At 48.6% G+C, this 210,900-nt stretch carries 195 protein-coding genes, 5 tRNA genes and 5 pseudogenes (1 of these 205 only partly in view); 81 read left to right on the top strand and 124 right to left on the bottom strand.

Going from position 1 to position 210,900, the window contains the following annotated elements; translation table 11 throughout:
• The coding region (locus ACXAF9_RS03300; protein ID WP_475070322.1) for a hypothetical protein at positions 1–218 on the top strand (218 nt) is incomplete at its 5' end.
• Between the two features lie 122 nt (positions 219–340).
• Here the strand turns inward: ACXAF9_RS03300 and ACXAF9_RS03295 are convergent.
• Positions 341–919: a YiiX/YebB-like N1pC/P60 family cysteine hydrolase gene (locus ACXAF9_RS03295; protein ID WP_475070319.1), complete on the bottom strand. Its 579-nt coding sequence runs from the start codon at positions 917–919 to the stop codon at positions 341–343.
• 27 nt (positions 920–946) lie between these two features.
• Positions 947–4,654, bottom strand: a complete 3,708-nt coding sequence (gene metH / locus ACXAF9_RS03290; RefSeq protein ID WP_475070315.1) for a methionine synthase — start codon at positions 4,652–4,654, stop codon at positions 947–949.
• A 383-nt stretch (positions 4,655–5,037) separates the two neighbouring features.
• On the opposite strand from metH, the pseudogene ACXAF9_RS03285 reads away from it, so the two are divergent.
• From ACXAF9_RS03285 to ahpF, 5 genes and pseudogenes are all read left to right on the top strand, one after another.
• Positions 5,038–6,978, top strand: a pseudogene (locus ACXAF9_RS03285) (propionyl-CoA synthetase); the annotation flags it as partial.
• Positions 6,979–7,112: 134 nt separating this feature from the next.
• Complete coding sequence (locus tag ACXAF9_RS03280; RefSeq protein WP_475070312.1) at positions 7,113–7,697, top strand: hypothetical protein; 585 nt, start codon at positions 7,113–7,115, stop codon at positions 7,695–7,697.
• Between the two features lie 73 nt (positions 7,698–7,770).
• Positions 7,771–10,473 (top strand): M12 family metallo-peptidase, encoded by a 2,703-nt coding sequence (locus ACXAF9_RS03275; protein ID WP_475070308.1) that lies wholly within the window; start codon positions 7,771–7,773, stop codon positions 10,471–10,473.
• Positions 10,474–10,725: 252 nt separating this feature from the next.
• A complete protein-coding gene (ahpC, locus tag ACXAF9_RS03270; RefSeq protein ID WP_475070336.1) occupies positions 10,726–11,283 on the top strand; it encodes an alkyl hydroperoxide reductase subunit C in 558 nt (185 codons plus the stop codon).
• A gap of 81 nt (positions 11,284–11,364) precedes the next feature.
• The gene (gene ahpF / locus ACXAF9_RS03265) at positions 11,365–12,939 is read left to right on the top strand and encodes an alkyl hydroperoxide reductase subunit F (RefSeq protein ID WP_475070305.1); all 1,575 of its coding nucleotides are present in this window, start codon (positions 11,365–11,367) and stop codon (positions 12,937–12,939) included.
• A 74-nt stretch (positions 12,940–13,013) separates the two neighbouring features.
• On the opposite strand, the gene ACXAF9_RS03260 is transcribed toward ahpF, so the two are convergent.
• Together ACXAF9_RS03260 and ACXAF9_RS03255 are read right to left on the bottom strand one after the other, a co-directional pair.
• A complete protein-coding gene (locus ACXAF9_RS03260) occupies positions 13,014–13,766 on the bottom strand; it encodes a DUF4197 domain-containing protein (RefSeq protein WP_475070303.1) in 753 nt (250 codons plus the stop codon).
• Positions 13,767–13,835: 69 nt separating this feature from the next.
• A complete protein-coding gene (locus ACXAF9_RS03255; RefSeq protein WP_475070298.1) occupies positions 13,836–15,062 on the bottom strand; it encodes a tyrosine-type recombinase/integrase in 1,227 nt (408 codons plus the stop codon).
• Positions 15,063–15,889: 827 nt separating this feature from the next.
• Between ACXAF9_RS03255 and ACXAF9_RS03250 the strand changes: the two genes are divergently transcribed.
• Positions 15,890–16,102: a hypothetical protein gene (locus tag ACXAF9_RS03250; RefSeq protein ID WP_475070295.1), complete on the top strand. Its 213-nt coding sequence runs from the start codon at positions 15,890–15,892 to the stop codon at positions 16,100–16,102.
• A gap of 3 nt (positions 16,103–16,105) precedes the next feature.
• Here the strand turns inward: ACXAF9_RS03250 and ACXAF9_RS03245 are convergent, their stop codons facing one another.
• From ACXAF9_RS03245 to ACXAF9_RS03215, 7 genes are read right to left on the bottom strand one after another with little or no spacing between them, the layout of a single operon-like run.
• On the bottom strand, positions 16,106–16,390 hold the full coding sequence (locus ACXAF9_RS03245; RefSeq protein WP_475070292.1) for a hypothetical protein: 285 nt from the start codon (positions 16,388–16,390) through the stop codon (positions 16,106–16,108).
• Entirely contained in the window at positions 16,387–17,049 is a 663-nt protein-coding gene (locus tag ACXAF9_RS03240) for a response regulator (protein ID WP_475070289.1), read from the bottom strand. Before ACXAF9_RS03240 ends, ACXAF9_RS03245 begins: the two co-directional genes overlap by 4 nt.
• A 30-nt stretch (positions 17,050–17,079) precedes the next feature.
• A complete protein-coding gene (locus ACXAF9_RS03235; protein WP_475070286.1) occupies positions 17,080–17,532 on the bottom strand; it encodes a hypothetical protein in 453 nt (150 codons plus the stop codon).
• Between the two features lie 42 nt (positions 17,533–17,574).
• A complete protein-coding gene (locus ACXAF9_RS03230; RefSeq protein ID WP_475070282.1) occupies positions 17,575–18,390 on the bottom strand; it encodes a DNA-binding protein in 816 nt (271 codons plus the stop codon).
• Between the two features lie 56 nt (positions 18,391–18,446).
• On the bottom strand, positions 18,447–21,530 hold the full coding sequence (locus ACXAF9_RS03225; protein WP_475070279.1) for an AAA family ATPase: 3,084 nt from the start codon (positions 21,528–21,530) through the stop codon (positions 18,447–18,449).
• Positions 21,527–22,729, bottom strand: coding sequence for an exonuclease SbcCD subunit D (locus ACXAF9_RS03220; protein WP_475070276.1), 1,203 nt, complete (start codon positions 22,727–22,729; stop codon positions 21,527–21,529). The genes ACXAF9_RS03225 and ACXAF9_RS03220 overlap by 4 nt, the downstream gene beginning before the upstream one ends.
• A 14-nt stretch (positions 22,730–22,743) precedes the next feature.
• On the bottom strand, positions 22,744–23,613 hold the full coding sequence (locus ACXAF9_RS03215) for a hypothetical protein (RefSeq protein ID WP_475070274.1): 870 nt from the start codon (positions 23,611–23,613) through the stop codon (positions 22,744–22,746).
• A gap of 142 nt (positions 23,614–23,755) precedes the next feature.
• On the opposite strand from ACXAF9_RS03215, the gene ACXAF9_RS03210 reads away from it, so the two are divergent.
• Positions 23,756–24,643, top strand: a complete 888-nt coding sequence (locus ACXAF9_RS03210) for an SDR family oxidoreductase (protein WP_475070272.1) — start codon at positions 23,756–23,758, stop codon at positions 24,641–24,643.
• Here ACXAF9_RS03210 and ACXAF9_RS03205 read toward each other — a convergent pair whose 3' ends face one another.
• Positions 24,644–26,293 carry a diguanylate cyclase gene (locus tag ACXAF9_RS03205; RefSeq protein WP_475070270.1) on the bottom strand — a complete coding sequence of 550 codons (1,650 nt, stop codon included), beginning with the start codon at positions 26,291–26,293 and terminating at the stop codon, positions 24,644–24,646.
• A gap of 188 nt (positions 26,294–26,481) precedes the next feature.
• On the opposite strand from ACXAF9_RS03205, the gene ACXAF9_RS03200 reads away from it, so the two are divergent.
• The 4 genes from ACXAF9_RS03200 to ACXAF9_RS03185 all read left to right on the top strand — a co-directional run bounded on the left by ACXAF9_RS03200 (position 26,482) and on the right by ACXAF9_RS03185 (position 31,463).
• Positions 26,482–26,748 carry an HlyU family transcriptional regulator gene (locus ACXAF9_RS03200; RefSeq protein WP_475070267.1) on the top strand — a complete coding sequence of 89 codons (267 nt, stop codon included), beginning with the start codon at positions 26,482–26,484 and terminating at the stop codon, positions 26,746–26,748.
• 51 nt (positions 26,749–26,799) lie between these two features.
• Entirely contained in the window at positions 26,800–28,596 is a 1,797-nt protein-coding gene (locus tag ACXAF9_RS03195) for an SGNH/GDSL hydrolase family protein (protein ID WP_475070265.1), read from the top strand.
• A 633-nt stretch (positions 28,597–29,229) separates the two neighbouring features.
• Complete coding sequence (locus tag ACXAF9_RS03190; protein ID WP_475070261.1) at positions 29,230–30,828, top strand: isocitrate lyase; 1,599 nt, start codon at positions 29,230–29,232, stop codon at positions 30,826–30,828.
• Positions 30,829–31,262: 434 nt separating this feature from the next.
• Positions 31,263–31,463, top strand: a complete 201-nt coding sequence (locus tag ACXAF9_RS03185; protein WP_475070257.1) for an RSP_7527 family protein — start codon at positions 31,263–31,265, stop codon at positions 31,461–31,463.
• Between the two features lie 52 nt (positions 31,464–31,515).
• On the opposite strand, the gene ACXAF9_RS03180 is transcribed toward ACXAF9_RS03185, so the two are convergent.
• Together ACXAF9_RS03180 and ACXAF9_RS03175 are read right to left on the bottom strand one after the other, a co-directional pair.
• Positions 31,516–32,244 carry a LysR substrate-binding domain-containing protein gene (locus ACXAF9_RS03180; protein ID WP_475070332.1) on the bottom strand — a complete coding sequence of 243 codons (729 nt, stop codon included), beginning with the start codon at positions 32,242–32,244 and terminating at the stop codon, positions 31,516–31,518.
• Positions 32,245–32,268: 24 nt separating this feature from the next.
• Positions 32,269–32,373, bottom strand: a pseudogene (locus tag ACXAF9_RS03175) (LysR family transcriptional regulator); the annotation flags it as partial.
• 125 nt (positions 32,374–32,498) lie between these two features.
• Here ACXAF9_RS03175 and ACXAF9_RS03170 point away from each other — a divergent pair.
• Together ACXAF9_RS03170 and ACXAF9_RS03165 are read left to right on the top strand one after the other, a co-directional pair.
• Positions 32,499–32,969, top strand: coding sequence for a glycine betaine ABC transporter substrate-binding protein (locus ACXAF9_RS03170; protein WP_475070254.1), 471 nt, complete (start codon positions 32,499–32,501; stop codon positions 32,967–32,969).
• A gap of 37 nt (positions 32,970–33,006) precedes the next feature.
• Complete coding sequence (locus ACXAF9_RS03165) at positions 33,007–34,773, top strand: SulP family inorganic anion transporter (protein WP_475070250.1); 1,767 nt, start codon at positions 33,007–33,009, stop codon at positions 34,771–34,773.
• 6 nt (positions 34,774–34,779) lie between these two features.
• Here the strand turns inward: ACXAF9_RS03165 and ACXAF9_RS03160 are convergent, their stop codons facing one another.
• A complete protein-coding gene (locus tag ACXAF9_RS03160; protein WP_475070248.1) occupies positions 34,780–35,211 on the bottom strand; it encodes an acyl-CoA thioesterase in 432 nt (143 codons plus the stop codon).
• A gap of 217 nt (positions 35,212–35,428) precedes the next feature.
• Here ACXAF9_RS03160 and ACXAF9_RS03155 point away from each other — a divergent pair, with 217 nt between their 5' ends.
• Positions 35,429–36,646 (top strand): MFS transporter, encoded by a 1,218-nt coding sequence (locus ACXAF9_RS03155; RefSeq protein WP_475070245.1) that lies wholly within the window; start codon positions 35,429–35,431, stop codon positions 36,644–36,646.
• A 6-nt stretch (positions 36,647–36,652) separates the two neighbouring features.
• Here the strand turns inward: ACXAF9_RS03155 and ACXAF9_RS03150 are convergent, their stop codons facing one another.
• The 4 genes from ACXAF9_RS03150 to ACXAF9_RS03135 are packed head-to-tail and all read right to left on the bottom strand — an operon-like array spanning position 36,653 to position 40,488.
• Positions 36,653–37,453: a hypothetical protein gene (locus ACXAF9_RS03150; protein ID WP_475070243.1), complete on the bottom strand. Its 801-nt coding sequence runs from the start codon at positions 37,451–37,453 to the stop codon at positions 36,653–36,655.
• A 5-nt stretch (positions 37,454–37,458) separates the two neighbouring features.
• Positions 37,459–38,928: a two-component system sensor histidine kinase NtrB gene (locus tag ACXAF9_RS03145; protein WP_475070241.1), complete on the bottom strand. Its 1,470-nt coding sequence runs from the start codon at positions 38,926–38,928 to the stop codon at positions 37,459–37,461.
• Between the two features lie 39 nt (positions 38,929–38,967).
• Complete coding sequence (locus ACXAF9_RS03140) at positions 38,968–39,405, bottom strand: nucleoside deaminase (protein WP_475070239.1); 438 nt, start codon at positions 39,403–39,405, stop codon at positions 38,968–38,970.
• Positions 39,406–39,444: 39 nt separating this feature from the next.
• Positions 39,445–40,488, bottom strand: coding sequence for a GGDEF domain-containing protein (locus ACXAF9_RS03135; RefSeq protein ID WP_475070236.1), 1,044 nt, complete (start codon positions 40,486–40,488; stop codon positions 39,445–39,447).
• Positions 40,489–40,691: 203 nt separating this feature from the next.
• Between ACXAF9_RS03135 and ACXAF9_RS03130 the strand changes: the two genes are divergently transcribed.
• The gene (locus ACXAF9_RS03130) at positions 40,692–42,407 is read left to right on the top strand and encodes a proline--tRNA ligase (protein ID WP_475070233.1); all 1,716 of its coding nucleotides are present in this window, start codon (positions 40,692–40,694) and stop codon (positions 42,405–42,407) included.
• Positions 42,408–42,480: 73 nt separating this feature from the next.
• Here the strand turns inward: ACXAF9_RS03130 and ACXAF9_RS03125 are convergent, their stop codons facing one another.
• On the bottom strand, positions 42,481–42,759 hold the full coding sequence (locus tag ACXAF9_RS03125; protein ID WP_475070229.1) for an acylphosphatase: 279 nt from the start codon (positions 42,757–42,759) through the stop codon (positions 42,481–42,483).
• A gap of 11 nt (positions 42,760–42,770) precedes the next feature.
• Complete coding sequence (locus tag ACXAF9_RS03120) at positions 42,771–44,141, bottom strand: YihY family inner membrane protein (protein WP_475070227.1); 1,371 nt, start codon at positions 44,139–44,141, stop codon at positions 42,771–42,773.
• A 133-nt stretch (positions 44,142–44,274) separates the two neighbouring features.
• On the opposite strand from ACXAF9_RS03120, the gene arsC reads away from it, so the two are divergent.
• From arsC to ACXAF9_RS03080, 8 genes are all read left to right on the top strand, one after another.
• Complete coding sequence (arsC, locus tag ACXAF9_RS03115; protein WP_475070225.1) at positions 44,275–44,625, top strand: arsenate reductase (glutaredoxin); 351 nt, start codon at positions 44,275–44,277, stop codon at positions 44,623–44,625.
• Positions 44,625–45,218: an NAD(P)H:quinone oxidoreductase gene (gene wrbA / locus ACXAF9_RS03110; protein ID WP_475070223.1), complete on the top strand. Its 594-nt coding sequence runs from the start codon at positions 44,625–44,627 to the stop codon at positions 45,216–45,218. The genes arsC and wrbA overlap by 1 nt, the downstream gene beginning before the upstream one ends.
• 4 nt (positions 45,219–45,222) lie before the next feature.
• On the top strand, positions 45,223–45,645 hold the full coding sequence (locus tag ACXAF9_RS03105) for a DUF2069 domain-containing protein (RefSeq protein WP_475070221.1): 423 nt from the start codon (positions 45,223–45,225) through the stop codon (positions 45,643–45,645).
• 7 nt (positions 45,646–45,652) lie between these two features.
• The gene (locus ACXAF9_RS03100; RefSeq protein ID WP_475070219.1) at positions 45,653–47,320 is read left to right on the top strand and encodes a SufS family cysteine desulfurase; all 1,668 of its coding nucleotides are present in this window, start codon (positions 45,653–45,655) and stop codon (positions 47,318–47,320) included.
• Between the two features lie 298 nt (positions 47,321–47,618).
• Complete coding sequence (locus ACXAF9_RS03095) at positions 47,619–48,566, top strand: LysR family transcriptional regulator (protein ID WP_475070217.1); 948 nt, start codon at positions 47,619–47,621, stop codon at positions 48,564–48,566.
• A gap of 48 nt (positions 48,567–48,614) precedes the next feature.
• Positions 48,615–49,493, top strand: a complete 879-nt coding sequence (locus ACXAF9_RS03090; protein ID WP_475070214.1) for a LysR family transcriptional regulator — start codon at positions 48,615–48,617, stop codon at positions 49,491–49,493.
• A gap of 84 nt (positions 49,494–49,577) precedes the next feature.
• Entirely contained in the window at positions 49,578–50,504 is a 927-nt protein-coding gene (locus ACXAF9_RS03085; RefSeq protein WP_475070211.1) for a poly(R)-hydroxyalkanoic acid synthase subunit PhaE, read from the top strand.
• Between the two features lie 12 nt (positions 50,505–50,516).
• Positions 50,517–51,590, top strand: a complete 1,074-nt coding sequence (locus ACXAF9_RS03080) for an alpha/beta fold hydrolase (protein WP_475070209.1) — start codon at positions 50,517–50,519, stop codon at positions 51,588–51,590.
• 83 nt (positions 51,591–51,673) lie between these two features.
• On the opposite strand, the gene phaR is transcribed toward ACXAF9_RS03080, so the two are convergent.
• The 9 genes and pseudogenes from phaR to ACXAF9_RS03035 form a co-directional block, all read right to left on the bottom strand.
• Positions 51,674–52,183 carry a polyhydroxyalkanoate synthesis repressor PhaR gene (gene phaR, locus ACXAF9_RS03075; RefSeq protein WP_475070207.1) on the bottom strand — a complete coding sequence of 170 codons (510 nt, stop codon included), beginning with the start codon at positions 52,181–52,183 and terminating at the stop codon, positions 51,674–51,676.
• A 30-nt stretch (positions 52,184–52,213) separates the two neighbouring features.
• Entirely contained in the window at positions 52,214–52,474 is a 261-nt protein-coding gene (locus ACXAF9_RS03070; RefSeq protein ID WP_475070206.1) for a DUF6489 family protein, read from the bottom strand.
• A 78-nt stretch (positions 52,475–52,552) separates the two neighbouring features.
• Entirely contained in the window at positions 52,553–53,722 is a 1,170-nt protein-coding gene (locus ACXAF9_RS03065) for an MFS transporter (RefSeq protein ID WP_475070205.1), read from the bottom strand.
• 60 nt (positions 53,723–53,782) lie between these two features.
• Positions 53,783–55,057, bottom strand: coding sequence for a serine--tRNA ligase (gene serS / locus ACXAF9_RS03060; protein ID WP_475070204.1), 1,275 nt, complete (start codon positions 55,055–55,057; stop codon positions 53,783–53,785).
• Positions 55,058–55,074: 17 nt separating this feature from the next.
• Positions 55,075–55,446, bottom strand: coding sequence for a fluoride efflux transporter CrcB (crcB, locus tag ACXAF9_RS03055; RefSeq protein WP_475070202.1), 372 nt, complete (start codon positions 55,444–55,446; stop codon positions 55,075–55,077).
• A gap of 40 nt (positions 55,447–55,486) precedes the next feature.
• Positions 55,487–56,842, bottom strand: coding sequence for a replication-associated recombination protein A (locus ACXAF9_RS03050; protein WP_475070199.1), 1,356 nt, complete (start codon positions 56,840–56,842; stop codon positions 55,487–55,489).
• Positions 56,842–57,477: an outer membrane lipoprotein periplasmic chaperone LolA gene (gene lolA / locus ACXAF9_RS03045; protein ID WP_475070197.1), complete on the bottom strand. Its 636-nt coding sequence runs from the start codon at positions 57,475–57,477 to the stop codon at positions 56,842–56,844. The genes ACXAF9_RS03050 and lolA overlap by 1 nt, the downstream gene beginning before the upstream one ends.
• 21 nt (positions 57,478–57,498) lie before the next feature.
• Positions 57,499–58,995: pseudogene (locus ACXAF9_RS03040) on the bottom strand (DNA translocase FtsK); the annotation flags it as partial.
• 645 nt (positions 58,996–59,640) lie between these two features.
• Positions 59,641–60,168, bottom strand: a pseudogene (locus ACXAF9_RS03035) (DNA translocase FtsK 4TM domain-containing protein); the annotation flags it as partial.
• A 312-nt stretch (positions 60,169–60,480) separates the two neighbouring features.
• Here ACXAF9_RS03035 and trxB point away from each other — a divergent pair.
• The 4 genes from trxB to infA all read left to right on the top strand — a co-directional run bounded on the left by trxB (position 60,481) and on the right by infA (position 63,238).
• Positions 60,481–61,431, top strand: a complete 951-nt coding sequence (gene trxB, locus ACXAF9_RS03030; RefSeq protein WP_475070195.1) for a thioredoxin-disulfide reductase — start codon at positions 60,481–60,483, stop codon at positions 61,429–61,431.
• 58 nt (positions 61,432–61,489) lie between these two features.
• On the top strand, positions 61,490–62,191 hold the full coding sequence (gene aat, locus ACXAF9_RS03025; RefSeq protein ID WP_475070193.1) for a leucyl/phenylalanyl-tRNA--protein transferase: 702 nt from the start codon (positions 61,490–61,492) through the stop codon (positions 62,189–62,191).
• Positions 62,192–62,203: 12 nt separating this feature from the next.
• Positions 62,204–62,917 carry an arginyltransferase gene (locus ACXAF9_RS03020; RefSeq protein WP_475070191.1) on the top strand — a complete coding sequence of 238 codons (714 nt, stop codon included), beginning with the start codon at positions 62,204–62,206 and terminating at the stop codon, positions 62,915–62,917.
• A 102-nt stretch (positions 62,918–63,019) separates the two neighbouring features.
• A complete protein-coding gene (gene infA / locus ACXAF9_RS03015) occupies positions 63,020–63,238 on the top strand; it encodes a translation initiation factor IF-1 (RefSeq protein WP_475070189.1) in 219 nt (72 codons plus the stop codon).
• 75 nt (positions 63,239–63,313) lie between these two features.
• Here the strand turns inward: infA and clpA are convergent, their stop codons facing one another.
• Positions 63,314–65,566: an ATP-dependent Clp protease ATP-binding subunit ClpA gene (gene clpA / locus ACXAF9_RS03010; RefSeq protein ID WP_475070187.1), complete on the bottom strand. Its 2,253-nt coding sequence runs from the start codon at positions 65,564–65,566 to the stop codon at positions 63,314–63,316.
• Between the two features lie 11 nt (positions 65,567–65,577).
• A complete protein-coding gene (gene clpS, locus ACXAF9_RS03005; RefSeq protein ID WP_475070184.1) occupies positions 65,578–65,937 on the bottom strand; it encodes an ATP-dependent Clp protease adapter ClpS in 360 nt (119 codons plus the stop codon).
• A 221-nt stretch (positions 65,938–66,158) separates the two neighbouring features.
• Here clpS and ACXAF9_RS03000 point away from each other — a divergent pair, with 221 nt between their 5' ends.
• Positions 66,159–66,383 carry a cold shock domain-containing protein gene (locus ACXAF9_RS03000; RefSeq protein WP_475070181.1) on the top strand — a complete coding sequence of 75 codons (225 nt, stop codon included), beginning with the start codon at positions 66,159–66,161 and terminating at the stop codon, positions 66,381–66,383.
• 332 nt (positions 66,384–66,715) lie between these two features.
• A complete protein-coding gene (locus tag ACXAF9_RS02995; RefSeq protein WP_475070177.1) occupies positions 66,716–67,387 on the top strand; it encodes a pseudouridine synthase in 672 nt (223 codons plus the stop codon).
• Positions 67,388–67,423: 36 nt separating this feature from the next.
• Here ACXAF9_RS02995 and ACXAF9_RS02990 read toward each other — a convergent pair whose 3' ends face one another.
• Positions 67,424–67,921 carry a molybdenum cofactor biosynthesis protein MoaE gene (locus ACXAF9_RS02990; RefSeq protein ID WP_475070174.1) on the bottom strand — a complete coding sequence of 166 codons (498 nt, stop codon included), beginning with the start codon at positions 67,919–67,921 and terminating at the stop codon, positions 67,424–67,426.
• A 122-nt stretch (positions 67,922–68,043) separates the two neighbouring features.
• Between ACXAF9_RS02990 and ACXAF9_RS02985 the strand changes: the two genes are divergently transcribed.
• The 8 genes from ACXAF9_RS02985 (at position 68,044) to ACXAF9_RS02950 (ending at position 77,063) form a co-directional block, all read left to right on the top strand.
• Positions 68,044–68,484, top strand: a complete 441-nt coding sequence (locus tag ACXAF9_RS02985; RefSeq protein ID WP_475070170.1) for an NUDIX hydrolase — start codon at positions 68,044–68,046, stop codon at positions 68,482–68,484.
• A 22-nt stretch (positions 68,485–68,506) separates the two neighbouring features.
• A complete protein-coding gene (gene mnmA, locus ACXAF9_RS02980) occupies positions 68,507–69,613 on the top strand; it encodes a tRNA 2-thiouridine(34) synthase MnmA (protein WP_475070167.1) in 1,107 nt (368 codons plus the stop codon).
• 2 nt (positions 69,614–69,615) lie between these two features.
• Positions 69,616–70,293, top strand: a complete 678-nt coding sequence (hflD, locus tag ACXAF9_RS02975) for a high frequency lysogenization protein HflD (protein ID WP_475070165.1) — start codon at positions 69,616–69,618, stop codon at positions 70,291–70,293.
• A gap of 61 nt (positions 70,294–70,354) precedes the next feature.
• Positions 70,355–70,825: a prepilin-type N-terminal cleavage/methylation domain-containing protein gene (locus ACXAF9_RS02970; RefSeq protein ID WP_475070162.1), complete on the top strand. Its 471-nt coding sequence runs from the start codon at positions 70,355–70,357 to the stop codon at positions 70,823–70,825.
• A gap of 53 nt (positions 70,826–70,878) precedes the next feature.
• Positions 70,879–73,617, top strand: a complete 2,739-nt coding sequence (locus tag ACXAF9_RS02965; protein ID WP_475070157.1) for a bifunctional diguanylate cyclase/phosphodiesterase — start codon at positions 70,879–70,881, stop codon at positions 73,615–73,617.
• A gap of 68 nt (positions 73,618–73,685) precedes the next feature.
• Complete coding sequence (gene purB, locus ACXAF9_RS02960; RefSeq protein ID WP_475070153.1) at positions 73,686–75,050, top strand: adenylosuccinate lyase; 1,365 nt, start codon at positions 73,686–73,688, stop codon at positions 75,048–75,050.
• 86 nt (positions 75,051–75,136) lie between these two features.
• Positions 75,137–75,880, top strand: coding sequence for a tRNA (cytosine(32)/uridine(32)-2'-O)-methyltransferase TrmJ (trmJ, locus tag ACXAF9_RS02955; RefSeq protein WP_475070149.1), 744 nt, complete (start codon positions 75,137–75,139; stop codon positions 75,878–75,880).
• A 1-nt stretch (position 75,881) separates the two neighbouring features.
• A complete protein-coding gene (locus ACXAF9_RS02950; protein ID WP_475070146.1) occupies positions 75,882–77,063 on the top strand; it encodes a JmjC domain-containing protein in 1,182 nt (393 codons plus the stop codon).
• A gap of 49 nt (positions 77,064–77,112) precedes the next feature.
• On the opposite strand, the gene ACXAF9_RS02945 is transcribed toward ACXAF9_RS02950, so the two are convergent.
• The gene (locus ACXAF9_RS02945; protein WP_475070144.1) at positions 77,113–78,051 is read right to left on the bottom strand and encodes a LysR family transcriptional regulator; all 939 of its coding nucleotides are present in this window, start codon (positions 78,049–78,051) and stop codon (positions 77,113–77,115) included.
• 172 nt (positions 78,052–78,223) lie between these two features.
• On the opposite strand from ACXAF9_RS02945, the gene ACXAF9_RS02940 reads away from it, so the two are divergent.
• The gene (locus tag ACXAF9_RS02940) at positions 78,224–79,822 is read left to right on the top strand and encodes an isocitrate lyase (protein WP_475070142.1); all 1,599 of its coding nucleotides are present in this window, start codon (positions 78,224–78,226) and stop codon (positions 79,820–79,822) included.
• A gap of 123 nt (positions 79,823–79,945) precedes the next feature.
• Here ACXAF9_RS02940 and ACXAF9_RS02935 read toward each other — a convergent pair whose 3' ends face one another.
• The 3 genes from ACXAF9_RS02935 to ACXAF9_RS02925 form a co-directional block, all read right to left on the bottom strand.
• Positions 79,946–80,518: a hypothetical protein gene (locus ACXAF9_RS02935; protein WP_475070138.1), complete on the bottom strand. Its 573-nt coding sequence runs from the start codon at positions 80,516–80,518 to the stop codon at positions 79,946–79,948.
• A gap of 159 nt (positions 80,519–80,677) precedes the next feature.
• The gene (ppsA, locus tag ACXAF9_RS02930; RefSeq protein WP_475070135.1) at positions 80,678–83,062 is read right to left on the bottom strand and encodes a phosphoenolpyruvate synthase; all 2,385 of its coding nucleotides are present in this window, start codon (positions 83,060–83,062) and stop codon (positions 80,678–80,680) included.
• 110 nt (positions 83,063–83,172) lie between these two features.
• On the bottom strand, positions 83,173–83,652 hold the full coding sequence (locus tag ACXAF9_RS02925) for a tRNA-uridine aminocarboxypropyltransferase (RefSeq protein WP_475070131.1): 480 nt from the start codon (positions 83,650–83,652) through the stop codon (positions 83,173–83,175).
• An 84-nt stretch (positions 83,653–83,736) separates the two neighbouring features.
• On the opposite strand from ACXAF9_RS02925, the gene ppsR reads away from it, so the two are divergent.
• The 4 genes from ppsR to ACXAF9_RS02905 all read left to right on the top strand — a co-directional run bounded on the left by ppsR (position 83,737) and on the right by ACXAF9_RS02905 (position 88,948).
• Positions 83,737–84,555 (top strand): posphoenolpyruvate synthetase regulatory kinase/phosphorylase PpsR, encoded by an 819-nt coding sequence (ppsR, locus tag ACXAF9_RS02920; protein WP_475070127.1) that lies wholly within the window; start codon positions 83,737–83,739, stop codon positions 84,553–84,555.
• 98 nt (positions 84,556–84,653) lie between these two features.
• Positions 84,654–86,960, top strand: a complete 2,307-nt coding sequence (locus ACXAF9_RS02915; protein WP_475070123.1) for an efflux RND transporter permease subunit — start codon at positions 84,654–84,656, stop codon at positions 86,958–86,960.
• Complete coding sequence (locus ACXAF9_RS02910; protein ID WP_475070118.1) at positions 86,957–87,751, top strand: outer membrane lipoprotein-sorting protein; 795 nt, start codon at positions 86,957–86,959, stop codon at positions 87,749–87,751. The genes ACXAF9_RS02915 and ACXAF9_RS02910 overlap by 4 nt, the downstream gene beginning before the upstream one ends.
• A 15-nt stretch (positions 87,752–87,766) precedes the next feature.
• Positions 87,767–88,948 (top strand): hypothetical protein, encoded by a 1,182-nt coding sequence (locus tag ACXAF9_RS02905; RefSeq protein WP_475070115.1) that lies wholly within the window; start codon positions 87,767–87,769, stop codon positions 88,946–88,948.
• 63 nt (positions 88,949–89,011) lie between these two features.
• On the opposite strand, the gene ACXAF9_RS02900 is transcribed toward ACXAF9_RS02905, so the two are convergent.
• Entirely contained in the window at positions 89,012–93,625 is a 4,614-nt protein-coding gene (locus ACXAF9_RS02900) for a cadherin-like domain-containing protein (RefSeq protein ID WP_475070112.1), read from the bottom strand.
• A gap of 299 nt (positions 93,626–93,924) precedes the next feature.
• Positions 93,925–94,833, bottom strand: coding sequence for a transcriptional regulator GcvA (gene gcvA, locus ACXAF9_RS02895; RefSeq protein WP_475070329.1), 909 nt, complete (start codon positions 94,831–94,833; stop codon positions 93,925–93,927).
• Positions 94,834–94,967: 134 nt separating this feature from the next.
• Here gcvA and ACXAF9_RS02890 point away from each other — a divergent pair, with 134 nt between their 5' ends.
• Entirely contained in the window at positions 94,968–95,150 is a 183-nt protein-coding gene (locus tag ACXAF9_RS02890) for an RSP_7527 family protein (RefSeq protein WP_475070110.1), read from the top strand.
• Between the two features lie 173 nt (positions 95,151–95,323).
• Here the strand turns inward: ACXAF9_RS02890 and ACXAF9_RS02885 are convergent, their stop codons facing one another.
• The 5 genes from ACXAF9_RS02885 to nfuA all read right to left on the bottom strand — a co-directional run bounded on the left by ACXAF9_RS02885 (position 95,324) and on the right by nfuA (position 101,055).
• Positions 95,324–97,201 (bottom strand): SurA N-terminal domain-containing protein, encoded by a 1,878-nt coding sequence (locus tag ACXAF9_RS02885; RefSeq protein ID WP_475070107.1) that lies wholly within the window; start codon positions 97,199–97,201, stop codon positions 95,324–95,326.
• A gap of 64 nt (positions 97,202–97,265) precedes the next feature.
• Positions 97,266–97,342, bottom strand: a tRNA-Asp gene (locus ACXAF9_RS02880).
• 37 nt (positions 97,343–97,379) lie between these two features.
• On the bottom strand, positions 97,380–97,658 hold the full coding sequence (locus tag ACXAF9_RS02875; RefSeq protein ID WP_475070327.1) for an HU family DNA-binding protein: 279 nt from the start codon (positions 97,656–97,658) through the stop codon (positions 97,380–97,382).
• Positions 97,659–97,789: 131 nt separating this feature from the next.
• Entirely contained in the window at positions 97,790–100,216 is a 2,427-nt protein-coding gene (gene lon / locus ACXAF9_RS02870) for an endopeptidase La (RefSeq protein WP_475070104.1), read from the bottom strand.
• Between the two features lie 239 nt (positions 100,217–100,455).
• Positions 100,456–101,055: a Fe-S biogenesis protein NfuA gene (gene nfuA, locus ACXAF9_RS02865; protein WP_475070102.1), complete on the bottom strand. Its 600-nt coding sequence runs from the start codon at positions 101,053–101,055 to the stop codon at positions 100,456–100,458.
• Positions 101,056–101,211: 156 nt separating this feature from the next.
• Here nfuA and ACXAF9_RS02860 point away from each other — a divergent pair, with 156 nt between their 5' ends.
• Positions 101,212–102,381, top strand: coding sequence for a cation:proton antiporter domain-containing protein (locus ACXAF9_RS02860; RefSeq protein ID WP_475070100.1), 1,170 nt, complete (start codon positions 101,212–101,214; stop codon positions 102,379–102,381).
• A 9-nt stretch (positions 102,382–102,390) separates the two neighbouring features.
• Here ACXAF9_RS02860 and ACXAF9_RS02855 read toward each other — a convergent pair whose 3' ends face one another.
• Positions 102,391–103,377, bottom strand: a complete 987-nt coding sequence (locus ACXAF9_RS02855) for a glycosyl transferase family protein (RefSeq protein WP_475070099.1) — start codon at positions 103,375–103,377, stop codon at positions 102,391–102,393.
• 130 nt (positions 103,378–103,507) lie between these two features.
• Here ACXAF9_RS02855 and rlmD point away from each other — a divergent pair, with 130 nt between their 5' ends.
• Entirely contained in the window at positions 103,508–104,839 is a 1,332-nt protein-coding gene (gene rlmD / locus ACXAF9_RS02850) for a 23S rRNA (uracil(1939)-C(5))-methyltransferase RlmD (protein ID WP_475070097.1), read from the top strand.
• Positions 104,836–105,483, top strand: a complete 648-nt coding sequence (locus tag ACXAF9_RS02845; protein ID WP_475070094.1) for an RluA family pseudouridine synthase — start codon at positions 104,836–104,838, stop codon at positions 105,481–105,483. Before rlmD ends, ACXAF9_RS02845 begins: the two co-directional genes overlap by 4 nt.
• Positions 105,484–105,509: 26 nt before the next feature.
• Here the strand turns inward: ACXAF9_RS02845 and ACXAF9_RS02840 are convergent, their stop codons facing one another.
• From ACXAF9_RS02840 to dapA, 3 genes are read right to left on the bottom strand one after another with little or no spacing between them, the layout of a single operon-like run.
• Complete coding sequence (locus tag ACXAF9_RS02840; protein ID WP_475070091.1) at positions 105,510–106,451, bottom strand: 2-hydroxyacid dehydrogenase; 942 nt, start codon at positions 106,449–106,451, stop codon at positions 105,510–105,512.
• A 23-nt stretch (positions 106,452–106,474) separates the two neighbouring features.
• Complete coding sequence (bamC, locus tag ACXAF9_RS02835) at positions 106,475–107,836, bottom strand: outer membrane protein assembly factor BamC (RefSeq protein WP_475070086.1); 1,362 nt, start codon at positions 107,834–107,836, stop codon at positions 106,475–106,477.
• 9 nt (positions 107,837–107,845) lie between these two features.
• Positions 107,846–108,724: a 4-hydroxy-tetrahydrodipicolinate synthase gene (gene dapA, locus ACXAF9_RS02830; RefSeq protein WP_475070084.1), complete on the bottom strand. Its 879-nt coding sequence runs from the start codon at positions 108,722–108,724 to the stop codon at positions 107,846–107,848.
• Between the two features lie 143 nt (positions 108,725–108,867).
• On the opposite strand from dapA, the gene ACXAF9_RS02825 reads away from it, so the two are divergent.
• Complete coding sequence (locus ACXAF9_RS02825; protein WP_475070081.1) at positions 108,868–109,335, top strand: peroxiredoxin; 468 nt, start codon at positions 108,868–108,870, stop codon at positions 109,333–109,335.
• 52 nt (positions 109,336–109,387) lie between these two features.
• Here ACXAF9_RS02825 and ACXAF9_RS02820 read toward each other — a convergent pair whose 3' ends face one another.
• The gene (locus tag ACXAF9_RS02820) at positions 109,388–110,467 is read right to left on the bottom strand and encodes an AI-2E family transporter (protein ID WP_475070078.1); all 1,080 of its coding nucleotides are present in this window, start codon (positions 110,465–110,467) and stop codon (positions 109,388–109,390) included.
• Between the two features lie 38 nt (positions 110,468–110,505).
• Positions 110,506–110,751, bottom strand: coding sequence for a sulfurtransferase TusA family protein (locus ACXAF9_RS02815; protein WP_475070074.1), 246 nt, complete (start codon positions 110,749–110,751; stop codon positions 110,506–110,508).
• 67 nt (positions 110,752–110,818) lie between these two features.
• Between ACXAF9_RS02815 and ACXAF9_RS02810 the strand changes: the two genes are divergently transcribed.
• Positions 110,819–112,312, top strand: a complete 1,494-nt coding sequence (locus ACXAF9_RS02810; protein WP_475070070.1) for a M48 family metalloprotease — start codon at positions 110,819–110,821, stop codon at positions 112,310–112,312.
• Here ACXAF9_RS02810 and ACXAF9_RS02805 read toward each other — a convergent pair.
• The 5 genes from ACXAF9_RS02805 to ACXAF9_RS02785 form a co-directional block, all read right to left on the bottom strand.
• Positions 112,306–112,875 (bottom strand): TetR/AcrR family transcriptional regulator, encoded by a 570-nt coding sequence (locus ACXAF9_RS02805; protein ID WP_475070068.1) that lies wholly within the window; start codon positions 112,873–112,875, stop codon positions 112,306–112,308. The two genes, ACXAF9_RS02810 and ACXAF9_RS02805, sit on opposite strands and share 7 nt — an antisense overlap.
• Before the next feature lie 103 nt (positions 112,876–112,978).
• Complete coding sequence (locus ACXAF9_RS02800) at positions 112,979–113,335, bottom strand: hypothetical protein (protein ID WP_475070066.1); 357 nt, start codon at positions 113,333–113,335, stop codon at positions 112,979–112,981.
• 41 nt (positions 113,336–113,376) lie between these two features.
• A complete protein-coding gene (locus tag ACXAF9_RS02795) occupies positions 113,377–113,784 on the bottom strand; it encodes a roadblock/LC7 domain-containing protein (RefSeq protein ID WP_475070064.1) in 408 nt (135 codons plus the stop codon).
• 2 nt (positions 113,785–113,786) lie between these two features.
• Positions 113,787–114,314 (bottom strand): GTP-binding protein, encoded by a 528-nt coding sequence (locus ACXAF9_RS02790; RefSeq protein ID WP_475070062.1) that lies wholly within the window; start codon positions 114,312–114,314, stop codon positions 113,787–113,789.
• Positions 114,315–114,324: 10 nt separating this feature from the next.
• Positions 114,325–115,290 carry a hypothetical protein gene (locus ACXAF9_RS02785; protein WP_475070060.1) on the bottom strand — a complete coding sequence of 322 codons (966 nt, stop codon included), beginning with the start codon at positions 115,288–115,290 and terminating at the stop codon, positions 114,325–114,327.
• Positions 115,291–115,563: 273 nt separating this feature from the next.
• Between ACXAF9_RS02785 and trpB the strand changes: the two genes are divergently transcribed.
• The 3 genes from trpB (at position 115,564) to hisC (ending at position 118,742) form a co-directional block, all read left to right on the top strand.
• Positions 115,564–116,796 (top strand): tryptophan synthase subunit beta, encoded by a 1,233-nt coding sequence (gene trpB, locus ACXAF9_RS02780; RefSeq protein WP_475070058.1) that lies wholly within the window; start codon positions 115,564–115,566, stop codon positions 116,794–116,796.
• Entirely contained in the window at positions 116,793–117,566 is a 774-nt protein-coding gene (trpA, locus tag ACXAF9_RS02775) for a tryptophan synthase subunit alpha (protein WP_475070056.1), read from the top strand. Before trpB ends, trpA begins: the two co-directional genes overlap by 4 nt.
• 114 nt (positions 117,567–117,680) lie before the next feature.
• The gene (gene hisC, locus ACXAF9_RS02770) at positions 117,681–118,742 is read left to right on the top strand and encodes a histidinol-phosphate transaminase (protein ID WP_475070053.1); all 1,062 of its coding nucleotides are present in this window, start codon (positions 117,681–117,683) and stop codon (positions 118,740–118,742) included.
• A gap of 88 nt (positions 118,743–118,830) precedes the next feature.
• Here the strand turns inward: hisC and ACXAF9_RS02765 are convergent, their stop codons facing one another.
• The 9 genes from ACXAF9_RS02765 to ACXAF9_RS02725 form a co-directional block, all read right to left on the bottom strand.
• Positions 118,831–119,727 (bottom strand): GGDEF domain-containing protein, encoded by an 897-nt coding sequence (locus ACXAF9_RS02765; protein WP_475070050.1) that lies wholly within the window; start codon positions 119,725–119,727, stop codon positions 118,831–118,833.
• 145 nt (positions 119,728–119,872) lie between these two features.
• A complete protein-coding gene (locus ACXAF9_RS02760) occupies positions 119,873–120,193 on the bottom strand; it encodes a hypothetical protein (RefSeq protein WP_475070048.1) in 321 nt (106 codons plus the stop codon).
• Entirely contained in the window at positions 120,193–121,191 is a 999-nt protein-coding gene (gene trhO, locus ACXAF9_RS02755; protein WP_475070046.1) for an oxygen-dependent tRNA uridine(34) hydroxylase TrhO, read from the bottom strand. Before trhO ends, ACXAF9_RS02760 begins: the two co-directional genes overlap by 1 nt.
• A 71-nt stretch (positions 121,192–121,262) precedes the next feature.
• Positions 121,263–122,126 carry a hypothetical protein gene (locus ACXAF9_RS02750; RefSeq protein WP_475070043.1) on the bottom strand — a complete coding sequence of 288 codons (864 nt, stop codon included), beginning with the start codon at positions 122,124–122,126 and terminating at the stop codon, positions 121,263–121,265.
• Positions 122,127–122,237: 111 nt separating this feature from the next.
• Positions 122,238–123,032, bottom strand: a complete 795-nt coding sequence (gene tcdA, locus ACXAF9_RS02745) for a tRNA cyclic N6-threonylcarbamoyladenosine(37) synthase TcdA (RefSeq protein ID WP_475070041.1) — start codon at positions 123,030–123,032, stop codon at positions 122,238–122,240.
• Positions 123,033–123,046: 14 nt separating this feature from the next.
• Positions 123,047–123,259 carry a hypothetical protein gene (locus ACXAF9_RS02740; protein ID WP_475070039.1) on the bottom strand — a complete coding sequence of 71 codons (213 nt, stop codon included), beginning with the start codon at positions 123,257–123,259 and terminating at the stop codon, positions 123,047–123,049.
• Positions 123,260–123,264: 5 nt separating this feature from the next.
• Positions 123,265–123,942, bottom strand: a complete 678-nt coding sequence (locus ACXAF9_RS02735) for a TIGR01621 family pseudouridine synthase (RefSeq protein ID WP_475070036.1) — start codon at positions 123,940–123,942, stop codon at positions 123,265–123,267.
• Between the two features lie 9 nt (positions 123,943–123,951).
• Complete coding sequence (gene hda / locus ACXAF9_RS02730; RefSeq protein WP_475070034.1) at positions 123,952–124,662, bottom strand: DnaA regulatory inactivator Hda; 711 nt, start codon at positions 124,660–124,662, stop codon at positions 123,952–123,954.
• Positions 124,663–124,691: 29 nt separating this feature from the next.
• Positions 124,692–125,786, bottom strand: a complete 1,095-nt coding sequence (locus ACXAF9_RS02725) for an AI-2E family transporter (protein WP_475070030.1) — start codon at positions 125,784–125,786, stop codon at positions 124,692–124,694.
• Positions 125,787–125,953: 167 nt separating this feature from the next.
• Between ACXAF9_RS02725 and purM the strand changes: the two genes are divergently transcribed.
• From purM to ACXAF9_RS02705, 4 genes are read left to right on the top strand one after another with little or no spacing between them, the layout of a single operon-like run.
• A complete protein-coding gene (gene purM, locus ACXAF9_RS02720) occupies positions 125,954–127,009 on the top strand; it encodes a phosphoribosylformylglycinamidine cyclo-ligase (RefSeq protein ID WP_475070028.1) in 1,056 nt (351 codons plus the stop codon).
• 1 nt (position 127,010) lies between these two features.
• Positions 127,011–127,661: a phosphoribosylglycinamide formyltransferase gene (gene purN / locus ACXAF9_RS02715; protein WP_475070024.1), complete on the top strand. Its 651-nt coding sequence runs from the start codon at positions 127,011–127,013 to the stop codon at positions 127,659–127,661.
• 17 nt (positions 127,662–127,678) lie between these two features.
• Positions 127,679–128,392: a DUF3108 domain-containing protein gene (locus ACXAF9_RS02710; RefSeq protein WP_475070022.1), complete on the top strand. Its 714-nt coding sequence runs from the start codon at positions 127,679–127,681 to the stop codon at positions 128,390–128,392.
• The gene (locus tag ACXAF9_RS02705) at positions 128,392–128,652 is read left to right on the top strand and encodes a YfcL family protein (protein WP_475070020.1); all 261 of its coding nucleotides are present in this window, start codon (positions 128,392–128,394) and stop codon (positions 128,650–128,652) included. Before ACXAF9_RS02710 ends, ACXAF9_RS02705 begins: the two co-directional genes overlap by 1 nt.
• 6 nt (positions 128,653–128,658) lie before the next feature.
• Here ACXAF9_RS02705 and ACXAF9_RS02700 read toward each other — a convergent pair whose 3' ends face one another.
• Together ACXAF9_RS02700 and ACXAF9_RS02695 are read right to left on the bottom strand one after the other, a co-directional pair.
• Positions 128,659–129,186 carry a hypothetical protein gene (locus ACXAF9_RS02700; protein WP_475070018.1) on the bottom strand — a complete coding sequence of 176 codons (528 nt, stop codon included), beginning with the start codon at positions 129,184–129,186 and terminating at the stop codon, positions 128,659–128,661.
• A gap of 69 nt (positions 129,187–129,255) precedes the next feature.
• Complete coding sequence (locus ACXAF9_RS02695) at positions 129,256–130,368, bottom strand: hypothetical protein (RefSeq protein WP_475070015.1); 1,113 nt, start codon at positions 130,366–130,368, stop codon at positions 129,256–129,258.
• A gap of 257 nt (positions 130,369–130,625) precedes the next feature.
• On the opposite strand from ACXAF9_RS02695, the gene mltA reads away from it, so the two are divergent.
• Positions 130,626–131,828 (top strand): murein transglycosylase A, encoded by a 1,203-nt coding sequence (gene mltA, locus ACXAF9_RS02690; RefSeq protein ID WP_475070013.1) that lies wholly within the window; start codon positions 130,626–130,628, stop codon positions 131,826–131,828.
• A 43-nt stretch (positions 131,829–131,871) separates the two neighbouring features.
• Complete coding sequence (locus ACXAF9_RS02685) at positions 131,872–132,297, top strand: PilZ domain-containing protein (RefSeq protein WP_475070011.1); 426 nt, start codon at positions 131,872–131,874, stop codon at positions 132,295–132,297.
• A 90-nt stretch (positions 132,298–132,387) separates the two neighbouring features.
• On the opposite strand, the pseudogene ACXAF9_RS02680 reads toward ACXAF9_RS02685, so the two are convergent.
• Positions 132,388–134,031 (bottom strand): annotated as a pseudogene (locus tag ACXAF9_RS02680) (two-component system response regulator); the annotation flags it as partial.
• 164 nt (positions 134,032–134,195) lie between these two features.
• Positions 134,196–136,049 carry a protein-disulfide reductase DsbD gene (gene dsbD, locus ACXAF9_RS02675; protein WP_475070009.1) on the bottom strand — a complete coding sequence of 618 codons (1,854 nt, stop codon included), beginning with the start codon at positions 136,047–136,049 and terminating at the stop codon, positions 134,196–134,198.
• A 273-nt stretch (positions 136,050–136,322) separates the two neighbouring features.
• Here dsbD and ACXAF9_RS02670 point away from each other — a divergent pair, with 273 nt between their 5' ends.
• The 3 genes from ACXAF9_RS02670 to ACXAF9_RS02660 all read left to right on the top strand — a co-directional run bounded on the left by ACXAF9_RS02670 (position 136,323) and on the right by ACXAF9_RS02660 (position 139,025).
• Entirely contained in the window at positions 136,323–137,393 is a 1,071-nt protein-coding gene (locus ACXAF9_RS02670) for a 3-deoxy-7-phosphoheptulonate synthase (RefSeq protein WP_475070006.1), read from the top strand.
• Positions 137,394–137,585: 192 nt separating this feature from the next.
• Complete coding sequence (locus ACXAF9_RS02665; RefSeq protein ID WP_475070003.1) at positions 137,586–138,089, top strand: disulfide bond formation protein B; 504 nt, start codon at positions 137,586–137,588, stop codon at positions 138,087–138,089.
• Positions 138,090–138,368: 279 nt separating this feature from the next.
• Positions 138,369–139,025, top strand: a complete 657-nt coding sequence (locus ACXAF9_RS02660; RefSeq protein ID WP_475069999.1) for a CBS domain-containing protein — start codon at positions 138,369–138,371, stop codon at positions 139,023–139,025.
• Positions 139,026–139,064: 39 nt separating this feature from the next.
• Here the strand turns inward: ACXAF9_RS02660 and ypfJ are convergent, their stop codons facing one another.
• Positions 139,065–139,766 (bottom strand): KPN_02809 family neutral zinc metallopeptidase, encoded by a 702-nt coding sequence (ypfJ, locus tag ACXAF9_RS02655; protein WP_475069998.1) that lies wholly within the window; start codon positions 139,764–139,766, stop codon positions 139,065–139,067.
• On the bottom strand, positions 139,693–139,950 hold the full coding sequence (locus tag ACXAF9_RS02650) for a neutral zinc metallopeptidase (RefSeq protein ID WP_475069996.1): 258 nt from the start codon (positions 139,948–139,950) through the stop codon (positions 139,693–139,695). The genes ypfJ and ACXAF9_RS02650 overlap by 74 nt, the downstream gene beginning before the upstream one ends.
• A gap of 138 nt (positions 139,951–140,088) precedes the next feature.
• Here ACXAF9_RS02650 and ACXAF9_RS02645 point away from each other — a divergent pair, with 138 nt between their 5' ends.
• The gene (locus tag ACXAF9_RS02645) at positions 140,089–141,144 is read left to right on the top strand and encodes a nucleoid-associated protein (RefSeq protein WP_475069993.1); all 1,056 of its coding nucleotides are present in this window, start codon (positions 140,089–140,091) and stop codon (positions 141,142–141,144) included.
• Between the two features lie 55 nt (positions 141,145–141,199).
• On the opposite strand, the gene clpX is transcribed toward ACXAF9_RS02645, so the two are convergent.
• From clpX to ACXAF9_RS02610, 7 genes are all read right to left on the bottom strand, one after another.
• Positions 141,200–142,492: an ATP-dependent Clp protease ATP-binding subunit ClpX gene (gene clpX, locus ACXAF9_RS02640; RefSeq protein ID WP_475069991.1), complete on the bottom strand. Its 1,293-nt coding sequence runs from the start codon at positions 142,490–142,492 to the stop codon at positions 141,200–141,202.
• Between the two features lie 95 nt (positions 142,493–142,587).
• A complete protein-coding gene (gene clpP / locus ACXAF9_RS02635; RefSeq protein WP_475069989.1) occupies positions 142,588–143,217 on the bottom strand; it encodes an ATP-dependent Clp endopeptidase proteolytic subunit ClpP in 630 nt (209 codons plus the stop codon).
• A 98-nt stretch (positions 143,218–143,315) separates the two neighbouring features.
• Positions 143,316–144,629, bottom strand: coding sequence for a trigger factor (gene tig / locus ACXAF9_RS02630; protein ID WP_475069985.1), 1,314 nt, complete (start codon positions 144,627–144,629; stop codon positions 143,316–143,318).
• A gap of 252 nt (positions 144,630–144,881) precedes the next feature.
• Positions 144,882–144,957, bottom strand: a tRNA-His gene (locus tag ACXAF9_RS02625).
• A 43-nt stretch (positions 144,958–145,000) separates the two neighbouring features.
• Positions 145,001–145,085: transfer RNA gene (locus tag ACXAF9_RS02620), tRNA-Leu, on the bottom strand.
• Between the two features lie 13 nt (positions 145,086–145,098).
• A tRNA-His gene (locus ACXAF9_RS02615) sits at positions 145,099–145,174 on the bottom strand.
• Between the two features lie 192 nt (positions 145,175–145,366).
• Positions 145,367–145,777: a MerR family transcriptional regulator gene (locus ACXAF9_RS02610; protein WP_475069984.1), complete on the bottom strand. Its 411-nt coding sequence runs from the start codon at positions 145,775–145,777 to the stop codon at positions 145,367–145,369.
• 89 nt (positions 145,778–145,866) lie between these two features.
• Here ACXAF9_RS02610 and ACXAF9_RS02605 point away from each other — a divergent pair, with 89 nt between their 5' ends.
• Positions 145,867–148,068: a heavy metal translocating P-type ATPase gene (locus tag ACXAF9_RS02605; protein ID WP_475069982.1), complete on the top strand. Its 2,202-nt coding sequence runs from the start codon at positions 145,867–145,869 to the stop codon at positions 148,066–148,068.
• Between the two features lie 25 nt (positions 148,069–148,093).
• Here ACXAF9_RS02605 and ACXAF9_RS02600 read toward each other — a convergent pair.
• Positions 148,094–148,170, bottom strand: a tRNA-Arg gene (locus ACXAF9_RS02600).
• 253 nt (positions 148,171–148,423) lie between these two features.
• Here ACXAF9_RS02600 and folD point away from each other — a divergent pair.
• On the top strand, positions 148,424–149,275 hold the full coding sequence (gene folD / locus ACXAF9_RS02595) for a bifunctional methylenetetrahydrofolate dehydrogenase/methenyltetrahydrofolate cyclohydrolase FolD (protein ID WP_475069980.1): 852 nt from the start codon (positions 148,424–148,426) through the stop codon (positions 149,273–149,275).
• A 71-nt stretch (positions 149,276–149,346) separates the two neighbouring features.
• Here folD and cysS read toward each other — a convergent pair whose 3' ends face one another.
• The 3 genes from cysS to ACXAF9_RS02580 all read right to left on the bottom strand — a co-directional run bounded on the left by cysS (position 149,347) and on the right by ACXAF9_RS02580 (position 152,375).
• Positions 149,347–150,735 carry a cysteine--tRNA ligase gene (gene cysS / locus ACXAF9_RS02590; RefSeq protein ID WP_475069978.1) on the bottom strand — a complete coding sequence of 463 codons (1,389 nt, stop codon included), beginning with the start codon at positions 150,733–150,735 and terminating at the stop codon, positions 149,347–149,349.
• 115 nt (positions 150,736–150,850) lie between these two features.
• Entirely contained in the window at positions 150,851–151,765 is a 915-nt protein-coding gene (locus tag ACXAF9_RS02585) for a hypothetical protein (RefSeq protein ID WP_475069976.1), read from the bottom strand.
• 121 nt (positions 151,766–151,886) lie between these two features.
• Positions 151,887–152,375, bottom strand: coding sequence for a hypothetical protein (locus tag ACXAF9_RS02580; protein WP_475069974.1), 489 nt, complete (start codon positions 152,373–152,375; stop codon positions 151,887–151,889).
• A 203-nt stretch (positions 152,376–152,578) separates the two neighbouring features.
• On the opposite strand from ACXAF9_RS02580, the gene radD reads away from it, so the two are divergent.
• A complete protein-coding gene (radD, locus tag ACXAF9_RS02575) occupies positions 152,579–154,315 on the top strand; it encodes a DNA repair helicase RadD (protein ID WP_475069970.1) in 1,737 nt (578 codons plus the stop codon).
• 69 nt (positions 154,316–154,384) lie between these two features.
• Here the strand turns inward: radD and thrH are convergent, their stop codons facing one another.
• From thrH to rluC, 4 genes are all read right to left on the bottom strand, one after another.
• Entirely contained in the window at positions 154,385–155,002 is a 618-nt protein-coding gene (gene thrH / locus ACXAF9_RS02570; protein WP_475069967.1) for a bifunctional phosphoserine phosphatase/homoserine phosphotransferase ThrH, read from the bottom strand.
• An 88-nt stretch (positions 155,003–155,090) separates the two neighbouring features.
• On the bottom strand, positions 155,091–156,065 hold the full coding sequence (gene cysB / locus ACXAF9_RS02565) for an HTH-type transcriptional regulator CysB (protein ID WP_475069964.1): 975 nt from the start codon (positions 156,063–156,065) through the stop codon (positions 155,091–155,093).
• A gap of 111 nt (positions 156,066–156,176) precedes the next feature.
• Positions 156,177–157,265: a DNA-binding protein gene (locus ACXAF9_RS02560; RefSeq protein WP_475069962.1), complete on the bottom strand. Its 1,089-nt coding sequence runs from the start codon at positions 157,263–157,265 to the stop codon at positions 156,177–156,179.
• The gene (gene rluC, locus ACXAF9_RS02555) at positions 157,262–158,245 is read right to left on the bottom strand and encodes a 23S rRNA pseudouridine(955/2504/2580) synthase RluC (RefSeq protein ID WP_475069959.1); all 984 of its coding nucleotides are present in this window, start codon (positions 158,243–158,245) and stop codon (positions 157,262–157,264) included. The genes ACXAF9_RS02560 and rluC overlap by 4 nt, the downstream gene beginning before the upstream one ends.
• Before the next feature lie 569 nt (positions 158,246–158,814).
• Here rluC and rne point away from each other — a divergent pair.
• Positions 158,815–161,694, top strand: a complete 2,880-nt coding sequence (gene rne / locus ACXAF9_RS02550) for a ribonuclease E (RefSeq protein WP_475069956.1) — start codon at positions 158,815–158,817, stop codon at positions 161,692–161,694.
• A 127-nt stretch (positions 161,695–161,821) separates the two neighbouring features.
• Here the strand turns inward: rne and speE are convergent, their stop codons facing one another.
• The 4 genes from speE to ACXAF9_RS02530 form a co-directional block, all read right to left on the bottom strand.
• The gene (speE, locus tag ACXAF9_RS02545; protein WP_475069954.1) at positions 161,822–162,676 is read right to left on the bottom strand and encodes a polyamine aminopropyltransferase; all 855 of its coding nucleotides are present in this window, start codon (positions 162,674–162,676) and stop codon (positions 161,822–161,824) included.
• Positions 162,677–162,783: 107 nt separating this feature from the next.
• On the bottom strand, positions 162,784–163,245 hold the full coding sequence (locus tag ACXAF9_RS02540) for a methyltransferase family protein (RefSeq protein ID WP_475069951.1): 462 nt from the start codon (positions 163,243–163,245) through the stop codon (positions 162,784–162,786).
• A 30-nt stretch (positions 163,246–163,275) separates the two neighbouring features.
• Positions 163,276–163,761: a MarC family protein gene (locus ACXAF9_RS02535; protein WP_475069948.1), complete on the bottom strand. Its 486-nt coding sequence runs from the start codon at positions 163,759–163,761 to the stop codon at positions 163,276–163,278.
• Positions 163,762–163,896: 135 nt separating this feature from the next.
• Positions 163,897–164,085: an FUSC family protein gene (locus ACXAF9_RS02530; RefSeq protein ID WP_475069946.1), complete on the bottom strand. Its 189-nt coding sequence runs from the start codon at positions 164,083–164,085 to the stop codon at positions 163,897–163,899.
• 520 nt (positions 164,086–164,605) lie between these two features.
• Between ACXAF9_RS02530 and ACXAF9_RS02525 the strand changes: the two genes are divergently transcribed.
• From ACXAF9_RS02525 to eat, 3 genes are read left to right on the top strand one after another with little or no spacing between them, the layout of a single operon-like run.
• Positions 164,606–166,021, top strand: coding sequence for an ethanolamine ammonia-lyase subunit EutB (locus tag ACXAF9_RS02525; RefSeq protein WP_475069942.1), 1,416 nt, complete (start codon positions 164,606–164,608; stop codon positions 166,019–166,021).
• On the top strand, positions 166,021–166,881 hold the full coding sequence (eutC, locus tag ACXAF9_RS02520) for an ethanolamine ammonia-lyase subunit EutC (RefSeq protein WP_475069939.1): 861 nt from the start codon (positions 166,021–166,023) through the stop codon (positions 166,879–166,881). The genes ACXAF9_RS02525 and eutC overlap by 1 nt, the downstream gene beginning before the upstream one ends.
• 18 nt (positions 166,882–166,899) lie before the next feature.
• On the top strand, positions 166,900–168,303 hold the full coding sequence (gene eat, locus ACXAF9_RS02515; protein WP_475069938.1) for an ethanolamine permease: 1,404 nt from the start codon (positions 166,900–166,902) through the stop codon (positions 168,301–168,303).
• 79 nt (positions 168,304–168,382) lie between these two features.
• Here the strand turns inward: eat and ACXAF9_RS02510 are convergent, their stop codons facing one another.
• From ACXAF9_RS02510 to speB, 9 genes are all read right to left on the bottom strand, one after another.
• Positions 168,383–168,982, bottom strand: a complete 600-nt coding sequence (locus ACXAF9_RS02510) for a glutathione S-transferase family protein (protein ID WP_475069936.1) — start codon at positions 168,980–168,982, stop codon at positions 168,383–168,385.
• Positions 168,983–169,024: 42 nt separating this feature from the next.
• Entirely contained in the window at positions 169,025–170,032 is a 1,008-nt protein-coding gene (locus ACXAF9_RS02505) for an acyltransferase family protein (RefSeq protein ID WP_475069935.1), read from the bottom strand.
• Positions 170,033–170,141: 109 nt separating this feature from the next.
• Positions 170,142–171,068: a 2-hydroxyacid dehydrogenase gene (locus tag ACXAF9_RS02500; RefSeq protein ID WP_475069932.1), complete on the bottom strand. Its 927-nt coding sequence runs from the start codon at positions 171,066–171,068 to the stop codon at positions 170,142–170,144.
• 2 nt (positions 171,069–171,070) lie between these two features.
• Entirely contained in the window at positions 171,071–171,820 is a 750-nt protein-coding gene (locus ACXAF9_RS02495; RefSeq protein WP_475069930.1) for a class II aldolase/adducin family protein, read from the bottom strand.
• Complete coding sequence (locus ACXAF9_RS02490) at positions 171,817–173,355, bottom strand: amino acid ABC transporter permease/ATP-binding protein (RefSeq protein WP_475069928.1); 1,539 nt, start codon at positions 173,353–173,355, stop codon at positions 171,817–171,819. The genes ACXAF9_RS02495 and ACXAF9_RS02490 overlap by 4 nt, the downstream gene beginning before the upstream one ends.
• Before the next feature lie 29 nt (positions 173,356–173,384).
• A complete protein-coding gene (locus ACXAF9_RS02485) occupies positions 173,385–174,185 on the bottom strand; it encodes an ABC transporter substrate-binding protein (RefSeq protein ID WP_475069925.1) in 801 nt (266 codons plus the stop codon).
• Between the two features lie 39 nt (positions 174,186–174,224).
• The gene (locus ACXAF9_RS02480; protein WP_475069923.1) at positions 174,225–175,274 is read right to left on the bottom strand and encodes an isopenicillin N synthase family dioxygenase; all 1,050 of its coding nucleotides are present in this window, start codon (positions 175,272–175,274) and stop codon (positions 174,225–174,227) included.
• 25 nt (positions 175,275–175,299) lie between these two features.
• Complete coding sequence (locus ACXAF9_RS02475; protein WP_475069921.1) at positions 175,300–176,169, bottom strand: sugar phosphate isomerase/epimerase family protein; 870 nt, start codon at positions 176,167–176,169, stop codon at positions 175,300–175,302.
• A 14-nt stretch (positions 176,170–176,183) separates the two neighbouring features.
• Positions 176,184–177,137 carry an agmatinase gene (speB, locus tag ACXAF9_RS02470; RefSeq protein ID WP_475069918.1) on the bottom strand — a complete coding sequence of 318 codons (954 nt, stop codon included), beginning with the start codon at positions 177,135–177,137 and terminating at the stop codon, positions 176,184–176,186.
• 142 nt (positions 177,138–177,279) lie between these two features.
• Here speB and ACXAF9_RS02465 point away from each other — a divergent pair, with 142 nt between their 5' ends.
• Positions 177,280–178,182: a LysR family transcriptional regulator gene (locus ACXAF9_RS02465; RefSeq protein ID WP_475069916.1), complete on the top strand. Its 903-nt coding sequence runs from the start codon at positions 177,280–177,282 to the stop codon at positions 178,180–178,182.
• On the opposite strand, the gene ACXAF9_RS02460 is transcribed toward ACXAF9_RS02465, so the two are convergent.
• Positions 178,123–179,364 carry a YbfB/YjiJ family MFS transporter gene (locus ACXAF9_RS02460; RefSeq protein ID WP_475069912.1) on the bottom strand — a complete coding sequence of 414 codons (1,242 nt, stop codon included), beginning with the start codon at positions 179,362–179,364 and terminating at the stop codon, positions 178,123–178,125. The genes ACXAF9_RS02465 and ACXAF9_RS02460 overlap by 60 nt on opposite strands.
• A gap of 174 nt (positions 179,365–179,538) precedes the next feature.
• On the opposite strand from ACXAF9_RS02460, the gene ACXAF9_RS02455 reads away from it, so the two are divergent.
• Positions 179,539–180,102, top strand: a complete 564-nt coding sequence (locus tag ACXAF9_RS02455) for an NADPH-dependent FMN reductase (protein WP_475069908.1) — start codon at positions 179,539–179,541, stop codon at positions 180,100–180,102.
• 50 nt (positions 180,103–180,152) lie between these two features.
• On the opposite strand, the gene ACXAF9_RS02450 is transcribed toward ACXAF9_RS02455, so the two are convergent.
• Both ACXAF9_RS02450 and ACXAF9_RS02445 read right to left on the bottom strand, forming a co-directional pair.
• The gene (locus tag ACXAF9_RS02450; RefSeq protein WP_475069906.1) at positions 180,153–180,404 is read right to left on the bottom strand and encodes a DUF2164 domain-containing protein; all 252 of its coding nucleotides are present in this window, start codon (positions 180,402–180,404) and stop codon (positions 180,153–180,155) included.
• A complete protein-coding gene (locus ACXAF9_RS02445; protein ID WP_475069904.1) occupies positions 180,391–180,954 on the bottom strand; it encodes an NADPH-dependent FMN reductase in 564 nt (187 codons plus the stop codon). Before ACXAF9_RS02445 ends, ACXAF9_RS02450 begins: the two co-directional genes overlap by 14 nt.
• A gap of 321 nt (positions 180,955–181,275) precedes the next feature.
• On the opposite strand from ACXAF9_RS02445, the gene ACXAF9_RS02440 reads away from it, so the two are divergent.
• A complete protein-coding gene (locus ACXAF9_RS02440) occupies positions 181,276–183,342 on the top strand; it encodes a TonB-dependent siderophore receptor (protein ID WP_475069902.1) in 2,067 nt (688 codons plus the stop codon).
• A 192-nt stretch (positions 183,343–183,534) separates the two neighbouring features.
• On the opposite strand, the gene ACXAF9_RS02435 is transcribed toward ACXAF9_RS02440, so the two are convergent.
• The 5 genes from ACXAF9_RS02435 to ACXAF9_RS02415 all read right to left on the bottom strand — a co-directional run bounded on the left by ACXAF9_RS02435 (position 183,535) and on the right by ACXAF9_RS02415 (position 185,772).
• Positions 183,535–183,801, bottom strand: a complete 267-nt coding sequence (locus ACXAF9_RS02435; RefSeq protein WP_475069900.1) for a DksA/TraR family C4-type zinc finger protein — start codon at positions 183,799–183,801, stop codon at positions 183,535–183,537.
• Positions 183,802–183,916: 115 nt separating this feature from the next.
• The gene (locus tag ACXAF9_RS02430) at positions 183,917–184,351 is read right to left on the bottom strand and encodes a hypothetical protein (RefSeq protein WP_475069897.1); all 435 of its coding nucleotides are present in this window, start codon (positions 184,349–184,351) and stop codon (positions 183,917–183,919) included.
• A 91-nt stretch (positions 184,352–184,442) separates the two neighbouring features.
• Complete coding sequence (locus ACXAF9_RS02425; protein ID WP_475070325.1) at positions 184,443–184,712, bottom strand: DUF6892 domain-containing protein; 270 nt, start codon at positions 184,710–184,712, stop codon at positions 184,443–184,445.
• 271 nt (positions 184,713–184,983) lie between these two features.
• Positions 184,984–185,358 (bottom strand): hypothetical protein, encoded by a 375-nt coding sequence (locus tag ACXAF9_RS02420; RefSeq protein ID WP_475069895.1) that lies wholly within the window; start codon positions 185,356–185,358, stop codon positions 184,984–184,986.
• 18 nt (positions 185,359–185,376) lie between these two features.
• Positions 185,377–185,772 (bottom strand): GFA family protein, encoded by a 396-nt coding sequence (locus ACXAF9_RS02415; RefSeq protein ID WP_475069893.1) that lies wholly within the window; start codon positions 185,770–185,772, stop codon positions 185,377–185,379.
• A gap of 487 nt (positions 185,773–186,259) precedes the next feature.
• Between ACXAF9_RS02415 and ACXAF9_RS02410 the strand changes: the two genes are divergently transcribed.
• The 4 genes from ACXAF9_RS02410 (at position 186,260) to ACXAF9_RS02395 (ending at position 190,302) form a co-directional block, all read left to right on the top strand.
• Complete coding sequence (locus ACXAF9_RS02410) at positions 186,260–187,579, top strand: MFS transporter (protein WP_475069891.1); 1,320 nt, start codon at positions 186,260–186,262, stop codon at positions 187,577–187,579.
• A gap of 116 nt (positions 187,580–187,695) precedes the next feature.
• Positions 187,696–188,523 (top strand): alpha/beta hydrolase, encoded by an 828-nt coding sequence (locus ACXAF9_RS02405; protein WP_475069889.1) that lies wholly within the window; start codon positions 187,696–187,698, stop codon positions 188,521–188,523.
• A 46-nt stretch (positions 188,524–188,569) separates the two neighbouring features.
• The gene (locus tag ACXAF9_RS02400; RefSeq protein WP_475069887.1) at positions 188,570–189,502 is read left to right on the top strand and encodes a diacylglycerol/lipid kinase family protein; all 933 of its coding nucleotides are present in this window, start codon (positions 188,570–188,572) and stop codon (positions 189,500–189,502) included.
• Positions 189,499–190,302 carry a metallophosphoesterase family protein gene (locus ACXAF9_RS02395; RefSeq protein WP_475069885.1) on the top strand — a complete coding sequence of 268 codons (804 nt, stop codon included), beginning with the start codon at positions 189,499–189,501 and terminating at the stop codon, positions 190,300–190,302. The genes ACXAF9_RS02400 and ACXAF9_RS02395 overlap by 4 nt, the downstream gene beginning before the upstream one ends.
• A 44-nt stretch (positions 190,303–190,346) precedes the next feature.
• Here the strand turns inward: ACXAF9_RS02395 and ACXAF9_RS02390 are convergent, their stop codons facing one another.
• From ACXAF9_RS02390 to ACXAF9_RS02375, 4 genes are all read right to left on the bottom strand, one after another.
• Complete coding sequence (locus ACXAF9_RS02390; RefSeq protein WP_475069883.1) at positions 190,347–190,502, bottom strand: Na+/H+ antiporter NhaA; 156 nt, start codon at positions 190,500–190,502, stop codon at positions 190,347–190,349.
• On the bottom strand, positions 190,468–191,244 hold the full coding sequence (locus tag ACXAF9_RS02385; protein WP_475069881.1) for a Na+/H+ antiporter NhaA: 777 nt from the start codon (positions 191,242–191,244) through the stop codon (positions 190,468–190,470). Before ACXAF9_RS02385 ends, ACXAF9_RS02390 begins: the two co-directional genes overlap by 35 nt.
• Complete coding sequence (locus ACXAF9_RS02380) at positions 191,237–191,437, bottom strand: Na+/H+ antiporter NhaA (RefSeq protein WP_475069879.1); 201 nt, start codon at positions 191,435–191,437, stop codon at positions 191,237–191,239. The genes ACXAF9_RS02385 and ACXAF9_RS02380 overlap by 8 nt, the downstream gene beginning before the upstream one ends.
• Positions 191,438–191,553: 116 nt before the next feature.
• On the bottom strand, positions 191,554–192,462 hold the full coding sequence (locus ACXAF9_RS02375; RefSeq protein WP_475069876.1) for a LysR family transcriptional regulator: 909 nt from the start codon (positions 192,460–192,462) through the stop codon (positions 191,554–191,556).
• 298 nt (positions 192,463–192,760) lie between these two features.
• Here ACXAF9_RS02375 and ACXAF9_RS02370 point away from each other — a divergent pair, with 298 nt between their 5' ends.
• Both ACXAF9_RS02370 and ACXAF9_RS02365 read left to right on the top strand, forming a co-directional pair.
• Complete coding sequence (locus tag ACXAF9_RS02370; protein WP_475069874.1) at positions 192,761–193,750, top strand: glutathione S-transferase family protein; 990 nt, start codon at positions 192,761–192,763, stop codon at positions 193,748–193,750.
• Positions 193,747–194,607: a pirin family protein gene (locus tag ACXAF9_RS02365; protein WP_475069872.1), complete on the top strand. Its 861-nt coding sequence runs from the start codon at positions 193,747–193,749 to the stop codon at positions 194,605–194,607. Before ACXAF9_RS02370 ends, ACXAF9_RS02365 begins: the two co-directional genes overlap by 4 nt.
• Before the next feature lie 59 nt (positions 194,608–194,666).
• On the opposite strand, the gene nadA is transcribed toward ACXAF9_RS02365, so the two are convergent.
• From nadA to ftsY, 14 genes are all read right to left on the bottom strand, one after another.
• On the bottom strand, positions 194,667–195,719 hold the full coding sequence (gene nadA, locus ACXAF9_RS02360) for a quinolinate synthase NadA (RefSeq protein ID WP_475069870.1): 1,053 nt from the start codon (positions 195,717–195,719) through the stop codon (positions 194,667–194,669).
• Between the two features lie 137 nt (positions 195,720–195,856).
• Complete coding sequence (locus ACXAF9_RS02355) at positions 195,857–197,464, bottom strand: OpgD/OpgG family glucan biosynthesis protein (protein ID WP_475069868.1); 1,608 nt, start codon at positions 197,462–197,464, stop codon at positions 195,857–195,859.
• A 163-nt stretch (positions 197,465–197,627) separates the two neighbouring features.
• Positions 197,628–198,308, bottom strand: a complete 681-nt coding sequence (gene queC / locus ACXAF9_RS02350) for a 7-cyano-7-deazaguanine synthase QueC (protein WP_475069866.1) — start codon at positions 198,306–198,308, stop codon at positions 197,628–197,630.
• Between the two features lie 90 nt (positions 198,309–198,398).
• On the bottom strand, positions 198,399–199,253 hold the full coding sequence (gene ybgF, locus ACXAF9_RS02345; protein WP_475069863.1) for a tol-pal system protein YbgF: 855 nt from the start codon (positions 199,251–199,253) through the stop codon (positions 198,399–198,401).
• A 38-nt stretch (positions 199,254–199,291) separates the two neighbouring features.
• Positions 199,292–199,822, bottom strand: coding sequence for a peptidoglycan-associated lipoprotein Pal (gene pal, locus ACXAF9_RS02340; RefSeq protein ID WP_475069861.1), 531 nt, complete (start codon positions 199,820–199,822; stop codon positions 199,292–199,294).
• Positions 199,823–199,888: 66 nt separating this feature from the next.
• The gene (tolB, locus tag ACXAF9_RS02335) at positions 199,889–201,175 is read right to left on the bottom strand and encodes a Tol-Pal system beta propeller repeat protein TolB (protein WP_475069856.1); all 1,287 of its coding nucleotides are present in this window, start codon (positions 201,173–201,175) and stop codon (positions 199,889–199,891) included.
• A gap of 16 nt (positions 201,176–201,191) precedes the next feature.
• Positions 201,192–202,358 (bottom strand): cell envelope integrity protein TolA, encoded by a 1,167-nt coding sequence (tolA, locus tag ACXAF9_RS02330; protein ID WP_475069852.1) that lies wholly within the window; start codon positions 202,356–202,358, stop codon positions 201,192–201,194.
• Between the two features lie 7 nt (positions 202,359–202,365).
• Positions 202,366–202,782 (bottom strand): protein TolR, encoded by a 417-nt coding sequence (tolR, locus tag ACXAF9_RS02325; RefSeq protein ID WP_475069849.1) that lies wholly within the window; start codon positions 202,780–202,782, stop codon positions 202,366–202,368.
• 39 nt (positions 202,783–202,821) lie between these two features.
• On the bottom strand, positions 202,822–203,502 hold the full coding sequence (gene tolQ / locus ACXAF9_RS02320; protein ID WP_475069846.1) for a protein TolQ: 681 nt from the start codon (positions 203,500–203,502) through the stop codon (positions 202,822–202,824).
• A gap of 271 nt (positions 203,503–203,773) precedes the next feature.
• Positions 203,774–204,154 carry a TraR/DksA family transcriptional regulator gene (locus ACXAF9_RS02315; RefSeq protein ID WP_475069844.1) on the bottom strand — a complete coding sequence of 127 codons (381 nt, stop codon included), beginning with the start codon at positions 204,152–204,154 and terminating at the stop codon, positions 203,774–203,776.
• A gap of 106 nt (positions 204,155–204,260) precedes the next feature.
• Entirely contained in the window at positions 204,261–205,277 is a 1,017-nt protein-coding gene (gene ruvB / locus ACXAF9_RS02310; RefSeq protein WP_475069842.1) for a Holliday junction branch migration DNA helicase RuvB, read from the bottom strand.
• Between the two features lie 15 nt (positions 205,278–205,292).
• Positions 205,293–205,934, bottom strand: coding sequence for a Holliday junction branch migration protein RuvA (gene ruvA / locus ACXAF9_RS02305; protein WP_475069839.1), 642 nt, complete (start codon positions 205,932–205,934; stop codon positions 205,293–205,295).
• Positions 205,935–206,027: 93 nt separating this feature from the next.
• The gene (locus ACXAF9_RS02300; RefSeq protein ID WP_475069835.1) at positions 206,028–206,687 is read right to left on the bottom strand and encodes a YoaK family protein; all 660 of its coding nucleotides are present in this window, start codon (positions 206,685–206,687) and stop codon (positions 206,028–206,030) included.
• A gap of 26 nt (positions 206,688–206,713) precedes the next feature.
• Positions 206,714–208,000 (bottom strand): signal recognition particle-docking protein FtsY, encoded by a 1,287-nt coding sequence (ftsY, locus tag ACXAF9_RS02295; protein ID WP_475069831.1) that lies wholly within the window; start codon positions 207,998–208,000, stop codon positions 206,714–206,716.
• Positions 208,001–208,166: 166 nt separating this feature from the next.
• Between ftsY and ACXAF9_RS02290 the strand changes: the two genes are divergently transcribed.
• From ACXAF9_RS02290 to ACXAF9_RS02280, 3 genes are all read left to right on the top strand, one after another.
• Positions 208,167–209,762: a cation:proton antiporter domain-containing protein gene (locus ACXAF9_RS02290; protein WP_475069827.1), complete on the top strand. Its 1,596-nt coding sequence runs from the start codon at positions 208,167–208,169 to the stop codon at positions 209,760–209,762.
• A gap of 327 nt (positions 209,763–210,089) precedes the next feature.
• Positions 210,090–210,443, top strand: coding sequence for a hypothetical protein (locus ACXAF9_RS02285; protein ID WP_475069824.1), 354 nt, complete (start codon positions 210,090–210,092; stop codon positions 210,441–210,443).
• 409 nt (positions 210,444–210,852) lie between these two features.
• Positions 210,853–210,900, top strand: the 5' end (the start) of a protein-coding gene (locus ACXAF9_RS02280; protein ID WP_475069820.1) for a hypothetical protein. It continues 426 nt past the right edge of the window; only the first 48 of its 474 coding nucleotides appear in the window; it begins with the start codon at positions 210,853–210,855; its stop codon lies beyond the right edge, outside the window.

Raw genomic sequence — 210,900 nt, 5'->3', positions numbered from 1 at the left:
GGCCCGAAAAAGTACCGGTTTTTGGCAGTGTATTTGATCGGGTTATTGGAAAGAAGAGAAATGAACGCACAGAGCCTGAGTTTGGTCCGTGGGTAAAGGGTGTTTTTCAGGGACGACTAAATACCCTACTACATATCCTCTGTTTCACCAGCTCTTTTGTTGTAAGGAACATTGTCTCTTTGATCACTTACATGGGGGTACATTACTGGTTTAAGTGACATAGTCCATCGCAGTAGTTCAAGTTCTTTTTAACACTCCATTACAGGAAACGTCTATCGGATCTGGTTAGCCACCTAATCGATTTAAAAATAAAAGGGGCTGAATTCAGCCCCTTATTTAATCAAATTTCCGCAGTTGCAAACACTTTAACCAAGCCAGGATCACGCAGCTGATCGGCTGGGGTGATGGTACGTCGCTGCCAAGGGATAAATCCAAAGTACCAATAGCGCCAGAAATTCACGTTTGCTTGTGGGTTTTCGGCCAACAACTGCTTCAAAGTCTTCACTTGTCCGACCTCGACACCGACCGCTTCTTTAAAGCAGTCATGTACAAACTTGGAACAAAACTGACGTTTTGACTCGTATCTAAAGCCCAAATGGTAAAAAGCGCCCATCCGTTTGTGTGCGGCTTCTCGAAGGCGATGCTTCTCTGGTGGTGTTAGAGGCTTATCCAACCTAAGCACCGCAACCTCGTTGTTACAGGTTCGGGATAGGTAGTCTTTCAATGGGGTGCGTTTAACACGGGGGACTTTGCTCTCGTAAACCATCCACTCATCGTTTTCTTTTAGGACAAAACCAATGTGCGAGGTCCAGCTACCAGTACCACGAGCTACTTGTTTGTAGAGAAACGCATTGATAGAGATAAAAATTAGGTCGCCATCCTGAAGGGTATCAGCGACCTGTTGCGTGAGCTTTTCCATATTAAAACATCCTTGTTTTGTGGTTTATTAGCCTTCTTCTGGCTCATAACCCAGGTTTGGCGCCAACCAGCGTTCGGTTTCAGATTTAGACATACCAATACGCTTAGCATAGCTTTCGACCTGATCTTCACCGATTTTCGCCACACCAAAGTAGCGCGCTTCTGGGTGGCTGAAGTACCAACCACTGACCGACGCAGTCGGCAACATTGCGAAAGATTCAGTTATTTCTATATGGGCTTTATTCTCAACATCAAGGAGCGACCACAACAAACCTTTCTCGGTGTGGTCTGGGCAAGCAGGGTAACCGGCAGCAGGTCGAATACCTTGGTATTTTTCATTAATCAGAGCATCGTTATCCAGCGCTTCATCGGCCGCATAACCCCATGCTTCTTTACGAACAAACTCATGTAGGTATTCGGCAAAGGCTTCGGCCAAACGGTCGGCCAACGCTTTAACCATGATGCTGTTGTAATCGTCATGATCCGCTTCATATTCCGCTACGAGTGCATCTACGCCGATACCGGCGGTTACTGCAAATGCACCAAAGTAGTCGTCAACGCTAGACTCTTTAGGTGCGATAAAGTCGGTCAAACACATATTCGGTTTGCCATCGACTTTCTCGGTTTGCTGGCGCAAATGGTGCAAGGTAGTCAGTACCTCGGCACGGTTTTCATCGGCGTACAGCTCAATGTCATCGTGCTCGACACTGTTCGCTGGGAATAGGCCATAGACGCCACGTGCTTGAATCTTTTTATGAGCGATTAAATCGTCCAGCATCGCTTGCGCATCTTTAAATAAGCGGGTTGCTTCTTCACCGATGATCTCATCCGTCAGGATGCGAGGGTAACGACCTGCCAACTCCCAAGCATGGAAGAAGGGGCTCCAGTCGATGTACTCTTTCAGGACGTTTAGGTCCATATCCTCGATCACGTGGATGCCTAAATCACGTGGTTTAGTCGGTGTATAACCTTCCCACTCGATCGGGTATTTGTTGGCGCGGGCGGCTTCTAAATTCACTCGGCGCTTATCGTTTTGGCGCGCATTGTGACGCTCACGCACCTTGACGTAGTCTTCTTGGATGGATTGCACAAATCCGGCTTTGCGCTCTTTAGAGAGCAGGGAAGAGGCAACACCTACAGCACGGGATGCATTGGTTACGTGCACAATCTGGTCGCGCTTGAACGCAGGCTCAATTTTAACCGCCGTATGAGCTTTGGACGTGGTCGCACCGCCGATCATCAATGGAATATCAAAACCTTGACGCTCCATCTCTTTAGCCACGTGTACCATTTCATCCAACGATGGGGTGATCAAACCTGACAAACCGATGAGGTCCGCGTTTTCTTCGCGCGCCGTGCTCAGGATTTTTTCTGCGGGGACCATCACGCCAAGGTCAATAATTTCAAAGTTGTTACACTGAAGCACAACGCCCACAATGTTTTTACCGATGTCATGAACGTCACCTTTTACGGTTGCCATAATCACTTTACCGGCTGAATTAGAGGCATTGTCGGACTTTTCAGCCTCAATAAATGGCATTAGATACGCCACGGCCTTTTTCATAACACGAGCGGATTTAACCACCTGCGGCAGGAACATCTTACCGGAACCGAACAGATCCCCAACAACGCCCATACCATCCATAAGCGGCCCTTCAATCACTTGAATAGGGCGCTCGTAGTTGTGACGGCACTCTTCAACGTCTTGGTCGATAAATTCAGTGATGCCTTTTACCAAAGCGTGACCTAGGCGCTCGTTGACCGGCCAGCTGCGCCACTCTTGAGCTTCAGGTGCTTCTTCTGCAGAACCATCACCGCGGTATTTTTCCGCCACGGCCAGTAGGCGCTCGGTTGAGTCATCACGACGGTTGAGGACCACATCTTCCACCAGCTCTCGGAGCTCTTCAGGAAGATCGTCATAGATGGCTAACTGGCCAGCATTCACGATGCCCATGTCCATGCCTTGTTTGATGGCGTGATACAGGAACACACAGTGGATCGCCTCACGTACCGGGTTATTCCCGCGGAACGAGAAGGATACATTCGATACGCCACCAGAGATCTTCGCGTAAGGCAGGTTTTGCTTAATCCAACCCGTCGCTTCGATGAAATCCACCGCATAGTTGTTGTGTTCATCAATACCGGTGGCGACCGCAAAGATGTTCGGGTCGAAGATGATGTCTTCCGGCGGGAAGTTAAGCTCATCCACCAAAATACGATAAGAGCGCTCACAGATTTCAATTTTGCGCGCTTGAGTGTCCGCTTGGCCAACCTCGTCAAAAGCCATAACAATGACCGCAGCGCCATAGCGACGGATCAGCTTGGCTTGCTCGACAAATTTCTCTTTGCCTTCTTTAAGGGAGATGGAGTTAACAACGCCTTTGCCCTGAATACACTTAAGGCCCGCTTCAAGCACTTCCCATTTAGAGGAGTCGATCATGATCGGCACGCGAGAAATATCAGGCTCCGATGCGATCAAGTTTAAGAAGCGGACCATGGCCGCTTCGGCATCCAACATGCCTTCATCCATGTTGATGTCGATGATCTGAGCACCGTTTTCAACCTGCTGGCGTGCCACATCCAAAGCTGTTTCGTAATCGGACTCTTTGATCAGGCGCTTAAACATAGCCGAACCTGTGACGTTGGTACGCTCACCCACGTTAACAAAGAGAGTGTCAGCACCAATGTTCATCGGCTCAAGACCGGCCAAACGCGCTTCTTTAGGAAGGTCAGGGGTTTGACGCGCAGGATGAACTTCAACGGCTTCGCGGATAATGCGAATGTGGTCCGGGGTGGTACCGCAGCAACCACCGACGATGTTCAAAAAGCCCGATTTTGCCCATTCACTGATCTCGGCTGCCATCTCGGCAGGGGATTCATCGTACTCACCAAACGCATTTGGTAGGCCTGCGTTAGGGTGGGCAGACACTGCACAGTCGGCAACTCGGGACAGCTCTTGAATGTATTGGCGTAACTCTTTAGGGCCAAGTGCACAGTTAAGGCCAATGGCGATAGGGCGTGCATGGCGAACCGAGTTCCAAAACGCTTCGGTGGTTTGACCCGAAAGGGTACGTCCCGATGCATCGGTAATGGTGCCAGAAATGATGATAGGCAACTTGATGCCATTGTCATCAAAGTACTTATCAACTGCGAAAATGGCGGCTTTTGCGTTTAACGTGTCAAAAACCGTTTCGATCAGGATAAGATCAGAACCGCCCTTAACAAGACCATCTGTCGATTCATAGTAAGCATCAACCAGTTGATCAAACGTTACATTCCGAAAGGCTGGGTCATTCACATCCGGTGAGATGGAGCAGGTACGGTTTGTGGGGCCTAAAACACCCGCAACATAACGCGGTTTAGACGGGTCTTTCGCGGTGACTTCATCACACGCTTGGCGAGCCAGTTGTGCAGCCACTAAGTTGATTTCGTGGCTGATCGATTCCATCTCGTAATCCGCCATCGCAATTTGAGTCGCGTTGAAGGTATTGGTCTCGATAAAGTCGGCACCCGCTTCCAAGTACTGAATGTGTATGGCTTTGATGATCTCGGGCTGGGTCAGCACCAACATATCGTTGTTGCCTTTGACATCACACGGCCAGTCGGCGAAGCGCTCCCCACGAAAGTCAGATTCTTCCAGATTATGTCCCTGAATCATGGTGCCCATACCACCATCAAGGATCATGATCCGTTTTGAAAGGGTCTCTCGTAGCTGTTGCTCAAGCGCGTGTGTCATTCAAAGTACCTAACGTATCTAATGCCATTTAAGGCGGTGTGAATACAGTCCGTGCCAAACGCCTGAAACACAAGGCGAATCGGTTCATTCAAAACCGGTAATGATAATGCATTTTGCTATGAGATTTCCTGACTTCATTTCAAGAAAGCGTGAATAACACTCATAAAAAGGGGATTTCGATCAAAAAAGAGGTAGTCATAGATCTATTCAAATACAAGATTGTCGACAAATCATCACCCCTATATTCATTAGAAAGCTCTAAATCACTCTAATAATGATCAAAAAGCCGGATATACGCCTAATGTATTAGTTAAATATCCGCATTTTTTGTATAGATTTCTCTCATCAGCCTAGCCGACTGTCGACAATAATTAAAAAATCGGCCAGACGTAGTCCTCCTTACCTCTAAAAAACATAAAACAAGGGCCCGAACTATGTCCTATCGAGCAGAGTATCGAGAATCGATCGATCACCCCGAATCGTTTTGGGGTAAAAAGGCAAAGGAGATCGCTTGGTTTCAAGAACCCACCCAAATCCTAAGCCATGACGAGAACGGCAGTGACCGCTGGTTTGCCGATGGTGAACTCAACACAGCGTACCTAACGCTGGATTACCACGTAGAACAAGGGCGTGGCGACCAGGACGCTTTGATTTATGACTCGCCTGTCAGTGATCAGAAACGCCGTTACACCTACCGCGAGCTGCGTGATGAAGTCGCTTTATTTGCTGGCGTCTTAAAAGATAAAGGCGTAACAAAGGGGGATCGGGTCGTCATTTACATGCCGATGATCTCGGAAGCGGTGATCGCAATGCTGGCGGTCGCTCGCTTAGGGGCCGTGCACTCGGTAGTTTTTGGTGGCTTTGCCCCTCACGAACTGGCGGTGCGTATCGACGATGCTGAGCCAAAAGTGGTCGTCACGGCCTCCTGCGGGATAGAGATTGCAAAAGTCATCCCGTACAAACCCATGCTCGATGAGGCAATTGAAAAATCAGCCTACAAACCTGAATGCTGCATCGTTTACCAACGCCCCGAGGTTAAAGCCGAATTAACCGACCGAGATATCGATTGGTCAACTGCGATGCAGTCAGCAACCCCAGCCGAGTGCGTACCGGTTAACGCGACCGACCCTCTATACATTCTTTATACCTCCGGAACGACGGGTAAACCAAAGGGCGTGGTACGGGATAACGGCGGACATGCGGTGGCACTCAAGTACAGCATGAGCGCAATCTATAACATGCAAGCGGGTGAGGTGTTCTGGGCGGCATCCGATGTTGGATGGGTCGTTGGGCACTCCTACATCGTGTATGGCCCATTACTGGCCGGTTGCACCACCATTGTATTTGAAGGCAAACCGATCAAAACCCCAGACGCCGGTGCCTTTTGGCGTGTGTGTGAAGAATACAAGGTTAAGACTTTATTTGCCGCGCCAACGGCGTTTCGCGCTATCCGTAAAGAAGACCCAGACTCTACGCTGCTTACCCCTTATGACATCAGCGCATTAAAAGCGGTGTTTATGGCAGGTGAGCGACTGGACCCGCCTACCTATGACTGGACAACCCAAACGCTCGATAAACCCGTAATTGATCATTGGTGGCAAACGGAAACGGGCTGGGCAATATGCGGTAATTTAACGGGCATTGAGATGCTATCCCCAAAAGCCGGTTCCTCCACGGTGCCAACGCCTGGTTTCAACGTTCAAATTCTGGATATGTCCGGTAATGAGCTACCGGCAGGCGAGCAGGGGGCCATTGCGATTAAGCGACCATTACCGCCCAGTTGCTTACCGACCATTTGGGGCGATCACGAGCGCTTTAAGACTGGATACCTTAATGAGTTTCCTGGCTATTACTCGACCGGCGATGGCGGCTATAAAGATGAAGAGGGTTACGTGTTCATCATGGGCCGTACCGATGATGTGATTAACGTCGCTGGGCACAGACTATCGACCGGCGAAATGGAAGAGATCGTCGCCAGTCATCCGGCCGTTGCAGAGTGTTGCGTTATCGGCGTGCATGATCCTCTTAAGGGTCAACAACCTATAGGTTTTGTGCTGATCAAAAATGGGGTTGATGTCGAGGAAGCCGCACTTGAAGCGGAGCTTGTCGCCAGCGTCCGAAAAGAGATTGGTGCGGTTGCATGCTTTAAGCGCGCGATCATCGTTCAGCGTTTACCCAAAACTCGCTCGGGTAAGATCTTACGGAAGTTACTGCGCCAGATCGCCGATGGCCAAGATTACACCATCCCCTCAACCATTGATGACCCAGTAAGCTTGACCGAAATTGAGTCGATTATGGATGATCATGGCTTAATTCATCGCTGATTCGCGTTCAAAGGGCAGCATCTGCTGCCTTTTTCTTAAAAGGTAGTCAAACGGCGTCGGGCTTTGTATAGTTTCGATGCCGTTTAATGAGTCTATTCCCTTACGACTCACTGGTTAATCAGGATGATGTAAAGATGCCAGCTTTTAAGAAATCACACCTTTACGCTGCAGGCGGTGCGGCTTTTGCCATCGCTCTTGGCGCAATAGCACTGAGTACCCAACCCAACACAGACGATATAACTCCCTCCTTGCCTGTAACGGATAGCCAAAGCTTAGAGAAGCAGGCATCCGCCCCAAATGAAGCTCAAGCGTTATCCCAAAGCGCCGATGAACCTCAGAAGGATCAGACCAAACAACCGACTGAAACCAACCATGAGCCGGACGCTAAAGAGTACGAGCGACGTGAAACCCGCGAGCTTAACTTCCCGATCAGCGAAGATCATGAGTTTGCCATCTCTTTATTTGATGATGTGAATTTTCATATCACGTTTGATCAAGTCCATCGCTTCCAAGAGGGGCAAACACTGGCCCAAGGCCATTTGGCCGATCATGAGCTTGCGACTGTCACGGTAACCCAGTTAAAAGATCGTTACCTGATGAGCATTCAAGACATGGAGCACGATCTGATCTACCGAATCTCGGGTGATTTCTCATCCGGTAAAGCCGACGTCATTGAGGTCGACTTAAAGAAAATGCCCGCGCAAGTGCACGAGCATTAACCAAGGCTCTATTACCATTTAAAACGAATAATCATATGTGATCTAGGTTGTACACAAGGAAAGGTAAATACTTATGTATCAGTATCTTAGTAAGTTTACTTTACGCTCTCAATTAACTAAAACGCCCTTTAAACCTCTGGCTTTTTGTATCTCTTCGGCGATGTTCTCATCCCAAGTATTGGCCGAAAACATCGATGTATTGCTGGTATACGATACAAGCGCTCAAACCTGGGTCGCCAATAACGGTGGTATCGAACTCTTTAGTCTGGATATCCAAAATCGCCTCAACCAAGTCGCCAGTAACAGTAATTTGGATCTCACCTTTACCGTCGTTCACAGTTTAGCGTCTGATTACACGTCACAAACCGTGACCAGTTCGACCAGCTTATCGAGTGATTTAACAGCCCTAAGAACCGGTGCTGATGAACTTGCTGAAGCGCATACGGCCCGGGATACGTACGGCGCCGATGTCGTTGCCATGATGATTGACCATGGCTCGGCATACGGATACGTCGGGCTGGGCTATAACCTTATTTATTGGCAGGGCGATGCTTCCTCCGCGTTTACGGTCAGCGCGATTCGCTCCGTGGATTTGACCAACACATTGGTTCACGAAATCGGCCACAACTTAGGTGCACAGCACCCTAAAGCCTTAGCGGGGTCACCGGGGCCCAACCCCTATCTTGATAACGAATACTCTGCCGGTTGGTTTTTTGAAGGCACTAATGGCACCAAGTACCACACGGTAATGGGCTACAACTACAATAACGGTAACTATTATTCACCCGCTCCTTTGTTTTCAAGCCCACTGCTGACGTACCAAGGTACAGCCGCCGGCAGTGCAGCCGATGCCGATAACGTGCGATTAATTGATCAAACAAAAGCGGTCATTGCCAATTACCGAGACGCGGTAGCGTCATGCGAAGGCGAGGCAACCAGCGCTTGGAACAGCACTACAGGTGAAGTCGCTGATTTCGATAGCAGCTGCGATGTGCCAGAGGGCTGGGTTATGGGTGAATCCCCGGATACTGATGGCGATGGAATGGACGATGCTTACGAGCTTCGCAACGGCTTTGACCCAGAAGTCGCGAATGGCAGTGATGATGCGGATGGCGACACGCTCACCAATGCAGAGGAATATGCACTCGGCACCGACCCAACGGATGCGGATTCGGACGGCGATAACACGCCCGATAACATTGATTCCAACCCGTTGGATGCAAGCTTCAGAGGCAGCGATCTGTTAACCGCCGAGGTTACATCTGATTGGTCTAATTTCAGTCTACCTTCCAGTTACAATCAGCCCGTCGTTATCGCGGGGCCGCCGAGTTTTAATGGCTCAGCCCCAGGTGTTGTTCGTATTCGAAACGTATCCCCGACAGGCTTTGATGCAAAGTTCGAACTGACCTTTCAAGAGTGGGAGTATCTAGACGGTGAACACACCGCCGAAACCATTCCGAACATGGTGCTGGAAGCAGGCCGTTACACCATGGATGATGGCTCCGTATGGGAGGTCGGCACATTTGATGTATCGGGTGAACGATCTTTCGTAAATCATTCATTTAATGAGAGTTTTACAAGCACGCCTAAGTTGTTCTTAACGGTTCAATCCGCTAATGAAGAACAAGCAATCACGGTCAGAGCACGCTCGGTTTCCGCCACAGGGTTCAGTGCAGCCTTGTATGAAGAAGAGGGGCTTAGAAATGGTCATGCCGCTGAAACCGTAGGCTATTTAGCCATTTATTCGGCGGATGGATCTGGTAAGGCTGTGCTGGGTGCAAATGAAGTGCCTTATGCCTTATCAAGCACGCAGGTAGACCATCGCTGGGTGCCAATCTTCGGCACCAAGATCAAGCTTGAGGAAGAGGTGTCCAAGGACACCGAAACCGGCCACTTATTGGAGACAGTCGATGTAGCCAGTATTGGCGGTCAGGTCTACGCGCAAGATGTGACGAGCAAAGGCGGTGATACCGCGTCTATTCGCCAGCAACCCATGGCGGATGAAAGTGTTATTGAATGGGGCTATTTACCGGCCGTCCACGACACCTGGATAACGGTACCTTTAAGCCGCAGCTACACAACGCCTGCGGTGACGGCTTCCATTCAGGATTTAAGCAACGAGTTAGGTCTTATCCAGATCAGAAACGTGCAAAGCGATTCATTCGAGATTCGAGTCGCAGGTTGGGATTATCAGGATGGTGTTCATGAAACCAACGAGCGCATCTTCTACATGGTGGCCGAGTCAGGTGTTCATACCATCGGTGATCTAACTGTACAGGCCGGCGTAAACCCGGTTTCAACTTCGGTCAGTCAAAGTACAAGTATTGATTTTACGGATACGTTTGCTGCCACACCGGCTCTGTTTACGAATTTAAACACTGTGACGGACGATGCCGCTGTAACGCGTATTCTGAGCCTCAATACAGGCGGCTTCCAAGTCGGTCTTCAAGAGCAAGAAACGCTCAATGATGGCCACGACACGGAAACGGTCGGCTGGATTGCGATCGAAAAGGGCAGCACTACCTATAATGATCGCGATGTGCAGGTCACTTCCCGTTACGGAGCAAATAACGTCTTTACGTTCGATAGCAAAACCGCCGCGCGTTACCCTGCGGTTCTATCTTCGCTCAGTTCGTTCAGAGGAACAGATACAGCATTTGCTGGGACGCGCGCCCTGAACCAGACACAGGTTTACAGCAAGGTTTATGAGGAGCAATCCCGTGAGGACGAAACGGGTCATACCCAGGAAACCATGAGTCTGATCAAGATCGACTGATGACACCTGCCTCCAGCAAGTAACTTTTACCAAAGCAGCCTTCGGGCTGCTTTTTCTTTGCCTTCAACGCGTTACACCTTCCAGACCTGCAAAATACGCGGCTTGATAAGCAGATCCTATCAATAGCTATTTATAGACTCATACCGATAGGGAAAATTTATAAAACTCTTAAATACAATTAATTTCTAGAAGAAGGACAGGTTCTCTAACATAGCCCTTGTCGAATCACACATCATCAACAGGAGCAAAATGATGATCAATACAGAAATCAAACCATTCCAAGCCTCTGCTTTCAAACAAGGCGATTTTATCGAAGTATCTGACGCTGACCTGAAAGGTAAGTGGTCTGTGGTTTTCTTCTACCCAGCTGACTTCACATTTGTCTGCCCAACGGAGCTGGGTGACTTGGCTGACCACTACGAAGAGCTGCAAAAAATGGGCGTTGAAGTGTACTCCGTATCAACCGATACACACTTCACACACAAAGCGTGGCACGACTCTTCTGAAACCATCGGTAAGATTCAGTACACCATGATTGGCGACCCAACTGGCACCATCACTCGCAACTTCGGTGTGATGCGTGAAGGTCAAGGCCTTGCAGATCGCGGTACATTCATCATCGATCCAGAAGGCATCATCCAAGCGATGGAAGTAACTGCAGAAGGCATCGGCCGTGACGCATCGGATCTGGTTCGTAAGATCAAAGCGGCTCAGTACGTTGCTTCTCACCCAGGTGAAGTTTGCCCAGCAAAATGGAAAGAAGGCGAAGCGACTCTGGCTCCATCTCTGGACCTGGTCGGCAAGATCTAATCGATCTATCGCTCCTGCTGCAGCACCTTCGGGTGTTGCAGCGATCCACCTCTCTTTTTAGACACAGCGCAGGTTACGATTATGTTAGATGCAACTTTGAAACAACAACTGGACACCTATTTACAGAATATCGTTACGCCGATTGAACTGACTGTGTCCACTAATAATACGCCAAAATCAAACGAATTACTGGATCTTAGCAAAGAGATTGCTGAGTTATCCGAGAAGATCAATCTGATTGTTGACGAGTCGCCAACGGGGCGTGCTCCACAACTGGCGATTGCGCCACAAGGTGAAAAGCCACGCGTAGCCTTTGCGGGCATCCCGATGGGACATGAGTTTACATCACTGGTATTGGCACTGCTTCAAGCGGGCGGCCACCCATCAAAAGCGGACCCTGCCTTAATTGAACAAGCCGAATCTTTAACAAACGAGTTGAATTTCGAGGTCTATATTTCGCTCTCGTGCCAAAACTGCCCAGAAGTGGTTCAAGCACTCAACTTGATGGCGATTAAAAACCCGAACATTAAAGCCACCATGATTGACGGTGCGCTATTCCAAGATGAAGTCAACGACAAAAACATCATGGCGGTGCCTTCGGTCTTCCTTAATGGCGAACCGTTTGGCCAGGGCCGCATGTCGATGGCCGAGATCTTAAACAAAGTCGATACGGGGGCTGCAGACCGCCAAGCAGAAGAGCTGTCTAAGAAAGACGCATACGATGTATTGGTTGTAGGTGGTGGCCCAGCAGGTGCAGCCGCCGCCATCTATGCTGCTCGAAAAGGGATTCGTACCGGTGTCGTGGCTGAACGCTTTGGCGGTCAGGTGATGGACACCATGGCGATCGAAAACTTTATCTCCGTCAAAGAAACCGAAGGCCCTAAACTGGTTGCCAACCTTGAGCAGCACGTTTTGGATTACGACGTCGACTTGGTAAATACGCAAAAAGCCAAGAAACTGATTAAAAAAGAGCTGGTTGAGATTGAACTTGAAAACGGTGCAGTGCTTAAGAGCAAGTCCGTCATCCTTGCGACCGGTGCGCGCTGGAGAGAGATGAACGTACCTGGCGAGAAAGAGTTCCGCGGCAAAGGCGTAGCTTACTGCCCGCACTGTGACGGCCCACTGTTTAAAGGTAAAAAAGTGTCTGTGATTGGCGGAGGCAATTCGGGTATCGAAGCCGCCATTGACCTTGCAGGCATTGTTGAACATGTAACGGTTCTTGAATTTGGTGCAACCTTGCGAGCGGACGAAGTCTTGGTTCGTAAAGCAAACTCCATGAAAAACATCACCATTATTAAAGAAGCAATGACCACAGAAGTCCTGGGTGACGGTCAACGCGTGATCGGTCTTAACTACACGGACCGCAAGACTGGCGAGCAACATCTTTTGGACGTAGCGGGCATCTTCGTACAAATCGGTCTTGTACCGAACACAGAGTGGTTGAAAGACTCTATTGAACTGAGTGAGCGTGGCGAGATTGTCATCGATACACGAGGTCAAACCTCAATACCGGGTGTATTTGCAGCAGGGGACGTAACAACCGTTCCTTATAAGCAGATCATCATCGCGATGGGGGCAGGTGCCACTGCAGCATTAGGTGCTTTTGATCACCTAATCCGTACGTCGGTAACTGAAGAGTCAACAGCTGCAGCTTAATAACAACGGGAGATCCACAATCCCTGTGATGAATGCCCGGAACAAGTGATTGGTCCGGGCATTTTTATGCGTGCTTATTTACCCCAAAGGGTTTGTAACAGCTCAGTGGTTTGTGCCACAGGATTTTGACGGATAGCCGCTTCCTGTTCGGCCAGCTTAACAAACAAACCATCTACCGCTTTTTGTGTAACGTAGTTGGTTAAGTCCAGATCAACATTGCCGCGCACGAGCGGAATGCTGGAGGCTTCCGAAGCGAATACCTTGTAGTGCTTCGTGGCATCGACCTGAACCAAGGCATCATCAATCGCGGGTGTAAAGGCATCCTTAATTTTGGATTCACTGACTTTTTTAAGGTAGTCCGTGGCAGCATGTTCGCCACCTGAATAAATCGCCTTCGCATCAGCAAACGTCATACTGGTAATGGCTTCGGTCAAGATAGTTGCCGCCTTTGGTGCGGCTACCTCTGCTGCCGTATTCATCGATTTCTCGAATTTACGCACCTTACTGCCAAGCGACACCTGATTCATAACATCCGCCAGTTTTTGCAAATCACCTGGGATAGGAATATGAATCTTCGAGTCATTTAAGTAACCGCCTGACTGCGAGACGGTCTCAATAGCGCGCTGAGCGCCCACAGCCAGTGATTCTTTAAGGCCATTCACCAAGGTATTTTGATCCAAATCTTTAGAACTTGAGCTGCCTTGAGTGATGGCTGTCTTTAAGGTTTCAACATTAACCGCACTTTTAAGATCCAGTGCATGAGCAGAAAGCGGGAGAAGAGCGCTGATACCACAGATACTGAGCGCAATAGCAATAGGCTTTAACATGAGGATATCCATCGTCTGAAAAACGACCTAATGATAGCACCTGAAGCTTAATGCTTGCATCAAACCATATTAAACTGATTGCTTTCTAGCACTCGATGCTCTTTCCATATTGTCGGAATCCACATAAAGCTCATCGGTTGTTCTTATACTGCCATGACCTAAGTCTGCTTGTACGTGGGAAAGGTCTCGACCTGCCGCTACCTCCATAGAGGCGCCCGTGTGTCTTAACCAGTGAGTGGTAGCTGCGCGCAGCTCCGACGCTTCAACCTCGAAACCATCTTGAAGTAACGCATCACAACTCTGTTTGAATGCTTCATCGACAATATTGCGCAGCTGACGCGTACCAAGGCCTCGATGACTCATTCTTGATTCAATAATGGGCTCTGAAGAGTCCTTAGAGGGCAGGGGAGATAACCCCCGATACACGCGGTAGCGTTTAAGAAACCCAAGATATTCGTTGGAGATGGATACATCGCGCTCTTTAGAGCCTTTCCCAAAGGTTCGATACCACCAATTCCCTTCGTGGTCACGGTGAAAATGGGACATAACCGGCAACCAATTTGGACGCTCTGCAAGTTCAGAGATACGCAGTTTAAGCGACTTCAACGAGGCAATTACAAACAGCGTACGCTCATGATGCGGATCTTGATCGGCCATGCTCATCGCAGTATTTAATAGGTAATCCCATTGAAGCTCGGATAAACGCTTCGCGGTGTTGATCCCCGTTTCTTTTCGAAGATAGGGGCAGTTCTTTTTTACGATGGGGATGTGATTACCCGCGACGTAATCTTCAGTCATTAGATAGTTAAAATAAACGCTAAGGTTTGAGAACAAACCTTGCCAAGATTTTGTATTTAAACGGCCTTTACCAGCACCGGCAGCTCGAAATGGACGCCATCGATCATTCGGAATACGTAAGCCATTCGATGAGAGAAATCGCCGCTCCGTATGCTTGCCTTGCCAACTGAGAATCGGTGATGCGACAAAGTCCGTGTATTCCTCAAGATCACGTCGGCGAAGTTCGGGCAGTGATTTTCCCTTTATAAGCCAACACCAAAGCAATAATCGCTCGGCATCACCACGAAACTTATCGTAAGTATCTTGGCTTTTCTTGCTGTAACTGGTTAAAAACTCTTTCGTGTATCGGTAATCCTCGACAGCACCCTCGACATTGACCCCAAGCACGAAACCTTTAACGTCTGGCGAAAGCTCATAAAAGGTCTCGTTTCTTGGTACAAGGTTGAAGTACTTAGAAGAGTCAAAGAGTGGAACGCCAGAAAAGCGGGGATTGGTCACAACATCATCCTGCAGGAATCATCAACTTAGCTTTGGGAGTATAGATTTCAGTACACTTCATTACCAGTAGTGCCTACTACTGGTAATTGCATTTATACCTATAAAAGCAAGATCTACCTTCCATCATGCAACAAAAAAGCACCTTGAGGCCAACTGCTCATCTTCGCAAAAAACCACTTCAAAGTTGCACAACCTCATGAAGATAAGACAGAAATATAAAACAAGCGCGTGCCCATGATTTCACATTATGTGAGAGCTCTTTCACAAGACGTTAGGACTTTATTTAGCAACAACCATACGACAGTGAGCAAGATCGAATACCACAGGATAGGTGTGTAAGATCAATTAATCCATCACTTATAAGAAGAAGCCTCAACCGTAAACTCAAAAACGGCAGGTTAGGGGTAAGAAGAAAGCATCAAGACGATTCATCATCCCAGGGGTCACCAGAAAGCCTTATAACTACTTTAAAGCCAAACTTGGCCGGTGACTTAATCAAAGTGGGATGAAGCTAAATATGCAGTTCAGCTCCAACGATGGCCCTTACACAAACATTGACGATTAAAGCTCCAATTCTAGGAGAGGAGATGTCATTTCCGTCCCTTCACACCAAAGGATATTACTATATTTAACATAATATATATTATACGAACTTATATAATTTCCAATTACCTCTGTTAAAAAGGATCTCTAACAACAGCTAGTACTTAACAACTAGAAACGAGAATCAGACTCTATAGCCCAAATGATTTCCACATTCCATCGCTCACTACTACACTTGATCGATGCTGAAACGGAAAACGATACCGACTAAGGATAATCAAGCAATGAGCTTTAACGATCGCGACTGGTACAGAGATGAGCTTAAAAAGAAAACGAACAAGCAAAGGACGGCATTAAGGAATAACCCCAAAGCAAACATAGCCAATAGACCATCGGAACCAAGCAAAAATAGCTTACTTAAAACCCTGCTAACGGGATCTTTATTGATGAATGTATTTCTACTGTATGGACTTGGCCAGCTGGCCGGATATTGGTGAGAATTAGTTTAGAGAGCGATGGTCACCCATAAGGCGGTAATCACCAATAACATAAGGATGGACGTTAATAAGCTCTTCTGTGTAGTCGGATTGAACAACAAAACAGATATCACTTACGTCTTTTTGAACTTTCGATAGGACTTCATATTCACGACCACGACGCAAAACCAATTCGTGATCTTTAAAAAAATCGGTCTCAAGCACGATAAAATCACCCTCGTTGATGCTGTACCAAAAGAACTCAGCATCAACTAAAGGGTTGGATTCCGGCTGCTTATCAGACCTCAAGGCTGAACAACCCCATGACGGATTGCCAGGTGGACAAGCTCCGAGTTAGTCGACAACTCAAGCTTTCTTAAGATATTGGAGCGGTGCGCATGAACCGTTTTGGTGCTCAGAAACATCGCTTCCGCAATTTCAGCGGCTTTTTGGCCTTTAGCTAAGCACGTAAAGATCTCTAATTCGCGCTTAGTCAGCTGCAATAACGGGTTATCTTCTTCGCTTTCACCGTCCAAAATGGCTTTGATCGAGTCAGAGAAGTACTCACCGCCCTTGCAAACCGTTAAAACCGCTTGAACCAATTCATCAGGGGCGCAACGTTTTGTTAGGTAACCTTTAACGCCCGCTTTGACCAAGTTTGCTGGGTAAGGGTTTGATTCCCACACGGTCAATACAATCACTTTAGCGTCGCTGTCGTGTCGTAAGATCTTGGTAATGGCCTCTACCCCTCCCTGTGCTGTGGTCGCTTCGGACGACTCAGCATCACTGGGCATTGATAGATCCATAATGACCACATCGGGTTGTACGGATTTGTAAATTTCAAAGGCTTTTTGACTGTTATTAGCCTGTGCAGTGATCTCGATTTGAGGGTGCATATCCAACAACTGCTGGAAGCCAGCACGCACGATGTCATGATCATCTACGAGTAATACTTTTGCGATTTGCATAATAAATGCGTCATCTCACGTTTGAATTGCTTAATTATCCAGCGCGCTCCAAGAGGCATCTGAGTCAGCGCCGATGTAGGCACCGTGTGCATCGACGTCGAGTGCGTATACCGACGCCTGGGCCAAGTCCTGGCACCTTGCAGGATAGGCAACCAACTCATCGGAATAACCAACGAGCTTAATACCTTCCTGTTTACAGTGTTTTAGAACCTTTTCCAGCGCTTTAAGGACGGCCAATTGCCGATCGCTGAACTCTCCATCTCCGACATCGCTACGATGCTTACCCGTGACCTGACGTACAACATAACCGTCTTTGTCCAAGAGCTGAATAGTAACGCCTGTGATCTTTTCTTTCACTAATAAGAGCTTAGCCTTGGAGAAATCCTCATCCGTATGGCAACCAATAACATCGCCATCAGAGAGCTTTGAAAGCTCAGTTCGAATGGAATCCAAGTCTGAATTTTTCGGTAAAACAGTGTCCATGTTTTATCCTGACAGAATTGCTAACTACATGAAATGTAACACTTAACGCCGTTGTTGTGCGAGTTGATTCTTACAATCTTCCAACGCTTTTGCTGTGTCTTGGTATCGAGCATCCTGCTGAGCAATCACCAACTCTAAACGGTGCTGTTGTTTCATCGCCTCTTTTTCGAGATTATACATGGCTTCACGCAAAGATTGATTGCTTTGTGTTAGCTGCCGAAGCTCTTTATAAAGGCGTTTATTTTCTGCATCTAACTCATTGTTAAGATTATCTTTTTCTGAAATGACTGCTTTGAGATCTTCGGTTTGTAGAGATGCTTTGGCCTGGTCACGATACTCAAGCTCACGCGTTAACTGCTTAACCTCCCGCGTAAGTGCCTCCTTAGCACGTGTCGTTTCAAACAACTGATCCTCTAAGGATTTGATCTCTTGTTCTTTGCCAGCCTCTTGAGCCGGTTTTTCTAAAAGTCGCTGGGAGAGCGCGCGGCTTTCATCAAGCAGGTAATCATTACGCGCCTGAAGCTCACGTATTTGTGATTCTTTCTCAGAAAGCTTTGACTCACTGTCCTCTGAGAGCTGAGTAGCGAACGTTTGATACTTTTGCTCAGAGTAAGCGAGCGCCTGATTCCAAACTTGCTCCGCAACACGAAGCACAGGCTCCGGAAGATTGGCATCAGCAGAAGGCTGCATTCGCTGCGCTAAAGTCGACCACCAATCGTTGAGAGCAGAATTGATCGTGCTAATGCTGCCCACACCGATTCGGTCACGGACATTTTGCTGAGTCGGTTTCCCCCCTTCCTGCAAAATGGCGTCGGCCGCTTCAAACACCTTGTCTCGCGTATCACTTTTACGAGCCATGTATCACCTGATATCAAATACGTATTAAATAATACGTATAATATAGATGATACGCCTTAATGATGCACGGCTTGTTTGATGTGACTGCCCATTTGATCCGTTACCAAATTCACTTTAAGCGAGATTTGCTCTTTAAGCTCGGCGACGTGCGAAATAACGCCAATCATCCGCCCCTTAGAGCGAAGGTCCAGCAAGGTGGTAATCGCCAGATCCAGCGCCTCAGCATCCAAGCTGCCAAACCCTTCATCGATAAAGAGAACATCCAACCTTACACCGCCAGAATAGGCCTGGACCACATCCGACAGCCCCAAGGCCAAAGATAATGCAGCCATAAAGCCCTCACCACCGGACAAGGTTTCAACCGCCCTCACCCGTCCTGTAAACGCATCCTCTACCTCAAGCTCAAGACCTGAAGCTTTATTGCCTTTGGCGCGGTCCTCTTTACGCAGCAAGCGATAACGCGTGTTCGTCATTTGATAAAGCCGGTGACTGGCTTCCATCAAAACATCATCTAAAAGTGCACTTAAAACAAAGCGTTGTAAGCTTATCTTATGCGCATTCTGACCATTGGCGATATCGCTTAATGTACCTACAACCTTGTATTCATCTTCTAGCTGCTTAAGCGTATTCGTTTTATCCGTTAATCTATTTTGCAAGCGAGAGACATACGCTTGATGATCCCGCGCAGCCAACCAATCCGTTTCTGCTGATTGCAGTCTTTGGCTAACGGCCTCTAGAGAAACTTCAAGTGGAGCTGTATCCGGCAGTTCCTGACCACCAATTAACTCTTCAAGAGAGGAAAGACTCGCGGCCAGTTGTTGTTGCTCTTGATGGTATTGATCGATCAATAACTGTGCCTGTTTCGCCGCGTCCTTTTGAGAAAGCTGTTGACGATAGCTCTCTATATCATTGATCTTGATGGATTTAATACCTACAAGGAAAGCTTGATGCAGTTGATCATAATGATCGGCTTTCTCACGCAATTGCTGGGTATAGAGCTCATTCCGCGCCAAAACGTCGTTTAAAGCAATTTGGGAGCTTTGATCTTCTTTGTTTAGGTTTTGTAACTCTGTATGAATCTTTTCTTTTTGATCTTTAGATGATGACAGCAGGTGTGAAAGACTTTGCTCAGTTGCACCCGCTGCTTCAAGCTGCTCTATCGACGTTGCTATATTCTGCTCGACAGAGATCAGCTGCTCTTGAAGCTTGCTTTCGGCAAGTTGCGCATCACTGATACTCGATACCAATTTGGCTTTATCTTCTGGGCGCTGCTGTAAAGCCAGTGCTAACTGCTCTAGCGCTGTTTTGCTCTGATCATATTCAGATGACTGTTTTTTTAAATCAGTCACTTGCTGAGAAATCTGAGATAAAGACTCAGTATTCACCGAACCTTCAAAATCCAGTTTCGTTAACGCTTCGATTAAGCCGGAATACTCTCCTGACTCTTCATCCAACCTCGCCTTACTGGATGCATATGCAGAGCGCATCTCGACCAGTTGATTACCTAGGGTGTTAACCAACAATTGCTGTTGTTTCAGCTCTTCCTTGGTTGGGATTTGATCTGCCGAATGCGCTGGTAAAGGGTGATCACAGCTGCCGCATACAGGGCAAGGCGTGTCCTTTTCTAACGTTTTCGCAAGCTCTGCAGCCTGACCAAGATGCCAAGCTATCTCTTTCTCTTTAAGTGCAACTTCGGCCTTTTCATAATCGGCCTTTATGGCCACGCCTTCTTGCTTTTTAGCGGCAAGAAAAGGCTTTATCTCATTGATTTTATTTGATTTAACGAAGGCTCTATTTAACAGATCAGCTATTTTCTCAAGGACAGGTAAGTGAGCGATCTGTTTCTCAAGTGCTTGTAAGGCTAACGCTTTTTCGTCGTAGGTTTTCTTGAGTGAAGAGGTCTCATCATCAAATCGTGATAACGCTTTGTTGAGTTCGGTCTGATGCGTGGTCTGTTGTTGCACTTCAACTTTAAGCTTACGCGCCTGCTCACGATATTGCTCAAGCTGATGCTTTAAAGGCAGCAGGGCTTCGAGTTGATACACTCTTTGCTCAACATCCTTTAACGAGTTCTCGAGTAAAGCCCGCCCGGCAAGCTTCTCTTCAATTAACTGCCTGGCTGACCGCGCGCGCTTTAAGGCTAGATCAGATGTGAGCTTTGCTTCGTTAAGCTGATTTTTTTGCTGACCGACCTCTTCCAGTAGAAGATATTCACTCTCAAATTCAATAACTTGAGATAAGCTTCTAACAAACTCTACATTTTTTTCTATGTTCTCAGATTGCTGATGTAAGGCCTCTTGCTTAGACAGCATGACAGATCGCTTCTGATACAAATCTCTCAATTTGTAGGCTTCATCAATGGTCTTTCTAAGCTCATCGCTTGTTTTCCGAAGCGCTTTAAAGCGAAGGTCCTTTTGAAAGAGATCGACTTCCGCGACATCGAGAGCAAAGACAAGCTCATCCGTGCTTGTTAACTCGAGCTGACCTAGTACCTCATTAACGCTTGAGCGCGCTGCGCTCACACGGGCACGAATATCCGCTGACTTTTCCTTAAGGCTCTGCTCGATACGCTGAAAAATATGAGTCTGAAATAATTGACTGAAAATCCGTTCGCGGCTTGCAGAATCTGCGGTTAAAAGCTCACGGAATTTCCCTTGTGGAAGAACCATAACTTGACGGAATTGGTCCACACTGAGTCCTAAGAGTGACTCAACCTGTATATTTGCCTCTGACACTTTAGAGGATACTAAAACCTGCTCAACCTCCTGGGTAACAGGGTTTAGACACAAAAGCTCAGCCTCAGGCGCTTTTGTTGTAAATCCATCCCCTCTCGCCTTAGGCTTTTGTTGTTCTGGGGAGCGGCGGATTTGATAGCGCTTTCCCGCCAAATCAAACATAAAGGTAATTTCGGTCAGTCTAGCAGCAGTACTCAGATGGCAACGCATCTGACTGGCGTCCCGTTCATTGCCTGTGGTTTTTCCGTAAAGCGCAAAGCAAATGCTGTCTAAAATAGACGTTTTCCCCGAGCCTGTCGGCCCGTTAATCAGAAATAATGGCGATTCACCCAACGACTCGAAATCGACAACTTCGGTTCCTTGAAAAGGACCAAATGCTGTTAGCGTTAGCTTAATAGGCTTCATGGCGATTCGTCCTTTTGAAGATCGTTTAACAAGCCATGAAGAACCTGGGTCTGTTCATCGCTAATCGGCACGCCTGTCATCTGTTGATAAAAGTCTTCAAAAAGTCGTGATTCACTTTTGTTTTTAAACGATTTTTTATCGATCCGCACTTGCTCTTTATTCGCCATTAAGCCAGAACGTTCTACGCTCAGGACATTCGGGTAAAACTGACGAAGTTGAGTCATCACATCCAACAGTGCATGGGTATCCAGCAGATCAATATAGAGATAATCGTCAGACGGGTTCACCTTCCCATCCGCTAAAATCTGGTCAAAATAACCAGACACCTTACGCATATTTCTAAGCGGTGTTAACGGAACCTGCTCAAAACTCAGCGCTTTTTGATCAATTGTAATGAGCGTAAAAGATTTAATGTGGTCCACTTCCGAGAAGGAGTATTTTAGCGGCGTTCCGCTGTACCGGATTGTCTCTCGATGTTTAAACTGCCGACCGTGTAAGTGTCCGAGCGCGACATAGTCAAAGCCGTCAAAATGCTTAGGGTCCACGGTTTCAAGCGTACCAATGGACAAAGGCCGTTCAGATTCGCTACTGGCCGCCCCATCCACAAAACAATGTGCAATCAAGACGCGATAGATGGATTCCTGTTTATGAAGATCTAGATCTTGCATCAATGCTTTGTAAGCATCTTCATGAGTCACAATTGTTAGCGGATCAGTATTTGGATCACGCGCAAACAGATCTTGTGTTTGATGGGCTGTACTTCCCTTCTTGTTCTCCAAAAAGCGTCTGACATAGATAGGGTCGACATAAGCTAAGGGATGAAAGATAACGGTATAATTATCTTTTGTAATGCTAATGGGTTGATAAAGCTCTGAAAGCTCCGTGATGATGTGTATACCGCGTTTCGAGAGCACACTCGAACCAAAACCTAAACGCTCCGCACCGTCATGATTCCCGGAGATCGCAATCACCGTGATGTTCGCATCGTGTAATCGGTTGAGAACATCATTAAAGTAAGCGACGGCATTTGCAGGCGGCACTGTCCTATCAAACACATCCCCCGCGATGACAAACACCTCGATGGATTGCTCGATGGCGTAACTGATCATTTGATCAATAACGAATATCTGGTCCTCTAAAAGCGGCACATTGTGAAATTGCCGACCTAAATGCCAATCCGAGGTGTGTAGTACTTTCATATCAACCTTTTTGCTCAGTAAGCGCCGCAGTTACTCAGCAATAGTTGTTTGAACATCTCCATATCGCCTGGCTCAACATCCGCTGGCGGCTTGATGAAGTCATCAACAAGCTCATCAAAACATTGTTGATAGGGATTATCCGCTTTGGGCCTAAAGCCCGTCGAGAAGGCCACCGACTTAACTTCTTCGCGGCTATCCAGTAGGTTATACGTTTTTGTGATGGTCGCGATGCAATGTGTTGGATCATCATCCAAAGTGGCGCTTTTCTTAAGACTGAGTGTTGCGACTTCGTCGCCCTTGGACCCCAAGCTATCAAACTCCGGTGCGAAGGTTTTCATCAAATAGGCGGCATTACTGTTTAGATCGACCTCTAGGATTGCTTCGGAGATCAACCTAGCCGTTTGGATTCCACCATTACAACGCGTACCAGGCTCATCGATGCTGGTAATAAACTCGCGCGAACCTTCCGTTAAGTGAGGTAACCGCGCCATCACCACTACCTGAGATTTCATCGATTTTTCAGGCTTTTTGTCATGATAAACGATGAGTTCGAGCGCACCATCTAACGTGCCGATTGGTTTGTACACCACGTAACCTTCGGTTTTATCGGCATCAATGACCGGACGTTTGGCGTACAAACTGCCATCGGGTGTTCGCTTTACTTCTATGTCTTTGAACGCTTCATAGCACTCATCCATATCAAACGCACCTTTGTCGATCATGGCTTCTTTCTGCCCTATGAGCGGTTCGATGCACAGCGGATGAACTGGCTTAACTGAATCAGGCCCGTCAAAGGATGCGGCGATGACATCCAATGATGAAAGAGTCGCCATTAAAAGACTGAGTGTTTTAACAGTGTTGCACGTGTATTTTTTAGCAGACATAAACTTTTACTCTGTAACGATTTGATAATCATACCAAATCCAAAATGATTCCATAGGTTTATTCGTTTTGAATTTCCTAATGGAGAATCCTGTGATAGCGTGTGCATCTTGTTTAATTTTTTGACACTTTACAGATTACAGAATGCGACTAACGGAACTACCCGCTTCTCAACAAACCATCTTAATCACTGGTTGCTCAACAGGTATAGGCTATTACACCGCTAAACGACTTCATGATGAAGGCTACCGTGTTTTTGCAACCGCCAGAAAGCCCACAGATGTTGCACGCTTACAAAGTGAAGGCTTGAATGCCCATCAATTGGACGTGAGGGACCCAAGCTCAATCGACACTGCGCTGGAATGGGTTTTGGATCAAACCGACGGTCAGTTATTTGCGTTGTTTAATAATGGCGCTTACGGCCAACCCGGTGCTGTTGAGGATTTATCCCGAGAGGTATTAAAAGAACAGTTCGAAACGAACGTGTTTGGCTGGCATGACTTGACCTGCAAAGTGCTTAAAGTCATGCGCAAACAAGGGTACGGTCGTATTGTACAGAACAGTTCAGTCCTTGGTCTGATCTCGATGAAGTATCGCGGCGCTTATAATGCCAGCAAATACGCCATTGAAGGCTTAACAGACACCATGAGACAGGAGTTCGATGGCTCTGACATCCACATCGCGTTAGTTGAACCAGGCCCCATCCGAAGCGAGTTTCGTAACAACGCGTATCAAAAATTCAAAGATAACATTGATACACAGAACAGCGCTCATCGGGCAGTGTATCAGGCAGTAGAAAAACGCTTATCCGCAAAAACGGCAGGCGCGAAATCCCCGGATGAGGATGCTCCTTTTACGTTGGGCCCAGATGCGGTTTATATGGCTGTGTTTCAGGCGTTTAACAGTAAAAGTCCGAAGGCGCATTACTATGTCACCTTCCCGACCTATCTATTTGGCTACTTAAAACGTGTCTTACCAACCAAGTGGCTCGATCGATTACTGATTAAGATTTCCGAATCAGAGAATAAATAGTTATTGCAGTGTAAAAGAGCGCCCCATGTACCGCCGGATGCAGTTTCGTCCGGCGTGTTTGGCTTCGTATAGGAGCTCGTCGCCGCGCTTAAAGAGATCATTGATGTCCTCGTCATCTTCCCACAACTCAGTAACCCCCATACTGATGGTGTAACGTATAGTATCGCCTTCAAACGTAACGGTATTTTGCTGGTTTACCTTCAAAATGCGTTCGGCCAAGGCGATCGCTTCTGATTCTATGGTATTGGGCAACATGATAACGAACTCTTCACCACCGTATCGTGCAAACAGATCACTGGCCCTAAGCAGCTTACTGGTGACTCTTGAGAGGGATTTTATGACCTCATCCCCTGCTAGGTGCCCAAATTTGTCATTAATCGCCTTAAAAAAGTCGATATCAATGATCAGGACAGAGAAAGGCTGCTTATAGCGCTTCGCCCTTGAAAACTCACGTGCAAACTCACGTTGAAAGGCGTGTCGATTGTAGATCCCGGTCAGTGCATCCTTCTCGGCTTGAGTGATCAAAGACTCTTCCGCATTGCGACGCCGATTAACCTCTTTCTTTAACCGTCTTGTCACCGTGATTAGATAGATGATGACCAATAGAGAAATGACCAAAGGGACCGCTAACAGCTTGATCCACTTAGCATAGGCAGACCAGACGGTATCGGGTATCGGTTGATATAGAAAGGACTTCATATCATAGACTCGAATAAGGCCGAGCGCTTGGTAGATCTCTGCTATCTTTTCCCAACGCTGCGGATTGATATACCCCACTTCGACCACATCCGAATTAATGAGCTCTTTTACTTGGTTAGCCTCATAAAGCAAAAAATCCAGATCATAAGAGGCATTACGCGTTTTATATTTTCTAAAAATCAGCTCAGCCATTTCGATGGGGTTATCGAGCGCGTACCGCCACCCTTTAATTGTGGCTTCACGAAAGGCTTTAACAACCTCCGGTTGCTCGCGGACCATTTTTTCACTGGTAAATAAAAGATCACCATAAAAATCCACACCATACATGGACGGCGAAATAATGACCGGGGTGTGACCTTTTTTTTCTAAAAAATAAGGGGCATCGGTAGAATAAGCGGGCATTAACTCTGTTTTGCCTGAAATTAAATCATCGACATTCCAAGTAGGGAACGAGTTATTTAAGCGGCTGATATCCACCCCAGCCACTTTGAGTGAAGCGACGGCCTCGGCGTCTATTCGTCCATCCGATACGGCTGGTAAATTGATGGATATAGGGCGGTCATAGCCAATTTGCTCCAGCCTCGTAAGCTCATGCTGCTTCATCGACATAAACACGTAAGGCGAGTGCTGCATGATGTTTGCCACCACAACCACAGGTAAGCCCGCACTGTGGCCTAGCAGGATATCCGACCGGGTCGTTCCAAATTGGGCACGGTCAAACACTACCTCCTCTTCTGGGGATACGGCATTGCCATCATCGTCATAACCGCCATCCTTGATGGTCACTTTGAGCCCCACATCGTCATAATAGCCACGCTCTAGCGCCGCATAGTAGCCAGCAAACTGAAACTGGTGATACCACTGTAATTGGAGAGTGACTTTCTGAAAGCTTTGCTCTCGGCTTTGAGACGCGAAAGCAAAATCCGAAGGGCAAACGATTCCCGTGAGCAAAACAAACGTTGCTCCTAAGATACGCTTTTTAAAACCTGCCCCTGATACTGACATCCTTGACGTACTCAAAAGATGAATTGAATATGAATAATCATAGTTGATATGGCGGCACCTACCAGAAAAACTTCAACTCAATAATAAAAAAAGCTATATTTCGGATACTTCGAACGTTCTGGTTAAAGGTTAGTATGCTTTCATTCCTAAAAAATCTATTTAATAACAATGACTCTCATTCAGCTGACGCTTTTTGCGAGTCTTATAAGGGATTTGAAATCACCGCTCTGCCTAAGCCTGAAGGTGCACAGTTCAGAATAAACGGCTTCATAAAGCTAGGAGAGCAAGAAGTCCCTTTTATTCGTGCCGACTTATTACCTGATGAGCAGTCGTGCATTCAAGAGACCGTTCGCAAAGCCAAAGTCATGATCGACCAGCAAGGCGACTCCCTGTTCCAATAAAGACCGCCTTTTCTGCTGTCGAGCAAATACGAATCGGTTAAAGGAATAACAATGACGACCACTCGAACTCTATCGGGGTTGGCGCTTGCGGCCTTTTTAAGCCCTGCGGCTTACGCCTCTTATGATCAGTTTTATGTATTGGGCGATAGCCTATCCGACTCCGGAAACTACCTTCCATACATTCTAAGCCTTGACCCAACCTATCAAGGGCAAGCTACTTTCACCGAAAACGGTGGGCAGCTCTGGACTCAAAGTCTTGCGACTCAACTTAACTTAAGCGCGCAGTCAAGCAATACAGGGGGAACCAATTACGCGTATGGCGGCGCAAGAATCGATGGTGAAGGCTATCAGTTTTCCCAAGCAGCCTCTTTACTCACTCAAATCCAATCCTTATTGAACGACACCAATAATCAATTGAACAGCGATGCTCTGTATTCTGTCTGGATTGGTGGTAATGACATTTTCTGGATTCTACAGGAAGGGTATAACTCGACCGAAACCGCTGTGTATATGCAAGGGATGACAGCCAACACGCTATCTGCGCTTACTCAGTTACAAACCGCGGGTGCTCGGTACATTTTGTTTCCGACCATAGCCGATGTGTCCGTCTCTCCTTTTGGTTACTCTTTGAGCACGGCTCAACAATCCCAGCTATCTTCGTTGATAACAACCTACAACACCCAACTGATGAGCGCTGTGGCTCAGTCCGGCGTTGAGGTGATCCCTGTTCCTACCAATCTATTGTTTAGCCAGATTATTGACAACGCCGATCAGTATGGTTTTAGTAACGTAACGGATAGCCTGTGTGGTGCTACCAATATTTTCTATTGTTTTGAAGGGGTTCATTACACAGATGAGCAGGCCGCTTCCTATTTGTTTGCTGATTCCGCGCACCCTACCTCGGCGGTTCATAGCCTAATCAGTGATTATGTCTACAACCTCCTTAATAGCAGTGCGTTTTATCAGCAACGCCCCCAGCAAATCGCGCTGAACCTAAATCAGCAGCGAGATCGCCTTACGGATTGGGTAACAGCCACATCAGGCAGCGCTGTACAGCTTGTTGATGTGCAGGCCTCTTCAGGTCAAAGCAAAAAGGGGTTTGATAACCCGAGCAGCATCAGTATTACACTGTCTCAACCCAGCAGTGACACGATGCGTTATGGCGCTTCTTTATACGCTCAGCGCAGTGATGCCAACAATGCATTAGGTTCTATGCGCTTAGACAGCCTTGGTTTGCAACTTTGGAGCGCCTTTGAGCAAGATCAAAGCACGCTCGTCGGTTTAGCGTCCATTGATTCAACAACGATCAAAGCAAAAAGAGACGCGAGTCTTGGCAACGTCGCTTTGAATCATACATCCGACAGTGATGCGTTAACCTTTTCAGCCGCTCTTTCAGCGAGCCATCGCTTTCAAAACGGCTCATTTACACACGGCCCTCTGTTTGGTTTATCAGCAAACTACATGATGCTTGATGGCGTCACTGAAGCATACACCAGTGATAATTACGCCAGCGCACTTAAAATCAGCGATTTGGATGGCAGCTTAGTAGAAGCGCAAGCCGGTTGGGAGGTTAGCTACCAGAACTCGGTCGCGCCTTATGCGCAAATCACTTGGCATCACTACCTGCATTCAGATTTTGACAGCCCTCGTTTAGCTTTACAGGCACTGCCGAGTAACCGCTTTACGCTGCCTGACATGGCTCAATACAACACATTCGGCCAATGGCAAGCGGGTGTGCGCTGGAGCGTTAACGAGTCGATTCAACTCAATGCCAAAATTCAGTCGTATTTTGCACTGCAGCAATCACCAGGAGCGCATGGTTCACTGGGTCTGACTTACGCATTCTAGTAGCATTATAGATTGTCCTTTCAAGCACCGATTATTCGGTGCTTTTTTATGCCTAACGATCACTTCAGTAATTTAATCTTGGTAAATTATATTTGGTGTAAGATCAAAAAACGGGTCTTGGGTAGGTAGTCCTAAGTAGTATTTTTTACAATAATAAATACGACTTTTGTTTCTAGTCGACTGATTTAATTGAAAAAAGCACCATACACCACCTTCAAGACGTATAGATTTTTTTTGAATAAAAACCATTTTTTTAATTACTTTATCTCTTTGTAATTACCTTAATACAGCGTTTAAACTTAAGTTTATTACACCAAAGGTTTAGTAACTCAAAACCCCATTATGACTGGGATTCACTTTAATTTTGGCAAATCCTCTTTTGTAGTTTTATTACAAAGGGTAAAGCGATTGTTTTTCTACGATTATTATCGCTTGCTGCTATGCACAAAATTCTTTTGACCAAAGAACCTCTCTCAACCAACATATATTTAATTCCAAAAACGAAGGCTTGCTAAATCATCCTTTGTTGAAGGTCTTAAAACACTCCCCTTTCAATGAGCTAATGGATTAATCGAATGGCTAAACATGCCACCGAAATCCTAGGCCAAGAAGAAATAAAGTGAAGGACTGACCATGTCACAATACACAAATGATATCGAAGCAATCTCATCACTGCGCCAACAGCAAGGTGCTGCTTGGGAAGCTATCAATCCAGAATACGCGGCTCGTATGCGCGCTCAGAACAAATTCAAAACCGGTCTGGATATCGCTAAGTACACCGCTAAAATCATGCGTGAAGACATGGCTCGTTACGATGCCGACTCTTCTCAGTACACTCAGTCTCTGGGCTGCTGGCACGGTTTCATCGGTCAGCAAAAAATGATCTCCATCAAGAAGCATTTCAACAGCACTGACCGTCGTTACCTGTACCTGTCTGGTTGGATGGTTGCGGCTCTGCGTTCTGAGTTCGGCCCTCTGCCTGACCAATCGATGCACGAAAAAACCGCTGTTTCTTCTTTGATCGGCGAGCTGTACACCTTCTTGCGTCAAGCGGATGCGCGTGAACTGGGCGGCCTATTCCGCCAATTGGACGGCGCTCGTGAAGCGGGTAACGCCTCTGAAGAGAAAGCAATCCAAGATAAGATCGATAACTTCCAAACCCACATCGTGCCAATCATTGCCGACATCGATGCAGGCTTTGGTAACGAAGAAGCGACTTACCTTCTGGCTAAGCAGATGATCGAAGCGGGCGCATGCTGCATCCAGATCGAGAACCAAGTATCGGATGAGAAGCAGTGTGGCCACCAAGACGGTAAAGTGACGGTTCCTCACGAAGACTTCTTGGCGAAGATCCGTGCGGTTCGCTACGCCTTCCTAGAGCTGGGTGTAGACGACGGTGTGATCGTTGCGCGTACTGACTCTTTGGGTGCAGGCCTGACTAAGCAGATCGCAGTAACCAACGAGCCAGGCGATTTGGGTGACCAATACAACAGCTTCTTGGACGGTGATTACATCGACAGCGCTGACGACATCCAAAACGGCGATGTTGTGATCAAGGCGAACGGCAAGCTGCTGAAGCCTAAGCGTCTGCCTTCTAACCTGTTCCAGTTCCGAAAAGGCACAGGCGAAGACCGTGTAGTTCTGGACTGCATCACCTCTTTGCAAAACGGTGCGGACCTTCTGTGGATCGAGACTGAAAAACCACACGTTGGCCAGATCGCCTCTATGGTTAACCGCATTCGTGAAGTCGTTCCAAATGCGAAACTGGTGTACAACAACTCACCTTCTTTCAACTGGACGCTGAACTTCCGTCAGCAAGTGTTCGATGCGATGCAAGAAGCCGGTCAAGACGTATCTGCTTACGATCGCGCTAACCTGATGTCAGCAGAGTACGATGAGACTGATCTGGCGAAACAAGCCGATGAGAAGATCCGTACCTTCCAGGCGGACGCAGCTCGCGAAGCGGGTATCTTCCACCACTTGATCACACTGCCTACGTACCACACCGCTGCCCTATCTACGGACAACCTAGCGAAAGAGTACTTCGGCGACCAAGGTATGCTGGGCTACGTTGCTGGCGTTCAGCGTAAAGAGATTCGCCAAGGTATCGCGTGTGTTAAACACCAAAACATGGCCGGTTCCGATATGGGTGACGATCACAAAGAGTATTTCTCTGGTGATGCGGCACTGAAAGCTTCTGGTAAAGACAACACGATGAACCAGTTTGGCTAATGTCTACTCATTAGACCCATTTAAGAACAAGGGCACTTTTTAGTGCCCTTTTTTGTGCTCACACAACCCAACCTGGCTGTTTTTCGAACAATCAATCATATCGTTCAACTAAAATCCGATGGATTCAACATCGAGATGAGAATCAGTTACATCGAGCTACTCGCTGAAACCTAGACCAAAGTCTACAAGCACAAGAACTCTATAAAACTTTTATTTATCAGCAATTTATGATCATTGTCACTCATAAAACTGTAATACCATTGGTTCACAAGGGGGCATTACTAAATGCCGAATAGACAACAAATCGATACTTAGCAAACCCAAATAGATTAGATTTTCTAATCATTAAGATCGAAATAAGTCGTTTGTCCTTAGAGTCAGCTCTCACTATCATTACGACTAAAGTTGAAACACACACTTAAAAGGAAATCTCAATGAGCAAATCAATCACCGAACTGTTAGAACAAGTTGATACTAGCTACATGACCGCTTCTGAAAAACTGATTCTTGAAGCACAAGCTCAGCGTTCAGAATACATCGCAGAAATGGTTGCTTCCGCTGTAAGCGCTGTTAAAGGTCTGTTCAAATCTAAATCAAAAGCGACTGTAGCTGCACAAGGTCTCCGTCACGCATGACAGGGACCTTCCCCCCTCTCTTCTCTACCCGCATCGACCTATTCTGATACCCTCACTTTTCGTCACTTAACCAATTCATCAATTGATCTAACGATTCCGCCAGCTTTCTGTCTTGATGGCTTAAGCCATTTTGTACCTGTTTACTCATCATAAAGTAACCGCCTTGCGTGCTGACCTTGAATTGTCTAAGCGCCACCAGCACACCTCGATCGACTAAATCATCGATGAGCGTACTCCAACCCAAACCAACGCCTTGGCCTGCGATCGCCGCTTGTACAAGTAAAGTGTAATTATCGCACTCAAACACAGGATCATTCAGCGACGATTTTGCCCCCAGTTGGGTGTATAGCCTTGGCCAGCTCATCCAATGCAATGAAGACTCATCACGCAGATCCACCCGCGGTAACGAGTTTAATTGATCGACACTTTTAACTGCGGCCACCGAGTGAAAACCATGTTGATTCAGCAGGTGCAGAGAGCAGATAGGAAACACCGATTCTCTGAAAAGACGGATAGACTCGATGGAAGGTCGGGTATTATCGGGTTTTTCGCAATAACGAATCACAATATCCACATCATCGAGTAGATGTTCGGTGACATCTTGGCTGGTAATCACACGAACATCGACCTCGGGATGGCGTTTTCTAAACTCAGATAACCGAGACAATAGCCAATATGCGGCACAAGCAAAGTCGGTTGCGACATGAATTCTGGGATTACTTTGGCTACTTTGTAGCTGTTTGATGGTGCTGCCAATATGATCAAAGCTCTCTGAACACACTCGATAAAGCGCTTTCCCCTCATCCGTAAGACTCACGCCGCGGTGCTGTCGGTAAAATAGATTAAGTTTAAGATAAGACTCTAACTGTTTGATTTGTAGGCTTATTGCTGATTGCATCGAGTGCAGCTCTGTAGCCGCCTTCTAGAAGCTACCTGCATCAGCCGCCTGAACAAACACTTTTAACGCATTTAGAGAGGGAAGGTTTTCCAACGAGCACCTCATCAGGTATTAGATCAACTTATAGGTAAGATCAGATGGCAGCGCCGATGTTATCCATGTACGGCGGAGTGGCTAAAACGCCCCATCTTCAGAAACTGGCCGACCAAGGCGTGATGAGCCAAGTAAAACGCGCTGCTAAGCGCGAGAAGTTCATCGTATTCCTGGGTTGGGAACCCCACCCGATGAATACCCAGATTAAGATGAACTACCTCACCGGCGGCGATGAGTACTTTGGTCCGGACTTTGGCGGCGCAACGGTTCAAACGGTGACTCGAAATAGGTTCTCAAAGGACTGCCCAAACCTGGGTTCTTTGTTAGAGAATGTCAGTTTTACACTGGATATGGAAAACCAAGTGATGAATGGCATTCTTGAAGAAGGCTTAGCCCCAGAAGACGCCGCGCTCACGTGGTTAAAAGCCAACCCAACCGTCTTGGAAGCGTGGCTGGATGGCATCACTACCTTAGACGGCCAACCTGGGTTGGCAGCCGTGCAGAAATCCCTCTAAACTTAAGGTTAGATCTCTCCACCAAGGTGGTCATTACGTGCAGCAGACCGGCAAACGATTGAGTTTTCTTCAATGGCGAGACCAAATTACACGCGTCTCGCTTAAGGAAGACGCCAAAGCCGGTTTGACTGGCGCACTGATCACCATCCCTCAGGTCATTGCTTACGCATTAATTGCTGGCATGCCGGCCGAATATGGACTGTATACAGCCATTACGGTCACCGTGTTTGCCGCCTTATTGGGCTCTTCCTGGCATTTAGTAACAGGGCCTGCCGCGGCCATATCGATGGTCGTACTGAGCCTTGCCCGCAACATTACGCCGACTGGCACCGAAAGCTACCTTACAACTGTCTTTACCTTGACCCTGATGATGGGTTTTATTCAATGTGGTTTTGGGCTGTTACGCTTGGGGGCTTTGCTTAACTTTATATCTCATACAGTGGTCGTTGGTTTTACCTCAGGCGCAGCCGTTTTGATCGCCCTAAGCCAAGTACCCAAAGTTCTAGGAATCGATAAAAGCAGCGATCAAACCTATGGGCAATATCTTGTCTTTGTGTTTGAACATGTACAGAGCATAGATGGCGTCAGCGTAGCCATTGCCGGCGTTACTATCTTGGTCAGCATCATATTTAAACGCTGGGGTAAGCCTATACCGCATCTTATCGCAGGTCTTGCGATAGGCAGTGGATTGGCCTATCTGCTCACGATCTTTACCGACCAACCCGTTGAATTTCTGGGTGATCTACCCAGTGGTTTTTTACAGCTTACGATAGATCAGATTAATCCAGACCTTATGGGGCAACTCTTACCGGGTGCGTTCGCATTAGCACTTCTGGGGTTAATTGAGGCGGTATCGATTGCCCGAAGCCTATCGGTGAAATCGCATCAACTGATTGATGGGAATCAAGAGTTCATCGCCCAAGGCTTGGCCAACGCCGGTGGCAGCCTGCTGAGCGGCTTTGCCTCCTCCGGCTCTTTTACACGCTCCGCTGCTAACTATGACGCAGGCGCCAAGACACCGATGGCACAAGTGTTTATGGCCTTGTTCCTTGTGCTCACATTTCTTCTCTTCCCGTCTGTTACGCGCTATCTCTCCAACGCATCAGTCGCCGGAAGCCTAATTTTTATCGCCTACAACTTATTTAACATCAATAAGTTAAAGAGAACGTTTAACACTAACTTTCATGAGCGAGTCATTCTAATCGCAACATCACTCTCGGCCATATTTCTAGAGTTGACCTTTGCGATCTACATAGGGGTATTTCTGTCGTTGGCATTCTACTTACAGCGTACGTCTCGGCCCAGCATCATGACGGTCGCGCCGATATCACACCTACCTAAACGCCCCATACGAAATGCCGTTCGCTACCAAGTGCCAGAATGCCCACAAATTAAGATGATCCGTATCGATGGCTCTTTGTTTTTTGGCAGCTTAGATCACATTCAACAACACCTAAGAGCCCTGTACAGCGCACTGCCTGCACAACCTAAGGTGATCATCATCGGAAAAGGGATTAATTTTATCGATGCATCCGGTGCTCAGATGCTTGAAGAGGAGATACAGCGATATCAGCGTAAAGGTGGACGACTTATCGTCACATCACTAAAAGGTACAGTCCTGGATGAGCTCGCCGAGTTAAAAAGCTTTCGTGCGCCGCTTTCTGATTGGTTTTGCGAAACCCCAGAGGCGGCCATAGAGGCGCTGGTACCCGAAACAGCCCCGCTCTTATGCGCTACCTGCGATAAACGCATTTTTAATGAGTGCCAGACAAGGCCTAAGCCCTCCAACACTCATCTGAGCTGATGACCGTTACAGCATATCCCCTAAGGTGCCATTACTCTTGGCGTAATCTGGAAGGTCATCGTATTCTGGGATGGGTGTGGGTCGGCCAGAATCATCAATGGCCACAAATTTAAAATTCCCTTCGGTGACCTTTTCGCGAAGCCCAATCCGTTCTCGACGGACCCAGGCCTCTACATGCACGATCATGGAAGTACGACCAACCTCTACCACATCGGTATAGACACCTAAGATATCCCCCACTTTAACGGGACGGATAAAGCTCATCCCATCGAGCGCAACGGTGACCACACGGGTCTGTGCCCGCTGACCGGCGCAAATACCGGCCGCAATATCCATTTGAGAAAGCACCCAGCCACCAAAGATATCACCTGCAGGGTTGGTATCGGCGGGCATTGCGAGTGTACGTGTTGTTAATCGACCTTGAGCTTGTTGAGTCATACCACTTTAACTCTTTAGGAAACAAAACCTGACTGTGACAAATGTGGCCAGACATTACCAGCCTAACGTATTGAAGTTTCGATAAAAGAGGTTTTCCGTCTCGCGAGCACTCGCATACTAATTTTGGAATTGAATGTTACTTAATTGTGATTAGAGAAACCGCTAGCGCTTTTTTACACTAGAGCACTCCTCACTTATTTATTCCGGCGCTTTGTTCATGTCCGACGCTCAGTTGTTTAAAAATCGATCTTTTTTCCGTTTATGGTCTGGTCAACTCCTATCCACCTTTGCCTTTCAAATGCTATCGGTCGGTATCGGTTGGCAGATGTACGATCTGACCGACAGTGCACTTAGCCTCGGCTTAGTTGGCCTTGCCCAGTTTTTGCCCCAACTGATATTAACCCTGTGGGTTGGGCATGTGGCCGATCAATACAATCGACTCAAGATCATCCTCTGCTGTCGAACACTGATGGCGGTCACGGTTGGCTCCATCGCCTACGCTAATGCGGTGGATCTACTGACACCGCATCTCATTTACGCCTGCGCGGTCGCTTTAGGGGTATCTCGTGCCTTTGAAATGCCCGCTTTACAGGCACTGACACCCAACTTGGTGAAAAGCCATCAACTCTCCTCGGCCATGGCCATGATGGCTTCGGCTCGCGAGGCGATGGTCATTGCTGGCCCCGCTATCGGGGGGCTTGTTTACCTCTTAGGCGCGCCGTTTCTCTATGGTTTCAGTACCGCCTGCTTTCTACTGTCCATCGCGTTTTTAGCGGGGATCAATTATCAGCATAACGTCAAAGCAAAAACCCCTTTAACACTGGATTACCTATTAGGCGGCCTTAGGTATATCCGAAAAAACTCCATCATTATGGGGTCGATCTCATTGGATATGTTCGCCGTGCTACTGGGTGGAGCCACCGCCCTGCTACCCATCGTTGCAAAAGACCTATTGCAAACCGATGCTTGGGGGCTCGGACTCTTAAGGAGTGCACCCGCCATAGGTGCGGTGCTCATGTCTGTGTACCTTGCAAGACGCCCGCTTAAACGCAGAGTCGGTTCTATCATGCTGTGGGCCGTGGGCGTGTTTGGTGTCTCCACCATTGTGTTTGGTCTATCAACGAATCTGTATCTATCACTGGGTGCACTCGCCATCCTGGGTGCGTCCGACATGGTCAGTGTCGTTATTCGCTCCACACTGGTTCAACTTGAAACACCCGATGAGATGCGTGGCCGTGTCAGTGCCGCTAACTCTGTCTTTATCGGCTCATCTAACCAGTTAGGGGAGTTTGAATCAGGGGCAACGGCGGCACTCTTTGGGACGGTACCAGCCATTGTCCTCGGCGGCGCAGGGACACTGCTGGTGGTCGGCTTATGGGCATGGAAATTCCCTACATTACGCCAGCGCGATACGATGGAATCAAACGACAGGTAGTGCGGCTTAATACAGCGGCAAACGGGCTGGGCAAGCCAAATCTTGATCTGGATGCTCAGTCCAGGTCATTAAGGCCTCAAAATAGGATTGCGCCTGCGGATGCCCGTAGTAAGTCACCTGGGTTTCGGTTGGAGACAGCGCCTCAAGCTCTAACTGAAAGCCATACACAGGTTTACCAATGGGTTTGTAGTTAACCCCCGTGATCATCCCCTTCGGGCTTACAAAGCTCACCAAAGTATCGACCATGTAGTAAGGGCCGAAATCACGTCGAGAGTCAAAACAGGTCAGCATTAAATCCGAATATACTTCAAACAACTCAGGGAGCGGCGTTGATTGAGTAAACACTTTCGGGGCTTGATGACGCAATACCGAGCGCGCTTGGTTTAACTCGTCTGAGGTCCGGCATTCCAAATAGTCATTGCCAAACCATAAAGGTACCGCTTTTGCGGAAGGCGCAAACGGGTCGATGTAGCGCACAGATACATCGGTGGTGGTTAAGTCGTAAGGTTCAAGCTCAACATCCAAAGGGTAGGTGTCGGTCGACTTATACGACACAAACTTCTTATACCCTTGGTGATCCGTTTCTAGCTCACTGTTGGGCAGCCCACGCCGTTTAATCGGGAACACATGGCAGGCCCAAATGTTTTGGGTCACTTTATCCATAACGGGGTCGATGTTGTGCTCTACCTTAAAATGAATCGAATGCGCCGGGGACTCACGCAGCTGCGCGAGGTCCGACTGAGAAGCACAACCAACCGTTATAAGTGAGACAGATGCACAAAGACCAAACCGAAACAGACTCGCCATACGAATCAGTCCTGCAAAGGCAATTGAATATGGAAAGTGGTGCCGTTTTTCTCATCCGAGGTAACAGCCATCTGGCCTGAGTGCTGTTCAGTAATGATGTAGTGCGCGAACGAGAGTCGGTCACCGGCATCACAATCTTCCTCAGCGTGCTCACCTTGGAAGTAAGGTTCAAACACCTGAACTTGATCATCCAAAGTCAGAGTGGATCCGTTATGGTGAATACGCATCAAGATCTGCCCATACTCCTCCGCCAGCAGCAACTTAATTTCCGGGTGATACCCCTCTTGTCCGGAACGGAACGACTCATAGACAGCGTAGGCACAATGACGCAACACACTCAAGATCACTTGCTGAAGCTCAGTGATGTAGCACGGCAACATCGGTAGATGTTCACTAAAATGCCGCTCTACCTTGATGCGGTTAAAGGGAAGATCATCCGCAATCGAGATCACATCCGACGCTAACGTCAAAGTATTCTCCATCACATCCACCACATTGATCCACTGCTTTTCCTGCTTTCGACCACGGGAAAACGCCAGCAAGTTGTTGATGATGCTGTTAACCTGATCACCCTTCTCTTGCATCTGCTCAATGACTTGATTCAAGCGATCCGACACCTTAACCGCATCTTGCAGATCGCCATCTTCATTTTTTGCAGACTCCAACGCACGCTGAAAACTGCGGACATCCAACAAGATCCCTTGCAGAGGCACATTAATGTCATGCGCCATGGAGGAAGCCACTTCCCCCATGAAGGACATCTTATCGTTGTGTAACAACATGTTCTCGGCACGCGTCTCTTTACTGACATCATCAATCAAGATCACCACACCGCCTTCTGGGCTTTCTTGCAATGGATAGATGGTGATATCGAAATGCGACATCGTATTAAGCGTCTGCTTAAGGTGAATGGTGCGCTTGTAACGAATGGATTCACGAATCTGATCCGGCGAAATAGTGGCGGTCGGGTACGCCTCCCAAAGTGTTTTACCCAATGCCTGATCCGCCGCTATACCGGATAGCTCGGCGGTTCTCTGGTTCCAATGAGTAATAACACCGTCCTGATCAAGCCCCACCAGCATCAAAGGCATCGACGTAAGGATATCCTGAATATAGGCCTCTTGGGCTTTAAGGCGCTCTGTAGTGATGATGTGCTCCGACACTTCATGCTCAAGCGCCTGATTACTTTCCAAGAGTTTTTGGTTGGATTCATTCAGGTTACGGGTACGCTCTTTTACGCGCTCTTCAAGGTTGGCCTTAATCGCGCGCAGTTCACGGTTCGCTTTGAATAAACGACGGCGAGCCAAAAACAGCCCTAAAATCACAATGGATAAGGTGATGATTAAAACACCGCTTGAGAAATTCGCGATATATTGCCAGTTAGTTGTACCGTCGGAGTACTTAAAATAATTGATCAAAGAAGCATGACTGGCGGTCGATGCCAGTAAAAGTGCAATGGCAACAAAAGAACGCAAAGAGGTAATCCTTATAAATCAGACAATTATAACTGTAACTTAAACACCAATATCTTCATTCCAAAGCGTTGGGTGTTCATCAATGAACTGCTCCATCAACTGAATGCATTCGGCATCATTAAGAACCGTTACATCCACACCACGCTCTTTAAGGTAAGATTCTGGGCCTTGAAAGGTTTTATTTTCACCGACGATAACGGTCTTAATGCCGTAAAGCAAAGCGGTACCGCTGCACATATCACAGGGCGATAAAGTCGAGTACAAAACGGCTTTTTGATAATCCTTGGCAGTCAAACGCCCCGCATTTTCGAAGCAATCCATTTCTGCATGAAGAATGGCACTGCCTTTTTGAACACGTTGATTGTGTCCGCGCGCCACAATTTTTCCATCAATCACCAAAACGGAACCGATGGGGATACCTCCCTCCTTAAGACCTGTTTTCGCTTCTTCTAGAGCAGCGGCCATAAATTGATCCATACAAGACTCTCCTTTTACGACAGGTTTTGGGAAGTAAAACTAGAACAGATCCACTTCCCCTTCATCCGCAGTCGCTTGGCTAAGTACACCGAGCTCAACCAACTGCTCAAAATTAGCGATCTGATTTCGACCGTTGCTTTTTGCGTGGTACAACGCCTTATCGGCATTATCCAACGCAGTAAGCGGATAGTCCGCTTCACAGATGGCAATGTAACCAGCACTGATGGTTAAGTGCCCAACCAGCGGAAAACTGTATTCACTGACCGCTTGGCGAAACGCATTGAGTTTACTCTCGACCATCTCTTTAGGAATCGGCTCAAGCACCAGTACAAACTCTTCCCCACCAAAACGAAACAGAAGATCAGAGCTTCGAAAAAAGCCCTTCATGATCTGTGACAGGTGAAGCAGCACCTCATCACCGTAGACGTGGCCGTACATATCATTAACCGCTTTAAAGTGGTCAACATCAACGATAACCAACCATGCGGTAGCGTCTTGTGATAATTGACGCCTAGCATGTTCATGCTCGGTTTCATTCACACCTGCTTCACGCTGCATCTGCAGTAAACGAGCCAGTTTTTTATCAAAGGTTCGGCGGTTCAATAACCCTGTGAGCTTATCACGCTCACTTTCGTTCAGAATGAACAGGTAATTTTCATAAATCTTTACAAAGCCTTCGACCAACAAAAGAGACTCAGAGCTGATCGAGTTACCGCACAGACGAAGGACACCGATTACCTCTTTCCCACCAATGATGGGAAACTGATAGCAGGACTGCCCAGTTGAATCGGCAGCCGATACCTTTGAAGCGTTCTCTATGCACTGGATCAGATGTTGATCCGGCTTGATAAAATCGCCCTGCGTGCTCCACTGATAATCGCGATTACCGTCGGCATCGCGGATGATGTCCAAGCGGATCGATTCTTCGACGTGACGTTTGTAGTCTTGATCAAAAATACGAATGATCGAGATATCAGACAGATCACACAGCTCCGCCAAAGTCGCTATCAAGCTGGACTCTAGGGAATCTAGATCTTTCTGTTCTGTAATCTCTATAACAGATTTAAAAATTCGATCATCCATACCTGTACTGCAAATACAAAAGTGAAACTGACGAAAACCTTACTTAACTATAATGCTAAATCCTTAAAATTGATAACCTTTCTCTAATATTTGCCCCCTAATTTTTAGTGAAAACTCGACATCACTTTGGTATGGCTTGTCCCCTACCCATGGAAACCCTAGAATAGGCGCACGTAATTTTTGATAAAGGTTCAGTTAATCTTATGCGCGCCAGCCAGTTTTTGATCGCGACCCTAAAAGAGACCCCGTCCGATGCGGAGGTGATCAGCCACCAGCTTATGCTTCGAGCAGGCCTCATTCGTAAAGAAGCCTCAGGTCTTTACTCTTGGTTACCCATGGGTCTTCGTACGCTGCGTAAAGTGGAACGTATTGTCCGCGAAGAGATGGACAACGCAGGCGCTCAAGAAGTACTGATGCCCACCGTTCAGCCTTCTGAACTGTGGCAAGAATCCGGTCGTTGGGAGCAATACGGCCCGGAACTGCTTCGCATGAATGACCGTCATGGTCGCGACTTCTGCTTAGGCCCAACACACGAAGAAGTGATCACAGATCTTGTTCGTCGTGAGTTGAAAAGCTACAAACAGCTGCCGGCAAACTTTTACCAAATCCAAACCAAATTCCGGGACGAGATTCGCCCACGCTTTGGTGTGATGCGCTCCCGCGAGTTCATCATGAAAGATGCGTACTCTTTCCACGCAAGTCGTGAGTCCTTGCAAGCGACTTACGAGACCATGCACCAAGCTTACACCAATGTGTTTACTCGTTTAGGTTTGGACTTCCGCCCAGTGTTGGCCGATACCGGCTCTATCGGCGGCAGCAGCTCGCATGAGTTCCATGTTTTGGCACAATCGGGTGAAGATGACATCGCGTTCTCGGACAGCAGTGATTACGCGGCTAACGTAGAGCTTGCCGAAGCTCTGGCACCAAAAGAACCTCGCGGTGAAGCGACCCAAGAGATGACCTTGGTCGACACCCCTAATGCTAAAACCATCGCCGAGCTGGTCGAGCAACATAACCTGCCCATCGAGAAAACGGTTAAAACATTGATCGTTGTTGCCTCTGAAGAGTGCGACGCTGATTTCGTGGCATTGCTGGTACGCGGCGATCATGAACTCAACGAAATCAAAGCCGATAAATTGCCAGAAGTGGCCGCCCCCCTGCAAATGGCAAGCGAAGAGCAAATCCGCAGCTTCCTGGATGCAGGCTTTGGTTCCATCGGCCCCATTAACCTGCCGATCCCGTGTGTGATTGACCGTACCGTGGCGGTCATGTCTGACTTTGGCGCGGGCGCTAACATTGATGGCAAGCACTATTTCGGTATTAACTGGGATCGTGATGTTGCAACACCACAAATTGCCGATCTTCGCTCTGTTGTGGAAGGTGATCCAAGCCCATGCGGTCAGGGTACACTCAACATCAAACGTGGCATCGAAGTGGGTCATATCTTCCAGCTGGGGGATAAATACTCCAAAGCGATGAACGCTACCGTGCTGGATGAGAACGGCAAAGCTGTCACAATGGAGATGGGCTGCTACGGCATCGGCGTTACCCGCGTGGTGGCCGCTGCCATTGAGCAAAACCACGATGACAATGGCATTATCTGGCCAACCGCACTGGCACCTTTCCAAATCGCCATTGTGCCGCTTAACTACGACAAATCTGAAGAAGTTCAAGCCGTTGCGGATGAGATCTACAACGCACTAAAAGCAGAGGGTATCGAAGTACTGCTGGATGACCGTAAAGAGCGCCCAGGCGTTAAGTTTGCGGACATGGAATTGACCGGCATTCCTCACCGACTGGTCATTTCGGATCGTGGCATTAAAGCAGGCTCTTATGAGTACAAAGGTCGCACCGACGCTGATAAACAAGATGTCACTGCCGAAGGCATCATCGAGTTTTTAAAAGGCAAGCTCGCATAATTGTGATCTAAGCCACTTAAACACAAAAGCCCTGAATCTCAGGGCTTTTTGCTATCTAGGTCACACCAATAAGCTAGCCTGTAATAATAAAACCCGTATGCTCTTCTTCGTAATCGATGGCGTTGGATTCAAGATGGATTACATTAGCGAGCCTTGGCCCTTTTGACAGCCATGTTTCGAGCGCTTGAGTCGACTCTATAGGCCCAAACGCTTTTACTTCAACACGACCATCTGGCAGGTTTCTAACCCAGCCAACTAAGCCATGAATTTCCGCTTGCTCCTGAGTGTTTTTACGAAACCACACACCCTGAACTCGACCGGAAACAAACGCATGCAATCCTGCTTTTTCCATACATCACTCCGTTACTTAGATTTTTCAGGCATTTCACCGGCCTCAAGTGACGTTGTATCACCTAGAAGCGCATCCATATGACTGCCTTCAACACGGTTTTCTACTGTGCTTTTACTCTCTGCGTTACGATCTTCAAGGGCCTCTTCGAGCGTTTGACCTTCACTTCGTGAACGGCGGAACATCTCATCGAGTGACTCCCCAAGCGCCTGCTCATGTGAAACGCGAACCGTTTGTAGTCGTTGGTCTAAGGCAACAAGCCAACCGCTGTTATTGATCGGGTTCTCCATGGGTTCAGGGATAGGCCAAGGAAGGCGATCGCACAAATCCAACAAGGACAGCGACTGAAGGTCACGTGATAACAGGTACTCACCTTCGTCTGCACGTTTGATCAGGTGCTTTTCGTCCAATATTTGAACATACTGATCCCAACCACTTTGATCAAGCCCAGGTACAGTTTGAAGTAACACATCATCCGACAAGGTTTTACCCTCTTGCTGCGCTTTCCAAAGCGCGAACAAAACCCCCACCACCGTGTGCAGATGAGAAAACTGACGGGTTCGATCCAAGGTTTTATACACGGTCAACGCTCGTGTTAACTCAGCCCCCGAGAGAATGATGACCCAGCTGATAAAGATCCAAAAGAGAAACAGAGGCACCGCGGCAAAGGCGCCGTAGATCAGCTCGTACGACGGGAATTGAGTTGCATAAAAAGTAAACCCTCTTTTTGCCGACTCAAACAGGATGGCAACCACTAAGCCGCCGATAAACGCATTCTTGAGGGGGACTTTGCAGTTTGGCACAGCCACATACAGCAAGGTGAACGCGATAATCGACAAAACCAAAGGCAGTAAAAGCAATAATCGTCCTTTGCCAACCAAATCGGCTGCGCTGTTCACAAAAGGTAAAGTCGCCACATAAGAGGTGACCACCAAACCCAAACCGATCAGAATGGGTCCCAAACTTAAAACCGCCCAATATAGGAGAAAGCTGGAAACGCCCTTTCGCTGATCTGACACGCGCCAGATCCGGTTAAACGCGACCTCGATATTACGCATCATCATGATCGACGTCACAACCAGCGCACCGATGCCTACGCCGGTCAACTTCTTCGCTTGGCCTGTGAACTCACTTAAATAGCTGCGGATGGTCTCGCCTGTGGTGGGTACAAAGTTTTCAAAGATCCAATTTTGGATCGTATCTCCATACTCATTAATGGATGGAATCGCGGACAACATCGCATACGTCACCGTCATTAAAGGCACAACAGCGAACAAGGTGGTATAAGTCAGAGCGGATGCATTGATGATTCCGCCGTTATTCAAGAATTGACGGATTAGGTACTGCATAAAGCGCACGAACGTCGAGTTCACAATGGCTTTCATAATTCTCCCTAATTGATGATCTAGCCCAAGACGCTACGCCATCAAGTTACTTTTTATCTTCCCATGAGGCAGATACAATAAGCAGCTTTACAACTTATCATCTGTTTTACAACCGTTTTTGACAGGACGCACCATGAGCCAAGTAACCATTTATCACAACCCACGTTGCTCTAAATCACGAGAAACGCTCAAGCTCTTAGAAGATAACGGTGTGCAACCCGACGTCGTTGAATATCTCAAAAACACGCCTACAAAAGCGGAACTCACCTCGGTTTTATCAGCATTGGGCTATACCCCTCGTGAATTAATGCGCAAGAAAGAAGCCGAATACAAAGAGCAAGGTCTAGACGATGCTTCGCTTACAGACGATCAACTGATCGATGCCATGATCAACACCCCAAAACTCATCGAGCGTCCCATTGTGATCAAAGACGCTAAAGCGCGCATTGGCCGCCCACCAGAGAGTGTTTTGGAGATTATCTAATGACTACGCCGTACGTTTTGGTGCTTTATTATTCACGCCACGGTTCCACGCGCGAAATGGCCCGCCAGATTGCCCGTGGAATTGAGCAATCGGGACTTGAAGCACGGATTCGAACTGTGCCCGAAGTGTCCAGCGTGTGTGAATCCACGGCACCGAGCATTCCGGACGACGGCGACTTGTACTGCACATTGGACGATCTAAAAGGCTGCGCTGGGCTTGCGCTCGGTAGCCCAACACGGTTTGGTAATATGGCCGCACCGTTAAAGTTCTTTTTGGACTCCACCAGCTCGATTTGGATGTCTGGGGATTTGATCGGCAAGCCGGCCAGCGTGTTTACCTCCACCTCGAGTTTACACGGTGGTCAAGAGTCCACTCTTCAAACCATGATGCTGCCTTTGCTTCACCATGGCATGGTCATCAGCGGCATCCCTTATTCGGAAAGTGCATTGTTGAACACCCAGCACGGTGGAACCCCTTACGGAGCGAGCCACGTGGCAGGCGACACCCGGTCTGGCCAGCTCGATGAGCATGAGCTTACACTTTGCATCGCCGTGGGTAGCCGCCTCGCCCAACTTTCGAAGAAGCTCAGCTAAGTTTATGAAACTAGCCCAACTACACGAGTCTGATCGACACCTGCTTGAACGCAAGGTAAGGGTAACCCAATGGGCTAGCCGAGCTTCCTTTATTGGGCTATTGGTCTTTTTCAGCGCTTGGTACCTAGCCTACATGGCGATCAACGCTCATAGCCTTTGGTCCGTTTGGCTTTTGCACACTCTGCCGCTGATCAGCTTTACGCCGTTTTTAATCAACGGCTCGCCTCGTGGTCATGTGTGGCTGTGTTTTATCCTACTGATCTACTTTAACGGTGCAGTATTAATGAGTGCCGCAGGCGGCGTACAATTGATCGCAGGTCTCTTGTATACGGTTTTAGTTGTCACCTTATTTGTTAGCGCCATGATGTATTCTCGTTGGGCTAGTCAGCTCGTACGTCTCAACCGCGAAGCTACACAGACTCATTGAGTGCAAAATGTTTGATGTCAATAAGATCCGTCGGGAATTCCCGATTCTCTCCACCAAGGTGCACTCGAAACCTCTCGTTTACCTAGATAACGCGGCTACAACGCAAAAACCAAGACGCGTCATGGACAGGCAGCAGCGCTTTTACAAATTGCACAACAGTAACGTCCATCGTGGCTCCCATACGTTATCAAATGAAGCGACACAACAATTTGAGCACGCACGCTCCGTTGTTGCTGAGTTTTTACACGTTGAACTTACCCATGAGATCATCTGGACGAAAGGCGCAACAGAAGCGGCCAACCTTCTGGCCTACTCACTGTCTGAGTATTGTTTAAGCGCGGGTGATACCATTTTGGTATCGACCATGGAACACCACGCCAATATCGTTCCATGGCAACTGGCCGCTGAGCGACATGGGGCTCGCATCGTTCCCATTCCTTTAAATGATGACCAGTCGCTTAATCTGGATGCACTGAATCAGCTATTGAAAGCGCACTCCCCTAAGATAGTGGCCATCACCCATGTCTCGAATGCGCTGGGAGTCATCAACCCAATTACATCAATTGCCCAGCAGGTGCACGATCACAGCGCCCTACTCGTCGTGGATGGATCCCAAGCGGTGGCCCATCTTGAGGTGGATCTTCAGCAATTAGGAGCAGATGCGTACTTTTTCTCGGGTCATAAATGCTACGGCCCAAATGGCATTGGCGTGCTCTGGACCAGAACAGCCCTCCTTGAGAAGATGCCACCTTGGCAAAGCGGTGGCGAGATGATCAAACAGGTCAGCTTTAATAAAACCACCTTTAATACACTTCCGTTTAAATTTGAGGCTGGCACCCCGCCTACCGCCGATGCGATCGGGCTTGCCGAAGCGCTTAGCTTTTTATCGCAACAAGACCGAAACGCGATACAAGAGCATGAAGCGACGCTTCGGCAGCACCTTGTAACGCGATTATCCCAACACAAAAACATCCATGTGTTAGCTGCTAAACCCGACAATGTCGGTGTCGTATCCCTCACGATTGATGATTGGCACCATCAAGACCTAGCACTGCTTTTAGATGAACACGGTATCGCCGTACGCACGGGGCATCACTGCGCCATGCCCTTGATGGAATCACTCGGTTTGGATGGCACTTTACGCATATCGCTTGCGCTTTACAGCACATTGCAAGAAGTCGATTTGGCCTGTGATTTACTGATCCAATTAGCCAATGAAGATCCGTCAAATACCGAAGAATCGCCCCTTCTTAGCGATGATACACATCGCAACGATGAAGTCGATTTTAACCGGCTACTGGGGCTTACAAAGCCCGGCCTGCAACAGCCGATATCACTCTCAGGCTTGTTAAGTTTGGGTAGCCTAATACTGCCTTGGCCAACACCGTTACGGGAAGCCGCCACACCTGTAGATGGGTGTGAGTCCAAAGTCTGGATTCACCAATACCGCAACACAGACGGGACCTTTACGCCCCTTATCGACTCCGAAGCGCGCATCATGCGGGGCATCGGCGGATTAATCGCACAAACGTTTACCGGGTTAGATAAAAACGAATGGTCCCGCGTTAACCCTAGTCAATGGCTCAGTGATGTAGGGCTATCACGTTTTCTCAGCCCTTCTCGCACAAATGGGGTTTTGGCTATTTTACAGGCACTCAAAAGCGCAACAGTTTAATGAGTGCTTGAATTCCCTTACTTTTTGCAAAAGTCATATCTACTTTTGGATATGATGCTTGCACTATTTTGGTATGAGCCTTGATCTTTGCCTATGAAAGGAGGAATATCATACTGTTTCAGTGCGATTTAAAGCTCACAAAAAACAAGGATTTAGTTACCGCATTCAAATAGAGCCCTTTTTACAAGCGCTCTGTGAGTTTGAGACTGCGCCTATTTGTCAGTCTTTATCATTGTAAAGCTGTGCCACGGCCAGACGTCGCGTACCATTCCATCCTGACAAGAAAAGTGATAGATGCATGAACCTTAATGATGTCAGCTTATTCATTAGGATTGTTGAGACAGGCAGCTTCACATCTGCTGCTGAAAGCCTTGGCATTCAGAAATCCACCATTAGCCGACGCATTGCTCAGTTGGAAGATGACTTGGGTGTGCGTTTATTACAACGAACGACCCGAAAACTAAAGTTGACCGATGACGGTGAAGAGTTATTCACCCGCTGCCAGCCTTTGATCAACGACCTTGAAAACGCGAAAGACCAACTGTCGGCCTCTCAAGAGGACCCGCGCGGCCGTTTGCGCTTAACCATGCCTGCGGAGCTCGGTGTTTTCATGATGAATGATGTGGTGGCGACCTTTATGGAACGCTACCCTAAGATTCAACTTGAAGTTGAGCTGAGCACGCGCTTGGTTGATCTGATCGAAGAAGGCATCGACCTTGCGATCCGTGTCGGCGAACTGGCCGATTCGAGCTTGATTGCACGCCGCATCGCGCATGTATCTCGTGGCATCTACGCATCCCAAGAATATTTAAAGCGCATGGGCAGCCCGCAGAACCCGGACGAGCTCAGTAAACACGCTTGTTTTGGTCAGCTAAAAGCGCATGATTACTGGGAATTCGATAACTGGCCGCATGCCATCGAAGTCACCGGCAACCTGAAAGCCAACAGCATCGCATTTAACCGCGAGATGGTGTTACAAGGCTTAGGTATTGCTCGACTCCCACGTGTTTACTGCCATGGCTGCGTACAAGCGGGTGAGCTGGTGGAAGTGCTGCCTGAATACACCTGCCCCTCCATCGAGGTCAATGCAATCTACCCAAGCCGTCGCCACTTAAACCCAAAAGTGCGCCTGTTCATTGATCACATGATGAGCATGATTGTTGATCACCCTTGGGTAACTGACATGATGGTAACGCCCGCTAATCACAATCCCGATCACGAGCTTAGCGCCCAAGATCATCACTGATTGTGTGACTTCAGGGGCTACGGCCCCCTGAATACTTGGTGGATCAATATGGATACCCATACCCTCACGGCGTTTCTTGCCGTTGCACAAGCCAAATCTTTCTCTCAAGCCGCACAAAAACTCTTTATTACCCAGTCGGCCGTGAGTAAGCGCATTGCATTATTGGAAGATCAACTTAACCAAAAGCTGTTTGACCGAATTGGCCGAAAAGTCTCATTAACCGAAGCAGGCCTTGCTCTATTACCCCGTGCCGAAACCATATTGGCAGCCATCCAAGATGCCAATCGCGCCATGGGGAATTTAAAAGGTGAGGTCAGCGGCGTTTTATCGTTAGCCGCAAGCCACCATATCAGTCTACACCGCTTACCCTGCGTGTTGCGAAGGTTCACTGAACACTACCCCGACGTGGAGTTACAACTGCACTTTGATGAGTCAGAAGCGGCCTACGAAGCCATTGTGCACGGCCAACTGGAGCTGGCACTCATCACCCTATCTCCAACGCCAGACCCTGTGATTTGTTCGCATCCTATTTGGGAGGACACACTGCAGTACGTTGTCGGTAAAGACCACCCACTAGCCCAACAAAAGCAAGTAACCTTAGAAGAGCTTACCCGAACCCCTTCGATTCTGCCCTCGACCACAACCTTTACGTATCAAGTCTTGGCCGAGCAGTTTCACAAACAGGGGCTCGAATTGAACGTCTCGATGTCTACTGGCTACTTGGACACCATTAGGATGATGGTCAGCATTGGACTGGGCTGGAGCCTTTTGCCAGAAACGTTAATCGATGACTCACTGACGGTGCTCGATACCGGTAAAGAGCCGATCGTTCGACAACTAGGGTATATTTTTCATAAAGACCGCACCTTATCAAATGCCGCTCGCTGCTTGGTCGAGATGCTCTCAGAGGAACCGCCTTCAAATTAAACTCAATGTGGGTTTATTCCCAAGCGTTTGATCTCTAATATAAGCTAGGCTGAACCAACAGCCCTCTCTTTAAGGAGTGATCGTGTGATCGGTGATTTAAAAAACCAACTGGATGCCTTCTATCAGCAGCAGAACCAACTGCTCAGCGATTGGTTGCACTCGGTTGGGCAAACCGAACCGTTCGACTCCCCTATGGACGCCTTAAATCTGGCTACCAAAATGGTGACCCAATCAGAAGCGTTTGCGCGCATTGGGGCAACACTGATCGAGCGCCTTCAAAACAAAGACGGCTGGGATGCCGAAGGCCTTGATACGATCATTGCTGACTTCGAGCAACTGATTCATCACACCGCACTCGATCAACTCAAATCCGCCACTCAGCTTGATAGCAAGTGGCAAACCGCTTTCATCAAGCTGATCCAGCAGAGCGAGCAACTGACGCAACAGCAACCTTGGTTTCAATCGGCTAAAAACGCGTGGGAAGCCCTGCTGCCCAACCTTAGCCACATCAATTGGCAGTCGCGAACCACACGCATTGTTCAGCTGACCGAAGCATATCGCGCGGCTATCAGCTTGTACGCCATTGAATATGAGCGCATTACGGAATCCGCGATAGTGCGATTTAAAGCAGGTATCAGTCAAAGTGAATCACCGATTGAATCACTTAAAAGCCTGCATGATCACTGGGTAACGGCGTATGATGGCGCACATGCCGAAGCGATCTTATCGGACACGTATCAAGCCACCTACGCGGCCGTTACACACGCTTACTTAGACCTTACTGAGTATTCGCAACGCTTGATGAATGAAACCTTTGAGCAATTTGGACTGTGCACACAATCCGGTATGACTAAGGTCTTTGAGCGTCAGCATGCCACACGCAAAGAGTTATCAAGCGTGCAAAAAGCATTAAAAGAACAGCAAGTCTTAAACGATACTTTGGCTAAACAATTAGCCGACCTTGAACAGAAAGTAATGACACTTGCGACCCATTCAATCGATGATCAATAAGCGCTGTATCGAATGAAAAATGTGTCTTTAACGCCGCTTAACCTACATACCGAGATACTCGATCACCTCACGCGTCTTAGTACCGCTCACACAACGCTCCAGCAGCTGGATGAGATTGACACCGCCAACACCGCTTGCGTGATCCTTTATGAACACGATGGTCTCGCCCTTCGTTATTACGACGCTTCACCCTTTACGAACGCCCCCAAAAAAGCCCCCATCTTCATTTGTTATGCATTGGTCAATCGTTGGTACATGCTGGATTTAGACCCAGATCGATCCTTCATACAGCATCTTCTTGCAGAAGGTCATGACCTGTATGTGCTGGACTGGGGTTACCCCGACATAACGGATCAATTCTTGGATTTAAGCGATTATATTGACGATCGATTAGCCATCGGTATTGAACAGGCGTGCAACCACGCTGATATCAGCAAGATTAACTTACTGGGTGTCTGCCAAGGGGGCGTATTGGCCTTGTGCTTCTCAGCACTGTATCCGGAGCGTATTAATCGCCTCATTCTTTGCGTAACGCCGGTGGACTTCCATACGCCAGACAACGCACTAAGAGCACTCACTCACCAGATTGATGCAGTAAAACTAAGCCACACCTTTGGCAACATACCCGGCCGTTTTTTGAGCCAAACCTTTGCGCATTTAACGCCACTCAAACAATCCATTGATAAACAATTACACCTGATCAGCGCCTGTCAAAATACAACATCGGCTAAGCGTTTTTTACGGATGGAAAAATGGATCAATGATTGCCCTGACCAAGCGGCAGCCGCGTTTCTTGAGTTTCAAAACCAGTGCTTTAAAGATAATGCACTGGTGAACAACTGCATGAAGATAGGCACTCAAGCTATTGATCTAAAAGCACTAAAATCACCAGTACTAAACCTATTTGGTGAGCATGATCATCTTGTGCCGCCCGCTTCCTCCAAAGCCCTTAAAGGGTTATTACCGGCAAACATCGATTACAGCGAATACGAAGTCGAGGCGGGGCACATCGGCGTATTTGTGAGTGCTAAATCACTTAAAACTGTACCTGCGTGCATTTCCAAGTGGCTTTGCTCTGACGAATAACCAGAACAGAGAGATAAAAGGTCTAGGAGTGCTCTTAAAAAGAGGAAGGTAGCAGCAAGCCTTAGACCTGCTGCGCATGAAGCTTACTTTTTAGATGAGTCGCCTTCAGATTCAGGAGCCGGCTCGTCGCCCTCTTCTGGCTTTTTCGTGCCACTTGGCTGAAACATATTCCATACAGCCATGTTTTGATCGGCGATTTTGTTCATCATCGTCAGCGGGTTGGCCACTCCCATCATGGTTTGCATCTGCTCACGAATACGTTCTTGATGCTCTAGGAAGGCCGCAATGCTTTGTTCCAAGTACTGACTCATCATACCTTGCATGCTGTCCCCGTAGAAACGGATCAACTGCTGTAGAACCTGATTGGTCAACAACGTTCCGTGACCGTCCGCTTCTTGCTCACTGATGATTTGCAGCAAGATATTGCGGGTAAGGTCATTTCCCGTTTTCGAATCCAGCACTTGGAACGGCTCGCCACTGAGCACCAGTTTTTTGACATCTTCAAGGGTGACGTAACAACTTCTGGAAGTGTCGTATAAGCGTCGATTCGTGTATTTTCGAAGAATACGCAATTCTGGATCTCTCTCTGTCACTCTAAACCCTTACTGTGTCGTAACGCGGCTTTACTTGTCATTACGGCTTTTGTCGAAAGAGCCATATTGACTCATGATGCCCATCATCATTTTTTGGAACGCTTCCATGGAACCCAAGCCACTGTTCATGTAGGGCTTCATTAAGCTTAAGGGGTCATACCCTTCTGCCCCGGCTTCCATTTGCTCACGTATTTTCTGGATCATTTCATCCTGAAGGCCAGATATATCTGGAAGACCAAGAAGCTTACGCATCTCTTCAGGGGTGATGTCCACATCGATTTTGAAGTTCATCGGAACCTCCGTTTTTTATACTTGTAGCACGGACGTCCACAACTATATAACCTAACGTTTCGCAGTGCAAAAGATCAGCTAATTAACCACTAAGCGCGGCTTTTGGTGCATCCATACATAGGTAATTATAGCAGCCAAAATACACGCCAAACTCGCGAGTAAAAAGGTCATCACAGGGCCGAAAGGCTCCCAGATAAAACCAGAGATTAAAGCCCCTAAACTTCCCCCCAGACCAAACCCTAAACTGGAAAATAACGCCTGCCCTTTACCTTGGTGCTGCTCTGCAAAAAAGTGGTGTACCAGCGTAATACCGGTTGCGTGCATCGCCCCAAAGGAAGCAGCATGAAGTAACTGGCTCATCAAAAGCACCGGCATCACCGTTGGGAACAAAGCCACCAAACTCCAACGCAGCGCCGCTAACATAAGACTTATGATCATCAAGTTGCGACAACCCAATACCTCAATAAAACGGTGCATGACGATAAAGGCCCCGACCTCAGCCATTACGCCAATCGCCCATATCCACCCAATTTCACCACGAGAAAACTCAGAGGACTCCATCATGATGCTGAAAAAGGTGTAATAAGGACCATGTGATAACTGGACAAGAAACGTCGCCGCAAAAAATGCCAGAACAGCCGGCGTACAGAAAGTCTTTTTAAATGACTGATCTGCCTCAACATCCGATGAAGAAGCCCGCTTAAGATTAGGCGATGGAACACAGCAGGCAAAAATCCAGATCATCACCATGATCAACCACATCGCATGGACCAAATAGCCGATCTCGATTTTATCAAAGAGATAACCAAAACCGACCACATTGACGATAAAGCCGATGGAACCCCACACGCGTATTAAGGAATACCGAGCACGCTGATCACCCAAATGGGTCATGGTGACGACTTCAAACTGAGGCAGCACCGCGTTCCAGAAAAAACTGAACAACAGCATGATCAAGCCGACACGCCATGCGGCATCTTGATCGAACATTAATAGGAAGATTAACCAGGTAGCTAGCGCGCCTAAGCGAATGATACTAAGCCGCTTACCCGTCCTATCCGCCAAGTAACCCCAAAGCGAGGGAGCAAAGACACGCGTCAAATGTGAGATCGACATCAGCACACCGATGGTGATCGCATCAAAAGCGAGAGACTCCAGGTAGAGTGACCAATACGGGATGATTGCACCCAACAAGGCGAAGTAAAAGAAGTAGAAACCTGATAGCCGCTTGTAAGGGATCGCATCCATGTGAGACCAGTCCTAAATGAAAAAACCCGGCAGGAGCCGGGCTTGGTAATAGGGTTTAGCTTACAGTGTGGTTGCTCCACCCATGTAAGGCTGAAGTACTTCTGGCACCAAAACGGTACCGTCGGCTTGCTGATAGTTTTCAAGCACAGCCACTAACGTACGACCAATCGCAAGACCCGAGCCGTTCAAGGTATGAACCAGCTCCGGCTTGCCTGTTTCAGGGTTACGCCAGCGCGCCATCATTCGGCGCGCTTGGAAGTCCGTCATGTTAGAGATAGACGAGATCTCACGGTATTTATCTTGACCTGGCAACCAAACTTCAATGTCGTAGGTTTTCGCTGAGCTAAAGCCCAAATCACCGCCACACAATGCAACAACACGGTACGGCAGGTTCAGTTTTTGCAAAATCGCTTCTGCGTTCTGAGTCATAGACTCAAGTGCTTCCCAAGATTTGGTTGGTTCGACCACCTGTACCATCTCGACTTTTTCGAACTGGTGTTGGCGAATCATGCCACGCGTATCTTTGCCAGATGCACCCGCTTCGGAACGAAAACACGGCGTATGCGCGGTATATTTCAAAGGCAGCTGTTCGGCATCAACGATGGTATCACGTACGATATTCGTGACCGGTACTTCCGCCGTTGGGATCAAGTAGTAATGACGCTCGCCAAAAGGCACTTTGAACAGGTCTTCCTCAAACTTAGGCAGCTGACCGGTACCCTTAAGGCTGTCGGCATTCACCATGTAAGGAACGTACGTTTCTGTGTAACCGTGCTCGTTGGTTTGAACATCCAACATAAACTGAATCAATGCACGGTGCAGACGCGCCATCTTGCCGGTCATGACAGCAAAACGAGATCCGGTTAATTTTGCGGCGGTTTCAAAGTCCAAGCCACCTTGCTGCTCACCCAGAGCAACGTGGTCTTGCGGCTCGAAATCAAATTCACGCGGCGTACCCCAACGTCGAACTTCAACGTTGTCGTCTTCATCCACCCCTTCTGGTACAGAAGAATCCGGAATGTTAGGAACACCCAGCAACAGGTTATCGAGCTCTTCAGAAATACGAACTAATTCCGCTTTAGCCGCATCCAGCTGGTCACCCAAGGTTTGTACTTCGGCCAGCAGCGGCTGAATGTCTTCGCCCGCCGCTTTAGCTTTACCTATGCTTTTGGATCGGGTATTGCGCTCGTTTTGAAGGTTTTCAGTTTGAACCTGCACTTCACGACGCTGACTTTCCAGCTCGTTGTAGCGCTCAGTTGGGAATTCAAACTTCTTTTTAACCAGTTGCTCAGCAACGGCTTCCGGATTTGTACGAACCAGTTTGGTATCTAACATGACTCAAAAAACCTTAATCAAAACAATCGCGTGACCCAAATACCTAGGCCCGCTGCAAGGATGCATAAAATGACGCTTAATAATACATAGATTGCAGCCGACATGATATGGCCTTGCTGCATAAGTGAGACGGTTTCCAAAGAGAAGGAAGAGAAAGTCGTAAAAGCCCCTAAAAAGCCCACCATCAATAGCGGTCGAAGCTCTGGCGAAAGCTTGGCTTTCTCCATAACCAGCACAAACAAAACACCCATAATTAACGAACCTAGCACGTTACAAAACAAGGTCCCGATGGGGAGTTTTTCAGCCTGCGAATTGAGCACACCCGCTAGGTAAAACCGAAACATCGCTCCAACAGCACCACCAATGGCAACGGATACCCAGGTCAACATTGTGCTTACTCCTATTAGATGACGGATTTAGGTTAATAGCCTAGCGATATCGTTTAACCGGACTCTGCTCATCCCACTGAGCCAGCTGTTCCATTTTCGCTTTAATTTTCTGTTCTAAACCGCGCTCGGTAGGCTCGTAATAATGACGATCCTGTATGGCCTCAGGAAGGTATACCTCTCCGGCCGCAAAAGCATGCGGCTCGTTGTGGGCGTAGCGATACTCCTCGCCATACCCTAAATCTTTCATTAACGAAGTCGGCGCATTGCGAAGATGCACCGGCACCTCAAGCTCTGGGTCACTGCGTATATCCGCACGGCAGGCTTTGTATGCTGCATAAAGCGCGTTACTTTTGGGCGCCACGGCACAGTACACAGCTGCCTGAGCAATCGCCCGCTCACCTTCGGCAGGCCCTACACGTTCAAACGCATCCCACGCACTCAATGCCACCTGCATGGAGCGCGGGTCTGCATTGCCAATATCCTCCGATGCAATAGCCACCAAACGACGCGCGATATAAAGTGGATCGCATCCGGCTTCTAGCATTCGACAGCACCAGTACAAAGCGCCATCAGGAGAAGATCCGCGTACCGATTTATGAAACGCAGAGATCATGTCGAAAAACAGATCCCCCTGCTTATCGTATCGACGTACATTTGCGTTTAAGACCTCACTTAGGTGCTCCAACGCGATGGTATAAACCTCTTCGCCCTGCGCGTTTTGTCCCTTGATCGCAAAGTCGGTCGCTATTTCTAAAAGGTTTAGCGCGCGACGTGCATCGCCATCGGCTGCCAGTGCTAGACGCTCCAGAGCCCCTTCTGCAAGGACATAAGGGTGCTGGCCGAGGCCTTTTTCAGGGTCATTCAGCGCTTGGGTAATCACCTGCTGAGTTTCAGCTTCGGTTAAATGCTTTAACAAATAGACTCGCGCACGTGAAAGCAACGCATTGTTAAGCTCAAAGGAGGGGTTTTCAGTGGTGGCCCCGATAAAGATAAACGTGCCATCTTCGATGTAAGGCAAGAAAGCATCTTGTTGGGATTTATTGAAGCGGTGCACCTCATCAACAAATAAAATGACCTTGCGCCCTTGATTGGCACGGACAATTTTTGCCTCTTCTACCGCCGTGCGGATCTCTTTAACACCCGAAAGCACCGCCGAGATCACCATAAAGTGAGCATCGGCATAATGAGCAATCAGTTTGGCCAGCGTGGTCTTACCAACACCTGGCGGCCCCCAGAAAATCATCGAGTGGATCTGGCCTTGCTCGATCGCATGGCGAAGGGGCTTATCTTCCCCTAACAGGTGGCTTTGACCGATGTAATCATCAAGTCGAGCCGGTCGCATTCGGGATGCAAGCGGCTCGTACAGGTTCTCTTGGCTGCCAAAAAGATCGTCCATTAACCCTCTTCGCTGATCAGTACATCCACACCCTCGGGTGGATCAAAGTGAAACAGGCTTTCTTCCATATCCGAATTAATCACCGGTTTTTGCATCATGATGGTCGTTTGCTGACCAAGCACGTCTTCCAAAAGCAGCTCCGACATCACACCCTCATTAAAGTAGATGAGGATTTTTTGAAAGCTGCTTTGATCACTTCTGGGCGTTAGCTCAAACATTTGAGTTGATGCCGATGTATCGCTTTGATGAATTTCATACTCTTCGTTTAAGCCATCTACATCGCCATTAAGAATCATGGCCGCACCGTTCGCATCCGCACTTTGTACCGGTTTACGCGTGGCTTGTTCAAGGTCGGGGTCGTAAATCCATACAAACTCACCGTCACTGACAATGGTCTGCGGGAATGGCGTATAGGTTTCCCAACGGAATTTACCTGGCTTTTCAACGTAAAACTGGCCTTGGCTGACTTCGCTTGTTACGGATTGCTCTGTGCGCGTCATCTGCTCAAACTCGGCCGAGAATCGATCATAGCCTTTAAGAACATCCTGCAATGCTTCTGCAGGCGTATCAGCAAACGCCCAACCTGAAAAAAGTGCGCTTCCTAGCAAGGTTGTCATTAACAATGTTTTTTTCATACTTACTTCCTGAAAAAGAGGTCAATCACGAACCGGGGGCGGTGCAATCACTTCACGTTGCCCATTAGAGCCTGGTTCAGAGACCACACCCGCCGCTTCCATCGTTTCGATCATGCGTGCAGCGCGGTTATAGCCGATCTTTAATTTACGCTGCACACTCGAGATCGAGGCTTTACGCGTTTCGGTCACAAAAGCCACCGCTTCGTCGTAAAGTGCATCCTGTTCGTCATCAAATAGACCACCGCCCGATCCAGGAGTTGCACCGTCAGAGCCACCATCATCCAAAATGGAGTCGATATAAACAGGTGAACCGATCGCTTTCCAAGCCTCCACGATGCGGTGAACCTCATCATCACTGACAAACGCACCGTGCACACGGTTTGGCACACTCGTACCTGCTGGGAGGTACAACATATCACCGTTACCCAATAGGTTTTCGGCACCCGCCTGATCCAAAATCGTACGCGAGTCGATCTTAGATGATACTTGGAAGGCGATGCGTGTCGGCACGTTAGCTTTGATCAAACCGGTAATCACATCCACAGAAGGACGCTGCGTCGCAAGGATTAAATGGATACCAGCCGCACGGGCTTTTTGAGCGATACGCGCGATCAGCTCCTCTACTTTTTTACCCACAATCATCATCATGTCGGCAAATTCGTCGATGACCACAACGATGTAAGGTAAAGGCTCAAGGTAAGGTGCTGGAGTCCCTTCTGGCTCGCCGTGTTCTTCGGCTTTCCAAAGCGGATCCCGTAATGGCTCACCGTTTTGCTCGGCCGCTTTAAGCTTATCGTTAAAGCCAGCCAAATTACGAACCCCCATTTTCGCCATCAGGCGGTAGCGGCGCTCCATTTCACCCACGCACCAACGTAAGCCGCCTGCGGCTTCTTTCATGTCGGTTATGACAGGGGTTAACAGATGTGGAATCCCTTCATAAATGGACAACTCCAACATTTTCGGGTCGACCATCATCAAACGGACTTCATCGGGCGTGGCTTTAAACAGCAAGCTCAGCAACATGGCATTCACACCCACAGACTTACCAGAACCTGTGGTACCGGCCACCAGCAAGTGCGGCATTTTCGCTAAGTTCGCGACCACAGGGTTACCGGCAATGTCATTACCTAAGCCCAATGTCAGGCGCGAGGACGCTTCTTTATACGGTTTTGAGTTTAAGACTTCACTTAAGCGCACAGTCTGGCGATTTTGGTTAGGTATCTCGATCCCCATCACCGATTTACCCGGAATCACTTCAACCACACGCACGCTCATCACCGCTAGAGAGCGCGCCAAGTCTTTAGCAAGGTTGGTAATTTTACTGGCTTTAACACCCGGAGCTGGCTGGATTTCAAAGCGGGTAATTACAGGGCCCGGATTAACTTCCACGACCTCAGCAACGACACCAAAATCTTTAAGTTTTGCCTCAAGCAATCGAGACATATCTTCCAGTTGCTCTTCGGTGTAACCGGTGTCCGTTTGCAGCTCTGGCGGGTCCAAAAGGTCCAATGACGGGATCTTTTGCAACGATCTTACTGGGCGTCGATCTTTGGCAGGTGTGTTTAGGTCAACATCATCTTCGACCGATAGCGGCTGATGCGTTTGGGCAAGCGGTACGATTTTAAGGCCTTTTTTCGCCAAATGATCGTCCGCATGCAGTGGATAGTTATCCGCTGCAGTATTAGGCTGCGGTGCAACCGAAGGCTTTTGAGTTACCGGCTCTGAAACTGTGGCTGTGCTTGGCATCTGTGGTGACACCGGTGGTTTAGCTTCACTGGTACGTGCATCTGGCATGTCTACAATATCGGTAACCACGGGGATATCGTCGTCTGAGATAATCTCACCCGTAGACTGATTGATGTTGTAGTCACGCTCCGCGGTCAGCTCAAGCGCTCGATCTAATGGCGATAGCTCAGCTTGTAAAGAAGGCTCAGGCTTGGCCGTTTTAACCGGTGCAACAGGTTCTTTTTGGGTCGCGTCACCCGTTTGTTTTGTCATGACAGGCTCAAAGCGCTCTTTGATGCGGGCTCGCATCGCTTCCTGAACATCCGCAAGCGAGCGTCCACTGCCCTCTTCCACCTTTGGCTCACGCTTAGGCAGGGAGATACCTTGAAACACACCGCCAACCTTGGTGATCGACAACAAAGCCGCGCCGATCATATCAAACAGCTGCCCCCATGAGCGCTCTAGGTAAAAGGTGAAGCCCATTAATAAAGAGGCTAACAAAATAACGGTGCTGCCGATCAAGCTAAACCAAGACACCATCAGATCGGATAAAGCTTGCCCTAAGATACCGCCACTGGTGTAACTGAATTGATGCGTCTCGTTACTGATGTGGATCGACGCTAAAGACGCCAACGAGAACACCACCATCACCACACCCAAAGAGCGCAGCATTACAAACGGCAAACCATCAAACAGGGTTACCTTACCCCGCACTAAAAAACGCAATGTTGGTAATAAGACAATAAAGGGCACTAACCAAGCGGTGAGCCCCAGAAAAGAGAACGAAACGTCCGCCCAGTAAGCGCCCGCGCGGCCCATAAAATTGGCAATATCCGGGTGATAGCCAAGATGAGACCACCCCTCATCTTTGGGGTCATACCCCAACAGACTCATAAACAGGTAAACACACCCTAAAATGACGGTGATAAGAACCAGATGCTTAGCAATTCTGGCTAACAGATCCATAAACGCTACGGGAGACTCCGAACGCATGCTTTCCACTCGATATCCTTAAAAACAAACCACTTAATGCAAGCGCGTAAACATAGCACATTTGCCGTTTTAGCGCTTCGCAAAGACCACAATTAGTTTACTGAGTTCAGCTTAACGAAAAAAACACAACGTAACGTTAATATCATTCCGTTCTAGGTTATGAAGTTTCATTTCTGTTCGCCCCCCCTTGTTTATGTGTATGATAGGCCGCATATTTGATTGATGCTTAACCGACATTCTGTGCGGTTTTTAGCCCATTATTTAAGACAGTAAGGCATAGATTACATGAGCGACGTACAACACCATCAGTTGATTATTTTGGGTTCTGGCCCTGCGGGTTACACAGCGGCTGTTTATGCAGCGCGCGCAAACCTAAAACCGGTTGTAATCACAGGCATGCAAGCCGGTGGCCAGCTGACCACAACAACCGAAGTGGATAACTGGCCTGGTGATGTTGAAGGCGTACAAGGCCCAGAGCTAATGCAGCGCATGCAAGCGCACGCTGAGCGCTTTGACACTCAAGTCTTGTTTGATCACATCAACGAAGTGGATCTTAAAAACCGTCCATTCACCCTAAAGGGCGACATGGGGACTTATACCTGTGACGCGTTGATCATCTCTACGGGTGCTTCGGCTCAGTACCTTGGCCTTGATTCGGAAGAAGCATTCAAAGGCAAAGGCGTAAGCGCATGTGCAACCTGCGATGGCTTCTTCTATCGCGGCCAAAAAGTTGCGGTTGTAGGTGGTGGTAACACCGCGGTTGAAGAGGCTCTGTACCTCTCTAACATTGCTGCAGAAGTCACCCTGATCCACCGTCGTGATTCCCTGCGTGCCGAGAAGATCCTTCAAGACAAACTGTTTGACCGTGCCGAAAACGGCAACATCAACATCATTTGGAACCATCAGCTGGATGAAGTTCTGGGTGATGACTCAGGTGTTACCGGCGTTCGTCTAAAAAGCATGGACGGCGAATCCACTCAGGAGCTTGAACTGGCAGGCGTCTTCATTGCAATCGGTCACAAGCCGAACACCGATATTTTTGAAGGTCAGCTAGAGATGAAAGACGGCTACCTGAAAATCCAATCAGGCCTTGAAGGCAATGCAACACAGACCAGCATCGAAGGCGTGTTTGCGGCAGGTGATGTGTGCGACCATATCTACCGCCAAGCCATCACTTCAGCGGGCTTTGGCTGCATGGCCGCTCTTGATGCAGAGCGCTTCCTAGACGACAAATAATCTTCGTATTAGGATTTGAAAAAGGGCTCTTTGTAGCCCTTTTTTAATGGAGACTTGTATGCTGCCTTGGCTTCACCCGTCTATTTTAGCCTTCCCACACCCTGACACCGCACTGGATGACCCTAACGGTTTATTGGCGGCAGGCGGCGATCTATCCAAAGAGCGATTAGTACTGGCGTACCGGAACGGGATTTTCCCCTGGTTCAGTGAAGATGAGCCTATTTTATGGTGGAGTCCAAACCCAAGATGCGTTATACACCCGGAACACACGCACATCTCAAAATCGTTAAAAAAGCACCTCAAACGCCATCCCAACTGGCGCGTTCGTTTTGATACGGCGTTTGAAGAGGTGATCAACCACTGTGCTGATACGCGACATGACACTGGCACATGGATCTCGGATCAGATCATAAACGCTTACACACAAATGCATGAAGAAGGCATTGCCCACTCCATCGAGGTCTACAACGAAGAGGATCGCTTAATTGGCGGCCTTTACGGCCTTAGCATGGGTAAACTGTTTTTTGGCGAGTCTATGTTCAGCCTTGAGACCAACGCATCCAAAGTCGCATTTACTGCTTTAAACCGGCAACTTGCTCGGTGGGGCTTCCCGCTGGTTGATTGCCAAGTCGAGAACAATCATTTGTTAAGTCTTGGCGCCACAAGCATTTCGCGTAAGGCATTTTTAAACTATATTGATTTGTACATCGATGCACCCAACGAACACCAGTGGCGGTTTGACCCCGACATTTTACAGTGACGAGAGCCAAACATGACGGACCTTAAAGAGCTGCATTTTTTTGCCACCCCGGAACATAGCTGCAGCTATATTTCGGGTAATAAGGCAAAAACCCTCTTTGTTGATCCTCAGTCTACTGTCTCCCCGGCTGCGTTCAGCCAACTCAGTGACCTTGGGTTTCGCAGAAGCGGCAAACATATTTACCGCCCGCATTGCGACACTTGTCAGTCGTGCATTTCGGTTCGTATACCATCCAGCCTTTTCAAGCCCAGCAAAACACAACGTCGCATATTAAATCGCAACAACGATTTAACGATTAAGCGCGTTAAGCCGCATTTTTGTGAAGATTACTTCCAGCTGTATTCCAAATACATCAATCAACGCCACGCCGATGGCGATATGTACCCGCCCACACGAGATCAGTTTGTCAGCTTTCTTGTAGAGGGCAACCAACCGTGTGAGTTTGTTGAATTTTATTTGGATGATCGATTAATCGCTGTCTCGGTGACCGACCAGCTGCAAAAAGGGCTTTCAGCCACCTACACCTTCTACGACCCAGATGAGGCGTTAGCTAAACGCAGCCTTGGCACCTTTGCGATTCTATGGCAGCTAGAAGAGTGCAAACGCCGGAACCTTGAATACCTGTATTTGGGTTACTGGGTTCAGTCTTGCCGTAAAATGAAATACAAAATCGCCTATCGCCCAATGGAATTTCTTATTGATGGCCACTGGATTTTGATCCGCTAATTCACACGAACTATTTGTGATTGTCTTTGAAATCAGGCAAAATACGCCGCCTGAGAATAGAACAACGTTCGAAATCAGTCCTTTTCAACAGGTAGGTAATGAATGTCTAAAGAAGATAGCATTGAAATGGAAGGTACCGTCATCGATACACTTCCGAACACTATGTTCCGTGTCGAACTCGAAAACGGTCACGTTGTAACAGCTCACATCTCAGGAAAAATGCGTAAGAATTACATCCGCATCCTGACAGGTGACAAAGTTAAAGTAGAATTAACGCCTTACGACCTAAGCAAAGGCCGTATCGTTTACCGCGCTCGTTAATTCTCGAAAGGCTCTGGACCTCTGCATATGCCCAGCATATCCAGAGGCCCCGAACCTATCAGGCACGAGCAACGGTTATACCGTTGCTACTGTCGCCTCAAGCTTCAAGTCGTCCTTATCATCCACCGTGATGGACACCTCTCCACCCTCTTCCGCTAAATCACCAAACAGAATCATCTCAGCCAACGGCTTTTTCAGTTTCTCTTGGATCAATCGCTTCATCGGACGAGCGCCCATTTTTTCATCGTAACCGTGACTGGCCAACCAAGCCCTTGCTTCATCATCGACATTCAAGACCACTTTCTTCTCATCCAACTGAGCTTGTAACTCAGTTAAGAACTTATCAACCACACCAATGATGATGTCGGTAGACAGTGCTTTGAATTGAATGACGGCATCCAAGCGGTTTCGGAACTCAGGTGTAAATAGACGCTTAATAGCCTCCATACCATCAGTTGAGTGATCTTGGTGGGAGAAACCAATGGATGGACGGCTCATAGCCTCAGCACCCGCGTTGGTCGTCATCACCAGAATCACATTTCTAAAGTCCGCCTTACGCCCGTTATTGTCCGTCAAAGAGCCGTTGTCCATCACTTGCAACAAGATGTTGAACACCTCTGGATGGGCTTTTTCGATCTCATCCAACAGCAATACACAGTGGGGCGATTTAGTAATGGCTTCGGTTAACAGACCGCCTTGGTCGTAGCCCACATAGCCAGGGGGCGCACCGATCAGGCGCGATACGGTATGACGCTCCATGTACTCAGACATATCAAAGCGCACCAGCTCAATCCCAAGGATTCGCGCAAGCTGCGATGTTACCTCGGTTTTACCCACCCCGGTTGGGCCAGCAAACAGGAAGTTACCCACCGGCTTTCTTGGGTCATTAAGCCCTGCGCGGGACAAACGAATGGCCGAGGTTAAGCTGTTAATGGCTTCATCTTGACCAAGCACAACCATTTTCAGATTGCTGTCCAGCTTCTTGAGCTGCTCTTTGTCCGACACCGATACCGTTTTTGGCGGAATGCGCGCAATCTTGGCCACGACGGATTCAATTTCGTGCACACCAATCACAGAGCTGCGATTTTCGGGCTTCAATAAGCGCTGGTATGCCCCTGCCTCATCCACCACATCGATCGCCTTATCTGGCATATGCTTATCATTGATGTAACGATCAGCAAGCTCAGAAGCGGCCTGTAACGCTTCGTCGGTGTATTCAATCTCGTGATGCTGCTCAAACTTCTTACGCAGCCCTTTTAAGATTTCAAACGTATCGATCACGCTTGGCTCAAGCACATCTACCTTTTGGAAGCGACGCGCCAATGCACGATCTTTCTCAAAGATGCCTCGAAACTCCTGGAACGTTGTCGAGCCAATGCAACGAAGCTCACCAGAACTCAGTAAAGGCTTAAGTAAGTTCGACGCATCCATCGACCCACCAGAGGCGGCACCTGCACCAATAATGGTGTGGATCTCATCAATGAACAAAATCGACTTATCGATTTTTTTAATTTCACCCAGCAAAGCCTTAAGACGCTTCTCGAAGTCACCTCGGTATTTAGTGCCCGCCAAAAGCGCCCCCAAATCCAAAGAGTACACAACACTGCCGGAGATAATATCGGGCACTTGCTCATCAACAATCAGTTTTGCTAAGCCTTCAGCGATGGCTGTTTTACCAACACCAGCCTCACCCACCAACAAAGGATTGTTTTTACGGCGTCGAGACAAGATCTGAACAACACGCTCTACCTCTTGGGCACGACCAATCAACGGGTCAATACGCCCCTCAAGAGCTTGCTGGTTAAGGTTAACCGCGTATTTACTGAGAGCAGAAGCCCCTTGCGATGAGGACGACTCTTCGCCTTCTAGGCTGGCCTCTTCCTCTTCCTCGCCGGATTTCGTAACACCGTGGGACAGATAATTTACAACATCAAGACGCTCGATACCTTGTTGCTGCAACAAGAAGACCGCGTGGCTCTCTTGCTCACTGAATATGGCAACAATGACGTTGGCGCCACTGACTTCGCTTTTGCCAGAAGACTGAACATGAAACACAGCCCTCTGAAGCACACGCTGAAATCCAAGCGTTGGCTGAGTTTCCATATTGGGGATATTGTCGGGTAACAGAGGGGTCGTTTCATCAATAAACTCTGCAACTGATTTGCGTAACGCGTCTAGATCAGCGCCACAGGATTCCAACACCTTGGCCGCATCCCGATTATCCAGCAGGGATTTCAGTAGGTGCTCTACCGTCATAAACTCATGACGCTTGTCTCTGGCCTCTTTAAAGGCTGCACTCAGACTGTCTTCTAACTCTCGATTCAGCATAGACGCCTCCGCTATACAGCTTCTACCTCGGACAACAAAGGATGTTTGTTGTCTCTAGCATATTGATTCACTTGTGCCGCTTTAGTTTCAGCCACATCTTTAGTGTACACGCCACACACCCCCTTGCCTTGCTCGTGTACGGCCAACATGACTTGCGTTGCTTTATCCTGATCCATACCAAAGAAAATCATTAGCACCTCCACTACAAACTCCATGGGGGTGTAATCGTCATTCATCAAGACCACACGATACATGTTTGGTCTTTTCAGTTTAGGCGCTGCTTCCTGAGTCGCCAATCCACCATCACCATGATTTGTGTCGCCATATTCAGACGATAGTAGAATTTGATTCAATTTTTTTGCAAAAAACATGAAATTGCTCTGTAAATTTTCATTAAAAGAAAACACAATCATTAGCGTAAGCTGAACAGAATGCTATACTGGCGTTTAACAGGAGAGGGAATTCCAGTAGTCCCTGTTAAAAACCTTACGGAAGAATCATACCGTTTTCACCCCCAAAAGGTGAATCAGTATGACAACTATAGATTTGCTATCTGCAGGTAAATCTTAATCAGTAGACTTAGGAGTACAATATGCAGACAGGGAAAGTAAAGTGGTTTAATAACGCTAAAGGCTTTGGCTTTATCATTCCTGATGAAGGCTACACCGAAGATCTGTTTGCCCACTATTCAGCGATTAAGCTGGAAGGGTATAAAAGCTTGAAGGCGGGTCAAGCTGTTGAGTTTGATACGACTAAAGGGCCAAAGGGTCTTCATGCGGTCAACATCACACCAATGGAAAAGTCAAAAGCAAGTTAAGTACAGCCCTCTTAAGCTTAGCCCCCACTAGGCAAAAGAGTAAAACACTTAACGCTTACTTCCTAAGGGCTAGCATGCTTAGCGCTATACGCTCGCCCTGCACTTCATCGGTATATTGATCTAAGTCAATATACCGATCTCATCAAAAAAAACAATATATTGTCTTCTTTTTTATACAAGCCCTATTCTAATTGATCAGGTTTCTTTACTAAATTAGGTAAATCACCTACTAAATCAGCCAATTAGCGGTATGTTTAATGGCTTGAAACCCCGTTAAAATACGCCAATCGCCCCTCTAAAACCAAAGAAGCTTTTATTACAATCCAACGCTTATGCCCTATTCCATCGTGTTGTTTAATAAACCCTTTCAAGTCATGAGTCAGTTTTCGCCATCTGGCGACAAAAAAACACTTGCTGACTTTATTGATGTACCGGACTTCTATCCCGCTGGGCGACTGGACTATGACTCAGAAGGGCTGATGGTGCTAACCAACAGCGGGCCACTGCAAAATGCCCTTTCACATCCGGATCACAAGCTGCCTAAAACCTACTGGGTGCAAGTCGAGGGCAGCATCACGGATGAGGCTCTTGACAGATTAGCTCAGGGCGTAGAACTTAAAGATGGGATGACGCTACCCGCAAAAGCGGGTCGCATTGAACCTAAAAACCTTTGGGAGCGAGTCCCACCGATTCGAGACCGAAAAGAGATCCCGACCTCTTGGATTGCTTTGACCATTACCGAAGGGCGTAATCGCCAAGTAAGAAGAATGACTGCAGCGGTAGGCTTTCCGACTTTACGTTTAATCCGTTATGCCATTGGCGAGTGGACCATCGAACAGGTCGCTCACGGGACGTTTAAAACACTCCAAATCGAATACACGTTACCCGCCAAGACACACAAACCAAAACGTCGAGTACATAGATCTAGCAAAAGCGTGACAGAAAATCGCGCTGCAAAGCCCAGCAAAAGACCCATTAGAAAGCCATTAAAATCAAAAAGATAAATTACTATCTTAATAAGAACATTATATTAAAAATGGTTAGCCATTCGTTAACCAACGTTCTTTAGAGGTACGATCGCTCTCTTTTTGCTCTACCCAACGCTCGGTTTGACCCAACTCTTTTTTCCAAAACGGAGCATCGTTTTTCAAGAAGTCCATCAAGAAGCTCGCAGCATCGAACGCTTCTTGACGGTGAGGAGAGGTAACCCCCACAAAAACAATGGGCTCCATCAATCCCATTTCACCAACACGGTGGGTAATACTGACCTGAACCAAACTCGGCCAGCGCACCCGCGCTTTGGCAACAATGTTTTCAAGCGCCTTTTCTGTCATACCCGGGTAATGCTCTAAGAAAAGCCCCTCTAGGCCGCAGCTGGGGTCATCGCGGACAAGGCCAGTAAAGGTTACGACAGCACCAATCGAGGCGCTGCTTGACTCCATCAATTCATCGACCAAGGAATCGTGGCTAAATGTCTGTTTTTGGATTCGAATTTTCGTATGATGGGCAGTGAAGGTCATATCGGGAGCGGCTTGCATGATAAAAAGCACCCTTTTTATTATTTGGTCGTACTACTACTGTAGCACCTTTTCATCCGAACGTCGGAAAAACCCGTAAAAATACGCAGACACTTTAACCGATTAAAACAGGGTATGACCAGATGAGTTGGACACCTCACGCGACCGTTGCATGCATCATTGAAGAAAACAGCCGTTTTTTGATGGTTATCGAGAACGACGACGGCCAAATTGTCATCAACCAGCCAGCCGGCCACGTTGAAGAAGGCGAGAGCTTCGAGCAAGCCGCCGTACGCGAAACATTGGAAGAAACCGGTTTTTCGGTCGAACTTACCTCCCTAGTAGGCCTTTACACCATAGAAGGCGCCAATGGCACGACTTATCACCGCCTTTGTTACACCGCAAATCGACTTAACGAAACAGCACAAACGGACCTTGATGCGGACATCATTGAAACCGCTTGGCTCTCTTATCAAGAGTTGCTTGATCGCAAAGCAGAATTAAGAAGCCCGATGGTACTGGCATGCATCGATGATTATCTGGATAATCGCAGGTTTCCGTTAAATTTTGTACGTGCACTCTAAACCAAGAGAAAGAATCCTAAGAATGTCCCAAGATAGATCTTCACAAAAAGTGATCGTCGGCATGTCCGGCGGTGTCGACTCCTCCGTTTCCGCCCTCCTACTTATGCAACAAGGCTATCAAGTTGAAGGCCTTTTCATGAAAAACTGGGAAGAAGACGACGGAACCGAGTACTGCACCGCCAAAGAGGACTTAGCGGATGCACAGGCCGTTTGTGACAAACTGGGCATTCATCTGCATAAAGCCAACTTTGCTGCAGAATACTGGGATAACGTGTTCGAGTATTTCTTGGAAGAATACAAAGCCGGCCGTACACCCAACCCCGACATTCTTTGTAATCGTGAGATTAAGTTTAAAGCCTTCTTGGAATACGCCCTAGAATTAGGGGCCGACTATATCGCCACAGGACATTATGTTCGCAAAGGCGAAGTCCAAGGCAAGGCCGCCCTTTTAAAAGGTTTGGATAACAACAAGGACCAAAGCTACTTCCTACACCAAGTGGGCAGTGAAGAGCTTTCTCGCACCTTGTTCCCAGTCGGTGAACTTGAAAAGCCCGAGGTGCGCAAACTGGCCGAAGAACACGACCTGATCACGCACAACAAGAAAGACAGCACGGGCATCTGCTTTATTGGTGAGCGCCGTTTTAAGGATTTCCTACAACAGTATCTACCGGCCCAGCCTGGCAAGATAAAAACCCCTAACGGCGACATCATTGGTGATCACTCAGGTTTAATGTATTACACCATAGGCCAGCGCCAAGGTTTGCACATTGGTGGTTTAAAAGACTACCCAGAAGAGCCTTGGTTTGTCGCCGGTAAAGATCTTGAAAACAACACACTGATCGCAGTTCAAGGCCAACAAAACCCATTACTCTTTACAGACTGGTTAACGGCTGATGAGATCTTTTGGATCAGCGGCGAAACACCCGATATGCCGTTTCGCTGTAAAGCCAAAGTGCGGTATCGCCAAGTTGATCAAAGCTGCGAGATCACCCAAGAAGAGAACGGCAAATACTTAATCACCTTCGATGAATCCCAGCGTGCTATCACACCGGGTCAGTCGGTGGTGATCTATCAAGATGATGTCTGCTTAGGTGGCGGCGTTATCGACACCACTGAGAAAAAGGTCTGATTATGTCCAGAGCACACGACGAACAGGCCATTGCCCTAGCCGGTATGTTTCAGGTGGCGACGCTGGTGGATCAAGTCGCCACCAAAGGCATGATGCCGCAAAACAGCTTCGAGAGCAGCCTTTACAGCCTATTTGTAATGAACCCAGCTACGACTGAAGATGTGTTTGGGGGGCGCCGCGACCTGCCTCACAACTTGAGTACGGGTCTTAACACCATGATCAGCCTACTCGAGAAGAAAGAACCCAACGATTCTCGAAACATCGCCAACTATGTTTTAAGCATGATGGTGCTGCAAGGTAAGTTAATGAAGCGACCAGAGATGGTGGATCAAATCACTAAGCGATTAGATGCCATTGTCGATAAAGTTAAATATTTCCACCCGGATGTCGAGAACCCTTTAGAGCATCCAGAGTGTTTCACCCACCCAAGCATTGTGGCGAATATTGCAAGCCTCTACCAAGAGACCATCAGCACGTTTTCGTATCGGATTCAGGTGGGGGGGGATCAGCGACACCTTCAGAACAGTGAGAATGCGGCTAAAATTAGAGCATTACTGCTAGCCGGTATTCGTGCAGCCATTTTATGGAGACAAGTCGGCGGTAAACGCTGGCACCTGTTCTTCTTTAAGTCGAGGTTACGACCTTCCTTGAAAGCCATAAAAGGGAAAAATAGTTCGTAATCAACGTGAAAAAGTGAGCGCTCTCTTCTAAATTAAATATGTTGTATAGATGGATTATAGAATGCGCAAATTACACGTTAAGTCAAAAGGAATGAGCTTGATGGAGCTGATGATCGCGGTTACGATCGTCGGTGTGCTCGCATCCATCGCCTACCCCAGCTACCAAAACTATGTCTATCGTGTCGAAGTGGCCGAAGCATCCACCGAGCTTCGTGCGATTATCGATATCATCGAGCGCTTTCAAGTCTCTCAGGGGCGCTACCCTACTCAGCTATCTGAACTCAATCTATCGCCAGAACTGCTTGAAGACCCTTGGGGCAACACGTACCAATACCTAAACTTATCAACGGTTAAGGGCAACGGGAAGGTTCGCAAAAACAAAAGTCTAAAACCGATCAATGGCTATTATGACCTTTACAGCGTTGGGCGTGACGGCAAATCCTCCAGCCCGTTAACAGCAAAGGCCAGCCAAGATGATGTGGTTGTAGCCAATGATGGCGCCTTTATCGGCTTGGGGTCAGATTATTCCTAATGAGAATCACAAGGAACGCCCTTAATAGCAGGATTGCTCAACGACTGTTCTTATTGCTTTTAATCGTAGTACTGGTGCCCATCTTACTGACAGGCGCAGTGTCCTATGACCAAATCCACAAACTGATCTACCGCGAACAAGCCAAATCCTTGCGTATTTCCAGTAAAGAGTTTGGCCTTGGCGTCTTCAGCCGCTTAACCAACACAAAAGAATACTTATCGATTTCGCTCTCTTCTTATCTAGAGCACGGCGAGCCCACAAAAGCACAATGGCAAAGCCTATCCCATCACTTTTCTGGGGTATGGCTTTTAAAAGATCACCAGTTACAAACAACCCTCTTGGGCGAGCGCTCAGGTGTTGAGTTCTTATTGAACGATCAACCGATTCAGGGCTCACGCGTCATTGTAAACAACCCAGCCTCATCCAACGCCAGCATCTATCAATCAGTTACGGTCGATTACCTTAAAGGCTGGGTCATTGTTGGTCGTCTCGACCCAGAATATTTATGGCCAGACTCCGAGCTAAACGCCTACGAACAGCTGTGCGTGTTATCCGCCGAATATGGCCCTTTGCACTGCAGCTCTGATATGGATTCCAGCCTGCTACCCAACATCAATAACGTCCCAAGAGATCAACTGCTTGAATGGACATCGTCCGAAGATGAAGCCATGGTCTCTGCGTATTGGCGACTGTTTCTTGGGTATGAGTTTAACGCCGAAGATTGGTTTATCGTCATCAGCAAACCTGAAGAGGTCGTACTGCTTGAGCTCAGCTTGTTTAAAAAAGTATACATGCCAAGCTTATTACTCGCCCTGCTCCTGTCTATTTTCGTGAGCTTCAAGCTGGTAAAGCGACACCTTGCGCCCGTTGAGTCTCTCATAAAAGGTACCAATGCACTCGCCAAAGGCGACCTTACCCACCGTGTTTCCATCGACACTGGTGACGAGTATGAAGAGCTCGCCTCCTCGTTCAATAAAATGACCGATGCACTTAAAGAGGAATCCTCTTTAAGCTTAGCGTTTTCTGACATTGATCAGCAGATCGTCCTTAAAACAGGGTTATCCGCATTTTTAGAGTCCATCCTTAAACCGCTTCATCCGCTGGTGGACGCGACGCTCTCGGCGGCGGTGCTGTTTCCTCCGCTCTCGCAGGATCAAAACCACCTCTACTTCTATGACTATCCCACAAAAACACTGCAAAAAACGACGATCAATCTAGACCTACTCAAGCAGTCCTTTGCAGGGATCGCACGTGATGAGCTGGTGCACATGACGCACAAAGAAGTAGCGATACGCATCCAGCATCGTTTAGTTGATCACGCCAATGACTTCTCGATTTACATCATGACTCACCAAGATGAAGCCATCGCCGCGTTTGTTGTTGGCTTTGAACAGCGCCCGGCACAAACCAAATTGGCCGACTTCTTCGGTCACGTTTCTGTCGCCTTAAGTGCTTTGTATCGAGAAATGGCGCTCGAACGCCAAGCCAATGTGGATCTTTTAACCAACCTACCTAACCGAAATGCGTTTCAAAAGAACGTTACAGAGTTGATCGAAGAAGCCCACTACAAGAACCAATTTGCAGCGCTGTTGTTCATCGATCTAGATCGGTTTAAGAATGTAAACGACACCTTGGGTCACCCTGCCGGGGATCAACTCCTTCGCGAAGCGGCCGAGCGCTTAAGAGACAGCTTACCCAAAAGCGCATTCTGTGCCCGCTTTGGTGGCGATGAATTCACCGTATTCATTCCCAACAGCGCGCATGTGGATTTGATTGCCATCTGCTCCACCATTATCCGCAAACTGTCCGAGAACTACTATCTAAAAGGCTACAATGCCAACATCAGCGCCAGTATTGGCATCAGCCAATTCCCTAAGGATGGCGACAGTGTCGAAACCTTACTTTTGGCCGCAGACCTGGCTATGTACAAGGCCAAAGACTTAGGCCGAGAGTGCTTCGAGTTTTACTCTCAGCAATTGAGCGAAGCAGTTGAAGAGCGCATTAAAATTGAGAACTTCTTAAAACACGTACTCCAAAACCAACAGCTTGAAGTCTATTACCAGCCCAAGGTCGATATTCGGCAACAGGTGCTCTCTGGGTTTGAGGCACTCTCACGCTTTAAGCAAAAAGACGGTGCGTTTTTATCACCACAAAAACTGTTCGAAGTCGCCGAAGAAACAGGCCACGTCCTTGAGATCGGCTACTACGTGTTGGATCAATCCATTCAGCAAGTCAAAACCTGGATGCAAATGGGCATATGGCAGGGCCGCATGGCTGTGAATGTCTCCCCTATTCAGCTGTTTGATGTTGAATTTTTAACCCACGTTAAAAACGCTCTAGACCGCCATCAAGTACCTGCAAGCACCCTAGAGCTTGAGATTACCGAAGGGGTCTTCATCGACAATCCTGAGCTTGCCGCCAGCATCTTTAAAGAGATTCGTGATCTTGGCATTACCGTTGCAATTGATGATTTTGGCACTGGGTATTCCTCTTTGGCCTACATCACGCATCTACCGATCGACCACTTAAAGCTGGATCGCAGCTTCATCTTGCAAATTGATAAAGGTGATCAGTTCAAAGGCGTACTGACCAACATCATTGATATTGCCAAGCATTTAAACCTGATCGTCACCGCCGAAGGCATCGAAACCCGCGAGCACATGAACCTTCTTAAAGCATTTGGTTGCGATCAAATTCAGGGCTATTTGTACAGCAAACCGTTAAATGCCAAAGCCGCTACCGCAAAACTCACCTCGCCTGATATAGAGTCGCTTTTCAAAGGCAGTCAGTAGCAGATTTATGGATCAGGATTCGCTATAATCCCGCCTTTCTGTTAACTCCGACAATAGCGAGACGATTCATGGAGCTTTCTGCACTTACTGCCGTTTCTCCGGTAGATGGCCGTTATGGCAGCAAAACCGCCGACCTACGCCCTGTATTCAGCGAATACGGTTTGATCCGAAACCGAGTTTTGGTTGAGATCCGTTGGTTACAAAAACTGGCCAGCCACCCAGAAATCAAAGAAGTGCCTGAGTTCTCTAACGAAGCGAACGCGCTTTTGAACAGCATCCTTGATGACTTCTCGATCCAAGACGCGGAGCGCGTTAAAGAGATCGAACGTACCACTAACCACGACGTTAAAGCCGTTGAGTACTTGATCAAAGAGAAGATCAAAAACAACGCTGAGCTTCAAGCGATTAACGAATTCGTCCACTTTGCCTGCACCTCAGAGGACATCAACAACCTGTCCCACGCTCTGATGCTGAAAGATGGCGTAGCGGTTGCTCTTCCTCAGATGCAAGAGATCGCTGACAAGATCGCGCAAATGGGCCGCGACTTTGCAAGCGTGCCTATGTTGTCCCGTACTCATGGTCAAACGGCATCGCCAACTACCGTTGGTAAAGAGATGGCGAACGTGGCTTACCGCTTGCAGCGTCAGATCAAACAGATCCAAGCGGTTGAGCTCTTAGGTAAAATCAACGGTGCAGTTGGTAACTACAACGCTCACCTGTCGGCCTACCCGAACGTAGATTGGGCTCAAAACGCAAAAGACTTCATCGAAGGCTTGGGCTTGTCATTCAACCCATACACCACTCAGATCGAGCCACACGATTACATCGCTGAGCTGTTTGATGCCGTTTGCCGCTTTAACACCATCATCATCGACTTTGACCGTGATGTTTGGGGTTATATTTCACTCGGTTACTTCAAGCAGAAGACCATCGCAGGCGAAGTAGGCTCCTCTACCATGCCGCACAAAGTTAACCCAATCGACTTTGAAAACTCGGAAGGTAACTTAGGCATTGCAAACGCTGTGATGCAGCACTTGGCTATGAAGCTTCCAGTATCTCGCTGGCAGCGAGACCTGACTGACTCAACAGTTCTGCGTAACATGGGTGTCGGTTTTGGTTATAGTTTGATCGCTTACCAATCGACCCTAAAAGGCATCAGCAAGCTAGAGCTGAACACCGCTCGCCTAAACGATGACCTTGAAAACGCATGGGAAGTATTGGCCGAGCCAATCCAAACCGTGATGCGTCGTTACGCAATCGAAGAGCCATACGAGAAGCTGAAAGCGCTAACGCGTGGCCAAGCGATGACCAAAGACACTATTTTGGCCTTCGTGGACACTCTGGACCTACCAGAAGAAGCCAAGCAAGAACTCAAAGCACTGACACCGCAAAACTACATCGGTAACGCAGTTGCTCAAGCCACTGATATCTAATTTCAGATAGGCTAATAAACGGCTGGCCTTTTGGCTGGCCGTTTTTATATTGTCTTCATACCTGTTTTTGTTAAAAGAGCCATTACATGCTGTCGAACATCCGCATTGTGCTGATCAACACCTTCCACCCCGGTAACATTGGTGCGGCCGCAAGGGCCATGAAAAACATGGGCCTGTCCCAGCTGTGGTTGGTTGACCCTCAAGAATACCCAAGTGCAGAGGCGGACTCTCGTGCTGCAGGGGCGAAAGACTTACTCGACAGTGCTCATGTGGTGGGCACCCTTGAAGAGGCGATCAGTGATTGCCAGTTGGTGATCGGCACCAGTGCTCGCTCGCGTACCTTTGACCTTCCGATGCTGGATGCCCGTAGCTGTGCCGAGAAAGCAGTGGCCGAATCCGCCAAAGGCGAGATTGCGATTGTCTTTGGTCGTGAAACCATGGGGATGCTCAATGAAGAGATTCAGCTGTGCAACTTCCATGTTTACATCCCAGCCAATCCCGAATACCCCGTGCTGAACGTGGCACAAGCGATTCAACTGCTCTGCTACGAGGTATGGATGGCGCACGAATCCGGCAAGGTACAAGCCTCTGAGTCAGAATACCCGCGCCAGAAAGAAATGGAGCTCTTCTACGAGCACCTAGAAACCACGCTTCGCGCGACACGCTTTTTGATTCCGCAACACGAAGGCCGTGCCATGACTAAGCTCAAGCGCTATTTTAACCGCACCCGCCCCGAAAAAACGGAACTGGGTATGCTGCGCGGCATCTTAACGTCGATTGAAGAAACCATGAAGCGCCTTACCGATCACTCTAAGGACAGCGAGAAATAACATGTTGGACAGTTACCCACTGGGTGGGATTACACCAGAGCAGTTTCTTAATGAGTATTGGCAAAAAAAACCGTTATTGATTCGTAACGCCATTGCGGATTTTGCGCCACCAGTCAGCGCCGATGAACTTGCAGGCCTTGCATGCGAGCCGGAGGTCGAATCCCGACTGATCATTCAAAATCCGGATAAAGATGAGTGGACTCTTGAACACGGCCCTTTCGATGAAGATCGTTTCTCATCTTTACCAGCCACGCATTGGACATTGCTTGTACAAGCGGTGGATCACTATTCGCCCGATGCCAAAGCTTTATTGGACGCGTTTCGCTTTATACCAAATTGGCGCATCGATGACTTGATGATCAGCTATGCCCCAAAAGGCGGTGGCGTTGGCCCACATTACGACAATTACGATGTGTTTTTACTGCAAGCCGAAGGCACGCGTCGTTGGGAAGTAGGCGGCAAGTTTGATGAGCACTCCCCTCGCAAACCCGACATGCCAGTCATGATTCTGCCTGAATGGGAAGCAGAGCACACCTACACGCTAAACCCTGGGGATATGCTCTATATTCCTCCGCAAGTTGGTCATAACGGCATCGCACAAAGCAATGATTGCATGACCTACTCGATCGGTTTTAGAGCGCCGTCTCACGCTGACATTTTGCGCGAATTTACCGATTTTGTGGCAGAACAAACCACGCGCGAGATGCGCTATGCCGACCCTGATCTCACACTGCAGGCACACAGCGCCGAAATTACCGACGCCGCGTTCGATAAAGTGCGTGCCCTCTTTACGGCCTACATTAATGAACCTGGCCTTTTAGAGGATTGGTTTGGTCAGTTCATGACCGAGCCTAAATACGCCGAACCCGATAATGACGAGCCGAATGATATTGATCGCGAGGAGCTTTCCGACTATCTGGCCGAGGGCGGTTACCTTTTCCGCAGTGAAAACGCACGCTTTGCCTTTCGTCAAAAGAAAGTAGGCAATTTTGTCATCTTCGTAAACGGCGTCTCTTGTGAAATGATCGCCAACGACAGTGCGTTCGTCTACGCCCTGTGTGAAGGCGATGCGATCGGTCATGATCAGATTCAAAACGATGATCATCTCGAGGTGGTTCTTGAGTTACTCAATATGGGTGCACTTCGAACCGAGATTGACGATCAGGATGAAGAGGACGTTTAATCGTCCTCCTTCTGGCCTCTCACGATAGACTTCTCACGACAGATTACCATCACTCCAAGCTGCTGGCAGAATCAACCACGAGGCGCCTTAACCACTGATGCGCCTTGTTATGTTGCAACAAAGGGCTCCAGGCCATTTTAAACTCGAATGCAGGCACCTCAAACGGCGGCGTGCGTATCACAAGTTCAGGATTTTGACGCTGCAGCTCAGCTGCGCGCGTAGGTAAAGTCACCACCAGCCCTTTTTGTGACGCCATTAAGGTCGCCGACTGGTAGTGTCTTGTAAACACGGAGATATGTCGTGCCTCCCCGATGTTTTTTAGACACTCATCCACCCACCCTAGGCGGTTAATGTCTTTCGGCGATATTCCCATACCAGCCCCCATCCCCGTTTTATTGATCCAGACATGGTTCGAGGCCAAATACTGCTCTAACGAGTAATTCTGTGCCAGCGCATGATCTTTGTGAAACATACAGGAGAAGGTGTCCTGCCACAAAGTGATTTGATGAAACGCCTGCGGCATGGTGTCAAAGCGGTTAATCACCAAGTCAACATGCCCTTGCTCAACCTCCGGAAAGCTCATATCACTTGGAGTTAAGATATCCAACACCACACCTGGTGCGGTTTTACGAATCCGATCCAGCAACGGCGGTATCACCGTAGCCTCACCATAATCGCTGGTTAAGATTCGAAAGACACGTTCAGATGAATGCGCCTCAAAGTCACTCGCAGGCTCAATGGCTTGTTCTATGTTGGCCAAAATTTGATGAATGATCGGTTGTAAGATCAAAGCGCGCTCTGTTGGCTGCATCCCCTCGCTGGTTCTCACCAGTAATGGATCATTAAAGGTTTCCCGTAAACGCTTAAGACTATTACTCATGGCTGGCTGTGTAATGCCCAAAGCGTCCGCAGCACGGGTTACATTGCGCTCACGAAGGAGCACATCGATATACACCAAAAGGTTAAGATCGATATGTTCAAGATTCATACAAACCCTTTTAAAACAAAGTTTTAAAAACACCATCATTTATATGAATGGTGATCATTATTGGCATTTATTTCTATTATACATATCACTTCCATAGAATGCGCTTAACAACACAGACAACAACACGTCAGTGACAACTAAAAACCGTAACTACTTTCAGGATGGAATGATCATGTCTCAGATTTCTAAAGATATTGATGCACTTGCGACGCTGCGCCAACAACAATGTGCTGCTTGGGAAGCTATCAATCCAGAATACGCAGCTCGTATGCGCGCTCAGAACAAATTCAAAACCGGTCTGGATATCGCTAAGTACACCGCTAAAATCATGCGTGAAGACATGGCTCGTTACGATGCCGACTCTTCTCAGTACACTCAGTCTCTGGGCTGCTGGCACGGTTTCATCGGTCAGCAAAAAATGATCTCCATCAAGAAGCATTTCAACAGCACTGACCGTCGTTACCTGTACCTGTCTGGTTGGATGGTTGCGGCTCTGCGTTCTGAGTTCGGCCCTCTGCCTGACCAATCGATGCACGAAAAAACCGCTGTTTCTTCTTTGATCGGCGAGCTGTACACCTTCTTGCGTCAAGCGGATGCGCGTGAACTGGGCGGCCTATTCCGCCAATTGGACGGCGCTCGTGAAGCGGGTAACGCCTCTGAAGAGAAAGCGATCCAAGATAAGATCGATAACTTCCAAACCCACATCGTGCCAATCATTGCCGACATCGACGCAGGTTTTGGTAACGAAGAAGCGACTTACCTGCTGGCTAAACAGATGATCGAAGCCGGTGCATGCTGCATCCAGATCGAGAACCAAGTATCGGATGAGAAGCAGTGCGGCCACCAAGACGGTAAAGTGACGGTTCCTCACGAAGACTTCTTGGCGAAGATCCGTGCGGTTCGCTACGCCTTCCTAGAGCTGGGTGTGGACGACGGTGTCATCGTTGCGCGTACTGACTCTTTGGGCGCAGGCCTGACTAAGCAGATCGCAGTAACCAACGAGCCAGGCGATTTGGGCGACCAGTACAACAGCTTCTTGGACGGTGATTACATCGACAGCGCTGACGACATCCAAAACGGCGATGTTGTGATCAAGGCGAACGGCAAGCTGCTGAAGCCTAAGCGTCTGCCTTCTAACCTGTTCCAGTTCCGAAAAGGCACAGGCGAAGACCGTGTAGTTCTGGACTGCATCACTTCTTTGCAAAACGGTGCGGACCTTCTGTGGATCGAGACTGAAAAACCACACGTTGGCCAGATCGCTTCTATGGTTAACCGCATTCGTGAAGTCGTTCCAAATGCGAAGCTGGTGTACAACAACTCACCTTCTTTCAACTGGACGCTGAACTTCCGTCAGCAAGTGTTCGATGCGATGCAAGAAGCCGGTCAAGACGTGTCTGCTTACGACCGTGCTAACCTGATGTCAGCTGAGTACGATGAGACTGAATTGGCGAAACAAGCCGACGAGAAGATCCGTACCTTCCAGGCGGACGCAGCTCGCGAAGCGGGCATCTTCCACCACTTGATCACACTGCCTACGTACCACACCGCTGCCCTGTCTACAGACAACCTGGCGAAAGAGTACTTCGGTGACCAGGGTATGCTGGGCTACGTTGCTGGCGTTCAGCGTAAAGAGATCCGCCAAGGTATTGCATGTGTTAAACACCAAAACATGGCTGGTTCTGATATGGGTGACGATCACAAAGAGTACTTCTCTGGTGATGCGGCACTGAAAGCTTCTGGTAAAGACAACACTATGAACCAGTTTGGCTAAACCTCAGACCTCCTGAGATTTAGGGCGCCCCCAAAAGGCGCCCTTTTTTTCGTCGGAAATAAGCAATAAGCGCCAAACGAACATCAGCTCGTTTAACCAAAAAGAAACTAAAAAAGGGAGGAATTAAAAAGTAACGACCGGCCCAAGCGTGATCGGGGTTGGCTCGCACTGAGAGCTAGGCGCATCCAGATCAGCCAAAGCACTTGCAGGCTCGGCGGGGATCATAGCCTCTTGGCTTGCCATATTTGGCTGACCTTTTGGCCAACGCAGATACACAGGCTGACCAATTAAACGCAGATAAACTTGGTCGTTGTGCACCACACCAACATACGGCTGGTTTTCAAGCTCGAACGCGTTTTGGGTGGCATTTGGCTCAGACAGAGCCGGTGATGAGATCTGGCCGTGAAAACAATCTGCATCGGGCACCAAGGCCTGCGCGGATAGGGTTTCATTAACAGCACCATTAAATTCGGTGCGCGGCTGTTCTAACTGAGTTTGACCAGCTGCCGTAGGTGATTGAAACCCCGTTGGGTCATCGCCAGTTAAGATGCGTTGCTGAATGGTAGCGGCTTCTTGTTCGGCCGCCTGACGATCATCCAAAAAAGCGATATTAAAGTCATGAGAACCCGCAAGCATCCAACCGATGCCCAGTGCTGTCACAGCTAAAATGGAAACCCCTTTTGTTACATCGTTCATATTCAGCTCGTTAATCAATCGAACTAGGCATGCCTAATTTTTAAATCAAAGGATATTATCCTATAAAACAAGCGTTTAAACCATTGTCCCGTAGGACAATTATAAAAAATAAAGGCCCCTAAGAGGAGCCTTTATTCGATTGAACCGCAAACGATTGATTTATTGAGGGTTTGCTAAGTAGAACCAAGTATCCAGTACCGTATCTGGGTTAAGCGATACGCTGCTGATGCCCTGCTCCATCAACCAGTGCGCAAGGTCTGGGTGATCCGATGGGCCTTGGCCACAGATACCCACGTATTTACCGCGCTTACGACACGCTTCAATGGCCATGCTTAACAGTTTTTTCACGGCCTCGTTACGCTCATCAAAGAGATGCGCAATCAGACCTGAATCACGATCCAAACCCAGTGTAAGCTGAGTTAAATCGTTTGACCCAATCGAGAAGCCATCAAAGTACTCTAGGAACTCATCCGCAAGCAGCGCATTGGACGGTATCTCGCACATCATGATCAAACGGAGACCGTTCTCACCGCGTTTTAAGCCGTTTTCTTCGAGCATTTCTGAGACCTGACGCGCTTCACCCACGGTGCGCACGAAAGGCACCATGATCTCAACGTTGGTCAGTTTCATCTCTTCACGCACTTTTTTAAGCGCGCGGCATTCAAGCTCAAAGCAATCGCGGAAAGAATCACTGATGTAACGCGCCGCGCCACGGAAACCCAACATTGGGTTTTCTTCATCTGGCTCGTACTGATCACCACCGATGAGGTGTCCGTATTCGTTGGACTTAAAGTCCGACATACGCACGATCACTTTCTTGGGATAAAACGCTGCGGCCAGTGTCGAGATCCCTTCCACCAGCTTATCCACGTAGAAATCTACAGGGCCACCGTATCCACTGATACGACGCTCAATGATGCTGCGCACCGCTGGTGGCTGCTCATCAAAATTAAGCAGAGCTTTAGGATGCACACCGATCATGCGGTTGATGATGAATTCCAAACGCGCCAAACCAACCCCAGCGTTAGGAAGCGCCTGAAAGTCAAAAGCGCGGTCTGGGTTGCCGACATTCATCATCACATCAAACGGCAATGAAGGCATCGACTCGACACTGTTGGTCTGATGCTCAAAGTTGAGCGCCCCTTCGTAGGCACGCCCTGTGTCGCCCTCGGCACACGACACCGTAATCATCTGGCCTTCCGTCAAACGGCTGGTGGCGTCCCCACAACCCACAATGGCTGGGATACCCAGTTCACGAGCGATGATCGCCGCGTGACAAGTACGACCGCCACGGTTGGTGACAATGGCCGACGCTCGTTTCATTACAGGCTCCCAATCGGGGTCGGTCATATCGGTAACCAACACATCACCCGGCTGGACACGCTCCATTTCGGAAATGTCCGAAACCAATCGAACAGGGCCAGAACCAATACGATGACCAATCGAGCGGCCTTCAATCAGCACATGACCTTTTTCTTTCAGTAAGTAACGCTCTATCACCGCCGAGCTTTCCCGGCTTTTTACCGTTTCTGGTCGCGCTTGAACAATGTACAGCTGTCCATCGTCACCGTCTTTCGCCCATTCGATGTCCATTGGACGGCCATAATGCGATTCAATGAGCATGGCAATTTTGGCAAGCTCATGTACATCCGCATCATTGATGCAGAATTGTTGACGCTCTTGATCACTGACCGGAACGGTTTCTACCGCCTTGTGCGTCGAACCATCGCCTGCGTACACCATTTTAATCGCTTTCGCGCCCAAAGTGCGGCGCAAAATTGCCGGCACATTTTGACGCAGCGTCGGCTTATAGACATAAAACTCGTCGGGGTTAACCGCCCCTTGAACAACGGTTTCACCTAAGCCGTAAGCAGCCGTGATAAACACAACATGATTGAAACCAGACTCGGTATCCATCGTAAACATCACACCCGATGCGCCTGTTTCACTGCGCACCATTTTTTGGATACCGGCCGATAATGCGACTTCGCTGTGCTCAAATTGATGGTGAACACGATAAGAGATAGCACGGTCGTTATACAAAGAGGCAAACACCTCTTTGATCGCCTGCTTAACGTTATCAAGGCCTCGTATATTCAGAAACGTCTCTTGTTGGCCTGCAAACGAGGCATCGGGTAAATCCTCGGCGGTTGCGGATGAACGAACCGCGACCGCAAAGCCTTCGCTGCTCTCGCTTTGCATCGCCTCGTAGGCGGTTTCAACCGCTTGGTTGAGTTCGGGTTGGAACTCAGCTTCCATAATCCATTGACGAATTCGCTTGCCCACTTCGGCTAAACGGGTCACATCATCCACATCCAGCTCAGCAAGAGTGGAATCAATCTTATCTTTTAAACCACTTTGAATCAGAAACTCGCGAAACGCTTCGGCCGTTGTTGCAAACCCACCCGGCACTCGAACACCGGCTGAACTCAGCTGGCTGATCATTTCGCCCAAAGATGCGTTTTTACCACCGACTTTATCGACGTCGCCCATGCCCACTTGGTCAAGGCTCATGACGTAGTTATGCACTGTCTCTCTCCTCATGCCTGAAATGCGGTGAAGCTTATGGTGTTGTTGTATCCGCAAAAGAGTGCCAAGGATACTGCAAAACCATGACAAGATAAAAAAATACGGCCACGAAACCGATGTCGTTCCTAGCGGTGATGATACGTATCAATAAATTGACCAAGCGCCTCACTGATGGCCTCTGACGTTTGCGTCTGACCTTTCTCCGCTAAAAGATGGGCAACCACTTCGGCCGTACACAGACCGCCTTCTACTTGATTACGCCTAAGGGTAAAGCGAGAAGGACCATCGATTTTAATGTGCACTCTGGGCAGCGCCTTAAGATACGGGCTTTTATTGAAGATTTTTCGAGCCTCTTGCCAGGTCGCATCCAGCACAATGAAATGCTCAAACCCTTTGCTATAACCAGCATTGATATCCTCTTCACCTTCTTCGGCTGGGTAGACTAACGCGACTTTCTCTTGCTCGATGAGATTCAGTAATTCCAAGTGTGGCTCTTTCCTTGCCCACATGATCACCTTTACATCATTTGGGGCAATCTGGGTTGCAATCTGGCCGGTGTTCGAGCGTTTAAGGGCTTCCCGCTCGTGGGTTAAGAGATAGATCATGATACTGTCTGATACGTGTTAAGGGCGCGAAAGCCCAAAGGGAATCTGCTATTATACGGTTTGATTAGATCGGTAACAGCATACATGAAACGAACGGTTTTTTTTATCTCGGACGGGACCGGCATCACAGCCGAAGCGTTAGGAAACAGCCTCTTAGCTCAATTTCCTAATACAAATTTTAAAAGAATCACCCTACCTTACATCGACTCGGAAGCCAAAGCACATGAAGTGGTAAAAACCATTCAGGATACGGCCGAGGAAGATGGCGTAAAGCCGATTGTGATCGATACTGTCGTAGACCGGAGTTTGCGCGGTATTTTAAGCGAGTCAAACTCGTTGCAAATCGATATTTTCTCGACCTTTGTGGAACCGCTTGAGCAAGAGCTCCAGCAAAAATCGACCTTCTCGGTCGGCAAATCCCACGGCATCACCGAGAGCACACGCTACAAAAACCGCATCGAATCGGTCAACTTTGCCCTTGAAAACGACGATGGTATCCGCACGCGCCATTACGATGAAGCCGATATCATTTTGGTGGGCGTATCTCGTTGCGGTAAAACGCCAACCTGCCTTTATATGGCACTGCAATTTGGTGTTCGCGCTGCCAACTACCCGTTAACCGAGGAAGACCTAGAGCATAACGGCTTACCCAACTGCTTAAAGCCTTACAAAGACAAACTCTATGGCCTAACCATCGACCCTTTCCAGTTAGCGGCTATCCGACACGAGCGACGCCCTAACAGCCGATACTCATCGCTAAGCCAGTGCGAAACGGAAGTCCGCTTTGGTGAGCAATTGTTTCGTATCAACCAGATACCCAGCATCAATACCACCACGTTTTCCATCGAAGAGATCTCAACGCGCATCATGGCCGACCGCGGTTTAAAACGCCGTATCGAGTAAGTACATATTCTTAAGCAAACGTTTGTATAAATCGATCAAATAAATCTCAAAATCGCCGCTACACTTAATCGAGTATCACTCTAACAGCGGCGAACACAGTGGATCGTTTTTACAATTTTGTCCTTAAACACCCTTTATGGGTGGTCTTAATTACCCTCGTTACCACACTGGCACTGGCGCTCGGTGGGCAAAAACTCGAATTTAAAAGCGATTATCGCGTGTATTTTGACGACGATAATGCCGAATTTGCAGCCTTCGAATCGATGCAGCGCATCTACACCAAAAGTGACAACGTCGCATTGGTCGTTGCTAGTGACGATTCGATCTTTACCCATGAACACTTAGCGGCGATTCACTGGTTGACGGAACAAGGTTGGCAAACACCTTACTCTACTCGGGTTGATTCGATCACCAACTTTCAACACACCTTTGCCGATGGAGATGATTTGATCGTTGAGGATCTTTTGCTTGAGACAGCGCTTCTTTCCGATGAGAAGATCAGAACGATTCGTGATGTTGCAACGACCGAACCTCTACTTAAGACCAGATTGGTCTCAGACGATGAGAAAGCCACCATTGTTAACATCACGGTTCAGCTGCCTGGCGTTGACCGTACCAAAGAGCAACCTGAAGTTACCGATTACATCGAACAACTGGCGCTCGATTTTAAAGAACGCTTCCCCGATTTAACCCTGCACTTAAGTGGCATCATTATGATGAACGATGCCTTTGTGAAAGCCTCCGATGGGGACATACATACGTTAATCCCGATGATGTTTCTGATCGTGGTGGTGTTTGTGTACCTTTTTTTGCGCTCTTGGGTAGGTACTCTGGCAACACTCTTGGTGATTGTGACGGCCATTCTTTGCACCATGGGTTTGGCCGGTTGGAGTGGTGGGTATTTGACCAGCCCAACCGCCGGGGTACCCATCATCATAATGACGCTCGCCATCGCTGATTCGGTGCACATTCTAGTCACCTATTTTCAAGAAAGACCGCTGCACACGACTAAGCGTTTGGCCTTGTTAAGCAGTCTTCGCATCAATGGCTTGCCGGTGTTTTTAACCAGTTTAACAACCGCCATTGGTTTTTTAAGCCTTAACTTTTCGGACTCTCCGCCTTTTAGACAGCTGGGTAATTACGTAGCGACAGGGGTTGTCTTTGCGTACCTGTTTTCGATGGCCTTTTTACCCGCTTTGTTAATGCTGCTGCCCCACAAAGTCCCTAAACCGCGTCACCAGAGAGGTCAGTGGATGCAGCGCTTAAGTCACAGTTTAGTCCGACATGCCAAACGCTACTTTGCGGGCTCTTTGGTTGTCGTTGTGGCGTTGTGCGCCTTGATCCCCCTGAACACCTTGGATGATCGATTCGTTGCCTACTTTGGAAAAGAGCTGCCTTTTCGACAAGCGTCCGACTTTATGGAAGAGCAAATGACAGGCCTTGCAAGCATAGAGATCTCAGTGGACACCCAAACGGCTGATGGCATTAACGACCCGGACTTTCTAAAGACGCTCGAAGCCTTCAGCCAATGGGCTATCTCGCAAACCGGTGTAAAACACATCAACAGCGTGCTCGATACGCTTCGTCGATTAAATAAAAACATGCACGCGGATGATCCAGCTTTTTACAGACTCCCAGAAGAGCGCGAGATGGTCGCTCAATACCTCTTACTCTATGAGATGTCACTGCCCTTTGGACTTGATCTCAATAACCAATTGAACGTCGATAAATCAGCAACGCGCATTATTTTAAGTTTGGACAATCTGACCAGCACCGAGCAGATGGGTCTCGAGGCATCCATCAACGAGTGGTTTAACGCCAACGCCCCTGCACTTAAAGTGACGCTGGCAAGCCCAAGTTTGATGTTTTCTCACATTGGTCAGCGCAACATCATCAGCATGCTTGAGGGCGTGTTCTGGGCCTTTGTGTTGATCTCGGTGATCTTCGGGATTGCTCAACAATCTCTGCGCTATGCGTTTTACAGTTTATTACCGAACCTTCTGCCAGCCAGTGCCGCGTTTGGCGTATGGGCTCTGATTGACGGCCAAGTGGGGCTAGCCCTATCGGTTGTGGCTGGGATGACACTTGGGATTGTGGTCGATGATACGATCCATTTCTTATCAAAGTACCGTTACGCGCGCGTTGATAAATCCTTAAAGACCACGGAAGCCATCCACCATACCTTTCAAGGCGTCGGCCAAGCCCTTTGGGTAACGACCTGTGTGCTGGTTGCAGGCTTTCTGGTGTTGGCGCAATCAAGTTTCTTGATTAATGCCGATTTAGGCTTATTGACCGCCATTACCTTAGTGATCGCCCTACTGGTTGATTTCCTATTTTTACCCGCTCTACTGCTGCTCTTTGACGGCAAAAAGGCGTCAAACTCTGCTCAAAAGGTGACTTCATGAATGTTATCCGTTTAGGCCATACTTTCGGTCTTTGTACCTTGCTGGCACAGCCCCACTTATCGTTTGCTGAAACGCCTGAAGAAAAGGGATTAGCCATTGCGAACGCCTCCCACCAGCGCGATGCAGGATGGCAAGATATGCAGGCCGATATGAAGATGATTTTACGCAATGCCCAAGGTGAAGAAAGCGTTCGAGAGATTCGCTCTAAAGCGCTTGAGGTGGAGGGCGATGGCGATAAGTCACTTACCCTGTTCGACACCCCACTCGATGTTAAAGGCACCGCCTTTTTAAGTTACGCCCACCCCGTTGATGCGGATGACCAGTGGCTTTATTTACCCGCCCTTAAGCGCGTTAAACGCATCTCTTCGCGCAGTAAATCCGGCCCCTTTATGGGTTCTGAGTTTTCATTTGAAGACATGAGCGGCTTCGAGGTCGAGAAATACACCTACCGACACCTAAAAGATGAACCCTGTGACTTAGGCACCTGCCATGTGGTTGAGCAATACCCAGTAGACCCATACTCTGGCTATACCAAGCGCACCGTTTGGCTAGACACTCAAGAGTACCGTCTAGATAAAGTGGTCTTTTATGATCGAAAGGATGCCCTATTAAAAACTTTGACCTATCAAGGCTATCAAGAGTACATCAATTACTATTGGCGTCCTGATGTTATGGTGATGACCAACCATCAGACGGGCAAAAGCACGGAGCTTAAGTGGTCGAACATACAGTTTAAAACCGGTTTAACCGACCGTGACTTTGACCAAGCCGCGCTCAAGCGCGCCCGTTAAAGGGGTTGAATACTCATGGTTAGAACGCTAGCACCACTGTTATTGATGGCAAATACTGCCGCCCTTGCCAATGAGTGGCAGTTCAGCGGTTATATCGAGGGCCAAGGTCAATTTTTTACCGCGCGCCCTGCATTTCAGGATCAGCTCTTGCATTCAAACCTATCCATCGCAACCCAGCCTCAGTGGATCTGGAGTGAAGGCAATCAATTGGTTCGCATCACCCCGTTTCTTCGCATCGATCAAAAGGATGACGAGCGCACTCACGCCGACCTTCGTGAGCTGTATTGGCATGGGGTGTACGACACATGGGAGCTCAAGCTTGGCGTTGCTAAAGTCTTTTGGGGTGTGACCGAGTTTCAACACTTAGTGGATGTGATTAATCAGACCGATCTTATCGAGGACATCGACGGTGAAGATAAGCTTGGCCAACCCATGATTAACCTCACCCTGATTGAAGAATCTGGGCTGCTTGATCTCTATTTACTGCCCTATTTTCGCCAGCCTACTGTTTCAGGAGGCAGCGGCCGACTTCGTCCGGCTTTAGCCATTAATACGGATCATGCTACCTATGATGCCGAGCACGAAGAGCATCACATAGATGCCGCGATTCGGTGGTCGGGTGTGTTTGATCAGTGGGACATGGGTACCTACGTGTTTTATGGGACCGAACGCACACCTGAGCTTCGCTTTAACCCTGCAAATCCAGATGAGCTTTATCCGCACTATGCCAACATGACTCAATGGGGGTTAGACGCCCAATGGACCGGTGACTCATGGCTGCATAAAGCTGAAATAATCTGGCAAGACGATGGTCGGAAGCCATTCTGGGCCGTGCAGCTAGGGACAGAGTACACACTCTATGATCTTAATATGACGGGCTACGATGTGGGATTCTTACTGGAATACGGCGCGGATACTTTGTCTAAGGATGATAAAGCACGGCTGTTTCAAAATGATTTATCGATTGGGATGCGCTGGACACTCAATGATATTGCCGGAAGCCAATTACTGGCCGGGGTGACCTATGATTTAGATTATGCGGATCGTTCCCTCTTTATCGAAGCCAGTCGACGCTTAAGTGATGCTTGGAAACTAACGTTTGAGGCACGTGTCTTTGATGCCGACGATGCGCGATCTGCGCTCTATACTGCACGTCAGGATTCCCACCTTGTTCTGTCATTGCAGTACTACTTTTGACGCCATAAAATTTTAACCCCATAAAAAAAGGCCGGTTACCCGGCCTTTATCTAATAAATCAGATTAGCTCCATTCGGTAACTAATTGATTATTCTGGATCAAGTAATCGATAACCACTTGGTCACCCGTGCAACCACAACCGATTTGGGTATCTGCGAAGATAACAGTGTGATCGACGTTATCAGCATGCCCATCTTCGGTGCCGTTGTTCGCAAATTGACCTTCTTTATCAATTTCGATGATGGTGTCACCATCTTCGTATTTGATGTGCAGGTAGTCATCCAGATTCTCTGAATCAACACCTGACAACAGATCACCCAGATCCAGCGTGTCTTCATCGCCGAAGTCGTAAATGGTATCAGTACCATTCATGTCTTGTTCGTTGATCACAACAGTATCGGTGACCAGATCATCGCCCAAGTAGATGGTATCGTTACCAGCACCACCATCAACGTAATCCGACCCTTGGCCTGCGTAGATGATGTCATCACCATCGCAACCGTAGATTTGATCATCGCCATTACCGCCAATTAGGATGTTGTCATTGTCATCGCCAAAGATGATTTGACCTTCCGTTGGGCCGTAATTGATGCTGACTGTTGCCGTATCATAGCCACCATTGCCGTCTGTTACTAAGTAATCAAACGTCGCGGTGCCAACAAAGCCGGTAGTCGGCTCAAACGACACAGTGCCATCATCGTTCAATGTAGCGGTGCCGTTTTGAGCGTTGCTAACCATGTAGATCGACAGCGTATCACCGTCGTCGTCACGGTCATTACCCACAATAGCTTGTGCTGGGAATGTCAGTGCTTGGTCGACTTCTGCATTGAACATATCGTCTTTAGCACATGGTACATCGTTGACCGACGTAACATTGACGGTTACTTCCGCCGTGTCGTAACCACCGTTTCCATCGGCAATGGTGTACTCAAACGTTGCCTCACCAAAGAAATCGGGTGCCGGTACAAAGGTAACTGTACCATTAGCGTTCATGTAGACCGTGCCGTTACGTGGATTGCCGACGCTTACGATCGACAAATCATCCCCTTCAGGATCCGTGTCGTTACCGAGCAACTGAGCAGGGTTCAATACAAGCGGCGTATCTTCGTTGGTAGTGAAGGTATCGTCGTTTGCATCTGGCCCATCGTTCACAGGTGAGAAATCAACGGTAACCGTCGCTGTATCGTAACCACCGTTACCATCAGTAATGGTGTACTCAAACGTTGCTTCACCCGTGAAGTCTTCAGCCGGTGTGAAAGTGACCGTACCATCATCATTCAGTACAACCGTACCGTTAGATGGGTTACCCACTGCCGTAATCGTCAGCGTATCGCCTTCAGGATCTGTATCGTTACTTAACAAATCCGTTGGAGCGATGGTGATTGGTGTATCTTCTTCGCCACTGAATACATCGTTCACAGCATCTGGACCATCGTTCACTGGTGCGAAGTCGATGGTTACGGTCGCGGTATCTTCTCCGCCGTTCCCGTCGGTGATGGTGTATTCGAAGGTCGCTTCACCGTTGTAATCAGCATTTGGTGTGAACGTGATGGTGCCATCGTTGTTCAAGGTTACCGTGCCATGGCTTGGGTTGGATACAGACGTAATAGTCAAAGTATCACCATCCGCATCAGTGTCGTTACCTAGCAACTCAGCAGGGTTGATCACTAATGGTGTGTCTTCCACTCCTGACAGTACATCATTAACCGCATCCGGACCTTCGTTTACATCAGCAACATTAATGGTCACAGTCGCTGTGTCAGTACCGCCGTTACCGTCCGATACGGTGTATTCAAAGGTCGCTGGGCCTGAGTAGTCAGCATCCGGCGTAAACTCGATGGTGCCGTCATCGTTCAGTGTGACGGTGCCGTTGGTAGGGTTAGAGACTTCCGTGATGGTCAGCGTATCGCCATCAACATCAGTATCGTTACCCAGCAGCTGGCCTGGCTGAATGGTCAGTGTGGTGTCTTCAGTGCCTTCAAGGACATCATCACCTGCAATCGGCGCATCATTCACCGGAGCAAAGTCGATGGTGACGGTTGCGGTATCTTCCTCACCGTTACCATCGGTAATGGTGTATTCGAAGGTCGCTTCACCGTTGTAATCAGCATTTGGTGTGAACGTGATGGTGCCATCGTTGTTCAGAGTTACCGTGCCATGGCTTGGGTTGGATACAGACGTAATGGTCAGTGTATCGCCATCCGCATCAGTGTCGTTACCTAGCAACTCAGCAGGGTTGATCACTAATGGTGTGTCTTCCACTCCTGACAGTACATCATTAACCGCATCCGGACCTTCGTTTACATCAGCAACATTAATGGTCACAGTCGCTGTGTCAGTACCGCCGTTACCGTCCGATACGGTGTATTCAAAGGTCGCTGGGCCTGAGTAGTCAGCATCCGGCGTAAACTCGATGGTGCCGTCATCGTTCAGCGTCACCGCACCGTTCGTTGGGTTAGAGACGTCCGTGATGGTCAGTGTATCGCCATCAACATCAGTATCGTTACCCAGCAGCTGGCCTGGTTGAATGGTCAGCGTGGTGTCTTCAGTGCCTTCAAGAACATCATCACCTGCAACTGGCGCATCGTTTACTGGAGCAAAGTCGATAGTGACGGTTGCGGTATCTTCTCCACCGTTACCGTCGGTAATGGTGTATTCGAAAGTCGCTTCACCGTTGTAATCAGCGTCCGGTGTGAACGTGATGGTGCCATCGTCGTTCAGCGTAACAGTGCCATTGGTTGGGTTTGATACCGATGTGATGGTCAGCGCATCGCCGTCAGCATCCGTGTCGTTGCCCAGTAACTCAGCAGGATTAATCACTAATGGCGTATCTTCTTCACCGGATAACAGGTCAGCAGCAGCTGATGGCCCATCATTTACGGGTGTGAAGTCGATCGTTACAGTGGCGGTATCTTCTCCACCGTTACCATCGGTAATGGTGTATTCGAAGGTCGCTTCACCGGTGAAATCCGCATCGGGAGTGAAGGTAACAGTACCGTCTGCGTTCAGTACGACTGTACCGTTGGTTGGGTTATCAACCGAACTGATAGTCAGCGTGCCGCCTTCTGGATCCGAATCATTACCTAGAAGATCAGAAGCACTCATGACATACGGGGTGTCTTCTTCACCTGTGAAACTATCGTTTGCAGCTTCTGGTGCATCATTCGCTTCAGCGACATTAACCGTTACCGTCGCTGTGTCAGTCCCACCATTACCATCAGACACGGTGTACTCAAACGTTGCAGGTCCAGAGTAATCAGGATCTGGGGTGAAAGTGATCGTACCGTCTGGGTTTAAGGTAACCGTTCCGTTTGTTGGGTTAGATACTTCAACAATGGTCAGTACATCACCATCTGGGTCAACATCATTACCCAGCAAGGTGTCTGGCTGAATGGTCAAAGCAGTATCTTCTACAGCATCAACCGAATCGGCGCCTGCAGCAGGACCATCATTAACCGCAGCAAAGTCAACGGTCACCGTTGCTGTATCTTCACCACCGTTACCATCGGATACTGTGTATTCAAAGGTCGCAGCGCCTACAAAATCAGCATCCGGCGTGAAGGTGACTGTACCGTCATCGTTCAATACCACGGTGCCATTTACTGGGTTAGACACCGAAGTGACTGTGAGCGTATCGCCATCAACATCCGTGTCATTGCTCAGCAATTCAGCAACCGTCAAAGTGACAGCCGCGTCTTCGTTACCTGCAGCGGTATCATCAACAGCCACCGGCGCATCGTTCTCACCGATGATAGTGATCGTAACAGTCGCGTAATTAGAGACGTTTCCGTCAGGGTCTTTGATGGCGTATGTGAAGGTATCCGTCGCTACTTCACCGGTTGCAAGGTAGTCGTAGGCGGTACCTGGCTCGTAGGTGAAAAGCTCATTGGCTTCATCGTACGTAATGGTGCCATTGGTCGGATTGGTGAAATCCGCCAAAGTAAGATCAGTTAGATCGGTATCTTCATCAGAGTCATTTGACAATAAAGTTGAGAAAGCGATACCAAGTGAGCCATTTTCTTGAACGGTAAACGCTTCGTCTGGCATTTGAGGACCAGAAGCGCTGATGTACTGAATTAAGTAGTCAGAAATTTCACAGCTATTACCGTAATACGTATCGGATGCTGTAAATACCAGAGTATCGAAAACAAGATCTCCGGTATCAATATTGATCTCTTTTGAACCGCACGAGTCGCCTAAAAAATCACCAGAAGAAACTAAATTACCGTTGTAATACGCTTCCCAATGACCGCCTTCATTAGCACCGAGTTTCGTTAAACCAACGTTTGCTTCGTTCATTACATTTTCGAAATTAATCGAAATCGATTCTGATTTACCGGTATGGCGATTGTATTCAAGTTGGCCTGTCTTATCACAACCAGCGTCAACACCGATACCATCACAACCAATTAAGGAAGCATGAGTTTCATTACCGTAAATATCGGTAGCGGTAATGGATACACCCTCAGTTTTCCAATCGCTAACACTTTGATTACCGCTCTCTTTTCCCAAAAAGACTGTGTTTTGCGAACTGCCTGGATCGTCTGTTGCAATCGGCGCTACCGACGTGTAGCACCAGTCATCCTTATCGTAGTCGTGATCGCGGTCATGCTTACCCCACCAAGACCATGAGCCCAACCAGTTAGAGTAACTTGAACTGGAATAGTAAAAAGACATAAGACTTCCTCCATGATTTTAACTCTGCCATGAGATCATCATTCCTTTATTGGTGACCACCTCACTGCAGTCAAACGCATGTATAGCAAATCCATATCGCCTTTTAAAACTCTTTTTAGTGATATTTTGGCTAAACTTTTTTTAAATAAGAATTCTCCCTAAATTATGAATAAACACTTAATAAAAAAACCGATTATAAAAATATTATGTAAATTAAACTGACATTAAATTAACCGAAAATGAACAACATAGAATAGATATAACTCCTTAAATTATTGAGCAAAAAATAACCAATCTTATTAAGTGTTATCATTTGCTAACGGTATTTCTTGCATCTCTTCAATTACCCAATCTTTAAATGCCTGCATACCGTAGGTTAATAAACGATTTTTTTGATACACCAAATAAAAAGATTTATGTGTATCGAGCATCAAATCAAAAGGCATGACTAATTTACCCTGCTCGATCTCGCGGCTGGTCAAGGTACTGTCTGCCAAAGCGACCCCCAGCCCCTCTTGTGCAGCCGCCGTTGCCAACTGACCACTCGATAGCTGTAAACCTCGGCTAAAGCCCGTGTACTCTAACCCCGCTAATTGAAGCCACTCAGGCCACTCGTAAAGGCGTTTACTGACATGAATGAGCGTATGGCGACGAAGATCAGCAGGCTGAATAAGTGGCCTAGAACTGCTCATTAAGCTTGGGGCGCACACCGGTACTAGAAACACATTTCGAAGGAAATGCACTTCAATGTCATGCCAATCGCCATGACCAAAGTAAACCGCCATATCGGTAGCGGATTTATTAAAATCGATGAGTCCAGTTGACGCGCTGATTTGTAACTCCACATCGGGATAGCGCTCTTGGAAGCGGCTCATTCTTGGCATCAACCAGCGGGTTAAGAAATTTGGCGCAACGCTGATGGTGACCACATCGTTACCAGAACTTGTGGTAATGCGCTGGGTTGCGACTTCTATCTCATCCAGAGCATGCTTCACCGACACCAAGTACTGATGCCCGACCGGGGTGAGCTCCACTTTGCGCTTATTACGGCGAAACAACATGAGACCTAAATACTGTTCAAGCGACTTTATTTGGTGGCTGACCGCAGATGCGGTGATGTAAAGCTCTTCGGCCGCAGCAGCAAAGCTCTCGTTACGGGCAGCAGCCTCAAAGACACGTATTGAGTTAAGGGGGGGTAAGCGTCGGATAGCGGCATCCTCTTTGTTTAGTTTTTCTCATCATTCTACTGAGAATTGATCGTTTGTCTATGGACATCTACAACCTTAGTATAAGCATCAAAGTGAAACACATTTTCACCCCATAAACGCATACAGGTGACAACATGAACGAAGATATTCAATTAGACAGCAACGGCAACATTGATACTCAATACTACATCGACCGCGCTTACGAAATGCGCCGTGAATACCATGCAGAGCTGGTTCAGGCTGCCAAAGTAAAATTAGCTAAACTGTTCCACATTAAATTACCGGAAGTAACCGTAGCAAAACCGGCTCACCACTGATCTAAGACGCTTTCAACGATAAAAAGTAGCAAAGCGTACATACCGCGTTTATGGGGCCATATGGCCCCTTTTCTTTGCCTGTCATTTATGTTCTACCTACTTATTCTGCGCGCCAACCGCCAGGCATAAAAAAACGCACCCGAAAGTGCGTTTTGATAGAACTCGGTTAAAGATTAACGCTCAATTTCAGCACGTTCTTTAACGGACTCAGATACCATTTGGTAATCCAGCTTACCTTTGGCACCGGATAGGTAAGGCGCCAGCATCTCTTTAATCGGTGCTTGCTCCGCTTCCGTACCTTCTTGAACCGCTGTCAGCTCGACAATGGCAATAGAGCCATTCCCCATTTGGGCTTGCCCATAGACAGGACTTGATTGCGGATGCGCCAGTGCAAACGCAGTATCGGCCACAGGCTCAGGCAACTGACCTGCAGAGCGGCTTAAGTTTTCAAAGAACTCAACAGTTTTGCCTTCGGCAACGTCGTTGATCGACTGGCCTTCTTTGATGGCTGCAAGCTTAAGAGAGACTTTTTCATTTAAAGCGCTTTCGGCCGCTTCCTGTGCTAACTGAGCACGAAGATCCGCTTCGACCTCTTCTAACGTTTGAGCTTTAGGCTCAAAGTGATCTTTGACACGCACAACAACAGCTTGGTCATCGTTAAGATCGATCACATTGCTGTTTAAGCCATCGTTCAACACATCAGATGAGAACGCCGCCTCAACCACTTTAGCGTTGCTGGTCACAGGGTCATCACCACCCACGCGGTCAAACGCTTCGCTGGTCTGAATAGGCAAACCTAAAAGCTCTGAAGGCTCTGCTAGATCACCGGCCGAGAAAGAGCTGTCTTTTAGCTGCTCAAGCGCCGTTACGTATTCTTCATTCACCGATTGCTTGATCAAATCACTCTCTAGCTGCTCTTTCACCATCACAAACGGTTCAGCTGTCGATTTAGACTTATCAATCAGCTTGATCAGATGGTAACCAAACTCAGTTCGAACAGGTTCTGATACCTGACCAACCTCTAACGCGGTTAGCGCATTGGTGAAAGGCTCCGTAAAGACATCCGCTTTTACTTCACCTAAGTCACCGCCTTGTTGAGCAGAACCGATGTCATCGGAGTTATCTTTTGCCACTTGAGCAAAATCAGCACCCGAGTCAATCTCAGATTTCAGTGTTTGGGCTTTTTCGCGCGCTTGATCGTCAGAGACTTCGTTAGAGATCTCGACCAGAATGTGAGCCACATGGTATTGATCATCCGGTGTAAAGCTTGCTTGATACTGCTGATAGGCCGATTGAAGTTGTTCTTCGGTCACTTCAACAGTGTCGCGCATAGTGGCTTTGTCGAGTAACAAGTACTGAACAACCACCTGCTCTGGCGTCATCAGGTTATCTTTCTCTTGATCGTATCGCGCTTGAACTTGCTCTGGGGTGATGGACTGCAATGCTGCCGCCATATCTTGATCAAAGATGACGTATTGACCAGAACGCGTTTGCGATTCAATGCTAGCTAACTGGTCAATTTGAGCCGGAACAACAAATGAAGACAGCTCAAAGCCAGCCGACGCTTGGTTCAGAGTTTGCTCTTTACGCAGCATTTCGCGGTATGTGATCGGCGTGTAGCCAACTGAGCGTAAAACGGCTTTGAATTGATCAGGGTTAAACGTGCCATCGGTTTGGAAAGAAGGCTGCGTAACAATCATCTGATCCAACATTTGATCAGAGACATACATGCCTTGATCTTCTGCCGATTGCAGCAAAGCGGTTTGCTGAATTAACCCTTCCAGAACCATACCGGAAATAAGGTTGTCATCCAGCTGAGTCGGATCGACGTTTTCGCCCATCTGCTCAAGAATTTGACGTCGTTGAATTTGAGTTGCTTGATAAAGCTCTTGCTGAGTGATCTCTTGGCCGTTGACGGTAGCAGGCGCGTCCGATCCACCGGTTAGGCTTACGAGGGACTCAACACCAAATAACGCAAACGTGACAATGATTAAACCGACAATAATTTTGGCAACAATACCCTGAGAATTATCTCGCATCGATTGGAGCATGTTTCACCTGACTTCCATATATTCAAAAAAAAGGCGCATTCCCTGAATGCGCCCTTTTAATCATTGGCGGAACGGACGGGACTCGAACCCGCGACCCCCTGCGTGACAGGCAGGTATTCTAACCAACTGAACTACCGCTCCTGAGTGTTTGGGAAGCGATTAATTATCGCACCCAGAATTACTTGTTGACCGCGTCTTTCAGCGCTTTACCAGGTTTGAAAGTTGGCAGAGTCGCTGCCGAAATTTCGATTGGCTTACCTGTTTGTGGGTTGCGGCCAGTACGTGCAGCACGTTCTTTAACAGAAAAAGTACCAAAACCAACTAATGCTACTGATTCACCTTTTTGCAACGCAGTGCTAATAGCTTCTAGTGCACCGTCTAATGCACGACCTGCAGCTGCTTTTGGGATGTCGGCAGAAGCTGCAATTGCGTCGATCAGTTCAGACTTATTCACGATGTTCCCCTTTATCGAGTCTAGAGATTTTTTATGTTCTGTAGTCCATGCCCAGCACAAATAACCCGCACTTTATACCAACTGGCAGAAAGGGGTGTCAAGCGACAAACCCCTGATTCTGCCTATGTTTCAGCTTAATGCGTGTTAATTTGCTCCGAGCCGGATTGAGCTGATTTTTTTTCGGAAGAAACGGCCTCTTCTGCCTCTTCCGGAAGTGGTTTTGGCTGATAAGTCAAGGCAATTTCCAAAACTTCATCAATCCATTTGACCGCTTTGATTTCCAAATCCGCTTTGATGTTATCAGGAATCTCTTTGAGATCGCGCTGATTTTCATCTGGGATGATCACGGTTTTGATACCACCGCGATGGGCTGCCAATAGTTTCTCTTTAAGTCCGCCAATTGGCAATACCTGACCGCGCAAAGTAATTTCACCGGTCATAGCCACATCGGCACGTACGGGGATGTTCGTCAGCGCCGACACCAATGCCGTACACATACCGATACCCGCACTTGGGCCGTCTTTTGGTGTTGCACCTTCTGGTACGTGGATATGGACGTCGTTCTTCTCATGGAAGTCGGATCGGATACCCAACGACTTAGAGCGACTACGCACAACGGTTAACGCCGCTTGGATGGACTCTTTCATGACATCGCCCAAGCTACCCGTCGTGACCTGACGACCTTTGCCCGGTACAACCGTTGACTCGATGGAGAGGATATCGCCACCCACTTGAGTCCATGCAAGCCCCGTGACCTGACCAATCTGGTCTTTCTCTTCGGCCAAACCAAACTTGTGTTTTTCAATCCCGCTTAACTCTTCAAGATCCGCTTCAGATACCACAACTGGGATAGCACGCTTCTCCAGAGAGATATCTTTCACAACCTTACGGCAGATTTTTGCTACTTCTCGCTCAAGACCACGAACACCGGCTTCACGGGTGTAGTAACGAATCAGACCAAGGACGGCTTCGTCTGTAATATCGATCTCTTTTGGCTTCAACCCATTCTGAGCAATTTGCTTAGGAATCAGATACTTGCGAGCAATATTTAATTTTTCACCTTCGGTGTAACCCGGAATACGGATGATCTCCATACGGTCCAATAACGGGCCAGGAATGTTCATCGAGTTTGAGGTACACACGAACATCACATCAGAAAGATCGTAATCGACCTCTAAGTAGTGGTCGTTGAACGTTGAGTTTTGCTCTGGGTCCAGTACCTCAAGCAGTGCGGATGCCGGATCACCGCGATGATCCATGCCCATTTTGTCGATCTCATCCAGCAAGAAGAGTGGGTTTTTAACACCGACTTTGGACATTTTCTGGATTAATTTACCCGGCATCGAACCGATGTAGGTACGACGGTGACCACGAATTTCAGCTTCATCACGCACACCACCCAAGGCCATACGGATGTACTTACGATTCGTCGCACGTGCGATCGAACGACCAAGAGAGGTCTTACCCACACCAGGAGGACCTACCAAGCAAAGGATTGGGCCTTTGATCTTTTTAACGCGTTTCTGAACGGCCAAGTACTCAAGGATGCGCTCTTTCACTTCATCCAAACCGAAGTGATCTTCGTTTAAGATCTCTTCCGCTTGTTTCATGTTATGGCGCACTTTAGAGCGCTTCGTCCATGGAATTTGCAGCATCCAATCGATGTAACCGCGAACCACCGTCGCTTCAGCTGACATCGGCGACATCATCTTCAGCTTATTAAACTCAGCGATTGTTTTGTCATGCGCTTCTTTGGGCATGCCCGCTGAATCTATGCGATTTTTAAGATCTTCAATATCACTTGCGCCGTTCTCGTCTAGATCGCCCAGCTCTTTCTGAATCGCTTTCATTTGCTCATTCAGATAATACTCGCGCTGGCTCTTCTCCATCTGCTTCTTAACACGACCACGGATGCGCTTCTCAACTTCAACGAGGTCGATCTCCGCTTCCATCAGCGACATCAGATGCTCTAAACGCTTACGGTTATCCAGCATTTCAAGAATGCTTTGCTTTTCATCAAGCTTGAGTGACATGTGCGCAGCGATGGTATCCGCCAAGCGGCCAATGTCATCGATGCTTTGCAATGAGGTTAATACTTCAGATGGGATTTTTTTGTTGATCTGGATGAATCGATCAAACTGCTCAAGCGCGGTGCGCTTATAGACATCACCTTCGGCTTCGCTGAGTTTTTCAACGGGTAAGCCGCTGACACGGGCTTTGAAGAACGTATCTGAATCATCAAGCTCTTCAATTTTAGCTCGGTAATCACCCTCTACCAGCACTTTAACGGTACCGTCTGGTAGTTTTAACATTTGCAGTACGCTAGCAACCGTACCTACTTGGAATAGGTCATCAGCAACAGGCTCATCGTCGGACGCGTTTTTCTGCGCAATCAATAAAATCTCTTTATCCCCTTCCATTGCCGCTTCAAGCGCCTCGATGGACTTTTCACGGCCAACGAACAAAGGAATTACCATATGCGGGTATACAACCACATCGCGTAACGGCAGAACGGGAAGCTCTACATTCAAGGTATCGGTGTTAGCTTCAAGATTATCCATATTGGATTGTGCCTCTCTGCAGGGCGCCCGGAAAACAAACGAGAACCGAACGCGAAAAAATAAAGGGACATAACGTCAGATACTTCTATGGGGACTCAGTTCAAAAAATACAAGCCAAGGCCTTGAGAAAATGGGGTCTGATGACAGTCCGACACTTCGAGTTATAGCAACACAATGGTCAGTTAGCAATTTGAAAGCGCACCCAAACGTGCTCACAACTTGGGTGCGTAGGTAGGTTTTTATTTGTAGTAAGCGTTATCGGTAACGGTATGATCCGTTACATCGCGAACACCCACCAGCGCGGGGATGCGCTCGATTAAGGTTTTTTCTACGCCATCTTTGAGCGTCAGGTCAACCGCACTGCAGCCTTGGCAACCGCCACCGAACTGAAGAATGGCCACATGACCTTCCTCTTTTTCGATCAACTCGATCAACTTAACCTCACCGCCGTGTGATGCAAGACCTGGGTTAATTTCGGAGTACAAAATGTAGTTGATCTGCTCTTCTAGAGGGCTGTCCGCAGAGACTTTAGGTACTTTAGCGTTTGGGGCTTTAATGGTCAGCTGACCACCCATGCGATCCTTAGCGTAATCAACGATGGCCTCTTCTAGGTAAGGCAAGCTGTTGCGCTCTAGGTAAAAACGCAGCTGAGTCATCTCCATGATCTCATCATCTTCGTTGATTTCATCAGGTCGGCAATACGCCAAGCAGGTTTCTGCGTAGGGAGTACCAGGCTGAGTAACAAACATACGAACCGCGATACCGGGTACATTTTGTTTTTCCAGAAGCTCAGCTAAATACTCTTCAGCACCTGGAGTAACGGTCATAATTTTCGACATATTGGCTACCTATCTAACGGTTCTTTATCATTTTCGAGAATACACGGATTTAATGACCCAGTAAATTGATCGGCTATTCAACACTCTTCTGCCAATCGCGTAACAATTACGCTAACACTCTGATACACTGGGTTTAATTCCACATGGAGGCGCACTATGACGGACCACTCAGTTGTATTCTCCTTCTTTTTAATCTTTTCCGGCGCGGCCGTTTTAGCCTCTTTTGCCTTATATACACGCCAACCATTGTTGATCGCGTACATTGTCCTTGGCGCCCTGTTTGGCCCTTACGGCTTCAAACTGGTCACCGATACCCAATTGCTGTCCGATATATCCCATGTCGGGATCATCTTTTTGCTATTTTTACTTGGCCTCGACATGCAGCCTGCGCATCTGATTCAGATGCTTAAAAAAGCAACCTCCGTGGCCGTCGGAAGCTCCCTCTTATTCTTGCTCTTAGGTACCAGCACGGGCTTAGCGTTTGGCTTTACGCTCATAGAGTCCCTGATCATGGGTGCAGCTTTGATGTTTTCAAGTACCATCATCGGAATAAAGTTGCTACCCACCACCGTTTTACACCATCGAAGGACCGGAGAGCTGGTTGTTGGCCTTTTGTTACTTCAGGATGTGATCGCTATCATCGTTTTACTGATTCTTTATAGTGCACAATCTCAAGAAATGTCAGCCATGGTCTATATCAAGCCCTTGATCGCACTACCCATACTGACCGCAGGTGCATTTGCCTTAGTACGGTTTGTTATTTTGCCGCTGATCGCCCGCTTCGATCGTTTTCACGAGTATATCTTCTTGTTGGCGCTGGGCTGGTGCTTAGGGTTGGCCGAAACCGCCCAGTTTATTGGTCTCTCAGCTGAGATGGGCGCGTTTGTGGCGGGCGTCACTTTGGCATCCAGCCCCATTTCTCAGTTTATTGCGACTAACTTAAAACCGTTACGCGACTTCTTTTTGATTCTGTTTTTCTTCTCGGTAGGCGCAAGCTTCAATCTAAACCTGATTGGTGAGATTCTGCTGCCAGCACTGGTCTTTGCCGCGCTAGTAATCACATTAAAACCGGTGATTTTCCGCTGGCTATTAAACCGCATCAAAGAAGGAGATCAACTCTCGTGGGAGGTAGGCTTCCGCTTAGGTCAGATCAGTGAGTTTTCATTGCTTATTGCTTATCTTGCGGCGGGGAGCGCTTTAATCGGCCAAACGGCCTCGCACGTGATTCAAGCAACGGCAATCCTGACCTTCTTGATCTCGACCTACATTGTTATTTTGAACTACCCGTCTCCGATTGCCATCTCTGACAAACTGAGACGGGATTAACCAAGACGACTAAAACGCCGTTTTATCGCGACCTTCCCAAAGGGCGGTTGCCTGGTTTACCACGGATTCGTGGGAATCGGCTTTTTGCAGTAAGACAAGAATCGCAGCAACGGTCGTAATGACAGCCCCTTCACCGTATTCATGAGAAGACTCACCCCGCCATACAGAGCGCAGCACGCTAGGGTCAAGGTTTTCATCACGCACCAAACGACGCGGATAAATACGGGGCCACTCTTCATCCGATAATTCACCTTGCTTAATCCAACGGACCTCGCAGGAAGTATCAGGCTTAAGTTCGGCTTCCCCCCCATCGCCACGAATGGTTAGGCTCTGTTCTACGCCCAGTAACTGACTGGCCTTTTGGTGCATCGGCGCATAAGCCGGATGAAATACCCCATCAACCGTATGATGAGCGCCTAACGGATTGATCAAGCGGCATAAGGTATGGACAGGTGAACGCAACCCCAAAATATTGCGCAGCTGAATGATTTCGCCCAAGCGTGGTACCAAGTGATTGATCGACATAAATGCAAACGCATGTTGATCGAGACTCGTTTCAACCTGCTGCCAACCCTGACAGACTGGAATGTTGAATTGGGATAGCATGTCCTCGGTGTACAAGCGCCCCGCCGTATGACCACGCGAACCGTGCATGAACACACGAGTGCCTGACTGAGCTAACGTTAAAGCCGCCAACAGGTACCAAGGTAACTGGCGTTTTTTACCCGCATAGGAGGACCAATCCAGATCGACATGTACGCGATCGGACGGTGCATGTGAGTGTTCACGCGCCGCTTTCACAAAGCCGGTCAACTCCTCCGGCGACTCCTCCTTGACCCTTAGCAGCATTAAAAAAGCACCGAGCTGCTCTGGGCGGACCTGATCGGTCAAAATCATACTCATCGATTCATAAGCCTCTTGCTCGGTTAACGAGCGAGAACCTTTTTTACCTTTACCTAGAATTCGAACATAGGGCGCAAACGGGTGTTCTGACACGATGAGATCCTCCTTACAGATCGCTCTATAGTACCGGATTGCCATCCCCAAGAGCCAGATTCAGGCATGATCTTGAGCTGATTGCCTACACTATTAATGGTATGATCCGCGCCAATTCTGAGGAGTCTGTATGAAAAACCGTCAAATCCGCTTTGGCCGACCGAAGGCCGCACGTCAAACCCTACCTGATGAGCCAATAGAGCTCACCATCGAACGTATGAGTCAGGAAGGGCGCGGCGTCGCAAAACGCGACGGTAAAACGGTTTTTGTCGACGGAGCATTGCCAGGTGAACGCGTCACGGCCCGTATCGATAAACAGCACAAGCGTTACGATGAGGCCACCGCCACAGCCATCAACGAAGCCTCTGATGACCGACTGACGCCCTTCTGCCCCTCTTTTAATGAGTGCGGCGGCTGTCAGCTACAACACTTGAGCAGCGAAAAACAGCTTGAATACAAACTGGATAATGTACTGAACCAACTGAGCCGCATGTCCGAGATTGTACCCAGTAGCATTGAGGCGCCGTTGCAATCCCCTACCCAGGAATACCGACGTGCGGCAAGGGTAGGCATCAATGTTCTACAACGAAGTGGTGAAGTAATAACGGGATTCCGTCGAGCCCAGTCCAACAAGTTAACGGCCATCGATCGCTGCCCAGTATTGATCAGCTCCATCAGCGATCTGATCGCCCCACTGCGTGACTGCATCGCTGAGCTTGATAACCCCAAGCGCTTTACGCAGATGGAATGCTTACAAAGCAGTGATACCCTGCTAGTCGGCCTGCGCTGTAAAGGTCGCTTGAAGGATGAGGATACAGAACAACTCACTGCGTTTGCTAAAGCGAATAAAATCACCCTTCGCGTTACTGGTGATCATGGTGATCTTTTTATCCACTCAGAACGCCAAGCGCATCTGACCGAATCCGGCTTAACCTTGGCTTGTGAGCTTGGGGATTTCGTCCAGATCAACCCGCACATTAATGAGCAGATGATTCAAAAAGCCATTGAGTGGCTATCGCCAAACCAGAACGATGTCATTCTTGATTTGTTCTGCGGGCTCGGTAACTTTTCACTCCCCTTAGCCCAACACGCGGGCCAAGTGATCGGTGTTGAAGGCGGCGAGCTGATGGTTAAAAGAGCCACACAGAACGCCCAGCTTAACCAACTCGATAACTGTACTTTTTACTGTGCCGACCTGACCCAGCCGCCAGAGCAACATGAATGGTTTAACCAAAAAGCCAACAAGCTGGTACTAGACCCACCGCGTGCCGGCGCGTTTGAGCTGGTTCAAGCATTAAGTCCTTTTGCTGAAAAGATACTGTATGTCTCATGTGAGCCATCGGCACTGGCCCGTGATGCCAAGGTATTAAAAGAGAAAGGCTACACACTGAGCAAATTTACCGTGATGGATATGTTTCCTCACACCAGCCACATCGAATCCATTGCACTGTTCGAAAAATGAGTCAGTCCACTATCCCTGTTGTTTTTGAAGATGAGCACATCTTAGTCGTGTCCAAACCGTCTAATGTACTCTCGGTGCCCGGTAAAGGCCCTGAAAAGCAAGATTGTTTGATCAGCCGCCTGCATGATCAAGGCTTTCACACAGCGCGTATTGTTCACCGACTGGATTACGCAACATCGGGGTTGATGGTGGTTGGGTTAACCGCCCAAAGCCATAAACACCTAAGCATTCAATTTCAGGATCGCAAAACCCAAAAACGCTACGAGGCCATTGTTGCAGGTCAACCGGATGAGACTCAGGGGAGTATTGAGCTCCCGTTACGGTGCGATTGGGAAAATAGGCCTTTGCAGATGGTCGATTTTAAGCAAGGCAAACCGGCTTTAACGCACTGGTCAGTCATGGAGCCTATCCATCACTACCCTATCTCAGCTTCTCGAATCGATTTAACCCCAGTAACGGGGCGTTCTCATCAATTGCGAGTACACCTACAAGCCATTGGGCACACCATTTTAGGGGATGAGTTTTATGCTGAGCCTGAAAGCAAGGAAGCCTCAGATCGTCTCTTATTGCACGCTAAAGAACTGGGCTTTTCCCACCCAATAAGTGAAGAGTGGCTTTGCTTTAAAGAAACACCTCCCTTTTAATCCGTCGGTGTTTTTAGAGGTGGAAATTAAACCACCCTCACCGGCTCACCTTGTTGAAAAGCGGTGATGTTTTCGATGGTTTGTTGGATGATGGTTCTGCGAGATTCAACACTGCCCCAAGCGGAATGAGGCGTAACGATCAAATTCGGTATGTGGCTATCCAGCAACGGATTTCCATTGACGGGAGGCTCTTCGGTTAATACATCGGTCGCTGCACCGGCAATCTGCCCTTCACGAAGGGCATCAGCCAAGTCATGTTCGTTAACGACGCCACCGCGAGCAACGTTAATCAATACCGCCGTAGATTTCATCGCTTGCAGTGCTGCTCGGTCGATTAAACCTCGTGTTTCATCGGTTAACGGGCAATGCAGTGTGATCACATCCGATGTTTGCAACAGAAGGTCCATATCGACACGACCATCACGCTGGTCATTCGAATCGCGCTTAGCAATGAAGATCTTCATGCCAAAGGCTTCAGCGATTTTTGCCACACCTTGACCAAGGTGACCAAAACCCACAATACCCAGTGTTTTGCCGCTCAGCTCTGTGATGGGGTAATCCAAAAGGCAGAATTGATCCGACTTTCCCCAAGCGCCCGCTTTGGCATCTTTATCGTAATCGACGAGCCGAGTATTGAGTGCCAACATAAGTGCAATGGTGTGCTGTACAACCGAATTCACCCCGTAGGCCTGACAATTCGAGACGGTTATCCCTCTCGATTTTGCAGCGACAAGGTCGATGTTATTCGTACCGGTGGCCACAACACAAATCAGTTTAGCCTGCGTTCCCTCAAGTGCTTGTCGATCCAAAACCACCTTGTTGGTTATGATGACATCAACATCAGAGATACGAGCTAACAGATCTGATTCAGAAGTCGAGCTGTAAACATCCAAGTGTGAAAAAATGCTTTTCAATCCCTCTAACGAGAGATCATCAACGCTTTTTGAGTCGAGAAAAACACCTTTCACACCGGATTCCTTGTACAGGCTGCTTACATTTTATCTTTCAAAGACCAAAGGATCTCTTCGGCTACGTTGTTATCCGCAGGCTGACCTTGATCATCAAGCACAGACACCAACACGCCCGAACGCATGCGGTTCAGCGCTAGCTGGTAACGTCCAACAGAAAGATACGCGTTTTGCTCTTCATCAAAACGGCCTTTCGACTTGCCTGAGTTAAAGACATACACCACGCGACCTGCAAGCCAGATTTTATAGCCATCTTGCTTGGATAAGTCTTCTGGATCACCGTATTCGGCAATTAACTCTTCAGCCGATTTTGAGGAGTAACGAATGCCGTCGTCTTCCTCTTCAGCACCGACCAAGGAGGCCAAGCCATCCGTGTTCAGCTTGATGTCGCCACGGTCTGAGAACATCCACTCAAAAAAGCCCATGCTCTTTTTCTCGACCGGGGTCGTGGTTACGTACGTCATGTACAACATGCCGCTTTTTTGATCGCGTGTACCCACATCAAACTCAGCTGCATCAGCCGCTTGATTGACTAGCGTCCAGACATTATCGACCGAGTCTTCAATTTTTAAGACTGGCTGACCATTCGAGTCACGGCCTAACTGAGGGCGATGTGTCGAAGTCTTGGTTTGCTCAGAAAGCAAGGTTTGCTGGCTTTCGGCATCGGTCGCGCGGCTCATGTACCGGAGCATCTCAAACATCATGTCGGTTTTATAACCGACATCTTGAGAATCCTTAGACCAGTCGATGCTGGATACCGTCTCATCTTTCGGGAATTGAGCGTGCTGCATAACAATCGCGGTTTTGTTGAGGTCGTTATTTTCAGGTCTCAATGTGACGCGCAATTTGTCTTGCGTACCTTCAGGAATGTTCTGGAACGTCAGCGTTTTGATCCAGCGGTCCACCGCGTGATACTGAGGGCCATCGGTGATAATCCAATCACTTTCGATAACGCCTTCACGGGGGTTGATATCCCCTACTTTGATCTTGTTGTAGTCCATAAAGCCGAGGACTTTATTCCACACTTGATCAATCGGCTCATCGACTATGATGATTTTATCGCCATCACTCACACGCTTAAGCGATACAGCATCACTGCCCGTATCAGCGTAGAAGAACTCAGGGCGCGGCACCTCGTAATCTTTTTGTGCAGCGCTTGCCGTTACCCCCACTTTTGGGACAACCAGCAGATCCTGAGTTTGTTTAGCCTGCAGATGCGGAGGTATCTCCAGAGGTTTGATCAACTTAGCGTGTTCATATTCCTGATTTCTATCCCTGATTACGCCATTTTCGCCATAGATCGGATTTTTATCGATCACACTACAGCCTGTTACGACCATTCCGGACAGAACAGCAACAGGAAGCAACCGCATCTTGCTCAACACTTTAACTCCTTATTTGATCAGGCCTGAATCTACCATCGCCTGATGAACAACCGGTTGTTGCTCTTCAGACAGAACCGTCAATGGCAAACGAATGCCTTTACCAATCAGGCCCAGATCGTACATCGCCCATTTAACGGGGATTGGATTAGCTTCAACAAACAGCTTAGTGTGCAGTGGCATTAAACGCGCTTGTAGTTCACGCGCCTTATCCGCCTCATCTGCAAGCCCTAAGCGACACAGCTCTGACATCTCGGCTGGCGCGATGTTCGCTGTCACAGAGATATTTCCGTGTCCACCGGCCAAAATAAGCTCAATAGCCGTCGCATCATCACCGGAGTAGATGGCAAAGCCTTCAGGTGCCTTAGCAATCAGATCACGCGCGCGCTCAACATCACCTGTGGCTTCTTTAATACCAATGATGTTTGGAATGTCCGCCAAGCGTAAAACCGTTTCAGTTTGCATATCACACGCAGTACGACCCGGTACGTTGTACAGAATCTGCGGGATATCTACCTCTTCAGCTATGGCCTTAAAATGCTGGAACAAACCTTCTTGGGTTGGCTTGTTGTAGTAAGGCGTAACCAACAAACATGCGTCTGCACCGACTTTTTGAGCTTCGCGGGTCAGTTCAATCGCTTCACGCGTTGAGTTCGCGCCAGTACCTGCGATGATCGGTAGGCGACCTTTAACACGGTCTACAACGTGTTTGATTACCGCACAATGCTCTTCACAATCGAGAGTGGCTGACTCACCGGACGTACCAACAGCAACAATGGAGTTAGTGCCGTTATCCAAGTGGAAGTCCACGATCTTATCCAGCGCGTCCCAATCAACATAACCGTTATCTTTCATTGGGGTCACAAGCGCAACTAGGCTGCCGGTAATCATTTTATTCTCCGTAATCACAGTTGGATGACTTTTTTCTCATCCAATCGCCGTTTTGATATCGTATAGAACCCGATATTCTATACGAAATAATTCGGTAAGGCGTAGTAGCCATTGCCCTTTTTTCACATTGAGGTGTTATTGATATGTCCGAGATTACTGTTGGCCAACCTGTTGCTGACTTCACTGCACAAGCCACCAACGACCAAACCGTAACCTTGTCCGAACTAAAAGGTAAAAATGTTTTGATCTATTTTTACCCAAAGGACAACACACCAGGCTGCACGACAGAGGGTCAAGACTTTCGCGACCACATTGCCGACTTTGAAGCCAATGACACGGTGATCTTCGGCGTCAGTAAAGACAGTCTGCGCACCCACACCAATTTCAAAACCAAACATGAGTTTCCGTTTGAATTGATCACAGACCCGGAAGAAGAAGTGTGCAAACACTTTGATGTGATCAAATTGAAAAAGAATTATGGCCGTGAATACATGGGCATTGAACGCAGCACCTTCCTGATCGATAAAGAAGGCATCTTGCGAGAGGAGTGGCGTAAGGTAAAAGTTAAAGGCCACGTTCTTGAGGTGTTGGAAGCGGTTAAAGCGCTGTAAACCGATCAGATCTGCATAAAAAAGGGATGCCACATTGCATCCCTTTTTTTGATTACGAGACTATTTCAACACTGTCCTCGTCCGGCCTTGCCGCAGGCCACGCATTCATAATGGCCTTAACCAAGGTAGCCAGCGGGATCGCAAAAAACACGCCCCAAAAGCCCCATAAGGTTCCGAACACCAGTACCGATACAATGATCGCAATCGGATGCAGGTTGACCGCTTCCGAGAAAAGCAAAGGCACTAACACATTGCCATCCAGAGCCTGAATGATGGCATAAGCGATCATTAGGTACATGAACTCACTTTCCAATCCCCATTGGAAGAAACCAATCAAGGCCACTGGCAAGGTCACTACGGCCGCACCAATGTAAGGAATAAGCACCGACAGTCCTACCATCACCCCTAACAAGGCTGCGTAATTGACACCCAAAAAGGCAAAGGTGATGTAGGTCACAACACCAACGATCAGGATTTCGATGATTTTGCCGCGGATGTAATTCGCAATCTGATCATCCATTTCATTCCAGATGTTGTTCAACATCTGACGCTTTTTCGGTAAAAACGATGCCCACCAAGAGGCGATGGAGCGCCCATCTTTTAGGAAGAAAAAGACCAAGATCGGCACTAGAACCAAATACACCAGCAAGGTTACGACATTGCCCAGCGAGCTGATCGAGTAACTCAGAATCCACTGCCCTGCCGTTGAGAGTTCTTTAGTGGCTAACGCGATGATGTTTCGGATTTGATCCTCGGTAAACCAGTCAGGATAAGTCTGTGGCAAAACCAACAACTGCGATTGTAACTGCTGCGCCATACGAGGCAGGTCAACAAACAGGCTTGATAACTGAGTCCAGGCCAAGGGTATAACGATTAACAAAAGCGTTAACACAAAACCCATGAACCCTGTAAAGGTGATGGCAACCGCCCCTAAGTGCGGAATATTTTTGGTTTTTAACCAATCAACGCCACCCTGCATTAAAAAGGCAATGATGAGACCGGCAAACACGGGTGCTAATGGTTTACCCAATACAGCGATGACTAATAACGCCAGCGCCACCAGTATGAAAAGGAACAAAGCCTCTTCATCTGAGAAATACCGGTCGATCCATTTAGCGATAATGGCTTTCATACTCTGTTACTTTCCTAATTCTTATCGGTCGATCATTCTTAGGTCTTAGTGCCTTTTCGAATGATGTATTGGTAGGGCTCTTTCTCAGTGAACGACTCTAAGAGCGTATGGTCAGAATGCTCAACAAAGGTAATCACGTCACGAATGGAACCTGCATCCGTTGCGATGACTTTTAACACCTTGCCTTCGTCCAGTTTATGCAGCGCTTGTTTGGTTTTTAACAAGGGCATAGGGCATGGCAAGCCTGAGGCGTCTAATGTCTGGTCAATTGTGATCTCTGGCATTGTTCACCTTAATAAAAACAATTTGTTAGGCGCACTAACGATAATAGTATCTAAATGCGATAAGATCATGACACGCACTCAACGCCGTTTAAAGAGTAAGGATAACAACATGAAGGCATGGGCTTGCCAAATATTGACTAAAGTCGCACTGGCCAGCACCCTGTCTGTCGCACCCATCGCCTTTGCAGATGACTTTCTCCCCATGATGGGTGATAGCACATCGGGCATTATCTCGTTACAGAAAGAACACCAATTAGGCCAAGCCTGGGTTCGAACGCTTCGAGGCAGAGCGCGTTTATACGATGACCCGTTAACGTACAGCTATCTTAACGATTTAATCTGGAATTTGGTATCACACAGCCAAATGCAGGATAAGCGGATTGAGCTTGTCGTCATGGATAACGCGACTCTGAATGCCTTTGCCGTACCAGGCGGCGTTGTCGGCGTGCACGCAGGTTTATTGTTAAGTACCGAGCATGAGGATGAACTCGCATCGGTACTGGCGCACGAACTTGCGCACTTAAGCCAGCGACACTTTGCAGCCCAACTGGAAGAAGCCAGACGCAGCCGCCCTTTTACGTTAGCAAAATTATTAGCAAGCATTTTGGTCGCAAGCGCTGACAGCGAGGCCGGTGCGGCTGCGATATCGAGTACGATTGCCACCCAGCAATCCAGCGCTTTGGCGTTCTCTCGACAAAACGAGCAGGAAGCCGATCGCCTTGGTATGCAAACATTAGTGAGCGCTGGGTTTGATCCAAGCTCGATGCCAAGAATGTTTTCTCGTTTGATGCAATCCCAGCGTTTTGATACCAATCGTTTACCAGAATTTTTACTGACGCACCCTGTCTCTCAATCGCGTATAGCCGATGCATTGAATCGATCATCTCAGTTACCAACACCAAGCAAACCCGATCAAGACTCTATCGATTTCTTACTGACCAAAACACGCATTGCCATCCATTACACGGAAAACCAGCGCACGTTACTACAGAACTATCAGCGTAATGTTGAACAATCCCCCACCCCGATAAACCTGTATGGTTACATGGTCACAGCCTACAACAATGGCCAAGTACAGCTTGCGGAAGCGCAATTTAATCGCTTACCCAGCAGCTGGAAACGCCACCCCTCAGTCCTGATCAGCAAGGCTGATGGCTTGATCGATAATCGTCAATACGACAGCGCGATCAGCTTACTCAAGCGGCTGGACGATGACTATCCAGATACCTACACGGTCATGAAATATCTTGCTAAGGCCTATTTCAATAGTGGCAAAACTCAAGAGGCGATCCGGGAGATGCAGGCTCTGACCCGCAAATCACCCAACGATGTCGATAACTGGTACCTGCTGTCGGAAGCCTATGGTCAAGCTGGACAGACTATGAATGTGCACTTTACTCGCATCGAGTACTTTCTATTGACTGGACAAACCGATCGAGCGGATCAGCAGATTCGTTACGCCAAAAGAGATTCAGACAAGAGTGAATCCACCGAGCGAAGATTGACTCAGCTAGAACAAGAGACACGTGAAGTGCGGGATGCGATGAAGATGGATTATTGATCAGCTTTACAGTTGACCATTGTGTCTACATCCAAAGCTGGCTTAACACCCAACAAATGAACCGACAAGCAATTCTGAAACGCCAACTGAGCCACTACTGAGCGATCACTACTTAACTCGCCAGTCGTCATTAGATGTCGCTCTGCACCCCGCCTAACATCCTCAAGGAACGACTGATAAGGGGCACGGATATCTTCATTCAGCTTGTACGGCTCGCCATTGACGATGCGTGTGATCGCCAAAAAAGCTTTGTCATTGAAAAGGTGTTCGTAAAAGGATTGCCAATAAAGACTGGTCGTTTTCTTGTCACGCACATTCTGAAGGTCACACCATTCCAGTGACCAACGGTCTAATTCGAGCAACAAGCGTGTTAGCTCAGATGTTTGCCATGCTTTGTACAGCACCAACTTAGACGGGAAATTATTGTAAACGGTCGGCTTAGAAACCTCAGCCTGCTGCACAACCAAATCAATCGATGTTCCTTGATAACCTAACTCACAAAACAGTTGGCCGGCACTCTCGATGATATGGCTTTTCTTTGAAGGTCTACCGCGACTGGGCACAAGAATCCTTAATTAATGCATTTTTTGGCAAGGGTACGCTGTTTTAAGATAATAAAAAAGGCGATCGAACTATCGCTGATCGCCTTTTAAAAGAAGCTTACGATTAAACTTTCAGTTCAGCTTCGACCATTTTCAGTTTACGACGCGCCAGTGCAAGGTTCGCACTGCCGTTCAGGGCGTAGTAAACGAACAACTCACGGTCAGAAGCCAATGGGCGAATTAAGTGGATCTGATCGGACAGCGTGATCAGAATGTCTTCGATGTGAGAATTCAGGTTCAACATCTTCATGGTTTTCATTTTTGCGCGTACTACTTCTGTGTTACCACCCGCTGCAACATCTAAATCCAAACCGGAACCGGCCGAACCCAACATCATACCGCTGTTATAGTCCACTAGAGCTGCACACATTGCGCCATCCAGTGTTAATAGCTCTTGCAAACTCTCGTCGATCTTACTCATGGAAGTGTACCTTATCCTTGTCAGGGTTAAACGCTAAGCACTTAGAGGTTAAGTGCCTTTAAAATTGCATCGTAGGCCTTTTGAACCGTCCAATGCGCTATACCACCGTTGACCGTCTTATCAAAACACGCCAACAGCACATAATCTTGCTCTTTAGAAAAAATCATCTTAGCCAGCATCTTGCCCTGCTCAGTTTCGATCGAGGCTCCTAGCACTTCGCCCATGTCACTTTCAGCTGCAAGACTATGAGCAAGACCACTGTAGGAGACGGCCATAGTTGCCAAACGGCTGGCTTCGCGGTCGGAACCTGACCTCTCTACGCCTGAACTTGCTATCAAAAATCCGTCAGAGGTAGCCAGCAACATAAACTCAAGGCCTTCACTATCTGACACTCGGCCGGCTAATATTGTTTCAATCGCTTCAGCCTGATGGTAGGTGTTATCACTCATACTTAATCCAGTAAAAATCGCAGCTCTGCATTGGAGATCAATACATGCAGCAGCACGGTCAAATCTTCTGTACTTCTTGGATCAGCCATAAAAACTGGCATCACCAACTCCTTGTTAGCGACCAAAACATTACAAGCATTAAGGTCTTCTTCGGTAGAGCGATTTAAAGCAATGACGAAGCAGCTCGGATCTACCCACTGACTGAAGGTATCTATAAACTCATCGAGCTCTTCTAAATAATTCTCTTGCGTGCAATCCAACAACAAAACAACGCCCATGGCACCCTTGACCAAAATGGGCCACATAAAATCAAAACGTTTTTGACCGGGGACGCCAAAAAGAGCAACTTTGCCCACGTCGCCGAGGCTGATTTCGCCATAATCCATTCCGACCGTTGTCGTCGGCTTATCTACCTTGAAGCGCTCGGTGTTTTTCGCCTCGGTTACAACAGGGGCTATTTCGCTAAGCACCTGGATAGCAGTACTCTTCCCTGCCCCCATTGGGCCTGCAAAAACAACTTTCAGTAACATATCGGTCTACTCAAATGCCTAATTTGGACTTGAACGCCTGAAGTACCGCCAGTGAAGCATCAATAGGTGGGTTCTTGACCGAATCAACTTCCTGATCCGATATCTCTACGCCGAGACCTACTGAATCACATGCATGTAGGAATAGCGCTACTTCACTGTCTACTGCGCCAGACACCATTACACCCGTCTTAATGCTTGCCGACTTACGCCCGTACAAAGAAGATAACTTAAACATCTCTGCTGTGGATGGCCAAACACCTAATTGAGGCCAACGTTTTAAACGGTATAAAGCATTTTTATCCAACCAATGCTCTTTGGCATACTCCGCTTCTTTAAGCGCCACCGACCAGATTAAACTACTGGTTGACACATCCAAGCATGAATTAAGGATAGACAACGCATCGGATTTATTCCAAGCATCCAATGATGTTTCGGATAAAACCTGAATCAATTGGTCTTTACTTAACGCATTTGTTTTAAACAATTTCTTCGAGGGCGAAGAAACTAAATAGACGTCATTGCACTGATATACACACTCCAGAGCGGATATCTCGGCAAGCCACTTAGCTGCGGATTGCCAGTGCACGGCATTAACAGCAACCTGAGGCGCAGTTGTTGCGTCATGTGAGTGATCCATTTCTTGTGAAACGGACAATCGTTGCTGTTTATTGAGCACACCTAAACGCAACCGAGACTCGTTTAGCATGTACACCAAATTAAGGGCCCGAATCGGCTTCTCGAATACAAAATCAGGATCAACAAATTCGCGATCTTCTAATAGCTCGATGCGTAATCGAGAAGAAACCGGCTCCGAATTTGTGGAAAGGACTAACTCAAGGTCAACTTCGGAAGCATCGCTCGATTTAATCAAATTCCATTTTGCATCCAGAAAAGTAGCCATAACAGATAACTGTTTTTCGACCATCGCCTTTTCTGTGTCAGAAGTCCCTGACAGATAAAAGCTGAATTGCTCCAAGTCAACCTCGACTATAAATGATTGTGCCCTAACAACTTCCCTATTCTTTTATGCGCGTCCATTGCACAACCACAGATACATACTATCTTCAGCAAACCATACAAAACCTGAATAACACAAATTTTGTATGCTTTTATAGACACCATCTATTGAACAGAGTTCATCAGATTACAAGCTAGCCTAAGTTGGTCATTTGTCCACTCCTGGCTTGACAAATCCACCACTCATTCATTAATTTAACTATACGGTATAGTTAAATTAATGGTGTAGATCATGCAAGATACCTTTTACGGCCCTTATGGTGGCAGCTTCATCCCTGAAATCCTCCTGAACAGTCAGCAGGAGCTTTTCACAGCCTTCGAGCAAGCCAAACAGTCGGAATCGTTTAAAAAACAGCTTCACCAGCAGTGGAAACACTATTCTGGTCGCCCTACACCACTCACACTGTGTGAGAATCTAACGAGTCAACTTGGCGGCGCTCAGATCTACTTAAAACGAGAAGATTTAAACCAAAGCGGCGCTCACAAGATGAACAATGTGATCGGTCAGGCGCTATTAACTCAGTTTATGGGGAAAAAACGTGTTATTGCCGAAACAGGTGCAGGGCAGCATGGCATCGCGACCGCGCTGATCAGCGCACGTTTAGGTCTTGATTGCACCATCTACATGGGAGCACGCGATATAGAACGCCAATACCCCAACGTATTTTGGATGAAACAGCTCGGCGCGACCGTCATCCCTGTAACAACGGGCAGCGCTACGCTTAAAGACGCGCTCGATGAGGCGATGCGCGACTGGGCCGCTAACCATGCTACAACCCACTATTTGATCGGTACCAGTTGCGGCTGCGCACCATTCCCCGAGATGGTGTCCTACTTTCAGTCCGTGATTGGCGATGAGATAAAAGCGCAAAGCCTTGAGCAGATAGGACGCCTACCCGATGCTGTCTATGCGTGTGTCGGTGGCGGCAGTAACGCCTGCGGCGCTTTCTTGCCGTTCATTGATGATGATGTCGAACTGGTCGGCGTAGAGGCCGGCGGCCTAGGCGACAACCCAGGAGAGCACGCCAAGCGCTTTAACACCGACCAAGCAAAATTCGGCATTGCCCAAGGGTATGCCACTCGTTTTTTGCAAGATAATAATGGCCAGCTACAGAAAACCCATTCTATTTCGGCAGGTTTAGACTACGTGGGCGTATCTCCCATTTTGGCCCAACTGGCAGACGAGAATCGAGTTCGTATGATCAGCGCGAACGATCGCGAAGTGATCGAAGCATTCCAAAGCTTAGCCAAAAACGAAGGTATCCTTGCCGCACTGGAATCATCCCACGCCGTCGCCGGTGCGCTTCGCGAAGCCTCTACGCGTTCAAGTAGCGCGTCGATTGTTATTAACCTCTCTGGGCGTGGTGACAAAGACATTTTCAACATCGCAAGCGCCTTAGATGACCAACCGTTCTACGATTTTTTAAATGACTTCCAAGCTCATCGACCAGGAACCACCTCATGAACGCGATACACGATACCAAAAAGCTCATGGCACACTGCGTCTATGGTTATCCAACCACCGAAAAGAGTTTGGACATGATCCGCACGCTCCTGAATCAAGGTATTGATTACTTAGAGGTCCAATACCCCTTCTCAGACCCGGTTGCGGACGGCCCAAGCATTACACAAGCCTGTCACACTGCGCTTGAGCATGATGTTTCGTTTGAGTCATACGCATCGACTTTGAAAAGCATTGCCGATGAGTTTCCCAATCAAACCATCATCGCCATGACCTACCTAAACCCACTGATCCAGCAAAATTTGAGCGCCATAGCTCAACAGTGGGAAGGCTCGGTTGAGCATTTAATCATCCCAGACCTGCCTATTGAGCAAAGTCACTTAATCGGCACGCTAACTAACAAAAATATTCGTCCAATCTGGTTAATTACACCAGGGATGAAGGCCGAGCGAGTGGAGCACTTAGCCAACAACACACATGATGTCCTTTATTGCGTAACACGAGACGGGGTAACCGGAAACAGCGACAAAGTGGCCCTAGCAGAGCAAGAACAGCGATATTTTGATGATGTTCGATCAGTCGCCAAAACGCCTTTTTTAGCAGGGTTTGGCATCAAAACAGCAGAGGATGCCCAACATTACGCTTCTTTAACTAACGGTGTGATTGTTGGCTCTGTATTACTGGATGCTTACCGTAACGCTGATTCACACACAAAAGGGCTTGAGGCCTTAGAATCAAACACTCAAGCCCTGCTGAAAGCCATTAATTCCTAATGGCTTTACATACCCTGCTTTGTGATTTACGAGTATACTTTTGCAGGCTAACACCTTGTTAGCCTTGCCCTATGACATATGCCTATTCCAAGGCACTTAAACTAAGAGAGCAACATGAGCAAATTTTGGAGCCCGGCTGTTAATGAACTGACCCCTTACGTCCCAGGGGAGCAGCCAAAAATTGCGGACATCATTAAACTAAACACCAATGAGAATCCATACCCACCGGCTCCTGGGGTTGAACATGTATTGCGTCACTTTACGTGCGACCACTTTAGAAAATACCCAGACCCAGACTCAAGTGCGCTTAAACAAACCTTGGCGGACTACCATAATCTGACGACCGACCAAGTGTTTGTGGGTAACGGCTCTGACGAAGTGCTCGCGCATACGTTTATGGCCTTCTTCCGTCAAGAACACCCTTTGTTGATGCCAAACATCACGTACAGCTTCTATGACGTGTACTGCAACCTATTCAATATCAATTACGAACTAATCTCTTTAACCTCGGACTTTTCGATTGCTATCAGTGATTACAAAAAAATCAACGGCGGGATTATTTTTGCCAACCCCAACGCGCCCACAGGCAAAGCACTGCCTTTAAGCGATATCGAGCAACTACTTAAACACAACACCGATACGGTTGTGGTGGTTGATGAAGCGTATGTTGATTTTGGTGCGGAATCGGCTGTTAGCTTGATTAATCGCTACCCCAATGTGCTCGTGATTCAGACCCTGTCCAAATCACGCTCCTTAGCAGGTATGCGCATCGGCTTTGCCTTAAGCAGCCCAGAGCTGATCGAAGGGCTTGAGCGCGTAAAGAACAGCTTTAACTCTTACCCTTTGGATATGATTGCTCAAGCGACCGCCATCGAGGCATTCAAGGATCAAGCGTACTTTGAGAAAACCACTCAGCAGATCATCACAACACGCGAATGGACAGTGGATCAATTAACACAGCTGGGCTTTTCGGTGGTGCCCTCTAAAACCAACTTCCTCTTCACTGAGCATAAGGGGGTTGCTGGCGGCGAGCTGATGACTTACCTGCGCGAACACAACATCATCGTGCGACACTTCAAACGAGATGGGATTGATAACTTTTTAAGAATCAGTATCGGGACCGAGGCAGAGATGCAAGCGCTGATTGATTGCCTGAAAGCCCACCCAAGCCTGTAATATCAAAGGCTAAAACGAATTTTCAACCATAAAAAAACCGGTGACTGGGACCCAGTCACCGGTTTTTATAGCCATTAACGCGGCGTAATTATTTGGTTTCACCCTCAATACGGTTTGAGCCCGATTGCTTAGCGACAAACAAGTTCTCTTGAGCTCGCTTAAGCATTGTTTCTGGGGTGTCTTCTGCATTCATCAAGGACGCAACACCGATACTCACTGTGAACGACAGCACACCCGTTGGCGTTGGCACTTCCAAATTGTCCGCAAGGACACGCACACGCTCAGCGGCCATCATACCTTGCTCTAGATTCGTTTCAGGTAAAAACATCACAAAGCGATCATCCGCAAAGCGGGCAAAGAAATCCGCTGTACGCTTAAATCCGTGAAGAGCGGTCACAAAGTTTTGCAGTAGCAAGTCCCCCGCATCCAAGCCTTCACGGTCGTTAAAGTCACTGAAATGATCGATATCGATCATCAATACTGAGCAAGACCAATCGTATCGCTGCGCCTGAGCGACAGAGTGCTGAAGAACCGTCATTAGCGAGCGGCGGTTAAAAGCACCGGTTAAAGGATCACGCTGCGCTTGTTGAGACAGCTTATGTGACATCAGCTTTTGATCGGTAATATCACGCGCTAACACCAACACCTTATCGGCATCATCGGATGCGAACGTGAATTTGAAGCTGCGATTCTGATCAAGACCGGCTTCACGCCAGTCGATACAGTGATCTGGATTGATAGACAAGCTTAAGGTTGGGACGCGATCGGTGGTTACGGCCTGATCGATCAAGGCTTTGATCTTCTCAGCGTCAATAGGGTCAAACAAGCTACAAAATGATCGATCAATAAACAGCTCTTCATTAAGCCAATCCGATTCACCTGCGTGAACCTGTGCCACATCACCCACATCGTTTAATACAAAAACGATTTGATCAATCGCTTTCAACAGGGCGGGGTTACCAAATAGCTCAGTTTGCCCGGTCATAATATTCTCCAAATCCATATCCCTGAAATTATTATCGCTTTTCTAGTGTAAAGTTTTACCGGAAAAAGCCCACTAAAAAAACCAAAATTAGGAAAAGTATAGATAAGAAATGCTGATCTGCCGCTCAAAAAGAGAAAAACTTAAACTAAAGAACAAAACGACGCACAAGACGAACCGCATCACCGAAAAGATCGAGGTTTAACTGACCACCCAGCGATTGGATGTAATCGACAAAAAGCACTGGCAAATTAAGATCATCGACCAGCTGCCCTTTGAACAAGAAGGCGTTTACGTCGTTTTTAACAGGCTCCCAATCGGTTTCATACTCAACCGTGAGCGCCTCAAAACGCAGTACCCCACCCCACTCCGTTTCGCGATGCTGAAACCCCTTTGATAACCAAAAGGCCACCCATTGCGTTTGATCCATGGGGATTTCAGCGGTACCAAGCAGGGTGTAGCTCTGCATTACGACTCGCTTTTAGCGGCGTTCAGTGCCTTTTGACGCTCGCGTTCTTGCGCTTTTTGCTGGCGACGCTCTTGCATTGTTTGCAATGCGTCCGAACCGATATGCCCTTCGCCACGCTCGCGTGCCAGTTGCATTTGATACTCGCGCTGACGGAAACGCTCAAGCTGCTCTTCGGTGTGTTTACCAAAGCAGTGCGGACAGCTGACACCTTGCTCAAACTGATCAGAGGCTTTGTCCTCTTCGGTGATCGGCAGGCGACACGCATTGCACAAATCGTAATGCCCTTTGTTGAGCTGATGATCCACCGTGACGCGATCATCAAACACAAAGCACTCACCCTCCCACATAGATTGCTCTTCTGGGACCTCTTCTAAGTACTTAAGGATGCCGCCTTTTAAGTGGTAAACCTCATCAAAGCCTTGCTGTTTCATAAAGGCCGTAGACTTCTCGCAGCGGATACCGCCCGTGCAGAACATAGCCACTTTCTTATCCTTAGACGGATCTAGATTTTTAGCCACGTATTCCGGAAATTCGCGGAACGTCTCCGTATCGGGGTTGACCGCACCTTTAAACGTGCCGACCTGAACTTCATAATCGTTACGGGTATCAACCAAAACGACATCAGGATCACTGATCAGATCGTTCCAATCTTTGGCTTCTACATAAGTGCCGACCACTTTATTAGGGTCGATACCCTCTACACCTAAGGTAACAATCTCTTTTTTGAGTTTCACCTTAGTGCGCTTGAAAGGCTCTACTTCGTGGTAGGACTCTTTGTATTCGATTGGTGCTAAGCGCTCGTCAGTTTCTAACCACGCCAACAACGCATCAATACCCTCTCGAGAGCCCGAGACGGTTCCGTTTATACCCTCGTGAGCTAACAAAAGAGTACCCTTGATGCCATGTTCTAGCATGACGTTTAAAAGAGGTTCACGCTTTGCTTCAAAATCCGGGAGTGAAACGAATTTATAAAGTGCACAAACAACCGAGCTTGCCATAATCGATTCCGGTAACGCTGTTAAGAAAGGCGGCGATTATACTAGCAAGCTCCGGTTTTGTCTGCCTTGAGTTAAGCCTTACGACGCTGGGCGTCTCTCGCCAATTTATTGAGTGATTCAAGGACCTCTTCAAGCAACTGGCCGCTTTCGCCATTCATCCAACTGGTAGCAAGCTCTGCCTGCAATAACGAGCGCCAATCCCGCTCCTTAAGTTGCTCCACTAGCGACAAACGTGAAGGCAAATGCCGAAGGACGGAATACGACTCGAAAGAGAGTCGATATTGATCAAACTCTTGCTGAACCCAAGCACCCAATTGATGCGCATTACAACGAAGCGGCGACACATGCTCTGACTGCACCAGCTGCGCAATCGGGTCCAAACCCTTAAGGCCCAACTCCTCTTTCTTGAGTGGATATAAGCCGTACAAATTAAACGCCCGAACAAACACCTGACGCAAATAGGCATGGTAGCACTGAGCATCTATGGCTTGCTCGCGAGTCATACCCGTAATTTCACGAATACTGAGGGCCGCATGGGTTATGGCATAGCGTAAACCCAGTGAAGAGACATGTTCGATTTCAAACTGCTGCTGGCGAATCCAATGGCAGATAGGTCGCTCTTTTTTCCAAAGAGACTCTAGCCCCTTGGGGGAAATATCAAACGGACTTTGTAGCTCGGTTGTAATTCCGCCTACACCAAAGCGAATGATCAATGGCGCAGGGTCGATGTTACCCAATAAAGCTTCGATCAACTTGCCAGCGGATTCGTGGAATACAATGTAGCCTTCTTCAGCTTCTTCTAACCGAGCATCTGGGTGCTCAAGTAGGTAGGGTAGATCCTTGATTCGATAGTGTGCCTGAAGGCGCCCTTCTGCATCCGTTAATGCGTATTTTTTAGTGTGAAGCTCGTTATGATCGCTTGTTCTATGCACCATCGTGTCAAATCCATGAAGGCCGGCCTTCCCTGATCCGCATACAACCTCCCTTGCGATTCAAAAACACAACTTGACCGGTAAAGTTAATACACCTTTAACGGTAAAAAATTTTTATAGATCTGTTTCTAGGTGCGCCCGATGCACCAATTTATTCAACACACGAGATACCGCAAACATCCCAAAGGTGGCTGTAACCGCCGTCGAAGCCCCAAAACCACCCGCACAATCCAAGCGTGTAGCGCCCTCTTCTTGCGGTCTTTGGTGGCAAACAGATCCATCAGCTTGTGGGTAGCGTAGTTGCTCTTCCGAGAAAACGCACTCCACGCCAAACTTCTTACCGCTTTTACTGTAACCATAGTGTCGGCGGAGGAAGGACCTAACTTTAGCGGCTAATGGATCATTTATTGTTTTTGATAGGTCTTGAACACGAATTTGGGTCGGATCCAACTGTCCACCCGCCCCGCCAACGCTGATGACAGGGATTTTGTGACGACGACAATGCGCGATGACCGCGGCTTTATCTTTTACCGAATCAATCGCATCCACAACATAGCTAATGGAATCATCTAAGAGATCAGCCACATTATCTTTGGTGATAAATTCCGGAACCTCATGCACTAAACATTCCGGGTTAATCGTATGCATTCGACTGGCCATCACTTCGGTTTTCATCTGGCCAACGGATTCAGTCACAGCATGAATTTGACGATTTACATTGGTAATGCAGATATCATCTTGATCGATCAAGGTGACCTCCCCAATACCTGAGCGCGCTAAGGCCTCAGCCACCCAGGAACCCACACCACCAATACCAATCACAGCAACGTGTGCTTGGCGGAAGGTATCAATCCCCAACTGACCGTAAAGACGCTCGATACCACCAAAGCGCGAATCAAAATCAGACATGCTGTACTCCAGAATTAGATGTCGTCGTCCGTCAACTCGGTAAAGACAGGAGACTTACACTTTACGCATTTGCCTTCGATGAAAATGGTCCCATTGAGTTCGTATTCCTTAGGGTCACTCATCCCAAGGTCGGCCTCCATACACTGGTTACACCAGGTTTGGGTTAAAAAGGCCTGCTGCTCTTCTGGGTCACGTGCAAAAAAATTGCGTGCTGTTTCGTCTGCCATAACGCTCACTGTTTCATTGTAGATCGTAAAAAGGTGTTAACCGTATCCTGCTCTAAAGCCGAACAAAAGCCATCACCCGACTGCGGCCAAGCTTCAAACTCAAAGAACTGACCAAAAAGGGTAAAGCTCAGGCGCCATGCGTGTAGATAGAGCCGATCCGCTGAACTGCCGCCATAGTATCGATCCCCCATGATCGGCGCACCCACGCTTTTAAGCGCCACACGTATCTGATGCGTTTTCCCCGTTTTTGGCTTCACAGCGTACAGACGCACACCAGGTACAACCGAGCAGGATTCAAAATAGGTAATCGCCGGATTCTCTTGGCTTTTGGAGAGTTTCCAAGCCCCGCGTCTGGCTTTGAGCAAATCCCCTTTTACCCAGCCCTGTTTCTTTTTGGGCTTTTGATCAGAAAGTGCAATGTAGTGTTTCTCGATCAATTTTGATTCAAAAAGACGACCAAACTGCGTGGCCACCTCAGAGGTTTTCGCCAATACAAGCAAACCGCTGGTTTCTTTATCCAGCCGGTGAACCAAAAAAAGGGAGGTCGATAACTGCTGCTCAAGCTGGGTAACTAAGCCAAGATCGCTTTGATCTTTGTGCACAGACACACCGGCTGGTTTATTGATAACAACAAACGCCGGTGAATCAAAAATAACGGGGAACTCAGAGAGAGAGCCAGACATTGTCAGTGGCTACCAGCCCATCTCTTGCTTGATGAACGGGATGGTGACTTTGCGCTGAGCGGTCAGGGAAGCCTGATCCAGGCGCTCTAGCATACGACACAAATCTTTCATGTTACGACTGGCATGATGCACCAAATAACGCGCCGCCTCATCACTCAGATCAAAACCACGCACCTTGGCATGCAAAGCCAATGCTGGCGCTTTATCATCATCAGGGAGCTCATGTACTTGGAATACACCACCCCAGCTGAGTCGCGAGAGAAGATCCGGCAACTGGATGTTTAACTGCCTTGGTGGCACCTGAGCCGCCACAATCAGCATATTGCCTTCTTGGCGGATGCGGTTATAAAGATGAAAAACAGCTTCTTCCCACTCTTTATGGCCTGCAATGGCCTCAACATTGTCGATACAGACCAGATTAAGGTGCTCCATCCCCTCTAAAACGACTGGCGTGGAGATGACCATTAATTCATTAAGGGGAAGATACACAGACGTGCGTTTATGGGGCTCAGCATGATGGCAGGCGGCTTCCAACAGGTGAGAACAACCAACGCCACTTTGCCCCCAGATGTACATGAACGGCTCGCCCTGCCCTTCGCTGGCTTGACGCAATAGAGAACACACCAGGCCGTTTGGCCCGACTTGAAAGTTTTCAAATCGAGCTTCATCCCGGAGAGAGATGCCAAGTGGTATCTGCTGAGGCGCTTTAGCGCTGTTCATCGATCTGTTTTTCCTGGTTGACCGGTTGCTCACTTTGCACTTTTAGGCCGCAAATCAGAGCCATAAAGCGAACTGTTTTTGTACCCATCATGAAGGTGGCGCAAAAATACCATAATAACGGCTGCAACGGGTAGTGCAATTAACACCCCTACAAAACCAAACAGTTGACCGCCGGCCATAATCGCGAAAATAACCGCAACAGGGTGCAAGCCAATCTTATCGCCGACCAATAAAGGCGTAAGTACCATGCCCTCAAGCATTTGACCGATACCAAACACGATACCGACGTACACTAAAATCATAGGGTCATTAAATTGAACGTAGGCTGCGATCGCAGCAGAGGCGATACCGACAATCGTACCTAAGTAAGGAACAATACTGGCAACACCCGCGATAAGGCCGATGATGAGCGCCAAATCAACACCAATCAACCATAGGCCAAAGGCATAGATGACGCCCAGCATCACCATAACCATTAACTGTCCCTTTATAAAAGCCCCGAGTACTTCGTCACACTCTTTCGCCCAAGCCGTTACCTTAGGCTCCAAGTTGCGTGGCAGTAAGCGAGCAATTTTGGCCATCATGACATCCCAGTCACGCAGCAAATAAAACATCACAACCGGTATCAACAACGCATTGGCAAGCCAGCCCAACACCGCCATACCCGATTTGGTAACACCGGTTACGACTTGCGCCATCACACTGCCCGTTTGCTCCCAGTGCGCTGCAATCAATTTTTTAATCGACTCACCCTCGCCAAAGCTGATCGATGTGCCTAAATAATCTTCAATGACAGGAAAAATCTTAGTCTCGAACAAGCCCACGACCTGTGGCACCTGCCTCACCAACGATTGAAACTGCTGAGAAAGACTCGGAATCAAAAACAGTAATAACAACGTCAGAATTAGGGTTAGAAGAACGAACACCACGATAACAGAGGCGGTCCGAGTCAACCCCGACTCCTCCAAACGGTCAGCCAACGGGTCAAACAGATAGGCTAATAAAGCACCGGCTAAAAAAGGCGACAAGATAGGCCCAAGCAAAAAAAGCAGAACGCCCGCAATCACAAATACAATTAAAATAAACCAGCGCTGGGTGCGTAAAAGGTGTTCCATGGTACTCATGTATGATCATCCATTTTTATGACTGACGAATAATGCGGTTCTTTTTTTAAAAAACAACCACTTTTCATCGATCGAAACTGTAACACACAATAGCCCGATGCAGACCAACCTGTTAAAATAGCGGGATTCTTTTTCTTAACGATTACATCCTAAAATAGGTTTGATTCATGTCTACTGGTTCTGACAAACAATCCCTAAGTTACAAAGACGCTGGCGTTGATATTGATGCAGGTAATGCTCTGGTTGAGCGCATCAAAGGCGTCGCTAAGAAAACAGCTCGTCCGGAAGTGATGGGCGGTCTTGGCGGTTTCGGCGCGCTTTGTGAAATTCCGGCTGGCTACAAGCAACCGGTATTGGTTTCTGGTACGGATGGCGTTGGAACCAAACTTCGTTTAGCGATGGATATTGGCAAGCACGACACCATTGGTATCGACTTGGTGGCGATGTGTGTTAACGACTTGATCGTAGCCGGTGCCGAGCCCCTATTCTTCCTTGATTACTATGCAACTGGTCACCTGAATGTTGATATGGCGGCTGACGTAGTAACGGGCATTGGTCAAGGTTGCGAATTGGCAGGTGCCGCGCTTGTAGGCGGTGAAACCGCTGAAATGCCAGGCATGTACGAAGGTGACGATTATGACCTTGCTGGTTTCTGCGTGGGTGTGGTCGAAAAATCTGAGATTATCGATGGCAGCAAAGTAAATACCGGTGATGCGCTGATCGCACTGGGTTCATCAGGCCCACACTCTAACGGCTATTCATTGATCCGTAAGATCATTGAAGTCAGCAATGCTGATCTTGAACAAGCCATCGACGGCCGTCCGTTAAAAGAGGCCCTGCTTGAGCCAACACGCATCTACGTAAAAACGCTGCTTAAACTGATCAAAGAGTCTCAGGTAAATGCCTTGTCGCACATCACTGGCGGCGGCTTGCTCGAGAACATCCCTCGTGTACTCCCAGCCGATGCTAAAGCGGTTATCGATGTTAACAGCTGGACTCTGCCTGGTGTTTTCCAGTGGCTGCAATCGGCCGGTAACGTAGACAGCCGCGAGATGTACCGCACCTTCAACTGTGGTGTTGGTATGGTGATCGCAGTGCCTCAATCGGAGCAAGAAAACGCGTTGGCACTCTTAAAAGAGTGCGGCGAAGACGCGTGGGTTATCGGCCAAATCGCCCAAGCCAACGATGGCGAAGAGCAAGTCGAGCTTTCTGGCGACCTGTAATATGTCCAAAAAAATCGTTGTTCTTATTTCTGGCAGCGGTTCAAACTTACAAGCCATTATGGACGCCATTGATGACAAGCGCATCAATGGCTCGATTGCTTGTGTCATCAGCAACAAGGCCGACGCTTACGGCCTTGTTCGCGCCGCTCATGCCGGCATTGAAACACAAACACTGAACCATAAAGAGTTTGAATCACGCGAAGCGTTTGACCATGCCCTTCAGCAAACGGTTGATCAATACACACCCGACATCGTCGTACTGGCGGGCTTCATGCGCATCCTGACGCCTGGGTTTGTTCAGCACTACCAGGGGCGTATGCTTAACATTCACCCTTCTTTATTGCCCAAATACAAAGGCCTTCATACGCACAGGCGTGCCTTGGAAGCAGGCGACACCGAGCATGGCTGCACCGTACACCTCGTCACTGAAGAGCTCGATGGCGGTCCACTGCTAGTTCAGGCATCTGTACCCATTCTTGAAGGCGATACGGAAGACACCCTTCAGCAACGCGTCCACCAGCAAGAGCACATCGCTTATCCATTGGCCGTTGAGCTGATGTGTGAAGATCGCATCACACTGACCGAGATTGGCATTCTGTATGATGGCGAACCTTTGCAAAGCTCGGGTATCCAAGTAGCGTATAGCGCTTAACACATAAGGAAGATCGCATGCAGCTGACACCACGTTGGATTAAAGCCGCGGCTTTGGCTATTTCGCTACCATTGGCCAACACCGCTTTCGCCGATCAAAACCAAGCCTTACAGAGCTTTAAAGCTGTGTACGCTTCCGAGTTTGATCTTGGTGTTGCCTTAAAAGGTGAGCTTACCCGTACACTGACCCAACAGGGCGATCACACATGGCTGATGACCAACCGTGCCGAAACCATAGTGGCCTCAATTACAGAAAACTCATCGTTGAGTGTCGATGACCTGATGGTTAAGCCACACAGCTATGACTACAAACGTAAAGTACTTGGCAAAAGTAAAAAGATCCATCTGGAGTTTGATTGGGACAACCTGACCGCGACCGATCAAAAGGATCGTAAGGTTACACTGACCCAGAACACCCAAGATAAACTCAGTTATCAGCTGCAAATGCGTCTAGCCTTGGCGAATGGCGAAAAAGGACCGTTTGTCTATCACATCGCTGAAAGCGGTAAATCTAAAGAGTACACCTTCAGAGTCATCGATAAAGAGTCCATCGAAACCCCGATGGGTGCGTTTAACACGCTAAAGCTTGAGCTGGATCGTGGAGAGGACTCTAAGCGCGAAACCTTCATCTGGTTTGCGCCAGAGCTCGATTATCAAATTGTACAGCTCAAACAGATCGAACCTGACGGCAAAGCCTACTCTATTCAACTTAAGTCACTGGAGCTTCTTTAATGAGCCAACCTGGCGAACATCTGTATCAATGGTTACTGGATCAAGAAACCCAAGGCGATGATGACCGCCGATTCTATGCCAGTTACTTACTGGGGCACGTCAGCTTAAGTATGGCAGATCACGAAGAGCATCAAATGCCTTTTCGAGATCACCTTGATCAATCCATCGATGCCGCTTTAGAGGTTGACCGTTTAAGCGAGACCGATATTACCGGCATCCGCTCGCTAATCGGCGAATACGACCAAAGCGCGCAGGCTTAACCTTGATTAATGGAGGGTTACGCCCAGTGCGTGCGCCCTCTTCTCAACCGCTTTATCCAGCATCGCGTCCGTCAGACTGCCATTTTTTTCCGATATGGACTGCACGTGCTGACACTGCTTATGCATATCAGCAAAGAACTGAATCTCGACTTCACCTTTCGACCATGCCATCGACTCCCGTCGAAACTGTACATAATCTTCGCGGTAATCTTCTAAGGTAAAAGGCTTTTCAGGCTTTACCGCGTTATTTAACAGTGCGATAAACTGACGCGTCAGAACAATGCTTGCCGTCGAATCCCGAAAAACCATCCGTTTATCAAGGTTCGGCAACGCCGTTTTGAGCTCATCTTGCATAATGGATTGCTTATTGCCTTCAAGATTTTGCATCAGCGCAAACAAGCCATCATAAAAACCGGAGCATTGCGCACCGATTCGAGTCGCTAATTCGATCTGAGATGTGTCCACTGATTCATCGGCCAAACCCAGTGGGCTTACAAACATCATCGAAAAACACAGTGGTTTTAACCATCGCATGGACTTCACTCTCTACATTGACTCGTTTTCTGGCATAGTGCCAGAATCACCTCCATAGTCAATGGCTTATCAGGCAAGCTTGCTTGTATCGTCTTGCCCGGTTTCTGTCGCAAAGTCCACTTGCTGCAGCACGCCTACCTCGCCCGATTCATTAAGGTACACACCCGTTTCTCGGATCATGGCTTGCTCCTGACCGCATTGATCGCGAATCGCAAAATCACCCGACATACCCTCTACCGACATAGCACCTATGCCTGCTTCGGCTAGCGAATAAGTCACATCACGTTCATCGGTTTTAATCCAGACCACCAGGTCATCAAACGCCGAGTCGGCTTCATCGATAAACCCGTTTTGATCCTCATCCAATAAGGCCAGATCCCCAAAGCCATCACCGCTCAGCGTGCCGAATAGCTCAGAACCGTCATTAATGATGCCATCTTGATTGATATCCCTTGCTAAAAAGCCATTCCCTTCGGCCAGCAGAGGTATCCAATCCATTTGCGCATCTTGGTCGAGATCAAACTCAAACCGCTGATCACTGATATCTACCCCCTCTCCGTCCAAGTTAAGAATCAATGGATCTTTGAACACAATGGTTTGCTCGTAGCGCTCACTTTGCTCAAGCGATGTGTATTGACTCATCATTAGAGACAGATCAAAATCAATACTGCGCCCATCACTGGTCAACACCTGACCTGCGGCCGTGTAATCCAATTGATCTTCAATGTCGATCTGCTGATGCGTTTCCATGACAACTTGCTCGATGCGAACCATGCCAAGCAAATTTGTTGCCGCCGAGCGTTGGACGCGCCCTTGTGAATAATCCCCACCGTCGACCGTTTGCGTCGACACAGGCACCGATGAGGCCGCGCTTTGCGTCGAAGAGCAATCACAACCAGCCGCTTCATTTGCTAAGGCATTTCGGTATTGCTCAAGCGCCGCATACAATACAGCAAACAAACGCTGCTTTATTTGCTCGGCCTGATCCATCGCCGCTTCCGCCTCACTGGTTTGCTCAGTTTGATCGACAATCCCTATTGCGGATTGCAACTGAGATAGAAACTGAGTCCCGCTCCCGGCTTTAATCTGAACCGTGGTACTCGTCTGGCTTTGCTCTATCGATATCGTTGTCGAACTTTTCGCGGTTGCGCTTTGTTGAAGTTGACTGTTCGTAATGATCATAAATCACCTCGTGTTAGAGAGAAGAACGGCGAACTTTTGCCGATTTTACGACTCAGATCGGAAACACTTTGCCAGCACACTTAAGAGACTCTTAGAAGACACTTGCTAAGCGGTTCGCCAGCTCACAAAATAAGGCGCTAAATCAGGGAGTTAAAACGCTGAACGCTCAGCATTGCTTTAAACGACCCTTGCCGCCTTGGACACACGAAGAGCACTTTGCAAAAAGCGCCCCAACTTGATTACTAACGGACAGATGTATGCCATACAGACGCGCTCGCACCACCCGCCATTTGATCAAAGCCAGTACGCTAGGCCTGTTTGCGGTTTTAGCAGGCTGCTCGACGGATACCGGTGTTCAAAAACCAACACCGCCTGCCGAGGGCAAAGCCGGTATCAGCCACTCAGTCTGCTGGAGCGACCTCCCTGGCTGGCCAGATCAGCGCGCTAACGAAGCCATTGCCTCCTTTCAATCCCAATGCCAACGCATGATCAAATCGAGCGACCAAAAGGCGGCTTGGCAATCGTTCTGTAGCGCATTACAAAGTAGCCAAAGCGCGTCACAAACCACACGATTAATTGAGCAAAACTTCACGCCATACCAGGTCCTTGGCAAGCACGGCGAGACACAAGGGCTGATCACCGGCTATTACGAACCTACACTGCACGGCAGCTTTACTAAAACAGCTAGGTACCGCTACCCACTGTATAAAAAACCCAACGACCTGCTGACCATTGATCTTGGTGACCGCTTTCCGGAACTCAAAGGTGAACGCGTTCGGGGCCGTCTAGTGGGCAACAAAGTGGTTCGGTATTACGATCGCAAAGCCATTAGCCAAACACCAAGCCCGCTTGCAGGGCACGAGTTGATGTGGGTCGATAACCCTGATGATGCGTTTTTCCTGGAAATTCAAGGCTCTGGACGCGTTCTGCTTGAGAACGGCCAATGGGCCGGTGTGGGTTATGCCGATCAAAACGGCGAGCCTTATTACGCCATCGGCCGGGAGTTGATCAAAAACGGCGAACTCGCACCAGAGACCGTCTCACTGCAGAGCATTCGTCAGTGGCTATCGGACCATCCAGACAAAGCAGACCAGCTCAAAAATCTTAACCGAAGCTATGTGTTCTTTACCCTTCGCGATGTTAAAGAGGAAAACCCACGCGGCTCGTTGAATGTACCTCTCACACCAGAGCGCAGCGTAGCGGTCGACCGCTCTGTCATCCCACTAGGTACGCCGCTCTGGATCTCGACCACCTTACCTAACCAGCAATCATACCAACGTATCGTCCTGGCCCAAGATACCGGAGGCGCCATCCGAGGCCCGGTTCGCGCAGATCTGTTCTTTGGGCGTGGCGATTATGCTGAAAAAATGGCCGGTGAGATGAAACAATCTGGGCAAATCTATGCTCTAATGATTAAAGGCAGTAATAAATTAGCCGACACACACACTTGTCAACGTTGAAAAACGCCACCTGACCATCCTGCTCTGCAGGGAGGAGGCAAGCATGGCTCGCCAGTACATTCGACATCCTGCCCACATCCCGATTCAAATTATCGGGAGTGACGCCTTTACCACCTCCTTTCGCCATGTTGTGACCCACAACATCAGTCATGGCGGCTTGGCGTGTGAGTCGGAGAAATCCTTCCTGCCGGGGGATCTTGTAGAGATCATCATTCCGGTCACCAACCCACCTTTTTCAAGTGTGGGTCATGTGATTTGGTGTGAAACCTTACCCAATGCACATTTTTTAATTGGCATTGGGTTTGATGATTTTGATGAGGCTTACTCCGTCCGCATGATCGAGCAGGTCTGCCATATCGAAGAATACCGCAAAGAGATGAGTCAAAAGAGTGGCAACGAGATGCCACCTGAACAAGCCGCGTGCGAGTGGATCGCAAAATACGCGAAGGACTTCCCCAACCTGCATTAAGCGCTAAATAGCCTATTGCGTACCAACGGCTTTCGCAACGGACGCACACACAAAAGCGGGTACCTGCTTCTCTGGCATAGGTGCGGAGAACCGAAAGCCTTGCAAGCGATCCACACCCAAAGCATCACAACTACGAAGGTGATCTTCTGTTTCGATGCCTTCGGCAACCGCTTTTAACCCCAACGAATGAACCATGTTGGAGATCCCCTCGCAGAGGCTATAGTTTTTTGTATCTTTCGGACTTGTCGGCAACAGGCTTCGGTCAATTTTGACCACATCGATCGGGAAACGCCTTAGATGAGAGATCGAGGCAAAGCCGGTTCCGAAATCATCAATAGCAATGGTGCAGCCCAGTGCCTTAAGTGCTTCGAGCTGACGAATGTTCCGGCTGGAGTGATCCAACAACATGGTTTCTGTGATTTCAAACTCAACCAACTCGCCCGGTAGCTCATGCTTTAACAAGGTAGACTCGATGAAGTCCACCAAATGCATATCCTCTAGCTGCCTTGCTGACAAATTGATCGCCATTTTGATCGGCGGCATAGACTCATTTTTATGCCAAAGCGACAGCGTCTGAATGGCGCGTGCAATCACCCAATTACCAATCGGGCGAATCAAACGAGTTTCTTCAGCCACTTCAATAAAGGTGTCTGGCAGCATCAACACGTTATTTCGCTTCCAACGAATCAGCGCCTCTACCCCCCAAACCTCTTTGTGGCCTGCACGCATTACCGGTTGATAGTAGAGCTGTAGCGAATCATCCACGATTGCGCTTTTAAGCGCATTTTCCATCTCGACACGTGCTGTCGTCTTTTGCTGCTGCTCAGGGCGGTAGTAGCTGAATTTGTGCTTCCCTTGGCGTTTGGCGCGATACATGGCCACATCTGCTTGCTTGATCAACACATCGGGGGTGGTTGCATCTTCCGGGAACACCGAAATACCGATACTCGCACTGACCTTTTCTTTGACCCTACAGGACAACACGATGGGTTGCTCTAACTGATCAAGAATCCGCGTCGCAACACGGGCGGCGCTGTGTTTACCCTTTTCGGTGTTGAGTATCAAACCAAACTCATCCCCACCTAATCGCGCCAAAATCTCACCATCGCGCAAGCAAGATTGGATTCGCTGAGTTACTTGGCGAATAAAGTCATCACCGACATCATGGCCGTATGTGTCATTCACCACCTTAAAGTCATCTAGGTCGATCATCATCAGTTCTAATCGATACCGACCACGTGCGGCATTTGCCACAGAACGCGACAATGAAGATTCAAAATAATAGCGATTCGATAGACCCGTTAACGTATCGGTTTCAGAAAGGTACTTTAGCTTTTTGAAGGTCGAATCCTGTTGGCGCTCCAACTCATAGCGGGTACGCGCGTTTAACAAGGCCAACCACAAGCGCTTTTCGGATATTTCTGACTTAAAGATAAAATCTTGAGCACCCGCTTTCAGTGCCGTGCTGATCAGAGATTCATCTTCTGAGCGACTCAGCATGATAATGGGTAGCTGAATCTGAACGGAGAGCATTCGAATTTCGTAAAGAAGGGACATCCCGGCACAATCTTTGTGCAGGCAGCCGATAAGGATCATATCCACGGGGGAGTTTTTGAGGTGCTCTAGCGCATCCTCGTTACTGTCCGCTTTAATGAGGCTGTGTTGCGTATTTTTCAGTGCCCGAACGGTACGCTCACGGTCAAAGTGAACACTGTCGACTACCAGGATATTCATTTACCATCATCCCTAATGGACTTCACACCAAAGGTGAACTTCTGGTGATTCACACGACGAGCTAACTGAGTGAACCTTATTTTACGGTTAAGTGACGAAATCCGTCTGCCACTTCTCTTGTCTTGCAAATAGAGATTTGCTTATCTTTTAACTCACGCCTCTAGTTATAGCGCTTTAAAACGATTTATCAACTCATCTTCAGAAATAACACCAACGGTGGTCATATCCTCTCTGAGCTCGCCGCTCGCATTATAGAAAAATAACGCCGGTGGCCCAAAGATTTTATATTGATCGATCAATTGTTTAGAGGCCTCACTGTTGTCGGTGACATCCACACGAATCAATCGTACTTGATCAAACCAAGGAACGACCGCTTCAGCCTGAAACGTCCCCCACTCAAGCTCTTTGCAAGAGATACACCAATCCGCGTAGAAGTCGAGCATAGCCGGCGTACCATTGCGCTTTAGATCAGCCAAGGTAGTCGCAAGTTGCGAAGGGGTTGTTACCGTAATCGCTGGCGCAACCTCGACCGCTTTGGCTTCACCACCGCCGATCATATGTAAGGGCTGCGTAAGACTCTTACTGCCCGAGAAAACACCGACCAATAACGCAGCGCCGTACAAAAGAGACAACACCCCGATCCCTTTCCAAAAACGCTGCCAGCCCGACACTGGATGCGGTAAAGACTCTAGCGCTTTTAGATAGATGGCGCAGATGATCAAGATAACGGCCAACAGGAGCATAGTAACGGTAATCGGCACAATGCGATCCAACATCCATACCGCCATCAGCAAGAGTACGACACCGAACCCCGCCTTGACCGAATCCATCCAAACGCCGGCTTTCGGTAGATAACGCCCTGCGGAGGTACCGACAACCAGTAACGGCAGCCCCATACCCAAACTTAGACTAAACAAGGCCAAACCACCCATAACAGGATCACCACTTTGGCCAATGTAGATAAGAGCCCCCGCCAATGGTGCCGCCATACATGGCCCTACGATCAGAGCCGAAAGCACGCCCATGACGGCCACACCGGTGTAACGACCACTTCGTTTATCGGACCCTTTGGACAACCAGGTTTGGACGCCTGAGGGCATTTGAAGCTGGTAAAATCCAAACATCGATAACGCCAATAGCACAAACAATGCGCTGAACGAGCCAATCACCCATGGGTTTTGAAACGCCACTTGGACATTCGCGCCAAACAAGCCTGCGATGACGCCAACCACGGTGTAAGTGAAAGCCATCGCCAATACGTAGACCAAAGACAGCATAAAGGCTTTTTGCGTTGAGAGTTTTTCCCCACGGCCGACAATGACGCCAGAAAGGATGGGAATCATCGGGAAAACGCACGGCGTTAATGACAAAGCCAGACCCGCTAAAAAGAACAAGCCCAGCATAACGCTGGTTTTCTGACCATTTAATAGCGATGCAAACTGATCTTGTTCACTTGTGAAGGTCGTTGGAGTAGCTGGAGATACAGAAGACTGTGGGGCTTCTTGTGAAGCGTTGGAGGCTGCGATACCCGTTAACGTGGGAATAACCGGTATACTTACTTCCTGCTTTACAGGGGGATAACAAATCCCACCCTCCCAACAGCCTTGATACGTAACGGTAACTACTTGATCTAATAAAGGCGCATCACCCTCTGCACCAAACGTAAGAACAACATTGGCATTGTCATGGAATACGTGAACATCCCCAAATAAGGGATCGGATTTCAATTCGGTTGCGCTTCGCTGGTTATCGGCCAGAATTACCCCTTGTGGAAGCGCGAACTCCATTCGGTCGCGATATAAGTAGTAATCCGGCTGGATCACCCAATCTAACGAGATCACACCCTCTTTAACCACCGAAGGCGATAACACAAACGCTTGCTCGACAGGCAACGGACCATCGGTGTTGGCTTGTTCGAAAAACCCAGCGGCATAACTTGTCTGCACCCAGCCAAAGAGGGTCAATATGCTGCACAGCAACCAACATAACAACGGATTGATCTTTAACGCTTGTATCATCTTGTATTTGCACTCTAAAACATGACGCGTGTCATTACTGACAAAACAAACCTGTCTGACCTAAAAGCGGGTCTGGCGGTTCCTTAAATGTTGTTTTATATACGCTTGGCGCATTTTAACGGATTCGCACTGGCCTGTCCGGATGCTTAGCGCCTTCTTTTGAGCTAGGTCGCTTAAGTAGCCTTACCATTACTGGCACTTTGTGATAAAACATTGGCCTCTAATTATAAGTTGTTATCGCAAAAGCGATGCATGTACGTTCAGGAAAACACAATGTCAGATAATCGAGTCGATGATTTAAATATCGAATCAGCGTCGGTACTGGTTACCCCCGACGCACTTAAGGCTAAGCTGCCGATTTCCGATGCAGCAGCACGCTCTGTGCTGGAAGGCCGTCAAGTGGTTCGCGATATTCTAGATCGCAAAGATAAGCGCCTGTTTGTTGTCGTAGGCCCTTGTTCAATCCACGATGTGGATGCAGCGCTGGAATATGGTAAGCGCCTAAAAGCGCTGGCCGACCAAGTGAAAGACACGATCTATATCGTCATGCGTGTGTATTTTGAGAAACCGCGTACTACTGTGGGTTGGAAAGGCCTGATCAACGACCCTCACATGAACGACTCTTTCGACATCGAAGAGGGCTTGTTCCGTGCTCGTAAACTGCTGATCGATCTGGCCGAAATGGGCCTGCCTTTGGCGACCGAAGCACTTGATCCGATTTCACCTCAATACATTCAAGACTTGATCTCTTGGTCGGCCATTGGCGCTCGTACCACCGAGTCGCAAACCCACCGCGAGATGTCCTCCGGTTTGTCCTGTGCTGTTGGCTTTAAAAACGGCACCGATGGCGGTCTTGAAGTCGCCGTTAATGCAATGAAGTCTGTTCAGCATCAACACAGCTTTTTGGGGATCAACTCCGAAGGCCAAGTATCGATCATTCGCACCAAGGGCAATGATTATGGCCATGTTGTGCTGCGCGGTGGCAACGGTCGACCAAACTACGATTCAGTCAGTGTAGCCATCTGCGAGAAAGCGCTGGATAAAGCCGGCCTTAAACCTAACATCATGATCGATTGCAGTCATGCAAACTCGTTCAAAGACCCTAAGCATCAACCTTTGGTGGCTCAAAACGCAGCCAACCAAATTGTTGAAGGCAACCAATCGATCGTTGGTTTGATGATTGAGTCTCACCTTGAGTGGGGCAACCAATCCATTCCTAAAGATCTTAGCGAGTTAAAGTACGGTGTCTCTGTCACCGACGCGTGTATTGACTGGGCATCTACCGAAGAAAGCCTATTAATGATGCGCGAAAAGCTTAAGGATGTCCTTCCTACCCGGAACTAATCCGACCTTATCTTCATCAAAGCCCGCACATGTCGGGCTTTTTTATTGCGTGAACGCTAGGAAAGTTTAATTTCTTAGCAAAAAAACCAAAAAATTCAACAAGTAACTAGAAAATCCAATCCTAATTCTGATATAAGTGATAGCACTTTGGATAAACACTCATCACCAGCAGTAAAATCTAAGGAGCCCGTAGTGACTCGCTCACCGCTTTTCTGGGTTGTTATTTTTTTAATTTGCACGCTCATGGAAGGGACTGCACTCTATTACCAATATGTTTTGGAGTATTACCCTTGCGTTCTGTGCGTTCAGATTCGCGGTTGTATTCTTCTGATCATGATCGCCTCGCTGATCGGTATGTTTGGTTCACTCTGGCGCCCAAGCCGAATGATCGCCCATTTACTCGGGTTATTTGGTAGCGGCCTAATGCTTGAACGTTCGTACCAAACACTGGGGGTTGAGAAAGGCTTTCTTGATGGAAGTTGCTCATTAACAGGTGGTTTTCCGGATTGGATCCCTTTGCATCAGATCTGGCCTGCTGTCTTCGAACCCTTGGAGTCATGCGGCTATACACCGCTACTCCCGCTCGGAATCTCCATGGCAGAAGCGCTGGTCGCGGTTTCCGCTGTTTTTGTACTGATCTTTCTGTTCAGTTTTCCGTCAAGCGTAAAGCGTCCTCGCACTCATCTCTTCCTGTAACACCCTTTATTGCTAGTCGATAAGTGATCGTTACTGAGCATCAAACAGATGTTCATTACGATCACTCATCTGTTGAAAATCAGTACACTTCTTTTTTTAAACGTTTTCAATTTGCAAAGTATTAAATATTAAGCGCTTTCCGCTTAATTTAAACACCCGTTTCAATTTCGCAAATTAGATCATTAACTATTTAATTCAAACGCATCTGTCCTTAGAATAAGTTTTAGCTAAACAAATATGGGTGCATAGCCGATATATCGAACTTATGTGGAGTATTCGATGGCGTTACTGATCTATGATAATGGGAACTTAGTTAGAAGCCCTTCTGATGCAAAGTTCGCGAACAACGAGGTAACACCGACTGGCCAAAGCCAGGGGTCTTCTGCGGCTGCGCAACGTGGCGCACAAGACTCCCAAGCCCAAAGCACCGCTATGCCTTACATCCCGCGCCCACAAGGAAACACAACGGCGGCTCGTACGCCCGCGTTCTCATCTAGGATGTACGAAGAAAACAGCCGCAAAACCGATACTCTGCAAGATCGCCGCAAACTGAGCGCCATCCATGTAATGACGTCACCGGTGATCACTGTTAGCCAGTTCGACACTGTAAAAAATGCACTCCAGATCATGCATCACGAGAACATTGACCACCTCGTTGTTGTAAACATCAACGGACACCCACTTGGCGTTGTGACTGACGGTCAGCTGTTACGTCATGGTGCGGAATCAACCAGTTTTGTAGAAAACTTGCTCACCCGCTCTTTGATCGCCGTTTCGCCGGACACCTTGGTAAGGGATATCGCACTCATTTTCATGGAAGAGAAAGTCAGCTGCGTACCAGTGGTTAACCAAGGACATCAAGTGGCCGGCATCATCTGCCGTAGCGATCTCCTTAGGTTATTAGTAAGCGGCCCAAATATGGCCCAACGCGCCTAAGCTATAAAGAAAAACCGGCAAACGCCGGTTTTTTTTGAATCAGTTAAAGGTGTTACACCTAGCTATATCGCCTGTGGTATACCCCCGATTAAACCAGGTTTGACGCTGCTTAGATGAGCCATGCGTAAAGGAGTCCGGCACAACATAGCCGCGAGTGCGCTTTTGAATCGCATCATCACCAATTTGACTGGCGGCATTCATCGCCTCTTCGATGTCTCCTTGCTCCACTAAGGCACGCTCACTATCGGCATAGTGCGCCCAAATGCCCGCAAAGCAATCCGCTTGTAACTCAACTTTTACCTGCAGAGCATTCGCATCTGTTTGACTCATCGAACGTTTAGCTTGGTGCACCTTATCAAGTATACCCAGCTGTTGCTGTACATGATGGCCGACCTCGTGAGCGATGACATAAGCTTGTGCAAAATCACCCGGCGCACCAAACTGATTTTTCAAATCATCGTAGAAACCCAAGTCGATATACACCTTTTGATCGGATGGGCAGTAAAATGGCCCCATCGCAGACTGAGCAGCACCGCACGCTGACTGCACCGCCTGACGGAACATCACCAATGATGGCTCTTGATATTGCCACCCTTGCTGCTCAAACAACGGATCCCAGGTATCTTCGGTATCCGCCAGCACCACAGACACAAAGTCAGCTCGCTCGTCATCGAGCGCCGTATTGTGTACCGGAGCACTGTAACCAGAACCACTGCTTGGAGACTGTATTCCTCCACCCACCCATCAACACACTGAGAATCGAATTTAAATCACCGCCCATCAGCCATACAACCGCTACAACGATAATGATGCCGAGTCCACCACCCTTCTTCGCTTTCGAGAAACGCGTTGCCCCCGTACCACGCTGACCACTTTGCCTGCGATCCTCAATGTTTTGGCTGCGACGCCCTGATCTCCACTTCATATACACTCCGTGATCATTTTTGTTGGCATTATGCTGCATATTGGCGATGTATTGCAGCTGAATCTAAACAAAGCGCGCACTGACAGCACCGCCAAATTTGCTTACAATTCCCTTTTTTATGAGGGTTCGGAAACGACAATGAATGTAAAACAACTGGTGATTCGAGAGCTGGCCGAAAATGAAGATGCACACGTTTACGCAACCGATCGAGGTGGGCTCATGCGACCTGATTCACCGGCGGCAACGGATATGGTCGAAGCGCTCAATAACGCGCTCTCGCGTCGCGCCACGCTCATTCATGGCACCTTCGACCCAGAACATGAATCCCCTTTTCCCAAAGCCTTTAGCCAGTATGCCAATGAAGAGGCGTCAGGTGACGGTTTCCTAGCGCTGTGTGATTGCGCTATGAATACCTTGATCGAGAAGCTGAACGCTAAAAAAAGCCTATCCAGCCAAAGTGGCTACTTGATTTTCAGCCATCACAGAGAAGATCGCTGCGATGTCATGCTGGTCGCATTAGTGCGTAACCGCACCACCATATCGCTGGACAACGAATTGCACCCAACCCAAGTGGATGAGGTGGACCTTGATAAACTGCACCAAGCCGCCAAAATTAACATCACGCAGTTTTTAAACGAAAGCGACAGCTATGTGAGTTTAATCGGTACCAAAGACAAAGGCGATGTGAGCCAATACTTCTCAGATACCTTTGGTTGCTCTAAAGCTACCCCATCTAAGAAATCAACGGGGGACTTGGTGAAAGCCGCTAAAGCATTTTGTGAAGAGAATGGCTTAAGTAACACCAAAGAAAAAGTCGTGGACGACGTTGTTAACTACATGAACCAACAACGCTCTGAAAAGAAAGCCGCTTCATTGCCCGAAATTGAGCAAATCTTTGATCAGTACATTCCGCCAGAACAAGCCGAAACCCTGACCGGCACCTTTGGCAAATACGCAAACTCTGAACGCTACAGCGTGAGCCATGAGTTCCAGCCACATCGTCATACATTGACCTCTCTGGTTCGCTGTAAAACAAAAGCGGATAACTGGAGCTTTGATTTTGCCAAACGCTCCTTTGGGCCAGCAGGCTCTAACCAAGAGATTGAGTTTGATGAAGAGAACCAATCCATCACCATCAAACGCTTACCGACTAAAGTCCTAAAGCAACTGAAAGAGATCCTTCAAGAGGAGTAACCCCCTCTTTAAACACAAAAAAGGCGCCTAAGCGCCTTTTTTTAATGAACAGCGATTATTGATCCGCTGTTTTCTGCTCTTTGTCCGCCGACTCGTAGATCAGAATTGGCTCGGAGGAGCCATCGATCACACCTTCATCAATGACCACTTTGGAAACATGCTCCATTGAAGGCAATTGATACATGATGTCGAGTAGCGTTTCTTCCATGATGGAGCGTAAGCCACGGGCACCCGTTTTACGCTCAAGCGCCTTACGGGCTACAGCGCGCAACGCTTGCTCACGGAAGTCAACTTCAGCACCTTCAAGCTCGAACAGCTTGTTGTACTGACGCGTCAGACTGTTTTTAGGCTCAGTCAGGATCTGAACAAGGGCATCTTCATCAAGCTCTGCCAGCGTAGCCACCATTGGCAGACGACCGACAAATTCAGGAATCAGACCAAACTTAACCAGATCTTCCGCTTCGATATCCAGCAGAATGTCACCCGCAGAGCGGCTGTCATCTTTACTGTTTACCGTTGCATTGAAACCAATCGAACTCTTCTCGGAACGGCTCTTGATGATCTGATCAAGCCCTGCAAACGCACCACCACAGATAAACAGAATGTTTGAGGTATCTACCTGCAAAAATTCTTGTTGTGGGTGTTTACGCCCACCTTGTGGCGGTACAGAGGCAACCGTACCTTCAATCAGTTTCAACAACGCTTGCTGAACACCTTCACCGGACACATCGCGAGTGATCGATGGGTTATCCGACTTACGTGAGATCTTATCGATCTCGTCGATGTACACGATGCCACGCTGTGCTTTATCAATATCGTAATCGCACTTTTGAAGCAGCTTTTGGATGATGTTTTCAACATCTTCACCCACGTAACCCGCTTCCGTCAGCGTCGTGGCATCGGCAATCGTGAACGGCACATTCAACATGCGCGCCAGTGTTTGAGCCAGCAAAGTTTTACCACTACCGGTAGGACCGATCAGCAGGATGTTACTTTTACCCAGCTCAACATCTTTATCTTTAGCACCTGCCGTGTTTTGAAAGCGCAGGCGTTTGTAATGGTTGTATACGGCTACTGCCAGTACTTTTTTGGCGCGATCCTGGCCAATTACATACTCATCCAGCTTATCTTTGATCTCAGCTGGTATCGGCAGACGATCTTGTGACTGCTGTTCTTCAACATCCTGAATCTCTTCTCGAATGATGTCGTTACACAGATCAACACACTCATCACAGATAAAGACCGATGGACCAGCGATCAGCTTTCTTACTTCATCCTGATTCTTACCGCAGAATGAACAGAACAGCTTGCCGTTCTCATTTTCTTTATCGTTGATATCGTCGCTCATTCGACTTCCTCATTGCAAAGCGGTAACACTCTATATAGAGGTTGCCGTACGGTTTTTCAACCAGCAACCTCTAACATTGTTGTTATATTAGCACGTTATACGCCGCGCTTAGACAGTACTGCGTCAATCAAACCATAATTTGCGGCCGCTTCTGGATCCATGAAGTTGTCACGGTCCGTATCGCGAGCGATGGTTTCGATGTCCTGACCAGTGTGCTCAGCCAACTTACGGTTAAGTTTTTCGCGGATCGACAAAATCTCGCGGGTGTGGATCTCAATGTCAGTCGCCTGACCTTGGTAACCGCCTAATGGTTGGTGGATCATAACGCGCGCATTTGGCAGTGCATAACGCTTACCTTGTGCACCCGCAGCCAACAGGAATGCTCCCATGCTAGCCGCTTGGCCAATACACATGGTGCTCACGTCTGGCTTAATAAACTGCATGGTGTCGTAAATAGCCAGGCCCGCTGTAACCGAACCGCCAGGTGAGTTGATGTAAAGGTGGATGTCTTTATCTGGGTTTTCCGCTTCAAGAAACAGCATCTGAGCGACGATCAGATTCGCCATGTGATCTTCAACCTGTCCCACCAAAAAGATCACACGCTCTTTCAGCAAACGCGAGTAAATATCGTAAGCGCGTTCACCGCGGGCTGACTGCTCGACCACCATCGGGACAAGGCCCGCATTCTGGATTTCGGTAGCACTACCCTGATGGATCTTGGACATATCTGATTCTCCTTAATACCCATAACAAAAAACGACAGGTGGGCGCACCAACTGTCGTTTTTAAATCAGTCAATGCGTCTTGTTACGACGCAAGACACTTATGCCGCGCCGTTTTGAGCTGGCTTGATTGCTTCTTCGTAAGCAACGGCTTTTTCAGAGACTTTAGCAGATCCCAGCAGCTGATCAACTACTTGATCTTCCAGAACCAGGCTCTTGATTTGATTCATCATTTCCTGATTTTGGTTGTAATATTCGATCACTTGCTCTGGCTCTTGGTAAGTAGAAGCCATCTCTTTGATCATCTCTTGAACGCGCTCGTCGTCTGCTTTCAGCTCGTTGGCTTTGATCACTTCCTGAACCAGAAGGCCGATCGTTACACGACGCTTAGCTTGCTCTTCGAACAGCTCTTTAGGCAGCATGTTAGGATCCATGTCCGCACCGCCACCAAACTGTTGTACCGCTTGCTTACGCATGTGATCGATCTCTTGATCAACCAAAGATGAAGGTACTTCGATACCGTTCACTTCAATCAGCTTACCGAAGACTTCTTCTTTAAGCTTCATTTTCAGCGCGTTTTTCAGCTCACGACCCATGTTGGTACGTACTTCAGATTTGAACGTATCTAGGTCTTTTGCTTCCAAACCGAATTTTTCGAAGAAAGCTTCGTTCAGCTCTGGCAGTTCAGGCGCTTCAACAGAGATCACCTTAGTTTTGAACGTCGCTTCTTTACCTTTCAGGTTTTCCGCTTGGTAATCTTCTGGGAAGGTTACGACCAAGTCGAACTCTTCACCAGCCGCTTTACCGATGATGCCAGCTTCAAAGCCAGGAATCATTGTGTTTGAACCCAATACCAAAGAGTGACCTTCTGCTTTACCGCCTTCAAATGCTTCGCCATCTACGAAACCTTCGAAGTCGATTTTAACGCGGTCGCCATCTTCAGCAGCACGCTCAGCTACATTCCAGCCAGCTTGTTGCTTACGCAGTGTCTCAATCATGTTATCGACATCAGCGTCAGCAACTTCAGAAGTTTGTTTTTCAACTTCTACAGAAGAGAAATCAGCCAGTTCGATTTCTGGGTAAACTTCGAACGTCGCTACGAATTCGAAATCCGCACCTTCTTCGTTCTTTTTGAATTCGATTTTTGGGCCGCCTGCAGGGATAACGTTTTCCTGCTGAACCGCTTCGTAGAAGCTTTGCTGAACTACTTCACCGATTACGTCTTGACGGATACCCGCGCCGTAACGCTTTTTAACCACTTTCAATGGCGCTTTACCAGGACGAAAACCATCCAGGCGCACAGAGCGTGCTGTCTGCTGCACACGTGAATCTACATCGTTCTCAATGCGCTCTGCAGGCACAGTAATAGTCATCTGACGCTCAAGAGCGGAAGTCGTTTCAACAGAAACTTGCATGGGATTCCTCACCAAAATACGTTTACCGGTTTATCTAGTTACCAGCTTGCCAAGCACCGGTTTTATGAAGGCTGGTTGTCATACGAGGTTAAGCACCTTTAAAGACAACGAGCGATACAGTTTGTTCAAGCCGCTTTTCAAAGCGCGAAATTGTCATCCACTCAACCGGAATAGTCAAGTAACAGAGGCAACTCAAGCCAAAAGAGGTCGTAAAATAGGGAAAGTAAGTTATTGAAAGGTATATATGAAGAATGGGGTGGACGATGGGGCTTGAACCCACGACCGCCGGAATCACAATCCGGAGCTCTACCAACTGAGCTACGCCCACCACAATGAGAGTTTTTCTAGATTGTTGCTTCTAGCTTGAAGCATGGTGCGGACGGAGAGACTCGAACTCTCACACCTTACGGCACCAGAACCTAAATCTGGCGTGTCTACCAATTTCACCACGTCCGCGTGGAATCAGGAATGGGGTGGACGATGGGGCTTGAACCCACGACCGCCGGAATCACAATCCGGAGCTCTACCAACTGAGCTACGCCCACCATTACCTGTGAAGAGATTAACTCTTGCGAATCTTAACTCGGAATTTATGACAACCTCTAGTTTTTTAGAAGCCTTTCTAAGCACCCGTCGTTAAGATGGGGCGTATTCTATGCACCTATTGAGAATCTGTCAACAAAGTTTTCAAAAAAAAATCTGTTTTTTTTCAATAACGTAGAACGATTATTTTTTAATCAGCTGTGAGGTTCGGGTATGTGATTGTTTTGTATCACATCCAATATCGGGCAAGCGCCCTGCTCATCCGTGCACGCAGCCAAAGCCTTAGTTAATCGGGATTCGATACGCTGCAAGTCCTGGATGGTTTGCCGCAGCTTTAAAATGTGCTGCCTAGCCTGATCACGCACTTCGTGGTTTTCACGATCCGAATTAAGGGATAAAGACAAAAGCGATCGGCTCTCCTGCAGCGAGAACCCCAAATCACGTGCATGCTTTATAAAAAGAAGCTGATCAATGTGATGATCGTTGTACTGTCGGTACCCATTGTTCGCACGAATGGCCGGGGATATAACCCCCTCCTCTTCATAATAGCGAATCGTTTTAGCAGAGAGACCGACTCGTTTTGCGGCCTCCGAAATTGTCATCATGACGCTTGACCTTCCCGTTACTGGAAACTTTACAGTCTCCATTAACACATATTTATTCTCCATCTTTCAACGCTGCACGAGAGGTCCATATGAGTCAGGCCTATTTGTTACATAAAGTGTCATGCGCAGGCTGTGTACGCAAAATTGTAAATAAGTTAGCCGAAACCCCTAATGTTGATCACGCCGAAATCAATTTCCCACAACGAAAGCTCTTTGTTGACGGTACGATCTCATCCACAGAACTGATCAAGACGCTCGAAAACCTAGGTTACGGCGCAACGCCATCCACCAGCGAAACGGAAGATCGAGCAAAACAGCAAGCCGAAGCCCAAGCCTTGATCAAAAAACGCAGTGCTCAGGCTGCGGCCACCTTCATTGCTGGCATGCTGATGATGGGTGTTGGGTTGTTTACCGACTGGATGAGTGTATCAACCACCCCATTGCAAATCAGCTGGGGTATCGTTGGCGCACTTACATTGGCCTTGATGATTTTTGGTGGTGGGCATTTTTACCTAGCCGCTTTGCGTGCGGCAAAATCAGGCACCTCCAGCATGGATACCCTAATCGCACTGGGAACGGGCGCGGCTTGGGTTTTCTCGATGTTGGTCGTCATCACACCGGAGTTTTTCCCAAGCGCCGCACGACACCTCTATTTTGAGGCCTGTGTGATGATATTGGCCTTCGTTAACTTTGGCCAAGTATTGGAGCTTAAATCCCGCTCGCGCTCCTCCGGCGCTATCGAGAAGCTCATGAACCTTCAACCCAAAACGGCTGAGGTGACTCGCGGTGAGACCACGACGCTTATTCCGCTAGAACGCGTACGTGAAGGCGACCTGATCCGCGTCAAACCAGGACAGCAGATCCCCGTTGATGGCGTCATTAAAGAAGGCACAACGTACATTGATGAATCCATGATCACCGGTGAAGCCATCCCTGTAGAAAAACGCCAAGGTGACACCGTTACCGGCGGCACCCTTAATCAAAACGGTTCGCTTCTGATCAGCGCTACCCATGTGAGCGATGATTCAGCCATTGCGCGAATCATTAAATTGATCCGATCCGCCCAAAATTCAAAACCTGAGCTTGCCAAGCTCGCTGACCAAGTGACCGCGTGGTTTGTCCCGTGCGTGATCGGCATTAGTGTATTAACGGCAGCAATTTGGTGGGTGTTCGGCCCGACACCGCCCTGGGGCTATATGTTGGTTACCTCAGTAGCGGTTTTGATCATCGCCTGCCCTTGTGCATTGGGACTGGCGACACCCATGTCCGTTATGGTCGGGATTGAGAAGGCCGCTGATTACGGAATCTTAATCAAAAACGCTCAAGCATTAGAAAACGCACATCAACTGAGCGCCATCTTGCTTGATAAAACAGGCACCATTACCGAAGGTCACCCAACACTGGTCGCCGTGCATACAGATCAACCTGAAACCGAGGCTTTACGACTTGCGGCTTCGCTTGAGCAGCACTCGGAACATCCGATTGCAAAAGCCATTATCGATGCGGCCAAAGAACAAGGACAGGCTTTGGACACCATCTTCGATTTTGAAGCGATAACGGCAAGTGGCATTAAAGGCGAGCTTAATGGCACACTTTACTACCTGGGCACACCAGAGTGGGCATTGGCGTTTGCAACCGATAAGGCACTGCCAAGCGCACTTACGAAAGAAGAGCGCCCTTACCTGCTGTTAACCAGTAATCATTCCGTCATTGCAGGCTTTGTTGTAGAAGACCCTATCAAGCAAGATTCGCGAGCTGCCATTGAAGCTCTGAAAAACAAGGGCGTTCACGTGGTTATGCTCACCGGGGATCAAGAAGCCACCGCCAAACTGATCGGACAGCAAGCCGGCATTGAAGACATTAAAGCCAATCTAAAACCGGAAGATAAAGCATCCATCGTCAAAGACTATCAACATAAAGGCTATAAAGTTGGTTTTGTCGGCGATGGGATTAATGATGCGCCGGCGCTTGCGCAAGCGGATGTCGGCTTTGCCATGGGCCAAGGGACGGATATTGCTATTGAAAGCGCCGATGTCGCTCTTTTAAGAAGCTCATTGGGCAGCGTTACGGACTCTATGGATCTATCCGCCGCCATTGTTCGAAATATCAAACAAAACCTATTTGGCGCGTTTGCGTACAACACGCTGAGCATCCCCGTTGCGGCCGGTATTCTTTACGGTGTTACAGGCTGGATGCTTAACCCAATGATTGCGGCAGCGGCCATGGCGTTGTCCTCAATCACCGTGGTGAGTAATGCCAATCGTTTGAGAACTTATAAGGTAGAAAGCTAGGAATAACAGGAGTAATCGGTATAAATGGCGGGGCTAGCAGGATTCGAACCCGCGACCGTCCGCTTAGAAGGCGGATGCTCTATCCAACTGAGCTATAGCCCCAAATGCAACGAGTGCGAAATGGAGCGCGTATCCTAATAGAGGGGATTGGCATCGTCAATCCCCATACACAACTTACGTACAAATAGGTATGTAAAATCATCCATTTACCCGCACAGCATCAACCAGCACTTAAGTAGGCTTCTTGTGACAATTCGGTGTCGATTGCCCTCTTTTACTTGGCGATGTGCCTCTAAAATGGGAAAATACCCCATCTTTCGATTCCCGTTACGACAGTAGGAACCCCCTAGACACTATGACCGCCCAGATTATCGACGGTAAGCAAATTGCCGCCAATGTCCGTCAAAACGTTGCCGAACGCATTCAAGAACGCCTTAAAAACGGAAAACGCGCCCCTTGCTTGGCCGTAGTGATCGTAGGAGATGATCCCGCTTCTCACGTGTATGTTCGAAACAAGAAAAATGCCTGCAAAGAAGTCGGTATCGTTTCTGAGTCATACGACTTACCTGCCACTGCATCTCAAGATGAGCTGCTATCCCTAGTGGATAAGCTTAATAAGGATGCCAATGTGGATGGGATTCTGGTTCAGCTGCCACTTCCAGATGGCCTGGATGCCAACGAAATCCTAGAACGCATCCTGCCCGAGAAAGACGTAGACGGCTTCCACGCTTTTAACCTAGGCCGCCTAGCGCAGCGTTTACCGGTATTGCGCCCTTGCACACCAAAAGGCGTCATGAAGCTATTGGAATCCACTGGCATTAACCTAAAAGGTCAAGAAGCCGTTGTGGTTGGCGCATCCAATATTGTGGGTCGCCCAATGTCGCTCGAACTACTATTGGCGGGTTGCACCGTAACCACCACTCACCGCTTTACTCGCAGCCTGCAAGAGCACGTCGGCCGTGCTGACATTGTGGTCGTGGGTGTTGGTAAACCAGAACTTGTTAAAGGCGAGTGGATCAAAGACGGTGCGATTGTTATTGATGTGGGCATCAACCGTTTAGACGATGGCCGCCTTGTGGGCGATGTAGAGTACGCCCCTGCTGCGGATCGCGCCGCTTGGATTACCCCTGTACCTGGCGGTGTCGGCCCAATGACCGTAGCCTGCTTGATGGAAAACACCTTGGAAGCAGCGGAAAACCACAGCTAATCCAACCCCGTCATGTAGCAACGCTATAAAAAAACCGCTCAGTGAGCGGTTTTTTTGTATCTAAAATACGCTTAGACTTTTTCGCGGAACCAAGTGGTGCCTTCGCGAGAGTCCTTAACTATGACGCCTTGATCGGCCAGCAAGTCGCGAATGCGGTCCGACTCCGCAAAATCTTTGTTTGCGCGTGCGGCTTTTCGCTGCTCAATGTAGGCTTCGATCTCTTCGGATGAGATTTCACCCTCTTTATCATCGCCCTTCAAGAACTGATCCGGGTCCTGCTGCAATAAACCAAGAACACCGGCCAATGACTTCAGCTGGTACGCCATCGCGGGTGCACTCGCTGCACCCTCACGCACTGCTTTGTTTAGCTCGTTGACCAACTCAAACAGCACCGCAAACGCTTTAGGCGTATTAAAGTCATCGTCCATCGACTCGATAAAGCGCGCTTCATAGTCGTTATCGAGCTCGCCTTCTACCGCTTCAACACTGCCAAGCGCTTGGTAAAAACGCTCGAGTGCACTTTGCGCCTCTTTTAGGGACTCTTCGCTGTAATCGATGTAACTGCGGTAATGAACACTGGCTAAGAAATAGCGCACTACCTCTGAATTGTACTTCGCCAACACATCACGAATGGTAAAGAAGTTACCCAAGGACTTGGACATCTTCTCTTTATTAACGCGAACAGGACCTGCGTGCATCCAGTAGTTAACGTACTGACAACCATTGGCCGCTTCGGATTGAGCAATTTCGTTCTCGTGATGCGGGAATGGCAAATCTGGGCCACCACCGTGGATATCAAAGGTATCGCCAAGGCAGCTTTTCGACATGGCCGAACACTCGATGTGCCAACCTGGGCGACCCTGCCCCCAAGGGGACTCCCAGCTGACTTCACCCGGTTTCGCCGCTTTCCAAAGCACAAAATCCAATGGGCTTTGTTTTGCATCACCCACTTCGATGCGGGCACCAGAGCGCAACTCATCAATGTTTTGACGCGTCAGTTTGCCGTACCCTTCAAACTTTTCGACACGGTAGTAAACATCGCCATTATCCGCTGCATAGGCAAAATCTTTTTCGATTAATGTAGAGACCAGATCGATGATCTCTTGGATATGATCTGTTGCACGTGGTTCTTGATCTGGGCGCAGTACCGCAAGCGCATCTTCATCTTCATGCATGGCTGCGATCATACGATTGGTCAGATCGTTAACGGACTCACCGTTTTCGTTGGCGCGGCGAATGATTTTGTCGTCAACATCAGTGATGTTTCGCACATAGTTCACATTCCAGCCACGTGAGCGCAAATAACGCGTAATCACATCAAAACAGACCATTACACGTGCATGACCTATGTGGCAAAAATCGTATACCGTGATACCACACACATACATGTTGATCTGCCCTTCCTGCATTGGCTTGAAAGGCGCTTTTTGACGGGTCAGCGTATTATAAATCTGAAGCATGGCGCATCCGTAACTGGGTAAAAACGTAATTTTACGGACACACTTGATTGAATAGGCGCCCGCATTCAGCAAAGCGCACCATTATAGAGGAAAGGCGTTAGCAAAGGGTAATAAATCAATCTTTAAGATGAACACGCCCAACCTCTGGACCACCGAGTGCGCTTTTCTCCGAGGTCAGTAACAAGGAGCCATCTGTATCCCAGACGATCCCTTCCCACTGTGCATAGCGGTTGAGTTGATGATAACGAGCGCCCTTCCAGTCCGGCAAACCTTGGTTTATTGGAACAATCCAAATAAACGAGTAACCAAACGCACTCACTTTCGAATAACCCAATAAGGCCAAGCGTCCTGATTTAGGATCGTAATCTGCACCGGTAATCATTCCGCCAACCGGCCAAGTATCCAGTGGTTGAACCGTTTGCTTACTGACATCGGGATCTAAAGTGTAGATGCGCGTTTGAAGGTCGCCCCAGTTTTTAGAGAAGAGCCAGATCTGATCATCAATAACGGTAATGGCTTCACAATCGTAATTGGTGGAATACGCGCCACCGGCCTTTTCCGGTGTGTAATCGGCGTATTTAAAGTGGATACGAAACGCATTAACATGGACTTTATGATCCGCCTTGATCAGATTCACTAAAGGCACACGGTAAATATCCAACGCCTTTCGCTTCCCCTTATTGTTACCGCAGTCTGCGATAAAGAGATGAGTATCATTATTGGCCAGTGATTCCCAATCGACGTTTTTTATACCTTGAACCTTAACCCGCTTTTCAAATGAATAACTTTGATCAAACTGATACAAAGCCGGAGCACCACCACTGTCGTTCATGGTCCATAACTTGCCGCCCACCAGCGCAAGGCCCGAGGTTTCCTTTACCTCCTTAGGTAAAAGTGACTCAGTCTCGACATCCAGAACAGAACCTCGTTGCGAGGGCGACATCGCAGGCGCGGCACACCCCCAAAGGGCGTAAGTAACAAGCAAGGCTGACAAAGGCTTTTTAAACGAACGAAAAGCACCTCGGCGCATTCACACTCCAGATATCATTGAAAACAAAGGATGTATAACGAATATCGGCCGCCCTCCTAAGAGTAAACGGCCGATAGTAAGATAGCTCAAATTCCGTTAGGAGCGAGCGTAAACGCAATAATTACAGTTGTTCTTGCGCTTTTTGTACCGCTTCATCAGCCTCTTGTACGGCTTCGCCTGCTGCATTCAACGCTGGTGCGGCTGCATCGCTAGCGGCTTCTTCAGTGGCTTTAGCCGCTTCATCCAACTTTTCAGCTGCTTCGTCTGCCATTTCAGCTGCAGAATCAGCCACTTCCTGAGCGGTTTCCTGAGTAGCATCAACAGCGTCGTTGGTCATCTTTTCCGCTGATTCAGCTGCCGCTGCAGCGCCTTCAGCTGCACTGTCGGCCGCTTCACTTGCAGATTCCTGAGCTGCTTCTACCGCTTCTTCTGCTTTTTCCTGTGCCGCTTCTGCTTCGGCTTTTGCAGCATCAGCTGCTGATTCTGCTGCTTCTGACGCTGATTTAGCAGCATCCTGTGCGGCTTTTTCAGCTTCGCTGTTATCACCACAACCGGTCAGGATGATAGAAGAAGAGATCATTGAGGCAACAAGAATGGACTTAAGATTCATATTTTGAATTCCCTATGTTTAAAATAGTTGTTCAGAGTCAGCAAATGTTAAGCTGAACTCAGCGATCCATGCTCAGTTATCACGTTAAGAGGACTGCGTAACTGATTGATTTGTATTCGCAAAACAATTCTCTCATACTCGTTAACAATTCGCATCACTGCGCTGTTAAATGAGTGCTTTGCCAAGGCTTCTGTGATTCACATATGTACAAACTTAGAGCTTATCAACAAGAAGCTGTACTAAAGACCATCGAACATTTCAGAGGTTCAATCGATCCTGCTGTCATTGTGTTACCTACTGGCGCCGGAAAGAGTTTAGTCATTGCCGAATTGGCGCGCATCGCTCGCGGACGCGTTTTGGTACTTACCCATGTAAAAGAACTGGTCGAACAAAATCACGAGAAACTCACCTCCCTTGGCCGAAGCGCTGGTATCTATTCCGCCGGTTTAAAGCAAGCCGACCTATCGGAGCAAATTACCTTTGCCAGCATTCAATCCTTGTCACGCCATTTAGATGAGCTCACAGAAGCCTACTCGATTGTGATCATTGATGAGTGCCATCGCATTGGGCTGTACGATAACAGCCAATATTTAACAACGCTTAATCACCTGAAAGCGCTTAACCCAACCACGAAAATTTTGGGGTTAACCGCAACCCCTTACCGTCTTGGGATTGGCTGGATCTACCATGAACATTATCGCGGCATAATACGTGGTGAGGCCGAACGATTATTTAAGAAATGCATCTATGAACTGCCGCTTCGCTACCTCATTAAAGAGGGCTTTTTAACCGAACCCAAAGTGCTCGACCCTGCCGTTGAACACTATGATTTCAGCAGCCTGACAACACCGGACGGTCAATTCGAACAGAAGCCGATGAATGACCTTCTAAAGGGGTGTAAGCGAGTCACTAAAGCCATCATTAAGCACTTAATGAGCCTCTGTGACGAACACCAACGCCAAGGCGTGATGATATTTGCCGCCACGGTCGAGCACGCCAAAGAGATCATCAGCTACTTACCCGCCGACAGTACCGTGCTTATTACAGGTGATACTGATCATCGTGATCGCGACCGCTACATAAAAGCCTTTAAAGAACGGCAGCTAACTTACCTTGTTAATGTGTCGGTTCTAACCACAGGTTTTGATGCGCCCCACGTCGATTGCATTGCTATTTTGCGCCCAACCGAATCGGTCAGTTTATATCAGCAAATCATAGGCCGAGGCTTACGAACCGCACCCAACAAAGAAGATTGCTTAATCATTGATTATGCCGGCAATCGCTACGACCTTTATCAACCAGAGGTTGGCGACCCAAAACCCGATTCAGACTCTGTACCTGTTCAGGTTTTCTGCCCAGAGTGCGAGTTTGCCAACACGTTTTGGGGGAAAGTCGACAGTGATGGTGATTTGATCGAGCACTTTGGTCGGCGCTGCAAAGGGATGATAGGCAACCCGCCATCACATCAGTGCACGTTTCGATTCCAATTCAAAAGCTGTGGTTTTTGCGGGGAGGAAAACGACATCGCCGCACGGCGCTGCCAAGCCTGCCAAGAAGTCTTAGTTGACCCAGACGATCAACTCAAAAAGGCTCTGGAGCTTAAGAATGCTCGTGTATTTCGTTGCGCCGGGATGAGCTTTGATTGCCAGAAAAACGCGTTAACCGTGATCTACCACGATGAAGACGGTGAAAGCATCAAAGAGAAATTCAATTGGGATTACACCAGCCACCAAGAATCGTTTTACCGCGTGTTTGGCAAACGCTTAAAAGACGGAACGCTTTTACCGGCGATCAATAACGCAGAACAACTGATGGCCTTCGAAACCCGTTTAAAAGCACCGGACTTTGTGGTCGCCCTAGAAGAAAAACGATTCTGGAAAGTACACGCTCGCATCTTTGATTATCAAGGCCGATACCGAAAAGCCCATCAGCTTGGCTAACCCGACAACCGCACCATGAAAAAAGCCCTGCAAGAACAGGGCTTTAAAAAGCAAAAAGCTTACAGGCGATTAGAGGCTTAAGTTGCGATTACTCGCCTTAATAAACTCTTTTTTCAGCTCTTCGTAGGTATGCACTGCAGGGAATTGCGGGAACTCTGCAATCACATTATCCGGCGCATGGAACAAGATGCCCGCTTCGGCCTGAGTCAACATGGTTGTATCGTTGTACGAATCACCAGTGGCCACCACACGGTAGTTAAGCAACTGGAACGCACGAACCGATTGACGTTTAGGATCGCGCTGACGCAAGGTGTAGTCGGTAATTCGGCCGCTCTCGTCCACTTCCAACTTGTGACACAAAAGGGTCGGGAAACCCAATTGGCGCATCAAAGGCTCGGCAAACTCGTAAAACGTATCGGATAAAATTACCACCTGGAAGCGCTCACGCAGCCAGTCGATAAACTCGCGCGCACCTTCCAAAGGAGACAAACGGCTGATGGTGTCATGAATTTGAGGCAGGGTTAAACCGTGCTCATCAAGGATACGTAAACGCTGCTTCATCAACACATCGTAATCTGGAATATCACGGGTGGTTGCTTTTAACTCTTCAATGCCAGTTTCTTCGGCAAATGCGATCCAAATTTCTGGGATCAAAACACCTTCAAGATCAAGACAAGCCAGTTCCACACATCTCTCCTCGTAATAGCGGCCGTTAAACGCCCTTAAGTTTGCGGGGCAATTTACCTGTTAACGACACTTGATTCAAATTTTGCGACTAGTAAACCGGCAACTCCCAACCCTCGAAGAACTCATCTACTTCGGCTCGGGTATTGCACTCCAGCACTTGGCGAACCACATCTTGGGTTAGGTGCGGGGCAAATAGATGAATAAAATCGAACATGTAACCGCGTAGGAAAGTACCTTTTCTAAAACCGATTTTGGTGGTGCTGGATTCAAACAAGTCGCTGGCATCCAGAGCAACCAAGTCCGTGTCGACCTCTGGCTGGTACGCCATTGTCGCCACAATACCCACCCCAAGATTAAGGCGCACATAAGCCTTGATGACATCCGAATCCACCGCCGTGAACACCACTTTCGGATCCAAGCCTCGCTCTTTAAAGGCATCATCCAATTTAGAGCGCCCCGTAAAACCAAACACATAAGTGACAATCGGGTATTTGGCGATCTCTTCGAGCGTCAGTTTTGGGACTTGAGTGAGCGGGTGATCTTTTGGCACAACAACCGAGCGGTTCCACTTGTAGCACGGCATCATGATCAAATCCGAGAAGTGGTTCATCGCTTCTGTCGCAATGGCGAAATCGACCGTACCATCGGCCGCCATTTCCGAAATCTGCATCGGAGTACCTTGATGCATGTGCAAAGAGACATCAGGATATTTACCAATGAATTTAGTGATGGTGTCCGGCAAGGCATAACGTGCCTGGGTGTGGGTCGTTGCTACCGCCAAGCTGCCCATCTTTTCATCACTGAATTCCTGAGCCACCTGCTTAATGCTTTCCACTTTTTGAAGGATCTCACCTGCAATATCTAAGATCGCTTCACCAGCAGGGGTAATGCGGGTCAGATGCTTGCCACTTCGGGCAAACACTTCAACACCCAACTCGTCTTCCAAAAGACGAATCTGTTTACTGATGCCAGGCTGGGAGGTGTATAAGCTTTGGGCGGTCGCCGATACATTCAGGTCGTGACGGGCCACTTCCCAGATGTAACGGAGTTGTTGGAGTTTCATAGATCTGTCCGAATGCCTTTAAAGTACCAAGGCCCGATGAAAGCATCGAGCCTTGGTATTAATACATCGAACGAATATAACTGTAAAGAATAAGAAGACGAGTTTTGATTCTTAAAGACGAGAATTCAGACGACGGATCTCTTCATCTTGAGTGATCACCCGCTTCTCGAGACCAGAGACTCGAGATTGAACCCGCATCAGCTCTTCGTCGCGCTCTTTAAGCTGGGAACGCAATGCGTTTTCACGACGACTCCAATCGGTGGTCGTATTCACGTTTTTCTGGTTGATGCGCTTGATTTCAGCTTCAAGCTCTTTGACACGGTCCTCAAAACGCTTCACCTTATTGCCTTCTGCCAACAAGGCCGAGTTACTGCGGGCCAGCTCACGACTCTGATGCACAGCATCTTGTTTAAGCTGCGTTAGCTCTTCCTCTTGGGATTTGAGCTGGGTCTTCATCGTTTCGGTTTTCACATCACGCTTAGCCACTTCGGCTTTTAAGTCGTGAATCTCTTTGGTTAAAGAGGATTCTTTCTTACCGACTTCGTCACGAAGCTTCTCTAAGGCCGAACGGTAGTAGCGCGTATCGGCATCGGATTTACTGATCTGATCTTGCGCACGGCGCTGCTCATCTTTAATGCGCACATCAAAAGTACGCTTAGAGTCATCGTGCGTTTTACGCAGAACCGCCAAATCATGCTCAAGGTTAGAACGCACTTGCTCCTCTTGCTTACGAGCGGTGGTTTCACTGGCCAATGCACTTTTAAGGACGTTGATTTCCGCTTCAAGCGATTTTTGCGTGGTCAGCATCTCTTCGATGCGGCCGTTCTGCTCGCGAATTTTGCCTTCCAGACTCAACTGACGGTTCTGCATCTCATGAACCGTGTGATCCGACATGCGTTTTGCTTCCTCAAGCGTTGCACCGGCGCTTCGCTGCTCAAGACCGACGCGCTGAGCAGCCTCTTCCATCGCTTGCTGCCACAGGCGGCTGAATGCAAGGTTCAGGACATCTGGCACATCGGGAACCGAGACCAGGGATTTTTGCAACGAGACGCGATCGGGCAGAGTTTGACGCCACTCGGATAACAACTTGGCTGCTTCTGTCTCTTCTATCTCACACTGTTTTGCGATCAGATCAGCGCTTGGCTGCTCTCCCTGAATCCAGAGATTATCGGCAAAACGGTATGCATTATCTTTGATCATTCATGAATTCCTGATGAGGATATGTGTTTTACAATGTTGCTCATCGCCTCCTCGAGCGCAGGCTCAAGAGGGGCGGTAATGTTCAGCTCTTCGCCGTCGGGCAAACCAACCTGCAAACGAGCCGAATGTAGAAACAAGCGACGTACGCCAATTTCTTTAAACTCTTTATTCACATCGTCACTGCAATATTTATCGTCCCCGATGATGGGGTGTCCTGTAAACTGACAATGAACCCGAATTTGGTGTGTGCGACCTGTAACAGGTTTCGCCTCAACCAGCGTAGCGTATTGCCCAAATCGACGTAGCACTTTGTACAAGGTAATGGATGGTTTGCCATCCGCTTGCGCTTTTACGATACGCTCACCCGATTTAAGTTCATTCTTTTTAAGAGGAACATCAATCCGGTTGTCGCGGTTTTCCCATTTACCAACCACCAACGCGTTGTAGATCTTGTTGACTTGGTTGTTACGAAGCTTCTCATGCATAAAGCGCAACATACTGCGCTTTTTCGCAATCATGATGCAGCCGGACGTATCGCGGTCTAAACGGTGCACCAATTCCAGGAACCGTGCATCTGGTCGCATCTGACGGATCGCTTCAATCAGACCAAGGTTGACACCTGAGCCTCCATGAACCGCAAGACCCGATGGTTTGTTCATCACCATCAATGCATCGGATTCATACAGCACCGAGCTTTCAAGTAACTCGATCAATGATTGACCCACCGGGGCGGCTTCGCCACGCTCGGCTACACGAATCGGTGGAATACGCACCACATCACCCGCTTCCAAGCGGCCATCAGGCTTAATGCGCTTTTTATTAACCCGCACTTCCCCTTTTCGTAAAACACGATAAATCATACTTTTAGGCACGCCTTTTAGGGCGGTTCTAAGAAAGTTATCGATGCGTTGTCCGGCTTGGTCGGCATCGACCTCTATAAAACGAACGCCGGGGCTAGAACTGGGTTTTGAATCAGACATTAAGGAATTAGCTTCTCGATTGATGCAGTATGGGTTAGCTGCTATATTGTATCGTCGCAAATCGCTGTTGGCTCTAGCTTTTTCCAAAAGAAATCGATTTAGCGCGTTGATGTAGATCCGCGCAACTTCAACAGCTGTTTAAAAAGCGATCTGTTTTACCCGGCGTTAACGTCGGTGACATTGAGTTTAGTCCGTGCAAAGGCCTGATTGTTTTGCCTTGAAATAACCACACGACGCTAAATTTACAAACGAATAAACTGTTTATTCAGAGAGTGCATCCTGCACTGATCCCCTGTCGGGTTCAGTTTGAGGTGTAGACGCATCATAGCCTGGAACCTGCGTTCGCTAACACTTACGCGGTAACAATCATTTAAAAGAAAAACATTGGCTATCGATTTCCTACACCGTTGATGGATTGATTATGAATGCACCAGGTGCAGCCCTGTCATCTACAGAGGTTGGCCGGAAACTATCATAGTTCGACATCGCATGACGGAACCGTGTAACGATTCCACTACGGACGGATCGATCAGTCAGTTAGGCACTCTCTTACGAGAGATCCTTCATTCATGAAACGTATGTTAATCAACGCAACTCAACCAGAAGAGTTGCGTGTCGCCCTTGTAGACGGTCAACGCCTCTACGATCTGGACATTGAATCCGATAGCCGCGAACAGAAAAAAGCCAACATCTACAAAGGCAAGATCACTCGGGTAGAACCGAGCCTTGAAGCCGCTTTTGTTGATTACGGTTCTGAGCGTCACGGTTTCCTTCCTTTAAAAGAGATTGCGCGCGAGTACTTCGTAAAACAACCTGAGCGCGGTGGCCGTCCAAACATTAAAGATTTGGTCAAAGAAGGCACCGAAGTTATCGTACAGGTCGATAAAGAAGAGCGCGGCAATAAAGGCGCAGCACTCACAACCTTTATCAGCCTTGCAGGCCGTTACTTGGTATTGATGCCAAACAACGCTCGTGCCGGTGGTATTTCCCGTCGTATCGAAGGCGAAGAACGCGCACAGCTGAAAGCGGCATTAGATGGCGTTAAAGTTCCGAACAAAATGGGCATCATTGTGCGCACCGCAGGTGTTGGCCGCTCATCTGAAGAGCTGCAGTGGGATTTAGACTACCTAGCTCAACTTTGGGGAGCCATCACCGCCGAAAGCGAAAAGCGCTCTGCTCCGTTCTTGATCTATCAAGAGAGCAACGTAGTGATCCGCGCCATTCGTGATTACCTGCGTGATGACATTGGCGAAGTGCTGATCGATAAGCCAGAGGTGTACGAAAACGCCCTTGCCTTCGTTCAACAAGTGATGCCGAACTACGAGCCTAAGATCAAGCTTTACAAAGAAGCGACACCACTGTTTAACCGCTTCCAGATCGAGACTCAGATAGAAACAGCGTTTGAGCGCGAAGTAAAATTGCCATCGGGCGGCTCGATTGTGATCGACCCAACCGAAGCTTTGGTTTCCATTGATATCAACTCCGCACGTGCCACACGTGGTGGTGATATTGAAGAAACCGCTTTGCACACTAACCTTGAAGCCGCTGAAGAGATTGCTCGCCAATTGCGTTTACGCGATATCGGCGGCTTGGTCGTTATCGACTTTATCGATATGACCCCGATCAAAAACCAGCGTGCCGTCGAAGAGAAGCTGCACTCGGCACTCAAACTGGACCGCGCTCGTGTTCAGATGGGACACATCTCTCGCTTTGGCCTTTTGGAAATGTCGCGCCAGCGTCTACGCCCATCATTGACTGAAAGCCGCGGCTCTGTATGCCCACGCTGTAACGGCCAAGGCACCATCCGTGACATCGAATCACTAGCCCTTTCGATCATGCGTCTGATCGAAGAAGAGTCTGCTAAAGACCGCACATCTCAGATCCGAGCGATCTTACCGGTGAGCGTTGCGACCTTCTTGTTAAACGAAAAACGCCGCGCCGTTCATGAGATCGAGCTGCGTCACGACGTTCGCGTGGTGATTGTTCCTAACCCGAACATGGATACACCGCACTACGAAGTGGTTCGTTTGCGTGATGATCACACGGTTACCAGTACTCAGGATGCGAGCTACGAGCTGCAGCCAGAAACGGATGAAGAAGAGACACTGGAAAGCGCTGCCCAACCGGTTAAACGTGAGCAAGCTGCAGTTAGCGGTCTAGCACCTCGCCGCCCGGCTCCGGAAGCCGCACAAAGCGCTGCGCCAACACGCGTACCTGCTCCGCAAGCAACGGCGGCAACCGGCGGTTTGTTCTCGCGCATTTTCAAGGCACTTGGCACCCTGCTGAACCCTGAAGCGACCGAGCAAGAGACACAAGAAGCGCCAAAAGCGAAGAAAACGTCTCAGCAAGAGCGCAACAACAAATCCGACAACCGTCGTTCACGTGGTAAGTCCCGCCGTACCAACAGCCGAGACAACCTGGAGCGCCGTCGCGATAAGCGCACTGATGAAGTGATCACCGTTAAGGCGGATGAAGCTCCACAAGCCGTAGGCGCAGCAGCCAAGGCGAAACAAGAGCAAGACAACGCTGGCAATGACAACACGGATGATCGCAACAAGCGCCGCCGTCGTCGTACACGCCGCACGAACGATGATCAAGACGCTAAAGGCAACAACGAGAACAGCAACACGCAAGCGAAATCGAATGATCAAGGCGATCAAGACGACGCTCCGCGTAGCCGTAACCGTGGTCGTAAGCGTCGTAACCAAGAGCGCACGGCCGAGCGTACCAATCCAGTAGAAAATGCAGCAGAACGCACAGAAGAGACCAAGCCTCAAGCAACTGAACCAAGCGCAGCTGACGCAGCCGCTCCTGTTGTTGCTGCAGCCTCTGAAACGTTAGTCGAAAAAGCCGCTGACGTGACTGTAGAAGCCGCGAAAGTCGAAAGCACTGAGGCATCGGCAACAACGGACACTCAGGAAGCGCCAAACACCTCTAACGATGAGGTAAAAGCGAGCACTGACGCCAAAGACGCAAGCTCTGAGAAGTCTGACGCTAAGCCAACGCGTAAGCGCGCTCCTCGCAAGTCGACTAAATCGCAGAAGAGCGATAAGGCCGATAACAAGGACGAAGTCGCGTCTAACGCCGAAGATACTGCTAAAGCGGAAGAATCAGCACCTGCAAAAAGCGAAAACGAGCCTAAAGCGACGGACGACGTCAAAGTGGCTGAAGAGGTCACCGTGACCGAGATCACAGACGTGACCGCAGCCGTGGCTGAGCAAAGCGTTGAAGCGCCTGCCAGTGCTCCTAAGGAAGTGGCCGCTAAAGAGGAAACAGCCAAGCAGGACGCTGAAGCGACTCAAGAAGCGACCGCTGAAGCCGAAGTAGAGACGAAAGCAGAAGAGGAAACTCAGCAAGAGCGCCCTCGCCGCCGTCCTCGTCGTCGCGCACCAAATGACCCACGTGGTCAGCTGAACCGCGAAGCGCAAACAAGTGAAGCCGAGTCGTAAAGACTCGCTTTCATCAGGCACAAAACAAAGCCGGTGTTCATCACCGGCTTTTCTGTATTTGGGGTATTCAAACAGCCACCTGTAAAGACGGCCTGAACACCAACCGAGATGCCCTAAAGCAGCTCGATTATTTTAAGTTATCTAACGCATCTACAACGTACTGAGGCAACGCGAAAGCAGCAACGTGCATTTTGGCGTTGTAGTAACGCGTCTTCATACACGATGCTTTAAAGCGTGCTTCAATCGTCGCTTCATCCTGCTGACGAAGCGCTGTATTATCACTGCCCCATGCCAACGTCATGTTACCGCACACGTAAGTCGGCACTGCTGCACAATAGAAGCTTTGATCAGCAAAGTAAGGGCTTAAGCGACGACGAGTGGTTTCGACCTCTTCAATCTGCATGAAGACCACACCGTTTTGAGCAACAAACACACCGCCTTCATTTAAGCAGTTTTTGCAGCCTTCATAGAAACGCGAGCTAAACAACACTTCGCCTGGACCAACTGGGTCTGTGCAGTCCGAAATAATCACATCGTACTTCTCTTGCGTGTTGCAAACGTACTCGATGCCATCGCCAATCACAATGTTTGCGCGCGGGTCATCAAATGCACCATCTGAGTGTTTTGGCAGATACGTTTTGCACATATCAATAACGGCTTGATCGATCTCGACCTGAGTCACATGCTCCACTTCTGGGTGCTTTAACACTTCGCGAAGAATACCGCCGTCACCACCACCGATGATCAACACACGCTTTGCATCGCCGTGTGCAAACAAAGGCACGTGAGTCAGCATCTCGTGATACACAAACTCGTCACGCTCTGTGGTTTGAACAATGCCATCCAGCGCCATCACCGTACCGAATGCTCGGTTACGGAAGATGATTAAATGCCATGAGTCCGTTTGCTGCTCGAACAGCACTTCATCAACGGTGAAAGATTGGCCGTAGCCGTCGTAAAGCGTTTCAACAAAGTTGGTCATTGCGAATCTGATCTCTTAACGTGACAACAATAAAAATGCCCAGCTAAACCGGGCATTAAGATAATCGGGCTTTTTTAACGCGTTATGGCCTTAATGGCAAGTACCAATCAGATCCAGCGGCGCACATCCTGAGTATATTGCAGAAAAGACTGGCCAAACATCTGCTCTAAAGCGCGCTCTTCAGGCAGGATTTGAAAGCGGTTCATGTATAACACAAACAAAAGGCAACCGACTAAAGACCAGAGATTCGCGAGATAAAACCACCACGCAAACAGCAGGCAAAGCATGCCGAAATACATAGGGTTGCGGGATACCCGATACACCCCTTCGGTGACTAGAACCTTGGTATTATGTGGACGAATGGGATTAGCCGTTGTCTTGTTACGCAGAAAACTGAGCACACCCGATAAACAAAACGTGACCGCCAGCATCATAAAGACCGCCCAAAGGATCACTCTGGCTTCGCGGTCAATGTAAATCCCCGCTGTGCAACTATCGACCATCCACATCAACACTGCGCAACCGGCAAGCACAATGACCGGCGGGACTTTAAGCTCAAGCCACTTCATGACTGACTACACATTCCTTCGACGTTATTTTTATGACGGGACCTTCATCAACTCAAAAAGATTCAGTCCCTCAAACACAAATTCAATAGAGAGCGCCGCTAAAATCATCCCCATTACCCGAATCAGGATGGCCGCGCCGTTGTTCCCTATCACTTTAATCACAAAACCTGCCGCTAACGGAAACACCGCTATATCATGCCCGTTTTCCGTTTGAGATGGATCATCTTCAATCCCATTGCCAAAAATCATTTTAAGGGCAAACAGGAAGAGTATGATCCCGCCCGCAACCTGGAGCAACACCAAACGGATGCCCATTGCACTCAATAATACTTTGCCGATTAAAACCGCTCCGATCAGAATAACACCTGCATAAAGGGTTGCTTTCAGTGCGGTTTTAAAACGCTGCTTTGTGTCCATCCGATGGGTTAGTGCGGCAAAAATCGCAAGAGTTCCCACAGGATCGATGGTTGCCCAAAGAATCAACGCGTCTTTTTTAATCAGTTGCTCGAACTGCATGATGGAATAGGCCCCTAGATAAATGAATCGGCAAGCGATGATTTAGAACAATGAAACGGCCGAAAATTTCCCAAAAAGCGCCATTTTTTCAGTTAGTCATCTCCCTTTTTTAAGACGATCTTCTAAACCGGACAATCAGCGTGAACGATGCAACAACCAGCCACCTACAAAGCCGATGAAACTGCCTAAACAAATATCAACAAAACGGATCGCTACCAACTCAATCGGTGCAAGCGTTGTGGAATTGGCCTCGGCGAAGATCACCGTTAACGGCGTTATGAGCATCACGGCCAACGCGTAGTTGCGCGCCACCAGAAATGTCATGCACGAAATAGGCACTCAATACGGGTTATCCAAACCTAAACGCATACCGAGCGCTAATAAGCCGCTGACACACACGCTAATCGCCGCAGTCACCAACAACATCGGGCGGCCGACGCTGCACTTCACTGGCGGATTTGGCTTTAGCTCCACCAGCTTTTAAGTGGGTTAACAAGCCGGACAGAACACTCACATCAACTCCTTAGTGAACAATCGCACAAACGGTAAAAACATCTTCATAGTACTTGGTTTTGAGATGGGGACTTATTGATTTACACCGCGCCTTATCAAATTTGTGCATAAAACCCTTTTAATTTCGCACCAAAAAAGTGCATGTCATTCGTTTTTCTCATACAGACTTGCACTTAAGTACTGATAAAAAGAGACAAGCACTATCAACAAACCTATGCAAATTATTGTTTTAAAGTAAGTTAACAAGGTTTGCCAAAATTTGATAACCCATGAGTGCTTTCTTTTTTAAAAATGGATGACATCCCGTTTTATAAAACAAGGTACTTTCGTCATGACACGTTTTTCCTCTGGCACACCGTATCGCCACACCGTTGGAGAAAAGACATTCACCTTTAGCGGTTTAAAAGAGTTGATGGCCAAAGCGACACCGGCCCGCTCTGGGGACTACCTTTCTGGCGTTGCAGCCGCCAGTGCTGAAGAGCGCGCCATCGCACAGATGACTCTGGCCGATGTACCGCTAAAGCGATTTTTAGAAGAGTTGCTGATCCCCTATGAAGAAGACGAGATCACTCGACTCATCATTGATGATCACGATGCAACAGCATTTGCCCCGATTGCCCACTTAACCGTCGGCGGCTTTCGTGATTGGTTATTAAGCGACCTGGCCTCCCCTGCGATGCTTGAGTCCATCCGTTCTGGGGTGACGCCCGAGATGGCCGCTGCGGTCAGTAAAATCATGCGTAACCAAGATCTGATCTTAGTGGCCAAAAAATGTGAAGTGAAAACCGCGTTTCGAAACACCATCGGTTTACCCGGTCACCTCTCCACACGCTTGCAACCGAATCATCCGACCGATGACCTAACGGGCATTGCGGCCAGCATCTTGGACGGCCTCTTGTATGCCAATGGCGATGCCGTCATCGGGATCAACCCTGCCACAGATAACGTGTCTCAAGCGTGTCGTTTGATCAAAATGATGGATGAGGTGATCCAAAAATATGAGATACCGACTCAGTCCTGCGTACTCAGCCACGTCACCAACACCATCGAAGCGATCGAAAAAGGCGCCCCAGTGGATTTGGTGTTTCAATCCATTGGCGGGACACAAGCCACCAACGACAGCTTTGGCTTTAACCTAGACACACTCGCGACCGCACAAGAGGCAGCCCTTTCGTTGAATCGTGGCACCGTTGGGCAAAACGTCATGTATTTTGAAACAGGCCAAGGCAGCTCGCTATCCGCCAACGCCCACCATGATGTCGACCAACAAACCTGCGAAGCCCGCGCCTACGCCGTTGCCCGAAAATTCAGCCCGCTGCTGGTCAACACCGTGGTGGGGTTTATTGGGCCGGAGTACCTATACGATGGCAAACAGATTATCCGCGCCGGGTTAGAGGATCACTTCTGCGCGAAGTTACTCGGCCTGCCCATGGGGTGCGATGTTTGTTACACCAACCACGCCGATGCCGATCAAAACGATATGGACAACCTACTGACCTTACTGGGTACGGCTGGTTGCACCTTTGTGATGGGCATTCCAGGTTCGGATGACATCATGCTCAACTACCAAACCACCTCGTTTCACGATGCCCTCTACGCACGGAAGGTACTGGGTTTAAAACCGTCCCCGGAATTTGATGCATGGCTTAAGAAAGTCAGCATCTTCCAAGATGAGCAGTTCACGCTTAACCATCAAATCCCGGATTCGTTTCGTAAATCCCTGTCTCGTTTGATTGGAGGTCACTGATGAGTCGTACGATCTTCCCAACCCACCCCATTGACGAACCGGTCATTGAAAACCCTTGGGATCGCCTGCGTGCCTTTACCGATGCCCGCATTGGCTTAGGCCGCGCCGGAATCAGCGTACCGACCAAACACCTTTTGGAGTTTCAACTGGCCCACGCGAAAGCTCAAGATGCGGTGCACACCCCGCTTAATACCCACGAGTTGATCGATCAATTAACCCAGCAAGCCTGGTGCCCAAAAGGGAAACCATTTGCCCTTCACAGCCAAGCTGAAAACCGTGCCGAGTATCTACAACGCCCGGATTTTGGTCGAAAGCTTAACGAGGCATCGGTAGAAACACTGAAAACCTTTGAGCAGAGCCATGAAGCCGAATTTGATGTGGCTTTCGCGATTGTCGATGGCCTATCCGCCTTTGCCATTGAAGAGAACATCACGCCGTTTCTGAGCGAGTTGATCCCATCTTTACAGGACAGTGACCATCCGTGGTCGATTGCGCCACTGACCGTTGTAGAGCAGGGCCGTGTGGCGATTGGTGATCACATTGGTCAGCTTTTAAACGCCCGCTGCGTCGTTGTTCTAGTGGGCGAGCGTCCGGGGCTGAGCTCCCCTGACAGCATGGGTTTGTACCTGACTTGGAATCCTAAAGTGGGATGCACCGATGCGTATCGCAACTGCATCTCCAACATTCGCTTAGCGGGGCTGAACTATAAAGATGCGTGCCGTAAAGCCCTCTATTTAATGAACGAGGCGCGCGTTAAAAAACTCTCTGGGGTCCTTCTGAAAGATCGTACCGACGACGATGTGCTGGACCACGATAACCCACAACAACACAACAAAAACTTTCTAATCTCAGAATCATAATCGAAGGAAGGTAAGGCTATGTCTGATGTGATAGATCAGGAATACCTGGCAAAACGCCAGCTTAAACGAGGAACCGCCGGCTGGATCTTATTGGCAGGTTTGGGTGTATCTTACGTTATCTCTGGTGATTTTGCCGGGTGGAATTTTGGTATCGCCGAAGCGGGCTGGGGTGGCTTCTTGGTCGCGGCCGTCCTAATGGGCTTAATGTATTTAACCCTGGTGCTGTCGCTGGCTGAAATGTCCGCTGCAATCCCTGCTGCCGGCGGTGGCTACAGCTTTGCTCGCCAAGCCATGGGGCCTACCGGTGGTTATCTAACGGGCCTTGCCGTCTTAATCGAATACGCGTTAGCTCCCGCTGCCATTGTGATTTTCATAGGCTCGGCGGTGGAAGAGCTGCTGGGCTTTAATGGGCCCATTGTTTACGCCATCTTTTACCTTGTCTTTATCGGCATTCACCTTGCGGGTGTAGGTGAAGCGCTCAAAGTGATGATGGTCATCAGCGGCTTGGCCGTCATTGCCATTCTAGGGACGGGCGTTGCGCTAATTGGTGATTTCGACACAGCTAACCTGTTCGATATCCCGGTCAGCGATGCTGCAGGCGCTACTGAGTTTATGCCTTTTGGCTGGTACGGTGTTTGGGCGGCCCTTCCATTTGCGATGTGGTTATTCTTGGCTGTTGAAGGCGTCCCTTTGGCTGCAGAAGAAGCGAAAAACCCAGCGCAAGATGTGCCTAAAGGCATCATTGGCGCGATGATTTTCCTACTGTTCACCGCTGTCTTGGTGGTCTTCTTACTGGCCGGTGCCGCCGGTGCCAATGCGATGGGCCAAAGTGCCGTTCCTTTGGTGGATGCGCTAAATGTTGCGGGTAACCCAACACTGGCGACCGCCGTAAACGTATTGGCGCTGGCTGGCTTGATCGCTTCTTTCTTCTCGATCATTTACGGTTACAGCCGATTGGTATTCGCACTGTCTCGCGCAGGTTACCTGCCAAAGGGCTTATCCGTTACCAACGAGCGTAAAGTACCTGCACGTGCGCTGATCATCCCTGGTATCTTAGGCTTCCTAGCGTCACTCACGGGTGAAGGCGACTTAATGCTGGGTATGGCCGTGGTCGGTGCAACCGTATCTTACGCGTTGATGTCCTTAAGTCATATTCTGCTTCGCGTTAAAAACCCAGACATGCCACGCCCTTACAAAACACCAGGTGGTGTTGTAACGTCGGGTATTGCTTTGGTGTTGTCGCTGGTTGCACTTACCGGTGTGTACGCTTTCGACCCACGCGCCTTCTTCTACACCGTTATCTTGTTTGTGATTGGTGCGGCTTACTTCTTCTTGCACAGCAAGAACACTCTGGTTGCCAAAACACCAGAAGAAGAGTTCAACATGCTGGCGCAAGCTGAAGCGGATTTGTCAGCGACCTAAACGAATACCCTATTCTAAACTCCGTCAAAAAAGCCCTCTTATGAGGGCTTTTCATCGTTTAGGGATTTACACAAACAGGTTATTCCCCAAGTGCACGAAAGTGCGGCAAGGCTTTAACGCGCTCTATCCATGCACTGATGGCTGGGTAATCGGCCAGATCAAACCCACCCTCATGCGCTACGTGGGTATAAGCAAATAAGGAGATATCGGCGGTTGTGGGTTGATCCCCCACCAGGAAGTCCGTTTTATCCAACTGCTGCTCCATCACATCCAAGGCTTTATAACCACCGGCTTTTTTCGACTCGTATTCAGTTTTACGATCCTCAGGCAGGCCTAGATACTTTTCGATAAAGCGCGCGACTGCAATGTAGGGCTCATGGCTGTACTGTTCAAAAAACTGCCACTGCTGCACCTTGGCGTAGGTGAAAGGGTCTTTTGGTAAAAGAGAGCTGCCTTTGGCCAAGTAGTTAATGATCGCATTGGACTCGGCTAAGCAGCGGCCATCATCAAGTTCTAAGGCCGGAATTTTACCGTTGGGGTTCTTTTTCAGAAACGCCTCTGTATGGCTCTCGCCTTCTAGGATATTGACATCCACCCACTCGTAAGGGGTTTGTAATAGGGCCAGTACCAATTGGATTTTATAGCAGTTACCCGATTGGGCATCACCGTAGACTTTCATACCACTCCTTAATATCAAAGCCGACCTGTTGTGCAATGTGGGCTATCGTTGCCCAACCAGCACATTGGCAATTTTAGGGAAATACAGATGTAAGCGCCCGTTGAACACTTGCGCTATCCAAATCGTAATCCAAGGTGCCATCCACCAAAAAAGGGCATACGGCGCATTTGGAAACGCTTTTGAGAACACAATCCACAATATCAGAATCAAAGGGCCATGACATAGAAAGGTGAAAAAGCTGTGTCTGGAATGACGAGCAAGCCAATCCCCCGCTTTGGTCATCACCAGCAGAGAGATGGCAGGCCAAATCAAAATCGGTGCTACCAATCTAAACCACTCTCGGTTTTCGATCTGGAACAGTACGATCAGCGCCGCAGAGCCCAAAAATAGAAGCAGCGCAGGTACCGCCCAGCGATCCAACGCTTTTAGATTCCAATTCAATACAGCCGCTAAACCACCCAAGTAAAAGCTGATCAGCATGGAGTTTCGCAGTACCAGTCGCCCATCGAGGTTATAAGCGTAAATGGCGATGATCAGTGCAAAGCCGAGCCAAGGCGACCTGCGAAGAAACCAGCCCATAATCGGGGCAAGCATGCAGATCACCCATAAATCGCGTAAAAAATTCAATGGGTAATTGATGGGTAAGCCATCAAGCCCTGTAATCGCATCCACCCAGTTGCGCGCATCAAATGGGTGCAGGGTCACCGAGAAACTGTGCCCTAACAATCCAAATTTCTGCACTAAAAAGACGGCCACGGCGAGCGGCACGTTCCAGAGGATTAACGGTAATAGCAAAGCCTTGGACTTTTTACGCACGAGCTTATTAAAGGCAAGGTCCAACTGGGAGCGAAACAAAAGAAAACCGGAGATAACGGTTAACATTGGCACGGTGGCGCGAAACACACCATGAGAGAAAAACGCCTTGATAAACCCCATCAGGGTATGATCGGTATCGCTTAGGGCGACATAGGGCGGCAAGTGCAAAATCACAATGCCGATCACCATGAGGTAGCGAGTGACGGCAATGCGTTTAGAAATGTCAGAATCCATGACGACTCAATCCTTGAGTGCCTTACAAAAGCTGACATCCTGTCGATGATCACCCGATCACCGACCAGCTGACTCTCATCGTACCGTGGCTGTGGCCTGAATGCATCCCTTATAAACGGGATGTCGGTTTTGCCGGATTGGCCAGTGCTTCCCCATTTGTAAGGCGCAGCAAATTATCCCTGATTTGCTGCGCTATCACCTTAGGCGAGGCCGCTGACGCCATGTGCGGAGTTACGATGATACCGGGCGTACACCAAAACGGATGATTTTCGTTTAGAGGCTCTTTATCAAAGACATCCAACAGCGCCCCACGCAAAGACCCTTGTTGCAGCGCATGGATCAGATCGGCCTCCACCAAGTGACCGCCCCGCCCGGCATTAATCAGTGCTGCACCTTGTGGCAATGACTCGAATAAAGCCTGGTTCAAGATCCCTTCTGTTTGCGGTGTCAGTGGCAAAAGGTTTACCAGCAGATCGCACTGGGAGGTAACGGTATAAATTTGATCGTAACCTTGGTACGTTGTAACGCCTTCGATGAGTTTTGAAGAGCGATTCCAACCAAGCACTGGGTATCCCATTTTGGCGAGCTGTTCGACTACATAACTTCCCATTTCGCCCAGCCCCAAAACGCCAATGGTAAGGCTGGCGGCTGGCGTTTGTGGGTATAGATGCCACGTTTGTTCATGCTGGTGGGCTGCGGCCCGATCAAAATCGCGCTGGTAGGTCAACACACCCCAAAGCACATACTCAAACATGCCGTGTTTCTGCGCAGGGTCAACAATGCGAGCAATGGGTAGGCCTGAATCTAAAAGACTCCCCAAGTGATCGGTACCCGCTGATATCGCCTGTAACCCTTTAATCGATGGATAACGCGTTAAAAGATCCTGATCCGGAAACCAACACGCGGCCATCATCGCGTGCTCGGCGTTGGGGCTATCGTAATGACAGTAATCGATCTCGGGCATTTGATCGAACTCGACCGATAAGCGCGCTATCAGATCTGCATCATCAATCGCCAATAAAACGGTTGGCCGCATGTTTAACCCTTATAATCGGTGGTTAAACGATCCAATTTACGCACCCACGCATCCCACACGGTATGTCGCTCGTGCTCGACGCTTTTGAATTGATCACACACGTGAGCCGCCAATGCATTGGGGATGGTTTTAATGGGCGTCAGTGCCCCCATTTGCGCGCATGCTAACTGGATTTCACACGCTTTGTTTAAGTAATACATCACCTGAAACGCATCGGGGATACTCACCCCTACACTCAGCAATCCATGATGGCGCAAGATCAAGGCGATGTTGTCCGAAAGCGAAGTTTGAATGCGGCTACGCTCCTCCAAATTAAATGCGACCCCTTCGTATTCGTGATAACCAAGACGCCCGTGAAACTCCGTCGAGATCTGATTCAGGTTTAAGAGCCCTTCTTCACACGCCGCCACCGACATACCCGCTAAGGTGTGCGTATGCATCACGCAGTGCGCATCCTCGCGCGCCATATGAACCGCACTGTGGATGGTGAACCCCGCTAGGTTATAGTCACTTGAGCCTTCTAACACCTTGCCGTTCATATCCACAATGATCAGGTCGCTTGCGCGGATCTCATCGAACATTAAACCAAACGGATTGATCAAAAAGCGCGGTTCACCACGCCCCGGTAAACGCACCGAAAAGTGGGTGTAGATGGTATCTTCCCACTCCAGCATCGCAGCCAATCGGTAGGCCGCTGCGAGCTGCTCGCGCAGTTCGGCTTCACTGGCTAAATGCTTATTATTCTGTGTCATACACCGACCTCCGCTTCTTTACCCATGAAGACACGCATGCGGGTATACGCCTCTTGCTGATGAGTGGTATCTAAGATTTCATTAGGCGGCGCATCGACCTGCACAACCCCATGCTCCATCATGATCACTCGGTCCGATACACTGAGCGCAAACTCCATTTCGTGGGTGACGATGATCAGCGTCATGCCCTCTTTAGCAAGGTCTTGAATCACCTTGAGCACCTCGCCCACCATCTCTGGGTCTAGCGCGGAGGTTGGCTCATCAAACAAGATAATGTCGGGCGATAACGCCAAAGTACGGGCAATCGCAACCCGCTGCTGCTGACCACCCGAGAGTTGATGCGGGTATTTATCGGCATGGGCCAATAAACCCACTCGGTCCAGCAAGTAGTACGCGCGGGCTTTGTTGTCCGCATCGCTCTCGATCTGCTTATGAACCTTGGGCGCCAGCAAAATGTTCTCAAGCACGGTCATGTGCGGGAACAGATTAAAACTTTGAAACACCATACCAATGCGCTGCATACCTTGTTTTACCGCATCACTGCCCTGTGGCTCACCTGCTTTGAGGTAATCCTGACCAAAGAGCACGATTTCGCCCTGATCAATCGATTCGAGCTGATTGATGGTACGGATCAAGGTGGTTTTACCCGAACCTGATGGGCCAATAATGCTGATCACCTCACCCTCTTTCACGCCCAAGTTAATCCCCTTAAGCACATGATGATCACCGTAGGATTTTTCGATGCCACGAAGCGCCAAGGCATTTGGCATCCCCGCGCACTGCTCGCTGATGCGTTTGGGCAAGGCTTTAGCGCGTGCTCGCAAACTTCCGGTATCGTCATCAGATAGGGTTTGCGGTTTACGCGAGGGGACATCCATCTTTTTCTCGACCCATTGCAGCACCGAGCCAAACACGGTGACGATCAACACGTAGTAAACCGCGACCGCCAACAGCGTTTCGAGCACCAAAAAGTTTTGCGCGTACAAACGCTGCCCGGTTTGCAGAAGCTCCGGGAGGGAAATCGCCGAAACCAGCGAGCTTAATTTAATGATGGTGACGTATTCGTTGATCAGGGTGGGCATCGAGATACGAATGGCCTGAGGGATCACAATCAAGCGTTGGATATTAAAATACCCAAGATTGAGTGCATGACCTGCCTCTTTCTGCCCTTTCGCTACCGAGAGCAATCCACCACGGTGGATCTCCGCCATGTAGGCCGCTTCCGTCACCACCATGCTGACTAACCCCGCAATAAAGGGGACGCCTAAGAAGCCACCGGTTGCAGGGAATAACTGCGGCAAGTTGTAAACAAACACCAACACCACCAGCAAAGGTACGCTTCGAAAAAACCAAACGTACACTTTGGCCGGCAGGTTGAGCCACTGATACGGCGACATCTTGGCCGAAGCCACAACAAAGCCTAGAACCAGACCGATCCCCCAAGAAAGCGTGCTTAACACGACCACCGTGACACACGCTTTCCAAAAGGCGCTCATGGTGAACAACGAGAAAAAATATTCCCAATCTAAACTCATAGTGGCTCCTTAACCTTAACGTATATGAATCAGTCGATGACCGGTGTCAGTTCGTACTTATCGATTAAGGCTTGGTAAGAGCCATCGGCTTTGATCTGAGCCATGGCCGTTTCTAAGCTCTCTTTTAACGCGGTGTTGCCCTTTTTCACGTAGATGCCCAGTGTTTGTGGGTAGACCAAATCAGGGGAGCTGATCTCGATACGGCCTTTGGTGCGTTCGGCAAACATTTTTGCGGCACCAGCAATTTCAAGCTGTGCTTCTACGTTACGCGACATCAAGGCTTGGGAGACTTCCGGCGCGGATGGGAACTCCTGAACGGTGATCAACTCTTTGCCTTCGGCTTTACAGTAACTTTCGGACAGTTCATTCAGTGCTTTGACCCAAGTTGTACCCTGCTGCAAACCGACCTTCATGCCACATAAGTCCTGTTCGGTTTTGGGCTGCTTTTCACTGCCCTTTAGCACCATGATCATTGCGCCCGTACGTGCGTACGGGATTGCATCGGCTTTTTCGAGACGCTCTGGGATGATGTACATACCGGAGATCACCGCATCAAATTTATTGGCACCCAACCCAAGAATAAGGCTGGTGAATTTCGTATCGTTGAACTTAGGTTCAGCCGAGAGTTTTGCCGCCAATAACGAGGACAACTCTGGGTCAAAGCCAACCACTTTATCCCCTTCGTAGGATTCGAACGGCGGGTAGCTGACTTCCATGCCCACACTTAATGTCCCTTGATTGATCAAGCCTTCAGCGGCGTTGGCCATCTGAGTGCCAAAGGCGGTTAACGTTACTAAGCCTGCGGTGATTACGTGTTTTTTCATCTTCATGGAAAGCTCCTTTAACGGGTTCTTAATCGTCCACTGGTGTCATTGTTGATGCGATTTGAGGTGACCAAAGGTGTTGGTGGCGGTTACCCGACTGGGCAGCTCCACCTCGCCTTTGGCGACTTTCTCTCGCAGATACCGATAGGTCTGTAATGCTTGGCTGTACATATGCTCGCCGATGCTTAACTCCTGGTAGTGGGAGTCCGGTTGTTCGAAATCCGGCAAAGGTCGAATCAATGTGTGGTAGTCGCAGGCAAAAAAGAGAGGAAACGAGTAACGCTCTTGACTGACCTTTCTAACCCTGTGCGAGGTAGCAATAAATCGGCCAGCTGTGAGCACTTCCAACATATCCCCTATGTTGATGACAAACGCTTCTTCGTCGTTGTCTTTTATGGGTGGGGCATCAATCCATTGCCCCGCTTCATTCATAACCTCAAGTCCTGGCTCATCGGCCAGTAACAGAGTGAAGCATTCATAGTCCGTATGCGCGCCAATGCCGGGGCGATCCTCAGCGTTAGCGTCATAGGGGTAATGAATCAGTCGCAGTTTCGATGGTGGGCATGTCACCATCGACTCAAAATAGGTCTCGGGTAAATCGAGTGCTCTTGCAAACCCAGCAAACAAGGTACGGCCCAATTGGAAAACCGCTTCGTAATACGCCAACACATCCGCTTTAAAACCGTGCAGGTCGGGCCACTCGTTCGCACCAATTAAGGGCGTTTTAGTCAGCACTAACGGGTGATCATCAGGCGCTTGAAACCCGACATCAAACGCTTCTTTTTTATCGGGTTTTCCGCTGCCGTAGATCTCTTCCCCTTCGGGAACAAACCCTTTATGACTTTTGGATGCACCAATGTAGAAATCCATCTTACGCTCAAGTGGCAGTGCAAAGAAAGCTTTAGCGGCGGCGCGCACTCCCTGAATCAACTTAGGATCCACCCCATGGCCTTTCACATACAAGAAACCAACCTCTTGGGCCGCCTTGCCCATTTGATCCGCCACTGCTTGGCGTTTCGCGACGTCGTCGCTGAATAAACCCGAGATATCAACCACCGGGATCTGCGTAAAGGCTGCTCGTGCTTGCTCGCTCATGATGCTGTCCTGTCGTGTTTATCGTTTATGCCTGCGTTGTGTTTTTTGCCGCTAAACCTGTTTTAAAGGCGTTAAAGTGGTTTCGGGATTCTTTTGCCATCCAAGCGTTAACCTCATGCAGGTCTGCCATGGGCATTTGCGTAAAAGGCTGATGGGTTAAGTAGCCATCCACCCCAAACTCGGTTGTCATCGTGGTGATGGCACGCCCCTTTGAAGCATGTCGCGCCCAAATGGAGGCCCACACGCTTTGAAAATACTCCTTCCACGGGGTCACTTCGGGTGCGGCTGGATGGATGACTTGTGGGGTTTGATCGGTACCGATGCGCGCTTGGATATGATCAACCCGATCCAGAAACGGGGTTAGATCATCATGGGGTTGATTTAATAAACGCTCGCACACCAACACCCAGTGACTGATATCCGCGGTAAAACGAAGCTCAGGGAGATGCTCGATCAACTCAAGCGTCAGCCAAGGGCTGTACAGACTGGTAGCCCGATGGGTTTCAAAACAGCAGGCAACGCCTTTTTGATCCGCTATGGTGAGTAGCTTTTCAAAGAAGCGGCACTGGTCCGCCATTGGCCACCGATCATTCCCGGCCAACACATTGATGCGCTCGTAGGGTAGCTCTTGGGCATCATCTAAGCGCCGCTCAAAGCGCTCGATATGATCCTTGATCGATTCGGACTGATTAGGCACAACGCCAGAACCGGTAAAGAGTATGCCGATGTAGTTAAGATCGCTCTCTAATAAGGTTTTGGATAAGCGTTCTCGATCTAAAGTGGTTTCTGGGATACGACCTTCAACCCCTTGAAAACCATTATCTTTTAACGATTCAACCAAGTCCGATAACGGCTCGTTCATGCCCCATAGGGTTCGGTACAGTGCCAGCTCCATCGTGCGAGACCTCCCTAGTCGTGATACGCCACACCCGGTAACACGCAGAGCATTTCGTACAGCAAATTCGCGGCTAACTGGGAGGTATTACCGCTGACATCGTACGGTGGTGATACCTCAACTAAATCGCAGCCGACGAGGTTTAGTCCCTTACACCCACGGACAATTTCAAGCGCTTGAATCGAGGTTAAGCCTCCGACTTCCGGCGTGCCAGTCCCCGGTGCCCATGCAGGGTCAATGCCGTCGATATCAAACGACAGATACACAGGGCGATCGCCTATCGCGGCGCGTATCTCTTCCATTAACGGTGCAAGGGATTGGTGCCAGCACTGCTCGGCCGTTTTCAGTGTGAAGCCTTGTTCCGTGCCCCATTTAAAATCTTGGGCTGAATAACCTTGAGCACGCTGGCCAATCTGGAAAACGTGATCGCAATCGAGCAGCCCTTCCTCCACCGCACGGCGAAAGGTGGTGCCGTGGGCTATTTTCTCGCCAAACATGGTGTCGTTGGTGTCGGTGTGGGCATCCACATGCACCAAGGCCACAGGGCCGTGCTTTTTGGTCAGCGCCCGAAGAATCGGCAAAGTGAGCGTGTGATCCCCACCCAGGGTCAGTGGGATAACAGGGTATTGGTTAAGCTCGGTGTAATAGCCTTCGATGATATCGACCGACTTTAGCAAGCTGTAGGTGTTGATCGGCACATCGCCAATGTCGGCCACCATCAAGGACTCAAACGGCGCGGCACCGGTGGCCATATTATAGGGACGGATCATAACGGACTCGGCCCGAATCTGACGCGGCCCGTAACGAGTACCGGCGCGCTGCGAGGTGCCAACATCCAGCGGGATACCGATAAAAGCGGCATCCAACCCATCCGCCGTTTCAGCAAAGGGTAAGCGCATCATGGTGGCCCGCCCACCGAATCGAGGCATATCGTTACCGCTTTGTGGTTGGTTCAGCTCTTTCGACATAAACGTGATTCCTTATGGCAGTGCGCGGTGTTTTGCGCAACGGTGATATCTCCATCCTAGAATCGGGGTTATTGACCAATAAATAGGAAATCCGAAATAATCAGTTCAGTAATTACTGAAGTAAAAATAAGGAAAAAGCAGTATGCGGCCGGAAAAGCGTTTAAATATCAGACTGTTGGAAGTGTTTATCGCAGTGGTTCAACATCAGGGATACTCTGGCGCGCAGCAGGAGCTGAACCTAACGACTTCCGCCATCAGTAATTACATGAGTGAGCTTGAAAGCCATTTAGGCTTTGTGCTGTGCCAGCGTGGGCGCTCCGGCTTTATGCTGACGGAAAAAGGCCAACAGTTTTTGCACCAAGCGATCAAATTGATGGATGAGATCGATCAGCTAGAACGCCACGCCGAAGCCTTAAAAGGCGATGTGGGCGGCACCTTTCGCATCGCCGTTTTGGATGCGACTGTCATGGATGACTCATTATCGCTTTCGAGCGTAATTCAGCAATTTAACGACCGTTTCCCAGCTGTTCACCTCAATTTGCAAATACGAAGCCCACACGAACAAGTGCAAGGTATTCTGAATAATCAGTTGGATTTGGCGATTGGTAACTTCCCCTCCAGTGTGAACAATGTGATCGAGGAAAAACTCTATCGCGAGCAACATTGGCTGTATTGCAGCGACCAACACCCGCTGTTTAACGAGCGAAAAATCCCGATGGATCAGATCACCCGTTATGGCTTAGTTACCCGCAGTTATTGGAATGCAGCCGACCTTCGAAAACGCGGCTTTGGCCACAGCACCGCCACAGTAGAGAGCATGGAAGCGCAATTAACGCTGATCCTATCTGGGCGCTATGTCGGTTACCTACCCGAACACTACGCTCAGATGTACGTTAAAGAGCGACGACTGCGCCCATTGCTACCGAGCGAGTTTGGTTACCAAGCGCCCTTTTCAATGATCTGTCGCCGTGGCCGCAGCCGTGAGTTATTTATCCGCACCATGCGCGAGTTGTTGATCAAGCAAACATCGGAGAGGGCTAAATAAAACAAGGGCTCTTACGCCCTTTTCATCATGGCAAGCAACACCAAACCAATGATCATTAACACACTCGCCATGATTAATGAGGCAAGGTAGGTCCCGGTTTTTATCCGCGATAAAGCCCGCGACCATAGGCGCTATGATCTGCCCCACTCCATAACTGATGGTTAAGCGCGCCATTGCCTTAGCAGGATTAGCTGGAAAATACCGCCCCACCATCGATAAGGTTAAGCTGACGATGCCCACAAACGTCCCACCAAAGAGAGCAGCACTTATTAGATGCAGAACTAGATGGTCTGTGATCAGCGGGATCATAAACGAGATAATCTGGATCACATACGCCATCATCAAGGCATTGATATCGCCGAATCGTGTCGCGATACGATCCCATACAAAGGTGGATGGCAAGGCCGCAATACCCACGATGATCCACACCCAACCATCAAAACCATCGAGCGCAGGCGAGGCCTCCAATATGGCCACAATGAAGGTCGCGCTGATCACATAGCCAACCCCAGCACAGAAGTAGCTTAGCGTGAGATAGCGCATAAATCGGGCCGCCGGTGGCGCGGGTGCTGATCTTTGATTGGTGCTGGACACCTTTACAGGAGCTGGCATCCAACACCAAGCGGGAATCAAAAACACAAAGCCGACCACACCCAGCACCCACCATTGATGATCCCAACTGAGTCTATCGAGCATAAGGGAGCTGATCACACCCGAGGCGATAATCCCCAATCCCATACCCATAAAATGAACACCTAAAAGGGGTTTGTGGCCGTTCACAATTAGCCAGTTCATCACCAACCCAGACGCCAACAATAAGCCGGCGGTACTGGAAAAACCAGAGACAAAGCGCAGTCCACTCCAAACATAAAGGTTATCGGTCAACCCCATCGCAAACGTAGTGAGTAAGGCGACCCATAAATAGCCTCGATAAAGATGGTGCTTGGTATTTAGGGAGGTCAGCGTTGCGGCCAATAAGGCCCCCAGCAAATAACCAATGTAGTTAAAGGTCGCAAGCCAGCCACCGCCCAACTGCGAAAGCCCAGCGTTATCGACCATGACCGGCAGCATCGGCGTATAGGCAAAACGAGCAATACCCACGGTGAGTATCAAGGTACAAATGCCCGCCCAAATGACTCGCGCTTTGGGACTTATCAGGCTACTTCGGGACACAGACAGCATTATTGTTATTCTCTGTGAAATTTAGATTCAGTGTACTGGAAAGCCTACGCAGGGTATCAACAAATCATCTTTGCCAATACCGCTACAATCGTCCATAAGCAAAAGTGTCAAAGTACTGGTCAATACTGTTAAGAGATACGCGTGAGACACCACCTGATATAAGGAGATTCGATTATGAGCACGCAAAAACAGACCTTCGTCACCCTAGTCGGCAGTCTTAGAAAAGACTCCGTTAACGCTGCGATAGCCCGCGCCCTACCCAACCTTGCGCCGGAGCATGTTGAGGTAAAAGCACTGGGCTCGATTGGCGACTTTCCCCACTACAACCAAGATGTGCAGGAGCAAGAGGGCTTCCCCCAAGCGGTAACGGACATGGCCAACGCCATCCGAGAGTCAGATGGATTAATCATCGTAACCCCCGAGTACAACTACTCCGTGCCTGGGGTTTTGAAAAATGCGCTGGATTGGTTATCACGTGTAGACCCACAGCCGCTAGCGAAAAAACCTGTCGTCATTCAAACCGCATCCCCTGGCGCTGTGGGCGGTGCACGTGCGCAATATCACCTGCGCCAAATTTTGGTGTTCTTTGATGCGTATGTGCTTAATAAACCTGAAGCTATGGTCGGACAAGCCTTTAGTAAGATCGAAAACGGCACAATCACCGACGATGGCACCAAAGAATTTTTGGCCGGCCAGCTAAAAGCGTTTTCGGAATTTGCGGCTAAGGCTAATAAGTAGCTGTCTGGGTATTTTTAGAATCATGGGCGTTTTTTCAAGCGCCCATCTTTTTACGCCAACGGTTTTTCCAATTCCTGAATTTGATAGCCAAGCTCTTCCACTTTTTCGTTGAGCAGCGTGTGGGCATCGGATAAACCTTGGTTGTAGAAGTATGGCCCGACTTCTTGAGCTAGGAAGTCGATCAAAAACTCAGCTTCAAACCCGCCAATGTCATGGTCTAATTCCGATTCAAAATAGTCTTTAATTTTAGCCACCAGCCGCGCTTTATCGTCAGCTTGAATATTCACTTCAATGGTTTTCATAGTGTTCCTTGATGTCTGTCTGAATATCCGTAACAAAGGTATTCAGTGCTTTAGTTAACTGCCCAGAGAAAACGGCATGCTCGATAATGCCATCAGCGTCTAAATTCGTACCCAACAAGGGTATATTTACCTCCGCGCCATCCACCAATGTGGCAGACATGGTACGAAGCACCACCTTTAAACTGTCCATAGCATGATGTGCTCTGGGTGAGGTGTTGATTAACATTACCGGCTTGTAGGGAAACTCCTCCCCAGCCACCAGCCAATCAAGCGCATTCTTAAGCGGACCGCTGATACCATGGGCATATTCGGGGCTGGCGATCACAAGCCCGTGGGATTGAGCAATGTTGGCTTTCAGGGTAGCGAGCGCTGGAATATTCGACTCGTCTAAGTCAGGGTTAAATAAGGGCAGTTGACTGATATCCGCTATCGTTACTTGGATACCCTCTGGCGCAATGACCTTAAGCACGGACAACACCGCCGTGTTATAAGATTTTTGCCGCAAGCTACCAGAGAGCCCTAACAATTGAATTTGATCGCCGTTATTCATCCCTTTGGCCTTTTCCTGTCACTCTCGATATGAGTATTTTAACCCAATTCCAATCACACTAGGGTCATTATCAGTCTCGAATATCAAGACCTACCAATCAGTTAGGTAAACCGTTAAACCTTCTTTCTGACTGTAAAGTTAAATCATAATAAACCGTAATCATAATGACACGTAAATTGCATTTGATTATCATTTGTAATTCGTGATCCCTATAACCTGTACTCAGCCGTACACACTACCCTTTTTAGTCTTGCGTTTTTATATGTTCCCGTTGCCTATTCTGCTGAAGATACCACCCACAATAATGATGAATCGGTAGAGGTGTTACCCATCATCACCGTTCAATCCACGGGGGCTGACCAAGGCAGCTACATCACCCCAAGCACCAGTACCGCGACCAAGCTTGATTTAACCCCGCGCGAAACCCCGCAGACCGTCCAGGTCTTTACCCGCGAGTATTTGGATGATCGCAACATTGAGTCTTTCCAAGAGCTACTCGCGAACATCACAGGCGTGTCAGTTGCACGTACCGATGAGCGCCTTCGAGCAACCGCACGCGGGTTTGATGTGGATTACTACTTGATTGATGGCGTCCCGAGCACACTGACCTTAGGTGATGGCGACCCCGATTTGAGCTTGTATGAGCGTGTCGAAGTGGTTAAAGGAGCCAATGGCTTAATGACCGGCGCAGGAAGCCCGTCCATCGGTTTGAACTTGATCCGCAAGCGTGCCAAAGATGATGAGTTTACCGGCGAGGTATCGGCATCGGCCGGTTCTTGGAGCAGCTTAGAAACACAAGCCGATCTGTCCGGCCCGCTTAATGACGACGCGACGCTGCGTGGCCGGGTGTTTGTGAAAGCCTCTAAGGAGGATTCCTTCATGGACATGTACGAGCGTGAACGCCGTATCGTATATGGCACGATGGATTACGACCTTACCGACGATGCGACCCTATCGGTTGGGGCCTCGTATCAAGAACTGGAACGACGTGGTGTTCGCTGGGGTGGATTACCGGCGTTCTACACCGATGGCACGCGCACGGATTTTAAACAGTCCCTTACAGTTACCTCTGACTGGACGTACTGGAATATGGATTCGACCGAATTTTTCGCAAACTACCATCAGAATCTCTTCGATGATGTAAGCTTGAACGTCTCCTATGATTTTCGCCGTGACGAGATCGACACCAATATCCTGTACATTGGCGGTCGAGTCGATAAAGCCACCAACACAAGCGATGTCGCGAATGCGTCCGTCTACAGTGATAAAGACACAACGGATGAACATAACATTGATCTCTTTATCCAAGCGCCTTTCACCATCGCTGATCGAGATCAAGAGCTGGTCATCGGTGCCAGCTGGAATAAGCACGAGTTAAAAGACGCCATTTACGGTGGCTCCTATTACACAGGCCAAAATGTCCTGAATGTCGACGCCATCTATTACAGCAACATGAATACCGAATTGGTCATCCCCATCGATCGCGCTTTTAAAACGGACCTCAACCAAACCACGCAGGTAGCTGGGTATATCTCGGGTAAATTCCACATTCTGGATCCGCTAAAAGCGGTGGCCGGTGTACGTGTGACCAGCTGGAAATACGAGGCCGAAGACACCAACCGCGATGGCAGTGTTGCCGACACACGTAAGTTTGACGAAGTTACGCCGTACGCGGGTATCATTTTTGATTTTCATCCCAACTACTCTTGGTACGCCAGCTACACGAGCATCTTTAAGCCGCAAACTCGCAAAAATGAAAATGGCCAATACCTAGACCCTATTTTAGGTAAAAGCTACGAAACCGGCATCAAAGCGGACTTCTTTGATGAGCGTTTAAACGCCGCTGTCTCGGTATTCCGAATTGAGCAAGACAACTATGCTCAGTTATTGCTGGATGACACCGGTGCCAACGTTAAAGTGAAAGATAGCCAAGGCAACCCAACCGCCGAGAACGCTTATTACGGTGCTCGTGGTACGGTAAGCGAAGGTGTCGAATTGAATGTTCAAGGTGAAATCAACGACCACTGGAGCGTAAACCTAGGCATTGCCAACTTTGACGCAGTGGATGCGAACGACCGCGCGGTCAATACCAAAAGTGCTCGTACAACGGCCGATCTGTTCGTTAAATACCGGAATGAAACCTGGTTTGCGGGTGCAGGCGTTAACTATTACAGCGACATTTACGAAGGGTCCGGAGCAAACCGGATCGAACGTGGCGACTTGTATTTAGCCAATGCCATGTTTGGTTACCACCTAGACGAGAACTTTACCGCCCAACTCAACATCAATAACCTTTTTGATAAAGTGTATTACGAAGGGATTGGCTCAAACACCATGAACTACGGCCCACCACGCAGCTTTACGCTTGCCATGAAGTACCGTTTCTAACCTAGCAAGATGTGTTGAATCCGCACACTTAAGGCGGATTCAACACACTTGGATTAATTCGCTACCAACGACTCCAAACTCGCGGCCAATTGATAGCGCTCATCCGCTTCTGGGTATGATGGCTCAAGTGGAATATCGGCCATTCGATCATCCTGATCGTTAAACGTATCCAATGTTTATATCCTTTAAACATTAACGAAGTTGACTGTCTTTACTGCCACGTCGGTTGTAAAGGGAGGATTTAACTTCCTTACCCTCGATCGCTGACTGGCACTGGATGCAATAGCGTACTCTGGGTAACGCTTTTCGTCGAGCCTCGGGTATGGGCGCATCACACTCTTCGCAAAATTCAGCGCTCTCGCCTCCACCGATTTTGCTGCGCACAGCGGCTACCGCATCCTCGATGTTAGCATCTATCTGTTCTTGAACCGCCCCATCCGGAGCCCAACCTGAGGCCATTAGTTACTCCAGTATTCTAGTGAACCCGACTTTTAAGCGCAGCAAAATTTAGTATTAACAGATAAAATTAATACCGATCACGCGGATTGTCTAGTCAGCAAAGTCCCTTGTCGTTTTAAGGCTTTAATACGTCGGTAGGTATGACATCAATAAACCATTTTGGGTGCATTTCTTCAAAGTCTGTTCGAACATTTGAAGGCAGATAACTGGCCGAATCCAAAACAGATGCTTGGCCATCAACCCGTTTAAACACGACCCAATGCCAAAAGTGCTTGCCACCTTCTTGATGATGTTTAATCGAGAGTAACGCAACATCAGGCAAATCAGACCAAGTCGTAAAAGGGATTTCATTCGGTGATGTCTCCACCCCCCGGGAGCTTAACAACTCCCTGACATACGCTGTATCCGACCACAATGATTTATCTTCTGCAAAGATCCCCATTGCGTTTGCGATCTCTTTCATTTCTGAATAGGACTTACCTAAAATCACAGCAGCCGAAGCGATGCCGCAGCCTGTGGCTTCTTCTTGAATAACGGGAGCCAAGTTCATGAATATCAAAAACCACTCTTATGGAAGACAAATAAAAACACCTAAGGCACTAGGTTCGACTCTACCCAGACTATCTGGCGGTGTACAATAATTAGGAAATATCAACACCTTGAGCAATTAATTGACTTTTTATCTCAGTGGGCAACCCTGAGCAATCACTGACCTCTTGAAGATTCAAATGTAATAAGGGGGAAAAGTCACTAACATTACTCAGATCCAACAACTGCATGCTTTCTAGATTGGTTAACGCTTCAATGCCAGCTAAAGAGGTAAGGTCAAAATCATCCCCTTCGCCATCCCAGTTTGGCATGACCATAAAATGGGTATGGCAACATTCATTGGATAGTAATGTAACTTTCAGAAGCTGCTAGGTAGAAATATCAATAGCTAATAATCGATCTTTGACCTCTTGAATACAATCAAACCATTCGTATTTTGGGTTATCCCCGTAAACGAGACTGTCCAAGTTTAAAGCGGAAATACGATCTAGTTGGTGCTTAATACTCTCGTCCGTGTGATACACGGTCACCGAGCATGAGCAATTTTAGGTGCTCGTTCTTCATTTTGATTCCATTCTTAACAATTCACTCAGCTGATTTTCCCTTCTCTTGCAGATAGAGAACAAGCAAGGATTATACCTTTGAAGTAACATAGTATCTGAATATCACGACTTGAAGCAAAATTACCGATCCAAAAAAGACCATAGAATCTATGCCGAGCAACATCGTCATGAAAGCGCACACAACCATAGCTGTAGCAATGTACGCAAGATAACTTCCCTTGGTGTAATTACAGATCATCCAATGAACAGGAAGTCCAATAAGTAGCCATCCTATAGCAGAGACGAATAGATAAACCAATGAAAATAAGCCTAAAAAAGATAAAAGCCCATGCAAACCTACTATAGTTATAGAGAAGCCAAAATGAAAAGCGATGACACAAGCGGTCACTGCACCAACGATTAAGATGCTTTTGATGATGGCGGTATCCCAGCGACCATGTGACATACATGAATTCCAAAAAAACTATTTATCAAGCTGCCATTCACGATAGCTTGGAATCCCGTCAGCATCGAGCCACTCAACATCATGACTGGTCCAGATATGAGCTTCTGGCCTTTGGCCCGGATCTTCATCCAGTGTTGCTACACGCAAAATTACATGTGGCTGATTCGGTTTTTCGGCCACTAGATGTGTTCCGCACACCGAGCAAAAATGCCTTAGCTTTCCTTCGCTGGATTCAAAGCTCGAAAGCATTTCCTCCCCACGTAGCCACCTGAAGTGCTCACGCAACACACCTGCCGTAGGTGCAAAAGGCGCAGCATGCGCTTTACGACATGTTGTACAGTGACAAAAGATGATGGGCATATCAATCGAGGATACTTCGTACTCGATCGTCCCGCATAAACAGCTTCCTTTCATGGGTTTACTCCTTCTTTTTAAAACGAACTCGTCAACTTTAAGCCGAAATAAATATGCACTTACCCAATTTCACCACACATATCTATTCCCGCCTATTTCCTTTAACAAAAACACATGTAGCTATTGCTTTAGCCGCAAGCTTTCTTTTTTCATTTAACACCTCAGCCTGCAAAGTTATATGAGAAGAGATAGGTCGAGATCAATCGGGGACAAAACGAGGACACTCGTTATCAAACCAACCATGGCTCAGATTCTTCCTTAAGCTACATCTTATGTACCTGATACTAGTACATTTTCCTCAAATGACCAATGTGAACACCTGCCGACTTTAGCCGCATTACTGCAACAATATGTATCAACACCCACATTCTGCATACACATCAAAGCTTTACTCAATTTAACCACTTACGCATTGATCCAATCCCCCCCACTCCGCATACAATAGACACACCATTCGCTGTCACATCGGCAAGATTAAGGACGCATCATGACCCAAGGATCTCTGGCTAAGGATCTGCACCACAAGCTGATCGAAGAGGAAGACGCCCGCGCGTGCAAAGCCATCGACGAGAAAGCCTGCCAAGAAATCCCCGGCAACTTTTTGTTAACCATCATCGCTAACTTCTTTTCTAAACTCGGCGATGCCGTATCCAACCCCAAAATCGTGCTGCCCTGGATTATGCAAACCATTGGCACACCACTTTATTTGCTTGGTTTTTTAGTCCCCATTCGGGAATCCGGTTCGATGATTCCGCAATTGGTGATTGCCGGTTACATCCGCAAGATGGAGATCCGCAAATGGGTTTGGGTCGCTGGTAGCGTACTGCAGGCGCTGTCGATGGGGGCGATGGGGTTTGTTGCATGGACGATGGAAGGTGCCGCCGGAGGTTGGGCCATCATTGGCTTGTTGGTCGTCTTCAGTTTGGCACGCGGTTTAAGCTCGGTGGCCTCTAAAGATGTGTTGGGTAAAACCATCCCTAAAACTCAGCGCGGCAAGGTCACAGGCTGGTCAGCCAGCGTGGCGGGGTTAATCACCTTAGGGTATGGCGCTGTCCTCATCTTTACCCCGAAGGAGGATTTTACCGCCGCCATCTACGGCGCCATGTTGGCCGCAGCCGGTGTGTTCTGGATTTTAGGCGGACTTGCGTTTGCCCGTATTAAAGAGTTTCCCGGTGAAACGGATGGCGGCAAAAGCGGCTTTATCGAGGGGCTTAAACGCATCTCTATCCTTAAAACCGATAAGCCGTTTCGCAAGTTTGTTTTCATTCGGGCCTTGCTGCTCTGCTCTGCCCTGACCGCCCCCTACTATGTTGCGCTGGCGCAGGACTCGTTAGGTTCCCCCGCTTATCTGTTGGGTATGTTTGTCTTGGCCGATGGCGCGGCCAGTTTACTGTCCGCCCCGTTTTGGGGGCGTTTTGCCGATGCCTCTAGCCGCAATGTGATGATCTATTCGGCCGTCATTGTAACTCTGCTGGGCGTGGTGGTGTTTGCGATTGATCTGATCAATGCGGAGTGGTTCAAGACCATCTGGCTGCTGCCTGCGGTGTATTTTGTGCTGAGCATTGCCCACCAAGGCGTTCGCATTGGCCGAAAAACCTATGTGGTTAATCTAGCCGAGGGGAATAAGCGTACAGACTATGTATCTGTCAGTAATACCATGATCGGGATCATTCTGTTGATCATGGGCTTGTCGGGTACGTTATCTACCGTTCTGAGCATCCCCGAACTCATTTTAGCGCTGTCATGTCTTGGCGCAGTTGGGGCGCTGCTTGGCCACACGTTACCGGACGTCGAGAAAGAGAGTTAACCATGCCCACAGCCCAATCATCGAACGCGAAACCCCAAACAAGCCCTCGTGTTCGATGGCTGTGGCGCTCTATGTTAGCTACTCTTTTACTCGGCGTTGTTACAGGGTGCAGCCTTATGAAGCCCGTTGATGTCCTCAACTTTTTTACCCCCTCTGGCAGTTACAACTCCAACACTTATGCTTTTGGTGAAGACCCTCGCCAACAGCTCGACCTGTACCTACCCGACACCAAAACCATCGATAAGCCCCTTGTTGTGTTTGTTTACGGTGGCGCGTGGAAGATGGGAAATCGCGATGAGTATGCCTTTGTCGCCCAAGCTTTCACCCGGTTGGGCTACCCCGTGATGATCGCCGACTACCGCCTGTACCCAGAAGTGACCTACCCCGCCTTTGTCGATGACATTGCCAACGCCATCGCCTTTATTGAGCACAACAGCACACTGACTGGCTTTACACCAAACCAAGGCATGATCTTAGTCGGCCACTCATCTGGGGCGCACACGGCTGCATTACTCGCCACGCAGCCAGATCGACTAACAAATGCGGGCGTTACACTGCCATTAGTGGGTTTTATCGGGTTAGCGGGGCCCTATGATCTTCCATTGGATGACCCCGAGGTAAAACCCGTCTTCCCGAATGTGACGGATAACAAAGCCAACCCGGTATTGAGTGTTACTCACGATATGCCACCGAGCTTGATCATCCACGGTGCTAAGGATGATCGGGTGTTACCCAAACATTCCAAACGCTTTGCGAAAGCCTTAGAGGAGCACGGTGTACCCGTAACTCTTCAACTACCCAAGGATTTAGACCACGTAAAAGTGGTGGCCACGCTTGGTGCGCCGCTGCGGTTTATGGGCCCAGTGTACGATGATGTCACCGCCTACTTATCCCAATTAGAAGAGAGCCAGCGCCAGATTTCAGGGAACAAGAGCGCCCAATAGTGGGTCACTCTTAGTAAGTATCATAATGATCTGAAAGGATTTCTTCATGGATATGCGCAACATAGCGGTGATCTACAACCCATCGGCCGGTACTTTGTTACAAAACGATGGGATGGATTTTGAGTCCTTTTTGCAAAGTCAGGTCGCGGATTACGCCAACATTGCCGTGACCCCGATCCAGTTTAACCCCGACAAGCTCGACGCCATTAAATCCCGCATCACCAGCGATGAGTTTAATGAGGTATGGGCCGCCGGTGGTGATGGTACTGTGATCTCCACGGCCAAGATGCTTAAAGATACGTCCAAACCTTTGGGGGTCATCCCAGGTGGCACTATGAACTTGCTGGCCCGCGATTTGGGGATGTCTTTGGAGCTCGACCGTGCCATCCACCAGCTTATCGAAGGGCTGCCCGATTACATCGATGTGGCCCTCCTGAATGATGAGCCTTTCTTTTGCATCGCTAACATCGGCTTATCCACCCGCTTAACTGAAAAGCGCGAATCCCTGCGCCGATTGCCGGGTTGGATTCGTTGGCCACGCGTAGCCATCGAAACCGTACGCAGCATGTTTGTATACCCACCGTTTCGACTCACGCTCAGAACCCAAGACAGCGAGATCTACACCCGCACACGCGCCCTTTCCATCAGCAATAATCCTTTAGGGGATTCGATGGGGCTTATCCCAGAGCGCTTTGGTTTAAACGATGGCCTGTTAGGCGTGTACATCACCAAAAGCCGCAGCCTTTGGACGCTACCGCGACTCGTTTTAAAGTTTATCAATGGCACATGGAAAGATGACCCGGACTTGATCAACATCGAGACCGACCACGCCACGCTTACTATACGCGGTAAACGAGAGATGAAAGTGATGATCGATGGTGAGCTGCACACCATGAGCCCGCCCTTTGATATCAAGATCATCCCAAACCGTTTACATGTGATTAAACCCAACACCCGAACGACGGAGGCCGCCGCATGATCAACTTGGTGCACTTATCGGATGTCCATTTTGGTCGAGAAGTCCCAAAAGTGATCAATGGCCTGACCGAGGCCCTACACGAACTGCAACCCGAGCGGGTCATCATCAGTGGGGATTTAACCCAACGGGCCAAGCATTCAGAATTTACCGCATTTAATGAGTTTCGGGATTCACTGCCAGCGCCGTGTTTCATTGTGCCGGGTAACCATGATTTATCAGCGCACCGCTTAATCGAACGGTTTATCTACCCATGGCGCAAATGGCGACGTTATGTGAATGCCGAACTTGAACCAACACTCAGTACCGATGATTACCTTGCGATCGGGAAAAACACGGCACGTCGCATGGGCTGGTATATGGATTGGTCCCGAGGTCGAATCAACGATGGTCAAATTGCCGATGTGCACACCAAGGTCGATGCCGCCGATGAGCACCAATTACGCTTTTTAGTCGCCCACCACCCATTCTGGCTGCCCGCTACTTACGAGTTTCGTCGCCTAATTGGTTCACGAGACGAGGCACTGGAAGAGTTTTCAGCGGCAGGCTTGGATATGATCATGAGCGGTCACGTGCACATGGCATACGCTGAAGTGGTCAAAGGCGTGATTATCTCCCACGCCGGGACGACGCTTTCCGACCGCTTACTGCCTGATCAACCCAACAGCTTTAACCGCATCACAGGCAATCGAGATCATCTGGTGATTGAATTGTTTGAATGGAACGGGGAGCACTTCGCCTCGCACTCCCAACAGCACTTTAAACGCACAGAGCATGGATGGACACGAGAAACCGTTAACTAATCTTTTTATATCAACTAATTAGCTAACGGATTTAACACCACTTATCAGGCATGACAATCAGGATTAAACGGTGCAACAAAACGTAGCCACAGATAACCTAAGACGCCTGCAACAACCGTTGCCAGCATCACAGACAGCTTCGCATCCAACAGGGATTGACCGCCTTCACCAAAGCTTAATACCGCGATAAACATCGACATGGTAAAGCCCAATTCCAGCCAAGAGTGCTAAGCCAAAAATCTCCTTAAAACGTAGGTTTTTGTTTAGCTGACCAATGCCAAGCTTCACGATTACCCACGTAAAGGTAAAGATACCAAGCGGATTGCCCACCACCAAACCAAAGAACACACCCCACGCAATGTTGGCATCAATCATTGAGGCGAACGCGTCTTGATTTACCGTGGTGCCCGCGTTCAAAAACGCAAACAGGGGGATCACCAACAAGCTTACCGGTCTGTCCAGTAGGTTCTCCCAGATGCGCAAAGGCGTCCACGTCAATCTCGCTTTTCTCTGGATCGCCTCCAGCACTGAACCCTTCTGCGCATCGCCTAAAATACCACGCTTATCCCGTGGGGCATCACTGGCAAGGCGCTCATCGATTTTGCCCGCCACCGAGTGCATCACTTTGGCCAAATACCCCGGATGCACCTTAGGCCTTACCGGGATGTCCAATGCAGCAAGCACACCCGCCATGGTCGCGTGAACACCAGAATGCATCACACAAAACCAAAGCCCTAACGAAAACACCACATAGAAAAACGGCCCGCGAATGCCCAATCGATTCACCAGCACCAAACTCAATAAACAGATGGCAGCACCGGCTAAGTAATTCCAGAGGATTTGATCTGTATAAAAGAGCGCGATCACAATCACAGCGCCGATGTCATCGACAATCGCCAACGCTACGAGAAAGACTTTGAGACTGGGGTTTACCTTAGACAACCTGCTCGTAAACCGTTGCCCAAGGCGAGTTGGCGATGATGAGTGCAGCAAGTGTTGCCCCAAGCAGTAGGACAGCACCGGTGGTTTGGCTTTTAACAAATTTCGAAAAGGGTTGTTGTACAAAACGCGAGAAGGATTGCTCAAGGGGTGGTCTTATATCGCAATCCGGAGTTGATTCGGGTGTTTTATCCATTTAACTCATCCACCCTACTAAGCTGATGATGCCCACGGTACTTCTCCTTTTAGCGGCTAATCTCCTTTATTAGCCGCTTTGTCGATCAAAAAGTTCCGGTGGGCATCTAAAAAGGCTTAGCACATGTTCATCGCTTCACATTCATCGATGAACACGACTGTGCGATCTTTGATCAGTTGACCTAACTGACGAGTGGCAGGGCCGGAGTAATCCTGATCACTGTAGATCAGGTACAGCTGCTCGGTACGCTCACCGCCCGCTTCTAATGGCAGCGGTTTTAACCGTCCATCCGCTAACTCTTCGCGGATCTTCCCAACAGGAAGCCAGGCGTACCCCATCCCCGCAATCGCGGCCTGAATCGACAAACCAATGTGCGAGACGGTTAAGCGCTTTTGCGCGCCAAGCCAACCGCGGTTTAAGCCCCCTTTTCCTGAATCCATCACCACCAACTGGCGATGAAAACGAAGGTCATGCAGGTTAAGCTCCCGATCCAGATGGTGCAGCGGGTGATCCGGTGCGGCTACAGCCCTAAGCGTCACGTTCATTAATGGTTCGCCTAAAAAACCTGGGGGGACACGTCCACCAATCACTAAGTCGGCCGAGCGGCTGATAAGTGCATCTTCGCTGCCACTGAGTACGGTTTCGCGCCATTCGATACGCGTCATAGGACTTGTTTCGATAAAACGATCCATGATGTCGAGCATTAAGCACTGCGGATACAAGGAGTCCATCGCGACAGCAATTTCGGGCTCCCAGCCGGAGGCAAACTGCTCTGCCACGGATTCGATCTGTTCGGCTTCTTGGATTAAGGCGGTAGCTCGGCGATAAAGGGTTTCACCGGCCGATGTCAGCGTAGCCTTACGTCCCGAAATGGTAAAAACGCGGACGTTTAATTGCGTCTCCAACTTTTGAATCGCGTAGCTTACCGACGACTGGCTTTTGTTCATAAACTCGGCTGCCTGAGCATATCCCCCTTGCTCGACCACGGCGATTAACGCTGCCCACTGCTCCAGCGTGACATTCATGTTGGCTCCTAAGTAATTGATCGACAGTTGTCGTTGTTATCTATTTTTTCGATATTAAAGCGCATATTTTCCCGATTTTTAATCTTTTTCATCAATCTATAATGGATTCCAAGATTAAGACACACCGACATCGAAACTGTGTACGCCGAAGGCCTGAACATGGGTGAAGAGCAAGCCGCAGGTGCGACAGCACAAGCCAAAGAAGCGATTAAAGCGCTGGTATAAACCGCACGACATGTTTTAAAGGGTGCACGTTGTGCACTCTCGCAAGACTTAAAAGCAGTAGGAGGTATCAACAATGGGTTTACTGGTAAACGGCCAATGGAAGGATCAGTGGTACGACACTGAAACAACAGGCGGCAAGTTCGTCCGGGACACCGCCTCCTTCCGCAATTGGGTTACCCGCGACGGATCAGCAGGAGTCAGTGGTACTGACGGCTTTAAAGCCGAAAAAGACCGCTACCACCTGTATGTATCCCTCGCCTGCCCTTGGGCACACCGAACCCTCATCGTCAGAACACTCAAAGGCCTTGAGTCTTTCATTGATGTGAGTGTGGCTCACCCCTTTATGGGCGAGTACGGTTGGTCATTTGAGAGCGATTTTGAAGGTGCAACGGGAGATCCACTTTTCAAACATCAGTACCTGCACCAACTGTATGCCGCGTGTAAGCCGGATTTCACAGGGCGCGTCACTGTGCCTGTGTTATTCGATAAACACACGCAACAGATCGTCAGCAATGAATCCGCGGAGATCATCCGCATGCTCAATTCTGCGTTTAATGATCTGATTGCGAAAGATAAAGCCGAACTCGATTTATACCCGCACGCATTACAGGGCAAAATCGACGATCTTAATGATTGGATTTATGACGACATTAACAATGGCGTTTATAAATCTGGCTTTGCGACGGAGCAATCCGCGTACGAGCAAGCGGTAGATCCATTGTTTAACGCGCTGGATCGAGTGGAGTCGATTCTGAGCACCCATCGTTACCTCACCGGTGATGCGTTCACCGAGGCCGATGTGCGACTCTTTACAACCCTGATCCGGTTCGATGAGGTGTATCACGGTCACTTTAAGTGCAACCGCAGACGCATGATCGATTACCCCAACCTCTTTAACTACATCAAAGAGATCTATCAGATGGGCTCGATCGCCAAGACCGTGAATTTTGATCACATCAAAACACACTATTACACCAGCCATACCATGATCAACCCAACTCAGGTGGTTCCAGTTGGGCCTGCGGTGGACTTTACCGAGCCACACAACCGAGGTGAATTATGAGCGCACAACGCAAAGTAGCACGCTTAATACCGGCCGTTGACAGTCAGGATGGCGCAGGTGTTAAGTTAAAACGCAGTATCGGCCGCAACCAACACGCACGTGTTGACCCGTTTTTAATGCTGGATGCCTTCTCATCCCTTAATCCGGATGATTACATTGCCGGGTTCCCGCCACACCCACACCGTGGCTTTGAAACCGTGACCTATATGATTGATGGCCATATGATCCACCGTGACCATATGGGCAATGAAGGCGACTTGAAATCCGGTGGTGTGCAGTGGATGACCGCCGGTCGTGGTGTCATCCATGAGGAGCGCCCGCAACTGACCGACGGCCTTATGCGCGGTTTTCAGTTATGGGTTAACCTGCCCGCCGATGAGAAGCTAAAACCTGCGTATTATCAAGACATCCCAGCGGAGCAGATACCGACCGAAACCCTCGACAATGGGGTTTGGGTTAAAGTGATCGCAGGTTCTTTAAACCTAGAGGGCGATACCTTAGACGGCCCAATCGCCGACATCACCGTTGACCCTTTGTACGTGGACGTAAGCATCCCAAAAGGTGAAACCATCGAGATCCCACTAAAGGATGGGTATCACTCGGTTGTTTACCCCTTTGAAGGCGATGTATTGGTGATCAGCGATAAGGAAGAAACCGTTGCGCATCATACGGCGTCGGTGCTTACCGATGAGGGTACGCTTAGCTTAAAAGGAGGCGAGCAAGGCGGACGTGCACTGGTGCTCTCTGGCAAGCCAATTAAGCAACCTATCGCTCAGTATGGCCCCTTTGTGATGAACACCATGGATGAGGTCGAGCAAGCGATTCGTGACTATCAGGCCGGAACTCTGACCGACTGAGCAGACCAAAAAAAGCCGGGCAATAGCCCGGCGAGTTAGAAAACTAACTAAAGCCTATTCTATTTCGGCAAGCTCGCCGAAAAATCCAGCATTCTTTGCAGTGGTTTGCGGGCATCTTCAATTAAAGAATCATCCACAAACACCTCACCTCCACCGGTTTCGAGCGCCGACACAATGTTGTCTAGGCCATTCATCGCCATCCAAGGACAGTGTGCACAGCTTCGGCACGTAGCACCGCTGCCACCCGTTGGCGCTTCAATAAAGCTTTTATCCGGTGCCGCTTGCTGCATTTTGTAGAAGATGCCACGGTCGGTCGCCACGATAAACTGCTTGTTAGGCAGCTCTGCTGCGGCTTTGATCAACTGCGTGGTCGAACCCACCGCATCGGCGATCTCAACAACAGATTCAGGGGATTCTGGGTGAACCAACACAGCCGCATCTGGATAGACTTTTTTCATATCCAGAATGCCTTTGGCTTTAAACTCTTCGTGTACGATGCACGAGCCATCCCACATCAACATGTCGATGCCCGTTTCACGGCGCACATAATCACCTAAGTGCTTATCCGGCGCCCAGATGATCTTCTTACCTTCATCGGCCAAGTGCTCGGCCACTTTGAGCGCAATGCTGGAGGTCACTACCCAATCCGCGCGCGCTTTTACCGCTGCAGAGGTATTGGCATACACGACTACTTCGTGATCTGGGTGTTGATCGCAAAACGCGGAAAACTCTTCGATAGGACAGCCAATATCCAAAGAGCAAGTCGCTTCTAAGGTTGGCATCAAAATGCGTTTTTCTGGGTTAAGAATCTTGGCGGTTTCGCCCATAAACTTTACGCCCGCAACGACTAAGGTTTGCTCGGGACGTGTGGTACCAAAACGTGCCATTTCTAACGAGTCAGAGATGCAGCCGCCGGTCTCCTCGGCTATCTCTTGTACGATGGCGTCGGTGTAATAATGCGCTACAAGAACGGCGTTTTTCTCTTTAAGGAGGGCTTTGATTCGATCCTTATAACGGTCGATTTCGGCCTGATCCATCTCTTGCGGCAAGTGTTCTTGCGCGAAATGTTCCTGAACCAGAATACGATCAGAAATTTGCTCTTTGCTTAACATACGGGTTCTTTGCCAATCATTATAATACTTCGGCAATTATACCACGGAAACCGGCGCTGTAATTAGAAAGCCCCCACCGAGTGAATCGAGTGAGGGCTTTGAAAGGGTTAAGTTACCTTAGGTTGTAGAAGATCCGCTTAAAGGTGGCCTGCGTTGTAGAGGCCCTGCTCCGCTTCTGGTGGCGGCGTCCACTGGTAGATCCATGTTTCGGTCAGTGGATGCCCATCTGCCTCAAGGTAGACGCGCAAGTTAATCGGCTCGCTGGAATCTTTAGGCGGTACCAGATCAAACATGGCTCGGTAGCCATCGACCGAATGCTGCGGACGAGCCGAGGTGATCTCAACACGGCCAGAGGACGTGGTGATCACTGGTTTCACTTCAACATCCTTACCCAGCATGGGCAAGCTGCCGCCAGCAAAGTCGATCACAAAGCGTTTACTGAAATATTTGCGCTTCTGGCCAATGACACCACCAAGCCCTGTAAAGGTATCCACCACGGTAGCCTTGGTCGGTCCGTAAGGTGGCTCGCCGCCCCAATGCAGTTTATAGCTGTATAACAGCTCGTTTCCGGCTTTAACGGGCTCTTCGGGGTTCCAGAAGGCAACTATGTTATCGAAGGTCTCATCCACCGTTGGGATCTCGACCAACTGCACCGAGCCTTTACCCCAATCACCGATGGGCTCAACCCAAAGGCTAGGTCGCTTCTCGTAAAAGACGCCATCATCTTGGTAATGATCAAAATCGCGGTCACGCTGCATCAAACCAAAACCTTTCGGATTATTGTCTGCAAACGCATTAAAGCGCAGATAACGTGGGTTATTCAGCGGACGCCAAATCCACTCACCACTGCCGGTCAGCATGGCTAAACCATCGGAGTCATGGATCTCAGGACGCCAGTCATAAGCCATGCGCTTATCATTCTCGCCCACCATGTACATACTGGTCAGCGGGGCTACACCCAAGCGTTCAATGTCCTTACGCGGATAGAGCGCCGCATCCACCCGCATCGTCAAGCGCGGGCCTAGTTGAATATCAAAGCGATAAGCACCGGTGACACTTGGCGAGTCCAGCAAGGCATAGACGGTTGTGGTATCACTGCCCTTAGCGGGTTTTTCGAGCCAAAAATGCGTGAACATCGGGAACTCTTCCGCCCTTGGCAACGCGGTATCGACAGCTAAGCCACGTGCCGACAAGCCGTACTGCATCTCTTTACCAACGGCTCTAAAGTAACTGGCCCCTAAAAAAGCGACCACATCACGACTCCAGTCCGTTTGGAACTGCATTCGGAAGCCGGCAAACCCTAAGTCCGAGGGTAATTGACGCCCTTTTACCCCCGAATCCCCATAATCAAAATTAGAGGTGCTGTAACGGATCGGTTTCACCTTGCCATCGATCACCTCTGCCATCTGCACAGGCGCTTTAAAGAACAAGCCTAAGTGGAAAAACTCTGTGCGGAATGCCGAATCATCTTTGGACCAAAGGGCTTTGTCTTTTTTGTAACGCAGCTCTTGGTAATCATCCCAACTCAGATCACGAATGGTCCAAGGCAATTCCTCATCAAATGCTTTGTAAGGCTCAGCCGCTAGCGTACGGGCTTGGCCTTTGATCCATGCATAGTCGAAGGACTGGCCTTTTTTCGGTTCCAGCTCAACGTCGTAGGCAAAAACAGAAGAGGAAGAAAGCAGCGCCGAAAAGGTGAGCGCAGAGGTGATAACCGTTTGATGAAGCAGCCTAGAAAATTCCATAGCAGAGCGTGTTTCCCAATGAATGTCATCGTTTGAAACGCCAATCTACCATTGGTTCAAAAAAACGGTTAGCGATTTTTAAAAGGGGTTAACACAAAGGCGTTAACCCACTTTGGATAAAGCCATTTAGCAAAGTTTTGACGGTTACTTTGCGGACAAACCCTTATTCATAAAGGGTTTGATCGGCAACGCCTGCATCCACAAAACCTTTGGCACGTAAGCGACAGCTGTCACAAACGCCGCACGCGAGTCCCTCATCGTTGGCCTGGTAGCAGGAAATCGTATCGGAATAGTCGATGCCCAAGCGATGCCCTTCACGGATGATGTCCGCTTTGGTGAGCTTCATCAATGGCGTGTGGATTTTGATAGGATGACCACTGACACCCGTTGCGGTGGCTAGATTCGCCATTTTCTCGAAAGCTTCGATAAACTCAGGACGGCAATCTGGGTAGCCCGAGTAATCAACAGCGTTGACACCGATAAAGATCGCATCCGCAACAAGTACCTCGGCCCAGCCCAGTGCCAATGACAAAAATACCGTATTACGTGCAGGCACATAGGTCACGGGAATGCCGCTGGTCTCCTCATCCGGTACTTCAATGCTGTGGTCGGTTAACGCCGAGCCACCAAAATCCTCAAGATGCAGACGGATCACTCGATGCTCTTTAGCGTCTAACTGAGAAGCCACTTTACGTGCTGCATTAAGTTCTGTCAGGGAGCGCTGGCCGTAATCAAAGCTCAACACATAACATTCGAACCCCTGATCTTTCGCCATGGCCAGGGCTGTTGCCGAATCCAATCCACCGGACAATAAAACAACGGCTTTAGGCTTAGCAGTACTCATGATCTTTACCTTTTCTCTTCGTGGTAGGCTGTAAACGAAAACAGGCGGTAAAAACCGCCTGATGAAGCTTGCGTAACTTGGGGTGCGATTTTACTGTAACGCGCTTTCGGCCAAACGAGCTGCAGAGCTTTCCGGATACTCTTTAACAACACGCTCCATAAACGCAAAGGATTTCGCAGTATCCCCTTTCTGTTTGTACAGTATACCCAACTTATAAAGCGCATCCGAGGCTTTCAAGCTGTCTGGGTAATTTTGCACCACATTTTGGAATTCTGATTCGGATTTTTCCAAATCGTTGGTGGCTAAGTACAGCTCACCCAACCAATAATGCGCATTTGGAATCCGCGCGCTTTGCGGGTAACGGGTCACGAAGGCGTTAAAGTCTATAATCGCCTGCGGGAATTGACGCTGGCGAACCAGATCAAAGGCCGCTTGGTAATCCGCTTTATCATCCACCGCGGCTGCGGCTTGACCGCCCGAGGTATCGGATTCTGCTGCCGAACCTTGTTGATCCAGACTTTGACTTGGCGCATCGGCCGAATCAACCGCTGGGTCTTTTGGCAGCTCGTCACCCGTAGCATCTGGGTCTGAAGCCGAATCTGGATTTGTATCTGACAGCGCAGCGCCACCGATACCCAAATCCGCATTCGGATTATCAGGGTCGAGGCTTAACGGATCAGCCGAGGATCGCATCAACTCACTGATACGACGGTCCAGATCGCGATAGCGCTCTTTCTGTTGGTTTTCTAATCGATCAATCGTGAACTGCTGAGATTCAACTTGGCCACGCAAACGGCGCACTTCATCTTGAAGCTGTTGAACAGTGATCAGCAATTGACTGCTTTGGGAAGGAATACGACCAGCCCCTAAATCGGAACTGCCAGGATTCACTTGAATGACTTGGACGTCCTCAGCGAAAGTGACCGAGGCATACGCCCCGGTCATCAAAGCTGCGGAGAGGATCCACGCTTTGGTCTTTTTCATTAGCGAGAAGTGTATTTCAGTTCTACTCGACGGTTCTGAGCCCAAGAGGAATCACTAGAACCCATTACCACTGGTTTCTCTTCACCGTAGCTGATGGTTTCAACCTGAGAGGCTGCAACACCATTGATGGTCAAGAAACGCTCGATCGCCTTAGCACGACGCTCGCCCAGTGCCATGTTGTATTCACGCGTACCGCGCTCATCCGCATGGCCTTCCAGACGCACAGCAGCGCTTGGGTGTGACGCCAAGTACTGAGCATGAGCTTCTAAATCAGCAACGCTGTCGCCGCGTACAGAAGCTTCGTCGAAATCGAAGTAGAAGATTGTTTTCAGGTTAGCAACATCGATGTCGCCGCCCATTGAAGAACCGTTTACACCCGCACCATTTCCAGCGCCGTAAACGTCTGCACCGGATTGTGAGCCAGCACCTGCGGTACCCTCTTCTGAAACCGTGTTAGGTGAACTACAACCCACGATCCAAGCAACAGAGGCCGCTAGGGTAAGTGCTTTAAAAGCTTGAGATGCGCGCATGATAACTCCTGATAAAAATAAGGTTTACTACCTTGTGTTTTAGGTTAACTTACTCATTGAAAAGGATTATTGCAAGTAAGGAGACCAAGCAGGTTCTCGCACTTCACCTTGCGTGTTCGGCATGACAAAGCGCACTCGTCCATCCAGTGACACACCCGCCAACACCCCTTTACCACCTTTTTTGGTTGCGTACAGTATAATACTGCCGTTCGGGGCGATGGTTGGTGACTCGTCCAATGAGGAATTCGTCAGTACATCCAATCGATTCGTTTTCAAATCTTGTACCGCTATGTGGAAGCCTTGACCATCTTGATGCACCATCGTTAAAAAGCGGCCATCTTGGGTTAGGCGTCCACGACTATTGTACTTACCGTCGTACGTTAAGCGTTTAAGCTCACGGGTCGGCAAATTCAAAGAGTAGATTTGAGGCAATCCGCCACGATCCGATGTGAACAGTAGAGATTGACCATCAGGTGACCAGGTTGGTTCAGTATCGATGCCATAATGATGGGTCATTCGATCCAGTTGGCCGGTCGCCAGTGTTAAAACGTAGATCTCTGGGTTGCCATCTTTCGACAAAACCAACGCCAGTTTATTGCCATCCGGCGACCATGCCGGAGAGCCGTTCAGCCCTTTAAAAGACTGCACCTTCTGGCGCTTACCGGTTGCAAGGTGCTGTATGTAGATGGCTGGGCGTGTGCTCTCGAAAGAGACATACGCAAGCTTGCTACCATCTTGAGACCAAGCCGGCGACAGAATAGGTTCTTTAGATTGCAAAATCGTACGTGGACGCGCACCGTCCGAGTCCGACATGATCAATTTATAGCTAAAGTTGTTAGGCCCTTTCATTTCGGACGTCACATAAACAATACGCGTCGAGAAGGCACCTTTAAGACCGGTGATCTTTTCGAAGACCTGATCCGCTAGGTAGTGCGCCACATCACGCAGATTATCGGCACTGCCAGAAACCGTCTCACCCCAAACGCGCTGTTCTTTAAGCACATCGTACAACTCAACCGTGGCCTGTACCTGACCGTTAGCACCCGGGTCCATATGACCGATCACAATGTAGTCATTGCCCGATACGCGCCAGTCACGGAAAAACACTTCGCTGCGCTGCGAGGGTGTCCCGAGCATATTGGCTCGATCCATCGTTTTGAAAAAGCCGCTTCGCCCCAAATCATCGGAGATGATTTTAGAAACGTCTTCACTCAGCACAACGCTGTTGGCTTTGAAGGGCACTACCGCGATGGGTGTTGCACCATCCACCCCTTGTGTGACTTCGACAGATAGGTCAGCCTGCGCCGCCAAAGAGGCCAGAGCCAGACAGATACCAAATAACCACTGTTTCATTCTGTTCACCTTCAAATTACCATCTTAAACCTTCGGGTCGGAAGGTTACCCGAATTCGTCTTAATTCGCGATCAAACACCACTGGGTCGATTTGCTTAGCCAACGCGAAAGGTGCGGCTCTAAATACAGCGTTTTCAGCAGAGCGATCAAATCCAGCATCACCACTGCTTTTCAACACAGAAACACTGTCCACTTCACCCGATGGGAAAAGCCTAACTTCGACTACTGCTTCCATACCGTTACGTGCGGTTGCTGGACGAATCCACTTTTTATCTAACTCATTTTGAAAATAGGCAGCAAAGGACGCAACCGTTTTTTCTGCAGCTTCACGTGCTGCCTGACGACGCGATTCAGCAGCCGCTTTCTGCTTGGCTTCAGCTACGGCTTTTTCTTCAGCGATGCGCTTGGCTTCTTCAGCTTTACGTTTTTTCTCAGCGTCGGCTTTTTGCTTCGCTAAACGCTTTTCACGCTCGGCTTTTTCTTGGGCCGCTTTTTTCTGATCTGCCGCGGCTTTTTGCTTGGCGTCTTCAGCCGCTTTCTGTTTTGCCGCATCCGCTAGGGCTTTCTGTTTTTGCTCAGCTTTCGCTTTGGCTAACGCCTCTTTGGTGGCGTCCATCTTGGTTGCACAGCCATCAATCAGCGATTTTTCGGTTTGGCTATCTAACTTAGCCTCTTTCACTTGAGCTACACACGCATCCACTGCTTGCTTCTTAATTTTGGCTTGCTCAAGCTCTTTTAATCGCTGCTTTTCTGATGCTTCTTTCGCCTGTTTTTCGGCCAGCGCTTTGGCTTCTTCTTTCGCCTTTTGTTCCGCCGCCTGTTTCTCTTTTAGCACTTGCTCGGCCTTTTTCTGTTCAGCGGCGGCTTTGGCTTCTTGCTCTTTTTGACGCTGATCTTCAAGACGTTGCTCTTCTTCGGCTTTCTCCTTCGCTTCTTGCTCGGCCGCTAGACGTTCTTGCTCCGCTTTTTTCTGTGCCGCTTCTCGTTTTTGTTCGGCTATTTGCTGCTCGTTGGCTTTGACTTGCGCCAAGCTGTTCAAATCCACCATGGTCGCTTGAATGTGACGCGGGGTTTGACGTGGGTCTTCCCAATCACCAATCCAATGGGGGATCAACAGCAACGCGATGGCAACGTGAACCAATAAGGCTAATGCGGTTGGTAAGATATAACTGCGAATACCCACGATTAACCTATTCCGTTACCAACCCAACGCTGGCAGCACCGGCTTGTTGCATCAGCGCCATCAGATCGACGACTTTGTCATAATTAACGTTTTTATCGCCGCGCACCAATAAAAGCTGGTTAGGCGTTTCGTTTAGGATTTTCTGCAAACGCTCGAAAACCACTTCACGCTCCAACGGGTCGCTTTCCTCCCCGCCGATGTTCATGTAGAACACCCCTTCACGATCCACGGTAACGATCACAGGCTCTTGGTTTTGCTGATCAACGGGGTCAGCCGAGGCCTGCGGTAAGTCCACATTCACCCCTTGCGTTAACATAGGCGCTGTTATCATAAAGATCACTAACAGCACCATCATTACGTCAATATAAGGGACGACGTTGATATCGGCGTTGAGTTTACGCTTTTGTCGTTGACGTCTTACCATACTGCACCACCTTTTCTGCTGCTCATCTTCACACTCCCCTTACAGCGGAGAGTGAATACGGCGATGCAAAATGGACGAAAACTCTTCTGCAAACGTTTCGTAATTGCTTAGTAAGGTTTCGGAGCGAGCCGAGAAACGGTTATACGCTACAACAGCAGGGATCGCCGCAAACAAACCAATCGCGGTCGCCACCAAGGCTTCAGAGATACCCGGCGCAACGGATGCCAAGGTCGCTTGATGGACGTTAGCTAAACCACGGAATGAATTCATAATCCCCCATACGGTACCAAAAAGACCGATGTAAGGGCTGGTCGAACCAACGGTTGCCAAAAACGGCAGATGCTGGTCGAGCTTTTCCTCTTCGCGAGCAATCGCAACACGCATGCTGCGCTGAACCGCATCCATCACCGCATCTGGGTCATAGTTCTTTTGCTGAGTCATGCGGGTGTATTCTTTTAGGCCCGAGCAAAAGATATGCTCTGCGCCATCTTCGGCATCCGCACTGTCACTGAGTTCACGATAAAGCTGACCTAGATCGACACCCGACCAGAAGCGGTCCTCGAATGAGCGTAACTTTCGTTGAGCTCGACGGTAAACTGAGACACGTTGAAAAATAAGTACCCAGGAAATAAAAGAAGCGGCAACCAAGATCGCCATAACAATCTGAACGACCAGGCTGGCATTGACGACCAGACTCCAAATCGAGAGTTCTTCACCCACAATCTATCTCCACAACAACTCCGAATCTCGGAGAACAACTTCCATTGGCCATGCGCCAAAAACCATTAGTGATAGGAGTCTAGGGGCGAACAAAAGTTCATCAGGGGCAATCGATTTCTGATTGCACATGCCATAAAACAGGCAGCATAAGGATGGGTGCGCGCCCTTGCTAACTCCGTGTTTGAGTGGCACACAATATCAGGCGCGTAAATTTATACAAGATGACAAGGCACCTCCAAAGAAAATATATTTTCGCCGGAAGGTAAGCCGTTTAAGCGGTGTGCGTGTGCGAGTTTTCTTTCTCAAACTCCGCCTGACACACTAAGCAGCGAAGGGTCACCGGGTTTGCATTGAGGCGGTTTAATTCGATGGATTCGCCACACTCAATGCACTCACCGTAGTGCCCCGAATCCAGCCTCGACAGTGCTTCATGACACGCTTTAATCTCGGTTAGCTGACGGTTAAGATCGGCACGGGTCAGCAATGAGGCCCAATCTCGGTCGGCCTCTTCGGCTCGGTCGTTGACTTCGCTGCGATCCACTTCGCGTGAGTACACCTCGCGAGGCTTAAGCTCATCGAGCAAGCTTTCCAGTAATTCTTCTATTTCTTGGCGAAAGGCTTTAAGGCGCCGATGCGTAAATTGCGGAGACATAACGCTTCTCATTTCTAAAAGTACAAGAAGCATAACGAGAGACAAGGCTCAAAGACATGAGCCTCATCAACAAAACACACACTTTTTCAATGCGTATTGCAATCACTCATTCGTCGGAGCTAGGTGGATTAACCCCAAAATGCACGTACGCATGATCGGTTACTACACGCCCGCGTGGTGTACGCATGATGTAGCCCTGCTGGATAAGATAAGGCTCTAGGACATCTTCTATTGTGTCCCGCTCCTCACTGATGGCCGCGGCAAGGTTATCAATACCGACTGGGCCACCCGAGAACTTCTCGATCATTACCAATAATAAGCGTCGGTCCATGTGATCAAAGCCGCGCTCATCGACACTCAACATGTTCAACGCCAAGTCAGCCATATCACGTGTTATCGAGCCATCACCTTTGACCTCGGCGTAATCACGCGCACGACGCAATAAACGGTTAGCGATACGAGGAGTCCCGCGGCTGCGTTTAGCAACTTCCTGAGCACCCGCTTCATCAATTTCCGTACCGGACAAGGTCGCAGAGCGTATTACGATTTTGGTAAGGTCTTCGATATTGTAAAACTCAAGGCGCTGCACAATACCGAATCGATCACGAAGTGGCGATGTAAGCGAACCCGCCCGTGTTGTCGCACCCACCAAGGTAAAAGGGGGCAAGTCCAACTTAATGGATCTCGCCGCTGGTCCCTCACCAATCATAATATCGAGTTGATAATCCTCCATCGCAGGATAGAGAACCTCTTCTACGTGCGGGCTTAGGCGGTGTATCTCATCGATAAATAGGATGTCGCCCGCTTCTAAATTGGTTAATAACGCTGCTAAATCACCGGCTTTCTCAAGCGCAGGGCCTGACGTGCTCTTGATATCGCCATCCATTTCATTTGCGATGATGTTGGCCAAGGTGGTTTTACCCAAGCCCGGTGGACCAAAAATCAGAGTATGGTCTAGCGCTTCACCACGATTACGAGCAGCATGGATAAAAATTTCCATCTGCTCTTTTACCGTGGGCTGTCCTGTGTAATCGGACAAGCGTTTAGGACGAATCGCGCGATCGATCTGCTCTTCGTTTTTACTCACTGGGGTCGGTGCTATAAAGCGATCGGTTTCAATCATCGAGCTATACCTTTATTAGCCACCTGTAACCATGGATTTAAGTGCCAAACGAATTAAGCTTTCGCTGCTATCTACTTGATCTAATTGTTTTTCAGCTTGAAGGATGGCTTTAGAAGCCATCGCAGGTTTATAACCAAGTGCCACCAAGGCGCTCTCGGCTTCGGTGCGATAATGATCGGTCCGCTGCCCGACCGATACTGCCCCTGGAAGCGCATCGCCAGACAATTCGAAGTCCGCAGGTTCCGAGGTTGGGATCAATTTAAGCTTATCTTTTAGCTCTACAATCAGGCGCTCGGCCGTCTTTTTACCCACACCTGGTATGCGCGTAAGCGCTGCGGCATCTTCACGCTGCATGCATGCGATTAACTCATCACAGTTCATACCCGACAAGATGGCTAACGCAAGCTTTGGTCCAACACCGTTCGCCTTAATCAACGCCCGAAACACCGTGCGTTCCTGCCGGTCATAAAAACCGTATAACAGCTGAGCATCTTCACGCACAACAAAATGGGTATACAAGGTGACGGTAGTGCCCACCGCCGGCAACTGGAAACACGTGTTCATAGAGGCTTCTAATTCGTAGCCAACCCCATTCACATCAACTAATAAGCCAGGCGGTTGTTTTTCAGCTAATTGACCCACTAAGCGACCGATCACAGCACATCCTCAGGTTAAACAGATTTGCAGCATCATACACCAGCCGCAAAGAATTGTATAAACATACAGTAAATCTCTTTTTCAAGAGCTCAATTAAACGCGAGAGCGTTGGTATAGATGATAGACACCAGCCAAAATAACGCAGATCACGATGGGCAAAATCAGTGCATCAAAATGGATCGCCACAAACAACCAAGCCCCAAGCACCCCACCGATGATAAAGCCCATAATAATCAAGACAAAGAGCTTGGCCTTGCGCTTATCTAAGGGCTCACCGCGCAATAAAGCACCAAACATGATACCTAAATCCGTAAAAATTCCGGTAACGTGCGTGGTTCGAACAATGGCCCCACTGAACGTGGTCGCAAGTGCATTTTGTAAACCACACGCGGCCGATGCAAAGAAATGCCCCATCGAGACATCACTTGATAAAGACAGATAAGCAAAAAACAGCAGAGCAGCCTCGATAAGCAGCGCCGTTTGGTAATGCCGCCCAAGCTTAAGCGCTGTTCCATGCAAAAGCGCACCTGCAATTAAAGCACCGATAAAGAAGGAGAGCAGAACGCCCATCAAGTGAAGCGCGGGACTAAAAGCACCTTCAGAGAGGCGTGCGCCCAGCAAGGTTGCCGAGCCAGATAGGTGTGAAACCGATTGATGATCAAACCCCAGTAGACCGATCACATTGATGTAACCGGCCACCAGAGCCAACAGAAAGGCGCCAAACTCAACCCATTTTGGTAAGCGTTGGATCAATCTGTTTCACCTATAGTATGTGGAGGTTAAGCGTCCTCGAACAGGGCTTTAACAAACTCTTTGGATTCAAACGGACGAAGATCATCCACTTGCTCGCCCACCCCGATAAAGCGGATTGGCAGTTTAAGCTGCTTGGCGATGGCAAAGATAATACCGCCTTTTGCGGTGCCATCCAGCTTAGTCAGGGTAATACCGGTCACACCCACCGCTTCACCAAAGATCTTGGCTTGACTCATGGCGTTCTGGCCGGTACCTGCATCCAGCACCAACATTACTTCGTGCGGAGCCGATGGGTCGATCTTGCGCATAACGCGCACCACCTTTTCAAGCTCCTGCATGAGGTTATCTTTGTTTTGCAATCGGCCAGCGGTATCAGCAATCAGGACATCGGCATTACGTGATTTTGCGGCATTAAGCGCATCAAACAACACAGACGCCGAATCCGCGCCAGTGTGCTGGGCAATCACAGGCACATTGTTGCGCTCACCCCAGACTTGCAGCTGCTCGACGGCAGCCGCTCGGAACGTATCACCCGCAGCCAGCAGGACACTCTTGCCTTCGCTTTGAAAGCGTTTTGTGAGCTTACCAATGGTGGTGGTTTTACCAACACCGTTTACGCCAACCATCAAGATCACATACGGTTTGTTTTCTGAGCTTACAACCAGCGGCTGTTCTACATCGTCTAACAGCGATGCTAATTCAGCTTTCAGCGCTTCGTGCAGCGCTTGCGCATCAGCCAATTGCTTACGGGCTACCTTGGCGGTAAGACGCTCGATAATTTCAGTGGTTGCTTCAACGCCTACATCAGCAGTCAGCAATAAAGTTTCAATGTCTTCAAGCAGCTCGTCATCAATCTCTTTCTTGCCCAGAAAGAGCGTGCCAAGCTGCTCGCTCAAATTCGCTTTGGTACGGGAAAGGCCGGCTTTAATACGCGCAAACATGCCTTTCTTTTCTGGCTCTGGCTCTGGCTCTGGCGCGATCGTCTCAGGCAATTGAGCTTCAACAGCCTCAGCCACTTCTGGCTCAACAGGCACATCGACCACCTCAATCGTTTCTGGCTCAGCGGCCTTTTCAACGACTTCGTTTACTGGCGTTTCTTGGATCACCGGTTCTAATGGCGACTCATCGCTTCTGTTCGAATCAAGGTCTGATGATACGGGCGTTTCGTATGGGGATTGAGCAGCCTCCTCTTGATGCGATTGGTCGGGCTGCGCCGGCGCTTCTTTCGCCGCTTCCTCGGTGGATATAGCCGAATCCGGTTTCTCCTCTTTAACCTCATTCGAAGAGAAGATGGATTTCAGTTTTTTAAACATGGGTAATCCTCAAACAAATTCTGCCGATAAGCGCTTGAAATACTCGAAAAAAACAGGCTATGTATCTAACAGAAGGATGGATAATCTAGCAGTCGCGTATCTTATCACAGAGCGACCCATCTCAAACCCGGTTCATAGCCTTTTAATATGGAAAAACGATCGAATTATGGAATTTATTTGGATTCTCTTCGCTTTTGTCTGCGGCTATTTGGTTAAGCTGATACAACTCCCCTCTCTAATTGGCTTTTTGATTGCTGGGTTTGCGCTTAACTATTTAGGGCTCAAGCCCACCGATAGCCTAGAAACACTCGCCAACCTGGGCATCACCTTGATGCTATTTACGATCGGCTTAAAACTCCATGTAGGCGATCTTATCAAGAAAGAGATTTGGGCAACGTCGATCTCTCATATGGGGATATGGACCCTTTTGGTGATGGGTGTGTTTCTTGTGCTTGCTACCATTGGCATGCCCTACTTTACCGAAGTCGACCTTAAAACCTCAGCATTGCTGGCGTTTGCGTTCAGTTTCAGCAGTACGGTGTGCATTGTAAAACTGCTGGAAGACAGCGGGGAGATGAAAACCCGCCATGGACAGATATCCATCGGCGTCTTAGTTATGCAGGATATCGCAGCGGTTATCTTCCTAGTATTTGCGACAGGCAAACTCCCCTCTGTTTGGGCATTGCTCTTATTTGGCCTGCTCTTTATTAGACCACTACTGAATCATTTAATAGAGCGTGTGGGTCACAGCGAAATGTTGCCCCTGTTTGGTTTTTTCATGGCCATTGGTGGTTACGAGTTATTTTATGCCCTAGGCGTAAAGGGTGACTTGGGCGCACTTATCATGGGGATGCTGTTAAGCCACCACTCCAAAGCGGCCGAGCTCACCAAATCCCTACTCAGTTTTAAAGATCTTTTTTTGATCGGGTTCTTCCTATCCATAGGCTTTAGCGCCCTACCCAATTGGTCCATGATTGGTGTCGCCTTGCTGATCAGCCTTTTGCTGATTTTCAAGATGGTGCTGTTTTTTGGCGTCTTTACCCGCTTCAAACTGCGTGGCCGCACCTCGTTTTTGGGCGCACTTGCGCTGTCCAACTTCAGTGAGTTTGGTTTAATCGTTGTAGCCCTTTGCGTCGAGTCACAGTGGCTACCAAAAGAGTGGCTGGTTATTTTGGCCCTTGCGGTCTCCTTCTCATTTGTCATCACGAGCATCTTTTACCGCTACGCCCACCAACTGTACCTTAAATTCAAAGAAACTATCCGCAAATACGAGAGCGCCAAGCGTCTACCGGAAGATTACTTTGTTCAACCGCCGGATGCTGAAATCCTGGTGATTGGATTGGGTCGAGTGGGTACCGGCTCGTTTAAGGCACTACAAAACATGGTGGATAAGCGCGTCATCGGCCTTGATGCGGATCGTCAGCGTGTAGAGCGCTACCGCAAAGAGGGGCTTAACGTATTCTTTGGTGACGGTGAAGATGCCGACCTTTGGGAATCGTTTGATTTGCGCTCGATCCGACTGGTCCTGCTGGCACTACCAGCCATCGAGGACAACACCAACATTACCCACCAGCTTCATAAAGCGCATTACCAAGGCAAAATTGCTGCGATTGCCCGCTACCCAGACGAGCGAGAAGCTTTATTAAATGCCGGTATCGATAATGTATTTAACTTCTTCACCGAGGCCGGTATTGGTTTCGCAGAAGAAAGCTTAATGCTGATTGGCGAGACGCCTAACTTAAGCGCCCCTCTACAAAACTAAGACCAGCTAATAAGGGGAGAAAAGTTCAAAAACTTTCTCTCCTTTTTTACAACCCTTTGTTCCTTTATTGCAACCAAATGCATTCTCAACCAATCCGCCTACAGTCAGAAAACACACCCTTCATTTAAAAATACAATATATTCAATAACTTAATAATACACTCGACACGCCACATTAGTCGTTTACCCTCATAAACCTGAGTAAAACACTAAACATTCGTTGCATAATTTATAAAAATCACGAACTAACAAAAAAGTACCCAGTCTATCTTTCTGAATGCGAGATTCAGGGGCCTGGATCTCAAAATGGACAAAAGAGGTACTCATTATGAAAACTTCATTGAAACTTGCAGGAGCAGCACTGACAGGTGCACTGGTATTCGCAACGACCGTCCCAGCAATGGCCGCAGAACAAAGCGCCGGTAATGACCTTCGCTGGATCAAGCATGTCCAACAAACTGCGACTGAGCAGCAACACGTCGCTCCCGTTGCTTCTCCCGACCTTGCAGCGGACCAAACCACAGTTAAAGACTTAATGTGGCTTCGAAAAGTACAACAAGGCGCCAGTGAATCATTGGAAGTAACGCCAAACGTTGCACCGGATGAACTGGCTTCTAACCAAGACGCAGGACAAGATCTGCGTTGGATCAAATCAGTACAGTCGGGTACCGACTACAGTTAAGCATGATCCGCGCGCATTGCGATCATCTTCCAAAGCCCCTCAAGGGGCTTTTTTAGTGTCCATAAAAGTTTGTTGCATTTTAAAAACGATCGATTACAAAATTCATACAAATGCAACAATTGACAAAACAACAATGTATCTAAAAAACATCAATAACCACCTATAAACGACCATTACATCTAATTTATAGATAAAACTGTGCGATTTTTACGTCTTAAAAACCTTAAATATCTATATATAATGAACTCATATCGAATCAGGAAGGAATAAAAGCTTTCCTACATTCGGAACTAACGAGCATTTTAATTGCCAACAACCCGGCTGAGTTCTATTTAAGCAACAATGATCATAGAAGTCAGCTTACATCAGGTACGACATAAAGCCTGATTAAAATTCTGAGGAACGAAACATGAAAACTTTGACTTCACGCTTTGCTATCGCAACTCTTTCTGGTGTT

The organism is Neptunomonas sp. ABH4_499 (assembly GCF_056160565.1).
This window is presented reverse-complemented; position numbering and strand designations above follow the sequence as displayed.

Coding starts and splice junctions, on each gene's coding strand:
- ACXAF9_RS02465 (WP_475069916.1), top strand. CDS start 177,280: ATGCGGCCGGAAAAGCGTTTAAATATCAGACTGTTGGAAGTGTTTATC.
- ACXAF9_RS02445 (WP_475069904.1), bottom strand. CDS start 180,954: ATGAATAACGGCGATCAAATTCAATTGTTAGGGCTCTCTGGTAGCTTG.
- ACXAF9_RS02925 (WP_475070131.1), bottom strand. CDS start 83,652: ATGATCTATCTCTTAACCCACGAGCGGGAAGCCCTTAAACGCTCGAAC.
- ACXAF9_RS03295 (WP_475070319.1), bottom strand. CDS start 919: ATGGAAAAGCTCACGCAACAGGTCGCTGATACCCTTCAGGATGGCGAC.
- ACXAF9_RS03050 (WP_475070199.1), bottom strand. CDS start 56,842: ATGGACGATCTTTTTGGCAGCCAAGAGAACCTGTACGAGCCGCTTGCA.
- trmJ (WP_475070149.1), top strand. CDS start 75,137: ATGCTGTCGAACATCCGCATTGTGCTGATCAACACCTTCCACCCCGGT.
- ACXAF9_RS02435 (WP_475069900.1), bottom strand. CDS start 183,801: ATGGCCTCAGGTTGGGCTCCGGATGGGGCGGTTCAAGAACAGATAGAT.
- ACXAF9_RS02950 (WP_475070146.1), top strand. CDS start 75,882: ATGTTGGACAGTTACCCACTGGGTGGGATTACACCAGAGCAGTTTCTT.
- clpS (WP_475070184.1), bottom strand. CDS start 65,937: ATGTTTTTTGCAAAAAAATTGAATCAAATTCTACTATCGTCTGAATAT.
- ACXAF9_RS02670 (WP_475070006.1), top strand. CDS start 136,323: ATGTCAGATAATCGAGTCGATGATTTAAATATCGAATCAGCGTCGGTA.
- purN (WP_475070024.1), top strand. CDS start 127,011: ATGTCCAAAAAAATCGTTGTTCTTATTTCTGGCAGCGGTTCAAACTTA.
- ACXAF9_RS02530 (WP_475069946.1), bottom strand. CDS start 164,085: ATGACATTTCTGGTGGCGCGCAACTACGCGTTGGCCGTGATGCTCATA.
- lolA (WP_475070197.1), bottom strand. CDS start 57,477: ATGAAAAAAACATTGTTAATGACAACCTTGCTAGGAAGCGCACTTTTT.
- ACXAF9_RS02795 (WP_475070064.1), bottom strand. CDS start 113,784: ATGAGTGATAACACCTACCATCAGGCTGAAGCGATTGAAACAATATTA.
- serS (WP_475070204.1), bottom strand. CDS start 55,057: ATGTTAGATACCAAACTGGTTCGTACAAATCCGGAAGCCGTTGCTGAG.
- ACXAF9_RS02905 (WP_475070115.1), top strand. CDS start 87,767: ATGGTTAGAACGCTAGCACCACTGTTATTGATGGCAAATACTGCCGCC.
- ACXAF9_RS03185 (WP_475070257.1), top strand. CDS start 31,263: ATGAGCAAATCAATCACCGAACTGTTAGAACAAGTTGATACTAGCTAC.
- nadA (WP_475069870.1), bottom strand. CDS start 195,719: ATGTTAAGCAAAGAGCAAATTTCTGATCGTATTCTGGTTCAGGAACAT.
- ACXAF9_RS02790 (WP_475070062.1), bottom strand. CDS start 114,314: ATGTTACTGAAAGTTGTTTTTGCAGGCCCAATGGGGGCAGGGAAGAGT.
- ACXAF9_RS03260 (WP_475070303.1), bottom strand. CDS start 13,766: ATGTTAAAGCCTATTGCTATTGCGCTCAGTATCTGTGGTATCAGCGCT.
- ACXAF9_RS02540 (WP_475069951.1), bottom strand. CDS start 163,245: ATGAAGTGGCTTGAGCTTAAAGTCCCGCCGGTCATTGTGCTTGCCGGT.
- ACXAF9_RS02800 (WP_475070066.1), bottom strand. CDS start 113,335: ATGAGTAAGATCGACGAGAGTTTGCAAGAGCTATTAACACTGGATGGC.
- nfuA (WP_475070102.1), bottom strand. CDS start 101,055: ATGTCGAAAATTATGACCGTTACTCCAGGTGCTGAAGAGTATTTAGCT.
- ACXAF9_RS02605 (WP_475069982.1), top strand. CDS start 145,867: ATGAGTCAGGCCTATTTGTTACATAAAGTGTCATGCGCAGGCTGTGTA.
- purM (WP_475070028.1), top strand. CDS start 125,954: ATGTCTACTGGTTCTGACAAACAATCCCTAAGTTACAAAGACGCTGGC.
- clpP (WP_475069989.1), bottom strand. CDS start 143,217: ATGTCCAAGATCCATCAGGGTAGTGCTACCGAAATCCAGAATGCGGGC.
- ACXAF9_RS02760 (WP_475070048.1), bottom strand. CDS start 120,193: ATGCAGAGCTACACCCTGCTTGGTACCGCTGAAATCCCCATGGATCAA.
- rne (WP_475069956.1), top strand. CDS start 158,815: ATGAAACGTATGTTAATCAACGCAACTCAACCAGAAGAGTTGCGTGTC.
- ruvB (WP_475069842.1), bottom strand. CDS start 205,277: ATGATTGAAACCGATCGCTTTATAGCACCGACCCCAGTGAGTAAAAAC.
- ACXAF9_RS02695 (WP_475070015.1), bottom strand. CDS start 130,368: ATGATCATTACGAACAGTCAACTTCAACAAAGCGCAACCGCGAAAAGT.
- ACXAF9_RS02970 (WP_475070162.1), top strand. CDS start 70,355: ATGCGCAAATTACACGTTAAGTCAAAAGGAATGAGCTTGATGGAGCTG.
- ACXAF9_RS02500 (WP_475069932.1), bottom strand. CDS start 171,068: ATGCGGCCAACCGTTTTATTGGCGATTGATGATGCAGATCTGATAGCG.
- ACXAF9_RS03275 (WP_475070308.1), top strand. CDS start 7,771: ATGTATCAGTATCTTAGTAAGTTTACTTTACGCTCTCAATTAACTAAA.
- dapA (WP_475070084.1), bottom strand. CDS start 108,724: ATGATTACCGGCAGCCTAGTTGCGCTTGTGACCCCAATGAAAGATAAC.
- arsC (WP_475070225.1), top strand. CDS start 44,275: ATGAGCCAAGTAACCATTTATCACAACCCACGTTGCTCTAAATCACGA.
- ACXAF9_RS03195 (WP_475070265.1), top strand. CDS start 26,800: ATGACGACCACTCGAACTCTATCGGGGTTGGCGCTTGCGGCCTTTTTA.
- eutC (WP_475069939.1), top strand. CDS start 166,021: ATGAGTCGTACGATCTTCCCAACCCACCCCATTGACGAACCGGTCATT.
- ACXAF9_RS03230 (WP_475070282.1), bottom strand. CDS start 18,390: ATGGCTCGTAAAAGTGATACGCGAGACAAGGTGTTTGAAGCGGCCGAC.
- ACXAF9_RS03065 (WP_475070205.1), bottom strand. CDS start 53,722: ATGGATGCGATCCCTTACAAGCGGCTATCAGGTTTCTACTTCTTTTAC.
- ACXAF9_RS03280 (WP_475070312.1), top strand. CDS start 7,113: ATGCCAGCTTTTAAGAAATCACACCTTTACGCTGCAGGCGGTGCGGCT.
- ftsY (WP_475069831.1), bottom strand. CDS start 208,000: ATGTTTAAAAAACTGAAATCCATCTTCTCTTCGAATGAGGTTAAAGAG.
- ACXAF9_RS03130 (WP_475070233.1), top strand. CDS start 40,692: ATGCGCGCCAGCCAGTTTTTGATCGCGACCCTAAAAGAGACCCCGTCC.
- ACXAF9_RS02660 (WP_475069999.1), top strand. CDS start 138,369: ATGGCGTTACTGATCTATGATAATGGGAACTTAGTTAGAAGCCCTTCT.
- ACXAF9_RS02825 (WP_475070081.1), top strand. CDS start 108,868: ATGTCCGAGATTACTGTTGGCCAACCTGTTGCTGACTTCACTGCACAA.
- ACXAF9_RS02740 (WP_475070039.1), bottom strand. CDS start 123,259: ATGGCAGACGAAACAGCACGCAATTTTTTTGCACGTGACCCAGAAGAG.
- ACXAF9_RS02700 (WP_475070018.1), bottom strand. CDS start 129,186: ATGCGATGGTTAAAACCACTGTGTTTTTCGATGATGTTTGTAAGCCCA.
- ACXAF9_RS03140 (WP_475070239.1), bottom strand. CDS start 39,405: ATGGATCAATTTATGGCCGCTGCTCTAGAAGAAGCGAAAACAGGTCTT.
- mltA (WP_475070013.1), top strand. CDS start 130,626: ATGCCATACAGACGCGCTCGCACCACCCGCCATTTGATCAAAGCCAGT.
- ACXAF9_RS02890 (WP_475070110.1), top strand. CDS start 94,968: ATGAACGAAGATATTCAATTAGACAGCAACGGCAACATTGATACTCAA.
- ACXAF9_RS02490 (WP_475069928.1), bottom strand. CDS start 173,355: ATGAGTTTAGATTGGGAATATTTTTTCTCGTTGTTCACCATGAGCGCC.
- ACXAF9_RS02585 (WP_475069976.1), bottom strand. CDS start 151,765: ATGCGCCGAGGTGCTTTTCGTTCGTTTAAAAAGCCTTTGTCAGCCTTG.
- ACXAF9_RS03215 (WP_475070274.1), bottom strand. CDS start 23,613: ATGTCTGCTAAAAAATACACGTGCAACACTGTTAAAACACTCAGTCTT.
- crcB (WP_475070202.1), bottom strand. CDS start 55,446: ATGTTGACCTGGGTATCCGTTGCCATTGGTGGTGCTGTTGGAGCGATG.
- ACXAF9_RS02460 (WP_475069912.1), bottom strand. CDS start 179,364: ATGCTGTCTGTGTCCCGAAGTAGCCTGATAAGTCCCAAAGCGCGAGTC.
- ACXAF9_RS02685 (WP_475070011.1), top strand. CDS start 131,872: ATGGCTCGCCAGTACATTCGACATCCTGCCCACATCCCGATTCAAATT.
- speE (WP_475069954.1), bottom strand. CDS start 162,676: ATGACCAACTTTGTTGAAACGCTTTACGACGGCTACGGCCAATCTTTC.
- ACXAF9_RS02400 (WP_475069887.1), top strand. CDS start 188,570: ATGGATATGCGCAACATAGCGGTGATCTACAACCCATCGGCCGGTACT.
- ACXAF9_RS03210 (WP_475070272.1), top strand. CDS start 23,756: ATGCGACTAACGGAACTACCCGCTTCTCAACAAACCATCTTAATCACT.
- trxB (WP_475070195.1), top strand. CDS start 60,481: ATGAGCGACGTACAACACCATCAGTTGATTATTTTGGGTTCTGGCCCT.
- tig (WP_475069985.1), bottom strand. CDS start 144,629: ATGCAAGTTTCTGTTGAAACGACTTCCGCTCTTGAGCGTCAGATGACT.
- speB (WP_475069918.1), bottom strand. CDS start 177,137: ATGTCGAAAGAGCTGAACCAACCACAAAGCGGTAACGATATGCCTCGA.
- ACXAF9_RS02725 (WP_475070030.1), bottom strand. CDS start 125,786: ATGAGTACCATGGAACACCTTTTACGCACCCAGCGCTGGTTTATTTTA.
- ACXAF9_RS02525 (WP_475069942.1), top strand. CDS start 164,606: ATGACACGTTTTTCCTCTGGCACACCGTATCGCCACACCGTTGGAGAA.
- ACXAF9_RS02505 (WP_475069935.1), bottom strand. CDS start 170,032: ATGGATTCTGACATTTCTAAACGCATTGCCGTCACTCGCTACCTCATG.
- purB (WP_475070153.1), top strand. CDS start 73,686: ATGGAGCTTTCTGCACTTACTGCCGTTTCTCCGGTAGATGGCCGTTAT.
- ACXAF9_RS03070 (WP_475070206.1), bottom strand. CDS start 52,474: ATGAACTTCAAAATCGATGTGGACATCACCCCTGAAGAGATGCGTAAG.
- tolB (WP_475069856.1), bottom strand. CDS start 201,175: ATGAAACAGTGGTTATTTGGTATCTGTCTGGCTCTGGCCTCTTTGGCG.
- ACXAF9_RS02910 (WP_475070118.1), top strand. CDS start 86,957: ATGAATGTTATCCGTTTAGGCCATACTTTCGGTCTTTGTACCTTGCTG.
- mnmA (WP_475070167.1), top strand. CDS start 68,507: ATGTCCCAAGATAGATCTTCACAAAAAGTGATCGTCGGCATGTCCGGC.
- ACXAF9_RS02735 (WP_475070036.1), bottom strand. CDS start 123,942: ATGTCTGGCTCTCTCTCTGAGTTCCCCGTTATTTTTGATTCACCGGCG.
- ACXAF9_RS02935 (WP_475070138.1), bottom strand. CDS start 80,518: ATGAACGATGTAACAAAAGGGGTTTCCATTTTAGCTGTGACAGCACTG.
- ACXAF9_RS02315 (WP_475069844.1), bottom strand. CDS start 204,154: ATGTCTCCGCAATTTACGCATCGGCGCCTTAAAGCCTTTCGCCAAGAA.
- ACXAF9_RS02705 (WP_475070020.1), top strand. CDS start 128,392: ATGAGCCAACCTGGCGAACATCTGTATCAATGGTTACTGGATCAAGAA.
- ACXAF9_RS02455 (WP_475069908.1), top strand. CDS start 179,539: ATGAGCACGCAAAAACAGACCTTCGTCACCCTAGTCGGCAGTCTTAGA.
- ACXAF9_RS02860 (WP_475070100.1), top strand. CDS start 101,212: ATGACGGACCACTCAGTTGTATTCTCCTTCTTTTTAATCTTTTCCGGC.
- ACXAF9_RS02495 (WP_475069930.1), bottom strand. CDS start 171,820: ATGACACAGAATAATAAGCATTTAGCCAGTGAAGCCGAACTGCGCGAG.
- ACXAF9_RS02380 (WP_475069879.1), bottom strand. CDS start 191,437: ATGGATAAAACACCCGAATCAACTCCGGATTGCGATATAAGACCACCC.
- ACXAF9_RS02900 (WP_475070112.1), bottom strand. CDS start 93,625: ATGTCTTTTTACTATTCCAGTTCAAGTTACTCTAACTGGTTGGGCTCA.
- ACXAF9_RS02650 (WP_475069996.1), bottom strand. CDS start 139,950: ATGAAGTGGAGATCAGGGCGTCGCAGCCAAAACATTGAGGATCGCAGG.
- dsbD (WP_475070009.1), bottom strand. CDS start 136,049: ATGATACAAGCGTTAAAGATCAATCCGTTGTTATGTTGGTTGCTGTGC.
- clpA (WP_475070187.1), bottom strand. CDS start 65,566: ATGCTGAATCGAGAGTTAGAAGACAGTCTGAGTGCAGCCTTTAAAGAG.
- ACXAF9_RS02995 (WP_475070177.1), top strand. CDS start 66,716: ATGCCCTATTCCATCGTGTTGTTTAATAAACCCTTTCAAGTCATGAGT.
- ACXAF9_RS03100 (WP_475070219.1), top strand. CDS start 45,653: ATGTTTGATGTCAATAAGATCCGTCGGGAATTCCCGATTCTCTCCACC.
- ppsR (WP_475070127.1), top strand. CDS start 83,737: ATGAAACGAACGGTTTTTTTTATCTCGGACGGGACCGGCATCACAGCC.
- ACXAF9_RS03240 (WP_475070289.1), bottom strand. CDS start 17,049: ATGCAAATCGCAAAAGTATTACTCGTAGATGATCATGACATCGTGCGT.
- ACXAF9_RS02750 (WP_475070043.1), bottom strand. CDS start 122,126: ATGGTGCATAGAACAAGCGATCATAACGAGCTTCACACTAAAAAATAC.
- radD (WP_475069970.1), top strand. CDS start 152,579: ATGTACAAACTTAGAGCTTATCAACAAGAAGCTGTACTAAAGACCATC.
- trhO (WP_475070046.1), bottom strand. CDS start 121,191: ATGGCAAGCTCGGTTGTTTGTGCACTTTATAAATTCGTTTCACTCCCG.
- ACXAF9_RS03220 (WP_475070276.1), bottom strand. CDS start 22,729: ATGAAAGTACTACACACCTCGGATTGGCATTTAGGTCGGCAATTTCAC.
- ACXAF9_RS02985 (WP_475070170.1), top strand. CDS start 68,044: ATGAGTTGGACACCTCACGCGACCGTTGCATGCATCATTGAAGAAAAC.
- ACXAF9_RS02885 (WP_475070107.1), bottom strand. CDS start 97,201: ATGCTCCAATCGATGCGAGATAATTCTCAGGGTATTGTTGCCAAAATT.
- tolR (WP_475069849.1), bottom strand. CDS start 202,782: ATGGTAAGACGTCAACGACAAAAGCGTAAACTCAACGCCGATATCAAC.
- ACXAF9_RS02645 (WP_475069993.1), top strand. CDS start 140,089: ATGAATGTAAAACAACTGGTGATTCGAGAGCTGGCCGAAAATGAAGAT.
- ACXAF9_RS02450 (WP_475069906.1), bottom strand. CDS start 180,404: ATGAAAACCATTGAAGTGAATATTCAAGCTGACGATAAAGCGCGGCTG.
- ACXAF9_RS02810 (WP_475070070.1), top strand. CDS start 110,819: ATGACACGCACTCAACGCCGTTTAAAGAGTAAGGATAACAACATGAAG.
- cysS (WP_475069978.1), bottom strand. CDS start 150,735: ATGCTTCAGATTTATAATACGCTGACCCGTCAAAAAGCGCCTTTCAAG.
- ahpF (WP_475070305.1), top strand. CDS start 11,365: ATGTTAGATGCAACTTTGAAACAACAACTGGACACCTATTTACAGAAT.
- ACXAF9_RS02475 (WP_475069921.1), bottom strand. CDS start 176,169: ATGGAGCTGGCACTGTACCGAACCCTATGGGGCATGAACGAGCCGTTA.
- tcdA (WP_475070041.1), bottom strand. CDS start 123,032: ATGTCTGATTTTGATTCGCGCTTTGGTGGTATCGAGCGTCTTTACGGT.
- ACXAF9_RS02945 (WP_475070144.1), bottom strand. CDS start 78,051: ATGAATCTTGAACATATCGATCTTAACCTTTTGGTGTATATCGATGTG.
- ACXAF9_RS03135 (WP_475070236.1), bottom strand. CDS start 40,488: ATGGATGATCGAATTTTTAAATCTGTTATAGAGATTACAGAACAGAAA.
- wrbA (WP_475070223.1), top strand. CDS start 44,625: ATGACTACGCCGTACGTTTTGGTGCTTTATTATTCACGCCACGGTTCC.
- metH (WP_475070315.1), bottom strand. CDS start 4,654: ATGACACACGCGCTTGAGCAACAGCTACGAGAGACCCTTTCAAAACGG.
- eat (WP_475069938.1), top strand. CDS start 166,900: ATGTCTGATGTGATAGATCAGGAATACCTGGCAAAACGCCAGCTTAAA.
- ACXAF9_RS03090 (WP_475070214.1), top strand. CDS start 48,615: ATGGATACCCATACCCTCACGGCGTTTCTTGCCGTTGCACAAGCCAAA.
- ACXAF9_RS03125 (WP_475070229.1), bottom strand. CDS start 42,759: ATGGAAAAAGCAGGATTGCATGCGTTTGTTTCCGGTCGAGTTCAGGGT.
- ACXAF9_RS02820 (WP_475070078.1), bottom strand. CDS start 110,467: ATGAAAGCCATTATCGCTAAATGGATCGACCGGTATTTCTCAGATGAA.
- queC (WP_475069866.1), bottom strand. CDS start 198,308: ATGAGTACTGCTAAGCCTAAAGCCGTTGTTTTATTGTCCGGTGGATTG.
- hisC (WP_475070053.1), top strand. CDS start 117,681: ATGAGCAAATTTTGGAGCCCGGCTGTTAATGAACTGACCCCTTACGTC.
- ACXAF9_RS03250 (WP_475070295.1), top strand. CDS start 15,890: ATGAGCTTTAACGATCGCGACTGGTACAGAGATGAGCTTAAAAAGAAA.
- ACXAF9_RS03095 (WP_475070217.1), top strand. CDS start 47,619: ATGAACCTTAATGATGTCAGCTTATTCATTAGGATTGTTGAGACAGGC.
- clpX (WP_475069991.1), bottom strand. CDS start 142,492: ATGAGCGACGATATCAACGATAAAGAAAATGAGAACGGCAAGCTGTTC.
- ACXAF9_RS03120 (WP_475070227.1), bottom strand. CDS start 44,141: ATGAAAGCCATTGTGAACTCGACGTTCGTGCGCTTTATGCAGTACCTA.
- ahpC (WP_475070336.1), top strand. CDS start 10,726: ATGATCAATACAGAAATCAAACCATTCCAAGCCTCTGCTTTCAAACAA.
- rlmD (WP_475070097.1), top strand. CDS start 103,508: ATGAAAAACCGTCAAATCCGCTTTGGCCGACCGAAGGCCGCACGTCAA.
- ACXAF9_RS03105 (WP_475070221.1), top strand. CDS start 45,223: ATGAAACTAGCCCAACTACACGAGTCTGATCGACACCTGCTTGAACGC.
- ACXAF9_RS02430 (WP_475069897.1), bottom strand. CDS start 184,351: ATGAACTTGGCTCCCGTTATTCAAGAAGAAGCCACAGGCTGCGGCATC.
- ACXAF9_RS02405 (WP_475069889.1), top strand. CDS start 187,696: ATGAAGCCCGTTGATGTCCTCAACTTTTTTACCCCCTCTGGCAGTTAC.
- ACXAF9_RS02485 (WP_475069925.1), bottom strand. CDS start 174,185: ATGAAGATGAAAAAACACGTAATCACCGCAGGCTTAGTAACGTTAACC.
- cysB (WP_475069964.1), bottom strand. CDS start 156,065: ATGAAACTCCAACAACTCCGTTACATCTGGGAAGTGGCCCGTCACGAC.
- ACXAF9_RS02845 (WP_475070094.1), top strand. CDS start 104,836: ATGAGTCAGTCCACTATCCCTGTTGTTTTTGAAGATGAGCACATCTTA.
- trpB (WP_475070058.1), top strand. CDS start 115,564: ATGCAAGATACCTTTTACGGCCCTTATGGTGGCAGCTTCATCCCTGAA.
- ACXAF9_RS02395 (WP_475069885.1), top strand. CDS start 189,499: ATGATCAACTTGGTGCACTTATCGGATGTCCATTTTGGTCGAGAAGTC.
- lon (WP_475070104.1), bottom strand. CDS start 100,216: ATGGATAATCTTGAAGCTAACACCGATACCTTGAATGTAGAGCTTCCC.
- ppsA (WP_475070135.1), bottom strand. CDS start 83,062: ATGAGGAGAGAGACAGTGCATAACTACGTCATGAGCCTTGACCAAGTG.
- ACXAF9_RS03225 (WP_475070279.1), bottom strand. CDS start 21,530: ATGAAGCCTATTAAGCTAACGCTAACAGCATTTGGTCCTTTTCAAGGA.
- ACXAF9_RS02410 (WP_475069891.1), top strand. CDS start 186,260: ATGACCCAAGGATCTCTGGCTAAGGATCTGCACCACAAGCTGATCGAA.
- ACXAF9_RS02535 (WP_475069948.1), bottom strand. CDS start 163,761: ATGCAGTTCGAGCAACTGATTAAAAAAGACGCGTTGATTCTTTGGGCA.
- hda (WP_475070034.1), bottom strand. CDS start 124,662: ATGAACAGCGCTAAAGCGCCTCAGCAGATACCACTTGGCATCTCTCTC.
- ACXAF9_RS02580 (WP_475069974.1), bottom strand. CDS start 152,375: ATGAATCTTAAGTCCATTCTTGTTGCCTCAATGATCTCTTCTTCTATC.
- ACXAF9_RS02765 (WP_475070050.1), bottom strand. CDS start 119,727: ATGACCGGGCAAACTGAGCTATTTGGTAACCCCGCCCTGTTGAAAGCG.
- ACXAF9_RS02290 (WP_475069827.1), top strand. CDS start 208,167: ATGGAATTTATTTGGATTCTCTTCGCTTTTGTCTGCGGCTATTTGGTT.
- ACXAF9_RS03190 (WP_475070261.1), top strand. CDS start 29,230: ATGTCACAATACACAAATGATATCGAAGCAATCTCATCACTGCGCCAA.
- ACXAF9_RS03150 (WP_475070243.1), bottom strand. CDS start 37,453: ATGGCGAGTCTGTTTCGGTTTGGTCTTTGTGCATCTGTCTCACTTATA.
- ACXAF9_RS02370 (WP_475069874.1), top strand. CDS start 192,761: ATGGGTTTACTGGTAAACGGCCAATGGAAGGATCAGTGGTACGACACT.
- ACXAF9_RS02990 (WP_475070174.1), bottom strand. CDS start 67,921: ATGCAAGCCGCTCCCGATATGACCTTCACTGCCCATCATACGAAAATT.
- aat (WP_475070193.1), top strand. CDS start 61,490: ATGCTGCCTTGGCTTCACCCGTCTATTTTAGCCTTCCCACACCCTGAC.
- ACXAF9_RS02375 (WP_475069876.1), bottom strand. CDS start 192,462: ATGAATGTCACGCTGGAGCAGTGGGCAGCGTTAATCGCCGTGGTCGAG.
- ACXAF9_RS02420 (WP_475069895.1), bottom strand. CDS start 185,358: ATGTCACATGGTCGCTGGGATACCGCCATCATCAAAAGCATCTTAATC.
- ACXAF9_RS02710 (WP_475070022.1), top strand. CDS start 127,679: ATGCAGCTGACACCACGTTGGATTAAAGCCGCGGCTTTGGCTATTTCG.
- ACXAF9_RS02940 (WP_475070142.1), top strand. CDS start 78,224: ATGTCTCAGATTTCTAAAGATATTGATGCACTTGCGACGCTGCGCCAA.
- folD (WP_475069980.1), top strand. CDS start 148,424: ATGACCGCCCAGATTATCGACGGTAAGCAAATTGCCGCCAATGTCCGT.
- ACXAF9_RS03235 (WP_475070286.1), bottom strand. CDS start 17,532: ATGGACACTGTTTTACCGAAAAATTCAGACTTGGATTCCATTCGAACT.
- ACXAF9_RS02610 (WP_475069984.1), bottom strand. CDS start 145,777: ATGATGACAATTTCGGAGGCCGCAAAACGAGTCGGTCTCTCTGCTAAA.
- pal (WP_475069861.1), bottom strand. CDS start 199,822: ATGCGCGCATCTCAAGCTTTTAAAGCACTTACCCTAGCGGCCTCTGTT.
- ACXAF9_RS02480 (WP_475069923.1), bottom strand. CDS start 175,274: ATGAGCGAGCAAGCACGAGCAGCCTTTACGCAGATCCCGGTGGTTGAT.
- rluC (WP_475069959.1), bottom strand. CDS start 158,245: ATGTCTGATTCAAAACCCAGTTCTAGCCCCGGCGTTCGTTTTATAGAG.
- ACXAF9_RS02510 (WP_475069936.1), bottom strand. CDS start 168,982: ATGAAAGTCTACGGTGATGCCCAATCGGGTAACTGCTATAAAATCCAA.
- infA (WP_475070189.1), top strand. CDS start 63,020: ATGTCTAAAGAAGATAGCATTGAAATGGAAGGTACCGTCATCGATACA.
- ACXAF9_RS03200 (WP_475070267.1), top strand. CDS start 26,482: ATGCTTTCATTCCTAAAAAATCTATTTAATAACAATGACTCTCATTCA.
- ACXAF9_RS02365 (WP_475069872.1), top strand. CDS start 193,747: ATGAGCGCACAACGCAAAGTAGCACGCTTAATACCGGCCGTTGACAGT.
- ACXAF9_RS02390 (WP_475069883.1), bottom strand. CDS start 190,502: ATGTCGATGTTTATCGCGGTATTAAGCTTTGGTGAAGGCGGTCAATCC.
- ACXAF9_RS03155 (WP_475070245.1), top strand. CDS start 35,429: ATGTCCGACGCTCAGTTGTTTAAAAATCGATCTTTTTTCCGTTTATGG.
- ACXAF9_RS02355 (WP_475069868.1), bottom strand. CDS start 197,464: ATGGAATTTTCTAGGCTGCTTCATCAAACGGTTATCACCTCTGCGCTC.
- trpA (WP_475070056.1), top strand. CDS start 116,793: ATGAACGCGATACACGATACCAAAAAGCTCATGGCACACTGCGTCTAT.
- hflD (WP_475070165.1), top strand. CDS start 69,616: ATGTCCAGAGCACACGACGAACAGGCCATTGCCCTAGCCGGTATGTTT.
- ybgF (WP_475069863.1), bottom strand. CDS start 199,253: ATGACCGGGGCGTATGCCTCGGTCACTTTCGCTGAGGACGTCCAAGTC.
- ACXAF9_RS03170 (WP_475070254.1), top strand. CDS start 32,499: ATGGCAGCGCCGATGTTATCCATGTACGGCGGAGTGGCTAAAACGCCC.
- ACXAF9_RS03000 (WP_475070181.1), top strand. CDS start 66,159: ATGCAGACAGGGAAAGTAAAGTGGTTTAATAACGCTAAAGGCTTTGGC.
- ACXAF9_RS02560 (WP_475069962.1), bottom strand. CDS start 157,265: ATGATCAAAGATAATGCATACCGTTTTGCCGATAATCTCTGGATTCAG.
- ACXAF9_RS02815 (WP_475070074.1), bottom strand. CDS start 110,751: ATGCCAGAGATCACAATTGACCAGACATTAGACGCCTCAGGCTTGCCA.
- ACXAF9_RS02285 (WP_475069824.1), top strand. CDS start 210,090: ATGAAAACTTCATTGAAACTTGCAGGAGCAGCACTGACAGGTGCACTG.
- ACXAF9_RS03020 (WP_475070191.1), top strand. CDS start 62,204: ATGACGGACCTTAAAGAGCTGCATTTTTTTGCCACCCCGGAACATAGC.
- ACXAF9_RS03080 (WP_475070209.1), top strand. CDS start 50,517: ATGAAAAATGTGTCTTTAACGCCGCTTAACCTACATACCGAGATACTC.
- ACXAF9_RS03160 (WP_475070248.1), bottom strand. CDS start 35,211: ATGACTCAACAAGCTCAAGGTCGATTAACAACACGTACACTCGCAATG.
- ACXAF9_RS02415 (WP_475069893.1), bottom strand. CDS start 185,772: ATGAAAGGAAGCTGTTTATGCGGGACGATCGAGTACGAAGTATCCTCG.